Annotated in this window: 201 protein-coding genes, 6 tRNA genes, 1 other RNA gene and 1 pseudogene (3 of these 209 running past the window's edge); 110 read left to right on the top strand and 99 right to left on the bottom strand. The window is 53.2% G+C overall.

The features are described from left to right. Both EUZ85_RS08270 and EUZ85_RS08265 read left to right on the top strand, forming a co-directional pair. On the top strand, positions 1-1,577 hold the end of the coding sequence (locus EUZ85_RS08270; protein WP_127968844.1) for an AAA family ATPase. 1,720 nt of this gene lie to the left of the window's left edge; 1,577 of the gene's 3,297 nt are visible here — the last part of the coding sequence; the start codon falls outside the window, past its left edge; its stop codon occupies positions 1,575-1,577. Continuing rightward, positions 1,567-3,831, top strand: a complete 2,265-nt coding sequence (locus tag EUZ85_RS08265; protein WP_127968843.1) for an AAA family ATPase — start codon at positions 1,567-1,569, stop codon at positions 3,829-3,831. Before EUZ85_RS08270 ends, EUZ85_RS08265 begins: the two co-directional genes overlap by 11 nt. A gap of 12 nt (positions 3,832-3,843) precedes the next feature. On the opposite strand, the gene EUZ85_RS08260 is transcribed toward EUZ85_RS08265, so the two are convergent. Both EUZ85_RS08260 and rtcR read right to left on the bottom strand, forming a co-directional pair. Beyond that, a complete protein-coding gene (locus tag EUZ85_RS08260; RefSeq protein WP_127968842.1) occupies positions 3,844-6,324 on the bottom strand; it encodes an acylase in 2,481 nt (826 codons plus the stop codon). 144 nt (positions 6,325-6,468) lie between these two features. Continuing rightward, complete coding sequence (gene rtcR / locus EUZ85_RS08255) at positions 6,469-8,103, bottom strand: RNA repair transcriptional activator RtcR (RefSeq protein ID WP_127968841.1); 1,635 nt, start codon at positions 8,101-8,103, stop codon at positions 6,469-6,471. Positions 8,104-8,365: 262 nt separating this feature from the next. Here rtcR and EUZ85_RS31115 point away from each other — a divergent pair, with 262 nt between their 5' ends. The 6 genes from EUZ85_RS31115 (at position 8,366) to EUZ85_RS08230 (ending at position 12,038) form a co-directional block, all read left to right on the top strand. Next, a complete protein-coding gene (locus EUZ85_RS31115; RefSeq protein ID WP_164887205.1) occupies positions 8,366-8,539 on the top strand; it encodes a hypothetical protein in 174 nt (57 codons plus the stop codon). Between the two features lie 592 nt (positions 8,540-9,131). Then, entirely contained in the window at positions 9,132-9,356 is a 225-nt protein-coding gene (locus EUZ85_RS08250) for a DUF433 domain-containing protein (RefSeq protein WP_127968840.1), read from the top strand. Beyond that, positions 9,356-9,697 (top strand): DUF5615 family PIN-like protein, encoded by a 342-nt coding sequence (locus tag EUZ85_RS08245; RefSeq protein WP_127968839.1) that lies wholly within the window; start codon positions 9,356-9,358, stop codon positions 9,695-9,697. Before EUZ85_RS08250 ends, EUZ85_RS08245 begins: the two co-directional genes overlap by 1 nt. A 1,002-nt stretch (positions 9,698-10,699) precedes the next feature. Further along, positions 10,700-11,143 (top strand): hypothetical protein, encoded by a 444-nt coding sequence (locus EUZ85_RS08240; RefSeq protein WP_127968838.1) that lies wholly within the window; start codon positions 10,700-10,702, stop codon positions 11,141-11,143. A 72-nt stretch (positions 11,144-11,215) separates the two neighbouring features. Further along, positions 11,216-11,731, top strand: coding sequence for a hypothetical protein (locus EUZ85_RS08235; RefSeq protein ID WP_127968837.1), 516 nt, complete (start codon positions 11,216-11,218; stop codon positions 11,729-11,731). 106 nt (positions 11,732-11,837) lie between these two features. After that, positions 11,838-12,038: a hypothetical protein gene (locus tag EUZ85_RS08230; protein ID WP_127968836.1), complete on the top strand. Its 201-nt coding sequence runs from the start codon at positions 11,838-11,840 to the stop codon at positions 12,036-12,038. Here EUZ85_RS08230 and EUZ85_RS31575 read toward each other — a convergent pair. Then, positions 12,024-12,784, bottom strand: a pseudogene (locus EUZ85_RS31575) (IS3 family transposase); the annotation flags it as partial. The gene EUZ85_RS08230 and the pseudogene EUZ85_RS31575 sit on opposite strands and share 15 nt — an antisense overlap. A 146-nt stretch (positions 12,785-12,930) precedes the next feature. On the opposite strand from EUZ85_RS31575, the gene EUZ85_RS08215 reads away from it, so the two are divergent. From EUZ85_RS08215 to EUZ85_RS08145, 16 genes are all read left to right on the top strand, one after another. Continuing rightward, entirely contained in the window at positions 12,931-13,335 is a 405-nt protein-coding gene (locus EUZ85_RS08215; protein ID WP_129498726.1) for a hypothetical protein, read from the top strand. A gap of 26 nt (positions 13,336-13,361) precedes the next feature. Continuing rightward, entirely contained in the window at positions 13,362-13,751 is a 390-nt protein-coding gene (locus EUZ85_RS08210) for a hypothetical protein (protein WP_127968832.1), read from the top strand. A gap of 93 nt (positions 13,752-13,844) precedes the next feature. Next, positions 13,845-14,117, top strand: a complete 273-nt coding sequence (locus EUZ85_RS08205) for a hypothetical protein (protein ID WP_127968831.1) — start codon at positions 13,845-13,847, stop codon at positions 14,115-14,117. 73 nt (positions 14,118-14,190) lie between these two features. Continuing rightward, positions 14,191-14,478, top strand: coding sequence for a hypothetical protein (locus EUZ85_RS08200; RefSeq protein WP_127968830.1), 288 nt, complete (start codon positions 14,191-14,193; stop codon positions 14,476-14,478). A 530-nt stretch (positions 14,479-15,008) separates the two neighbouring features. Next, on the top strand, positions 15,009-15,164 hold the full coding sequence (locus EUZ85_RS31110) for a hypothetical protein (protein ID WP_164887204.1): 156 nt from the start codon (positions 15,009-15,011) through the stop codon (positions 15,162-15,164). 196 nt (positions 15,165-15,360) lie between these two features. Beyond that, positions 15,361-15,448 (top strand) — tRNA-Ser (locus EUZ85_RS08195). A gap of 26 nt (positions 15,449-15,474) precedes the next feature. After that, positions 15,475-15,561: transfer RNA gene (locus tag EUZ85_RS08190), tRNA-Ser, on the top strand. Between the two features lie 28 nt (positions 15,562-15,589). After that, positions 15,590-15,664: transfer RNA gene (locus EUZ85_RS08185), tRNA-Asp, on the top strand. Positions 15,665-15,685: 21 nt separating this feature from the next. Then, a complete protein-coding gene (locus tag EUZ85_RS08180; RefSeq protein WP_011399229.1) occupies positions 15,686-15,904 on the top strand; it encodes a hypothetical protein in 219 nt (72 codons plus the stop codon). A gap of 7 nt (positions 15,905-15,911) precedes the next feature. After that, positions 15,912-15,998 (top strand) — tRNA-Leu (locus EUZ85_RS08175). 46 nt (positions 15,999-16,044) lie between these two features. Further along, positions 16,045-16,120, top strand: a tRNA-Trp gene (locus tag EUZ85_RS08170). Between the two features lie 145 nt (positions 16,121-16,265). After that, positions 16,266-16,340 (top strand) — tRNA-Gln (locus EUZ85_RS08165). Between the two features lie 60 nt (positions 16,341-16,400). Beyond that, complete coding sequence (locus tag EUZ85_RS08160; protein ID WP_127968829.1) at positions 16,401-16,961, top strand: HNH endonuclease; 561 nt, start codon at positions 16,401-16,403, stop codon at positions 16,959-16,961. 281 nt (positions 16,962-17,242) lie between these two features. Further along, the gene (locus EUZ85_RS08155; RefSeq protein ID WP_127968828.1) at positions 17,243-17,764 is read left to right on the top strand and encodes a hypothetical protein; all 522 of its coding nucleotides are present in this window, start codon (positions 17,243-17,245) and stop codon (positions 17,762-17,764) included. A 160-nt stretch (positions 17,765-17,924) separates the two neighbouring features. After that, a complete protein-coding gene (locus EUZ85_RS08150; protein WP_127968827.1) occupies positions 17,925-18,323 on the top strand; it encodes an ankyrin repeat domain-containing protein in 399 nt (132 codons plus the stop codon). 154 nt (positions 18,324-18,477) lie between these two features. After that, complete coding sequence (locus EUZ85_RS08145; RefSeq protein WP_127968826.1) at positions 18,478-18,696, top strand: hypothetical protein; 219 nt, start codon at positions 18,478-18,480, stop codon at positions 18,694-18,696. 6 nt (positions 18,697-18,702) lie between these two features. Here the strand turns inward: EUZ85_RS08145 and EUZ85_RS08140 are convergent, their stop codons facing one another. Together EUZ85_RS08140 and EUZ85_RS08135 are read right to left on the bottom strand one after the other, a co-directional pair. Continuing rightward, positions 18,703-19,107, bottom strand: a complete 405-nt coding sequence (locus EUZ85_RS08140; protein ID WP_206618026.1) for a barstar family protein — start codon at positions 19,105-19,107, stop codon at positions 18,703-18,705. A 55-nt stretch (positions 19,108-19,162) separates the two neighbouring features. Further along, positions 19,163-19,717 (bottom strand): hypothetical protein, encoded by a 555-nt coding sequence (locus tag EUZ85_RS08135; protein WP_127968824.1) that lies wholly within the window; start codon positions 19,715-19,717, stop codon positions 19,163-19,165. A 177-nt stretch (positions 19,718-19,894) separates the two neighbouring features. Between EUZ85_RS08135 and EUZ85_RS08130 the strand changes: the two genes are divergently transcribed. Beyond that, a complete protein-coding gene (locus EUZ85_RS08130; RefSeq protein WP_127968823.1) occupies positions 19,895-20,389 on the top strand; it encodes a globin in 495 nt (164 codons plus the stop codon). 7 nt (positions 20,390-20,396) lie between these two features. Here EUZ85_RS08130 and EUZ85_RS08125 read toward each other — a convergent pair whose 3' ends face one another. Next, entirely contained in the window at positions 20,397-21,047 is a 651-nt protein-coding gene (locus EUZ85_RS08125) for a TetR/AcrR family transcriptional regulator (protein ID WP_127968822.1), read from the bottom strand. A gap of 165 nt (positions 21,048-21,212) precedes the next feature. Between EUZ85_RS08125 and EUZ85_RS08120 the strand changes: the two genes are divergently transcribed. The 5 genes from EUZ85_RS08120 to EUZ85_RS08100 all read left to right on the top strand — a co-directional run bounded on the left by EUZ85_RS08120 (position 21,213) and on the right by EUZ85_RS08100 (position 29,169). Continuing rightward, positions 21,213-22,730 (top strand): 2OG-Fe(II) oxygenase, encoded by a 1,518-nt coding sequence (locus EUZ85_RS08120; RefSeq protein WP_127968821.1) that lies wholly within the window; start codon positions 21,213-21,215, stop codon positions 22,728-22,730. Positions 22,731-23,206: 476 nt separating this feature from the next. Then, complete coding sequence (pgaA, locus tag EUZ85_RS08115; RefSeq protein WP_164887203.1) at positions 23,207-25,651, top strand: poly-beta-1,6 N-acetyl-D-glucosamine export porin PgaA; 2,445 nt, start codon at positions 23,207-23,209, stop codon at positions 25,649-25,651. Next, a complete protein-coding gene (pgaB, locus tag EUZ85_RS08110; protein WP_127968819.1) occupies positions 25,648-27,600 on the top strand; it encodes a poly-beta-1,6-N-acetyl-D-glucosamine N-deacetylase PgaB in 1,953 nt (650 codons plus the stop codon). The genes pgaA and pgaB overlap by 4 nt, the downstream gene beginning before the upstream one ends. Beyond that, a complete protein-coding gene (gene pgaC, locus EUZ85_RS08105; RefSeq protein ID WP_127968818.1) occupies positions 27,597-28,841 on the top strand; it encodes a poly-beta-1,6-N-acetyl-D-glucosamine synthase in 1,245 nt (414 codons plus the stop codon). Before pgaB ends, pgaC begins: the two co-directional genes overlap by 4 nt. 82 nt (positions 28,842-28,923) lie before the next feature. Next, the gene (locus EUZ85_RS08100) at positions 28,924-29,169 is read left to right on the top strand and encodes a hypothetical protein (RefSeq protein WP_241566993.1); all 246 of its coding nucleotides are present in this window, start codon (positions 28,924-28,926) and stop codon (positions 29,167-29,169) included. Between the two features lie 122 nt (positions 29,170-29,291). Here EUZ85_RS08100 and EUZ85_RS08095 read toward each other — a convergent pair whose 3' ends face one another. After that, a complete protein-coding gene (locus EUZ85_RS08095) occupies positions 29,292-30,839 on the bottom strand; it encodes a sodium:alanine symporter family protein (RefSeq protein WP_127968816.1) in 1,548 nt (515 codons plus the stop codon). A 284-nt stretch (positions 30,840-31,123) separates the two neighbouring features. Here EUZ85_RS08095 and EUZ85_RS08090 point away from each other — a divergent pair, with 284 nt between their 5' ends. From EUZ85_RS08090 to EUZ85_RS08070, 5 genes are all read left to right on the top strand, one after another. Next, the gene (locus EUZ85_RS08090; RefSeq protein ID WP_241566992.1) at positions 31,124-32,446 is read left to right on the top strand and encodes an RNA polymerase sigma factor; all 1,323 of its coding nucleotides are present in this window, start codon (positions 31,124-31,126) and stop codon (positions 32,444-32,446) included. Between the two features lie 124 nt (positions 32,447-32,570). Further along, positions 32,571-33,398 carry a YciI family protein gene (locus tag EUZ85_RS08085; protein WP_127968815.1) on the top strand — a complete coding sequence of 276 codons (828 nt, stop codon included), beginning with the start codon at positions 32,571-32,573 and terminating at the stop codon, positions 33,396-33,398. Positions 33,399-33,435: 37 nt separating this feature from the next. Continuing rightward, entirely contained in the window at positions 33,436-33,873 is a 438-nt protein-coding gene (locus tag EUZ85_RS08080; RefSeq protein ID WP_127968814.1) for a nuclear transport factor 2 family protein, read from the top strand. Between the two features lie 71 nt (positions 33,874-33,944). Beyond that, entirely contained in the window at positions 33,945-34,316 is a 372-nt protein-coding gene (locus EUZ85_RS08075; protein WP_127968813.1) for a YciI family protein, read from the top strand. Positions 34,317-34,378: 62 nt separating this feature from the next. Beyond that, complete coding sequence (locus EUZ85_RS08070; RefSeq protein ID WP_127968812.1) at positions 34,379-34,747, top strand: YciI family protein; 369 nt, start codon at positions 34,379-34,381, stop codon at positions 34,745-34,747. 45 nt (positions 34,748-34,792) lie between these two features. Here the strand turns inward: EUZ85_RS08070 and EUZ85_RS08065 are convergent, their stop codons facing one another. The 7 genes from EUZ85_RS08065 to EUZ85_RS08035 form a co-directional block, all read right to left on the bottom strand. After that, positions 34,793-35,146, bottom strand: a complete 354-nt coding sequence (locus EUZ85_RS08065) for a hypothetical protein (protein ID WP_127968811.1) — start codon at positions 35,144-35,146, stop codon at positions 34,793-34,795. 6 nt (positions 35,147-35,152) lie between these two features. After that, positions 35,153-35,560: a DUF3052 family protein gene (locus tag EUZ85_RS08060; RefSeq protein WP_127968810.1), complete on the bottom strand. Its 408-nt coding sequence runs from the start codon at positions 35,558-35,560 to the stop codon at positions 35,153-35,155. A gap of 61 nt (positions 35,561-35,621) precedes the next feature. Next, on the bottom strand, positions 35,622-36,284 hold the full coding sequence (locus tag EUZ85_RS08055; RefSeq protein ID WP_127968809.1) for a hypothetical protein: 663 nt from the start codon (positions 36,282-36,284) through the stop codon (positions 35,622-35,624). 192 nt (positions 36,285-36,476) lie between these two features. Next, positions 36,477-39,530, bottom strand: coding sequence for an efflux RND transporter permease subunit (locus tag EUZ85_RS08050; protein ID WP_127968808.1), 3,054 nt, complete (start codon positions 39,528-39,530; stop codon positions 36,477-36,479). Next, positions 39,527-40,609: an efflux RND transporter periplasmic adaptor subunit gene (locus EUZ85_RS08045; RefSeq protein WP_127968807.1), complete on the bottom strand. Its 1,083-nt coding sequence runs from the start codon at positions 40,607-40,609 to the stop codon at positions 39,527-39,529. Before EUZ85_RS08045 ends, EUZ85_RS08050 begins: the two co-directional genes overlap by 4 nt. Before the next feature lie 301 nt (positions 40,610-40,910). Then, on the bottom strand, positions 40,911-42,317 hold the full coding sequence (locus tag EUZ85_RS08040; RefSeq protein ID WP_127968806.1) for a S28 family serine protease: 1,407 nt from the start codon (positions 42,315-42,317) through the stop codon (positions 40,911-40,913). A 305-nt stretch (positions 42,318-42,622) separates the two neighbouring features. After that, positions 42,623-44,134, bottom strand: a complete 1,512-nt coding sequence (locus EUZ85_RS08035; protein WP_241566991.1) for a YdiU family protein — start codon at positions 44,132-44,134, stop codon at positions 42,623-42,625. A gap of 255 nt (positions 44,135-44,389) precedes the next feature. On the opposite strand from EUZ85_RS08035, the gene EUZ85_RS08030 reads away from it, so the two are divergent. Beyond that, positions 44,390-45,043: a DUF4360 domain-containing protein gene (locus tag EUZ85_RS08030; protein ID WP_241566990.1), complete on the top strand. Its 654-nt coding sequence runs from the start codon at positions 44,390-44,392 to the stop codon at positions 45,041-45,043. Positions 45,044-45,235: 192 nt separating this feature from the next. Here the strand turns inward: EUZ85_RS08030 and EUZ85_RS08025 are convergent, their stop codons facing one another. Together EUZ85_RS08025 and EUZ85_RS08020 are read right to left on the bottom strand one after the other, a co-directional pair. Continuing rightward, positions 45,236-45,454, bottom strand: a complete 219-nt coding sequence (locus EUZ85_RS08025) for a WGR domain-containing protein (protein ID WP_127968804.1) — start codon at positions 45,452-45,454, stop codon at positions 45,236-45,238. A gap of 324 nt (positions 45,455-45,778) precedes the next feature. After that, positions 45,779-46,744: a zinc metalloprotease HtpX gene (locus EUZ85_RS08020; protein WP_127968803.1), complete on the bottom strand. Its 966-nt coding sequence runs from the start codon at positions 46,742-46,744 to the stop codon at positions 45,779-45,781. A gap of 191 nt (positions 46,745-46,935) precedes the next feature. On the opposite strand from EUZ85_RS08020, the gene ssrA reads away from it, so the two are divergent. From ssrA to EUZ85_RS07985, 7 genes are all read left to right on the top strand, one after another. Then, positions 46,936-47,289: a transfer-messenger RNA gene (gene ssrA, locus EUZ85_RS08015) on the top strand. Positions 47,290-48,136: 847 nt separating this feature from the next. Further along, the gene (locus tag EUZ85_RS08010) at positions 48,137-48,574 is read left to right on the top strand and encodes a hypothetical protein (protein ID WP_127968802.1); all 438 of its coding nucleotides are present in this window, start codon (positions 48,137-48,139) and stop codon (positions 48,572-48,574) included. 75 nt (positions 48,575-48,649) lie between these two features. Further along, on the top strand, positions 48,650-48,985 hold the full coding sequence (locus EUZ85_RS08005) for a hypothetical protein (protein ID WP_127968801.1): 336 nt from the start codon (positions 48,650-48,652) through the stop codon (positions 48,983-48,985). A 76-nt stretch (positions 48,986-49,061) separates the two neighbouring features. After that, complete coding sequence (locus tag EUZ85_RS08000; protein ID WP_127968800.1) at positions 49,062-49,376, top strand: DUF6572 domain-containing protein; 315 nt, start codon at positions 49,062-49,064, stop codon at positions 49,374-49,376. An 88-nt stretch (positions 49,377-49,464) separates the two neighbouring features. After that, positions 49,465-49,857, top strand: coding sequence for a hypothetical protein (locus EUZ85_RS07995; RefSeq protein ID WP_127968799.1), 393 nt, complete (start codon positions 49,465-49,467; stop codon positions 49,855-49,857). 1,034 nt (positions 49,858-50,891) lie between these two features. Beyond that, positions 50,892-51,266, top strand: a complete 375-nt coding sequence (locus EUZ85_RS07990; protein ID WP_127968798.1) for a hypothetical protein — start codon at positions 50,892-50,894, stop codon at positions 51,264-51,266. A 3-nt stretch (positions 51,267-51,269) separates the two neighbouring features. Then, on the top strand, positions 51,270-51,677 hold the full coding sequence (locus tag EUZ85_RS07985; RefSeq protein ID WP_127968797.1) for a hypothetical protein: 408 nt from the start codon (positions 51,270-51,272) through the stop codon (positions 51,675-51,677). Between the two features lie 481 nt (positions 51,678-52,158). Here the strand turns inward: EUZ85_RS07985 and EUZ85_RS07980 are convergent, their stop codons facing one another. The 5 genes from EUZ85_RS07980 to EUZ85_RS07960 form a co-directional block, all read right to left on the bottom strand. Next, entirely contained in the window at positions 52,159-52,623 is a 465-nt protein-coding gene (locus EUZ85_RS07980) for a hypothetical protein (protein ID WP_127968796.1), read from the bottom strand. Between the two features lie 325 nt (positions 52,624-52,948). Next, positions 52,949-53,257, bottom strand: a complete 309-nt coding sequence (locus EUZ85_RS07975) for a hypothetical protein (protein WP_127968795.1) — start codon at positions 53,255-53,257, stop codon at positions 52,949-52,951. 126 nt (positions 53,258-53,383) lie between these two features. After that, positions 53,384-53,872: an imm11 family protein gene (locus EUZ85_RS07970; protein WP_241566989.1), complete on the bottom strand. Its 489-nt coding sequence runs from the start codon at positions 53,870-53,872 to the stop codon at positions 53,384-53,386. A 121-nt stretch (positions 53,873-53,993) separates the two neighbouring features. Beyond that, positions 53,994-54,578 (bottom strand): imm11 family protein, encoded by a 585-nt coding sequence (locus EUZ85_RS07965; RefSeq protein WP_127968794.1) that lies wholly within the window; start codon positions 54,576-54,578, stop codon positions 53,994-53,996. A 25-nt stretch (positions 54,579-54,603) separates the two neighbouring features. Next, positions 54,604-55,029, bottom strand: coding sequence for a hypothetical protein (locus EUZ85_RS07960; protein ID WP_246842225.1), 426 nt, complete (start codon positions 55,027-55,029; stop codon positions 54,604-54,606). A 212-nt stretch (positions 55,030-55,241) separates the two neighbouring features. Between EUZ85_RS07960 and EUZ85_RS07955 the strand changes: the two genes are divergently transcribed. After that, complete coding sequence (locus EUZ85_RS07955; RefSeq protein ID WP_127968791.1) at positions 55,242-56,603, top strand: IS1380 family transposase; 1,362 nt, start codon at positions 55,242-55,244, stop codon at positions 56,601-56,603. A gap of 425 nt (positions 56,604-57,028) precedes the next feature. Here EUZ85_RS07955 and EUZ85_RS07950 read toward each other — a convergent pair whose 3' ends face one another. The 8 genes from EUZ85_RS07950 to EUZ85_RS07915 form a co-directional block, all read right to left on the bottom strand. After that, positions 57,029-57,877: an immunity 49 family protein gene (locus EUZ85_RS07950; RefSeq protein ID WP_127968790.1), complete on the bottom strand. Its 849-nt coding sequence runs from the start codon at positions 57,875-57,877 to the stop codon at positions 57,029-57,031. Positions 57,878-57,886: 9 nt separating this feature from the next. Next, entirely contained in the window at positions 57,887-59,026 is a 1,140-nt protein-coding gene (locus EUZ85_RS07945) for a hypothetical protein (protein WP_127968789.1), read from the bottom strand. Then, positions 59,023-59,331: a hypothetical protein gene (locus tag EUZ85_RS07940; protein ID WP_127968788.1), complete on the bottom strand. Its 309-nt coding sequence runs from the start codon at positions 59,329-59,331 to the stop codon at positions 59,023-59,025. Before EUZ85_RS07940 ends, EUZ85_RS07945 begins: the two co-directional genes overlap by 4 nt. Before the next feature lie 216 nt (positions 59,332-59,547). Further along, entirely contained in the window at positions 59,548-59,988 is a 441-nt protein-coding gene (locus EUZ85_RS07935; RefSeq protein WP_127968787.1) for a DUF4123 domain-containing protein, read from the bottom strand. A 71-nt stretch (positions 59,989-60,059) separates the two neighbouring features. Next, a complete protein-coding gene (locus EUZ85_RS07930; RefSeq protein ID WP_127968786.1) occupies positions 60,060-60,602 on the bottom strand; it encodes a hypothetical protein in 543 nt (180 codons plus the stop codon). Between the two features lie 52 nt (positions 60,603-60,654). Then, positions 60,655-61,179: a hypothetical protein gene (locus EUZ85_RS07925; protein ID WP_127968785.1), complete on the bottom strand. Its 525-nt coding sequence runs from the start codon at positions 61,177-61,179 to the stop codon at positions 60,655-60,657. After that, the gene (locus EUZ85_RS07920) at positions 61,176-65,435 is read right to left on the bottom strand and encodes an RHS repeat-associated core domain-containing protein (protein WP_127968784.1); all 4,260 of its coding nucleotides are present in this window, start codon (positions 65,433-65,435) and stop codon (positions 61,176-61,178) included. The genes EUZ85_RS07925 and EUZ85_RS07920 overlap by 4 nt, the downstream gene beginning before the upstream one ends. 499 nt (positions 65,436-65,934) lie before the next feature. After that, positions 65,935-66,807, bottom strand: a complete 873-nt coding sequence (locus tag EUZ85_RS07915) for a LysR family transcriptional regulator (RefSeq protein ID WP_127968783.1) — start codon at positions 66,805-66,807, stop codon at positions 65,935-65,937. A 214-nt stretch (positions 66,808-67,021) separates the two neighbouring features. Here EUZ85_RS07915 and EUZ85_RS07910 point away from each other — a divergent pair, with 214 nt between their 5' ends. The 10 genes from EUZ85_RS07910 (at position 67,022) to EUZ85_RS07860 (ending at position 78,283) form a co-directional block, all read left to right on the top strand. Next, positions 67,022-67,630 carry a glutathione S-transferase family protein gene (locus EUZ85_RS07910; RefSeq protein ID WP_127968782.1) on the top strand — a complete coding sequence of 203 codons (609 nt, stop codon included), beginning with the start codon at positions 67,022-67,024 and terminating at the stop codon, positions 67,628-67,630. A gap of 45 nt (positions 67,631-67,675) precedes the next feature. Then, complete coding sequence (locus EUZ85_RS07905; protein WP_127968781.1) at positions 67,676-68,077, top strand: nuclear transport factor 2 family protein; 402 nt, start codon at positions 67,676-67,678, stop codon at positions 68,075-68,077. 22 nt (positions 68,078-68,099) lie between these two features. Further along, positions 68,100-68,303: a 4-oxalocrotonate tautomerase family protein gene (locus EUZ85_RS07900; RefSeq protein WP_127968780.1), complete on the top strand. Its 204-nt coding sequence runs from the start codon at positions 68,100-68,102 to the stop codon at positions 68,301-68,303. A gap of 512 nt (positions 68,304-68,815) precedes the next feature. Beyond that, on the top strand, positions 68,816-70,396 hold the full coding sequence (locus EUZ85_RS07890; protein ID WP_127968779.1) for a class I SAM-dependent DNA methyltransferase: 1,581 nt from the start codon (positions 68,816-68,818) through the stop codon (positions 70,394-70,396). Next, a complete protein-coding gene (locus tag EUZ85_RS07885) occupies positions 70,386-71,720 on the top strand; it encodes a restriction endonuclease subunit S (protein ID WP_127968778.1) in 1,335 nt (444 codons plus the stop codon). Before EUZ85_RS07890 ends, EUZ85_RS07885 begins: the two co-directional genes overlap by 11 nt. After that, entirely contained in the window at positions 71,717-72,253 is a 537-nt protein-coding gene (locus EUZ85_RS07880; protein ID WP_206618025.1) for a hypothetical protein, read from the top strand. Before EUZ85_RS07885 ends, EUZ85_RS07880 begins: the two co-directional genes overlap by 4 nt. Before the next feature lie 427 nt (positions 72,254-72,680). Then, a complete protein-coding gene (locus tag EUZ85_RS07875; protein WP_206618024.1) occupies positions 72,681-76,391 on the top strand; it encodes a type I restriction endonuclease subunit R in 3,711 nt (1,236 codons plus the stop codon). A 24-nt stretch (positions 76,392-76,415) separates the two neighbouring features. Further along, positions 76,416-76,871 (top strand): restriction endonuclease, encoded by a 456-nt coding sequence (locus EUZ85_RS07870; protein ID WP_371683247.1) that lies wholly within the window; start codon positions 76,416-76,418, stop codon positions 76,869-76,871. A 66-nt stretch (positions 76,872-76,937) separates the two neighbouring features. Next, positions 76,938-77,408: an RDD family protein gene (locus EUZ85_RS07865; RefSeq protein ID WP_127968775.1), complete on the top strand. Its 471-nt coding sequence runs from the start codon at positions 76,938-76,940 to the stop codon at positions 77,406-77,408. Positions 77,409-77,458: 50 nt separating this feature from the next. Continuing rightward, the gene (locus EUZ85_RS07860; protein WP_127968774.1) at positions 77,459-78,283 is read left to right on the top strand and encodes a RimK family alpha-L-glutamate ligase; all 825 of its coding nucleotides are present in this window, start codon (positions 77,459-77,461) and stop codon (positions 78,281-78,283) included. Here EUZ85_RS07860 and EUZ85_RS07855 read toward each other — a convergent pair. From EUZ85_RS07855 to EUZ85_RS07840, 4 genes are read right to left on the bottom strand one after another with little or no spacing between them, the layout of a single operon-like run. Then, entirely contained in the window at positions 78,280-78,633 is a 354-nt protein-coding gene (locus tag EUZ85_RS07855) for a hypothetical protein (RefSeq protein ID WP_127968773.1), read from the bottom strand. The two genes, EUZ85_RS07860 and EUZ85_RS07855, sit on opposite strands and share 4 nt — an antisense overlap. 18 nt (positions 78,634-78,651) lie before the next feature. Beyond that, a complete protein-coding gene (locus EUZ85_RS07850) occupies positions 78,652-79,605 on the bottom strand; it encodes a sulfotransferase domain-containing protein (protein WP_127968772.1) in 954 nt (317 codons plus the stop codon). Continuing rightward, positions 79,599-81,041 carry a pyridoxal-dependent decarboxylase gene (locus EUZ85_RS07845; RefSeq protein ID WP_206618022.1) on the bottom strand — a complete coding sequence of 481 codons (1,443 nt, stop codon included), beginning with the start codon at positions 81,039-81,041 and terminating at the stop codon, positions 79,599-79,601. Before EUZ85_RS07845 ends, EUZ85_RS07850 begins: the two co-directional genes overlap by 7 nt. An 11-nt stretch (positions 81,042-81,052) precedes the next feature. Then, positions 81,053-82,129, bottom strand: a complete 1,077-nt coding sequence (locus EUZ85_RS07840) for a monodechloroaminopyrrolnitrin synthase PrnB family protein (protein ID WP_127968771.1) — start codon at positions 82,127-82,129, stop codon at positions 81,053-81,055. A gap of 653 nt (positions 82,130-82,782) precedes the next feature. On the opposite strand from EUZ85_RS07840, the gene EUZ85_RS07835 reads away from it, so the two are divergent. Genes EUZ85_RS07835 through EUZ85_RS31565 form a run of 3 tightly spaced genes read left to right on the top strand, consistent with a single transcriptional unit; the run spans position 82,783 to position 85,181 of the window. Then, positions 82,783-84,180 (top strand): TniQ family protein, encoded by a 1,398-nt coding sequence (locus EUZ85_RS07835; RefSeq protein WP_127968770.1) that lies wholly within the window; start codon positions 82,783-82,785, stop codon positions 84,178-84,180. A 13-nt stretch (positions 84,181-84,193) separates the two neighbouring features. Continuing rightward, complete coding sequence (locus tag EUZ85_RS31570) at positions 84,194-84,658, top strand: winged helix-turn-helix domain-containing protein (protein ID WP_246842224.1); 465 nt, start codon at positions 84,194-84,196, stop codon at positions 84,656-84,658. Beyond that, entirely contained in the window at positions 84,621-85,181 is a 561-nt protein-coding gene (locus EUZ85_RS31565; protein ID WP_246842223.1) for an IS630 family transposase, read from the top strand. Before EUZ85_RS31570 ends, EUZ85_RS31565 begins: the two co-directional genes overlap by 38 nt. A gap of 113 nt (positions 85,182-85,294) precedes the next feature. Here EUZ85_RS31565 and EUZ85_RS07825 read toward each other — a convergent pair whose 3' ends face one another. From EUZ85_RS07825 to EUZ85_RS31805, 12 genes are all read right to left on the bottom strand, one after another. Continuing rightward, complete coding sequence (locus tag EUZ85_RS07825) at positions 85,295-88,003, bottom strand: ATP-dependent RecD-like DNA helicase (RefSeq protein WP_127968769.1); 2,709 nt, start codon at positions 88,001-88,003, stop codon at positions 85,295-85,297. Positions 88,004-88,051: 48 nt separating this feature from the next. Continuing rightward, positions 88,052-91,105, bottom strand: a complete 3,054-nt coding sequence (locus EUZ85_RS07820; protein WP_127968768.1) for a type I restriction endonuclease subunit R — start codon at positions 91,103-91,105, stop codon at positions 88,052-88,054. 339 nt (positions 91,106-91,444) lie between these two features. Beyond that, the gene (locus EUZ85_RS31340; RefSeq protein WP_206618020.1) at positions 91,445-92,092 is read right to left on the bottom strand and encodes an ATP-binding protein; all 648 of its coding nucleotides are present in this window, start codon (positions 92,090-92,092) and stop codon (positions 91,445-91,447) included. 86 nt (positions 92,093-92,178) lie between these two features. Further along, entirely contained in the window at positions 92,179-92,922 is a 744-nt protein-coding gene (locus EUZ85_RS31335) for a helix-turn-helix domain-containing protein (protein WP_206618018.1), read from the bottom strand. Positions 92,923-92,931: 9 nt separating this feature from the next. Continuing rightward, a complete protein-coding gene (locus EUZ85_RS07810; protein ID WP_127968767.1) occupies positions 92,932-94,104 on the bottom strand; it encodes a DUF4268 domain-containing protein in 1,173 nt (390 codons plus the stop codon). 4 nt (positions 94,105-94,108) lie between these two features. Next, a complete protein-coding gene (locus EUZ85_RS07805; protein ID WP_127968766.1) occupies positions 94,109-95,452 on the bottom strand; it encodes a restriction endonuclease subunit S in 1,344 nt (447 codons plus the stop codon). A gap of 7 nt (positions 95,453-95,459) precedes the next feature. Further along, positions 95,460-97,901, bottom strand: a complete 2,442-nt coding sequence (locus tag EUZ85_RS07800; protein WP_127968765.1) for a class I SAM-dependent DNA methyltransferase — start codon at positions 97,899-97,901, stop codon at positions 95,460-95,462. 50 nt (positions 97,902-97,951) lie between these two features. Continuing rightward, the gene (locus tag EUZ85_RS07795; RefSeq protein WP_241566987.1) at positions 97,952-98,842 is read right to left on the bottom strand and encodes a WYL domain-containing protein; all 891 of its coding nucleotides are present in this window, start codon (positions 98,840-98,842) and stop codon (positions 97,952-97,954) included. Between the two features lie 157 nt (positions 98,843-98,999). Beyond that, positions 99,000-100,577, bottom strand: a complete 1,578-nt coding sequence (locus tag EUZ85_RS07790) for a hypothetical protein (protein ID WP_127968763.1) — start codon at positions 100,575-100,577, stop codon at positions 99,000-99,002. Positions 100,578-100,985: 408 nt separating this feature from the next. Further along, positions 100,986-102,878 carry a DNA topoisomerase IV subunit B gene (parE, locus tag EUZ85_RS07780; protein WP_206618016.1) on the bottom strand — a complete coding sequence of 631 codons (1,893 nt, stop codon included), beginning with the start codon at positions 102,876-102,878 and terminating at the stop codon, positions 100,986-100,988. Positions 102,879-103,115: 237 nt separating this feature from the next. Continuing rightward, positions 103,116-104,045, bottom strand: coding sequence for a S8 family serine peptidase (locus EUZ85_RS31810; RefSeq protein WP_168199896.1), 930 nt, complete (start codon positions 104,043-104,045; stop codon positions 103,116-103,118). After that, on the bottom strand, positions 104,039-105,664 hold the full coding sequence (locus EUZ85_RS31805; protein ID WP_168199895.1) for a S8 family serine peptidase: 1,626 nt from the start codon (positions 105,662-105,664) through the stop codon (positions 104,039-104,041). Before EUZ85_RS31805 ends, EUZ85_RS31810 begins: the two co-directional genes overlap by 7 nt. Before the next feature lie 176 nt (positions 105,665-105,840). Here EUZ85_RS31805 and EUZ85_RS07765 point away from each other — a divergent pair, with 176 nt between their 5' ends. Next, complete coding sequence (locus EUZ85_RS07765) at positions 105,841-107,532, top strand: amidase (RefSeq protein WP_241566986.1); 1,692 nt, start codon at positions 105,841-105,843, stop codon at positions 107,530-107,532. A gap of 37 nt (positions 107,533-107,569) precedes the next feature. Here the strand turns inward: EUZ85_RS07765 and EUZ85_RS07760 are convergent, their stop codons facing one another. The 6 genes from EUZ85_RS07760 to EUZ85_RS07735 all read right to left on the bottom strand — a co-directional run bounded on the left by EUZ85_RS07760 (position 107,570) and on the right by EUZ85_RS07735 (position 114,490). Continuing rightward, on the bottom strand, positions 107,570-108,202 hold the full coding sequence (locus EUZ85_RS07760; RefSeq protein WP_127968758.1) for an MBL fold metallo-hydrolase: 633 nt from the start codon (positions 108,200-108,202) through the stop codon (positions 107,570-107,572). 78 nt (positions 108,203-108,280) lie between these two features. Next, positions 108,281-110,755 (bottom strand): bifunctional diguanylate cyclase/phosphodiesterase, encoded by a 2,475-nt coding sequence (locus EUZ85_RS07755; protein ID WP_241566985.1) that lies wholly within the window; start codon positions 110,753-110,755, stop codon positions 108,281-108,283. A gap of 23 nt (positions 110,756-110,778) precedes the next feature. Continuing rightward, positions 110,779-112,440, bottom strand: coding sequence for a diguanylate cyclase (locus EUZ85_RS07750; RefSeq protein ID WP_164887201.1), 1,662 nt, complete (start codon positions 112,438-112,440; stop codon positions 110,779-110,781). After that, entirely contained in the window at positions 112,430-112,822 is a 393-nt protein-coding gene (locus tag EUZ85_RS07745) for a response regulator (RefSeq protein ID WP_127968755.1), read from the bottom strand. The genes EUZ85_RS07750 and EUZ85_RS07745 overlap by 11 nt, the downstream gene beginning before the upstream one ends. Before the next feature lie 140 nt (positions 112,823-112,962). Further along, on the bottom strand, positions 112,963-113,748 hold the full coding sequence (locus EUZ85_RS07740; RefSeq protein ID WP_127968754.1) for an ABC transporter substrate-binding protein: 786 nt from the start codon (positions 113,746-113,748) through the stop codon (positions 112,963-112,965). A gap of 139 nt (positions 113,749-113,887) precedes the next feature. After that, positions 113,888-114,490 carry a TetR/AcrR family transcriptional regulator gene (locus EUZ85_RS07735; protein WP_127968753.1) on the bottom strand — a complete coding sequence of 201 codons (603 nt, stop codon included), beginning with the start codon at positions 114,488-114,490 and terminating at the stop codon, positions 113,888-113,890. Positions 114,491-114,777: 287 nt separating this feature from the next. On the opposite strand from EUZ85_RS07735, the gene EUZ85_RS07730 reads away from it, so the two are divergent. The 9 genes from EUZ85_RS07730 to EUZ85_RS07690 all read left to right on the top strand — a co-directional run bounded on the left by EUZ85_RS07730 (position 114,778) and on the right by EUZ85_RS07690 (position 128,855). Next, entirely contained in the window at positions 114,778-116,577 is a 1,800-nt protein-coding gene (locus tag EUZ85_RS07730) for an acyclic terpene utilization AtuA family protein (protein ID WP_127968752.1), read from the top strand. A 1-nt stretch (position 116,578) separates the two neighbouring features. Further along, the gene (locus tag EUZ85_RS07725; protein ID WP_127968751.1) at positions 116,579-117,442 is read left to right on the top strand and encodes an SDR family oxidoreductase; all 864 of its coding nucleotides are present in this window, start codon (positions 116,579-116,581) and stop codon (positions 117,440-117,442) included. Positions 117,443-117,458: 16 nt separating this feature from the next. Beyond that, on the top strand, positions 117,459-119,075 hold the full coding sequence (locus tag EUZ85_RS07720; protein ID WP_127968750.1) for an acyl-CoA carboxylase subunit beta: 1,617 nt from the start codon (positions 117,459-117,461) through the stop codon (positions 119,073-119,075). 42 nt (positions 119,076-119,117) lie between these two features. Beyond that, entirely contained in the window at positions 119,118-120,293 is a 1,176-nt protein-coding gene (locus EUZ85_RS07715; RefSeq protein ID WP_127968749.1) for an acyl-CoA dehydrogenase family protein, read from the top strand. A gap of 3 nt (positions 120,294-120,296) precedes the next feature. Beyond that, positions 120,297-121,103: an enoyl-CoA hydratase/isomerase family protein gene (locus tag EUZ85_RS07710; protein WP_127968748.1), complete on the top strand. Its 807-nt coding sequence runs from the start codon at positions 120,297-120,299 to the stop codon at positions 121,101-121,103. Further along, positions 121,100-123,055: an acetyl/propionyl/methylcrotonyl-CoA carboxylase subunit alpha gene (locus EUZ85_RS07705; RefSeq protein WP_127968747.1), complete on the top strand. Its 1,956-nt coding sequence runs from the start codon at positions 121,100-121,102 to the stop codon at positions 123,053-123,055. Before EUZ85_RS07710 ends, EUZ85_RS07705 begins: the two co-directional genes overlap by 4 nt. Positions 123,056-123,089: 34 nt before the next feature. Next, positions 123,090-123,920: an NAD(P)-dependent oxidoreductase gene (locus tag EUZ85_RS07700; protein ID WP_127968746.1), complete on the top strand. Its 831-nt coding sequence runs from the start codon at positions 123,090-123,092 to the stop codon at positions 123,918-123,920. Between the two features lie 104 nt (positions 123,921-124,024). Next, entirely contained in the window at positions 124,025-125,860 is a 1,836-nt protein-coding gene (locus EUZ85_RS07695) for a long-chain-acyl-CoA synthetase (RefSeq protein WP_127968745.1), read from the top strand. Between the two features lie 184 nt (positions 125,861-126,044). Continuing rightward, complete coding sequence (locus EUZ85_RS07690; RefSeq protein WP_241566984.1) at positions 126,045-128,855, top strand: EAL domain-containing protein; 2,811 nt, start codon at positions 126,045-126,047, stop codon at positions 128,853-128,855. Positions 128,856-129,381: 526 nt separating this feature from the next. On the opposite strand, the gene EUZ85_RS07680 is transcribed toward EUZ85_RS07690, so the two are convergent. Both EUZ85_RS07680 and EUZ85_RS31105 read right to left on the bottom strand, forming a co-directional pair. Then, on the bottom strand, positions 129,382-131,163 hold the full coding sequence (locus EUZ85_RS07680) for a DEAD/DEAH box helicase (RefSeq protein ID WP_127968742.1): 1,782 nt from the start codon (positions 131,161-131,163) through the stop codon (positions 129,382-129,384). A gap of 262 nt (positions 131,164-131,425) precedes the next feature. After that, on the bottom strand, positions 131,426-131,572 hold the full coding sequence (locus EUZ85_RS31105) for a hypothetical protein (protein ID WP_158304996.1): 147 nt from the start codon (positions 131,570-131,572) through the stop codon (positions 131,426-131,428). A gap of 119 nt (positions 131,573-131,691) precedes the next feature. Between EUZ85_RS31105 and EUZ85_RS07675 the strand changes: the two genes are divergently transcribed. From EUZ85_RS07675 to EUZ85_RS07655, 5 genes are all read left to right on the top strand, one after another. Beyond that, entirely contained in the window at positions 131,692-132,789 is a 1,098-nt protein-coding gene (locus EUZ85_RS07675) for a YafY family protein (RefSeq protein ID WP_127968741.1), read from the top strand. Between the two features lie 20 nt (positions 132,790-132,809). Then, positions 132,810-133,613, top strand: coding sequence for a hypothetical protein (locus EUZ85_RS07670; RefSeq protein WP_127968740.1), 804 nt, complete (start codon positions 132,810-132,812; stop codon positions 133,611-133,613). A gap of 1 nt (position 133,614) precedes the next feature. Beyond that, positions 133,615-134,130, top strand: a complete 516-nt coding sequence (locus EUZ85_RS07665; RefSeq protein ID WP_127968739.1) for a gamma-glutamylcyclotransferase family protein — start codon at positions 133,615-133,617, stop codon at positions 134,128-134,130. A gap of 389 nt (positions 134,131-134,519) precedes the next feature. After that, on the top strand, positions 134,520-135,542 hold the full coding sequence (locus EUZ85_RS07660) for a YHYH protein (RefSeq protein ID WP_127968738.1): 1,023 nt from the start codon (positions 134,520-134,522) through the stop codon (positions 135,540-135,542). Between the two features lie 2 nt (positions 135,543-135,544). After that, the gene (locus tag EUZ85_RS07655) at positions 135,545-136,069 is read left to right on the top strand and encodes a hypothetical protein (RefSeq protein ID WP_127968737.1); all 525 of its coding nucleotides are present in this window, start codon (positions 135,545-135,547) and stop codon (positions 136,067-136,069) included. A 98-nt stretch (positions 136,070-136,167) separates the two neighbouring features. Here the strand turns inward: EUZ85_RS07655 and EUZ85_RS07650 are convergent, their stop codons facing one another. Together EUZ85_RS07650 and EUZ85_RS07645 are read right to left on the bottom strand one after the other, a co-directional pair. Beyond that, a complete protein-coding gene (locus EUZ85_RS07650) occupies positions 136,168-136,662 on the bottom strand; it encodes a GNAT family N-acetyltransferase (protein WP_127968736.1) in 495 nt (164 codons plus the stop codon). A gap of 77 nt (positions 136,663-136,739) precedes the next feature. Then, the gene (locus tag EUZ85_RS07645) at positions 136,740-137,342 is read right to left on the bottom strand and encodes a short chain dehydrogenase (RefSeq protein WP_127968735.1); all 603 of its coding nucleotides are present in this window, start codon (positions 137,340-137,342) and stop codon (positions 136,740-136,742) included. A 102-nt stretch (positions 137,343-137,444) separates the two neighbouring features. On the opposite strand from EUZ85_RS07645, the gene EUZ85_RS07640 reads away from it, so the two are divergent. Beyond that, positions 137,445-138,365 (top strand): LysR family transcriptional regulator, encoded by a 921-nt coding sequence (locus EUZ85_RS07640; RefSeq protein ID WP_127968734.1) that lies wholly within the window; start codon positions 137,445-137,447, stop codon positions 138,363-138,365. Between the two features lie 20 nt (positions 138,366-138,385). Here EUZ85_RS07640 and EUZ85_RS07635 read toward each other — a convergent pair whose 3' ends face one another. The 3 genes from EUZ85_RS07635 to EUZ85_RS07625 all read right to left on the bottom strand — a co-directional run bounded on the left by EUZ85_RS07635 (position 138,386) and on the right by EUZ85_RS07625 (position 140,968). Then, positions 138,386-138,628: a DUF6429 family protein gene (locus tag EUZ85_RS07635; protein ID WP_127968733.1), complete on the bottom strand. Its 243-nt coding sequence runs from the start codon at positions 138,626-138,628 to the stop codon at positions 138,386-138,388. Positions 138,629-138,963: 335 nt separating this feature from the next. Next, positions 138,964-139,767 carry a 5-deoxy-glucuronate isomerase gene (gene iolB, locus EUZ85_RS07630; protein WP_127968732.1) on the bottom strand — a complete coding sequence of 268 codons (804 nt, stop codon included), beginning with the start codon at positions 139,765-139,767 and terminating at the stop codon, positions 138,964-138,966. 61 nt (positions 139,768-139,828) lie between these two features. Next, entirely contained in the window at positions 139,829-140,968 is a 1,140-nt protein-coding gene (locus EUZ85_RS07625) for a Gfo/Idh/MocA family protein (RefSeq protein WP_127968731.1), read from the bottom strand. Between the two features lie 591 nt (positions 140,969-141,559). Here EUZ85_RS07625 and EUZ85_RS07620 point away from each other — a divergent pair. The 5 genes from EUZ85_RS07620 to EUZ85_RS07600 all read left to right on the top strand — a co-directional run bounded on the left by EUZ85_RS07620 (position 141,560) and on the right by EUZ85_RS07600 (position 146,721). Next, positions 141,560-142,411, top strand: coding sequence for a MurR/RpiR family transcriptional regulator (locus EUZ85_RS07620; RefSeq protein WP_127968730.1), 852 nt, complete (start codon positions 141,560-141,562; stop codon positions 142,409-142,411). Between the two features lie 126 nt (positions 142,412-142,537). Continuing rightward, entirely contained in the window at positions 142,538-143,518 is a 981-nt protein-coding gene (iolG, locus tag EUZ85_RS07615; RefSeq protein WP_127968729.1) for an inositol 2-dehydrogenase, read from the top strand. A 211-nt stretch (positions 143,519-143,729) separates the two neighbouring features. Beyond that, positions 143,730-144,878, top strand: a complete 1,149-nt coding sequence (locus tag EUZ85_RS07610) for a TRAP transporter substrate-binding protein (protein ID WP_241566983.1) — start codon at positions 143,730-143,732, stop codon at positions 144,876-144,878. Further along, entirely contained in the window at positions 144,875-145,396 is a 522-nt protein-coding gene (locus EUZ85_RS07605) for a TRAP transporter small permease (protein WP_127968728.1), read from the top strand. The genes EUZ85_RS07610 and EUZ85_RS07605 overlap by 4 nt, the downstream gene beginning before the upstream one ends. Before the next feature lie 17 nt (positions 145,397-145,413). Continuing rightward, positions 145,414-146,721, top strand: coding sequence for a TRAP transporter large permease (locus EUZ85_RS07600; protein WP_127968727.1), 1,308 nt, complete (start codon positions 145,414-145,416; stop codon positions 146,719-146,721). A 5-nt stretch (positions 146,722-146,726) separates the two neighbouring features. On the opposite strand, the gene EUZ85_RS07595 is transcribed toward EUZ85_RS07600, so the two are convergent. The 7 genes from EUZ85_RS07595 to EUZ85_RS07565 all read right to left on the bottom strand — a co-directional run bounded on the left by EUZ85_RS07595 (position 146,727) and on the right by EUZ85_RS07565 (position 153,517). Then, positions 146,727-147,506 carry a crotonase/enoyl-CoA hydratase family protein gene (locus EUZ85_RS07595; RefSeq protein WP_127968726.1) on the bottom strand — a complete coding sequence of 260 codons (780 nt, stop codon included), beginning with the start codon at positions 147,504-147,506 and terminating at the stop codon, positions 146,727-146,729. Between the two features lie 147 nt (positions 147,507-147,653). Further along, positions 147,654-148,706 carry a DUF2156 domain-containing protein gene (locus EUZ85_RS07590; protein ID WP_127968725.1) on the bottom strand — a complete coding sequence of 351 codons (1,053 nt, stop codon included), beginning with the start codon at positions 148,704-148,706 and terminating at the stop codon, positions 147,654-147,656. 257 nt (positions 148,707-148,963) lie between these two features. Continuing rightward, positions 148,964-150,214 (bottom strand): sodium:proton antiporter NhaD, encoded by a 1,251-nt coding sequence (nhaD, locus tag EUZ85_RS07585; RefSeq protein ID WP_127968724.1) that lies wholly within the window; start codon positions 150,212-150,214, stop codon positions 148,964-148,966. A 194-nt stretch (positions 150,215-150,408) separates the two neighbouring features. Beyond that, the gene (locus EUZ85_RS07580; protein ID WP_127968723.1) at positions 150,409-151,155 is read right to left on the bottom strand and encodes a tRNA pseudouridine(65) synthase TruC; all 747 of its coding nucleotides are present in this window, start codon (positions 151,153-151,155) and stop codon (positions 150,409-150,411) included. A gap of 140 nt (positions 151,156-151,295) precedes the next feature. Then, entirely contained in the window at positions 151,296-152,273 is a 978-nt protein-coding gene (locus tag EUZ85_RS07575; RefSeq protein WP_127968722.1) for a transcriptional regulator, read from the bottom strand. Between the two features lie 301 nt (positions 152,274-152,574). Continuing rightward, positions 152,575-152,976 (bottom strand): PaaI family thioesterase, encoded by a 402-nt coding sequence (locus EUZ85_RS07570; protein WP_127968721.1) that lies wholly within the window; start codon positions 152,974-152,976, stop codon positions 152,575-152,577. A 40-nt stretch (positions 152,977-153,016) separates the two neighbouring features. Then, a complete protein-coding gene (locus EUZ85_RS07565; protein WP_127968720.1) occupies positions 153,017-153,517 on the bottom strand; it encodes a hotdog fold domain-containing protein in 501 nt (166 codons plus the stop codon). Between the two features lie 48 nt (positions 153,518-153,565). Between EUZ85_RS07565 and EUZ85_RS07560 the strand changes: the two genes are divergently transcribed. Both EUZ85_RS07560 and EUZ85_RS07555 read left to right on the top strand, forming a co-directional pair. Continuing rightward, positions 153,566-154,159, top strand: coding sequence for a TetR/AcrR family transcriptional regulator (locus tag EUZ85_RS07560; RefSeq protein WP_127968719.1), 594 nt, complete (start codon positions 153,566-153,568; stop codon positions 154,157-154,159). 67 nt (positions 154,160-154,226) lie between these two features. After that, positions 154,227-155,450, top strand: a complete 1,224-nt coding sequence (locus EUZ85_RS07555) for a hypothetical protein (protein WP_127968718.1) — start codon at positions 154,227-154,229, stop codon at positions 155,448-155,450. A gap of 11 nt (positions 155,451-155,461) precedes the next feature. Here the strand turns inward: EUZ85_RS07555 and EUZ85_RS07550 are convergent, their stop codons facing one another. The 3 genes from EUZ85_RS07550 to EUZ85_RS07540 form a co-directional block, all read right to left on the bottom strand. Further along, positions 155,462-155,872 carry a hypothetical protein gene (locus EUZ85_RS07550; RefSeq protein ID WP_127968717.1) on the bottom strand — a complete coding sequence of 137 codons (411 nt, stop codon included), beginning with the start codon at positions 155,870-155,872 and terminating at the stop codon, positions 155,462-155,464. Between the two features lie 262 nt (positions 155,873-156,134). Further along, positions 156,135-158,750 carry a M9 family metallopeptidase gene (locus tag EUZ85_RS07545; protein WP_127968716.1) on the bottom strand — a complete coding sequence of 872 codons (2,616 nt, stop codon included), beginning with the start codon at positions 158,748-158,750 and terminating at the stop codon, positions 156,135-156,137. A gap of 559 nt (positions 158,751-159,309) precedes the next feature. Beyond that, positions 159,310-160,446: an acyl-CoA dehydrogenase family protein gene (locus EUZ85_RS07540; RefSeq protein WP_127968715.1), complete on the bottom strand. Its 1,137-nt coding sequence runs from the start codon at positions 160,444-160,446 to the stop codon at positions 159,310-159,312. 179 nt (positions 160,447-160,625) lie between these two features. Between EUZ85_RS07540 and EUZ85_RS07535 the strand changes: the two genes are divergently transcribed. Then, entirely contained in the window at positions 160,626-161,117 is a 492-nt protein-coding gene (locus EUZ85_RS07535) for a HugZ family protein (protein WP_164887200.1), read from the top strand. Between the two features lie 37 nt (positions 161,118-161,154). Here EUZ85_RS07535 and EUZ85_RS07530 read toward each other — a convergent pair whose 3' ends face one another. The 6 genes from EUZ85_RS07530 to mpl form a co-directional block, all read right to left on the bottom strand. Next, positions 161,155-161,481 carry a YdbL family protein gene (locus EUZ85_RS07530; RefSeq protein ID WP_127968713.1) on the bottom strand — a complete coding sequence of 109 codons (327 nt, stop codon included), beginning with the start codon at positions 161,479-161,481 and terminating at the stop codon, positions 161,155-161,157. 77 nt (positions 161,482-161,558) lie between these two features. Beyond that, positions 161,559-161,750 carry a YnbE family lipoprotein gene (locus tag EUZ85_RS07525; RefSeq protein ID WP_041598940.1) on the bottom strand — a complete coding sequence of 64 codons (192 nt, stop codon included), beginning with the start codon at positions 161,748-161,750 and terminating at the stop codon, positions 161,559-161,561. Positions 161,751-161,824: 74 nt separating this feature from the next. Beyond that, positions 161,825-164,326: a YdbH domain-containing protein gene (locus EUZ85_RS07520; protein ID WP_127968712.1), complete on the bottom strand. Its 2,502-nt coding sequence runs from the start codon at positions 164,324-164,326 to the stop codon at positions 161,825-161,827. Between the two features lie 3 nt (positions 164,327-164,329). Beyond that, positions 164,330-165,091: an ATP-binding protein gene (locus EUZ85_RS07515; protein ID WP_127968711.1), complete on the bottom strand. Its 762-nt coding sequence runs from the start codon at positions 165,089-165,091 to the stop codon at positions 164,330-164,332. Positions 165,092-165,137: 46 nt separating this feature from the next. Continuing rightward, on the bottom strand, positions 165,138-165,776 hold the full coding sequence (locus tag EUZ85_RS07510) for a flavin prenyltransferase UbiX (RefSeq protein ID WP_127968710.1): 639 nt from the start codon (positions 165,774-165,776) through the stop codon (positions 165,138-165,140). Next, positions 165,773-167,146: a UDP-N-acetylmuramate:L-alanyl-gamma-D-glutamyl-meso-diaminopimelate ligase gene (gene mpl, locus EUZ85_RS07505; RefSeq protein WP_127968709.1), complete on the bottom strand. Its 1,374-nt coding sequence runs from the start codon at positions 167,144-167,146 to the stop codon at positions 165,773-165,775. Before mpl ends, EUZ85_RS07510 begins: the two co-directional genes overlap by 4 nt. A gap of 358 nt (positions 167,147-167,504) precedes the next feature. Between mpl and EUZ85_RS07500 the strand changes: the two genes are divergently transcribed. Beyond that, on the top strand, positions 167,505-168,767 hold the full coding sequence (locus EUZ85_RS07500) for a 6-phosphofructokinase (RefSeq protein ID WP_127968708.1): 1,263 nt from the start codon (positions 167,505-167,507) through the stop codon (positions 168,765-168,767). 70 nt (positions 168,768-168,837) lie between these two features. Here EUZ85_RS07500 and EUZ85_RS07495 read toward each other — a convergent pair whose 3' ends face one another. Next, on the bottom strand, positions 168,838-169,482 hold the full coding sequence (locus EUZ85_RS07495) for a TetR/AcrR family transcriptional regulator (protein WP_241566982.1): 645 nt from the start codon (positions 169,480-169,482) through the stop codon (positions 168,838-168,840). Between the two features lie 246 nt (positions 169,483-169,728). Between EUZ85_RS07495 and EUZ85_RS07490 the strand changes: the two genes are divergently transcribed. Beyond that, the gene (locus tag EUZ85_RS07490) at positions 169,729-170,175 is read left to right on the top strand and encodes a DUF2214 family protein (RefSeq protein WP_127968707.1); all 447 of its coding nucleotides are present in this window, start codon (positions 169,729-169,731) and stop codon (positions 170,173-170,175) included. Positions 170,176-170,181: 6 nt separating this feature from the next. Here EUZ85_RS07490 and EUZ85_RS07485 read toward each other — a convergent pair whose 3' ends face one another. Continuing rightward, positions 170,182-170,616 carry an Lrp/AsnC family transcriptional regulator gene (locus EUZ85_RS07485; RefSeq protein WP_127968706.1) on the bottom strand — a complete coding sequence of 145 codons (435 nt, stop codon included), beginning with the start codon at positions 170,614-170,616 and terminating at the stop codon, positions 170,182-170,184. Between the two features lie 222 nt (positions 170,617-170,838). On the opposite strand from EUZ85_RS07485, the gene yjeH reads away from it, so the two are divergent. Next, the gene (yjeH, locus tag EUZ85_RS07480) at positions 170,839-172,098 is read left to right on the top strand and encodes an L-methionine/branched-chain amino acid transporter (RefSeq protein WP_127968705.1); all 1,260 of its coding nucleotides are present in this window, start codon (positions 170,839-170,841) and stop codon (positions 172,096-172,098) included. Between the two features lie 27 nt (positions 172,099-172,125). On the opposite strand, the gene glcF is transcribed toward yjeH, so the two are convergent. The 3 genes from glcF to EUZ85_RS07465 are packed head-to-tail and all read right to left on the bottom strand — an operon-like array spanning position 172,126 to position 175,942. Next, on the bottom strand, positions 172,126-173,343 hold the full coding sequence (glcF, locus tag EUZ85_RS07475) for a glycolate oxidase subunit GlcF (protein WP_127968704.1): 1,218 nt from the start codon (positions 173,341-173,343) through the stop codon (positions 172,126-172,128). A gap of 48 nt (positions 173,344-173,391) precedes the next feature. Next, positions 173,392-174,450 carry a glycolate oxidase subunit GlcE gene (gene glcE, locus EUZ85_RS07470; RefSeq protein ID WP_127968703.1) on the bottom strand — a complete coding sequence of 353 codons (1,059 nt, stop codon included), beginning with the start codon at positions 174,448-174,450 and terminating at the stop codon, positions 173,392-173,394. Positions 174,451-174,490: 40 nt separating this feature from the next. Then, on the bottom strand, positions 174,491-175,942 hold the full coding sequence (locus EUZ85_RS07465; protein WP_206618013.1) for an FAD-linked oxidase C-terminal domain-containing protein: 1,452 nt from the start codon (positions 175,940-175,942) through the stop codon (positions 174,491-174,493). A 400-nt stretch (positions 175,943-176,342) separates the two neighbouring features. Between EUZ85_RS07465 and EUZ85_RS31985 the strand changes: the two genes are divergently transcribed. The 8 genes from EUZ85_RS31985 (at position 176,343) to EUZ85_RS07430 (ending at position 183,144) form a co-directional block, all read left to right on the top strand. Next, positions 176,343-176,402, top strand: coding sequence for a hypothetical protein (locus EUZ85_RS31985; RefSeq protein ID WP_370454959.1), 60 nt, complete (start codon positions 176,343-176,345; stop codon positions 176,400-176,402). Further along, positions 176,395-177,351, top strand: a complete 957-nt coding sequence (locus tag EUZ85_RS07460; protein WP_370454958.1) for an amino acid ABC transporter substrate-binding protein — start codon at positions 176,395-176,397, stop codon at positions 177,349-177,351. The genes EUZ85_RS31985 and EUZ85_RS07460 overlap by 8 nt, the downstream gene beginning before the upstream one ends. Before the next feature lie 95 nt (positions 177,352-177,446). Continuing rightward, positions 177,447-178,634, top strand: a complete 1,188-nt coding sequence (locus EUZ85_RS07455) for an amino acid ABC transporter permease (protein ID WP_127968700.1) — start codon at positions 177,447-177,449, stop codon at positions 178,632-178,634. A 5-nt stretch (positions 178,635-178,639) separates the two neighbouring features. After that, the gene (locus tag EUZ85_RS07450; RefSeq protein WP_127968699.1) at positions 178,640-179,737 is read left to right on the top strand and encodes an amino acid ABC transporter permease; all 1,098 of its coding nucleotides are present in this window, start codon (positions 178,640-178,642) and stop codon (positions 179,735-179,737) included. Positions 179,738-179,797: 60 nt separating this feature from the next. Further along, positions 179,798-180,526, top strand: coding sequence for an amino acid ABC transporter ATP-binding protein (locus EUZ85_RS07445; protein ID WP_145965875.1), 729 nt, complete (start codon positions 179,798-179,800; stop codon positions 180,524-180,526). A 9-nt stretch (positions 180,527-180,535) separates the two neighbouring features. Further along, a complete protein-coding gene (locus tag EUZ85_RS07440) occupies positions 180,536-180,970 on the top strand; it encodes a GNAT family N-acetyltransferase (RefSeq protein ID WP_127968697.1) in 435 nt (144 codons plus the stop codon). After that, complete coding sequence (locus tag EUZ85_RS07435; RefSeq protein WP_127968696.1) at positions 180,967-181,767, top strand: PhzF family phenazine biosynthesis protein; 801 nt, start codon at positions 180,967-180,969, stop codon at positions 181,765-181,767. Before EUZ85_RS07440 ends, EUZ85_RS07435 begins: the two co-directional genes overlap by 4 nt. Before the next feature lie 393 nt (positions 181,768-182,160). Then, positions 182,161-183,144, top strand: coding sequence for an SGNH/GDSL hydrolase family protein (locus EUZ85_RS07430; protein WP_127968695.1), 984 nt, complete (start codon positions 182,161-182,163; stop codon positions 183,142-183,144). A gap of 3 nt (positions 183,145-183,147) precedes the next feature. Here EUZ85_RS07430 and EUZ85_RS07425 read toward each other — a convergent pair whose 3' ends face one another. Then, positions 183,148-184,887: a bifunctional protein-serine/threonine kinase/phosphatase gene (locus tag EUZ85_RS07425; RefSeq protein ID WP_127968694.1), complete on the bottom strand. Its 1,740-nt coding sequence runs from the start codon at positions 184,885-184,887 to the stop codon at positions 183,148-183,150. 61 nt (positions 184,888-184,948) lie between these two features. After that, the gene (locus EUZ85_RS07420) at positions 184,949-186,421 is read right to left on the bottom strand and encodes a NarK family nitrate/nitrite MFS transporter (protein WP_127968693.1); all 1,473 of its coding nucleotides are present in this window, start codon (positions 186,419-186,421) and stop codon (positions 184,949-184,951) included. Positions 186,422-186,902: 481 nt separating this feature from the next. Here EUZ85_RS07420 and nirB point away from each other — a divergent pair, with 481 nt between their 5' ends. The 3 genes from nirB to EUZ85_RS07405 all read left to right on the top strand — a co-directional run bounded on the left by nirB (position 186,903) and on the right by EUZ85_RS07405 (position 192,535). Then, positions 186,903-189,353 (top strand): nitrite reductase large subunit NirB, encoded by a 2,451-nt coding sequence (gene nirB / locus EUZ85_RS07415; protein ID WP_127968692.1) that lies wholly within the window; start codon positions 186,903-186,905, stop codon positions 189,351-189,353. Positions 189,354-189,436: 83 nt separating this feature from the next. Further along, complete coding sequence (nirD, locus tag EUZ85_RS07410) at positions 189,437-189,766, top strand: nitrite reductase small subunit NirD (RefSeq protein WP_127968691.1); 330 nt, start codon at positions 189,437-189,439, stop codon at positions 189,764-189,766. Positions 189,767-189,865: 99 nt separating this feature from the next. Then, complete coding sequence (locus EUZ85_RS07405) at positions 189,866-192,535, top strand: nitrate reductase (protein WP_127968690.1); 2,670 nt, start codon at positions 189,866-189,868, stop codon at positions 192,533-192,535. Positions 192,536-192,624: 89 nt separating this feature from the next. Here EUZ85_RS07405 and EUZ85_RS07400 read toward each other — a convergent pair whose 3' ends face one another. After that, complete coding sequence (locus EUZ85_RS07400) at positions 192,625-193,011, bottom strand: VOC family protein (protein WP_127968689.1); 387 nt, start codon at positions 193,009-193,011, stop codon at positions 192,625-192,627. Between the two features lie 337 nt (positions 193,012-193,348). On the opposite strand from EUZ85_RS07400, the gene EUZ85_RS07395 reads away from it, so the two are divergent. The 10 genes from EUZ85_RS07395 to EUZ85_RS07350 all read left to right on the top strand — a co-directional run bounded on the left by EUZ85_RS07395 (position 193,349) and on the right by EUZ85_RS07350 (position 206,116). Then, on the top strand, positions 193,349-194,137 hold the full coding sequence (locus EUZ85_RS07395) for an ABC transporter substrate-binding protein (RefSeq protein ID WP_127968688.1): 789 nt from the start codon (positions 193,349-193,351) through the stop codon (positions 194,135-194,137). Between the two features lie 243 nt (positions 194,138-194,380). After that, positions 194,381-195,913 carry an alkaline phosphatase gene (locus tag EUZ85_RS07390; RefSeq protein ID WP_241566981.1) on the top strand — a complete coding sequence of 511 codons (1,533 nt, stop codon included), beginning with the start codon at positions 194,381-194,383 and terminating at the stop codon, positions 195,911-195,913. A 510-nt stretch (positions 195,914-196,423) separates the two neighbouring features. Beyond that, on the top strand, positions 196,424-197,185 hold the full coding sequence (locus EUZ85_RS07385) for a response regulator (protein WP_127968686.1): 762 nt from the start codon (positions 196,424-196,426) through the stop codon (positions 197,183-197,185). A 3-nt stretch (positions 197,186-197,188) separates the two neighbouring features. After that, entirely contained in the window at positions 197,189-197,551 is a 363-nt protein-coding gene (locus EUZ85_RS07380) for a PleD family two-component system response regulator (protein WP_127968685.1), read from the top strand. Between the two features lie 28 nt (positions 197,552-197,579). Then, positions 197,580-198,200, top strand: a complete 621-nt coding sequence (locus EUZ85_RS07375; RefSeq protein WP_127968684.1) for a chemotaxis protein CheW — start codon at positions 197,580-197,582, stop codon at positions 198,198-198,200. Between the two features lie 179 nt (positions 198,201-198,379). After that, positions 198,380-199,591 carry an ABC transporter substrate-binding protein gene (locus EUZ85_RS07370; protein WP_127968683.1) on the top strand — a complete coding sequence of 404 codons (1,212 nt, stop codon included), beginning with the start codon at positions 198,380-198,382 and terminating at the stop codon, positions 199,589-199,591. A 49-nt stretch (positions 199,592-199,640) separates the two neighbouring features. Then, on the top strand, positions 199,641-201,602 hold the full coding sequence (locus tag EUZ85_RS07365; protein ID WP_127968682.1) for a methyl-accepting chemotaxis protein: 1,962 nt from the start codon (positions 199,641-199,643) through the stop codon (positions 201,600-201,602). A 131-nt stretch (positions 201,603-201,733) separates the two neighbouring features. Beyond that, complete coding sequence (locus EUZ85_RS07360; RefSeq protein WP_127968681.1) at positions 201,734-205,189, top strand: response regulator; 3,456 nt, start codon at positions 201,734-201,736, stop codon at positions 205,187-205,189. After that, on the top strand, positions 205,186-205,671 hold the full coding sequence (locus tag EUZ85_RS07355) for a hypothetical protein (RefSeq protein WP_127968680.1): 486 nt from the start codon (positions 205,186-205,188) through the stop codon (positions 205,669-205,671). Before EUZ85_RS07360 ends, EUZ85_RS07355 begins: the two co-directional genes overlap by 4 nt. After that, complete coding sequence (locus EUZ85_RS07350) at positions 205,625-206,116, top strand: chemotaxis protein CheW (RefSeq protein WP_127968679.1); 492 nt, start codon at positions 205,625-205,627, stop codon at positions 206,114-206,116. Before EUZ85_RS07355 ends, EUZ85_RS07350 begins: the two co-directional genes overlap by 47 nt. 89 nt (positions 206,117-206,205) lie before the next feature. On the opposite strand, the gene EUZ85_RS07345 is transcribed toward EUZ85_RS07350, so the two are convergent. The 13 genes from EUZ85_RS07345 to EUZ85_RS07285 form a co-directional block, all read right to left on the bottom strand. Beyond that, positions 206,206-207,624: an AarF/ABC1/UbiB kinase family protein gene (locus EUZ85_RS07345; protein WP_127968678.1), complete on the bottom strand. Its 1,419-nt coding sequence runs from the start codon at positions 207,622-207,624 to the stop codon at positions 206,206-206,208. A gap of 33 nt (positions 207,625-207,657) precedes the next feature. After that, positions 207,658-208,656, bottom strand: a complete 999-nt coding sequence (gene lipA / locus EUZ85_RS07340; RefSeq protein WP_127968677.1) for a lipoyl synthase — start codon at positions 208,654-208,656, stop codon at positions 207,658-207,660. Beyond that, positions 208,649-209,317 (bottom strand): lipoyl(octanoyl) transferase LipB, encoded by a 669-nt coding sequence (gene lipB, locus EUZ85_RS07335; RefSeq protein ID WP_127974430.1) that lies wholly within the window; start codon positions 209,315-209,317, stop codon positions 208,649-208,651. Before lipB ends, lipA begins: the two co-directional genes overlap by 8 nt. Before the next feature lie 27 nt (positions 209,318-209,344). Further along, positions 209,345-209,620, bottom strand: coding sequence for a YbeD family protein (locus EUZ85_RS07330; RefSeq protein WP_127968676.1), 276 nt, complete (start codon positions 209,618-209,620; stop codon positions 209,345-209,347). A 139-nt stretch (positions 209,621-209,759) separates the two neighbouring features. Beyond that, the gene (locus EUZ85_RS07325) at positions 209,760-210,920 is read right to left on the bottom strand and encodes a D-alanyl-D-alanine carboxypeptidase family protein (protein WP_127968675.1); all 1,161 of its coding nucleotides are present in this window, start codon (positions 210,918-210,920) and stop codon (positions 209,760-209,762) included. Positions 210,921-211,060: 140 nt separating this feature from the next. Next, positions 211,061-211,957 (bottom strand): septal ring lytic transglycosylase RlpA family protein, encoded by an 897-nt coding sequence (locus tag EUZ85_RS07320; protein ID WP_127968674.1) that lies wholly within the window; start codon positions 211,955-211,957, stop codon positions 211,061-211,063. After that, positions 211,911-212,969 carry a lytic murein transglycosylase B gene (gene mltB, locus EUZ85_RS07315; RefSeq protein ID WP_127968673.1) on the bottom strand — a complete coding sequence of 353 codons (1,059 nt, stop codon included), beginning with the start codon at positions 212,967-212,969 and terminating at the stop codon, positions 211,911-211,913. The genes EUZ85_RS07320 and mltB overlap by 47 nt, the downstream gene beginning before the upstream one ends. 52 nt (positions 212,970-213,021) lie before the next feature. Further along, positions 213,022-214,173 (bottom strand): rod shape-determining protein RodA, encoded by a 1,152-nt coding sequence (rodA, locus tag EUZ85_RS07310; RefSeq protein WP_127968672.1) that lies wholly within the window; start codon positions 214,171-214,173, stop codon positions 213,022-213,024. 98 nt (positions 214,174-214,271) lie between these two features. Then, positions 214,272-216,137 (bottom strand): penicillin-binding protein 2, encoded by a 1,866-nt coding sequence (mrdA, locus tag EUZ85_RS07305; RefSeq protein ID WP_127968671.1) that lies wholly within the window; start codon positions 216,135-216,137, stop codon positions 214,272-214,274. Between the two features lie 289 nt (positions 216,138-216,426). Beyond that, on the bottom strand, positions 216,427-216,897 hold the full coding sequence (gene rlmH / locus EUZ85_RS07300) for a 23S rRNA (pseudouridine(1915)-N(3))-methyltransferase RlmH (protein ID WP_127968670.1): 471 nt from the start codon (positions 216,895-216,897) through the stop codon (positions 216,427-216,429). A 40-nt stretch (positions 216,898-216,937) separates the two neighbouring features. Next, a complete protein-coding gene (gene rsfS, locus EUZ85_RS07295) occupies positions 216,938-217,291 on the bottom strand; it encodes a ribosome silencing factor (protein ID WP_011399554.1) in 354 nt (117 codons plus the stop codon). Between the two features lie 106 nt (positions 217,292-217,397). Next, positions 217,398-218,057, bottom strand: a complete 660-nt coding sequence (nadD, locus tag EUZ85_RS07290; protein WP_127968669.1) for a nicotinate-nucleotide adenylyltransferase — start codon at positions 218,055-218,057, stop codon at positions 217,398-217,400. Positions 218,058-218,087: 30 nt separating this feature from the next. Next, positions 218,088-219,344 carry a glutamate-5-semialdehyde dehydrogenase gene (locus EUZ85_RS07285; protein WP_127968668.1) on the bottom strand — a complete coding sequence of 419 codons (1,257 nt, stop codon included), beginning with the start codon at positions 219,342-219,344 and terminating at the stop codon, positions 218,088-218,090. A 122-nt stretch (positions 219,345-219,466) separates the two neighbouring features. Between EUZ85_RS07285 and EUZ85_RS07280 the strand changes: the two genes are divergently transcribed. The 3 genes from EUZ85_RS07280 to EUZ85_RS07270 all read left to right on the top strand — a co-directional run bounded on the left by EUZ85_RS07280 (position 219,467) and on the right by EUZ85_RS07270 (position 223,103). Continuing rightward, positions 219,467-220,471 (top strand): GGDEF domain-containing protein, encoded by a 1,005-nt coding sequence (locus tag EUZ85_RS07280; protein ID WP_127968667.1) that lies wholly within the window; start codon positions 219,467-219,469, stop codon positions 220,469-220,471. Further along, complete coding sequence (locus EUZ85_RS07275; RefSeq protein ID WP_127968666.1) at positions 220,461-221,447, top strand: GGDEF domain-containing protein; 987 nt, start codon at positions 220,461-220,463, stop codon at positions 221,445-221,447. Before EUZ85_RS07280 ends, EUZ85_RS07275 begins: the two co-directional genes overlap by 11 nt. A gap of 222 nt (positions 221,448-221,669) precedes the next feature. Then, positions 221,670-223,103, top strand: coding sequence for a bifunctional DedA family/phosphatase PAP2 family protein (locus EUZ85_RS07270; RefSeq protein ID WP_127968665.1), 1,434 nt, complete (start codon positions 221,670-221,672; stop codon positions 223,101-223,103). A gap of 35 nt (positions 223,104-223,138) precedes the next feature. Here EUZ85_RS07270 and EUZ85_RS07265 read toward each other — a convergent pair whose 3' ends face one another. After that, positions 223,139-223,720 carry an LON peptidase substrate-binding domain-containing protein gene (locus EUZ85_RS07265; protein WP_127968664.1) on the bottom strand — a complete coding sequence of 194 codons (582 nt, stop codon included), beginning with the start codon at positions 223,718-223,720 and terminating at the stop codon, positions 223,139-223,141. 218 nt (positions 223,721-223,938) lie between these two features. On the opposite strand from EUZ85_RS07265, the gene EUZ85_RS07260 reads away from it, so the two are divergent. After that, on the top strand, positions 223,939-224,796 hold the full coding sequence (locus EUZ85_RS07260; protein WP_127968663.1) for a potassium channel family protein: 858 nt from the start codon (positions 223,939-223,941) through the stop codon (positions 224,794-224,796). Here EUZ85_RS07260 and EUZ85_RS07255 read toward each other — a convergent pair. Continuing rightward, entirely contained in the window at positions 224,793-226,058 is a 1,266-nt protein-coding gene (locus EUZ85_RS07255) for an HDOD domain-containing protein (protein ID WP_127968662.1), read from the bottom strand. The genes EUZ85_RS07260 and EUZ85_RS07255 overlap by 4 nt on opposite strands. Before the next feature lie 167 nt (positions 226,059-226,225). On the opposite strand from EUZ85_RS07255, the gene ilvD reads away from it, so the two are divergent. Beyond that, a complete protein-coding gene (ilvD, locus tag EUZ85_RS07250) occupies positions 226,226-228,070 on the top strand; it encodes a dihydroxy-acid dehydratase (RefSeq protein ID WP_127968661.1) in 1,845 nt (614 codons plus the stop codon). A gap of 125 nt (positions 228,071-228,195) precedes the next feature. Here the strand turns inward: ilvD and hrpB are convergent, their stop codons facing one another. Further along, positions 228,196-230,686: the 3' portion of an ATP-dependent helicase HrpB gene (gene hrpB / locus EUZ85_RS07245; RefSeq protein ID WP_241566980.1), read on the bottom strand. It continues 38 nt past the right edge of the window; only the last 2,491 of its 2,529 coding nucleotides appear in the window; its start codon lies off the right edge, out of view; it ends in the stop codon at positions 228,196-228,198. Next, on the bottom strand, positions 230,675-230,686 hold the 3' portion of the coding sequence (locus tag EUZ85_RS07240) for a dihydrofolate reductase (RefSeq protein ID WP_127968660.1). The gene runs 486 nt beyond the window's last position; the window shows 12 of its 498 coding nt (coding positions 487-498); its start codon lies beyond the right edge, outside the window; the stop codon is at positions 230,675-230,677. Before EUZ85_RS07240 ends, hrpB begins: the two co-directional genes overlap by 50 nt.

Raw genomic sequence — 230,686 nt, 5'->3', positions numbered from 1 at the left:
GTATGGGGCAAGGCGGTTTACTGACGGAGCGGGTGCGCTACCAAAAAGCCTGCGTCCTGCTGCTCGATGAAATCGAAAAAGCGCATCCCAAGGTCCATGATTTGCTGTTGCAATTATTGGACGACGGCCGTCTTACCGACGCCATGGGCAAGACCACCGACTTCACCCAGACTGTCGTGATCATGACCTCCAATATCGGCGCCAAAGAGGCGGCGTCGCGGTTTGGCTTCAGTCATCATAGCGACGACAACGCAGCGACTTATCGCAAAAGCGTGGAGCAGTTTTTCCGCCCGGAAATGATCAACCGCATCAACGATATCGTCGTCTTTAACCCGCTACAACACAGCGATATGCAGCGACTGGCGCAACTGCACATGCAACGCCTGCTGGAGCGGGATGGCTTTATCCGTCGCAGCACCATATTGAACATAGACCCGGCCTGTCTTAACCGGCTGGCGGACGCAAGCTTTGATCCCCTGTTGGGCGCGCGTGCGCTGAAACGCAATCTGGAGCGGGTTATCACGCATCTGACGGCGCAACGACTGGCTGAACTGGACAGCCTGGACCCGATCATGCTGACCCTGTTTGACGGCCCCCATGGCGTTGACAGCCGTATTACCCGCTTCCGTCACCAGTCCATCATAGCGGGCGCACTGCCGCGTCCAGAGCAGGATTACGCCTTGCCGGACTACCAAAGAATGGTCGCCGCGCTGCAGGCGCTGGACGAACGTTTGCACCAACCGCAAAGCCTGCTCCATCCCGGCGAGAATTACGAAGATTACTGGCGCTGGCATCTTAGCGACGCTCTTCGCGAGTTGCTGGAGCCGCTGCAAACCTATACCTGGGAAAGCGAGGAACGCAGCAGGACCCAGCGTCTTCAGGCCAACATGCCTTTCCGCACCTCGGCGCGAACGCGGGAAGGCTGGCGCTCCATACGTCTGGATTTTTCAGCGCTGGCGGCTCAGAACGACCTGCGCGACTACCTCAACGGCCTCTATCAGAAAGCGGAGGACTTCGTCGATTACAACATGAGCGACTGCCTCCAGCTCGGCGTCGATTTCAGCTACGTGCTGTTTATCGCGCACGCTTATCTGAACCGGGGGCTGGACCAGGGCTGCCTGGTGATTCGCTCTCTGGTGGCGGAAAAAGGTCAAATGGGCGTGCGCTTCCTGACCAACGCCTATGAGCAGACGCTGGGGCGCCTGGGCGAAGTGCAGGACAGCCGCATCAGCGACGACTGCGTCGCGCTGGCGCTGCGTGGCCCCGGGCTGCAGCGTTATTTCAGCTATGAACAGGGAGTGCATCTCTTTATCGAAGAATCCAACCTGCAAGTGCCCGTGACCGTCGCGTTTTACCCGGGATTATCTGCGGAGGAAGGCCGTCAGCGCCGTCTGGAGCAGGACCATCAGGGCGACCTGGATATCCAGCGTCTTTACACGACGCCCACCGCCACGCAGCGGGAGTTCGGGGTCACCGATCTGCGCACCGGACTGATGCTAAACGGCTCTCCCATGCTCGCCGACTGGCGCCTGTTGATAAGCCCCGCCTGCAAAGGAGAATTACGTCATGGCGATTGAAGAATTTCCCGTAGCCTGCTGGACCTTGGAAAGCGGTGATGTAATCGGCGTCATTCTGGGGACGGAACTGGTGGTGATGGAGTCGCATCCATCCAAAATCCGTAGCGCCGCATCGGAGTGTCTGGCCAAGGCGATCAAACAGGGAGAATGCCTGTACAGCCCGGAGATCAGCAGCCCGCAAATCAGCTTCCATACAATTAATGCACTGTTGTCCTATCGTTCGGATCAGGGCGTGTATCCGCTGTCGGCGCCCAGCGCTTTCCGCATTGCGGCGGTGCATAGCCGCGACCCCAACAGGGGTTTCGGCGAATGCTTTCTACCGTTTCTACAGCGCTCGTTTTACTACTATGACGAAGTGCAGCTGAAAACGCTGATCGAGCATTTCTCCTTGCAAGTGTTGAATAACGTCACGCCGGAAGAAGCCTACCGCTACGTCATGCCTTCCGAGCCCTGGCTGGAAGTGGTCAGTTTCGACCGCGGCAAAGTGCGTCCTTCTCAACAACAGCATAACAGTGCTGCGATGGAGTACATGCAGACAGTGTCGGATCAGGCGCCATTGCCCAAGCGCGTCAAACGCCAGGTCAGCCGTCTCCCGGAAGTAGCCTGGGAGCGAGGCGAAATGATCCAGCGGCTGGCGATGGAATTGCTGGAAGGACGCAGCAGTTGCCTGCTGATCGGCGAGCAAGGCGTCGGCAAGAGCGTGCTCTGGCAGGAAGCGGTGCGGGTGGCCGCGCGCCTCAGCAAATCCAGCGATGCGCCCCTCACCTTCTGGCGCTCCACGCCGCAACGCATCATCGCCAAGGCCAAGTACCTTGGGGAGTGGCAGGAAGTCTGCGATGAAGTGGTGGAGTCTCTGGCGCAAATCAACGGCGTGCTCTGGCTCAATGATTTCATCAGCCTGCTGTCGATCGGCGGCGAAGGCCAGGAAGACTCCATGGCGGCCTACCTGCGCTCCTATCTCGCCAAAGGCCAGATCCGCATTATCGGCGAACTGCGCCCGCAAGAACTGGACGCGGCGCGTAATAAGCTGCCAGGGTTTCTGCATTTATTCGAACAGATCAACGTCACGGAATTGTCTGGCCGCTCCGCGCAGCGAGTGGTGCAGGCTTACGCCAATTACGCCGCCTCCAACTTCGCTATCGATACTCGCGACGATGCGCTGGAGACAGTATCGCAATTGGTCAGGCGCTACATCAAATACGAACGCGCCCCGGGTAATCTGGTGCGCTTTTATCATCTCTGCGTCAAAAACGCCTTTGAGAAAAAGCAGGCGACCATCACCCGCGATCAGGTCATCGCGGACTTTGTCGCCTACACCGGGTTGCCGGAGCTGTTTCTGCGGGATGAACAGGCGCTGTCTCAGCAAGCGCTACTGGACTACTTCAAAACCCGCATCATCGGTCAGGACAGCATCCTCGAACAGTTATGCCGGGTCATCCAGATCTTTAAAGCAGGCCTCAACGATCCGCAAAAGCCAATAGCGACGTTACTGTTCGCCGGCCCTACCGGCGTTGGCAAGACCGCCGCCACCAAAGCGCTGGCGGATTATTTCTTCAGCGCAGGTCAGAGTAAAAATCCGCTGTTCCGACTCGATATGAGCGAGTTCCAACATCCCGGACACATTGAGCGTCTGATAGGCGGCGAAGGCAAACCCAGTCCACTGGTGCAGCACGTGCGCGCCAATCCGTTTTCTGTGGTGTTGCTGGATGAGATTGAGAAAGCCGACGACAGCGTCTTTGACGCCCTGCTCTCAACGCTGGATGAAGGTCTGCTGACTGATCGCTTCGGCCGCACCACCGACTTCCGTAACACTATCATCATCATGACCACGAACCTGGGCGTAAACGCTGGCGGCGGCATGGGCTTCTCAGCGGCGGAAAAACGCGGGCAGGTCTCAATGAGCGGCATTCGCGATTTCTTCCGTCCCGAGTTCATCAATCGCATCGACGCCATTCTCTGCTTCAATCCACTTGATCGCGACAGCATCCTGAGCATCGCCCGGCGCGAGCTGGAGTTGCTGAACCAGCGTGAGCGCGTCCGGGAACAAAAGCTCAAGCTGAGCTTCAGTGACGCATTGGTGGAACATATCGCAGAGGCGGGATTCAGCGAGCTTTACGGCGCGCGACCAATTCAGCGCGCCATCGAGCAACGGGTCGTGGCGGAACTGGCGTCCTTTCTGGTGGCGCGGGAACATACGCCGTCGCGCATCCACCTGGACGCTATCGACGGCGCATTGGTCATTCGCGCCGAGTAGGCGCTCTATGCGCTAATTGATATCCAGCCTGATACGCAGCTCCGATTGCGTATGGGCTGCGATATCCTGCTCACGGAAGCGCAGTGGGCGCAGTCGAGGCTGCTGCGAATACAGTTCCGTCTGATCCAGGTAGTACGGCGACTCCGGATTGGCGGACTGGGAGTATGTCAAAAACCCTTCAGCGACCGGCCCATTAACAGTGAAGCTCACCGCCATCATCCAGCTCGATCCATGAGTCAGGTGATAACCTATAGCCTCCGCGCTGATTTTTGATCCTGGCAGATAAGGATAAATATGCCGAGGCAGCAGGGTTCCATCCGGCTTAATCCAGGGATTGAACACATTGAAGCCGCCCTCAATATGGGCGGCTCCGCTCCACGGGAAACGTACGCCGCTCGGTGAACCATCAAGCGTACTCATTTCGACAAACTGGGCTTCGCCAAGGGTTGTTTCCAGAGACAGCCCCGCTGCTTGCACATAACCTATCGCCGTGGCCAATTGCTCCAGCACCTTATAGTTAGGGTCAAGCTTGTTAGGCGTATTGAAAGGGTCTTGGGGAGAAAATGTCTTACGCCATTGCGGGTCTTGATCAAACTGCCAGGCGAACTCCCGAAACAATACCCCGCCCCGGCTATCCGTGTTCATCTCGCCATCCCACAAACTTAATGCGTAACACCCCTCGGTGAGGTCCACGGGTTCGCCGTTGACGATGACCGGCTCATCGCCGCCCGCCCTACAGGCGGCCAACAGATCTTCCAGGATCTCCTCCCCTAAATAGGAGCGGCTATTCAGCAGCGCCTCTTTCAGTTCAGGCAGGGTGAAGCGTCCATCCCAACCGGCAGCGTCCGTCAGTAACCGTTGCCCCATTCGCGAGCGCCATGACTGCTCATTATCCACCGGGCCATACAAAGTAGAGACGCCCCGTATCGGACTGGCGGGATTCGTCAGCCAATAACTGTCGTTGGAGTTTTGCACAAAATCGAAGCGCATGAGCTTAGGCGCTTTGAAGAAAGGAGAAGGCCCTTTGAAGTCATATACGGAAGCGTCGCCCGGCAGGATGGTGAACTCAAGCTGCTCCCGTAACTTTCTCCACTTGGTATCGGTGGTCAGCGCCGTCTCGGCTTCGGGGCTCAATTCTGGAACGGTGGAGTCATCGATATAAAATGCGTCGCCAGCTTCGTCCACCACCATCGTGTTATTGAAGATGACGCCGTCGAACTGCTTAAAGACCTTGCGGACGTCCGCCATGTCGCGGGACAGACTCAAGCCCAGCCAAGTATCGATCAGATCGAAATTCGCCCGGTTGGCGTCTTTAATGCCATATGCTACGAAGCCCCCCTCCGACGACTGGCCCCAAGGCAGTATTTCAGGGTGGGCGACCATGGGACCATAATCGCTGACATACAGGTCCTTACTGAGCGCAAACACCGTATCCGGCGCGACTTTCACATCAATGACATAACTCCGTTTCTGAATGCGACGGCGCTCGCCATCCACAAGATAGGTCATCCCCGTCGGATCTTCCGGGTCCAGCCTCAATTCGTACACAACAAAGTGTTCTGCAGTCGAGTATGTGTGGGTCCAGGCGACGTGCTCATTGAAGCCGATATTCACCACACCCGGCATGCCCGCCACCGACGCGCCCATCACGTTCATGGAGCCGGGTATGGTCAGATGCTGTTGCCAGAATCGTAAATTTCCAGTGAATGGAAAATGCGGGTTGGCCAGTAACATGCCCTTGCCATTGGCGGTTTTGCGCTTGCCCAAAGCCCAGCCGTTAGAACCCAATCCCAATCTAGACTTATCAGGCAGTGCAGCCAGCTCAACAGGAGCGCTGTTGTTGGAAGCCCAAGGCGGCGACAGCCCGCTGTCCGCCATCTGCGGCAAATAGCTCTCGCCCGGCGGCGCGGCGACATAGATCTGCGTCAAGAAGCCTGAAGAACTCGACATCAACGCCAACCCGAGGGAATAAGTCAGCAGGTCCACATCTGAGATAGGACGCACCCACGGCTGGCCGGCGCAGGTGGGGTCGATATGGTCGACGCCCACGTCCACCAGGTATTTGTTGTAGCCGCTGGCGTAGCCGGATAACAACGCCCGACTGGCGTCGCTCATGGCGTCCAGCCCCTCTTCCGCCTGCTTGCGCAGCTCCAGAGTCAGATAGCCGAAATCGTTGATAAGGTTTTGTGAATCGCCAGACCCCGGAGTCTGATCCGGCCCAAAGTAGCGGGAGCGCTGACTGTTATATTTGATGATCTGATCCGCCAGGATGCAGATATTATCCTGTGCGTAGGCGTATCCTGAACCGAATGCGAGGCTTTGCAGATTATCCGCTTCGATATGCGGCGCGCCAAACTCTGTGCGCCGGATGCGCGCCTCCAGCACGCCATCGTCGTCAAAGGCGACCGGTTGCTCGAAGCACCCCGTCAATCCCAGGGCCAGCATCAGTACGACGCCGCGATAACCCCGTGGCCATTTTCCCAAATGCAACATAGAAAACTCCTTTTCTTGTTTTAGCGCCCCCTGGATAGCTCGCCGGCTCTCCCCTTGGCGATGTTCCACTCTCCTTCGCAACACCTTCTATGCTCAGGCTGGACAAGCCATTTATACTCCCGCCGCCGTTAAATGTACACGACGCTACCAGGCGTTTTTTATCTGGTCGAAATGCAGGCCATATTTGTCCAGTATCGCCGCCACACGTTGACTGTCATTCAAACGCCGCTTCTTCAAACGTGAGGCCGCAAACAAGCGTCGGCCCGCCTCCGCAGCCGAACTGCTGTCCCGACAGACGCGCACCACGGCTTCCAATTGCACCTGATCCAGATGATCCATTTCCTCCATCTGCTCCGGCGACATCAGATTCTCCAACAGGCCGGCCTCCGCCTGCTGACTTGCGGAGCGCAGCTCCATCCCCCAGAGATACCCCAGACGCTCCATCTCCGCGTCCACCAGGGCCACGTCAATCTCTCCGGCCTCCGCCAACGTCGCCATGCGGGTGACGCTGGCGTTGAGGTCGCGGAAGTTGCCTTTCCACAATGCTCTGGGTGAACAGGCGAACTTAAGATAGCGCTTGCGGCCCTGCTGGCTGAAGCGCACGCGAATCCCGTTTTCACGCTCAAAACGTTGCAGCTCGTAGTCCAGATTAGGCTCGATATCTTCATGCCGATCCGCCAGACCCGGCAAACGATATGTCCACAGGTTGATACGCGAGAACAAATCCTCCCGGAAACGCCCGTCGATGACATCCTGGCGCAGATCTCTGTTAGTACCGGCGATGAGTTGAAAGTCGCTGTTTTCTTCTTTGTCCGCTCCCAGAGGGAAAAAGCGTTTATCCTCGATGGCGCGCAACAGCATGGCCTGCTCATCCAAAGGCAGCTCGCCGATCTCGTCCAAAAACAATACGCCGCCGTCAGCCTCCTTCAATAAACCATCCCGTTTCTCAACCGCGCCGGTAAAAGCGCCCTTGCGATGTCCAAACAATGCAGACATGGCGTTATCTCCACGCAAGGTGGCGCAGTTGACCTCCACAAAAGCGCCTTTCACATCCTGACGCTTACGCTTCAGTTCGTAGATACGAGAGCCCAGTCGTGATTTACCGGCGCCGGTCGGCCCCGTAATCAATATGGGGGCGCGAGTGCGAATCGCCACGGTCTCAATCTGCTTGATCAACTGGTTGAAGTCCGCATTACGGGTATCGATGCCGGACTTCAAATAATCGGTGTCGCGCTTACGCGATTGGCTGAATATTTCCGCCACGGAGCGCGGCGCATTATCCAGATCGATCACTTCCACCTTGCTGCCGCCTTCATGATCCCGACTCGGCGCAGTTTGCAGCAGCTTGCCGGGGAAATAGCGGGCGCCCACAGACAAAAAGATAGATATCTGCTGAATGTGGGAGCCGGTGGTGATATGAAAGAAGTACTCCTCCTTCTCCGTATCAAAGGGATAGCCGTCAATAAACTGATACAGTTTGGGGAATACCTTATGCAGATCCCAGGGCGCATCGAAATCCAGTTGCTGCAGATCCACCTGAAGTTTGGGCGCCACGTCGCCAATATCGGCGATCACTTCATCCGCCAGTTCGCGATCCTGCGGGTTATATAGCAACACTAAGCGATCGACAGGAAACGCTTCCGGATGTTGCGCAATGGACACGGTAGGCCGCCAGCGTTGCCAGCGCTTTTCATATTTCCCCCTGCGACGGGACACGGCGTCCATGGTGGAGCCTAAAAAGCCAAATACCACTTTATGTTTACGTTTCTTGATCGCCACGCCGCTCTACCCATTCAGCAATAGACTTAATTGTGGAGATTTTAGATGAAAACTTCTTTTTTTCGAATATTTGATTCCAAAATAAGAAAATCTTTTTTTCTTAAAACGGTTCATAGCCATTGCTACAGATTTCCCGCACACACGTCTCAACCCCCGGGAAATATGGCGACTTCAGAGTTTCTTTGCAGAAAAGAAAAAGTTGGCACGAGTAGTGCTAATATTCGGGCAACTTAAACTTAACGACTCCATTGCGGATACCGGCATGTTTTTCATGATCAAGCACTTCAATCAACAACCAGGACAGATACAGAGCCAGCCCATAAGCAGCGGCTTGGTGGCCTGCCTGCGCCATAACGATTGGTATTGCGGTTATTCCAGCGACTGGAGCAAATCAAACGATCTCGGCGAATCAAAGGCGAACCACACCCTTCGATGACGTAATCACGTCCGGAGGGAAGCAAACGCCCTCCGGACACTCTCCCCTCACAAGGAACGAGAACCCGGCGGGCGAAAGCTCACCGGGTTTTTTTATGTGTTTTTTTCGAGCAGCGCGGTAAAAACGTCGCGTGACGAAAGAGAGCACATAACAAAGAACGGTTACCTGGAGCGATTGCACAGGCACATCAAGCTCCAACATTTTTTGCACTGCGTTCTTTGTTTTAAACGCCTGCGATCCGGGCTAACGAGCAAACAACGACACCCTGCGATTGGTTCCGTCCCCGCCACACCATGGGCGTGCGGGGAAGATCCGGGGTTACTAGCGCACTAAGGTTTCCCGGAACCAAGGCTATTGTAGAGGCCCTTTCGCTTATAACTTGCCAGACCAACCCTTGAACAGGGAAAGAACTGGCGAGGCTACCAAAGATAATATGCAGTCATGTGTTAAAGCCCTCGGACTCTTGAGGGCGTAAAGTCATCTCGGTTCGTTCAGCCCCAGAAGGTTAAACCGCCTCGCAACCGCTAGACTTGATAATAGACACCAACCTTCCACAAATTTATTATGAGTCGGCAACGAGAAGGAGGGATATATGTCCAAAGAGTACCTGCACTACATTGAAACAAAACCTGACGTGATGGTTGGCAAGCCTTGCATTAAAGGGACGCGGATAACGGTTGAAGCTATTCTGGAAATGCTTGCTTGCGGCATGAGTCATTCTGAAATTATTTCTGATTTCCCTTCCCTTAACGAAGCCAAAATCAGAGCGGCGCTTATGTATGCAGCACACCATATTGCAAAAGGGAGCGCTGCATAGTGTTGTTAATCGATGAGAACTTGTCTTACAAGCTTGCCGCTCGGCTGGCTGGTGATTTTCCGGGAACAATTGCAGTCGCTAAGGCTCCGAGTTTAGGGGAAGGCACGCAAGACCCTGTCGTCTGGGAGTATGCAAAAACGAACAACCTCGTTCTCGTCACAAAGGATAAAGACTTTGTGGACTACTGGCAGCGCTTTGGTCCTCCCCCAAAGGTCATCCGCTTAGAGATAGGGAATAGTAGATTAAGTAATGTCGAGCAGATGATCATAAATAACAAGAACAAGATACTGCACTTTATTAGTAGCTCCAATGATGGGCTGTTAATGCTAAAGGGCTTTTAGAAACAGCCCCCAACTTTGACCGGCTTCCCACATGCGCGGAGATTGTCATAGTCACCGATATAGCTTTTCACTACGTGCAGATAGAGTCCATGGATGGATTTGTACCTACTCTATCCACATATCCCACTTTTATTGAGACCAAGCCTACCCCTTAGTGTAAATGTGCCGACGTTTGTTAGTGTGACCCGCTTGTTTGTATCTGGACATACGAACACGGAGCAGACCAGGGGAATCGCACTTCGTTTCTTGCTTGAAGTTTTACTAAAGTGGCAGGAAATTGCTAAGAGTACGATTTTAAGGAAATACTCTGCAGTAGAGAATCCCCGGAAACCATGGAATAGCGAGTAAAGTGGCGAATTTGAGATATTGAGTGCCATTTTCACCTCTCACGGGGAAAACATGGTTAATTATTCACCACATAGTGCGATTTGCCTGCGGAGCAGGTCCTCTTTCTTCATAGAAAAATTCACTCCTCCCCACGCCTGCGCGGTTTGAGTAAATGCCGAATTTGTGAAATTAGGGTAGGCCCTAAGCCCCAAAGGGGAACAGGCTTTGGAAATATCAGGGTTTCAATTACTGAATAATTTGGAACTAAGCTGTAACAGTTAATCTGGTGTAAGACGTTGTGATGGGGACAGGTATTTTTTTACGCTTAACTGTATATAAACACAGCCCATTTCTCACGTGACTGGAAAGTCGCACGCTTTTTCGTAGCGAATGGCTCGGTTTGCTGATGATTTAGTCTTAAAAAATGCTTTGATTCAATAACTTGCGAGCTAGCCTGTTGTGATAACGAGACACCCAAGAAAGTGTATATGCGCACGCACGATTTCTTGTAAGTGAGGTAGTTTGACTTTCTGGGGTTTTACACTGGAATCAGTGGGTTGGATGAACTATCTTCAAAAGATTGGAATGGAAAAACGCGCATGCGCGATATACAAATGTTATACGTGCACCTTTACAGGTACGTGGCTAATCCTAAAATATAAAGAAGATTTTTAAATGAGGCCGTTGTGGTTAAGACTCTTCGACTATTTTTACTATTTTATCAATGCAGTTTTGGGTTTTGTCGCTCTGGCTGTGGCGATCGCTTTGATTCGAAGTGTCCTGGAAGGTAAACCAAGTTCGATTGCTTTAAATGCTTCCTTTCTTGGCTTGTCAGCCATTATTTTGGGCCTCACGCTTAAATTTGCTCTCAAATCTAAGGTTAATAATATCAAGCAAGGACTTGGCGTGATTCTGGCCCTAGCCTTGATGCTGTTCGGCGCTGAAGAGGCGTCCATTAGGGCGTCAATAATGGTGGAGGACTTTTATGCATACGAATTTTCAGAGCTAGGTTTGGAGTATTTGGCTATGACTTCTGCAGTGATATGCCTTTGGCTTCTGGTCTCCTTAATCGGCTGCTATCTTCTTCATAGAATTGAAAAACGTATAACCAGTGGGTGAAGCCGACCGGTACTACGCTGCGCTCTGTACCGGCAGCTTACCCAGACATTATGCATAAGCAGAGTAATCGAAGTGGATGAAGAAGCTCTCACCAAAGACTTAATATCACGTATTTCGAATGATTTTGAAATATTGAGAGAGGTCGATGGCTTCCATCAATTCTACGAGCAAAGCGTGAGAATTGATTTGGTGTTAAAGGCGAAGCCTCATCTTATAGAGCAGGGCTTTACTAATGAGTGGTTTGGTATAGAGTGTAAATGGGTTACTGGGGTACTTAAACAGACATCTAAAACTACAAGGCTTGTATGGCAAAGCATTACATACGCTCAGTCGCTTTTTAATATCAATGGAAGCTGGGAAAAACTTCGATTCGTAGCGGTATATACTCCGCCTCATCTAGAATCATCAATTGAAGCAAACCTTACGCGCCTGCTAGAGCTAGGGCACTATGGCTGCGTTGGCCGCTTCCACTTCTACAAACATTATCAGGGTTGGTGCATTCGGTTTGTTAAAGTCTATGCAAGCACTAATGGCGAACTCTATATTAGTCAGCCTCAGCTACCTAAAATCAGAGCGGGGAGTGTGTAATGCATAACAAACCGCAGCAATCGCTCCCGTTGGTCGCAGGGACAGCCAAAACGCTACGCTTATTTGTCTGCCCCTGTGCGGGGCGTTATGCTCTTAAGGAGATGAGATGACCGAAAGTGAAATCGTATTAAAACTTGCTGAGCAAGCTTTAAAGGCAAAAGAGCCTGACTTTGTAGGAGATTTGATAAAAATTGGACTTCCTATTTTAGGAACGATAGTGGGTGGTCTTATAGGCTTATTTGCTTCGAAGCTAACAGCCGAATTTAATAGTAAAACTCAGGTCGAACTAGCATCTTCGGGAATATAAATCCATGACAATGGCCAGATACATCCAGCCTTCTCCTGTTTTCAGATAGGTCACGTCGCCAGCCCAAACCTGATTGGGCGCAGTAGGATTAAAATTCTGATTCAACAGGTTATCCGCAACCGCATGATGGTGCTTGCGCCTTGTAGTGGGTTTGTAAGCAACGCGTTGCGTGACCTGAAGACCAAGCCGACTCATGAGCTTGCGAACCCGGTAGCGTCCCACCTGAAAGCCTTCTTCACGTAGCTTCTTCATCATCTCTCGACTGCCCAGACTGCTTCGAGAAGCGTTAAACAGTCGCTTCATTCGCCGATGCAGATGCAGATGCAGCTCATCAAACCGGATCACCGGCGCGGAGCGCCGTCGCCGGGCATAAAATGCTGATCGACTTGCACGCAGAGCCCGGCAAAGCGCTTTCACAGGGAAGCGATTCGACTCTGCCTGAATGAAGGCGAACTTTATTTCATTTCTTTCGCGAAGAAGGCCGAAGCCTTTTTTAGAATTTCCTTTTCCATGCGCAGCTCTTTGTTTTCTTTGCGAAGCCGTTTTAACTCGGCGCGCTCGTCTTCAGCCAGAACCTGGTTTTCAAGCTGAGCTTCAATTTTTTCCTTCCACTTGTAGAGCATATTGGCGCTAATGCCGAGGGATTTAGCCGCTTCTGGGACGGAATAACCTTGGTCGCGCACCAAGGAAACGGCCTCTTCTTTAAACTCTTTTGTATACTGTTTATACGACCTTTTCTGACTCATGCTGACACCTTAATCGTTGACGGGTATTGTCTCTTATTAATGTGTCCGGGACTATTAGACCACTACAATCCTTACAAAGAATTACAGAGCTTGAAAAAGAGTTGATGATCAAACGAAATCTCCGATTAGAGGAATTGATTTCTTGCTTGGATGACTTTATCCAAAATGTAATGGACTACTGCACTAACGTAAAGAACTGGAAAATACACTACAATAATAACAATGTGGATAAGCAAGAAGAAACGGAAGAAAAGCTTAAGGAGTCTGAGAGTAAATTTTACCAAGGCTTTCTTCATCTGTTATCTGCCGAATCAAAACTATTAGTCCTTGGAGCTGATGAGCTGCAAGCTGAGCTAAGGGCTCTAGGAGAATATGCTCAAGAAATGTACCGCGCAGTACACAAGGGTAATTCGAAAATTACTAGCGAAGAAATCGACGAAAAGCTAAACACCCTTAAAGAGAAGAGAAAGGGCCTATATAAATCTATCGGTAATCACGAAGCTGCGGAGCATAACAAGTTGCTCCAGCGGACTCACGAAGTGAGCCGCTGAGAAAAGCGTTATGCGGAAACCATTGTATGAAGTACTACTTCGACTACAACAAAGACGATGCTGACTGGCCTGTTAAGCACTGCTTGAACAAAATGCTAAACAGCTTCAGTTTTCCACATAAAGTAAAGGATTTGGTTACCGGGGAGTGTGGAGGTGAAATTGACTGGCACATACTGAAATGGAGCAAAGATGTAGGTTCTGACTTTCAAGTTGAAAAGTACGACGGGTTCATGGCTTATCTAGGTCATGAAGAGCATGGACTGAGCGACGGAGAGATTTTCTGTATAATTCCTAAATCTAAACTTGTCTCATACTTGAAAGAGGCCTGTGATTTTTACGGAAAGTATCAAGACACCACCCCGTCAGATATTGAATCACTTAAAGAAAGTATTAGAGAAATTGGTAGCAAAGCATAACAAGCGCAGGCTGCCGGAATGCCTTTCCGCTCCTTCGTCGCTACAAGTCATCCGCAGCTGCGGGCGTTATGTATTTATAGGTTGAGGAAGTCCATGGATAGAAATCTTATTAAGTGCAACTCTATCGAATATCGAAAAGGCTATATCGAAGTTCTAGCGGGTATTCATGATGAATGTGTAAATATAGAAGCATGGAATATACACCCTGAAGTTGATATTACGTCGCTTGATCTAGGTGATGAATCTCTTCCTGAAGGTGCGGTAACCTCTAATACAGAAATCGAGCTTAGCCTTGAAAATGCTGAGTTACTAATTAGCCTGCTAACTCAGGCTGTAAATAAAGTCCGTGCTAAAAACAATACATAACAAGTTGGTGAAGTACACTCCGGTGGCTATCGCCACGTGCGCAGGACAGCAAAAGCGTTAGGTGTTAATCAGTATGCATAGCCAACAGATTCAAAAATTGATTGATGCTGTAAGGAAAGAGTTTGGAGAAGTTCATTACTTTGGATCATCCAAAGAAGAGAGACACGGAGTTGGATTTACGATTTCCGATGTCAAGACTACGTTTTCTATCTCTACATTGGGTGGTGACCTAAAGAACAGTTACGATATTCAGGTAGAAAGTATACCCGCTGGTGAGTATATATTTACTAATGAAGTTTCACTGGATGAATTTATGAATCTCGTGAAGATATTTAGAGGTCCTAAGAGTGAGTGGCCATGAATACACCTAAAAAGTCAAACCAGCAAGGGCCCTTCGGGCCGGGACGCGCTTACGCCCCCCCTATTCAGTCACAAAGCCTGATTAGATCCCCTCCTTGTCCAGCAGCTTTAATACTTTGAAATAATCTATGGAAATAAGGCTTTCCCTAAGGAGGATGAAAGCGTCATAACAAACAATTTTATATAAGAAATGACGATTTATTGGGCTAAGGTCGAATCTGCACGGTATCAAATACTGCGGGTGTTTAATTTTTTTCACGCATAACCCAGCTCGTTTTACTCGCGATGCAAATCTAGCTTTTCTATTTCAACCTGTTGGATCTTTTGAGAAATAGACAACTTCGAAAATACGAATAATTATTCGATTTTTCGAATTGACAACTCCACCAGTCCTAACCACCTTCTTTTGTGGCGGATCAGAAGAAGCGTAATTTCCCTTTAAAAACAACGAAATTAAAAAGTTGGCACGCGTAGTGCTTATGCACACCTAGCGAGATAAAAAACTCTATTGCAGATACAGCGAAGCATTTCATGATCAAGCATTTCAGCGAACAGTCGGGACACGAGCTTAGCCAGCCTACGCAGGGCAGCTTCGTGGCCAACCTGCTGCTTAGTGACTGGCAATGCGATTATTTACGCAGTTGGATCGCAATTAACAGCAAGCCAAAAGGCAAAGCCTCCCCCTAGTGACTTAGTCACGTTCAGAGGGAAGCCAAAACCTCTGGACCCCCTCCCCTTATCAAGGAATAGGAATCCAGCGGGTTAGCGCTCACTGGTTTTTTGATGTGTTTTATCTGTGGACACAATGTGGACACTTTGGCTTTTTAAATCCTTTTTATAGCGGCCAACAGAATATATAACTTATTGTTTTTTATTGAATTTAGGTAGGCTGGCCGAATGGTAAGGCAGCGAGTTGCTAACTCGTCGAACCCGAAGGGGTTCTGCAGGTTCGAGTCCTGCGCCTACCGCCACCTTTAGACAGAGGAAGTCGCAAAACGGAGAGTTGCCAGAACGGTAATGGAGCAGTCTTGAAAACTGTGGCTTGGAGACAGGCATGGGGGTTCGAATCCCTCACTCTCCGCCAGATATTTTGACGATGAAAAAACGAACACGGCCTGTTGGTCCAATGGCGAAGACGCCGGGTTGTCTCCCCGGAAACAAGAGTTCAATTCTCTTACAGGCCGCCATTTATAGTGAGGTAAACAAGCATGTACAGCAATCAATTGGCGGAAGGTTTCGCCGCTAATCAGGCGGCTTACCTCAAACAGAGACTAGACCGCCGCCTGGGTCATGATCGGACTCAAATCCGGGTCGATCAAAATGATCTGATCGTCGTTTTGGAAAGAAGCGACTTGATCCGCATCGCCGCCGGCGACATCCCCACACGTATCGGGGAGTTACGCGTGAAGGCGAAGCTGACAGGTTAAGAGTCACGCGTTCGTGATGGAAATGGCAGACATACTTGGCTTAGAACCAGGCGCCGTAATCGGCATGCGAGTTCGAGTCTCGCCGAACGCACCACATTTACTAGCGATCTAAAAAACACTTATCGCTTAAAACGTATTACAGCCCGGTAGCTTAACTGGCAGAGCAGCGGCTTCCAAACCCGCCAGGTGATGGTTCGAATCCGTCCCGGGTTGCCACTTTGATTAACGAAATAGACCAGAAAAGAGGAAAAGGTCATGGAAAACGAGTTCGACGAACGGGTCGTCATCCCCAGCAACAACTAGAAACTGTCATTCTTCCTGGCGATGCCGCCTCAAGGATGACCTCAATTTACCCTCACACTGCCCCGTAGCTTAATTGGTAAAGCACCGGACTTTGACTCCGGAAACCCTGGTTCGAATCCAGGCGGGGCGGCCAATTTCAACCAGATAAACCTTAAAAAATCAGAGCATGTAGACAGATAGAAGAGATGTAGTCATGAGCACCCCTCGCATACTTAGATTGGACAAAACCGGCCAACCCATGCAGTGGATGAGCCAGGAAGAAGCGGCCACGCTAATCTGCAACGATCGCGTACTCTGGAGCGCCGGCGATAACGTCATTGTTTTGCGAGGCGGAACAGGACGTGACGGACAACGGTCCACCCTTGAAATTCCAACCATCATCGCTTCCGAAGGACGCGACAAACATTTGATGGAAACACCGCCGCTGACCAACAAATACCTGTTCCGGCGGGATGACAGCACCTGCATGTACTGTGGACTGACGTTCCCTTATGAACTGCTCAGTCGGGACCACATCATGCCTGTGTCCCGGGGCGGCAGGGATATCTGGAAAAACGTCGTTTGCGCCTGTATCCGGTGCAACAACTTCAAAAGAGACCGCACACCGGAAGAAGCCGGCATGCCTCTATTAGCAGTGCCATTCGTACCCAGCCGGTACGAATACCTGTATCTGACCAACAGAAACATTCTGGGAGACCAGATGGAGTTTCTACGTAAAGGCTTCAGTCGCCACCTGCTGGCGAGAATAGCCTGAGCCACCTCACCCTTAGCGGCCTTCGGGTCGCTTTTTTTCACTCAGATAGAAGCATCAGCAGCATTAAATAAACGAGCCTGATGGGAAGAAAGGCGCCAGGCGGTGTATAGTCTCTATATGTTTATTTTTGCCAAAAAAAAGCACTCGTACATTTTTTGAATGAGTTAGCTCGAATTTCCACGTCTTTTACACTAGAGCCAGCGGACTGGAAGACGTATTTCTTCTAAGCTCGGAAACAGAAGTTCACGCGTGCGATATCTAAAGGTTTACGTAAATCCAAAATGAAGATAGCACTCATATTTTTAGCTTTCTTAACACTTGCATCATGCTCAACGCCACCAGACCTTGATGCCATACAAACACGATTCGAGACTGATACCACCCCCTATGAAAAGCTCACAGCGATGGTTACCGAAGATTTTCAAGGAGAGTATTGCTTTAGTGTCGGAATAGATATTATCGGAGGCTTTAGGGAGTATTCTGGTGAGTGGAGTCATACGCAGAATCATGAGAGCACGCTGAGTCTTTCTCAGGTTTTAAAAGACGTCAGTATTCCTGAGAATAAATATAAGTCATATTTAGCGCTGTTTAAAACCACACAAACCGAGCGCGTTACTTTTTGTCCGCCATCCAAATACTACATTATGGCCCATCGCTCGGGGCTGGGTATTTCTGGATGTTTATTAGATATAGTGAAAGGTATCACTCCTCCAGCTGCATATGGTAAGCGGAACAACGGAGAGGACTTCATGGAGGTTAGAGTGCTGAAAAATGGATGGTGGATGGAGTATAAATGCAGCTAAATATGAATATCGAATTACTGAACGCTTGCACATACTCCTGTGCTCATTTTGTTCCAGTGAAAAATATTTCATAAGCATTTAGTTATGGCTTACAACAAGGCTAAAAAACATAGTTCGCGGCAACGCTGCGAGTTTATTTTTGTGGTATTAGGCATATAGAATGAACAAATCGGTCAGAGCGCTTCTGGAACAAGTGGAAGGCGTAGCTGATTTTTCTGGCGTCAAAATCAACGATATAAACGACACAAATATTCTGGGCGATAATGCCCTTCATTGCGTCTGTGTATGGGGAGACTTAGACGCAGCCAAATTGCTGGTTGAAAATGGGATAGACATAGAGCAGAAAGGAGAAGGAGGATTTACACCTCTCAGAGTGGCAGAAGAATTTGGTCACAAGGAACTTGTAAATTATCTTATGTCTATGGGCGCTGACGCAGAAGCATTAAATACAGAGTTTGAATTTGATCCAGAAGTAAACTCTAGGCATTTAAAGAGACTAGAGGAACGCATAGAAGAGCTGAGTAAAATGACACTGTCGGGGTGCAGTAAAGATGTCTAAAGAATGTTAAAAACGATGCGTCAGCAAAGCCATCGGATTAATTATCCTTTTACTCGTAGCCTCAGCAAGCGCATTCATCCTTCTTTCAAAGACCGATGAAAATGACTTTGATATTGTGTGCTCACCATTTAGAGATTTGTCTAAAGAAGGTAACGTGGATGCCTTATCACATGATGAAAAAGTGGCTTATATCACCCAGAAATTGGATCACAAGCTAACCAAAGACGACAATGCATACGAAGCATGGATGGCTACTTCTTTTGCTTATGAAGGTCAGAGATATATGCTTTTTAAAATGGCCGCAGATAGCACAGGCTATGAAAGTTGGAGTTGCGATGAGATGCGCAATCTGATTGAGCCTTCTTCAGAGTAATACTTTTTACTCCTGAAGCTGTTCGATCGACTCATCCTGCTCACACATTCCCAGCTTCCGTTCCCGATTCATCTGGACCCAGGCGAGTTTCCCCAGGGCGCACTCAATATCGGGCGCGTTGGTGATATGAATTGTGAAGGGCGGCGCAACGCCAAAGCCGCCGAACAGGCAGTCATGCAAGGAGTCCAGGCAGGCGCCAAAGTATCCGTTATCACCATTCAGGGCCTCCCCTAAAGACAGGTAAAAGCTTGGGATATCCGTGATGTAGCGGCCGTCAAGAAAGACCTCTCGTCCCTTTTTATCCACCGCCCGCAGACGGCCCTGCCGACAGTAATCTTCCCGATTTTTATGTATCTGCCGATATTTCTGATGATGGTCCCAGTCCGCCCATACCGGTTTTTTGCTCGACACGCGTTCTCCCAAGGTAATTCGTTAGTGCACAGATTTAATAGGAAGGCCTATGCGCCTAGCTCTGCGGAGCTAAGGTCGCAGTCAAGGCCGCTATTTGCTGTTGCAGCATTTCCAGGCGATTGTTCAGTCTCGACACTTCGTTTTCGTTTGGCTTGGTTCCAGCAAGTAGTTGCGCCAGACTCTGATCGATGCGGTGCTGTTCCTTGCGCAGTTCATCGATCCGATCGAGGATTAATCTCTGCGAGCTGTATGATTTCAACCTCTCGTCCCGTTCTTGCAGGGCTGCCTTGTGTTGTCGGAGCATGTCTTCCAGAGCTTTGTTCTGCGACCGCAATTCCGCCACTTCAGAGTGCAGGTTGGAGTTCTCCGAATTAGCGCTTAACAGCATGTTGCGCTCCACCAATGTCATCGCATACTTGCGTTCCAGCTCCCGGTAAATCTCGGCGTTGGTCACCTCTGAAATACGGTTTTGTAGCTGAAGCTCCAGCTCCGCATTCTTAAGCTGTAGAGGATGTATCGTCAGATGCAGGTTGGCGGCGTACACCAATGCGCCACATGCAGCGGCCAGAGCGAGAGTCAGAGTGAAGGACTGCTTTCCATGCTCGAGCATAGCGTCTCCTTTGAGAATTAAAATAGAACCCACTACGGCCATACTGCGAGTCGACGTAGATTACTCCATGTGTCCCCCGCAACCAAGCTAATCGCCATCATTACAGGCAAAACGACTAAACACACCTCAAGGGGACGTGACATTGCGCATCTGAGTATGCGAGACCATACTTTTTTTATGAACGATAACAGCACCAGATTAGTATCCGAGTACAACCTGAACACCTTCAGAGACAGCTTTGCACGCTGCTTTTGCGATGTGGATAGTGATGTGCGCTTTGTCGATGACTTCTATGTACGCCTCAAAGCCTCTGACGCCAATGTCAGCGCCATATTCAATCGCCGCCCCATAGAACGACAGGTGCACGCCGTTCGCTCGGCGGTTTATGCCTTGGAGGAGTACGCCACCAACGGGCGGCCTGATGATACATTGAGATTGATAGAAGCATCGCATAACCATCAAACGATGGGATTAACGCCCTGTATGTACGAACTATGGTTGAGCTGTCTGCTGGAAACCGTCCTTCGCCATGACCATGCATACAGCGATGAAGTGAGGCAAGCCTGGGAGCTGACTCTGAGGCCCGGCATTGATTATCTCAAACAAACGCTCATCGCTGAAATCCACGTCGCAGAGGATATAGAAGAAGGGAAAACCAACGCGCCTGAATAGTGGAGCGTCAACCCGTGTCGCCCTTTCTTCTCCGCCCCGGCTGTGCGGGTTTAACGCCGGAAAGCTCTCCGCCGCATGCCTTGACGATAGTCTCCATCACCATCTCCGCCGCAAAATTCTTAGGCATGGAATCCGGATTGGTCACCGCCAGTTGATAGGCGCCTTCCATCGTGGCGAGAACCATCGCCGCCAGTTTACGAATGTCTTCCGCCGCCAAGCGATCTCCCGCGATATTCCACAATAGTTGCGCCAACTCTTTCATTTGCATGGCGATGGCTTCGCAATACAACTCCCTGACGTCATCCACTCGCACCGCCTCAGCGCCAATCAACACCCAGGCTTTCACCGCCTCTGGATCAGCACCTTTCCCTAGCGCCAACCTGGCGTCGACAAACGCCCGCAATTGCTGCTCAGGCGTTTGCGCGTCGATACTCAGTCTTCGATAGCGGGTTTCGCCAATGCTGACGACGTACTCGACCAGCGCCAATAAAATTTCCCGCTTAGCCTTGAAATGATAGTGAATCAATCCCGGCGTCAGGCCCGCCTCCGCAGCGATCGCCTGGATTGTCGCGCCGTCGTAGCCCTTTTTCGTCATCACACGCAACAATGCGTTCACTATCTGCATACGACGCTCTTCGGTATTGGACTTTCTCCCCATCGCCGCTGCTCCCCCTAATTTAGCCCTGGAAGTATTTTGGTCATTTAACCAAATTTCTATTGCCGTCGCGATGATTTGCTTTTAATCTATTTTTGGTTGGTCAACCAACTTATTCAAAATGCAATTCACTGCGACATTTCGGTATCAACGGAGGAAAACGGGCTCATGAAAAGCGTCAGTCGTTTTAACACCTCTCAATACCCGCCAAACGGCGTCCAGCGCATCGATTTAGCGCCGGAATTGAAGAAAGAATGTTTCGTTCTGCGCGGCGTTTTTTCCGCGGCTCTTTGTGAACAACTATTGGCGGACGCCCTTGCTCGTGGATTCAGCGCTGCAGACGCAAAATATCCCCCCAGCTACCGCAATAACGCCAGACAGGTGGTGGATGATCCTATACTGGCGCAGAGTTTGTTCGAGATCTGCCGCAAGTTCCTGCCTCAGAACCTGCCTGACGCAGCGAACATCCCTGCGTGGGAACTACGCTCACTGAATCCTCGCCTGCGACTTTGCCGCTACAGCGCCGGGCAAAGCTTCTTTCCCCATCAGGACGGGGTTTATGCCTGTCCTGACGGCTCGGAATCAAAGCTGACTTTCCTGCTCTATCTCAATGACGCTGCAGAGTTCGGCGGCGGCGACACTCTGTTTTTCAAGGATGCTTTCGCAACGGAAATAAACGCTCGATTTACGCCCCGTCGCGGCGATCTGATCGTGTTTGACCACCGTCTCTGGCACAGCGGAGACACCGTCCTGAGCGGAGAAAAATACATTCTTCGCAGCGACTTGATCTATCAGTCATCACGCTCGAACGGCGCTGCCCCTGCGCTGTTGAATCCACATACTCTGCATGCCCACAATGGCTATATCTGGAAGATAGCGACGCTTTCAGGCGGACGTTTCGCCACGGCGTCACGGGATAAAACCATCCACATATGGAGTCCACAGAAGCAACTACTGCAGACACTGTCCCGGCACGCAAACTCGGTTCTGGATTTATGTTCAAACGCCAAAGATGACCTTTTCTCCGTCTCTCGAGATGGGACCATCAGTAAATGGGAACAGTGTGAAACGGGCTATTTTCACGTCAGGAAAATTAACACTTTTTGCCCGACGCCATTGCATGTTTCAGTCTTGGACGAGAACCGAATCGTCACCACTGGTTCAGACGGCGTTATTCGTCTCTGGGATCATGATCTGGCGCTTCTGGGGACGCTGACTGGACGCCCGGGCTGGGTATGGGACCTCGCCTCATTGGGACAAGAAAAAGCCGTCAGCGGCGGAGAAGACGGTTCGTTGTGCTTCTGGCGAACAGATACGCGTGAATGCTACTTTCGCCTCTCCCCCGATGCAGGCCCAATTCGTTGCCTGGCCTTATACAGCAAGGCTCACAGCGTCTTCGTCGGAACTGGAACCGGTCATATATTACACATCGATTTATTACCGGAACCTTATGTGACGAACGTCTGGAAGGCTCATAACGGCATCGTAAGAAGCCTGTTTGTCGGGGCGGGAAATCAACTTATAAGCGCCGGGGAAGACTTCCGAATCAAACGATGGAGCTTGGCGGGAAGCCCCCTTAGTGAAGACATCAGCCACGAGAACTTTGTCACTTCCCTATGCCCATATAGGGATAAGAAATTTCTCTCCGCCTCTTATGACGGACGTGTGATATTTCATTCACTTTAATCAGCATCGGGAGCGCTCCACTTTACTCGCCTTCCTCAAAATGAAAGCGTTATCTCCGCCCCGCCCCCTTGTGCGACGCGCCTCACAGAAATTTTCACCTAAGCCATCTACACTAATTTCCCCCCTCTCAAAAACCAAGTCTCCAGCAATTTTACTAGTCCTTTTTTATCGCCTCTAACCACTTTTGTTATAGCCATATCAACCTATTTTTCTGCCCAGGTCTTTTCGGGTTAAATGGCGATGCCCGCAAGCTATTGAATTAATTAGGTTTTATCAATTTTTTGGCGTCAGCTTTTTTTACGACGCCAGCAAACTGCAAATGCAATTGAACCTCGTCAATAACTTGACGCGCGAAACGACACTACCACAACTTCAGCAAGCGCCTCCGACCTCTAACAGAAGGATCGTACAGCAGTTCCTGCGGTTCATTTCTCCCATTGTTTAGAGGGACTTAACGCTTAATGGGCTACAAATCGATGACTCTATCTCCTACGGAGCCGTCTAAACGGCTATCCGCGCGCAAACTTGCGCGCCTGATTGTCAGCGCGGTCGCCATTTCTCAGGCTATTCCCGCTCTGGCTGCAAGCCCCGTCGACGAAAAACGGGAACAGTTCGTCATATCCGCCCGCGCAGGACACTTAAAGGAAGCCATCAAAGGCCTCTCCAAGCTGTATAAGCAAACCCATGATAAAGCGGTTCTGAATGACCTGATTGCGCTCTACTCCTGGAATGGCGAACTGGATAGCGCGCTTGCGCTATGTAATCCATGCGCCCCCAAAACGCTAAATAACGACAGTGTGGCGATACTGGCCAAAGCGCAGCGCAACCAGAAAAACTTCGCCGCAGCGGCGGAACACTACCGACTCTTGACCAAACGCAGCCCGAAAAGCCGTGACGCATGGCTGGGACTGGCGCTGACCAGCGCTGAAATGGGTGAGGATATTCATGCTCAGAAAGCCATCGCCAACTACCGTGAGTTGACTCGCCCCAGCATCGAGCGCTTTGAGAACGAGCTTTACGTCATGACGGTATTGCAGGACAAGGTCGGCGAAGTCGGCGTTCTGCAGGATTACTACAACTTCTCCCCCGACAACCGGGACATTGGATTGCGTCTTTATAAAGCCGCTATTGACCTGGGCGCCGCCACCGCAGCGGAGAGAATCGTCAAAGCGCACCCTGACTGGTTCAAAGGCATCGACCATTATTGGCTTGAGTACTACAAGTCGACCCTGAATATCCGCAGCGGCGCCAAATCATCCCGTCCGGATATTCTGGATAAAGGCATTGCCGACTTGCAGGCGTTATACGACAAAGTGCCAACGAACCACGCCCTGCGCGGCAATATCGAACTGGATATTTTCTATGGGCTGGTCGTCGCCAAACGCTTTGATGAAGCCAACAAGTTGTTGCCAGCCATTGAAGCGCGACAGCCGCTTCCCGCTTATATAGAAGAAGCGCGTGCGGATTTATACGCCGCCACGCGTCGCCCCTTTAAAGCCTTGCCAATATTCAAGAAACTTTATGCACAAACGCCAACCTTGGAGCTGGGCAAGAAACTGTATTACACGCACATGGACGCCGAGCAATATGAGGAGGGCGGCGCCTTGCTGCAGAAACTGCTGGAAGATCAGCCTCCAAAGCGCTGGGATTTCACTGGCAGCTTTAAAGTCAACAATGAAAATTACCAGCAGCTGCGCGAGCAAAGCATTATTCATCAGGCTTGGAGCGGCGACCTGGATGCAGCGGAAAAGTCGTTGCAAGACGCGCTGGTGGAAGCGCCCGGCAACCCCTGGTTGTGGATGGACTTGGGCAACGTGCAGCGCTGGCAGGGCCGCTTCAGTGATGCGGAATACAGTTATCGTCGCGCCGAATCCATGCTCTCCGGCAACGCCCAAGGCAGCGCCAAGCGTAGCTTGTGGCTGACGCAATTGGAAAAAGGCGACTGGCGAGGACTTAACGCTAAACGCGAAGAGCTGAACACCGCCTATGCCGATTATGAGCAAAGAGAAATCAACAAACGCTGGAATGAAGCCTCGGCGCCTTTTCTAAGCGTCAACGCGAGCCGCGTCAAAAGCAGCAACAGTGAGCCGGATAAAGCGCAAAACTCCAGAGAATGGCGTTATGACGCACGCTTATACTCACAACGCTGGGAGGGGCAGCGCCTCTTTATTCATGACCAGAAAATGTATGGCGAATGGGAAGAGCGCGACCTCTTCGCTCGCTACTCCGGTGTCGGCGCCGATCTAAGTTTTTATCCGTTCACCTTGGAAGTGGAAGCTGGATCAGGCAGCAAGCTTAACGACAAAGCCTACTTTTGGAGCGCGGCCAGCTGGTCCCTGTTTGACGACTTGTCGATACAGGCAAGCTATCGCTACAACCCATCGGAAACACCCCTAAGAGGCCTTTACGACGGCAGCTATATGCGTCAATGGGGCCTTGGCGCCACATACAAGCTTTTCCCGGGCGCCTCTCTGGGCGCTTCCGCCTCTCTTAACGATTTTACCGACGGCAATGATCGTCAAGCCATCAGCGCCTGGCTGGAAACCCAGCTATGGCAGACGCCGCGGTACAAATTGTCCGGCGTCGTCAGCGCTGGCGGCAGCGATAACGATGACGTAGCCACCAGCTACTTTAACCCAAAATCAGACCGCAACTATGGCGCAGAGCTGCGCCACAGCTACCGCATCAAGGTGTCTGACGATTGGGACCTGGATCAGTTTCTGGAGACCAGCGTGAATCAATATCGCCAGGAAGGTTACGACCCAGCCACCGGCTGGGAGATCAGTTACAGCCAGCAATGGCGTTGGAGGGATCAGATCAGCGTCAAGCTGGGAGTGAGCCGCGACAAGGCCACTTATGACGGAGAGCCTGAAAACGGCACGTTGATTTTCGCCAATTTTGAAATGAGGTTTATGCAGTGAAAACTATCGCCCGGATAATTTTCTTAAGCCTGACGCTGCTCTCGTCACTGGTTTGGGCGCGTCCGGAAAACAGTTATGTGGTGCTGGGCTACCACGACTTTTACGACGTCAAACTCAATCCGACCAAGCGCATTTTCGCCAATACCCTGAGCCGCGACCGCTTTGTCGAGCACCTCAACTGGATCAAGCAGAACAACTATCATCCAGTGAGTTTCCAGCAGATTGTCGACGCAAAGGAAGGCAAGTCCAAATTGCCGGAAAATGCGGTGTTGCTTACCTTTGACGATGGTTATGAGTCGTTCTACACCACCGTTTTTCCCTTATTGAAACTCTACAACTATCCAGCCGTCATCGCCCTGGTGGGCAAGTGGCTGGAAGTTGAGCCAGGCAAAGAAGTGCTTTACGGGAAAACCAACCTGGACCGCAAGCACTTCCTGAACTGGGCGCAGATACGAGAAATGGAAGCCTCCGGTCTGGTGGAGTTCGCGTCCCACACTTACAACCTGCATTACGGTATTTACGCCAACCCTTTCGGCAACGAGCAGCCTGCCGCCGTCAGCCCTCAATATGACAAGGTCCGCGATGTCTATGAGAACACGGAGGACTACGACCGTCGTCTGCGCAAGGACTTCAAGACAAGTAAGAAGCAAATGACCTCACGGGGTCTCAAGTCGCCACGCATCATGGTATGGCCCTACGGAGCCTATAACAGCCATTCCATCGATATCGCTCAGGAGCAGGGTTACTCCTACACCTTTTCTCTGGACGAAGGCGTCAACATGGTGACTGACTCCGGCCTGAATGTTTATCGCTATTTGATGGACCAGGAGATCAGCCTGGAGCACTTCGGCCGCATCCTGAGAGGCGAGCCTAAGCCGCCCATGGTGAAGCGTATTCTGCATGTGGATCTGGATTATGTTTACGACCCTGATCCCCTGGTCACCCAGAAGAATATCGACAGCCTAATTGAACGGGTCAGTCGCTACAGAGTTAATACCGTATATCTGCAGGCGTTCGCCGATCCGGACGGAGATGGCGTGGCTGACGCGGTTTATTTCCCCAACCGCCATCTCCCGGTGCGCGCGGACATATTCAACCGCGTCGCCTGGCAGCTGCGCTCCCGCGCTGGCGCCCGCATTTACGCCTGGATGCCGGTTTTAGCCTTTGATATGGGCAAAAACTACAGCTACGTCACCGATGCACGCACGCAGAAGCCCGCCCCGGAGCATTACCTGAGACTCTCGCCCTTCAACGAGAAAAATATCGAAACTATCGGCGATATTTATGAAGACCTGAGTTTATACGGCAAGTTCCACGGCATTCTTTTCCACGACGACGCCTTCCTCGGTGACTTTGAAGACGCCACTCCCGACGCACTGAAACAGTATGCGGAATGGGGACTGGGGGATTCCATTGAGGCGATTCAGGCGGATAAAGATCTCGCCAAACGCTGGGCGGAATTAAAGACCCAGTACCTGATCGACCTCACTCATCGCTTCGCCAAACGCAGCGCCCGTTACTTCGCCAGCGATGGCCAACACCTGCTGCTGGCGCGCAATATGTACGCCCAGCCAATATTGAATCCCGCCAGTGAGGCTTGGTTCTCGCAAAACCTGGAGGCTTTCGCCAAAGCCTATGACCATGTCGCCGTCATGGCCATGCCCTATATGGAACAGCAGAAAAATCCCGACCAGTGGCTGCGCAAACTGGCGCAAACTGCGCTGCAGCGTATTGATCCAGACAAGCTGGTGTTTGAACTGCAGGCGAAAGACTGGCGCGACGGCTCCGCTATTCCCGCGACGGTACTCAAGCGGCAGATGCAAATCATCTCTGCGGAAGGAATCAAGAGCTTTGGTTATTACCCTGATGATTTCATCAAGGGAATTCCCGACATCAACGTCATTCGTCCAGAACTCTCGCTGAACTCCACGCTGGAGGCGGCGAAATGACCCTGGATATTCTACTGCTGTGCATCTATCTCTACCCCAGCGTCATGGCGCTGGTGTGGATCACAGGAGGGGTGTATTACTTTTTTCACTGGGAGCGCCGCTACCTGAAAAATCACCCCGATCACAAACTCAAGCTGCGTCATTATCCGCTGGTGTCGGTGATGGTGCCCTGCTACAACGAGGGCGCCAACATCAAGGAAACCATTGATAGCCTGTTGGAGCAGGACTATCCAAATTACGAAATCATCGCCATCAATGACGGCAGTAAAGACGATACCGGCGCACGCCTGGATGAAATCGCCAAGGACCATCCCAGGCTGCGCGTCATCCATCAGGAAAACCAGGGCAAAGCCGCTGCGCTGAACAATGCGCTGGAGCAGGCCAAGGGCGACTGTCTTGTCTGCATCGACGGAGACGCTCTGCTCGACCCCAATGCGCTGGTATGGATGGTGCGTCATTTCCTGAGTGAGAACGGCGTTGGCGCTGTCACAGGCAACCCAAGAGTCCGCACTCGCTCCACGATCATCGGCAAAATTCAGACAGGTGAATTCTCTTCCATCATCGGTCTGATCAAGCGGGCGCAACGCATCTACGGCACCTTGTTCACTATCTCCGGCGTTGTTTGCGCGTTCAGAAAAAGCGCTGTCCAGCAAATCGGCGGCTGGAACACCAGCATGGTGACTGAAGACATCGACGTCAGCTGGCGTCTGCAAATGGCCGGTTGGAATATCCGCTATGAACCCATGGCGCGCTGCTGGGTGCTGATGCCCGAAACTATTCGCGGCCTGTACAAGCAGCGACTGCGCTGGGCCCAGGGCGGTGCGGAAGTCTGTCTGAAATACGGCTGGCGCTGCCTGTTCCAGGGCAAGCTGCGGTTCTGGCCGCTGTTGCTGGAGTATCTCGCCAGCGTTTACTGGAGCTACAGCGTTATCGGCCTGCTTGTCTGGCGCCTGTTCACATTTTCAGAAGTTCCCACCGCGGAACAGGTGCTGACTTTTGAAGTCTGCGCCGTACTGATGATTTTTTTATGTCTGTTGCAGTTCCTGGTCAGCATCCTGATCGACCGTCACTACGACCAGGGACTGCTCAAAAACTTTCTGTGGTGTATTTGGTATCCACTGTTCTACTGGATTCTCAATATCGCCACGGTAACCATCGCAGTGCCCAAGGCCCTGTTTAGAAAGCGCAACCAACATGCAGTTTGGGAAAGTCCGGATAGAGGAGAAATTTTTCGTGGCTGAATCGACACAAAGGACACTTATTTACACACAGGCGTCACGGCGCACCAAAGGTCTCTGGTTAAGAGACGGAGCGATATCGCTTATGACCTGGATGCTGTGGGGATACCTGCTGCTACATCCTGTGTACTACTTCTTTTTCAATGACGGAGAGCTTATGTCGCCACTGCTGCAACTGTCTCTCGTCGATATCTTGGCCTGGGCCGGCGGCATTCTTGCGGTGACGCTCTCACTGTACCATCTGTGGTCGCGGGCGCATCATTGCAAATGGTGGTGGCGACGCAGGAACCTGCTCAAGCAGGCCGAAATGGAGATGCTGGGAGAGGGATAACCTTCTTTCCACACGAAGTAAACTGCGACGACTGAGCCGCAGACACAAAAAAGCCGGACACTAAGTCCGGCTTTTTTATGAGTCGCTTCCGTCAGATCAATGGAAGCTCATCAATGCAACGATCAGGCGACGCCCGGTTTACGCGCTTTAGCTGGCTCAGCTTGGCCTGCTTTTGCACGCGCTTCGGTCGCGGCTTTCTTGTTCCAGTATTCAGCGTTCTCGATGCCCAGTTTTTCTGGGTCGAAAGTGTACTCGGTCACGCCTTTCTTCTGTTGCTCTTCGTAGTCACGCAGCGCTCTCAGGGCCGGTTTGGCCATGAAGAAAATCACCACGATACCCACGATGTTTAACCACGCCATCAAGCCTACGCCGATGTCGCCCATGCCCCAGGCCAGGTCCGCAGTTTTTACCGCACCGTAGAAAGTGGACGCCATGATGGCCACTTTCAGGACGAAAACCATGCCAGGAATATTCACCGTGCGCTTGATGTACGCCACATTGGTTTCCGCGATGTAGTAGTACGCCAGAATGGTGGTGAATGAGAAGAAGAACAACGCGAATGCGATGAACGGCTTGCCAACGCCAGGCAAGGTGCTTTCAATCGCCATCTGGGTGAAAACAGGGCCATTAGCCGCAATTTCCGACGCCACATTTTGAACAAGGAAAGTCCCCTCTGCAGCGCCATGAACGTTGTATGCGCCAGTGATCAGGATCATGAACGCAGTCGCGGAACATACGAACAGAGTATCGATATAGATAGAGAAAGACTGCACCAGACCTTGTTGCGCAGGGTGCTGAACTTCCGCCGCAGCCGCCGCGTGAGGACCACTGCCCTGGCCTGCTTCGTTAGAATAAACACCGCGTTTTACACCCCAGCCAATTGCCGCGCCAAAACCAGCCATTGGAGAGAATGCATCGCCAACAATCATGCTAATGACAGAAGGCAGTTGATCGATGTTCAGCGCCACGATAACGCAAGCGATGATGATGTACGCCAACGCCATGAATGGCACTACGATTTCAGTGAACTTGGCGATACGTCTTACGCCGCCGAAGATGATGAAGCCCAGGATAAGAACGACAACAACGCCGGAAACCAGCTTCGCGAAGCTTACTTCACCGAAGAAAGAAGTGTTGATGATCGAACCGGCTCCGAATGCAGTTTCAACCGCGCTGCCGATGTTATTGGACTGAACGCCAGGAAGGAACAGACCGCAAGCGATGATAGTCGAGATCGCGAAAATCCAGGCGTACCATTTTTGGCCCATGGCCTTTTCAAAATAGTAAGCGGGGCCGCCACGATATTGGCCTTCATCTTCTTCTTTGTAAATCTGCGCCAGAGTGGACTCGATATAAGCAGTAGCCGCGCCTAAGAAGGCGACCATCCACATCCAGAAGACTGCGCCAGGACCGCCGAAACCGATAGCGGCGGCGACGCCTGCGATGTTGCCGGTGCCGACCCGGCCAGAGAGAGAGACCGCAAGGGCCTGGAAGGAGGAAATCCCTTTGTCAGAGCTTGTGCCCGAGAGGAGCAATCGCCACATTTCACCGAAATGCCTGACCTGGACAAACCTTGTCAACACAGAATAAAACAGACCCGCTCCCAGACACAGGTAGATCAGAGCTGGGCTCCAGATCAGGCCGTTCAGTTCGTTAACAATATCTTGCATCAAAAATCTCCACGTAGAGTCTCTGTCGAATCGGACGCCGCATGCTGGCTACAGATTTGGATGAGACTGTTATTTTTGTAATGAAACGCTCGTGCGTATGGGATTTTCCCGGCGTCGCTTTGGTTGACCAACCTAACGCCCTAGGCTTCCCGGCATAAAAACCGGAGCGGATTATACAGCATCTTCGCCCCGTGTCTTCAGCATGCGACGAATATCCTAACGGCGCATCGTGCAAAAGTTAGTCAGCACTTCCCGCAATTCCCCTCATCACTTAGGATGGGATATTGGCATTCAATAAGTTACGGGGGAAAGCCGAAGTGCCGCAGCAGGAGGAAAACGCGAAATTGAGCGCTCGTCAGCAAATTGAGGCGGTATATCGGTCGGAATCCCGACGTATTTTGGCGACATTAATTCGCTTATTGGGCGATTTTGATCTGGCGGAAGAAGCCATGCATGAGGCCTTCGCCGCCGCGACCGACCAATGGGAACAGGAAGGCGTTCCCGCCAGTCCGCGCGCCTGGTTAGTGTCTACAGGGCGCTTTAAAGCCATTGATCATCTACGGCGTCGCGCACGCTTTGACGCCTCATTAACCGACATCGCCGAACGGCTTTATGCGGAAGCGACAGGCGCGGAAGACAAACAGAACGAAGACATTGAAGATGATCGCCTGCGCCTGATTTTCACCTGCTGCCACCCCAGTCTGTCCACTGAGGCGCAAGTGGCGCTGACTTTACGGGAAATATGCGATCTCACCACCGAGGAAATCGCACGCGCTTTTCTTGCTTCACCCAGCACAGTGGCCCAGCGAATCGTGCGCGCCAAGTCCAAGATCCGGGACGCCCGCATTCCCTATGAAGTGCCGACCGAATCCGAGTTGCCGGAACGGCTGGAGTCCGTGCTGCACGTCATTTACCTGGTATTCAACGAGGGCTACTCCGCCTCTACTGGCGATAGCCTTACACGTAGCGACCTGTCTGCGGAAGCTATTCGGTTAGGACGCTTGTTGGTGGAGCTGCTGAAGTCTAAAGCAGAAGCCTCAGAAGCGATGGGGTTGCTGGCATTAATGTTACTCAGTGATTCCCGCCGCGCCGCCCGCGCCAATGCGCAAGGCGACCTGATTCTGCTCGACGCGCAAGATCGATCACTGTGGAATAAGGCGCAGATAGAAGAAGGCGTACAGTGGGTCACTAAAGCATTAGGCGCCCAGCGCTTTGGAGCCTACAGCCTGCAAGCGGCCATCTCCGCCGTTCACGCGGAAGCCCCCAGCGCCGAGACCACTGACTGGTCTGAAATCATTGGCCTGTACACATTACTGCTACGCATCAACCCATCGCCGGTGGTGGCGTTAAATCGCGCGGTGGCGGTGGCCATGCGCGACGGCCCGCAGCGAGGACTGGAAATCATTGACGACATACTAGCCAGGGGCGAGCTGCATGCCTACCACCTCGCCCACTCCGCCAAGGCGGACATGCATCGCCGTCTGGGACAGTTTGAGCAGGCGCGGGACGCCTATCAACAGGCGCTGGCATTAGCAAAGCAAGAACCCGAACGCCGATTTCTGGAAAGGCGTCTGGAGGAACTGGCCGTGTCATTGAAGGATGTCTAAAAAATTTTTTTCTGCAGCATGTCGATTCGCCGTATTCCCAATCGACAAGGAAGTACATCAAAGGGGATAGTTTTATTGAAGCGCCCCTGGCAATCAAAGACTGAAATAGAAATGGAGCGTCAACATGCGATTTTTGATCATACGTAAAGCAGACAAAAACACGGAAGCCGGCGTCATGCCTGGAGACGACCTGATCTCCGCCATGGGGAGCTACAATCAGGAGTTAGCCAACGCTGGAGCCATGCTTGATGGGACGGGTTTGAAGCCAAGCGACAAGGGCGCCCGAATCAAGTTTTCCGGCGGCAAGCCTACTGTATTCGACGGCCCTTTTGCGGAAACCAAAGAGCTTATCGCTGGCTACACCATGATTCAGGCGAAGTCGAAAGAAGAAGCCATTGAATGGGCGTGTCGCTGGCCAGCGCTAGACGGCGACGGAGAAGTTGAATTGGAAATTCGCCAGCTCTACGAACTGGAGGATTTCGCGCCCAGCGAAGGACTGGAGCAACATAAAACCCTGCAGGCGCAATTGTCAGCCAAACCGCCGCAGGTAAATACCTATCTATTCTTCAATGGCCAATGCAAAGAGGCTTTTGAATACTACGCGCAAGTCCTGGGGGGCAAAATCGAATATTCGGTGACTTTCGCAGAATGTCCCGACCCAACTCAGAATCCTCCAGGCTGGGAGGATAAAATCATGCACATCTGTATGACAGTCGGAGATAGAAGATTAATGGCCTCCGATACGCCTCCCGGGCGCTTTGAAGAGCCCAAAGGCTTCTTTGTGCAGCTCGATGTCAGTTCTCCTGAAGAAGCTGATCGCCTTTTCAACGCGCTGCTGGAAGGCGGTCAAGTGCGTATGCCATTACAGCAAACCTTTTGGGCCCAGCGCTTCGGCATGCTGGTGGATAGGTTCGGCACTCCCTGGATGATTAACTGCAGCCAAACAGGCTGATCATACCCCCATCCCACACAAGGAAAAGGAGACCGTTATGAGCGCGACAAATACCGTTGAGAACGAAGTTCGTCAGGCTCTGGGTAGCTGGGTGGAAGCCGCCTGCGCCAAAGACCTTGATCGCATCATGAGTCATTACGCGCCGGATGTACGCGCCTTTGACGCCATCCTGCAGTTGCAATTCGATGGCGTGGACGCTTATCGCGAACACTGGGAAACCTGCTTATCTTACACATCAGGTCCGATGATTTTTGAGGTAGAGGATTTGCGCATCGAAGCCGAGGGTAATCTGGCCGTCAGCCACTTTCTCAATCGCTGCGGCTGTGTGAATGAACAAGGGGAAGCGCAGAGTTCCTGGATGCGCGGCACCGTCTGCTATCGCCGACGCGACGGCGACTGGAAGATAGTGCATGAGCATTATTCAGCGCCCTTCAGCGTACCTGATGGCGCAGCGCTGTTTAACCTCAAACCCTGATAATGCAGGATCTGGGTGACCCAATTAGAGCAACTTTCGCCGCCCAGATCCCGACCATATAGGAAAACATCATGAAATTTCTCTGCATGGCTTATTACAACGTACAAAAGTTCGCAGAGTTGAGCGAGGCGGAAATGCAGGCCATCGTCAGCCAATGCGCTGAATACGATAACAGCCTGCGCCAAAGCGGAGCCTTGCTCGCGCAAGGCTCTCTTGCCTCGCCACCGTCTTCTTTGTGCATTCGTCCCAGCAGGAAAGGCCCCATTGTTTCAGATGGTCCATTTTTAGAAACCAAGGAGCAAATTGGCGGTTTCTTTATGGTTGAGGCAAATAGTCTGGAAGAGGCTAAAGCGCTGGCGCTAAAGCACCCCGCCGCCAATATCGGTGAAGAAATGGGCTGGGGAGTAGAGATTCGCCCAATTGATAACTTCATTACCCTTTGAATAGCACGGACGCTATTAGCGAGATTTTCGGGGTCGCAAACTACTAATCTGGAGAACTTATTATGAAATATCTGTGTCTCGTTTATTACGATGAAAACATTATTAACGCCATGACCAAAAGCGAGTGGGACTCGCTTAACGGAGAATGTATCGCTTTCGGCGATGAGGTCAGACAAAGCGGGCATTTTGTCGGCGGCAACGCTCTGCAGCCAGTGGAAACCGCCACCACCGTGCGCGTCCGTAATGGCCGCGTCACTACCACCGACGGCCCTTTCGCGGAAACAAAAGAGCAGCTGGCTGGCTTTTACATGATGGAAGCCCGCGACCTGAATGAAGCGATCCAACTCGCCGGCCGCATTCCTCCCGCCCGACTGGGAAGCATTGAAATTCGTCCCATTCGAGAACTGCAAGCGCCAGAGTCAGCCGGGTAAACCGGCGGCCTCTGGCTGATCTTAGAGGGCTCAACTAAACAGCGCTCAATGCGCAGCAACCCTTTTAACAAATAAGGCCTGATCTAGTTTGTCTAGCAAATCGCTTTCTGCATGTTGCTGAAAAGTCGGATACTGTTTGACCCCATTGTGAGCCAACAGCTTTGTATAAAAATGAGAAAACAGAAGTAACTTCAGCTCAGATGCGGTCAGTAGCCGTTCTACATAACAGGCCCAGCCCTCTTTTCCCGTCATCTCTGCATAGGTTTCCTTGAATAACAGATGCATGATCAATCGCCTTGCCTGATCATCTGGCAAAGGATCGACTCCCATGACTTTGGCCAACTCATTATGCCACGCAACAACTGATGTTATGTCCGGAACGCTTTCCATTTCCCCCATCAGGACTTACTTCCTGTTTTCTTTGCGTATCACCAGCTTGAGGCCAGACCAAACTTCATCTACTGCGCATACTTTCACGTCCACTAGGCCCATAGGCAAAGCGATGCGTCGGATTTCATCTTCCGTCATATCCGTCATCACCTTGGAGGCCTTTTTAGGCCAGGATATCCAGATCATGCTATTCTGCTTGATATGATCAACCAAGTTCCCAAGCTCTAATTCCAACTCATCACGGCTTTTAGTAAAGAAGTGGATCATGTCCAAATCAGGACGGAGCGCATCAACAAGAAGTACATGGTCAGGCAGAGGGCTAACCAGCTCTGGGTAACCAACTGGCGCATTTGACGCATAAAGCACAAAGCCTTCTTTGACGCCCAGCTTTTTAGAGAGTGGCGTCGTGGAATAACCCGCCATATATTTCCCCCGTTCATGAAATAAGGCCAGGAGCTTTGCCCTGGCCTGATCGTCAATGGCCTCAGTCGTACTGCGCCTCCCAAGTCACAGTGTAAACCGCTGTAATGCCTTGGCTTTTGGGAGCGCCAGATATGCCGTTGCCGGAGCTAAACTGAACAAGGTAATCCTTTCCTTCCTGCACAGGAATCTCCAGGTAAGAAACCCCGTCTTTAAAACCGTTTTGGGGTGTGAAATTGATGCTTTCCCGATAGCCGTTTCCTGTCACGGTGACATCCCCATCAACACTCATACACACCGCCCGTACCGGGCAGTCGACAACTAAACTGTCGATATTGAAATTCACTTTCAGCAAACCGCTGCCTGTTGCGCGAAACTTATGATTGATGGCGCCGCCGTGCCCCAAGTTGATAGAAGCGTTACTTTCTTCATCGCGCTGGACTTCGCCATCAATGGAATACCTTAATACAGCGCCGTTGTCATAGGGAGAATAGTCCAGATCGTAGCTCATGGAGGTCGTCGAGTTATTGGCGGAGGCGGTTAAATTATAGGATTGATGCACCGGCGTCGCTTCTCGGTATGTTGTGGACTCCCACTCAGATTTTCCAACCGCGTCTACCTTGGCTCTGGCGGTTGTTTTGTAGTATTCGAAGATAGTGTCCGCCGACATGGCCGGCGTGGAGATAATCGAGGCGGCCAAAGCCAGCATTGCGAATTGCGTTTTCATTAATAAAGTTCCTTTTAAGTATTAGCCTGCTATCGAGAATCAGGTATTCAGTGAGACAGCCATGACTGGCGCTGCCGAACCTGAAACCGTTCCCGACGCAGATTAACCAAGCGCTCCATGCCTGACTTGTAAAAAAGTACTGTCTATCCCGGCATGGCCATCGCCCACGCCGGGATAGATCCGCCAACGCGATTAAAATCGCACACGGTAGAACGTGGCGTACAACACGGGCACCACGCAAAGGGTCAGGATCGTGGAGAACAACAGGCCCGCCATGATAGCGATAGCCAACGGCTCCCACATTTCGCCTCCGCCCAGATACAAAGGCAACAAACCCAGCACCGTCGTCGCGGTGGTCAACAAGATCGGCCTGGTGCGTTGCTGCGCAGCGTTGATAATAGCCTGAGCATGCTCGACACCTTCCGCCAGCTCCAGATTAATACGCTCCAACAACACAATAGCGTTGTTGATGACAATCCCAGCCAGAGAAACAACGCCCAGGAAGGTCATAAAGCCCATGGCGCTGTTCAAGGCCAACAGCCCCGCCGATACGCCAATCAAACCCAGCGGAATCGTACTCAGGATAATGATCGCCTTGCGGATGGAGTTGAACTGGCCAACCATCAAAATCAGGATGACGAAGCCAGCGATAGGCAGTTTATCGACGATAGACTGGTTCGCTTTGCCGGAGCTTTCTGATTCGCCGCCCAGTTCATAGCGTGTGCTGGTCCCCCACTCTTTCTGCTGTTCTTTGAGCCAGGGTGTCAACTCCGCGAATTTCTCCGCCGCGGTGATGTCCCCCTCCAATTGAGCGCCAACGGCGACCGTCTTCAGGCCGTTACGACGAAAGATCTTCGCCGTGTCCCAAACCACTTCAATATCCGCGACCTGTGACAGAGGAACAGACTTACCAGTGGATTGCACATAGACCGACAAGGAACGAACGCCGCTGATGTTGTTACGGTTGGAGCCTTCCGCCCGCACCATTACGGGAATGATATCCTCTCCTTCCCGGTACTCCGTCAATTCCAGCCCGCTAATGCCGGCTTGCAGAGACACTGCGATATCCTGGCTGGTAACGCCTGCTCTAAGCGCCCTGGGCTGATCGATATGGATCACCAGCTTCTTGATGCGCTGCCCCCAATCATCCGTAATATTGGTCAGGCCGCCGATTTCACGCATTTTCGCTTTCAAGGCGTCAACGCGACGGAACAGCACATCCGCATCCGATCCGCTTAATCGCACTTCCACTGGATTCGCGACGGAGGGGCCATTGGCCATGGGCTTGATCGTAGCTTCAAGGTCAGGGTGATTATCCAGTGCGTAGCGACCGATACGCTCGATCAGGTCAGGTACGAGCTTGGCGTCGCTGGCGGTGACGATCATCATCGCATAGCTGCTGTTATTGGGTTTTGGGTTATAGGACAGAATGATTCTGGGGCCGGCGTTGCCAATATAGCTGGCCCACTTGGTGACGCCCTCCTTGCGCGATTCCGTTACTTTCAGATCTGACTCAATAAAGCCTTCCATATCGTTTACGACCCGGCGAGTCTCTTCTATCGCCGTGCCTTCCGGCAGCTTCAACTCCACCTGAAAATAGTTCCGATCAGAAGGCGGGAAGAATATCTTCGGCACATAACCGAATCCTTTCATAGCCACGACAAACACCAGCAGCGTAACGACAAGCGTCACCGCCCTGTTTTTCAGTAAGGTCGTCAATACGCTGCGGTAGGTGCGATAGAACATCGATCCGTAGCTTTCCTCCTGCTGGGTGACTTTGAGGAAGTACACGCACAACATGGGGACCACGGTGAGAGAAATAACCCAGGAGGCCAGCAGGGTAATCGCCACCACCTTAAACAAGGATGAGGTGAATTCACCGACATTGGACTCCGCCAGATAAATCGGCAGAAAAGCGGCGATGGTCGTCAGTGAGGCGGTCAGCAAGGGAATACGCAGCTCCATCGCGGAGTCTATGGCGGCATCTGTGGCGCTCTTGCCCTTCTCCATCAGCACCATGATGTTCTCCGCCATCACAATGCCGTTATCCACCAGCATCCCCAGCGCAATAATCAAGGCCGCCAGAGAAATCTGATCCAGTCCAATATCCAGATAAGACATTACCAGAAACGCTAACAGCATGGACAACGGAATCAGGGTGGAGACCACCAGCCCAGTTCTCAGCCCCAGAGTGAACAGCATGACAATGGAGACGACAGCAATCGCCTGCAGCAGGTTGGAGACGAAATCGCTGACTTTCTGATCCACTTCCGCAGGAGAAAAGCTGACCAAGTCAAACTCAATGCCGTAAGGGTATTGCTGCAACAGCTCGTTCATCATCGCCGAGACCTGCTCGCCCAGCTCGATGTTATTTCCGCCTTCCCGCATGGCCACCGCCACCGCCAGCGCAAATTCCCCGGATGAGTGCAGCAAGGATTCCGGCGGGTCCACGTAGCCGCGCACCACCGTGGCGATGTCTTTCAAATACATCAAACGGTTGCTGCCGGGAATATTAATGATGGTCTGCTCGATGTCTTCTACGGACTCAAAGTTGCCGCTTGGCTCAAGCGATATGCGCTCACGTCCCAGATTAAAAGAGCCGCCGGAAATAATAATGTTGCGCGTTTCCAACGCCTGCGACAGCTGGCTTGGAGACAGCCCCAACTCAGACAGACGAGAGTTATTGTATTCAACAAAAATACGCTCTTCCTGTTCACCCCAGATTTCCACCTTGGCGACATCCGGAAACCGCAGCAGCTCCGTTTTCACATCATCGGAGATCTTTTTAAGCTCTGCGTAGTTGAAACCTTCCGCCGTAATGGTCATAACAATGCCGAACACATCGCCGAACTCATCGTTCACATAGGGGCCAACGACGCCATCGGGTAGGTCCGTGGAGGTGGACTCGACTTTGCGCCGCAGGTTGTCCCAGATCGGGCGCATGTCCTTGTAGCTTTCCTTGATGTTCACCGTAACGATGGACACACCGGTACGGGATTCGCTTTTCACGAAGTCCAGCTCAGGAATTTCCTTCACCGCTTCTTCAATCTGCGAGGAAACCAGCTCCTCCACCCGCTCGGGACTGGCGCCGGGGAAGTAGGTCACCACCTGCGCCGCACGCATGACGAAGCCCGGGTCATAAGCGCGGGGCATCCCCAAGAAGGTCAGGGTTCCGGCTACAGCAATCACCAGCAGGAGAACAATCGTGAGCCGGTTATTCTCTATCGCAAGCCGTGTGATATTCACTTGCTCCCCTCCGTGGTCAGACGCACTTGCAAGCCGGAGTGCATCTTGCTCATGCCGGCGGTCACCACTTCATCGCCCTCTTCCAGGCCAGAAAGAATTTGAATACCGTTGTTCTGAATCGCCCCGGTAGTCACCGCGCGACGATTGACCACGCCGGTCGAGTCGCCTTCGTGGCTGACTGTCCACACATAACGGCCGTCACCGTCTTCCTGCACCACCTGTGGAGGAACAAAAATAGCGCCGTCCTGCGCCTTCGCTTGCGGCGGACGGCCTCTTACCGTGACGGACATGCCTGGCAAAATGTTGTATTTAGGGTTAGCTGGCATGCTGAACGTTACGTTGAACAAACGCGTCGCTTCATCCGCGCGAGAGGACACCTCTTTCAACTTAAGGGGAAAACTCTCGCCAGGAATGCTGGAGAATAATGCCTGCACCTCCGGGTCCGTCCCTTCCTGCGCGGTAATCATCAGGCTTTCAGGAATATCCACTTTCACCAATAAAGAGGAAATATCCTGCAGTGCATAAATCGGCTGCATGGCGGAGACTTCTTCATAATTCTCCACATAACGTTTGGCGATCCTGCCGCCGAATGGAGCCTTTAATTCGGTGTACTCCAGATTTCTCTGCGCGGACTCCAACGCCGCCTGGGCCGCAATATCCTGCGCCTGCAACTTGCTGAAATCCGACTGGGAAATAACGCCTTTGCCGATCAGGGATTTACCCCGCAAGAAATCATCATGAGCCTGCTGATAATCCGCCTGACGACTCTTGAGCTGAATGAGAAAGTCAGTATCGTCCAGCTTCGCCAGCACCTCCCCTTCCTTAACAATCTGCCCTTCATTCACGTTCAGACTATGCAGTTTCCCTGTCACCCGAAACCCCAACTCCGCCTTCTGCGCCGCATCCACCGTACCGGGAAATTCACGCCAGTTCGCATTCTCCACCGCTCCCACCACAAGGGTCCTGACGGGACGCAAAGGTTTCTCCTCCGTCGTCTGTTGGTCCGTTTTAGAACAACCTTGCAATACGCCAAGAGAAAGCAAAATCGCCATAAAACTGAACTTGCTTAGACTGGTCATCGTGACTCCCTAGCTGTTGATTTACTGATAAATTTAACCGGGCGGACGCAAAGAACCGCTGCGTCTTGGAATGGCGGGATTATGGCTGGTTAGGGAGAGTGGGGCCAGTTTTTAGTAAAGGTGGATGCTTATAAGCTGGCAGGTATAAACCGATTACTCTCAAAAAAGCGGGGGCGATCTACGAGCCTCTTGACGCAGTTCCGTAGCAAGTATACAGGTTTATTTTTGATAAGAACGTCTCGACAATAAACGGATAAAAAAGCCCCCGGCGGTGACTATACCGCCGAAGGCTGAGGATAGTTTACAAAGGACGGCGCTGCAGTCCTTCTTCCTCAAGTTCACGCGCGCTGTCTTTGCTGACAGACAGGCTTCTCAACATCAGAGGTGGATCTTGCGGAGCTACGCCAGTCCAGTCCTCCAGCATGGAGTAGGCTCTGCTCTTATCACGCTCGTTCAACGTGAGGATGTCAGAGCCGTGATTGCCGCCTTTCACCATAAAGGTGCGAGTGCCGCGACGGTTGGAGTCCGGGATAAAGAACGCCGCCGCCGTCCAAGGATCGATATCGCCGTAGATCATGATGACGTTTGTGCTTTTCATCGCAGCGAAACCGGCGATGTCCCACATAGCTCTGTGGTCGAAAGGTTGGGTCGGCCATTCGCTAACGTAGGCGCTGTAGTCATTCGGGTCATACATCAGCAAGTTACGCATATGGCTGGTGAGCAGACGGGGATATCCCAACTGGGTGATCGCTTGGTAGAAATAGGCTTCATACTGCTCAAGTCCCGAATCCGTAACGAAGGTCAACGGCCCCCAGGCCAGCATGAAATCGAACAGCTCCTGATCGCTAGCGTCTTTGGCGGGAATATCTTTGCAGTATTCCAGATCCCCGTACTGATAGAACTGGAAGTACAACTCGCCGATAGTCAGGTCCAGCACGCGGTCCAGACCGCCTTCCAGATTAAACTCCAGGCCGTTTTCAGTTGCGTAAGTCTGGATGTACGCCTTCATGGTTTCTCTACGCTTCAATACTTCGCGCTGATAACGCTTGAGCGTTTCACGACAGGCGCGTGGGCCGACTTCTTCCTGGAATGTCACATAGCGGGGGTCGAGACGACCGAAGCTCTGCGGAGCCACATTAGCGACGGTGCCGTCTACGTCATTGGGGAAAAAGCGGCGGTGATACATGGCTGTCATACCGCCTTTACTGGCGCCGCGAGAAATCCACTTACCACTGTAGAACGGACGAATCGCCTGCACGATGCGATGATGATCTGACGCCGCCTGCTTGATTGTCAGATACTGCCAATCCAAAGGATCTGGCCTGGACTCAGCGAAATAACGGTGTTCGATTTTCAGCTGGCTGGCGTTGAGCACTTTGGTGAGGTTGTAACGATAGGTGCTGACGGAGATGTTGTAGCCGTTCGTGGCCAAAACCATCGGCGCTTCAGCAGACTTGTGCAACAACACCATACGTTGCTTGAATGTCCCCATGGCGGGATTATCGTGATCAACTGGCTGCTCGTAGCGAATCAGAATGTAGCGATAGCCTTCCGGCGGATTGTCCAGCTCTTCCGCCTCCATTCCCGGCACCCCATTGAGGTATTCCAGAATGTCTTGGTCGGGCGCTTGATTGGCGTAGCCGGCGCTGGATAGAAAAAGGGAGATGAGAAACGCGAAAAATAACGAATAAGGTGATTTATTAAGCATATCCTTTGTCGCCTTGAAAAATGAGTTCCTTTTCCAGGCATGGAGACGGCTGTTTTTAAACCTGCTCCGAGGCGGCTCTAACGCGCTAAACGCCCGTCGTTCCTGCAAGAGTGGTTAGATTATTATTCTTAAGATTAAGAATCCTCAGCTGATCCGTGCCCGGGATTTATTATTGAGAGTAGGGTCCTTGGTTGTCTGGGTAGCCATGCTCCTTTAGCTGCGCGATAGGAACGCCATTATAGCCATGAAGAACGACGGATTTAAACGAGTAAGTCAGTAAGCGGCCGCATACCGTCGCGGCTGCTTCATGATGAGCAGGTTAGGCAAATGCCTCCCGCCCAGTCCGGCGGCGCTTCGGCGTATCGCTCTGCGCCGGGTTGTGCGTTGAAAGGATTTTTAACGATGCGAAGCAGGTTTTGCACCAACAGGTAATCGCCCTGATGCGCTTCCCGGATGGCTTCTTCGAGCATGTAGTTACGCAAAATATACTCTGGATTAACCTGTTGCATTGCGAGTGTCCTGTCCGGGACAGAGGTGGTGGAAGCGTCAACCTGTTTTCGATATTCACTCTTCCAGTTTGCAAAAGCGCGGCTATCGCAACTCAGATCAGACATGAATGCCAGACTGCTTTCGCTGCCGTCGTAATGACTCAGGGCGCGCATAAAGCGATTCATGTCAGTGTAGTGAGACGTAAAAAGGCTAAGAAGTTGGTCTATGAGTCGACGTTGCTCGCCATCTTGAGTCCCCTGAGTCGTCGCGCTGAAGCCCAGACGCTGCGCCATTTTGCCGTAAAAGGCGGCGCTGTAGCGCTCGGCGAAACCATCAAGCGCTGACTTTAAATCTTCCAACGGAATCAACGGCAGTAACGCTTGAGCCAAGGCGGAGAGGTTCCACAAAGCAATACCGGGTTGTTGCTTGAACGCGTAACGCCCAGCGGTATCGTTTTTGTTGCTGATGAAATTGGGATCGTAACTGTCGAGAAAAGTGAAAGGGCCGTAATCAAAGGTTTCTCCGATGATAGACATGTTGTCCGTATTCATCACCCCATGTACGAAGCCATAGCTTTGCCATTGCGCAACTAAATCAGCCGTGCGGTCGCGGATTTCATTGAACATGGCAAGGTAGGGATTGTCCATTTCTTGCAAGCCGGGGAAATAGCGCTCAAGACAATAGTCCGCTAATAGTTTGAGGTCATCATGCTGGCCCAGATAATAAAAGTGCTCGAAGTGACCAAAACGAATATGGCAAGGGGTGACTCGTAACACCATGGCGCAGGGCTCCATACCGTTACGCATGGTGTATTCCTCACTGCCCACCAGACATAACGCACTGGTGCTTGCTATGCCCAGGCCGCTCATGGCGGCGCTGACCAAATACTCCCGAATACTGGAGCGCAGCACGGCGCGACCGTCGCCGAAGCGGGAGTACGCTGTGCGTCCGGCGCCTTTCAGGTGCAGATCCAGGCGGCGGTTTTCCGTGGTCACCACCTCGCCCAACAGTAGGCCGCGTCCATCTCCCAGTTCCGGGTTGTAATGTCCAAACTGGTGCCCTGCGTATTTCATCGCAATGGATTCGCCAGCCTCAAGAGCGCCGCCGCCACCGCAATAGCGCGGCAGTTCTTCCGGATTAATGTGGCGCCGATCCAGCCCGAGAGTCTCCGCCACGTCTCCGTTGAAGCTGATCAAATGCGCGTCTTGCAGTGGTGTCTGCGCTACTTTTTGATAGAAGTGCGAAGGCAGACGGGTGTAGCTGTTGTCGAAGGTTAGGGCGTTCAGGGACTTGGCGACGGACGACATATGCAGACTCAGAATGGGCATGGGGTGATGGCGCTTACCTTAACATAAGCGCATTTTTCGCGCGCCCCTCCGGGAAAAACAACTAAGTAAATTTAACTTGGTAAAATTAACGGAGGCGCCTTTTTACCCTAACGGATTATGCTGGCGTTGAAAGTAAACGTAGCGTCAAGCCTCGCAGGGTGCGCAGGCGAACACTGCGCCTGTGTAATACCTCCCTGTACGCCTTTCCCTGCGTACTTTCACAACACACCGATATCAAAAAATGGATTACATAATATGAAAAAAGGAATCATGGCGGCGCTGACTGCGGCGGCATTTTTTTCTGGCGGCGCATCGGCGGATAATGCTCTTCTCACCCCTAATCCCAACCTCATTAACGAGGACATTGAAATCTACGATTTCGCTTATGGCGGCTCTGGATGCCCATCCGGCTCCGCGAGTGCGGTAATGTCTCCCGACTACTCCAAAATCAGTATGTTCTTCGACCAATATACTGCAGACTCCACCACCGCTGATTCCGGCCGCGTCCGGAAAAGCTGTAACCTGGGCGTCGCCGTTCGCGTGCCTCATGGCTTAACCGTAGCGTTGGTGGCGCTGGACTATCGTGGATACGTAGACAACGCGCCGGGCGCTTATGCATCGCTACAGGCGAGTTACTTCTTTGCGGGCGAGTCCGTGGGCTCACGCCTGAACAAAGAGTGGATGGACCCGGAAAATCCGGTTGTAGAGGACTTCCTGGTCGAAGATAACTTCCGTATTGGCTCCATTTCCTGGTCACCCTGCGGGGAAGACGCGATTATTCGCGCAAATACCAGCATCAAAGCCTATAAAGCGGCGGATGGCGGCAAAGCGGAGATCCAGCTGGATACAGTCGACGCCTCTTCCAAGATTGAGTATCAATTGCAGTGGGATACCTGCCAGCAGCCTTGAGAGCGCTTGCGGAACATAACGCTGGATAAGCGCGGTTTCTGGTATTAGAAGATCAGGAACGAATTGATCCGCCCGGGGCGAAACTGCAGGAGCAGACTTTCGCCCCGGGCGGTCTTGCCTATGGCTCATCAGAATGAACGTGACGGCCAATGCGACGGCTAGTACGGGATTTTATGGGGACAGTAACGGACTTTAAGGGAAAAGCTTGTAACCGCTTTTTCTTCTGGCGCGAAATATTTTTCTCAACTCTTCCTTGAGATGATCTGGATTATTGCAGTAAATGGGTTTACAGCTTCCGTTGCGCGCATCCAGTTTGCCGGACACGCACAGAATCTCCAGGCGGCCGAACAGGTCCCGTTGAATGCTGGCCCGGTAAAATCGACGTTGTTTCGGGTGTTCCCATCGAATCATCTTAAATACTCTAGAGTCGGTTATATTCGGCGGATTTGTATCGGCGACATTCGCCGGATGTGCATAATCTTTCCCTTTACGCATCATCGGCGCCGCTCCGATATCCGGCTGATCTGAGCCTGACGTCGCTTGCGGACAAGGCTCATCAACGCAACTGAGGAGCGTTCCCAACATGGTCCTGTCTATGGACCATGAAAAGGGTTGCGGAGTTTATCTAAACCGGGGCGAAAAAGACACCCTCTCAACGCTTAAACCGCTTAATTTTTATTTGCTTCGGTTGATTTTTAAACAGCCTGTCAGTCACTTCAGCAAAGGGACAATAGCTCAATACCAATAGCCATGCCAATACCGTTTTGGCCGATTGGCGCGCGCCTTCAACAAGTCCTGTGGATAGACCTCTGAGTTGGAAATTACCAGACTTTCCCCTGGACTTTGCTGCATCAGATCAAGCAGGCGCTGGATTCTCTTTTCAGTCGGTGGATGCGTCCTGAACAGGGAAGGCTGAGACTCCCCACGCCCCGGTGTAAAGATGCGTTCCACCCAGCTTCCCAGCCGTTCCTCAATGGTGCGTAAGGCGGAGGCCAGCCCAGCAGGGTCTCCGGTCAATTGAGCCGCTGTGGCGTCAGCCAGGTATTCGCGGGTGCGCGACAGACCCAATTGCAGCAGTGAGAGAAGGAAAGGATAAAGGAGCAGAATCAAAATGATTACCCAATCGACGGACATCGCACCCAACCAGATCAGCGGAAGGTTGATCAGCAGTAAAAACTGACCAATATGAGTCAGCAGAAACACCAACCGACTGATACTGTCGGCAATCATCATGACTCGCACGTCGCCATTGCGAATATGTGCGATCTCATGCGCCAACACTCCTGCCAGTTCCCGCTGAGAAAGAGAGTGCAGTAGGCCCTGCGAAACCACAATCGCAGCGTTGCCCCTGTCTCCTATGGCAAAGGCGTTCAGAACACCGCTGGGCGCAATGTAAACCTTGGGCGTATTCGATAGCTCCGCGCGTTCGCTCAGAGCCTGAATCAATCGATATAATCCTGGAGCCTCGGCGAAAGGCAGATATTGCGCTTTGTAGGCGCGAATCAACATGTCCGGGGCCAGCTTCGGCGTAACTAATAGCGAGACGATGACAACGCCAGCCAGAGCATAAGCCGCCATCGCCCCAAAAAACCAACTCGCCAATATCCAGGCAAGAAAACTCATCCCGCCAAGAATCAGCACGGAGTGAACGGCATTAGTTATCCGGTGTCGTTTAATCCGCCAACTGTCAACAGAAAGCACTGCAACGCCTCCTATTTATAGCGAACCGTTAATTAACTTGAGAGCCTTACCTATATATCAGGATGACAAAGCAGAATGAAAAGTCCCGTGATAGAAAAACAGACGACGAAGATAGAATAAGGCGCAATGCAAATGGGGACTGGAAAAGCGCTCTTGAAATCGGGTAAAGTACGCCCCATATTACGATCATCGGGGACGACTTGGTTTCGACGCCGGTTACAAACCCTGAGGTGCATGTCGAGTGGACAGTAACACTCGTACTCCAATTACTGTAAAAAATAGTCGCAAACGACGAAACTTACGCTCTAGCAGCCTAAGGGCTCTAGCACTCATGCCAAGGTGCTTGTACCGCGGTTTTTATGAGTGTCACCCATAACAAGCTAGCCTGTGCAGCTGCTCCAGTTGTACACGCGAAACTTCAGGAGATCGCCTTTTACACCCTGCCCTTCGGGTCGTAACGGGTTAACTGAATAGAGGGTCCTAAGCATGTAGAGCCAATGGCAGAGGACTGGCGGACGCGGGTTCAATTCCCGCCGTCTCCACCAAATTTGAAAGGCCAACCTTCCCGGGTTGGCCTTTTTTATTGCCTGCTCCCGCGTACTGCCGCAGGTTCCTGCGGGTTCTCGCGGACTTGGCGAGTCACCTCAAAACCGTGTATTTGCCCCTATTTCGCTCTCTCCCGGCCATTTCTCTCTCCACTCTCACTCTCCGCCAACCTTGAAGTCCGCGACTTTCTAAAATAACTTTTCCTTTATAAACAGCTAGTTACATGGCGGACCAATCGAGTGGTTTGATTGCGGCATTGGGTGGGGAGAAGAATCAGGACTGGTTTGGAGCGAAGAAAGCGATAGACGCAGTGGGATGCATCTGGCTGTGATCCATGCGCTTTTTGTGGCGTTTCCACACCATACTCTTTTAGTCCAACATATTTTTGGCTGAAAACTAAGTTCTCAGATGGAATATGTGAGGAAGGAAAATGGGAATGTATTCCGTGACAAAACAGGAAAATAGACGATAGTAGAGCCCTGCTTTAGACGTACAATATTTACCAAAGGCAAAGCAACTCAGCCAAAGCGTAATGTAATTACCAGAGCTATTTCTGCTGCAAAGTGTGAACTCTGTGTTGTATTTATATACAGAAAATTGGCAATAAGTCAAGAAAGTTGCACGCTTTGCCGTACCGAATGGCTCGGTTTTCCGATGATGCTGTTCTGAAAAGTGCTTTGATTCAAGAAGTTGGGATCTGGCTTGTTGTGATAACGAGCCCCCAAGAAAGTGTATATGCGCACGCACGGTTTTTAGAAAATGAGATGGTTTTACTTTTCGTTTTTTTACACTGGAATCAGTGAGCTGGAGGGGATATCTTCGAAGTCTTGAAATTGAAAAACGCGCATGCGCGATATACAAATGTTATGTTACAAAAATATGACTGACCAACGATGCGATAATTTAATAAACGAATATCCAGAAATAGATTTTGGGAGTCTTAGAGTTTATGGTATAGCGACTGGAGATATAACTCAAAACTACGGGTGGGGTGAAAAATACGAATTTAAAACTAATCCCAACCCAACAAAAGGAGTTATGTGTAGTTCGCTTTTGAGAGGTTATGTGTCGCACTATAAATTATTGAACAATGGCACATTAATCTTAGAATGTTTTGAATATCCTCTAGATAAGAACCAAAAGCCAGATATTGTTAATGAAGAATTAGAAGGTAATTTCTGGGTGGTGATGAAAGAAAGATTTAGAGGCGAGCGTACTTATGTACCATTTCGTTCTGGTAAGGTTGTATCTAATAAAAGCGAGTGGGTGAATGAGAAGAGGTAACATAACAATGCCATCAAACGCGACGCCAAAAAGCGGTGCGCTTTATGGCAGACGTTATACGCAAAAGGAGATCGAGTGATATTCCCAGATGACATTGCTACTTGGCTCAAAATAATTGGGGCGCTGAGCACAGCTATCGGCTCAATCCTTCTGGCGTGGCGTGTTAAGGCAATTCTCAAGTGGGTGGTGTGCGGTCTCGTAGCCCATGAGCAATCCCTTACTCAAGTTCGCCGAATTTTGAACAATGAGCAACAAGCCGAACCAATGGTTGAGGGCGTAACAAAGCATCTATTGGATATCGAAAGCAAGCTGGGCGTCATCTTGCTGATCGCGGGCTTTCTTTTTCTTGCTGCCGGTATGCTGGCAACAGCGGCATCGTTCTTCTTTGGGGGCGGCAGTGCAAGCGTATAACAAGCACATCAAACTCGCTCCCTTCGGTCGCCGGACGCTCGCAAGCTCGCGCCGTTTATGTGAGCGTTAAATGTCTATGAGTATCGAAGATCAAAGTTCAGTTGACGTAATTGGAGTAAATGAAAGCGGCGTCGTAGTGCTTACGATTTCAGATCATCTAAAATGGGATGATGAGCATCTATATCTACTCCAAGAAAAAATTAATACTTACTTAGCATTCATCGAGTCTGGCGAAGTGTATGAAATTTATCCAGATTCAAAGGGTAAAGAACTAAAAATTAATGTGGTGTGCAAATATGAACCAAGCCTTACAGCTTTGAAGTTCCTATCACAGTGCGCCACTGTTATTAATCAAGCAGGTTTCCAGTTTGGTCACGAAGTCTACATTTAACAAGGCCAAGGAGCATCGCCAGCAAAGCTGGCTGGACCTCGCTACGCTCGGCCGCTGTTGGCGGCGTTATGTATTTAAGGAGTAGATTTTGAATAAGGTAGTTTATATTCCGGCTTATTTTGAGCCCGTTGGAAAAAACAAAACTGTTAAGGTTCCTACTGGAGAAAAAAAGAAAGGTTTCTTTGGTGGAGAAAAAGACGTCACTAAAAAAGAAACTCAGTGGGAGCAAACTGGCTGGTCTGACTGTCGAATTGACGGAGAGCGTTTAGCCAATGACTTGGCAGAGGTTGTTTGTGGACTAAATAACGAAGGGTATGAAGTCGTATCTGTAACTCCTGTTACCTCTGGTGCTTATGACTGGAACTACCAGCTTCAATCCGGCGGTGCAGGCAATAACGGCTACGGTGGTTATGGTTATGGTTATGGCTACGGATATAGCTTCACCAACAGCCTGATTGTTACAGCCAAAAAGAGTGCATAACAAAGCCAGCCAGAGGGACTGCCAAACCGCCGCTTGGCTCTGGTTTGTCAGCCCCTCTGGCGGCGCTAGGGTTATATGAAAAAACCAAATTCGATTTTGACAGAATTATTGATATTCCTTTCTATACTGGTGATAGGGGCTTTAATCGTTACGACCGGGCCTGTAGAGAATATATCTGCAGAGTGCAAAAGGACATTAAATGTAATAGGTTTGTGGTTTCAATTGTTTGGCGCAATTACAATTTCTTTTGAGTTCTTACGGGGCCCATTGGCTCGTGAGCAAAGAAAGGACTTTGAAGCGAAGAGATCGCAACGAGCAAGTGATTTCGAGGTAATACGGAAGAATCGAGATACAGCAGAAAGGATGCGTAAGATTGATGCCTTTATGAAACAGGGATTTCAATTAAACAGAGTGTATTTTTCGGTCAATAATTTTAATGTGACTGTGCGCCTAATGTATTGGTTAGGGTTGGTATCTATATGTTTAGGGTACTTGCTTCAGTTGGTTATATCGTGATTATTCACCCTAACAAATTAAAGCAAACCGACGCGCAAAATTCGCGCGCAGTTGTTTAAGGCGTTATGTTTTCTCACAATTCAATATGAGCTGACGTAGGTCGATAAATTGAAGATAGCATTGGCAATATTTCTAATAATGGCGATGACTATATTGCTTGAACTCGGTTACGAGAAAATTTTGGGTAAATCGAGAACCTACGACAACGAGGATACGATGGAAGCAATGTCCAATAGTGGTGAAAAAACTACATTAAGGCTAATTGGCTTTGGGGTGCTCTCAATTTTTGTGGTGATGGGCTTATCAAACATAATAATGATATAGGGTAAAAACTACACTAGTTCATTCTATGTAGGTTCGTACAAATGGCGTTTTCTTATTATTTATCAAAAAACATAACAAGGCGGTAAAGTATACTCCGGCTGCAAAAACCGCAGCCTGCGCGGGACGTGCTACGCGTTGCTTCGCACGCTCCTTACCTTGGCGTTATGCGCTGTGCGTAATATCTGATAAAGAAGATGAAAGAATTAGAAACTATATTGGAAGAGATTAAATCAGGCAAGATTCTTGGGGAAGAAATGTTCTTTGAATCTGATCTGGATTCAGTATTGGATATTAGAGATGAACCTGAGTTCGAAGAACGTTGGATGAAGGTCTATGAAAATATTAAAGGCGAATTCAAAGCGGAAAACTTTACTCCAGAGCAGTTAAGCTTAGTGGAAAGCTTGAGAAAGGAATCATTTCTTGCAGTTAGTAAATCATCTGGTCAGCATGAAATTTCATCATACATTTCGGATGATTTTGAGCTAATCGGAAAGGCCGCATTATTGAATAGGAGGTTTGAATTTCTAGATCAAATGCTAGAGAAATATCGAAATGGAGGTTTAATCTGAGAGATGGAAAAAATCATAGTAAAAGCTGAGTTTATTGAAGCTATCGAAGAAGAATTCACTCCAGACTTTAAAGTTGTTGGCATTTACTTTGGTGAAGGTGATCCAGAAAATAGTGGACAACATTGGAATTTCACACAAAGTATCGGAGATGATGATGATGATGATGAAGGTGTATGCACTGTAAAAGAAGTTCAGCAAGCTACTGTCTATGGTGGGATTACAGAGTTTACGATGGACTGTCGAGGTCTGGTCTGTAAATTTGATGAAAGTGCATGCCAACAAACAGGTGTAAATGAATTAGAAATTCAATATAACTTAAATCATAAAAAATGGGATGAACTTTGTACAATGGCAAAACGTGTGTTTGTTGGGGCTCCATACTTTACTGTTAATGAAGTATTTAAGCCCTAATGCATTCAGCACAGTTAAAGTACCAAGTAATGCCTAACAAGCGCCTGCAATCCGACCTCCGGTATTTGAGGCGGGCGTTAATCTCTCAAGGGTAGATTCTGCAATTCTCCCTATCCAGCCATATCGGTTTCAGTTCCTTAATCTGATTAGATAACCACTTTGGTGACCTGCGTGGACGTTATGTGGATAGTACTACCCGGGTTTTATAGGCAGGGCTTCTTATTGCATGTCCATCTGCATCTTCTTCGACAGGCCCTATTGCTAACCAGAGTTTTTTTCGAATGGGAAGTCGTAAATGATGCTCTGGGTCATTCTCGATAGAAAGCTTTGCGTGTTCCAGTAATTGTTTCATCTACTCGATCTCTGTTGCGCGTCATCTTGAACAGAACCCACAATAGCATAACAATATTCGAAGTTAGGGAGCTGGACTTTGATGGATTAAAGAGTTCTTGTCGTATCCATAAATTAATTGCATCTTAAATCATGAGATTATTAATCTATTAGAAATAGGGTCGCGGCGAATCATGATAGTAACCACTTTTGAATCAGGTGTATCGACTGGGGCGCTCAGTTGTGCGCGAATATATCCTGAATATTGATAGGAGGCTGTCGATACCTTGGGAAAAGCGTAATTATGACGTATGCGACTTGGGCCAACTGGGACCACTTTGAATTCTCCCCAAAGTTTACTCATCTCGGATAGAGTAACATCTAGCTTAGGAGACAAGTGGAGTTCTAAATATTCTACCCTTGAGGGATTTTTCTCTGTGCGGAATGATATGCTACCAGAGTCAAAATTGATGTTGGCGGGTTTAAAGTTAGCGCTGCCTAAAGATATGAAGTCCTCTCTCATTTCTGTGGATATTAGCGCTAAAAACTCATGGGAGCTGTATTTTCCCATAAGATACTGGTCTACAATTTCCTCTATTTCTCTTAATATGCACATATTGAGCTACCCTGATAGTATATTTAGATAATAAGCAGGTGAGTCAATTACCAAAGTTTGCGTACTTTTGCGCCTGTAGCCCATGCGTCAGCTTCTTCTGGAAAGTTTTGATATCGTTTACGATAACTCATCCTGGCTTTAGGTCAATGTCATCAACTTAAGACCAAGAATATAGCTCAAAGCGGTTGAAGGCAGCGGCAAGATGCGCTTCTGCTTACAATCTCGGGCGACCATGGTTCCTGATGATCTGTATCATAAGTGTGTTTCTCAGCCAGTTCCCCTTGGAGCTGGACTAAAGGGCATTTGAAGGCTTGGCTGCATGATTTCAAGCACTGAATATTTCTTCAGCTAGTTCAACTATTTTTTCTTTTATATCGAATATTTCTTCTTGCTCTTTTTCAGAGTACAGCGAGTATGCTCTTTCAAATGGAGTCGATATATCTATAAACACCATGGCGAGCTCTTTGGGTACGAGCCTGCTATTTTTATATATGTCCGTCAAATATTCCATGGCCTCAAACAGCTTTTTGACAAGCTCTCGGTCAATGCCTTCCCTTAGATTTAACTTAACAGGGATGCTGTCCTCAGCATAAAGACAGGCTTTGATGGTTTCTATGGCTTCATTCTCAGTCATATCAAGCCGAGTTAACTAAAATCCTGGTTAAACACTATGCTTAGCCACCGGACTCGCAGAGTGCAGTGGCTAATGGCTACACACCAAATAAAGCACCTTCGATACAATGCTCTTTTTACCAGTAGCCTATGTCGCTATTTTACCAAGCTCATAAAAAGCGATATCAGTAAAACCCTTGACTTGCAGATGTTGTTTCACACTTTCATGCGCTATCAGCATGTTGGTGGACTCCGCCAGGCGAAAAAAGTTGTGCCCGTTGGTTCTTTCTGGGTCTACAACCAAGCGGTCAAAGTCCACATCATACAAAGTCGAATTGGTAGGGCCATGCGCCGTAACAATGGATCTTTTCATATCTGCGGCAGAGACCAAGCTAACAATATTCACCACTTTGTAGTGTGTATAGACTTGGTCGCTGTCGGGGTCAGTTAGCTCAAGATCGTAAGCATCAAGGCTATCAACCCCACACTCTCGTAGTGCGGCAATCAGCTCGTCACTGAAAATCGGAGCTGCTGCGCGAAAAAAAGAAGGCATATGATGTGAATCATCTGCGGAGTGCGGGTTGTATGGGCTAAGCGTGAACCTCAAAGGATTAGGAGGAGGCACGGTAAGCGCCATCCCTATTCTCCAGTAGAACCAGTCTACTTCAGGAATGTCTCCTCGCCTCTTCTGTATCCATCTACCGATGCAATCACGATCGAATGCGTAATACATTTGCTAATTCCAATAAGCTCGCAACCTATAGCGCAACCTTACTAGGCTCATAGAATGCAAGATCGGTAAACCCCTTAGCCAGCAAGTGCTGCCTAACCTTGTCGTGAACGATAAGTGCGTTGGTCGACTCGGCTAACCGGAAAAAGTACTTTCCTCCAGCCTTTGATGGGTCCACAACCAAGCTATCAAAATCCACATCATAAAGAGGTGGACTACCTGAGTCGTGAACTATCGCAGTTGATTTTTGCATGTCGGCTGCAGAAATAAGGCCAATGATATTTACAACCTTATAGTTGGAATATACTGCTCCATTATCCGGGTCTGTAATCTCAGTATTATAAGCTTCTAAATTATCGACACCACACTCCTCCAGCGCTTCAATTAGGTCATCTCTAAAAATAGGGGCAGATGCATCCAGGAATGATGGTAGGTATGGCGAATGATCCCATACATCTGGGCTGCATGGTTTTAAAGTAAACTTAAGTGGATTAGGAGGCGGAGAAGGAAGTACCGCCCCCTTGCGCCAGAAGTACCAGTCGACCCCAGGGATATCGCCGCGCGGGCTCTTAATCCATCTCCCAGGGCAGTCACGATCAAATACGTAATACATTTTCTAATCCCAATGTTCCTATACCTTATAGAGCAACCTTACTAGGCTCATAGAATGCGAGATCAGTAAAACCTTTAGCCAGTAAGTGCTGCTTAACCTTTTCGTGAACGATAAGTGTGTTGGTCGACTCGGCTAACCGGAAAAAGTATCTTCCTCCAGTCTTTGATGTGCCATTAATCAAACTATCAGTATCCACTTCATTGAGTGAAGGTTCATCTGACTGCTGCATGTCAGCTGCAGCAATTAACCCTACAATATTGACTACTTTATAATTGGTATATGTTTGCCCATTATCAGGATCGAATAGATCCAGATTATAAGTTTCAAGATTCTCAACACCGCATTCTTGTAATGCAGCTATTAGCTCGTCGCTAAAAATTGGGGCTGATGCACGAAAGTAGGATGGCATATGGTGCGAATCATCTGCCGAATGTGGATTAAATGCTTCCAAGGTAAACTTTAACGGATCTGGCGGCAGATCTGGAAGGACAGCTCCTTTTCTCCATGAAGACCACTTAATACCGGGGATACCGCCTCTGGGTTGATCAATCCACCTGCCTTTACAGTTTCTCCTGAATCCGTGGCCCCGTCAGTAATATTAACCTTTAACACACTGAAAATGATGGCAAAATATCCCCATCGTCCTTTCACCCAGTAAGCGCTATGTCCCGAATTCATCTACGCTCCAGCCACAAGACCCTAACCAGCCATGCCGGCCTGGCCCTAATTGGCGATTGCCTGTCCCTGTCGCATATTGATGCTCTTGACGGGCGCTTTCCCACCAGCCGAGGTATGAAGACCAGCGATTTGATCAAGTGTTATGTTGGCCTGTTATGCCTGGGCCAGAGCGACTTTGAGGCGATAACCAATCGCCGTGCGGACCCGGCCTTCCGCAAACTGCTCAAAGTGGGAAAGGTTCCCAGTAGTGAGTGGTTACGCCAACGCCTTGAACAGTTGGCCGAGAAAGGTTTGTCAGAGCATCTGCCCGGCTCCAGTGTGGAGCTGTTGAAAGGGGCTGAGGCTCTGGTCAGCCTGGAATCAGGCGCGGCAGCCGGTTATGTGTGCCTGGATATTGACACCTTTGTGATGGACAACAGCGATACCCGCAAAGAAGGCGTGTCACGCACCTATCAACAAGTGGATGGATATACGCCGATAGCGGCCTATCTGGGGAATGAAGGCTGGTGTCTGGATCTGGAGCTGCGTCCGGGCAAGCAACACAGCGTGAAGGACAGCGACGGCTTTATGCGGCGAGTGTTGCCACGGGCCAAGCGGCTGACCACGGAGCCCCTGCTGATTCGGCAGGACAGTGGCTTCTGCAGCCAGGAGTATCTTTGGGCTCTACGCCAGCAGCGAGAGCAGGCGTGGGAAGAGCAACGTCGGTTGGACTATATCGTCAAATGGAATCCCCGTAGTGAGGCCCGTGATATGGCCCTTTGGGTGCAATTGGCGGAGGGACGGTGGCGGGAGGTTCGCGAAGGTAAGCGGGAAGCCTTGTGGCTGGAGCACGTGGAATGTCGGCATGGAGGGAACAGCTGGGAAGAGCGTCGAGTCATTCGATTGGTGGAACGAACCAGTGATCGTCAGGGGCAACTTCTGCTGGAGCCGGAGTATGAACTGGAAGGCTGGTGGAGCACTCTGGAGCAGACGCCGGAGCAGATTATTAAGAGCTATCGAGCCCATGCGACCCATGAGCAATTCCACAGCGAGATTAAAAGTGACCTGGACCTGGAGCGATTACCTTCGGGGAAGTTTGCGGTGAACGACCTGGTGTTACGGCTGGCGATGCTGGCTTATAACTGTCTACGTCTGCTGGGGCAACTGGGGATGACCGGGACGTTGAGTCCGGTCCGACACCCGGCGAAACGGCGGCGCTTGAAGACGGTGTTACAGGAGTTCATGTACCGTGCGGCGCAACTGATCCACAGCGCCCGGCGTTGGATACTGGACTTTGGAGAGGGGTTCCGGGGATTGGAAGCCTTCATGATGGTGCAGGCGCACCTGAGGAGAGCGGCCTCGGGTTAGAGAGGGATTAAACAGAAGGATTCAACGAAAGAGTCGGCGGAGATGGCCGAGGGCTTCCCCTGTCCGGGCAGCCGAAAATGCCCCAATAAGAGCTGGTTTTGAGCGATGCTAAAGAGCTAAAGCAGGGGGAGAGATAGAGAAGTTGGCTCGGTGCTGATCGAAAATCAGGGCGCCAGGGGTCGGGAAAGCGTTGGCGGCAAATCACACCACGGATTCAGGTTTCTGTCAAAGACGTAGTACATCCGCTCTCTCCCAGAGTTAACCCTTTTTCACGCCACCATACTCTAAAAGTATATGAAGGAAGAGCTGCCAACGATGATATGAGTCCCCACCAATATTACGCCAACTTTTCCTCCTAACTGAGGATGATAATAAGTTGGCGTAGTTGCCGAGCCTGGCTGACTTCAAATGCTCAAGTTCGCAGGCTAAACACCAAATAAAGTGCCCTCGATACAGTATTTAGGCAGGTAATCCGACTCGACAGTCAAGTCGTTCCCTGCGTCAAACCACTGTACAGCCATCCCCAGGAGTTCCATTGGGATAAAGCTTTGAACTGGGGCTACGTCTTCTTCACATCGTGCTTCAAAGAATTCGATAAGAGCTTTAAGGTTTTTCTCTAAGACTTCATTAAAATCCAGGCCAAGATTGGTTGCCAGGGCCAGCAATAGCTCAATCTTACCCATTGTTATATCCAGTGCTTTATCACTACCTTCTGCAACGGCCAGCTCTGACGCCTTATTAATCAGCGGAACAAAATCATCGCGTCTGAAATGAAAACTCTGCAAAGCCTCCACTAATACATACTCTGCTTCAATACTTTTTGTTGCGCTTGAGCGCAACAGACTTAAGGGGAAAGAAGCTAAGCTATTCATACTTTCTCTATCGCGCGCGACTACTGCGGTGAAGTAAGCTTCTTGCCAGCGTTCAGGAAAAATTCTGCCATTTTCTACAATGCCGGCGCCATTGAGCTGCGCTTCCCCACAACCTGATAGTGATATATCAATAGTGGTGTCTGGATTTTGCGCTAATGTAAAATAAGCAGCATATGCCTTTGCTGAGAGCTTGATGGCTTCAGCCCCGGCTTGATCATATGAACTATTGTCCAGTAGGGTTATTTCCCGCGCTTTCGCCAAAGACTCTTGAGCAACGCTAAGTACATTGTCGCTCTTCCTATATAAATTCTTACACCCATTTCTCATCAACCGATCAGCGCCGTCAATGTATTCAATAACCCAATCTTGGCGCATAGTAGCTTGTCTTTTGTTTTTAATCATAATTCCCACTTAAATATCATTATCTAGAATAGATTTAAGCTTTAATTTATCTATTTGATACTCAGAGACCTTTACACTATCCACAGCGGAAGGGTCATTCTCAATAGGGGTTTGCACTCTAAAATAGCGAATGGATTTGTCATCCTGAGAAGCAAACTTTATTGCTCGTGCTGCATAGACTTCTTTCCTTATTGCGCTATTCTTTTCATCAGAAAAGTTTGATGACACGCGCTTACTCGCCATACTCTGAGTTACGTTAGCAGCATACTCCGTAGTCCCTTGCTCGTAGTCAATACCGTTGATGTTCCGAGTACCGGTTGTTCCGCCTGCGCCCTTGGCTTCGATGATAATGATTTCACCCGCATCGTTCTGGTAAACCATGTCGAAATTCCCTGAGAGCGAGGGAGCGTTTTCGATATCCTCTGGGTGGATACGCTTGAAATCCGGGAATTCTTTTTGGACATGGACATCGGCGTATAGCTCGCCAATTTTTCCTGATACGGCAGCGACATTTTTGCTGTTGTATTCGGTCATATCCCAGTCGGAAGGCTTTAAGTCTTCCACTTTCTTACCAAGCTTCTTCGCGGCTTCTTCCTTGAGCGCTTTTCTTTCATCTCGTAGCGTGTCGCGTTCGGCTAGAAGTGCATTAAGGCTCGCAGCGTAGGGATGATTATCCGGCAAGCTCATGTCGTAGGCTGTAATCTCTGTGGAGACGGCCTTGATCGCGTTCTTTTCAACAGAACAGATTTCCTTTCCATTGGCTTTCGCCTTGTCTATGGGCTCTCCATCAACAACCACCGCATGTACGAACTCTTCTGAGGACAATTGCTTTTTAGCTGGGTACTTAACTGCATTTTTCCGAGTTAGCGTGATCTTATCTTCATCAAGATCAATATCGTCGTCGGTAAAGGTATACTCCGGTCGACTACTTTCACCGGTTTTCAGCAGTACCGTCGTGGGGCTGTTCTCGGTTGGCTTGCCATCTTCCAGTACTTTCTTGACCGCAGATTTGTGATCATCTGAAAGCGCCGACATATGCGGCTCAATGAATTTGTCCACTTTGCTCGTCTGTGCGCCAGACTGAGGGCAGTTGCCCGCCAGGGAGCTTACATGCAGGTCATCCGCGCCATTTAGGCTGTTATCAGTCATGCTTCCAACTTCCCATCCATCATGGACTGTCGCCCACTGTAGTAGTAAAGAGCCTCTAATCGAAGGCTGATATTCCCCAGCTCGGAGTTCTCCAGATAGTCCGTTCTAATCCATTTCTGGCTATCGTCCTGGAGGAAGCCCCAACCAAACAGGATACAAGCGTTAATAAAGTGATAGGCGTCTTGCCGGCTTTTAGCGCCAAGTTGATGCATCTGGGAAATGGCGGCATCGACGAGCCTGAACAGCTGGTCTGGCGCAATAGATTTAAGTCGGTCGGGATACTTTTCCAGAAATGTTGTCGCCATCTTTCGTACGAACTCTCGACGGACAGCGTGTGTAAACTGCTCACACTGATCCTGGCGTATTTTGAGAAGGCTATCTGTTGTCCCAGAGCTTGGCTGTTCTGACGGGTCGTAGACGCTTGCGTGTGAGTCTGATCCGTCAACATTTCTCGAAATAAACTGCAGCTTTCCCTGTTTACGCTGAAATATGCTGACCTTTTCTGGCGTGTCGCCCTCCATCTAGAAAACGCCGGTGTCGCCCATAATGCGATTGAGTTGCGCCGAATCGCTGAGTGGCAGCAGCACTCTCATATAGCGCGGATCGCAGTAGCGAAAGTACCAGTTCTCGTTATTGGGGCCACGGACTTTTGCAAGACGTCGGAAGTGCTGAACAAGTTCCGTCATGGGTTTATTGCTGGCTAAAAAAATACACCAGCTGTTGCCCCAGCCTTCCTGAAATAACCATTGGGTGAACGGATCACTGCCTAACTCGACGATGTGGGGAGACGCAGCTTTTAACGTTTCTCCAATCCCGTGCCAAAAGAGCGTCGAGCTGTCACAGGAGCTTTTGGTTATTTGCGGATAAATGCGCTCGTCAATGGCGCAGTCGACTAACGCGTAGTAATGACGAAAGCCGGGGCAATGTTCTTTGAAGCATTGCAAACTAGAGGTGTCCAACATAAAACTATCCTATCCCTCGCCCCTCACACGATAAGTGAGTGACCACGGCAAATCTCTTAAGTAAACAGAAATCAGAATTTTTGATTATCGTCGTCGTCCCCAAACATCAAGTGAGCCATTGCTATGGGGTCATAATCAGGATCGAATTTATGCACCTTCTTAGGCACGATGACAGGCGATTTTAAATAGTCGTCTTCTCCCATTTCTTTTAGCCATGCATTCCATTCGTGCGAGCTAATCTTAAGGTCGACATCGTTGGCGTCAAAGAGATCTAATCGAGCCAAGTCTTCATCAATACTTGGAAAGTTGAAGTCTAACGACACCAGATAATCAATAAATATACTGGGTAGCAATAGATCGTGCTTCTCGACATAGTGATAAAGGCCCTCGGGCCAGATCCATTTACCATCCGTCATCTCTGAGCAGCCAAGTACGCTCGTTTCTGAGTCTTCGCATTCAAAGCGACAACGTGCGTATCCAAGCCAAGCATTGCAGCGTGCGCCACTCTTCAAGTAACTAACGATTTTTTCCTTATCTGAGCCTATATCTCCACATAGAAAGCTCGGAGTTACGCCGTTTTCGTAGCTATTCGACCAGAAGCCAAGCACTTTCAAGTTGATAGCCTTTATGTTTCGTCCTATGTGACTAGCCATCTGAATATCAACCTTAGTCCCAGTCAGATAGAAGAGTGTCATTACCAAACCGATCCAGTGAGGCTTTGGGAACGACAACAGGGCTACGGAGATAGTCGTCTTCTCCCATTGCTTTTAACCAGTCTTTCCAAATGGAGTCATCCCCCTCGACTTCGATAGCTTCCGTTTCAAGGCCCAGTCTGGCTTTTATCAATGACTCGTCCACATGAGGAAAGTTAAAGTCAAGCTGCCTAATGTGATCCAAAAATTCTGGCGGCAACAATAGGTTATGTGCGTCAACATAATGAGCCAGCCCTTCAGGCCACACCCATACACCGTCGGTAAAGTCAGTATTACCTAGCTCTGGAGTTTCAGACTTAAGGCACTCGAACCTGCACCTTGCGTATCCCAAAAACTCTATTCCTCGAATGCCACTCTTTAAATAATGAACAATCTTTTCTTTGTCGTTTCCAATATCTCCACGAAGATACTCTGGAGATACGCAATTATCATAATTCTTCGACCAATAACCCACGTGGTTTAAGTGTATTCTTCTCACGATATATCCTCAGGGTAAAAGGTTTCATGACCCTCTCCAGTAGGGTATAGAATTTTCTGTTGATCCTCATATTTGTCTAGCTTACTGCCTGTTTGGGCAATGAACTCTTCACAGAAAGCCTCATCATAAACTCTAACTTGACCCTCTTTATCAACAATCATACGCCCTGTACCCCCTGTAACAGGAACTCCCATGCTATTCGCCAAGTCTTGCCGAGCGGGACCTGGTTCAAATCTACACGCAACAACCTCAATCTTATCAGGGGTAAAGCCTAACTCTTTTAGCCTGTTACCTAACTCAGCTCCGCTTTTTCCAGCAATATGATCACCGTTGCCGTGGGCTATTAGTGTAAGTTTCTTAACGTTCTTATAGTCGTGGAAGTTATCTTTATTAATGACAGGGATATTACGGGCGGCGATCAGTCTCTCCACGCTGGATAAAACTGCTGGATCTTGTTGAAGCGGCAATACTGCATTTTTGTAGCGATCCTCCATAATGTCATAGTTATCAGGAATGGCATCTGGACAATCTCCGGGCTTAGCCGTCAAGCCAAATGGGTCAATCCAGCTTGTCGGATTGGGTGCATATAGATAATTGTTGGTTCCTCCAACCAGTCCAACCGGGTCTTGGTTGATGAACCTTGCGCTGCCAGGGTCGTAATATCGGTGGCGGTTATAGTGCAGTCCCGTCTCGTCATCGAAATACTGGCCTTGGAAGCGCAGCGAGTTTTCAACCTCTTCGGTTTCTTTTAACGCCAGGTTGCCATACGCCTTGTAACGCACAGACCAAACGACTTTGCCTTTGGCGTCCGTCATTTCCTGCGGCGTACCGAGGTGATCGAGGTGATAGTGGTAGACTTTTTGATCTTGAATAAAGGCCAGCGGTCTAAACGAGTTCGGCTCGTAAACGTAGATTTTACTCAGATGCTTACGTTGCTCTGATAGGAGAACGTCGCCATTCCATAGGAACACTGTTTTCCCAAAAGCATCCTGCTTACTGACGCGACGACCGAGAGCGTCATACTTGTACTCAGTTCTTTGCCCATCTTTCTCTACAGCAACCAGTTGATTTTGTTTGTTGTAGAAGTAGCGAGTCTCAAGTTTTCCGCCTTTTCCACGCTTCTCCCTGATGAGGTTTCCAGCTTCGTCATACTCAAAGTGGCGATCGCCATGGAAGTTAAGACGGTTGCCTTTGGCTTGATTAGCTCCCTCCAGGATGTTGCCTGCCGGGTCGAATACAAACTCCTCGTTACAATAACTCTCGACGGCTTTCAAACGATCCAGAGCGTCGTAATGGTAGTGCGTCGACCCTTTTTTGAAATCGTCAATCAGAGCCAGGTTACCGCCAACGTCGTAACTGTAGCGACGCTCAATGATGCGTTCTTTGGTCTGGCGACTACTTACTTGATGACGGACCAGGCGACCCATGACGTCATATTCATAGCGAGACTCGACAGCGCCCTGTTGTCTTCGCATCTCACGGCCTTCCTGGTCGCGCTGAACCTTGGCGAGCAACTCGCCATTGAAGCTTGCGCGATTAAACAAGCCATTGGATTCGTATCCAAATTCCAGTCGACGCCCATCAGGCAAAGTTGTTTGGGTGCGGTGGCCAAGCGCATCATACTGATGACGAAGGACAGCATAGTCCTGCCGTTCTTCTACTAGCTGTCCTAGCGTGTTGTAGCCAAATTGAACGCTGCGATTGGAGTTTGCAGCTTTGGTTAGCTGACCGTTGGCGTCATAGCCAAAGCGGGTGACCTCACCATCAGGGCTGTGTTTTTCCAGCAGACGCCCCATGCGGTCGCGTTTAAAGAGGGTGATCTGCGCCTGTTCGTTAGAGTGCAAGCCCTCGATATGAGCCTTCAAATATCCGGCAGGGTCATACTGATATTGCTGCACACGCCCATCGAACCCAACTTCGCGGATCAGGCGCTCATTACGGTCATAAGCAAGCTCGTAGCGCTCGCCTTTTTCGTTTATCAGGCCAACCAGATTGCGTTCATTATCGTACAGGTACTCGAATACGTTTCCGGCCGGATCAATTTTTTTCCGTACCTGCGATAAACCATCGTAGACATATTCCGTAGTGCGTCCGGCGCCATCAATAAAATGCGTCAACTGATCATTGGCGTTATACCGCAGTCGAACTAGAGAGCCGTCTGGTTGTTTGACCTCTGTGATATTTCCGTTCAGGTCATATTTGTAGGCGGTAACCTCACCCTCTGACGTCGAGGCGACGCTGATATCGCCGTTGTCGTTGTAGGTGAACTTCGTGGATTTATTGTTATTAGTTTCGCTAATCAGCTGTCCTTTTTGGTCCCAGCGATAGCCTTTCTCGTTGCCGAGGGCGTCTATGACCGTTTCGAGATTCCCTTGGTCGTTATATTTATACTGCGTTTTGTGGCCGGCAGGATCGATAAGCGCCGTCATTAGTCCACGTGGGTCATACTCTCGCGTCCACTTATGCCCGAGCGCATTAGTGATGCTGATAGGTTGGGCGTTTGCGTTGTAATCGATCTTGTAAATACCGCCATTCGCATCAACCAGGGTCGTCAACTTTCCTTGGTCGTTATAGGCGTAATGAGTGCTGTGTCCATTGGGGTTGGTTTCCTCGATGAGATTGCCCGCTGCATCGTATGCTCTGCGGGTGACGCCGCCCTCTGGATCAATCTCTTTTACTACTTGCCCTCGCTCGTTGTAATGGTAGGTGGTGACCCCGCCATTACTGTCGGTGGCTTGAGAAATACGGTTCTTTAGGTCCCATTCAAAGCGATAGTCATAAATGCCGTTGTCACACCATTGACGTAAGCAGCGAGCGGATTTGTCATAGCGATTCCACTCAAAATAGACGCTGAAGCCAGTCTTGAGGGTGTGACGGGTAATCACGTGATTACGATAACCAAAGGTTTCGCTATTGCCAGCGGGATCGGTTACTGCAACCAGGTCTTGGGCTTCGTCATATTGATATTTAATGAGGCTATCTACGCAACCATCGTCATGGACATTCTGGACTTCACAGATCAGACCGTATGCGTTATGCAGTAGATGCAACCGTTTGCCGCCGGAGGTGGTTACAATCGTTACCGGACGCTCATGCTCTTCTAACTCCACCCAATAGCTGACATCAATACGGTTACCCAATGAGTCCAGCACAGACTCAAGTCGATAGACGCCGTTATTGCCTGAGAAAGCCAGATTGGGTTTGCCCAGTTGTTTCAGTACGAAGTGGCGCTCGCCCAAGCGATGCAGCTCAAAGTGCTCTGCACTGTTTCGGACCATCTCGCCTTCTGAAGGCAAAGGGAAGTCAATGTAACGTCCTTCATCCGTTGTAAAGACGATACGGCCATCAACTTCTTCTAACTGCTGGCTAAGAAAGTGTGTCCAGCCATGACCTAATCCGCGCTGATTATGGTTGGAGGATTTGTACGTTCTTTTCCAAATCAGAGGGAGGGGGCCTGAGAGTTTAAAATCCAGTTGGTCTAATAACTCTTCGCCAGTGACCATACTGATGGGGTGGCCGTTTTTGCAGGAATTGACGTTATCCTGCGAGGTTTCGCCATTGTCGTTTACGCCCGTCTTATTACTGGTCGCGGGGGAATCCTCAGACTTGGGTGCGCTCGCTGGCGCGGCGGCCTTTTCGCATTCCTCACAAAACGGCAGCCCTTCCTGAGCGGTATTCTTTAAGGTCTGCGCTTGCGCTTCCTCATCGGGCCCTTTCGCCTGCGCTGGGGCAGAGCTTGGTGCGGCGGCGGGCGCTGCAGCAGCGGAAGCTTGATGGCTACTGGACGCTCTTTTCTCACTAGACCAACCGGGATTGCCAGCTAATTGCGTGACCTCCATAACTTCTCCAGTCACCGCTGGAGGCGGAGGTGGTGCCGGATTAGCGCGAGCAATCAAACGCTCGGCAAGTCTTACCTCCGAACTGGTAGGTACTGGTCCATCTTCGCTCTCGTTGATAACTGGACAGAAAGGCTTCTTCTTGTCAGTAAATATCAACAACACCTCACCACGCTCAACGCCTCTGACGAAGTCATCCTTCCACTTGCGAAAGTGGGGTGAACCACGCCCAGGAAAAGCCCCAAACCCCGAGCGGAAGTGATAGCCGCATAAATTGCTGGCGACGTCACTGACCTTGAAGTCGTTGCTCAAGCAACGGTCGGCAAAGCTCGCTGCAAAAAAGGGAGACTCGATAAATGGAAGGTCGGCGACAGTGATATCAGACCAGTGCTTAAACGCGTAAGAGCGGGTGGAATACATGCAGGAAACATCCCTTGTATTACGCCTTTCCTGACCCTTGAGGCGGAGATGACGCAGAGCTAAAAAAGTGTTACGTATTAGTGCAATGCAAGAACATTTTACAATTCGGAGACGTCTGGATGTATAACCCTATCGGCATAGGAGGTAGGAGCCGGCTTACAATAATAGCTTGACGGGATGATTGTAAAACACACGCTACAAAATTGTTTTACCTTGGGTTAAGGGGCGGCGCTGCATATAGACTCGCACAGTCAAGAGTCTCCCCTACAAATTGCGGAAGAAACGATTCTACAATCCGCCCCGGAATATGTGCCTGAGGTAGCACGTTGCGGCCTCCTTTAAACGCCCCTCCTAAGTGGCAAAGCCTCTCACACAAAAGTTTAGACATATTATGGATTGAGCTTAAAGGAAGACCCTCGAGCAATGAATCTATCGTCAATAGAATATCCACTATTCCAACCACCCCAAATATACCCAGCCTCCAATTCATGAATAAACGCTATCTCTCAAACCACTTTTCAAGAAACTGAATGCAATGGGTTAACGCTGGCGGTACGTAGCGTCGCGCTGGGTATAACGCATACAAGGTGAGATTGGGTTTGGTTTCACCTGCGAGAATTTCCACCACTTCGCCTTTGTCTATCGCCTCGCGGCAGACAAATTCGGGAATAAAACCTATGCCCTGTCCGCGTTTAATGGCCTCCATCATGAAGATGGTGCTGTTTGCTCTAAGTTTACCCTCTATCGTGACGCCTTCGCCGATAGGCCACAGATTTTTACCTTGAAAGTAGCTGTACACGAAACAGTTATGCTGGCTCAAATCTGCAGCTTTGGTGATTGCCGTGTGGCGTTCTATATAGCTGGGGGCGGCGCATATACGGTATTCGAAGCGAGTAAGTGGTCGGCCCACGTATTGCGAATCGAAGGGGCGGCTGGAGGCGCGAAAGCCCAAATCAAATCCTTGTTCCACTAGGTCAGTGTTTTCATCTCCCAGATGTATGTCCAGATGAATATCTGGATAAGCTTCCATAAAATCGGCAAATACCACAGATAAATCTGTCAGGCCCAATGCCATTGGCGCATTGATTTTCAACTTACCTTTAGCGTGCTGTTGCAAGTCTTGCACGAATGAATCTGCGTCATCCAGTTGCGCCAATATGGCTCTGGCCCTTTGTAAATAGCCTTGGCCTACATGAGTCAGCTCTATGTTACGGGTAGACCTGTGAAGCAATCGTGCTCCCAGGCTTTCTTCTAGCTTGGAGATTTCCTTGCTGATCATGGATTTGGTGACATTGGTTTGCTCGGCCACTCGCGTAAAGCTGCCGAGATCAGCCAGTCGAACAAAGAATTGAAGCGCTCTGAGTTTATCCATGGGCTTTAAGTGGGTGGTTATTATCAAGTTGAAAGTTTCCAAAATGGAAACTATAGGTTTGCATTGTAGTCATATATCCAGCCAATTAGAAACCCTAGACTTGCAGCTGTTGATCTACAGACTGGCCCATCAGCAGCAACGATGAAGCTGCCGGCTACACGTAGGACGACGGACTATCTATCAAACCAAACAGCTTCAGAAGAAGGAATACATCATGTACACACTCTATTACGTTCCAGGCGCCTGCTCCTTAGCGACTCAGGTTGTACTTCACGAACTCAACCAGCCCGTTCAGATCATTAGCAAGCAGGCTGTGGGGGACTTTCACGCCATTAATCCCGTTGGCACAGTGCCGGTTTTGCAAAAGGACGGTGAGACCTATACAGAAGGAGCCGCGGTCATGCTGCATTTACTGGAAACTCACCCAAATGCTTTGTTCCCGACTGAGAAAGCAGCACGGGCGCAGGCCATTCAAAATATCATGTTCGCCAACGCCACTATGCACCCCGCCTATAGCAAGTTATTTTTTGTGGCCCATACAGATCTCAGTGAGCCAGCTAAACAATCCGCTTATGCCTCAGCAGCAAGTAACATAAACCAACTATGGAATGTGGTTGAAGACCGATTGGCTAACCAGAATTTCCTTGGGGGCGAAACCGTGTCTGCAGCTGACATCATGTTGACGGTGTATTCACGTTGGGGCGCCAGTTTCCCTGTAGATATTCATATTGGACCCAACGCACAAAAGATGATTGACCATGTCTTGGCAATGCCGAGTTTTCAGACTGCTTTGAACAACGAGCAACGCCAAGCTGCGGCATAACGTCTGTTTAATCATCATCACCGACAGCAATCGAAGGGAAAGAGCATGGACAATGGGTTAAGTCATAGATCGGGCGAGCTTGATTTTGGTCAGACAGATTTCACAACCATCATCAACATCATTGGAGCCTATTTTGAAGGACTTTATTATGCGGATACTACATTGCTAGAACGCATCTTTCACACTGACGCGATACTAAAAGCGCCGGGGTTAAGACGCTCTCTTAAAGACTGGCTCGACGCAGTGAAAAACCGCCCAGTCCCTTCTGAACAGGGCTTACCCTATGAATTTCGATTACTTTCGGTGGAGATAACCGGTGAGCAAGCCATGGTAAAAGTGGCTTGCCCCTTGTTCGAATACAACTACCTGGATTATCTGGGTTTGTTAAAAGAAAACGGCCAATGGCTAATCGTCAATAAGATGTACGCAGATCTTTCCAGCAACTAACTCATCTAAAACCGGTAAAAATATGCCTTACATAAATATTAAAGTGACAGATGAAAACGTCACCCGCGAGCAGAAGAAAGCGCTTATTAAAGGCGCTACTCAGCTAATGGTGGATGTACTTAACAAAAATCCAGAAACCACATTTGTAGTTATTGATGAGATCAATACGGATAACTGGGGAATTGGGTACGATCAGGTTACGGATTTGCGAAATGGAAGTAATTAAAACGTAAAATGCTTATGCGGAAACACAGGGATTGTGTTTGTAAGTGTGAATCGTGCTCCTGTACTTCGCCCCCGCCAATCGAACGGCTGGCATCACAATCCAGCTTATGGTGTTGCGCTTCTTTCGGGCTGACCAAAAAAAACGCTAACAGTTTTTGCTGCGCTTTGGTAAATAAAGCATCTCCAACGCTTGTTGATGGCATAGTTGATTTTCGCTCTCTACGAGACCCAAGCCCCAAAGAAAGAGCAGACCCTTTAGGTTTTAGAGGGTCTGCAGGCAACGGGCGCTCGTTATTGGCAAGGCGCCCTACATCTGGAGGTCGCCACGGCCCCTACTCGATGGCTCGTAAAACAACGAAATAAGGGTTAAAGCATTAGCCTGCGTCTCCCAGGATCATTATGCCGGGCGACCTATGGACAGGCTTCTCACCTCAGCTTGGCATGTCCATAACCGGGGGTTTGCATGTAATATGCAGTCCCGAATAAAGGCTTAGCGCAACTAAAGTTACTTTCATGGCAAAAAGAACCGAAAAAAGCACAGCGAACAAGAAGCAAAGAAGTTTCGAGCAAACTCTATGGGACACCGCCGACAAGCTCCGCGGCAGCGTGGAATCGTCTGAATATAAGCATGTGGTTCTGTCTCTGATCTTTCTGAAATTCATCAGCGACAAGTTTGAAGAACGTCGGCAGGAGTTGATCGCGGAAGGCCACGGCAACTACGTGGATATGGTTGATTTTTACACCATGAAGAATGTGTTCTATCTGCCGGAGGAGTCCCGCTGGGAGTTTATCAGCAAGAACGCCAAGCAGGATGACATTGCCGTCAAGATCGACACAGCCCTGCATACCGTGGAAAAGAACAACAAATCCCTGCGCGGTGCGCTGCCGGATAACTATTTCTCCCGTCTGGGACTGGATGTCAGCAAGCTGGCCGCTCTGATCGATTCCATCAATAACATCGACACGGTGGAAGACAATGAAACAGACGTGGTCGGGCGCGTTTACGAATACTTCCTGGGCAAATTCGCGGCGACCGAAGGCAAAGGCGGAGGCGAATTTTATACTCCCAAATGCGTGGTCAAGCTGATCGCCGAAATGATCGAACCCTACTATGGCAAAATCTACGATCCTTGCTGCGGTTCCGGCGGCATGTTTGTGCAGTCGGTGAAGTTTGTGGAAAACCACCGGGGCAATAAAAAGGACATTTCCATCTACGGCCAGGAGCAGACCGGCACCACCTACAAACTGGCCAAAATGAACCTGGCGATTCGCGGCATCTCCGCCAACCTGGGGGAAGTCCCCGCCGATACGTTCTTTAAAGATCAGCACCCGGATCTGAAAGCCGACTTTATCATGGCCAATCCCCCGTTCAACTTGAAAGAGTGGCGCGGCCCCGATGAGCTGACCAACGACCCGCGCTGGTCCGGCTATGATGCGCCGCCCACCGGTAACGCCAACTTTGGCTGGATTCTGCACATGGTCAGCAAACTGTCCGAAAACGGCGTCGCCGGGTTTGTGCTGGCAAACGGTTCCATGAGCACCAACACCAAGGGTGAAGGGGAAATCCGCAAAAAGATGATCGAAAACGACCTGGTGGATTGTATGATCGCCCTGCCCGGCCAACTGTTCTACACCACACAGATTCCGGTGTGCCTCTGGTTCCTGACCAAAAACAAAAAAGAACAGCACTTCCATGATGACCGGAAATCTTTTCGCAATCGCCAGGGCGAAACCCTGTTTATCGACGCCCGCAATATGGGCTCCATGATCAGCCGGGTCCATAAAGACCTCACTGAAGAAGATATCGCCGAAATCGCCCGCACTTACCACGCCTGGCGTGGCGAGGCCAAAGATGGCGTTTATGAAGATGTCCCCGGCTTCTGCAAAGCCACCAGGTTAGAAGAGATCAAAGCCAACGACTATGTATTGACGCCGGGTCGCTATGTGGGCGCTGCCGAAGTGGGAGACGATGGCGAAGTGTTTGAAGTAAAAATGCGTGAACTGAGCCAAACCCTTTATCGGCAAATGGCGGAATCGAAAGAGTTGGATTCTGTGATTAAGCGGAATTTGGAGGGATTGGGTTATGGAAAATGAGTGGGAAGAAATAACCCTCGGCCAGTTAGTCAAGGCTGGTGGAGGGATTATCCAAACAGGACCTTTTGGCAGCCAACTACATGCTTCGGATTATGTTGATCAAGGCATCCCCGTGATTATGCCGGTAAACTTGATAGACGACCGAGTGAATATTTCTGATATAGCTAAAATTTCAAAACATGATGCTGAGCGTCTATCCAAACATTTAGTTCAGAGTGGCGATATTGTTTACAGTCGTAGGGGGGATGTGACTAGGAAAGCTTTGATAAGAGAAGCTGAGGCCGGAATGTTTTGCGGCACGGGCTGCCTCTTGGTGCGCCCAGGAAACCATGTCAATTCGCAGTTTCTAAAATACCACCTTAGCACCCCAGAGAATCAAGAGTGGATTATTCGCCATGCGATTGGCGCGACAATGCCAAACTTGAATACAAGCATCTTGTCAAAAATACCTTTACGTATTCCGAACATAAAACTGCAAGATAGAATAGCGGCGATATTAGGCACCCTAGACGACAAAATCGAACTAAACCGCCAAATCAACACCACTCTGGAATCCATGGCCCAGGCGTTGTTTAAAAGCTGGTTTGTGGATTTTGATCCGGTCATCGATAACGCCCTCGCCGCCGGCCATCCCATCCCCGAGGAACTGCAAGCCAAAGCCCAACGCCGCGCCGCCCTTGGCGACCAGCGTCAGCCGCTGCCGGCGGAGATTCAGAAACTATTTCCCAGCAGTTTTGTGTTTAATGAAGAAATGGGGTGGGTGCCGGAGGGGTGGGCACAGGCTCAATGGAGAGACATTGCGGAACTAAAATATGGCAAAAGTTTGAAGGGGTACCGCGACGGAAATGGTTCAGTACCTGTATTTGGTACAAATGGTCCTGTCGGTTATACGGATCATGCGCTATGTAATCATGAGGGGATTATCATAGGTCGCAAAGGGGCTTATAGAGGTGTGAAATATTCAGCAACACCTTTTTTTGTGATTGATACAGCATTTTATATAGAGCCGATTTTGCCCATAAGTATGAAATGGGCTTATTACGAGATAAGTAGATTTGATATCAACTCAATGGATTCTGGTTCAGCAATCCCATCAACTAGCCGTGATGATTTCTATAATTTATGGAGTGTGGTGCCGTCAGAGACAATTCACAAAGAATTCGATCAACTGATTTCTCTGTTGTATAAACGCAGAGAGATCAATGAGAGTGAAAACGCTACTTTGAGCTTACTCAGGGACTCTCTCCTCCCAAAACTCCTCTCCGGCCAACTCCAAATCCCCGACGCGGAAGCCGCTGTCGAGAACGCATTGGAGACGTCATGATCCACCTTCACTGCACAAAAAAACTGCTCGCCAAGCTACCGGTAAATGAAAGCGGCACACTTCCCAATCAGGAAAGTAACTCCACGGAAAGCCCATTAAGCGGTTGGCACGCCAACCTGATTATTCTGCAACGTCGTCAGTGCGTGTTGTTCGTGCATGACGCCACCCGCTTTCCGCTGTTTGCGCCAAGCTTGAAGAAAGCGGATTTTGCCAGACTGGATTGGCACTTTACCGATGTGTTCATGAATACCCTGCTCAAGGTGGGCGCCAGCGAGCAGGCTTTAGAGAACGCGCAACGCTTTCTGGCGCCGTTAGTGTGCGACAGCGTTTGTAACCGCTCCGTGCAAGGCACGATGAATCAGATGACGCAGGATCTGGAAAACCGGCTTTGGTTTGACAGAAGTTCTGTGAAAGATCTGTTGCCTTACAGCACCAGCGCCTGGCTGACTGAGCGCCCCTGTAACGTCAAGGGAGTGAAGGATTGCATCTGGCCTACTAAGGCGATGTTGTCTTTGTTGGAAAAGGCGATATAGAACAGCCTGGGCCTGCCCCGAACCTTATGTTACGAAAGCTCATTGAACATGCCTCGTCCCTTGCGGACATCTGTTTTCAGCATGGTTGCGCTTTTTGACACGCATAAGCGCCCAAACCGTTTCTATTCGTTTTAAGGCCTCCTCAACTGATTCCACGCCTATAAATCACAACTTCACCCTACGCAGCCAATAGCCGCCAGGCGACAAGGAAGTGTTTGGATTTGCTGGAAATTTTTTTTATTTATGCGACAGTAACAACTATAAGCTGTTTAAGAAAAATTTCCTCAAGCCCCATTAGTTTGGTTGTCACAACGCTCAATCCATTGGGGTCAAATGACATGTGGGCGCCACGTTAAAAATTCATACGCAGGCGCTTAAAACCAATAGGAAATCCCGACCTGGAATGGGTCTGGTGGGTAGGACATCAATGAGTTTTAATGAAGCCAAGCTGGAACAGGCCATCATTCAATTACTGAAAGAACAAGGCTATCGGCATTATTCAGGCCGTAGCCTGGCCAGACCCGCCACTGAAGTTCTGTTGAAAGAGGACCTGCGGAATTTCCTGACGATCCGGTACGAAGGCGACGACATTACCCCCGGAGAAGTGGAGTCCATCATTCAGCAGCTTGAAAAATTACCGGCGGCGGACCTCTACGACAGTAATAAAACTATTCACAAACGCATCGCGGATGGCTTTCTCCTGAAGCGGGAAGACCGCAGTAGAAAAGATCTTTATATCCAACTGATCGACTACGCGGGTCTACCTGAACAACGAATTCCCTCTTCCGACGAAGTAGAAACCCTAGGCGTTGATAATCAGTCCTCTGTTTACGACAGCAATATTTACCGGCTCGTCAGCCAACTGGAAATTGAAGGCAAGGAAAAGCGCATTCCCGACGCCATTCTCTATATCAACGGCCTGCCATTAGTGGTCTTTGAATTTAAAAGCGCCATACGGGAAGAAGCTACTATCTACGACGCTTACAAGCAGCTCACTATCCGCTATGCCCGCGATATTCCCGAACTGATGAAGTATAACGCTTTGTGCGTTATCAGCGATGGCGTCAACACTCGTATGGGGTCGCTGTTCGCCCCTTACGACTTTTACTACACCTGGCGCAAGGTGACGGGTAATGAGCCCATTGAGCAGGACGGTATTAACGCCCTGCATACCATGATTCAGGGGCTATTCGATAAAACCCGCCTGCGCGAGGTCATTCGCCACTTTATCCATTTCCCGGATGTCTCCAAAAGTGAGACTAAGATCGTTTGCCGCTATCCGCAGTATTACGCGGCGACAAAGCTCTACGCCAACATACTCAAACATCGCAAGCCAGAAGGCGATGGTAAGGGCGGCACTTATTTTGGCGCCACTGGCTGCGGCAAAAGCTTCACCATGCTTTTTTTGGCCCGGCTGTTAATGAAAAGCGTGGCCTTTGAAAGCCCCACCATTGTGTTGATTACCGACCGCACAGACCTGGACGACCAACTTTCCGCCCAGTTCACTAACGCCAAGGAATATATTGGCGATAACACTATTATCAGCGTGGAAAGTCGCGAGCATCTGCGAGAGCTGCTTAAGGGACGCAACAGCGGCGGCGTTTTCCTGACCACGATTCAGAAGTTTACTGAGGATACAGAACGGCTTACGGATCGCACAAACGTGATCTGCATTTCCGATGAAGCGCATCGAAGCCAGATTAATCTGGATCAAAAATTAAGAGTCACCGAAAAAGGAGTCAAACGCACCTACGGCTTCGCCAAGTATCTGCATGACTCTCTCCCCAACGCCACCTACGTCGGCTTTACCGGTACGCCTATCGACGCGACCCTGGATGTATTCGGCGAGGTGGTGGACAGCTACACCATGACCGAATCCGTCAAAGATGAGATCACTGTCCGCATTGTGTACGAGGGCCGCGCAGCCAAGGTTGTATTGGACAACGATAAACTGAGAGAGATTGAAGAGTATTACGCTCAGTGCGCCGAAAGTGGTAGCAACGACTATCAGATTGAAGAGAGCAAAAAAGCCAGCGCTAATATGCGTCTGATTCTAGGCGATCCTGATCGCCTGAAAGCGCTGGCTATAGACTTTGTTCACCATTACGAGAAGCGTATTGAGGAAGGCGCCAGCGTAAAAGGCAAAGCGCTGTTTGTATGCAGCAGCCGCGACATCGCTTATCAGTTCTGGCAAGAAGTCACCGACTTACGTCCAGAATGGGACAAGGAATTAGTCTGCGAGGCCGGAGCGAGCCTTTCCGAGCAAGAGCGGAAAGAGATCAAGCCCATCGAGCGGATCAAGATGATCATGACCCGCAGCAAAGACGACGTTAAAGCTCTCTATGCAATGCTGGGCTCACAGGACTACCGTAAAGAGCTGGACCGACAGTTTAAAAACCCAAAGTCCAACTTCAAGATCGCCATTGTCGTGGATATGTGGCTCACCGGTTTTGATGTCCCCTTTCTGGACACTATCTACATCGACAAACCTATCCAGCGCCATAACCTGATCCAGACCATCTCACGGGTTAATCGCAAGTATGAGGGCAAAGAAAAAGGCCTGGTAGTGGATTACATCGGCATTAAAAAGCAGATGAATCTGGCGCTGGCCCTCTATAACAAAGCCGACCAGCAGAATTTTGAGGAGATTCAGCAATCGGTGGTGGTGGTGAAAGATCATCTCGACCTGTTAAGCAAACTCTTCCACAAATTCGATACCCAGCCCTATTTTGCGGGAAGCCCGCTTGAGCAGCTCAACTGTTTGAATATGGCGGCTGAGTTTGTTCAGATTACAGACAAAATCGAAAAACGTTTTATGGCCCTGGTGAAACGTTTAAAAGCCGCCTACGACATCTGTAGCGGCTCCGAAGCGATTAATCAGAAGGAAAGGGACTGGATACACTTCTATTTGGCCGTGCGCTCTATTGTCTTTAAGTTGACCCGCGGAACCGCGCCGGACATCACCCAAATGAACGCCCGCGTACGCGAGATGATTGCAGAGGCCTTGAAAGCGGACGGCGTGGAGGAGGTCTTTAGATTAGGTGATGAAAACGCCGGCGAAATGGACATTTTTAATGATGACTATTTGGCCAAAATAGAAAAGATCAAACTGCCGAACACCAAAATCAAACTCCTGCAAAAGCTATTAGAGCGGGCGATTGAAGACTTCAAAAAAATCAATAAAACCAAGGGCGTCGACTTTGCCGAGAAGTTCCGGAGACTCGTTGATCATTACAACGAGCGCAAAGAGGATGACGTGCTGGTAAGCAATGTGCTGGAAGACTTTTCCGACGAAATCATCGATCTGATTCAAGCGCTCAAAAGAGAGAAAGCCTCCTTCGCCGACCTGGGCATTGATCTCGAAGAAAAAGCCTTCTATGACATTCTGAAAAAACTGGCCGTTAGATATGATTTTTCATACCCGGAAGACAAGATGCTGACGCTGTCATCCGCGGTGAAAGATGTGGTGGACGACAAAACCCAATACACCGACTGGAACCAACGCGAAGATATCAAGGCGGAGTTGAAGGTGGCGTTGATTCTGGTGCTCGCCAAGCATGGCTACCCCCCCATTGCTCACGATGAGGTGTATAAGGAAATTTTTGAGCAGGCGGAGAATTTTAGAAAGTATCACAAGAATACTCTGAAAACTTATACCTATAACGGCCACCTGTTCTTCGATATCGAGGATTTTGATATCGCCCAAAACGCCTTTGAAAAATACAAAGCCTTTGTTTGGTCCTGCGGCATGGCGCTGTCTGATGAAGGCGAGTTTTATCAAGGTTCATGGATACGCAAAGGCATCAAACTTATTCAGAGAGCCTACAACTCTGAGGAAGCCCAGCAAACCTTGATGAAAGCGCAAAAGGCTATCGAACTAGCCAACATAGAAAAAGTGCAATCCGAGGTGAATAAAAATAACTCGGAAGCTGCCGCAGCCTTAATCAACTCACTGAAAGACATCTCGCAAGCAGCGACTCTGATAGGCTCACTCGTTATTATTAAGCTCACAATAAACGGCGAATCACAGGTGATTTCACAGTTACTGACAACAGAACAACTCCTGGTGTTGGAAAAGAACCCTACCCTGTTGAATCAACCCGCAAAACTGCTTGAGCAACTGAAGAAACCGGATTAGAGCGCGCCCTCTCGGGAAAACACAATTAACCAAAGCAAGGAACTTATTAAAGATAAGATTATTGCACTGGATGCCGACGAAATGGAGCAGCTTATAGCCACAGTACTGCGTGGAATGGGCTTTCGCGCTCGCGTATCGCCGAAAGGGCCGGATAGAGGAATAGATGTGTTCGCTTCACCCGATGGACTGGGTTTACAGGAACCCCGTATAAAGGTGGAAGTTAAGCATCGCAGCGGCACAATTGGCGCTCAAATCCTGCGTAGTTTCATTGGCGCTCTTCGTCCCGGCGACAAAGGCATCTTCGTCAGCACAGGCGGCTTTACGCGAGAAGCCCGCTACGAGGCGGACAGAGCAAATATTCCTCTTACTCTAGTTGATATCGACATTCTCGCGGAGCTGGTAGTCGACTATTACGAAGAGTTCAGTCTTGAAGGCAAAGCGCTTATTCCGTTAATTAGGATTTACTGGCCAGCTGAGTAGTTAAAAACCGATAATTAGACCGCTACATAACTTCAATTTAGATACTCGGATGTATAAGGTAATTCAATGAATCCCTACCAGGCCCCTCAGGCGGAATTGACTCCAGAAATTCATCAGGAAGATATGGACTATGTCGGTTTCTGGGCGAGAACCGGCGCCAGCATTATCGATTCACTGATTATGATGGCGATCACCTACCCGATTCTGATCTCTCTATACGGCTTCAATTATTTCGATGGGGAGACATTTATCGCAGGTACGGCGGATGCGTTGCTCAACTATGTTTTACCGGCGATCGCCGTCATTCTGTTTTGGGTCTACCGCTCTGCTACGCCAGGAAAAATGCTGGTTAACGCGGTCATTGTCGACGCCAAAACCGGCGCAAAGCCATCAAAGGGACAACTCATCGGACGTTATTTCGCTTACTACCTGTCATTACTGCCTCTGGGCCTGGGTTTCCTGTGGGTCGCCTGGGACCCGAAAAAGCAAGGCTTCCATGACAAACTCGCCGGAACCGTCGTTGTACGTTCCAGCTAAGTAAACCCAACCGCCCACTTTTACGTTATTGACTAAGTTTCGAGGACTCTATGGCTTCTATCATCGTGGTGAACGGCGAGCAATACTGGCCTAAATACCTGACTGGTCATGAGGTGCATTACCGTCGCCTGCAAACCAGCAAATGGCTGTATCACGAAAACCGACTGTGGGTGTTTGACGCCTCCGGCGTCGTGCGGGCGGACGCGGTATTATGGCGGCTTGGCGCGGTTAAGCCGGACGAGTCCCACCGCAGTGTGCTAGAGCTGATTCGTTTCGCCGGTATCCCCTGTGTGAATCCGGCGCGCACCTTGTTGCGAGGCTATGATCGTCTGTCAATGCTGGCGGAGCTGAGAGAAGCGGGGTTGACTGTCTCCCCTGACACCATCGCCATCGGTGAAAACCTGTTGGATAAAGTCGACCCTCCCCTGCCCTCGGTGGTGAAAGTCGGCAATTTTCACGGCGGTTATGGCAAAGCCCTGGCGGAAACCGAAACGGCCTGGTCGGATATCAAAGATCTGACGTTCATTTCCAACGATTACGTTACGCTGGAAAAATACATCCCCTATGTCCGCGACATCCGCTGTCTCGCTATCGGCGACCAGATGTGGGCCATGTCCCGCCGTGGCGCTCGCTGGAAAGCCAACATCGAAACCCAGGAGTTCCAGGTAATTCCTGTACCCGAAACGCTGCGGGAACAGACCCAAGTCGCAATGAATCACCTGAACGCCGACATACTCGGCCTGGATTTCCTGGAAGACGAAAACGGAGAGTTTATCTTGCTGGAAAGCAATGACATTCCCGGCCTAAGCGGCTTTCCCGAAGACGCTCTGGAAGCGCTGGCGAGGATTGTGAGGGAAAGAGTTGAGGGCGTTTAGGACTTTTGTAACGTCAATTCTGATAACGGCAAAATGGAGTTGCCGTCAGAACTGACACACAGATTTAAAGCTTTGCTATTTTCATCAGAGAAGCCAAATTGCAACCCAACCTGCCTGATAGCTTCCGCCACCAACTTCGGTGTTACAGAAAAGGGTGTGTCAGGAGTAGTCGCGGCAATCTCAGGGGAAAACCGCCACGGAATATTCATGTCTCTATCCAGCGTAAACCAAGGCGCTCTCTTTTCCCCTTCCCGCCAGACTTTCAACCTGAGCAGGTTCCATTCAACTTCATCAACTAACCAGACATATCGGATATCGTTGACAGTTATTAATCTAGTTCTGGAGTTCATATAAGAAACGTGCGATAGCTAAACGAGTACAGAAGATGGCGAATGGGAAGCGACTTTTCCGTGCTCCAGCCACGCAGCACATTCTGGCGATAGAGTGCGGGCGACGGCGTACTTATATTGAGCTATTTCCTGCTCCGTCAGTACATCCTTCCAGCGGCCGTTGCTTCCTTTATGAAAAAAAGCTTCCGGGCCACCCTTAAATTCCCCTTCAAATAAGGGAGCATATTTTTTGGCATCTTTCTTCATATTCTCAAATGTCACTTCTTCAGCAATTTCGGTTCGCCGGGTAGCAGAAAGCGAAACCTCAAGATGATCCGCGATACGCTGGATTTCCCCAGTCAGATCGGCCAGTAAGTCCGTAAAGTGCACAAAAAGGATATTGGGCAGATGCTTAAACTCCCACCAGCTTTGAATAAAGTGAAAATGTGACCAAAAGGGATATCCGTCCTGTTCCCAGTCAAACCACCCCTTACTGATCCAATCCGCCCAAAACTTTTGAAAGGTTTGCGGCCTGGGCGGGAATGACACCCCTTCATGGCTGTTTAAAAGAGCAAGCAACTCATCAGAGTAATTGCCGTAGTGGTTCCACAAAGACATGGCGATGTCCCGTCCATCGCGTCCCAATACGATATACCTGACCTGGGGGAAATAGGGCAATCCATCCAGGGGCAGATGAGTTTTAATAATACGGCGGTGCGGTTGAGCTTCCAATAACGCGATCAAATCCTGCAACGGGTCTTGCTGCGGATCGGTGCGCCAATCTAACCAGGGCGCGATATCCAGCAACGATTTTGGATTTTGATCAGGTAGCAACAATTTCACTGCAATCCACTGTGTCCATGTCGTGCCGGATTTAATGGAACTCGCTACGACAACATCGCCGGTACGGGGAGCAAATGCGTTCCAGCGCGTACTGTCCAGATGATGATGTTGATAAGTGCGAGAAACGGTGGGCAGCGATTGTTTCAGCATTTGGCGACCCTTTCCAATATATCAACCGCTCTGCGCACGTGGTGTTCTTCTGTTCGTATTTGCCCGACACAAAATCGTAATACATATTGTCCGTTTAATTTTGTGTGGGTCAGATAGATCTGTCCCTCTTTGTTGATTTTCTCGAGGATTCGCTGGTTGGTTTGATCGTCCCCTTTGTGGCGGAAGCAGACAAGGTTGAGGAAGGGCGGAGCCGCCAACTCAAAGCTATCTGATTCTTCTATCAAGTCGGTAAATAGCTTCGCTAATCCTACGTGTTTGCGGATATGCAACTGCAATCCTTCGATTCCGTAATAACGGATGGTCAGCCATAGTTTTAGCGAGCGGAACCGCCTCCCAAGCGGGATCTGCCAGTCTCGATAATCGATTACGCCACCGGCTTCAGTCGCCACATTTTTTAAGTATTCCGGCAAAATAGCGAGCGCATTGGTCAATGCTGATTTGTCAGCGACATAAAAGCAGTCGCAGTCATGATTGACTAACAGCCATTTATGCGGGTTAAAACAGTAACTGTCTGCGTATTCCAGTCCCTGATGCAGATATTGAAACTCAGGACAAACAGCCGCCGAGCCCGCCATAGCGGCATCCACATGCAGCCACAACCCTTCTTGCTGGCAAATACGACCGATTTCAGGAACAGGATCGACCGCTAACGATGAGGTGGAGCCTATCGTAGCGCATACAAAACAGGGAACCAGACCTTCACGTCTATCCTTTGCTATCTGCGCGGCGAGCACATCGGGGAGCATAGCAAAGTTATCGTTTACTTCGATTAAGCGCAGATTATCACTACCAAGACCAGTGATACGAACGGCCTTTTCTATCGAGGAATGGGTTTGGGTGGAACAGTACGCAACCAGTTTTCCCTGGTAGCCCGCCCGGTTGCTTCGTCCTTCGGTGGTGCGTTCGCGAGCCGCCAATAAAGCACATAAAGTGGCGCTGCTGGCGTAATCCTGCAGCACACCGCCCCCCGAGCCGGTGGATTTAAATTTGTCCGGCAGATCTAGCATATCCACCAACCAGTCCAGAACATGGGTTTCCAATTCAGTGCAGGCGGGACTGGTCGCCCATAACATACCCTGGACCCCTAATCCGGCGCATAACAACTCTCCTAACACCGAAGGTGCTGAACAAGAAGCAGGGAAATACGCAAAGAAATTTGGTGATTGCCAATGAGTCAGGCCGGGTAAGATGATGTTTTCAAGGTCTTTGAACACCCTCTCCAAAGACTCTCCTGCACTGGGAGGTAAAGGGGGTAATTGTGAGCGCACCTCATTTGGAGCCACCTGGGAAAGAACAGGGAAATCCTCCACCCGCTCCCAGTAATCAGCAATCCAGTCGATAATCTGGTATCCATGTCGGCGAAATTCCTCTGAGGTCATATGGGGACCTGTAGAAAAAGGAACTTTATTTTCCATAAAAGCTTTCCCTAATGATTTATTAGCTGTCGACAACTATTCCTTAATGCCGTTTTGATTCGCGCACGATTATGCTGTGTATACTCGGCCAACAGATTCAATATTTCCATATCATAACCGCCACTGCCCTGCGTATTCCGTACCCTTACACTAAAATTTTCCTCGGCCACTTTGATGTGTGGATATCGAAATTTAGCCAGCACAGTCAAAATCTCTAACAAGGCAGTGGCCACCGCTTCAGCCCTATACGGACTCATTCCTTTTAAAGCTTTCTCGGTTAGGGAAATATACGATTCCGTCAACCCTTGCTGACGCTGGTAATCTCTAATAATAGCGGGTGAATATTCGATATTGTGTTCGAAGTAGCTGCGGTAATCAGTATCAGAGCAATCGGCCCCCCACACAGCCCAATCAATAAGAAGCAAAGGCATTTGTGCTGCACTCTGCCCAACCCATGAACGCCCCCCTACCTGTAGTGGCTCAAAATAGGGCCGAAGCTTATAGGAAAAGACTTCCGGTGAAATTTTTCTCTTTACGGTAACAATCGATGGAGTCAAAACCTCCAGCCGTCCGGCGCAGCTATGCAATGCCTCCGCGCATTCCTGACTTTCAGGGTCAAACATTTCTCTTCCTGGAAGCAGGCAAAGTAGCTTCAAAATTTCCTCGATTGATATGGTAAGAAGTTCTATAAAAAGAAGTTCTTCATCCAAGCCGGTAAAGCTGCGCCTTCTTTTACCTGTTGGGTTACGTACGGTGTAACTGTAGAGATTGTCCCTCGGTATCTCTTGAGAGATTTTGGAAATATTCATCAAAAACGGCTCCAGCCCCGAAACCTCATTCAAACTTGCTCCATGCCTAACCAAAGAAGAAGCCAAAAAACCTAAATCTCTCGTCATGGCTTGCGCAGTTACCTGTGAGATGTGTTGCAGCTGCACGCCAGCCAGCTCCAGGCCATTTCCTTTTCTGATAATGCCTTTGACATGACATAGGCGATTGCAATGATGAAACTCATCCATAAAGAATTCATCTAGTAAGAACGGGTCAAGGAGGGATACTTGTTTCGTTGACTCAATCAATCCGTTGATCATTTTGCATCTTCCTGATTACGTGTAACATTTTGCCAAATTAAGCATGTACATCGTGACTATAAAACCAACGCCTCAGACCAACGATATATGGCCTTAGCGTGCGTACAGCAGGTTCTGTCTCAATTAGGAAAAGGCTTTAGACCTTTGCATCATTCGATGATCATTTAAAAATAGTACGAAATTCAACCAGCATCAAAGGACGCACTCATCAAAAGTGGTTACCACTCCGCCACCTCTAAATAGGTATGAGCTATGCCTGTCAGGCGTGCGAAGAGGCCTTCCCGTTTCTTTTTCGGCGCGACCTATCAAATATCGAGTGTCGTCATATCAGACGGAGGTTGGCTGGCGCCAAGAAACAAGGCTGAAGTAGCAGGAACAGCCGCAGAGGACGTAGAAAAAATTAAGCTGTGAGCCGCCACAGCATTTTATGTAAGTCCTCGCAAAAGCTTGAACAAAACGCCTCTACAGCCCGCATTTTTCGGCTCGATTCGAGATAAGTTTGAACAAAAATTTCGAGAAAAGATTGAACAACCCCCCAAAAAACGCCTAATGCCCACGTGCCACGCGGCTTCGACATAAGTTTGAACAAGTTTCTTACCAACCCCTGCTCACTATCTCTTCACAACCATGCGCTGAAATTCTATGCTCAAAACATGAGCAGACTACTAATTCGACCCCATCGACAACCCGATGAGTGCATGGTCAGTTATCTCATCCGGGTCAGCGAGCAAAATGGCTTTCACCATATCGGCCATTTGCTCCAGCATGCCGGTCTACCGTGGAAAAACCTCAGGATACCGGCCCACCAGATAATCACTGGAGAGTATGACATAGAGCCTTACTTTTCCAAGCTGGGGCTCGATTATACTTATCCAAGAACAGCTGACACCTTCAAATCGTCCCAAGAGCCACACTTTACCACCAAGATCTTCGTCAAAACTCCGAAAATCTGTCCGGAATGCCTCGAAGAGAGGGGGTATTCTTCTGATCTATGGAGTCACATCGCCTATACAGCCTGTATCAAGCACAAGCTGTTACTCGTCGATACTAGTCCCAAGACAGGAAAGAGCCTGAGCTGGTACCGCCACTCTATCAATGAATTCAGTGAAAGCGACCCATTCCCACCGGTCAAATCGATTCCGAAGGCCTCACCTGCAACCTTAGCCTTCACCAGGGCAATGACTCATCTGATCGAGGGACGTGACCCACCAAAATCGATTCCCGCCGTGCTTAGGGGCCTGAACTTCGCTGAAGCCTTGTCTCTAATCCATTTCATTACACACTACCAGTACCGGCTGTTCCACAAAACACTGTTCACACCAGCTAGTTTGGACAACCTGACTGTATCTCACCATTACACCCAGGCCTGGCAAGCCTTGAAACGCTGGCCTCATGGTTTCCATCTGCTGCTTAGCCAGTACATAGATAACCCGATGAGCGAACGTGGTCAGTCGGGTATCAACAAGCACTTCCGCGACATTCACGAAAAGCTGTATCGGCAGCGAGAGAACAAAGGTATTGCTCGCCTAAGAGCCGCGTTTGACCAATTCATCGAGATCAACTGGCCGAATGCAATTCAAACCCATCGGCTGACCAGAATATCTTTGTCATCCGATGAGCGCCCGCTAATAACCCAAAAAGAGGCACAACGCCTCCTTGATTGTCGAGAGCCTAGAATTCGTAGCCTGATAGCCCAAGGTAAGATCACGCTACACAAGTTCAAAGGCAAAGCCTACTTCAACAGAGAGGAAATCGATTCCCTGGCTCGGCTGTACCAAGACAACTGGTCAATGGAGCAAGCTGTCATTGAGACCGAACTTTCTCGCTACCAGCTTAAGCAGCTACTTGATGCAGGGCTTGTTAAAGCCTTGCAAAGGGCTGACTCACAGAACCGTGATTGGTTAATCTGTAAAAGGTCATGGCAGCGCATGATTAGGAACTTCAAAAAGTCCGCCCACCAAAATAAAAATTCACAGGGCAAATCGCTTAGCGGACTGCAAAAACAGGGCTTCATGATAACCGACGTATTTATTAACCTGGCATCGATATAGATATGATGCCCATATGATTATAGAAGACGCTCGCTCATTACCTGCCGCAGCGCAGGAAGAAAAAAGAAAACAAGCCGTGCGACTGCGCAAGCAGGGATACAGCTATCACGAAATAGCCGATAAGGTCGGCGTCCATAACCTGACGGTGGGGAAATGGATCAGAGCTTATGAAGCGCAAGGGTTTAGCGGGATTAAGTCCAGGCCCCGCGGACGAGAGCCCGGTTCGGGACAGCGACTGACGCTAACCCAGGAGAACCGGATCAGGCTTTTGATTACCGATAACAGCCCGGATCAGCTCAAGCTGGAGTATGCGCTTTGGACCCGTAAGGCGGTGCAGCAGCTCATTGCGCAGGAGACGGGAGAACAGCTGGCGATCCGAACGGTCGGCAATTATCTGGCCGCCTGGGGTTTCACGCCACAGAAACCGGCGAAAAAAGCGTATGAGCAAAAAGGGACGAGCCAAGGCGGAAGGGGCTGAGATCTATTGGGGGGACGAGACAGGGCTGCGAAGCGACGCCCAGCATGGGCGGGGCTATGCGCCCCAAGGGAAAACGCCGGTGATTCGCCTGAACGCCAGGCGGGAGTCGGTCAATATGATCTCGGCGATCAGCAACCAGGGCAAAGTGAGGTTTCAAATCTATGATGGAACGATGGACGCGGACCGGTTGACAGGGGTCATGAAGCGGCTGATCAAAGACGCCAGACGCAAGGTTTTCCTGATACTGGACAATTTGAGAGTCCATCACGCCAAGGTTGTGAAGGCTTGGCTTGAGGAGAATGAGGATCGTATGGAAGTGTTCTATTTACCCGCCTATTCCCCGGAATTGAACCCGGACGAATACTTGAATTGTGACTTAAAAGCGGGAGTTCACAGTGGTAAGCCGGCGCGAAAGAAAGGGGATCTCAAAAAGAAAGTTCGATCACATATGTGTATGTTGCAAAAGAAACCTTCGAGGGTGAAAAAATACTTTAACCACCCAAGCATCAAATATGCGGCATAGAATGCCTATATCGATGCCGGATTAATAACATGCTGGCAAGCTCAGAACTAAGCTACACAGTCAAAATATCAGAGAGTAAACCTTTGAGTTTTAAACAGCTGGATAATTTCAATTCAATTTCGGGTAACAGATAATCCACGCCGACTTGAAAGCAATGCCACATCCTTGTTTTTACTAACTCGCTGCAATCTCGCAATAACGTTATGCTGAGTTTCTGGAGTCCAAAATATCTTTAATCGATCACGAGTCCTAGTGATGGCGGTATAAAAAATACTATGCGTTATATCCTCCTCATTAGCGTCGGTAATGACCACCTTCACAGAATCATATTCAAGCCCCTGTGCTTTGTGTATTGATACTGCGTATGCAACCTGAAATGGCACCGTTATATTAAGTGAATCATCATCATCATCACTATTACTCATTTCATACACGCTAAAACGTACGGTAGACCCTACAACCCACTCCAGGTCAGTTCCTATAACATCCAGCTCAGTTAGTGGCCTATCAAGCTCCACATCAAATTGAATCCAACCTCGATCTCGCTCAATCTTAACAATCCGGCCTTTCAGGTTATTATAAATGACTGGTTTAAACCTCTCTGCATCAAAAAATAGAACCGGATCTCCCACCTTATACGTTGAGTCACCCCATATAACCGGCTCACTTGGGTTACCGCTCTGTAAGAATCGGTTTATGTTGTTTATCCCATAAAGCCCGTCGTAATTTAGGCACAATATTATCTCGTCATGTCCTTGTGATTGGAAAATACTGGCATCCAAAACAGAGGAGTAATTGTTTCTCGCCATCACCTCAGTCAGATCATCATCTATTGCCCTAACTTTGTTCCAAAATAGTAATAAATTGCTGTTCTGCGTTCTAAACGGTGTCGTTAGCTCAAAAATGGACGTATTTGGAATAAACGAACGAACCACCTCAAACCAGTTGCCAAACTGAATAGACTCAATTTGATAGACATCCCCAACAAGCACTATCAACTTAGCAGTTGTTTTTTCCAACACCTTTAAAAAATCAGAATTACTAACCGTGCTGCATTCATCAATGACGAGAAGGTCGTAATCTGGAGAAAAAGCGCTACTGCTTCGTATTTCGCTACTCACGGTGCGAAAATCTGAATTTTGTGCTGTAACCTTCCTCTTCAGGTTGTCAATTGCAGGATTAGTATGCGCGAGAAACAATTTCCGCTTATCGCTGAAGTAATGGGCAATGTGATCCACCATGGTGGACTTTCCAGTTCCAGCTGCACCATAAATCAGAGCAACTCTTGATTGGCTGAATAGCTGCTTTAATGCATGGCTTTTTGCCTGGTCATCAATATTTCGAGCAGACTCCCTCAGCCAACGAGTCACAGCATCACTGTAGCCAGCAACTCCCGCTGACGAAAACTCCGTAAGTTTGCTCAGAATCTTATACGTGTCCTCTTCATAACCGTTGATAAACACATGCCGTTTATCAATTACAAGTTTTCTAATTTCCCTATGTTTGTGATAGACCAAGCTATTGTAGTGACCAACCAATTGGTCGATATCCTCACCAAAGCCCTGGAGTTCCCCCACTGGGGTATACAAAATCCCTCGTGTTTCAACATTAGCCCTCACCCTACGAGCAAGCAGCTCATGGTGGCGCTCATTCACATCAATACAATCGGCAAGATCCCAAAACCTCGGGTTATGCCCGGGAAGTGATGTACAAAATGGCATTTCATCAAATGGTATGCAGCCATAGGAAAGCTTTAGATCTGATAGCAGACCGCACCCGTCTCGATGATATTGAGATTTCAATGTCTGATTGTGCATCCTTAAGAGAAGGTACCGAAGAACATTACAACCTGGGCGAGCATTGCTAATCAATTGACGCGCTTGATCTAACACAGGAAATATTTGGGGAGATGCTGTTGTACTCGTTGCCTCTGCTTTGAGCAGCTGATAGAGGTTGGCAGGCATCCCCATCAAATCTACCAAATTTCGATGCCCTTGCGTTAAAAACCCCATCAAATAACGGTATTCATTAGAAGATGTGCTTCCTGTTACAGAAAGACCTAATATTCGAGAAAAATTCTTTAATTCGCATGAACGAATCGATACCTCCCAGTCAAGGATCAGGGTTATCGGCATAATTTGCCCCAACACCTCAATTTGGGCACGCCTTAGTGTTAGGTTTGCGGCATATTTATCCGATAGATCCAGATCAGTAAAGGCGATAATACGGTCGAACTTGCTTACCTTGTTAACCGCTCTGCAAAAGGTAACTTCATAATATATTCGTCCTTGGGTAAAGAACGGGCGAATCCTTTGAATGTAGTAGCGGTCCGTTCTATCACCAGCCTGGCTGAAGCCTCGCATAGCATCGATTCGAGATGCTATTTTCTCATGGTACTCCCGTAACGATGGGTCCAAATCAATTGGGAAAGACTCAAGGTTGGGTATTATTTGAAGTGCGTAGTGTTGTAAAACGCAGGCCCTGATCCGATACAGATATTCGTAATATTTGAGCATCAATCGCTCTGATGCATCCCCATCCAATGTGTAATGCGACGCAATTTTCTGGATCAGGTTATGAAACCGACTGATAAAATTTAACCGTCCATTTCCCTTTACGTATGCAAGACCAGATTCAATTTGGTCATATCTAAATTCCGCACTTAGAGATCTGGAATTAAAAAGTACGGCTACCCCTTCAACCAGATTTCTAATTTGGGATAGCACATTCTGAGACAGAAGTTCGCGATTATCACTTAACACTGCAATGTTTTGAGTGATTGCGTTGCTGGCATTTTGTATTTGACTCTGCACTGAGATCATTCGCCGCACCCCCTTCGACGCTCAAACCAAAAAGTTAGCAGAAGATATTCATTTAGAAATTACCCGTTGCATACTCTGCATCCACGCAGCTTTAAAAGCGGCGTCCCCAGCAAACAATTTGTATAGCTCCAACTCGTCTTTCCGCCTGCGCAACATCACTTCCTTCAGCATTTTTTCAAAGGCCAGCTCCCGATTGTGTGGATCAGGATTATTCTGATATTTGGCCTCAAAATCCGGGTGCTGCTTGATGCTCTCGGCAATATTGATAAACTTCACTTTCTGCTCTTCAGGTGTTGCACTCCAACCCTGGAACCAGCGTTCATTGAACGTTCTAATGATGTCGTCCAAAGGGTCTGTTTGCTGGTCTCCACCGTGGGCGCCACGAGGATTTGGATTCTGGGGGTCGAGCTCAGTATCCGCCTCATCCAGTTTGATAGTGTGATTCAGTTTTACCCTTTGCAGGCCATAGGAACTCAAATCAACGGATTCCAATAGTTCGTCGATAGTGTTCGCATCCGGGTCTGCCACCTTCAGCTTGGGTATTAGGAACTTCAGGAACCAGAATAGTTTTTCCCATGCCACTATTTCATAGGGCATGATGGACGCCATTTGCCCGTAGATTTTTACGTACTGTTTAGCCTTTATTTTGAAATCGACTTTTTCGTCGTCTTCCAGTTCCAGCTCATGCTCGAAACGGGCCGCGGCTACATCAATGATGGGGCTTAATGTTTGGGCATCTTCGTTATTGAAGTAACGTTTTACAAAGTCCTCAACCTCGCACCACTCATACACACCCACGTCGTCCATTGCGTCCTTAAGTTCATGGAGCACGTTGATATCAGTGGCCCGCGACAAAGAAGTTGCTGTATAGAAGGGATCAAACGCGGCCTTCACATCATCAACTGAGTTGAAGAAATCCAGAATAAACAGGTCTTCGGTTTTCTTGCCCAGCTTGGGCGCGGAGCGGTTCAGGCGAGAAAGGGTCTGAACACAAAGTACCGACGCCAGCTTTTTATCCACGTACATGGCACAAAGCTTTGGCTGGTCAAACCCGGTGAGGTACTTATTGGCCACGACTAACAAGCGGTATTCATCGGTATCGAACTTGTCCTTGGTGTCGGATTCCGAAAATCCGTTGATTTCCGCTTCTGTATATTCAATACCATCAACCTCTTTCGTTCCCGAAAAAGCAACTAGCGCTTTGAAGGGATCACCTTTCGCTTCCAACAAGCGAGTAATGGCCTTGTGATACCGGATGGCTGTTTCAATATTCTGCGTCACCACCATGCCTTTGGCTTTGCCCTTGAGCTTCTTGGCATTGACTACCTGAGGAATGAAGTGCTCCAGCATGATTTCCGCTTTGGTATCGATGGTCTGCTGGCTACGCTCTACATAGGCTCGAAGCTTCTTCTGCGCCTTTTTGGTGTCGAATTCCGGGTTTTCCGCGATGGACTTTTCGATCTCGTAATAACTTTTATAGGTGGTGTAATTGGCGAGCACATCCAGAATAAAACCTTCCTCGATGGCCTGCTTCATGGAGTACAAGTGGAAGGGTGTGAATGTACCGTCTTCCTGCTTTTCACCAAACTTTTCCAAGGTGGTGTTCTTGGGCGTAGCGGTGAAAGCCAGGTAGGACGCATTGCCACGCATCTTGCGGGATTTCATGGCTTTGAGGATCTTGTCCTGATCGTCCTCTTCCTCGTCCTGCCCCATTACCCGGTTCATGTTGTCGTGTGCGGTGCCAGACTGGGAGCTATGCGCCTCATCAATGATCACGGCAAAGCGCTTCTCACTGAGGTCTTCAATACCATCCGCAATAAACGGGAATTTCTGAATGGTGGTAATGATGATCTTTTTGCCATTCTCCAGTGCGCTCTTCAGTTCAGATGACTTATGGGCCGGGGCAACGATATTTTTGACCTCAGAGAATTCCTTGATGTTATCCCGCAACTGCTTGTCCAGCAGTCGTCGATCCGTCACGACGATGACCGAGTCAAACAAAGGCTGCTCGATGCTTTTCCCATTCGCAACCTGCTGTGACGCCGGATAGGTCTCAATTAGCTGGTAGGCGGCCCAGGTAATGGAGTTGGACTTACCCGAGCCTGCCGAATGCTGAATTAAATAGGTATGGCCAACACCGTGTTTGGACGCATGCTCAACCAGTTTACGCACCACATCCAACTGATGGTAACGGGGGAAGAACAGAGTGCGCTTGGGCAGGGGGTCTTTGCTGCTGCCATCCAGCCGCACAAAGTGCTGAACGATGTTGGCAATGCTCTCCTTGGTAAACACCTCCTCCCACAGATACGCCGTCTTATGGCCATGCGGGTTTGGCGGGTTCCCTTTCCCATGGTTGTGGCCCTTGTTGAAGGGTAGAAAGTAAGTCGCTTGCCCGGCCAGCTTAGTGGTCATGTACACCTCATCGGTGTCCACAGCCATATGCACCAAACAACGCCCGAAATTCAGCAGCGGCTGACTCACATCACGATCTTCCCGGTACTGCTTCTGGCCATGGTAGCGGGCGGTCTGGCCGGTCCAGGCGTTCTTCAGCTCCATCGTCACCAGTGGAATGCCGTTAAGGAACAGCACCATGTCGATTTCCTGGAGCGGATTGGCGAGGGAGTACCGTACCTGCCGGGTGCAACTGAAGATATTGGCAGTAAAGTTCTGCTTAACCTTTTCGCTACTGCTGGCCAGGGGAGCCGGATACATCAGATGGAAGTAGGCGTCATCTACCGGAAGCCCCTTCTTGAGCAGGTGGAGAATGCCGTGCTTCTTCATCAGCCGGTCATAACGCTCCAGCAACTTGCGCTGCCAGTCTGAAGGACTGTGTTTTTGCAGCTTGGTCAGCTCAAGCTTCTGGGTCTGTTCCAAAAAGCGCCAAAACAGTTTTTCATCAAGCGCGTACTGAGCGTTAAAATCGGTGGGCAAGCCCAGTTTGAAGCGCTGATTGCCTACCAGATAGTCTGCAGGCGTCTCCTTGACCTGAGCTTCGGCACCCTCGGCAACGCCACCCGCTGCCTTGACAGCTTCTACGGTGGTACCGGTTAAAGCCTGCTCAATCGCAGCCTCCAGCGCCTGTTCGTTGGTATTGCTAACCATAAACCATCCTGCTCCTTAGTCGTTACAGCCCTAAGAATAGAGCCTCAATCAAATGAGAGTGACAATCTAACTGCTTGATTTATATGGATTTTGTGCAAATTCTCAGTCTTTTCGTCAAATGACCATCAAATGAGCTTGGCCAGATTTAGCTAAGGAAAAAATGTTTTCTTTAACTAAGCTACACCCTTAGTTAAAGTTCATATCATTAGCAAGAATCTATACCACGGTAGCTGTCTGCTGACTTCTGTCAAATGAAAACCAACCGTAAGCTATTGATTTTAAAGGGACACACCCTACCTGCACTGTCTCCTGTCAAATGGCCGTCAAATGAGAACGGCCTTATGCCCAGAAGGGGACATAGCGATAGGCCTTTCTATTCGCTTTGGGGTCATAGAGGTGAATCAGGCCAGCCTCCAGAGTTTGCTTGATCACTCTGCTTGCAACTGCACTATTACCCTCATCAATATTGAAACGCTCCCGAAGCGAAGTATTATTCATCGGCTCCCGATTCACGTATTTCAAACAACAATGCTGATAACAGGCCCTTATACGATCCTCAGACTCCATATCTTTAAAGCGTTTATATGTAAACAATACAACACGGGTATGCTGCTCTGTCTGTTCGAAGATGGGCGCAGGCAGCTGATAAACTTCAACCTGAGCAATAACCTTATCGACGCCACTACCCCGCTCTTCACAAATGTTGATTCGCCGCATAAACGACGCCAGAGCCTCATTTCGGCTTCGCGGAGGACTATCAAGGAACCGCTGCGTATCAACCAATGGCACTCCCGGGTTAGTAATCTCAAGCCTGTTATCAAAAAGCTCAATCATTGGGCCGGTTCCCGTCAGGCTGAAATCCTGGTGAATCATGGCGTTGGCTACCAGCTCACGTAGTACTAACTCCGGAAACACCGGGACTTCACGACGAAAGGCTTTGACGATTTCCTCATTAGACGGCAACAAGGCCTTCAAATAATCGATCAACCCTTCAAAGCCAACGGCATAGCCCTTATTGCCTTCAATTTCCCGAACAGTTTCGATGCGGCTGTTGCCACGATATAAAATGAGCCTTACCGCCTTACCGCCTTACGGCCTAGGTGCTGAAAGCTTTGCAATTTTTTCGCAAACAGAATGGCACCCAAATTCGCGATACCCCATTGACCACCCGGCATTTCCTGAATCAGTTGCTCTGCTTTTAATGCATTTAGAATTCCGGCGCGATTTTCCGGCAAGGGCAAGCCGGTTAGTTCAAAATAAGCAGGATAATCCAGCAACTTCAGAACCTCATCGGCACTTACGTTAGAGGCTGCCATTTGTCGTTCAAAAGGCGTTTTATCGAACACGCGCCATAGCGCACGCTCTTTTTCTGGATACTCCTTTAACTTCTTTTTATAGGAGCCGACACGGATGAACTCAACACCATCAAATTGCACCGGGTTATGTGCAGCTGCCTGCATTTCCAAAACAACAACAGGTAACTCGTTAGCACTGATGAACTCAAAAAAGCGAAAGTGAATCTTTGGTGATATTTTCTGTAGCAACCAACTTTCCAATTCCTGCTGTTTGTGGCGCACCGACGAAGGCTTGAACCTGGTGCCAATCACCTCATGGGTATTGTTCTCAATACCCCAAACCACATAGCCAGACTCCTTGCCCAGCAAAGCGGCCGAATTCGCCAACGCTGAAATATATTCACCAATCATTGGGGCATCATCGTTGTTATGCTTGAACTCCACCCACTCGGTTTCCTGCGGCAGTGAGCACAGTTCTTTTAACAAAGATTGTAAATATTCCAGGGGGCGATCTAATGTCATCAACGTAACCTACTCAAAACTCTGTTGCTTAAGCGCCTCGGCGGCTTTTTGCAGTGGCTTCTTCAATGCCTGCTCAAACTGGGTCATATGCTTAACGTGCCAGGCAATAGCATCAGGCCAGTTTTCCTGACTGTACCCGTCTATTTCTTTCGAAAACTGAATATTCGAAGCCTGTTTATCATCCATGCGTCTCCATGTAAGGGCGCAGCCAAAATCGCGCTCAATAGACTCTTTGTGCTCATTCAAATAATCAAACAGGAATTTGTTTTCCTGCTGACTACTACGCTGCAAACTCAGGTCAACACGCACTTCGGACTTACCAAAAATCAATTGAAAAGGACACTGCCTAACCCCCGAACCCGCCGACAGCCAGTGATCCTTACTCGGGTTGATGTTTTCGTATAACCGACAGGTACTATTCTGAAACGCCTCCAGCGCTTTTTCCCAGTACTTCAACCTGACTGAATGGCGGTTCTTTACCACCACTTCAGTGTTTTTCTCTTCCGCCTCTTTGGCATTGATACCAATCATTAACTCTTTGGCTTCCGGCGTGGGGATGATCTGATCGATGTTAATCAATAGCTGCTCACCCAAGGCATAGGGTGTGATTTTAAAGCACTGAATGCTGATACCCTGGCCTAACAGCCACAGGGCCGTACTGGTGACTTCTTTACGGAAGTTGGCAGCCACCAATATAATGCGCTGGCTGTTGCCCAAGTTGAGTTTGACTTCATCCAGATCGGGTGCATCGAGAAATTCGCAAATACGGGTCGCAGCATCGATTGGTTGGCCCGCCTGAGCGAGTGACTCACCGGCTTCAATCGTTGGCAGATATCGGTGCAAATATTGCTGATAAATCTCGACAATCTGGCCTTTGGTTAAACTGGCGCAGTAAGAGGCATACTTCAGCGCCTGCCACACCACATCGCGGCCACTGTCATCCAGTTTGTTTTCGATAATCACCAAATTGCCATCCTTATCCAGCGCCAACAGGTCGAGGCGCTCGCGGGTATCGTCAAAGCCATCAAACTCTTTCTGGATAATCAGCAGCTCTTCGCCCAGCGCATCGGGCTGATGGGCCAGCCACTCCTGCAAGTGTTTGCGCTCGGTAAAACCCAGCTCGCTGAAGGTCTTGATTTTTACCGGACTGATGCGATTGGTTTGATGGTTGACGGTAAACATTGCCCTATGCCTCCACTGCACCCTGCGCATTTCTGTCCATACCGACCATCTCTGGCGTGACTTTTATTTTTCCTGTTACGGCGCTGTTGATCAGGGTGGTTTTGTATTCTTTGAGTTTTTCAATTTGTGATTTAAGTTGAGCAATGCCGTCATCTGTTTTGATTTTCTCTACCTCTATAAACTTAACAATCTCCGCCTGCTCACTCGCTGGCGGGACCACCATGAATCTGGAGGCTAAATTGTTATATCGTATTCTAACCGCACGCTGCCGAACGGCATTGCAAATCACCTGAATATACTTCGCCAACGCCATTTCACGGAGCAGATAGGCAAAATAATATTGAGATATTCCAGCTCTATTAGGGTCGCAAATCACGTACTCTGGAGTGCACTTGCCATCGGATTCAGAAACACCAATTGCCCCTTCAAATGCATCCATAGAATTTAGAACAAGCTGCCCTTTCCTAATGCCTTGATAGCCGCCTTCTATAATGGCTTCGGTGTATCCATCCAATCGGCGATTCGAGCGGAGAGTGACCTGGCCATCTCGATACGATGTGACAACTCCATCATCCTTTTGAACTGGGAGCCGACTTTGTGAAAATAAATTTTTGAACCGAACCACGTCCCAATGCGCCGGAATACTCCCAATCCAATCCACACCGGAATCTTTCATGGGCACATTGGGGTCAAGCCCCTGGGTGACGGCTTTTTGGATAATGATTTGCTTACGCTCTTTCAGCAGGGCGATCTGCTGTTCTTTGATGGCAATGGCTTCGTCGATTTGGGTAGTTTTTTTGTCGAGGAAGGTGGCGATCAGCACCTGTTCCTCAAAAGGAGGAAGCGTGACAGGGAAGTCTTTCAGAGCACTTGAGCTAAGCTCTAGAAAAGTGGTTCCTGAACCAATACTATTAAGCTTTTCTGGCACTACTGAAAAAACAAAGTACAAGAACCTCTTCTCAATGAGATCTCTCAAGACGATTGATTTGCAACCTTGATTTGTACAAAGGCTAACACCAGCAATCGTCACTTTCCCAATAGGTGCTCGACAAGTAACAATCAAACTTCCAGCGGGAACCATAGTAGTTCCACAGCTTTCATAGCCTCTCTTAGTTAGCCTTCGCGCGGAATCGAACAAATATTTAACATTATTAATATCTGTCGGTGCCACCCAAACAACTTCGCCATCCCAATAGGTTGCAACCCCTGAACTAGGTGTAGCACCATTTATTACGGTACCTAAGTTTTTAATTCTTTCAACAGACCACTGAAGAGGTATCTCCCCAAGCCAATCAACACCAGAATCCCTATAAACCTCATATTTCGGCAGTTCAGCAATACTCACCATACCCATATCACCCCTGCACCCGCTCAACATCTACACCCAGAATCTGCGCGATCAAGCCCTCGGCCTTTTGTTCCAGGTTGATAATATCTTTCGCAACCTCTTCCAATGAACGCAGCGGCTTATGGCGGTAGAAGTATTTGTTGAAGCTGATTTCGTAGCCGATTTTAACGGAATCAAGATTGACCCAAGCTTCATCCACATGGGGCTTTACTTCATCCAGAAAATATTGATGAATGTTTTGCGGCTCATCGTCTTTCCGCTCTTGTTTATAAGAGAGTGACACCGATTCGCTGTCGCGCAAGTCGCTGCTGGCTTCATAGGTAATGTATTCGTTTTTCTTATTAGTTGGGTAGAGCCCGAAATCTCGCAGTTGCGCTTGGGTGCAGCCGTAGCGCTCCAGCAGTTCATCCAGCTTGTCACCGCTGAGTTTTACCACTTTCTTAATCACTTTAGCGGCAGATTCATCGTACCAACTCACCGCATTCAGGATGGCGTTCTTTTCGGTGGCAGAGAGTTTGACCTTAAGCGCCTTCAGCTCTGCATCCACCTGATCTTTAAACAGATTGAAGTCATCAAACTCATCACTACCTATTGCAGCCATAAGCGCCTGGGCCGTCTCGTAAACCGCTTTCAGGGCTAGCCAGTGCTTCACATCCAGCAGCTTGGCTTTAGCCTTTGCGTTCAGGCTGATGTCGTTGTCTTCACACCAGGCAAGGACGCTTTTCTCGATGGATTTTAAGAAGCCCTTCTCGTAAAGCTTCTCACCATATTCGGCATACAGGTGTTCCATCACTTCGCTTAACTGCTTGTCAAAACGCAGGCTGGCAATGCGCTCTGCGGTGAACTGGGCTTTACGGCGATCGGGCCGCTCGATGGTCACTTTGTAGTAACCGAAATCCTCATTGCGGAATACCTGGCTGGCAATGCCGATTGGGTCGCCCATCCCTTCAGGTGAAGAGCCGTCCAGCTCTCGCTCTATAGCGGCGCAATCCAGGTAGGTGCGAGTGATCTGTTCGATATGCTCCGGCGCAAATTCGCAGTTCTTGTTGCCCAGGTTTTTGCGCAGCTTTCGATACAGCAGGCTGGCATCAATCAACTGCACCTTGCCCTTGCGGGATTCCGGCTTGTTGTTATTGAGTAGCCAGATATAGGTGGTAATGCCGGTGTTGTAGAACAGGTTGTTGGGCAACTGCACAATGGCGTCGAGCATGTCGTTTTCGATAATGTAGCGGCGGATATTGCTCTCACCACCACCGGCATCACCGGTAAACAGGCTGGAACCGTTATGGACCGACGCAATGCGACTACCGTTGGCGCCTGTGGCTGGGTCTTTCATTTTGCTGACCATTTCCATCAGGAACAGCAGCTGGCCATCGCTGGAGCGCGGTGTGGCGTCACACTCTTCGATATTGCCCCAATAGTCTTTGAGTTTGACCTTAAAGCGCGGGTCAATCACGTCACTGCCGTCTTTGATGTATTTTTGCTCCGATGCCCAGCTTTTGCCGTAGGGCGGGTTGGAGAGCATAAAGTCAAAACGCAGGGAGGCGAATTCATCGGTGGACAGGGTGGAGCCGACCTTGATGTTCTCGGGGTTGTTGCCCTTGATCATCATGTCGGATTTACAGATGGCGTAGGTTTCGTCGTTGATTTCCTTTCCGTAGAGGTAGATGTCGCGCTGACTTTTCGCGGATGGGTCGGCGGGATACTTTTCCTCAATAAAATTTTGCGATTCGGTGAGCATTCCCCCACTGCCGCAAGCCGGGTCATACACGGTCAGCGTTAATGGAATGCTGTCTTTGATCGGATCGAACACCAGGTGGGTCATCAGCTCGATCACCTCACGTGGCGTGAAGTGTTCCCCTGCTTCTTCGTTATTTTCTTCATTGAATTTTCGGATCAGCTCTTCAAACACATAGCCCATGCCCAGGTTTGAAAGCGCGGGCAGTTTGTAGCCATCCGGGTCTTCGGCTGCTACAGGTGTCAGGTTGATTTTCGGAGAAATGAACTTTTCCACCACATCCAGCAGCACGTCTTTATTGGCCATATGCTGGATTTTGCTTTTCAGTTCAAAGCGCTCGATGATTTCCTGCACGTTGGCGCTGAAGCCATTGAGGTATTCATCAAAGTTGGCCAGCAAAATCTGGCGGTTGTTGGTGGCGGTGTTGTGCAGGCTGGTGAGCGTCCATTTGGACACGTTGTAGAACACGTAACCAGAGGCTTCTTTAAGCGGCTCTTCATCCAGTTCGGTGGCCTGCATTTCTTCCTTCTGGTAGCGCACTTCTTCCAGTACGGCTTCTTTGGTCGGCTCCAGCAGGGTGTCCAGTCGGCGCAATACCACCATCGGCAGAATAACGTCACGGTATTTGCCGCGCACGTACACATCGCGCAGGCAGTCATCGGCGATGTTCCAGATAAATGAGACAAGTTTGTTGTGTACGCTGTGGTCCATTGTGTTTCCTGGTGTTTGAAATCAGAGTTCAATTTATTTAGCGATTTGATTCAGCCCGGCGGTTGCTCGGTTCTGCCGGGGGCCAGAATCAGGTTTTGCACGCCGTATAGCGCCTGGCTATTACGGAGCCATAACTGGTATTCGGGGCCTGTAAGCGTGTGGGCCGGTGAACAGTCCACATGCCATTGCCGCAACAGGTACCCAGCTGTAGCGGCTCGAATCTCGACCTTCATTACGCCGCCGTCCATACCGTAATCCAGCTCGATGGCTTCCTGGTGCTGAATACGCGGGTGCGGCACCAGTTCCAACTCGACAAAGCGGTTCCACTGGCGATCCTGGCTTTCGGTTTCCTGCTCATCGATGGCGGAGGCTTCTACCAGCGTGGCTTCTTTAATGCGGGTGAGCACAAAGTCGCGGAATTCGCCGCTCTTGCGGTCGAACCCCCGCACATGCCAGCGCAGGCCGTTATCCACCAGGGTGTGGGGCACGATCTCGCGCCGGGACTCACCGCTGGACAGGGATACATAGGTAATGGCCAGGGGCTTGGCCTTGTGAATGGCTTCGGTCACTTTGGCAACGGTGGCCAGGCTGGGCTGGTTCAGATGGTACGGGGCTTCACAGGCCAATGGCGGCTTGAGCTTGCCGGTAAAGCCGTCGCCATAGCCCTGACTGATGGTGGCCAGGGTGCGCACCACGTCGTAGTCGAACAGGGGCTTGAACTGGTCTCCACGCAGGTGGGTTCTCAGCTTCTCGTTATAGCGGATATTGGTCGGTGCGAGTTCACGGTACTGGGTGAAGTCCTTGGTGGCCTGGGCGGGCGTGATACTGAAGCGATCCACCAGGTCGGCACGGTTGGCTTCCCCCTTGAATAGCAGGGTGAAGTCGATGTGGGCGATGCGATCGCGCTGGGCCTGAGTTAAATCCCGAAGCGTGCTATTCATGCTGCATGACCATAGACTGAACATGATACCTAATAGTTTTTATTAGGTATCATCCTATCACAGCATTTCTGGCTTGAGATATAAAAAATTGCCCTTTGGATTGGGTGTGTTTGTCACCCGGAGGTGTGGGGCTTTGCCGCAAAAACTCCACTAAAATCTAAAATTGGACGTATCTTCCCGCCCGAAACATATCGAAGGCAGAGCGTAAATTCTCTTCAGTTGGTTCAAATTCCCGCAACCAGCGTATTTTTAGCCCAACAAATCGCGCCCACTCAACGCCTTTCTTGAACCGCCTCATATCCTTGTTCTTTGCTGCAAGCTCGACATAAAGGTTGATTAAGTCATATTGCTTTCTACCAGCACTATATTTCGCATGATTGAACGCACTCTCTGCAAAGGGCATTGCTCCTTCATAATCCTCGTTTTTATATCGGATCACTGCCCTGAGCCAAGGCCCAACCCACTTCAACTGCTCCTCAAGGTCTTGCTTCTTTAGATCAGTTTCATAGCCATCAACATCAAGATCAGTCAGCGCCGATGACTTTAAGGTGAGGGCACGGCCAAATGCTTCAACAAATCCATCAGGGATTTTCTTCTGATAGCGCTCCTCTAGGCAGGACATACATGCCCGCACAGGATATTCACCAAACTGCTTTATCAATTTTCCTTCAGCAGCGCCTACTGCTTTTACCTCTCCACTGCCATCAAGAATCTCTTGAATCTTTGCACCGCACCCGTACATTCGATCAGCGACCTTTCTCCAGTATCTATCAGAAATCTGATACCAGACTGCATCCTGTTGGGACCGCAGGCCTTGGTACTTTTCTAGAACCCCTTCAACCATACTACGGTTCATCTGGACTTCGCTTTCCAACCACTTTCGGCGCTTCTGATAGCTTTCGATACACTGTTCTAAAAATGCTACCCCAAATGATTTTTCAATTCTCTTGGACAGGTCAGTGGAGAGCCGTGCGATAAAAAGTATGCAGTAGAGGTTGTCTCTGTAAGCTATAGGAAAGTTGCGCCTTTCAAATTCCTCCTCGCACACAGCCAGATTCTCAAAAGCTCGGGAGAAGGTCCAATGCAGTCCACCCCAGGATGGCACATGCGATCCTTTGAGCCACTTTCTGGCATTCTCGATGTTCTGCTCTTGCTCTGAGTGATTTGCATCTTTGGCTCGATTTGAGTAATGGAATCTATCCAGTTTTATATCAAGCAGGTCATAAATCCAACGCATTACTTTGGCAAGGGGCCAGCTGATACTCCCATTTTCTACAGTGGGAAGATACCAGTCATCATCAGAAGGGTAGATGAACCCCAGCCCAGCCATATTTGTTCGAAGCAAATGCTTGGGAACAGAGAACGCCAACCGAGGGATCGCATGATTGATACAAAACCATTCGATCGTTTCCTTTTCAGAGAGGAATGTGCCATCTGACTTAATCGTCGAGTTGTAGACCTCATACACATCCCACAAGGTTTCGCAGATCGCAAACCGGATTTCATCGCGCCTTACAGCACTTCCAATTATTTCGGACAGCTCGGCGATGATTTCAGTGATGTTCTCCTCCAGCCGACCCTCTTCATTCGCAAGTCGCTGAAGTTTCTTCTGAATTCGCTTTTTCGCGGTCTCATCGAGACTTTCGATATCACTCCTTTTACGAGGCAAGACACCTAGGACATCAACGGCAAACCGAATCGTTTGACCAAGTGATGGGAAAGAATAGTTGGTCATATAGATCTCTTTATCTGCCAGTCTCCGTCGACGATCCGACGGAGACTGGTGGTCTTATTTCCTGTTTGGATTAAGTTGACCACCGCGATTTCCATGAACCATGGCATTTGCTCTGTTCGTGCCTTTGGTTCCCGAATTGGAGTTCAGTTGGTTCGCATGGTGATTGCGTTGCTGCTGGTTCATGGTACTGCCTTGCTTTGACTTAGACATAATGTCTTCTCCATCAGTAAGTTGAGAACCGATCATAAGCCTTACCTTTCCCAAGGATCACTGGGGATTTTGGAGACGAACTTTCACGACAACAAAAAAGCCCCGGCAAATCGAGTTTGGCGGGGCTTTTGTTCAAACTTATGTGCTTATTTGTTCAAGCTTATATCGAACTGTTCAACTTTATGTGCTAATTCACAATCAAACAGCAATCTCAGCCAGGTTCCCTTTGCTTTCGAGCCATTCGCGTCTGTCGGAGGCGCGTTTTTTGGCCAGGAGCATGTCCATTTTTTCTTCGGTGTCGTCAGCGACTTCCACGGTGAGCTGCACTAGACGACGGGTGTCGGGGGCCATGGTGGTTTCGCGGAGTTGCAGGGGGTTCATTTCACCCAGGCCTTTGAAGCGTTGGACGTTGGGCTTGCCCTTTTTCTTCTCGGCGGCGATACGGTCGAGGATTCCCTGCTTTTCATAGTCGTCGAGGGCGTAGTAGACGTCTTTCGCCACGTCGATGCGATACAGCGGCGGCATGGCGACGAACACGTGGCCGGCTTCCACCAGTGGGCGGAAGTGTTTGACGAATAACGCGCAAAGTAAGGTGGCGATATGCAGACCATCTGAGTCGGCGTCAGCCAGAATACAAATCTTGCCGTAACGCAGTCCTTCCAGATTACTGGAGCCTGGGTCAACGCCGATGGCGACGGCGATATCGTGTACTTCCTGTGACGCCAGAATCTGCTCGGAGTCCACTTCCCAGGTATTAAGGATTTTTCCGCGCAATGGCATCACCGCCTGAAACTCTCTGTCGCGAGCCTGTTTCGCGGAGCCGCCCGCTGAGTCTCCTTCCACCAGAAACAGCTCGCCGCGCATGGCGTCGCCGCCGCTACAGTCGGCCAGTTTGCCGGGCAGCGCCGGGCCGCTGGTGATCTTCTTACGCGCGACTTTCTTGGCGGCGCGCAAACGGCTTTGGGCGTTGTTGATGGCCAGTTCCGCCAGTTGCTCGGCTTCCGCCGTATGTTTGTTCAGCCACAGACTGAAGGAGTCTTTCACCACACCGGAAACGAAGGTGGCGCATTCACGGGAGGACAGACGCTCTTTGGTCTGGCCAGAGAACTGAGGCTCCTGAATCTTCACTGACAACACATAAGCGCAGCGATCCCATACGTCTTCGGGAGACAGCTTGACGCCGCGGGGCAGCAGGTTGCGGAATTCACAGAACTCCCGCAGCGCTTCCAGCAGGCCAGTACGCAAACCGTTGACATGGGTGCCGCCCTGAGCAGTGGGAATCAGGTTGACGTAGCTTTCCGCGATCAATTCGCCGCCTTCCGGCAGCCATTGCACCGCCCAGTCCACCGCTTCTGTGTTGCCCGCCATCTGGCCAATGAAAGGCTGCTGCGGCAAGGTGACGAATTCGTTGGTGGCGCCACTCAGATAGTCCTTAAGACCGTCTTCGTAATACCACTCGTCTTTCTCACCGGTATTTTCATCTTTAAAAGTGACTTTCAGGCCAGAGCACAATACTGCTTTGGCGCGTAGCACATGACGCAGACGCAGAACGGAAAACTTGGGAGAATCGAAATACTTGGGGTCGGGCAGGAAAGTCACCGTGGTGCCGGTGTTGCGCTTGCCGCAAGTGTCGATCACTTCCAGATCAGAGGCTTTATCGCCGTTGGCGAAGGTAATGCGATGCACTTTACCATCGCGACGAATCAACACTTCCAGATTCAGGGACAATGCGTTGACAACGGATACGCCCACCCCGTGCAGACCACCGGAGAACTGGTAGTTTTTGTGGGAGAACTTACCGCCTGCATGCAGCTTGGTCAGAATCAGCTCAACGCCGGGCATCCCTTCTTCTTTGTGGAGGTCCACCGGCATGCCGCGACCGTCGTCGGTTACAGACAGGGAACCGTCTTTGTACAGTACGACGTCCACTTGACGCGCGTGTCCCGCCAGCGCCTCGTCAACGCTGTTGTCGATAACCTCTTGAGCGAGGTGGTTGGGCCGCGAGGTGTCCGTATACATACCCGGACGGCGGCGAACCGGGTCCAGGCCATTGAGGACCTCAATGGAGTCGGCGTTGTAGTTGTTTGACAAAAGCTTCTCCTGAATACAACTCATTACTTGCCGACGCGCTTTCGGGCGGCGCTCCCTGCCCGCTGTTGACTGATTGGGCCGGACAACGGCCTTTCCCGGAAACGCGCCTGCATGCGCTTGTGACTGTCTCCGGGGGCGCAGGGGCCAATCGCCGGAGATTGGAATTGGGCATTAATTTATAGGAATGCCGCCAAAGATCAACTGGGAAGGGGTGAAATTCCTTTCACCCGCCCTGCTTTACTTGTTAAGAAGCCGGTATTCCTTATGCGCCTGCGAGCCACCCGCTCCGGCGCTACTGATGTCGCTCTGAAAGCCCGTAGCGAAAGACAATCCTGATTTGGACTCATTAACCACGATGGTCTCCAGCGCGTTGCGAACCGGATACTCGGCGCAGGCTTCGCCTGAATCACAGATTTTACCGTCATTATCCAAATCTGTGCCGGCCACCAAGAGGTAGGTTCCTGCTTCCACACCGCTGAAGGCGAAGTTGTAAACGCCGTCCGAAGCAGTGGCGCTGATCTGATATGGAACATCTGATATGTCTTCTGGGTTAACCAACAAAATATAATGCTTGCCGGCATCCGGCTTAGCATTTGGATCAGCCAGGGTCAGCGTGGCGGGGATCGACAGTTTGACCGCCTTAGACGATTCATCAATCACATAATCCACTGTAATTTCGCCTGGATAGCTGACTCCCACGTCCAAACCGGTGGCGTCCGCACTGATGCGATAAGTTGAGTCATCAAGGTCGCCATTGTCATCCACGCTCAGCCATACGACGTCACCAGACGCGGACGTAGATACGGTTACGCCACTGACACCAGACGGAATGCTCAGGCTGATGACCGTCGAACTGGTATTGGTGAATTTCAAGTTGTTGGCGGATGCTTTTACGACAGGCGGCGGTGAGCCTCCTGCCGCCGTCACGGCTTTAGCCGCATCAATTAAACCGTAACCGTAGATGTCGTCTCTCCCGGTCGCGCCGATATCAACCGTCAGCTCGCCATTTGTCAGATAACTGTCGATATCCGATGGCGTCACATCGCGGAGGGACTCCATTAATGCGAAAACTCCCGCCACATGAGGCGACGCCATGGACGTGCCCTGCATCTGCGAATAAGCGAACTGGACAGAGCCCGAGCTGTCATTCCCCCATGTGCTTAGCACGCCGTCTTGTTGGCCGTCTCCATCCAGATCAAGGAAGAAGTTTCCGCCAGGGCCGCGACATCAACCGCGGAGCCATAATTGGAATAAGGCGCTTTCAGTCCATCGGACCCCACCGCACTGACCGAAATCACGCCAGGGTAGGCCGCCGGATAAAACGGAGAAGAGGTGTTTTCATTACCTGCGGCCGCCACCACGATCACGCCTGCATTTAAAGCATCTTGAACAGCGACGCCCAACGCTGTAGAAAACCCAGCGCCGCCAAGGCTCATATTTATGATGTCAGCACGTCGGCTGGGGAAAGTCCCCGAAGCATTGGAAAGTCCCGCGGCAAAACGAATCGCCTGCACCAGATCCGCATCAGAACCACTCCCACCCTGCCCGAGTACTCGGATCGGCATTACTTTAGCCTCAAAGGCGACGCCTACCCCTCCAATGGAATTCGAGGCGGCTGCGACGGTTCCGGCGACATGCGCGCCATGAAAACTGCTGCTTCCAAACACACTATCGCCAGGATCTGTGGGGTCGCTATCAATACCATCGCCATCTAGAGACGAGGAAAGGGAACTGACAAAGTCGAAATCATCGTTGGCGCTCACTAAACGCCCAGACAAATCAGGATGGGTTAGTAATACGCCAGTATCTAAAACCGCCACAACAACTCCAGAACCATGAGTGACATCCCACGCACTGGGCAAACTGATCAAAGGATAATGCCATTGCAGTCCATAAAGTGGGTCTGATGGCGTTTCCAGCGCTTTACGAATGTAATTGGGTTCGGCGAACTCGATATCCGGCCGCTGACGTAAAGCTTCTATCAGCTCAATTGTGCGCTGTCTTTCATCCACTTTCTGCGCCAGGGACTTTAGCGCCGGTCCCTGCACTATCTGGGCGTCATCGAAGCGGAACAAGCCTGTATTAGCGTCGCCGAATCTTTCCAGAAAATATCCCGGCAGCGCCTGTGCGGAATATCCTTTCGCAGCCTTGTAGCGGATAATCGCCTCACCCGGCGCAAACTCCGCCTGGGCCGGTATCGATAGCGCAGAATAATTATTGAGCGCACTGCTTGAAGCTGCCTCGCCAACTACCAGGATGTAGCTGGAAGGGCCTGAGAAACCTTCAACTTTGATATAAAAATCACCGTCAGCGGGTACGGTAAGCGTTTTAACGCCAATATTCGTTGCAACTAAAGGGTCTGTAGCGCCGTCGACCCGAGACAGGGTTAAGCGCTGAGTGGATACACCCCCTTTTGCAGACGCTTCCGCGTTTAATTTAACCGTCTGACTAGCCAACAACTTGACCCGGTAGTAATCAACCAAGTCTCGGCGATAGGAATGCTCGCCGTCGTAAGCGCCAGATGAATCGCTGACGTAGCCTCCGACGATTGCCGGATTCGAAATGATCTGCGCTTCACTCTCACTGTTGTTAGAAGTAGTGCCCACTGAAACGTCGGAAGAATCCGAATCCACCTGCGTAAACGACGGAATGCTGATAGAGCCAGACAACGTATAGGTTACGGCGGCGGGCGTATCACCGCTATCGCCGCCCCCGCCGCCGCAGGCGGTTAACGTCGTCGCCAGAGTGAGCATGAAAGCTTTGCCGGTAAATGAGAGGCTTCGCATATAAATTCCACAACGCAAATGGGTCATATATGTATATCCTAGCAGGAGACAGGAGGACGTGAGCGCCAATTACAGCGCCGTCGTCATCATTTGGCGTTTATACTAAAGCGTTCTATATAAAATATAACCAATTGCGTCAGAGCATAAAAACGCAGCTTCACCCCGGAATGAGTTTTATGTCTTACGATTTGAAGTCTTTGAAGTTTCCCCGCCTTGCCGGTACGCCTCTGAAAACCCTGGTTGGCCTGCTCGAAAGCAACTACTCCCGGCGCATTCTGGGACTGGCGTTGCTGCGGGAAGGCGGCGCCTACAAGCTGCGCGAGGCGGAACTGAACACCACGCCGACGCTATTCCCCAAGCATCCTCCCGGGCGTGCGCCGGAAGCGGCCTACGCCCGAGCCAGCATCGCCATGGCGGAGGAAGCGATTAAAAAGGCGCCAGCCCCCTTCCCGCTGACTTCAGCCAGAGACCTTATCCAGGCTTATCGCAAAGGCCAGACCACGCCGCTGGATGTTGCGCGCCGGGTCATCGCAGCGCTGCAGCAAAGCGACGCCGGTCAGCCGCCGCTACGCGCGGTCATTTTCAGCTCGGAACAAGACATATTGATGCAGGCGAAGGCCAGCGCGCAACGCTATCAGGAAGGGCGCCCCCTGAGTTTGTTGGACGGCGCGCCGGTCGCTATTAAAGACGAGCTCGACGCAGCGCCTTACGCCACGTCCGTAGGAACGCAGATATACGGACAGGACTGCTCCGTCGACCAGGACGCCACTGCCGTAGCGCGGCTGCGAGCTGCAGGCGCCATCATCATCGGCAAGGCCAACATGCATGAGATTGGCCTTGGCGTCACCGGGGCCAATGTACACCACGGCCACTGCCGCAACCCTTACAATCTCGACCATTACGCCGGCGGCTCCTCCAGCGGCAGCGCCGCAGCGGTCGCGGCGGGTCTGTGCCCGATCTCCCTCGGCGCCGATGGCGGCGGCTCCATCCGTATTCCCGCGGCATTATGCGGTGTAGTAGGACTCAAGCCGACCTGGGGACGCGTCAGCGAGCATGGCGCTTTTCCGCTGTGCTGGAGCGTGGCGCATGTCGGCCCCATGGGACGCTGCGTCGACGACGTGGCTCTGGCTTACAGCGCCATCGCCGGCGCAGACCTGATGGACCCCTTTTCCATCGATCAGCCGCCGCCCCACCTTTCCGGCTATATGAAGCAGGACTTATCCGACCTGCGCATCGGTATCTATTCTCCCTGGTTCGGACACGCCGACCGGGAAGTGGCGCAGTCCTGTCAGCTGGCCGTAGAAAAGCTGAAAAGTCTGGGCGCTCAGGTCCAGGAAATCACCCTCGAAGGTCTGGATTTGCAGCGAGTCAGTCACGCCATCACCATTGGTTCGGAAATGCTGGCGGCGGTGGACGCCGAGTATCGCCGCAACCCTCAAAGCTTCGGCCTGGACACGCGCCTTAACCTGGCCGTGGCGCAGCAGTTTTCCAGCACGGATTACATCAAGGCGCAACGCTTTCGCACTCAGGCCATGCGCGACTTCGACAACCTCCTGCAAAAAGTGGACATCATCGTCACGCCCACCACCGCCATGACGGCGCCGCGTATTCGGCCGCAGAAAGAACCCAGTGGCGAATCCAACTTGCAGGTATTGACGGAGCTGATGCGTTTCGCCTTCTCCGCCAATCTCACCGGTCTGCCGGCGCTGACGCTACCGGTGGATTACGACGCCAAAGGCCTGCCGATCGGGCTGCAACTTATGGGCGGGGCCTGGCGCGAACACACATTACTGCGGGTGGGACGGGCGCTGGAAAGCAAGGTGGAACTGCGACGCCCGGCGCTGTACTTCGATCTGTTACAGTCCTGAGCGTCGCAAGAAAAAGAGCAGCGCAGAAAAGGCGCGGCTAGTCTTTCACGAAAGGATTGGTTCTGCGTTCTGCGCCAAAGGTGGACATGGGGCCATGACCCGGAATGAAGGAAACGTCATCGCCCAATGGCCATAATTTGGTTTTGATGGATTGAATCAGCGTGGCGTGATCGCCTTTGGGAAAATCAGTGCGGCCGATGGAGCCATTGAACAGAACGTCCCCCACCAGCGCCAGACGCGCGCCCTGATGGTAGAAAATCACATGTCCGGGCGTATGTCCCGGGCAGTGCAACACTCGCAGCGTTTCCTCACCAACGCTGACTTCATCGCCATCGTTCAGCCAGCGATTCGGAGTAAACTGCCTGGCGCTGGGGAAACCGAACATCATGCTTTGCTGCGGTAAGGCGTCGATCCAGAACTTGTCCTCATACTCCGGCCCTTCGATCGGAATTTCATGAGAGTCCGCCAACTCTGCTGTGCCGCCGGCATGATCGATATGCGCATGGGTCAACAATACTTTTTCCAGCGTCAGTCCATTGCGCTTCAACACAGCTTCAATCTTGGCGAGGTCTCCGCCCGGGTCCACCACGGCGGCCTGACGCGTTTTTTCACACCAGAGTACGGTGCAGTTCTGAACAAAAGGGGTAACGGGCACTATTTCGTATTTCATGACTACTCACTAAATCCAAGTCCTACAACAGGCGCCGCCCCATTCTATTACACCGGGTCACCGACGCAACCGCTGGATTTATAAGGCCCCGCTCTCTTGGCCTGAGCCGCTCAGGTAGTCTTCCTCAAACTGCTCCACCGGCATGGGACGGGCGACATAAAAGCCCTGGATCAGATCGCAACCCTGTTGCCGCATGACGCGGATCTGATCAATAGTCTCAACCCCTTCCGCCAGTATCTTCAAGCCTAAGGTTTTCGCCATTTGCACAATCGCGATGACGATCGCCAGATTGTCCTGATCATGTGGGATATCGCGAATAAAGGACCGGTCGATTTTCAATAAATCCACCGGATAACGCTTTAATGAAGCCAGATTGGAAAAGCCCGTGCCGAAATCGTCCACCGCCACGCCAACGCCCAGACAACGCAGCTCCATCAGTTTGGACACTGCCGTTTCTATATCCTTGGCCAGTGCGCTTTCCGTGATTTCCAGCTCCAGCAGACGCCCGTCCACATGGAACTCCTCCAACAGCAAACCAACCTGGGACACAAAATCAAAACGTCCAAACTGGCGCGGCGACACGTTCACCGCCAGACGCACGGCGCGGCCATACTGACGCTTCCAGTCAGCAATCTGCTTAATGGCGCAGCGCAACACATATTCGCCCAGTTGATCGATCAGGCCATGCGCCTCCGCCACAGGAATAAACTCCGCCGGCGACACAGGACCGCGCACCGGATGGTTCCAGCGCAACAGCACTTCCGCGCCGAATATGCGATGGTTGTACAAATTGACCTGGGGTTGATACACCAGATGAAACTCGCGGTTGACCAGCGCCTTGCGCAGATCGCTGGTCATGCTCACCTGGGCTTTCAGCTCTGACGCCATGTGCTCTTCAAAGATCACGAAGTCGTTCTTGCCCATTTTCTTGGCGGTGAACAACGCCATGTCAGCTTCTTTGTAGAGCTCGATGCCGAAGTTGGATTTGTGTTCGCGACTGTAGGTGGCGACGCCAATACTGAGACCGATACTGATTTCATCCATGCCGATATTGAACGGCGTCTCACAGGCCTCCAGCAGTCGCTCGGCATATTGAATCACCTGCTTCTTATCCCGCACGCCTTTGAACAGAATGGCGAACTCGTCCCCTCCCGGACGACACAAGACCGCGCTGTGAGGAATCAGGGATTCGAGTCGTTTGGACAAATCGACGATCAGTTGATCCCCCAACTCGTGCCCGTAGGCGTCGTTGATATGCTGGAAGTTGTCCACATCGATCAGAAACAATGAGAACTGATCCCGTACGCCATACCGGACGTTGCGAATCGCCAGCTCCAGGCGGCGCTCCAGATGCAATCGGTTAGGCAGCCCGGTGAGCGCATCGTGCTGCTCTTTGAACGACATTTCCTTGATCAGGCTGCGCACATACATGCTCACCATGCGGGCCCGGCGCGCGCGCGCAATGAGATTGATGCGCAGCACTTCAGGATCGATGGGCTTCATCAGAAAATCGTCGCCGGCCAGTTCGATGGCGGACAGTTGCGCGCTGGAGTCAGACTCCGCGGAGAGAAACACCAGCGGCACATTGGCGAACTGCACGTGCTGACGGATGATCTGACCAACCTCTAATCCCGAGCATTCCGGCATATGCAGATCGAGGACAATAAGCTCCGGTTTGAACTCTATGATCACCTGCAGCGCTTTTTTTGGATCGCTCAGGGTGCGCGCCTCCACGCCCGCTGCTTCCAGATGCGCACGGTAAAGGGCTGTAACGTCCTCATCATCGTCCACCAGCAGAATGCGATACGGTTCCGCCGGCTTCTCCTCCACCATGTCTTCAATGCTGGCCAGCAGACTCTCGGAGTCCAGAGGCTTGGTGAGATAGTGGCGCACTCCGGCCCGCACCGCCTGCAGACGCGCATCAAAGTCCGTGCGCTTGGAAATAACCACCAGAGGCACGCCGCTGAATTCGGATGATTCCTGATTAATGGCGAAGTCCAGTCCGGCGTTCTCCCCTTCCGGCAATATAACGTCCATCAGAATCGCCAACGGCGTTTCTTCTTTTGGCCGCTGTCCTAACGCCGTCAGACTATTGAAGATACGTGCGCTGTAGCCATGCTGCTCAATGTGGGTTTTCATCCACTGCGACAGCATCTGATCGTCTTCGACAATGTAGACCAAGCGTCCCGGACGAGGGTGGCTCTCCATCTCGCTAGCTCCAGACGCGGCGTCGCCGGTGTGCGGGCGACGCATCAGTTGTAAAAGCAGGTCCATGCGTCCGTTGTACTTATCAAACGCAATAGAGCCTTCTCTGATTAAATCCTGTAAATAGGCGTTTAACTCCGCCGCCGCCGCACTGAGCTCGGGAAGCCCAAACGTTTTTCCCGATCCCGCCAGGCTGTGCAACGTCATACAAATATCGTTCAGGCGTTGACGATCACTCTTTTTCAGTAATTCGTCCCACCATTTTTCCAGCGCATCCGCCCTGGCGCCCAACGACTGCCGATAATGTCGCTGAATCTGCGCCAGCTTGTTTATCAGTGCACCGTCCATGTCCTTGTCGCCGCTCCTGTCCATCAATCCGAAGTCTTGGGTTTATATATGCAGACTTTGTTACGCCCCTGCTGTTTGGCGTCATACAAAGCGTCATCCGCCGCCTTGGTAAGCGTCGTCATGTCGTCAATATCGGGAAAGGCGGCGATGCCTGCGCTGAAGGTCACCCGAAGAGGGTCTTCCGCAGTGTTGTGATTGATGGAGGCGAAGCTCATCCGCATGGACTCGATGACAAATCGGGCGTGCTCTTTGGTGGTGTCCGGCAATATCACGACGAACTCTTCGCCGCCGTAACGCCCGATCACATCGCTACGTCGCAAACGTCCCTGCAGATAACGCGCGAAATTCACCAATACGCGGTCGCCCATCAGGTGACCGTAATTATCATTGACCTTTTTAAAGTGATCCAGATCCACCATGACATACGCCAGACTGCTATCCATCCGACGAGCCCGGGATAATTGTTGCGATAAATACTCTTCCGCGCTGACGTGGTTGAGCAGTCCGGTCAGGCCGTCCCGGCTCAGCATGCCCCGCAATTCCCTGCCTCGCCGCGCCCGACTCTCCACTGACGCCAGCAGAAAGGGCGCCGGCACCGGTTTGATAAGGAAATCGTCGCCGCCAGCGCGAATCGCGCCCAAATGGCGGGCGATATCCTGCTCCACCGAAACAAAGATGATTGGCACGCCATAGAGCGTGGCGTCCTGGCGTATGGCCACGGCCAGCTCGATGCCGTTGTACCCGGGCAAATACAAATCCATCAGAATCACATCAGGAAAAAATTCCAGCAATACTTCGGGAATATCTTCGGGCTGAGACACCACCCGCGCATTCATCTGCGCCTGTTCCAACAACTGTGCGTGATACATGGCCAGCTCACTGTCGTCGTCGATCAACAACACTCTGTAGGGCACGTCTCCTTCAGAAATAAAGCATTGATCAAATTTACTCAGTAACTGGGAAATATCCGGTGGCGACTGCAGCACTTCTCGTATTCCCGCCCGATACGCCTGCACACGTAAAAACAGATTCGGCGTCTGATGTAATACGAACACAAAAGGGACTTTGGTTTTGCCCATTTCAATGGGCGCCGGGCAGACCTGGGATTCGCTCGGCTCTTCATACACGACAATATCCGGCTCGAACCGCAGCGCGTTCTCGATCACTTCCTCCGCCGGACAGGCGCGCACTTCATACCCGTAATGCTTCAACTGTTCCGGTAGTGAATTGCAGACGCTCTTACTCGACAAAGCCAGTAACGCCTTGGGCGCCGCCGGACGTTGAATGCGTTGGGAGGAAATCAGGGAAAGTTCTTCATTGCTTTGTTCGTCCGGTTGCGCGGAGGAATCAACCTGAGTCAGCAGGTTATCGATTTCCAGCACCAAACGCTTGGCGTTCTCGGGAAAGTCAGAGAGCTGATCGATTTTTTGTTCGATCTTCTGCATCAGCGCGGAAAGTCGGGCGAACCCGTAGGAGGCGCCAGAGCCGGCCAAACGGTGCACCAGATGCCGGAAGGGCATCAGAATTTCCCGATTGAAATTTTGCAGCGTTCTAACGGAACTCCAACTATCGCGCACATTGGTCAGCTTTTGCGGCAACGCACTGGCGTACGCCGTGCGCAGAGCCTGCATTTTTTCCATCGGCGAGCGTGAATCGTCTTTCGCGTTCTCCCGCTCATCCCCCATGCACCTTCTCCCAGAGCCGCTTAACCTCATCGGAAAGCTTCATTGGATCAAAGGGTTTGGGTATCACGCCGACTGCCCCCAGACTGATAAACTCATCAATTTCCGACTTCTGCACTTTGGCGGTCATAAACGCGACGGGCAAGTGCTTGCATTCCGGCACATCTCGTAAAGCCAGCAATGTGGAGGGGCCGTCCAGTTCAGGCATCATCACATCCATCAACACCAAGTCCGGCATTTCCTTGGGAATCACCTCCAACGCCTCTCGGCCAGAGCTGCACAGTATGACCTCGAACCCGCCAATCGCCTCCAGGGCCATCTGCGCTATAGCCTGAATATCAGGTTCATCTTCCACATAGACAATTTTCCGGATAGGCGGAGCCACATGTATCTCCTTGTTCGTTCGCGCTCACCTGAAGCGCTTTCATCGGCGACTGGACGCACATCGACATTTTCTTGAACCTTAGCTAAAAGCATAGACCCCGTTTACGATGCGGGACAATTTTTTGTTTGATTTTAAAGGTGTTACTCCGCTGCTTCGAATGTCTGCGGCCAAGACTCCCGCAAATGTAGCCATTGCGGCTGCAGGCCCCATTTTTTGTAGATGCGCTCCAACTCTCCAGACTCATACAATTGCGGCAATTTGCGGGCGAAAATAGCCTCGAACAAACGCCCACGCTCGTTATCCGCAAAGCCCACATAAAGCTTCTCGCCGCTTTTGACCGTCACGGATTTGTAATCCTGCCCATCCAGTTTCAATTCACGCATCGCTCGCTGAATATTGAACGAATAATCAATGACATATTTGACTCTGCGCCGCGCCAGCAAGCCAATGCCCTGTTCGATGCTTTCCAGCTCCACAGGTTCTATATCCGGGTTGAACCACTGTTTGAAATCGTAACCGCGTATCCAGGCCGCTTCTCCGCTGCGCACACGCCCGACGCCACGCCACTCCTGCTGCAGTCCTCGCAGAAACAACGCGACGACGGGATCATCCACACAGAAATGTAATTCAGGTATCAGCATGACTTCCTTGCGGCTGCCGTAAACGCCGACCAGCGCGTCCCTCTCCTTGTTGGAGACCCAGTACAAGGCGCGCTTCCAGGGTACGATCTCACAAATAACTGTAACGCCGCCCTGCTCGTAAATCGCGGCGAGAACATCCCAGTAGAGGCCAGTGCAGTCGGCGTTGGAGTATGGCGCCCACTCTTCAGAAACCGCATGAAGCCTGAGTTCAGATTCAGCGGCGGATGGCAGGGTCTGTAGCCAGAGAAGCGCGCAGCATAGAGCGCTGCTGCGGATAGAAGTCATGGCGGTTTTCCCAGCTGGGGTGACAAGCGCCGGATATCAACGCGCCATCCCCCTCAGCAGATTTCCAGACAACGAATTTCAAGGAAAACTATAGACCAAGTTGACGGAGAACGCGTCGTTGGGCGCGACAGAAAACAACCTAATCTTTGACCACCAGATACAGCGCCTGCTGCGCCAGATCTTCCACCGTCATGCTACCTTCTGATTTGAACCAAGTGATGGTCCAGCTCAAGGCGCCGGTGAGAAAGCGTCGCAACACCGCCACGTCGCCTTTGACCAGTCCTGCGTCGCGGGCTTCGCTCAGCGTGTCCAGCCACAGGCCTTCATATTGATCGCGCAATTTGAGGATTTCTTCCTGACGTGCGTCCGACAGGCTGCGCCATTCATACACCAGTACGGTCATCGCCTCGCCGGTGCCGCCGAGTACGGACTCCAGTTCGCAGCGCAACAGCGCCAGCAATCGATCACGAGGCGTCGGCGCCTGCTCCAGGGCCTCGCGCATTTTGGCGGTAATGTAGAGGATGGTTTCTTCCATCACCGCAAACAGGATGTCTTCCTTACTGCGGAAATGATGAAAAATACTGCCGCTTTGAATGCCCACGGAAGCAGCCAGATCTCTGACCGTGGTGCGTTCGTAACCTTTTTCTTTGAACAGGTGCGCAGCCTTGGCCAGTAACCTGCCCCTGGCGCTCTGAGGGTCGGTGATGCGTCCCTCTTCGATAAGTTGCGCAAGTTGTTTCATAAGCAATCACATTCCTGAGCTGACGGATAGAAGACCCGCGGCGGAATCCGGGGCGCCAGGCGGGGCCGCACATTCTAACGGCAAACGTCGGAAAAAACTCCCTTAAGGCGCTTAGCCGAAGATCTAGGTCGCTCCTAAGTCTATCTCAATTCGGCCCCTTTACAAACCAAGCGCTTGCTTGGTATCGTTGACCGGGCTCGCATCATCGACAATAACCACTCAAAACGACATACCAGGACGATACGCGCATATTCGCGTTATCGACCAGAAAGGAACGGGCGACGATCATGACCACCAAGTCTACTCTGCGCATTGGCTGCGCAGCCGCATTTTGGGGCGACACCAACACCGCCGCGGCGCAATTGCTGGAAAAAGGCGATCTCGATTACATGGTGTTCGACTATCTGGCGGAAATCACCATGTCCATTCTCACCGGCCAGAAGCTGCAAGACCCGAACAAAGGCTACGCCACTGACTTCGTTGACCATGTAATGAAGCCGCTGCTGCCGCAGCTGAAGGAAAGAGGCGTAAAAGTCATCAGCAACGCCGGCGGCGTAAATCCCCAGGCCTGCCGCGACGCCCTGCAGGAAGTCATCGATAAGCTGGGCCTGGATCTAAAAATCGCCGCCGTCATGGGAGATAACATTCTGCATCGACGCGCGGAGTTTGAGCGCCAGAATCTGACCGATATGTTCTCCGGCGCGCCTCTGCCTCCCGTGAGCGTCAGCATGAACGCTTATCTGGGCGCGCCGGGCATCGCCGCCGCCCTGGCTTACGGCGCGGACATAGTAATTACCGGACGGGTGGTGGACAGCGCGCTGGTCCTGGCGCCGCTGATTCATGAATTCGGCTGGTCCATGAAGGACTATGACAAGCTGGCTCAGGGCAGCCTCGCAGGCCACATTATCGAATGCGGCGCTCAATGCACGGGCGGCAACTTCACTGACTGGCGCAATGTGGAAGGCTTCGACAACATGGGGTTTCCCATCGTGGAAGTTGACGCCAACGGAGATTTTACTGTCACCAAACCTGAAGCCACCGGTGGTCTGGTGAGCATTGGAACAGTCTCGGAGCAGTTGGTCTATGAAATCGGCGATCCCGGCGCCTATCTGCTGCCGGACGTCACTTGCGATTTCACCCAGGTAAAACTGCAGCAAAGCGGCCCGGATCGGGTGCGCGTCACCGGCGCCCGGGGACGCGCGCCCACCAGTCGTTATAAGGTATGCGCCACGTATCCAGACGGCCATAAATGCGTCGCCACCTTTCTCATGGCCGGCATCGACGCCGCCGCCAAAGCCAAAGTCACCGCTGACGCCATTATTGGTAAAACCCAGAGACAGTTCGAGGAGCGCGGCTGGCCAGCCTTCACCGAAGTCGATATCGAACTGCTGGGAACAGAAGCCACTTATGGCCCCCATTCCCGCAGCGCCGGCAGTCGGGAAATCGTGGTGAAAATCGCCTGCGCGCATCCACAAAAAGAAGCCCTGGCGCTGTTTTCCCGGGAGATAGCCCAGGCGGCCACGGGCATGGCTCCAGGCATTACCGGCATTGTGGGCGGCAGGCCGACCGTATGGCCCAAGATTCGTCTGTTTTCCTTCCTCACACCGAAGAACGGCATCACCATCACCGCCAATATGGACGGGGTGGGCAAACCAGTGAAGGTCGAGTGGGATTACGAGGCAACGCCCTCCCCGGCGAACAGAACTGAAGTTGAAGCAACGCAACTGGAAGCGACCACCTCTCAGGCGCCGCTGGTCAAACTGGCCTGGGCGCGCTCGGGAGACAAAGGCGATCACGCCAATATCGGCGTCATTGCGCGCCGGCCGGAATATCTTCCCTATATTCGCGCCGCCCTCACCGAAGCTGCGGTGAGCGACTATATGAGTCATGTATTACACCCTGAAAATGGCCGCGTCACCCGCTGGGACTTGCCAGGCGTCTGCGCCCTGAACTTTCTGCTGGAAAACAGCCTGGGCGGCGGAGGCGTGGCCAGTCTGCGCATCGATCCGCAAGGGAAAGCCTTCGCACAGCAGTTGCTGGAATTCCCGATCCCCATTCCCAACGCCATTGCAGAGGAGCTGGCCTGATATGCCCTATCAATCGGTATTCCGGGAGAACACATTCGCCGACCGCACCGTCATCGTCACCGGCGGCGGCAGCGGCATCGGGCGCTGCGTCGCTCACGAACTGGCGGCGCTGGGCGCCCGAGTCGCCATCATTGGACGCAAGCAGGAAAAGCTGGACCGTGTACTGGGGGAGATCCAGGAGGATGGCGGCCGCGCCAGCGCATACGTCTGCGATATTCGTGAAGAGGACAAAGTCAAAGCGGTCATCGCTGAAATTCTTGCGGAGCTGGGTCCGGTCCATGGCTTGGTGAACAACGCCGGCGGCCAGTACCCCGCGCCTCTTTCAGCCATCAATCAAAAAGGGTTTGAAACCGTCGTGCGCACCAATCTGGTGGGTGGATTTTTGATGGCTCGCGAGCTGTATAACCAATGCCTCAATAAACAGGGCGGGGCCATCGTCAACATTATCGCCGACATGTGGGGCGGCATGCCCGGCATGGGGCATTCCGGCGCCGCCCGCGCCGGCATGGACAACTTCACCAAAACCGCCGCCGTGGAATGGGCGGCGGCGGGAGTCCGCGTTAACGCCGTGGCGCCGGGCTGGATCGCCTCCAGCGGACTGGACCATTACGACGCCAGCATGAAACCCATGCTGCTGTCACTGGCCAATGGCGTGCCGTTGAAACGCCTGGGAACGGAGGCCGAAGTTTCCGCCGCCATCTGCTTCCTACTCAGCGAGGCGGCGGCGTTTATCAGCGGAGCCACCTTGAGAGTGGACGGAGCCGCCTCCCAGGGCGGTCGCGTATGGCCGCTGCCGAAAGCGAAAAACGTACCGGTCTACAACGGCTTCCATCGCGCCGTCCGACCCAAAGTCCTCGACGATTAACAGCCGGAACCGCGCCATGCCGAAGCTCACCTCTCAAATTGACATTCATTCCGAAGAATTCGCCGCCAACCGCAGCGCTATGATGACGGCGATCGAATCCTTCCGCAGCATAGAAAGCAAAGTGCGCGAGAAAGCCCTGGAGGCCCGCGAGAAGTTTCATAAAAAAGGCAAGCTATTGCCCGGAGAGCGCCTGAATCTATTGCTTGATCGCGGCGCGCCTTTTCTGGAACTGTGCTCCCTCGCCGGCTACAGGATGCATGACGACAAAGACGGCTCCTACGCCGGCGGCGGCTCCATCGTCGGCATCGGTTATGTGCAAGGCGTGCGCTGCCTGATCATCGTCAGCAACAGCGCCGTCAAAGGCGGGGCGATTTCTCCCGCCGGACTGGAAAAAACCTTGCGCGTACAGCAGATCGCCATGGAGAACAAGCTGCCGGTGATCACGCTGGCGGAATCCGCCGGCGCCAACCTCAATTACGCAACGGATATTTTCGTGCAGGGCGCGCGAGGCTTCGCCAATCAGTGCCGCCTTTCCGCCGCCGGTCTGCCCCAGGTCACGGTGGTGCATGGCAACGCCACGGCGGGCGGCGCCTACCAGCCCGGTCTTTCCGATTATGTGATCGCAGTAAAGAACAAAGCCAAAATGTTTCTCGCCGGTCCGCCGCTGCTGAAAGCCGCCACCGGTGAGATCGCCGACGACGAAACATTGGGCGGCGCGGAAATGCACGCCGCCATCGCCGGAACCGCGGAGTTTCTGGCGGAAGACGATGCTGACGGCGTACGCCTGGCGCGGGACATCCTGAAACACATCCCCTGGAACGAACAGCTAACTCCAACGCCCACGCGCACTTGGAAGGAACCGCTATACCCGGCGGAAGAACTACTAGGCGTGGTTCCCGCCGACGCCCGCAAACCCTATGACGTGCGTGAAATTGTCGCCCGTATTGCGGACGGCTCAGAGTATCTGGACTTCAAGCCGCTCTACGATAATCAAACCGTATGCGGCTTCCTCCACATCCAGGGTATGGCCTGCGGCGTCATCGGCAACAACGGCCCGATCACGCCCAAAGGCGCCGCCAAGGCCGCGCAGTTCATCCAGCTCTGCGAACAAAGCAATACGGCGATCCTGTTCTTCCATAACACCACCGGGTTTATGGTCGGCACGGATGCGGAGCAGAACGGCGTCATCAAACACGGCTCCAAGATGCTGCAAGCGGTGGCCAACGCCAAGGTCCCCCGCCTCACCATGGTGGTCGGCGGCTCTTATGGCGCCGGTAACTACGCCATGTGCGGCCGAGGCCTGGACCCCAGATTCATCTTTTCCTGGCCCAACAGTCGCACCGCCGTCATGGGCGGCGCCCAGGCGGGCAAAGTGTTGCGCATCGTCACGGAAGAAAAGCAGGCCAAACTGGGCCTGACGCCGGACCCGAAGATCCTCGACGCCATTGAGAAAACCGCGGCGGAAAAAATTGAACAAGGCTCCAGCGCCCTCTACGGAACCGCGCGTTTATGGGATGACGGGCTGATCGATCCCCGCGACACCCGACGCGTACTGGCGCTGTTGCTGGACGTATGTTACGAGGCGGAGCGCAGGCCTTTGCGTTCCAACACTTTCGGCGTGGCGCGCTTCTGACGCAGGCGCGGCGAGGCAGGTTTACACAGAGGAAAAATAACAATGATATTCACTCAGGAACACAGCGAATTACGACGCACCGTACGCAATTTCGTGCAGAACGAAATCAATCCGCACATCAATGAATGGGAGAAAGCCGGCGCCTATCCCATGCGGGAAATCTTCAAAAAGCTTGGCGAGCTTGGCCTGCTTGGCATCCACAAGCCGGAGGAGTATGGCGGCCTGGGACTCGACTACAGCTATAACTTGGTCGCAGCGGAAGAACTGGGCGCTTGCGGCGCCGGCGGCGTACCTCTTTCCATCGGCGTACAGACCGACATGTGCACCCCCGCCATCGCCCGCTTCGGTTCCCATGAGCTGAAAACGGAGTTTCTTACTCCCGCCATTCGCGGCGAGATGATCGGCTGCATCGGCGTGAGCGAAACCTCCGCCGGCTCCGATGTCGCCGGGCTGAAGACCAACGCCCGCAAAGACGGCGACGACTATGTGATCAACGGCTCCAAAATGTGGATCACCAACTCGCCGCAGGCGGATTTCATATGCTTACTGGCCAACACCAGCGACGACAAGCCGCACAAGAACAAAACCCTGATGATCGTCCCTATGAACCTGCCGGGCATAGACGTGGCGCCGCATCTGGACAAGCTCGGCATGCGCTCCTCGGAAACCGCCCAGGTGTTTTTCGATGATGTGCGCATTCCTCAGCGTTACCGCATCGGCGCCGAGGGCATGGGATTCATGATGCAGATGGTGCAGTTCCAGGAAGAGCGCATGTGGGGCGCCGCCAACACTATCAAGGCGCTGGAAGCCTGCGTCAATCAAACCATTGCTTACTGCCGGGAGCGCAAAACCTTCGGCCAGCCATTGATCGACAATCAATACATTCACTTCCGCATGGCGGAGCTGCAAACAGAAATCGAAGCCCTGCGCGCCCTGACCTACCAAGCCTGCGAGCTGTATATCCAGGGCAAAGACGTCACCCAACTGGCCTCCATGGCGAAGCTCAAAGCGGGCAGGCTCGGTCGCGAAGTCACCGACAGCTGCCTGCAATACTGGGGCGGCATGGGCTACATGTGGGACAACCCGGTATCGCGGGCGTTCCGCGACGTGCGTCTGGTGTCCATTGGGGGAGGCGCTGATGAAATCATGCTTGGCATCATCTGCAAGCTGATGGGAACGCTGCCGGGCAAACGCAGCGCCAGTTCCACAGGAGAATAAATCATGAATCCGCCCGTCACCGAAACCCTGCTGGCCGAGCGCCGCGATCACGCGCTGCATATCACCCTGAATCGCCCGCAAGTGCGTAACGCCATGAGCTTGCAAATGGTGCGCGAGATCGTGGCGCTGTTCGACTATGCCGACACAGATCCACACATTCGCGCAATCGTCCTGCGCGGCGCCGATGGCCATTTCTGCGCCGGAGGCGATATCGCCGACATGGCCAACGCCCGCGCAGCGGCGGAATCTGGAGACGATGACCCGTTTCAGGCGTTGAACCGGGAGTTCGGACGGATGATCACTCGCGTCAATCAGGCCCCGCAAACCGTCGTCGCTATCTTGGAAGGCGCCGTGCTGGGCGGCGGCTTTGGACTGGCCTGCGTCAGCGACGTCGCCATCACCCTGAACAACGCCCGCTTTGGCCTGCCGGAAACGGGACTGGGCATTCCCCCCGCGCAAATAGCGCCTTTTGTGGCGCGCCGTATTGGCCTCACCCAAGCCCGCCGTCTGGCGCTGCTGGGCGTGCGCTGCGACGGCGAAGAAGCGACGCGCCTCGGCATCGCTCATGAGTGCGTCACAAACGCCAATGATCTGGCGGAAAAGCTGGCGACGATCCTGGCGCAAATCAAACGCTGCGCCCCCCAGGCCAGCGCCGTCACCAAACGGTTGTTGCTGGATGTGGAGGGCGACGACCTGGAAACGCTGCTGGATCGCGCCGCCGCCGACTTCTCCCGCGCCATTCAAGGCCCGGAAGGCAGAGAGGGCGCGCAGGCGTTCATGCAGAAACGTAACCCGGAGTGGGCGCAATGATCACCAAAATACTGGTCGCCAACCGGGGCGAAATCGCCTGCCGGGTGATCCGCACCGCCCGCGATCTCGGCTTTCGCACTGTCGCCGTGTACAGCGACGCTGACCGCGACGCTCCCCATGCATTACTGGCGGATGAAGCCGTGCGACTGGGCGCTGCGCCGGTGGCGGAGTCCTATCTGGACGCCGGTAAAATCCTCGCCGCCTGTCGACTGAGCGGCGCTGACGCGGTGCATCCTGGCTACGGTTTTCTCTCAGAGAACGCCCGCTTTGCGGAAAAGTGCGCTGACGCAGGCGTAACCTTTATCGGCCCTCCCGCCGACGCCATCGCCCTGATGGGCAGCAAGCGCCTGTCAAAACTCGCCATGCAGGAAGCAGACGTGCCCTGTATTCCCGGCTACGAAGGCGAAGATCAAAGCGACGCAACCTTCATCGAAGAGGCGCGACGCATCGGCTTCCCGGTCATGATCAAGGCTTCCGCTGGCGGCGGCGGACGCGGCATGCGTCTGGCGCAGAGCGAAGCGGAGTTACCCGCCCAGATAAAAACCGCACGCTCGGAAGCCCTCAACGCTTTCGGCAGCGACGAACTGATTCTGGAAAAAGCTCTGCTGCAACCCCGTCACATTGAAATCCAGGTGTTTGCGGATACGCAGGGCGCCGCGCTGTATCTGGGGGAGCGGGACTGCTCCGTGCAGCGCCGACATCAGAAAGTGGTGGAGGAAGCGCCCTCGCCCTTCGTCGATGCGGACCTGCGCGAACGCATGGGCGCAGCGGCGGTGAAAGCGGCCCTGTCCTGCGGCTATGTCGGGGCTGGCACCGTAGAGTTTCTGGTGGACCAGGACAAGCGCTTTTATTTTCTGGAAATGAACACGCGCCTGCAGGTGGAACATCCGGTCACGGAAATGGTCACCGGCTTCGATCTGGTGGCGTGGCAGATTCAGGTGGCCGCCGGCGCGCCCTTACCGGTCACCCAGGATCAAGTGCGCATCCAGGGCCACGCCATGGAAGTGCGTCTGTATGCGGAAGACCCACAGCAGAATTTCCTGCCGCAAACCGGCCGTATTCACCGTTGGCGACCCGCATTGAGCGAAGGCGTGCGCATCGACGATGGCGTGCAGGAAGGTCAAACCATCACGCCCCACTATGACCCCATGCTGGCGAAAATCATCGCCTGGGGCGCCGACCGCGAACAGGCGCGCCGTCGTCTGCAACGCGCGGTGGAAGACAGCCTGCTGTTCGGCGTCACCGGCAACCAGCGTTTCCTGGCCAATATACTCAAGCACCCCACTTTTCAACGAGGCGAAGCCAATACCGGCTTTCTCGCCAATGAGTTCAAGGACGATCCCTCGCTGTCGCCCCAAAAACCACCCGACATGATCGTCGCCCTCGCGGTGCTGCTTTTTCACCATCAGACCGAGCTGGGCCAGCCTTACCGCCATTGGCGCAGCGCTGGCTATTCATCCTGGCCTTACGAACTGCGCAACGGCGACGACATTTGGGAGCTGGCGCTGGAGATGCAGGAAAACGGAGCTTTTCAGGTCAATCTGAACGACTACGCCCTCACCCTGGGACTGCAGCTTATTGAGTCCGAACAGGCCCTGTTCGAATGTGACGGACTACGCCGCCGGGTTCGCTATCTACATCAGGAAAACCGGCTATCTTTGCATCTCGATGGCGTTGTTTATAACTTTGAAGATCTAACCCATGCGCCAGCGGAAGCCGGCGACGCGACAGGCGACGGCAGCATCCGCGCCTCCATGGACGGCCGTATCGTGGATGTATTGATCGAGCCGGGACAACGGGTGGAAAAAGGCGCCACGCTGGTGGTGCTGGAAGCCATGAAAATGGAGCATCCGTTAAAAGCGGATATCACAGGCGTAGTCGCGGACGTCAGGGTGAAAATCGGCGATCAGGTCAGAATCCGGGAGCTGCTGGTCGCCCTCAGCGCAGAATAAACCGTCAATAAAAACAACAAACAAGGACAGGCTCATGTCGCCTCTACATAATAAAACCATCATTATCACCGGCGCTTCCCGCGGTATCGGCCGCGCTATCGCGTTACGCTTCGCCCGGGACGGCGCCAATATTGTCCTCGCGGCGAAATCCGCCGAACCTCACCCTAAACTGCCCGGCACCATTTACAGTGTGGCGGAGGAAGTAGAGCAGGCTGGCGGCAAAGCGCTCCCCATACAACTGGACGTGCGTGACGACAACGCAGTAATAGCGATGGTGGAGCGCGCCGCCGCTGAGTTCGGAAGCGTGGACGCCGTCATCAACAATGCAGGCGCTATTAAGTTGTCCGGGGTGGAACATACGCCCATGAAGCGTTTCGACTTGATGCATCAGGTCAATACCCGCGCCGTCATGGCGACCGCCCAGGCCGCCCTGCCCTGGCTGAAAAAATCCGGGCTGGGGCATATCCTCAATCTGTCGCCTCCGGTCAATCTTAATCCCAAGTGGTTCGCTCAGTACTCGCCCTATACGCTGACCAAATACGCCATGTCCATGTTGACCCTGGGCATGGCGCAGGAATTCCGTCGCTATAACATCGCAGTGAATTCCCTGTGGCCGCAAACCCTGATCGCCACCGCCGCGGTGGAATTCGAAGCCGGCGGCAAACAGGCGCTGGACCGGGCGCGCAGCCCTGAGATCATGGCGGACGCCGCCTACGCCATACTGACTGACAGAGAACAGCGCCGCAGCGGCGAGTGGCTCATTGACGAGCAGGTGCTGCGCGACACAGGAGTGACGGACTTTTCCGGTTACACCTACAATCCCGGAGCCGGTCAGGCGTTGATGACCGATCTGTTTATCGACTAGCAGAGACTGTCGACTAACCGGGCTTATTGACTAACATTGAAAGGCGGCGCCAAACCCGCTAACTATTGATATACAGGCAAACAGGAAAATAAGAGGACCGAACTATGCCGCAGGAAGGCCGCATATCCACGCGAGATCTGGCCCGTCAGCTGCCCTTTGTCGCCCAAAAACTGCCTTCCCTGCTCAAAGGTTATTACTACTACGCCCTGCTCAAGCCGGATAAAGCCCTGGCCATCGGCGACATCATCGAACGCAATGCGGACACCCACGGCGAATGCGACGCAGTGCTCTACCGCGACCGGCGCATCAGTTATGAAGCTTTCAACGCCTGGGCCAACCGCTTCGCCCATTACTATCGCGCTCGCGGCGTGGCGCGTGGAGACGTGGTTGCCCTGAACCTGGAGAATCGACCGGAATTGCTGGCGGCGCTGGCAGGGGCGCTAAAGCTGGGCGCGGCGGGAGCGATGATCAATACTTCCCTGCGCGGAGAGGGGCTGGCCCACTGCCTGAACCTCACTCATCCCAAACTTGTGGTCGTGGGCGAGGAGCAATTGGAAGCCATCGCTTCCGCTGCGCCGCTACTGAACGTCCCCGCCGACTCGCAACGCATGCTCTTTCTCGCGGATGCGGATACGCTCAAAGAGGATTCGACAGCCCCGGAGGAATACGTCAATCTGGGCGCCGTCATTAAAAACCATCCCGACGGCAATCCGATTGTCACGGACCGTCCCCTCGCCGGCGATACTGCCGTCTATCTGTTCACCTCCGGCACCACCGGCCTGCCCAAGGCCGCGCCCAGCAGCCATCGCAAATGGTTCAAGGCGTATGGCGGCTTTGGCCATATGTCGCTGGCGTTGACGGAGAAAGACGTCGTCTATGCCCCCCTGCCCTTGTATCACGGCACCGGATTATTGGTGTGCTGGGGCGCGGCGCTGGCGGGCGCATCCGCCCTCGCTATCCGACGCAAATTTTCCGCCAGTGAATTCTGGAGCGATGTGCGCTTATATGGCGCCACTTGTTTCGGCTACGTCGGCGAATTATGCCGCTATCTGCTCGCCCAGCCGCCGGGACCCCAGGATCGCCATCACAAACTGAAAAAAATGATCGGCAATGGTCTGCGCCCTTCCATCTGGCTCCAGTTCAAAGAGCGCTTCGGCATTGAACAGATTGCGGAGCTGTACGCCGCCAGCGAGGGCAATGTCGGCTTCACCAACTTTTTGAATCTGGACAATACCGTCGGCTTTTCCACTGCGCCTTTCGCCTTGGTGAAATTCCATGAAGGCTCCCGCGAGCCGGTCCGTAACGGCAAAGGCAAACTGCAAAAGGTCGCCAAGGGCGAACCGGGATTACTGCTGGGTAAAATCACCCCCAAATGGAACTTTGAAGGTTACTCCCAGCCGGAAGCAACAGAGAAAGCCATCATCCGCAACGCTTTCCGCAAAGGCGACGCCTGGTTCAATACCGGCGACGTTTTACGGGAAATAGGCTGGCGTCATCTGCAGTTCGTGGACCGCATGGGAGACACCTTTCGCTGGAAAGGCGAAAACGTCTCCACGACTGAAGTGGAGAATGTGCTGGACAAGCTGGACGATGTGGAAGAAGCCGTCGTCTATGGCGTGGAGATTCCCAACATGAGCGGCAAAGCCGGTATGGCGGCTATCGTGGCGAAGGATAAACAACGCGGTCCGGATATGCGGCGGCTGGCTCAGGCCATGCTGGAAGCCTTGCCGACTTACGCCATGCCGGTCTTCATTCGCGTCACGCCGACCATAGCCAAAACCGGCACCTTTAAATACCGCAAGGTGGACCTGCAAAAAACCGGCTATCAATTGAATGAGCCGGAGGATCAGGTTTATCTATGGGCGCCGGAAGCCGGAGAATACCGTTTATTGACACAGGAAATGATCGCCACACTGGAGTCCGGCGGCTATCGGCTGTAGCGCCTGCTTAATATTACAGTTGTTCACGTTTCCCGCTTTTAACGGGGCGCTGCATCGCCTATTTTAGTGGCCTTCCATTGCAGTATCCCCAGGTATGATCCAGCGCTCGATAATTTTTCAGATATTTCCTAAACCACGCTTTGCGAACACGCTGTCAGCCGTTGTCGCTATGGCGTTGTTTTGCTTGATTTCGTTACACGCGAGCGCCGACGACGTAATTGTATATGCTGGCGAGTTTCCGCCGACCACTCCACAGGTTCATCACCTCGCCACAGAAGTCGGTTCATCGCCACTGGAGCAGGCGCGACAGGCTCTGCGCACGGCGCCGACCGTCTCCGCGTCGCAGATCAACTTCGGCTTCACCGGTAAAGAACACTGGTTCGCGTTCAAACTTCTGAATCGCAGCAGCGACAGCCGCGAACTGTTTCTTAGCCTGGGCAATCCACTGCTGGATAACATTGAGCTATTCCTGTTCCGAATCGGCGAAACCCAACCGGAATACGCCATCAGCAGCGGCGATCAGAGGCCATTCCATGAGCGCCCGATCAATCACCCGCATTTCGTCTTCCCCCTGCAGCTGGCGGGAGACACTGACTATGAGGTGGTTTTAAAGATCGACGCTACGTCCTCCATCCAGGTTCCCATGAGCCTGTGGGAGCCGTCTCAGTTCACCGCCTACAACCACAAAGAAGCCAGCCTGTCCGGCGCATTGCTGGGCATCATCGGCATCATGGCGGCGTACAATCTGATGCTATTCCTGTTCCTGCGCGACAAAGGCTATCTGTATTTCACCGCCGCACTGGCCAGCTACGCCCTGGCGGAGGCGACGCTATGCGGGATGGCGTACGCGTATTTCTGGCCGGACAACCCCGTATGGAACGACAAGAGTCTGGCGTTTTTCATCAACCTCTGTCTTGCGGCGTTGGCGTTGTTCACCCGTAGTTTCCTGTCGTTGCCGGAGCGTCTGCCGGCCATGGCGCAGGGATTCGTGCATATCGCCGCCTGGTGTCTGCTGTGCGCGGCGCTGGCGTTATTCGCCTCCAGCGCCGCCATGCTCAAGTTGTCCCTGCTTAACATCGCTGTGACGCCGATGTTCGGCTACTTCACCGGATTGTATCTGCTGCGCTCCAATTTCCGTCCAGCCCGATACTTCACCCTGGCCTACACCTTTTTGGTGTTCGCTTCCCTGGTGTTCTGCGCGGGCAAAATCGGGCTGTTGCCGTTAAACGGTCTGACCGGGCACGCCACGCAGTTCGGCGTCGTCGGCATGGTGCTGGCGCTCAGTCTGGCCCTGGCGGACCGTCTGAAAGGCGAAAAATCAGCCCGCGAGTTCGCGCAGTTGCAGGCGACGGAAAACCTAGAAAAGTATCGCACCATCTATGAAAACTCTTTGGAAGGGATGTTCCGTCTGGACGCCAAAGGCGCCCTGATGGCATGTAATCCGGCGTTCGCACAGTTACTGGGCGCGCGCAATGAGAAGGAGCTGGTCAGCAACACACGCGACCTGACTGGCATGATCCCTCTTCAGGAAGACGCCCGTCGTTTGTTCTTCCTGTCGCTGAAGCAGTACGGCCATGTTTTCGGATTCGAGGCCCGGTGCCAACGTCTCGATGGCAAGCAGTTCTGGGCCATCATCTTCGCCCGTCAAATCATCACGCCCGGCGGCCCCGGCTTTGTGGAAGGCTCTATTGTCGATATCACCGAGAAAAAAGAAAACGAGCAGCAGCTGCACTATCTGGCCCGTCACGACCCGTTGACCGGCCTGCTTAACCGTACTGAGTTTGAGTACCGTCTCAACAACGCATTGGTGCGCTCCCGTGAACAGGGGCTGCATCATGCGCTGCTGTTCATGGATCTGGACCAGTTCAAGATCGTCAACGACACCAGCGGCCACGCCGCCGGCGATGAGCTGTTGCGCCAGATCGCCGTTATGTTTCGTCAGCATCTGCGGGAGCGCGACTCTCTCGCCCGCCTGGGTGGAGATGAATTCGGCATCCTGTTAGAGCGCTGCGGCATAGAAAAAGCGTCAGAGATCGCCCATCGCTTACGTAATGAAGTCAGTGAATTCCGCTTCGCCCTGAAAGAAAAAGTATTCAGCGTCGGCGTCAGCATCGGCATTGTGCCGATTACAGCGGCGACGCCTTCCATCGAGGAAATTTTCAGCCTCGCCGACACCGCCTGTTACGCCGCCAAGGACGCCGGCCGCAACCGCATCATCGTACATAACGAGAAGACGGGGGAAATCATTCGCCGTCAAAGCGAGATGCAGGTGGTCACTGCACTGCAGGAAGCGATCAAGCAGAATCAGTTGGTGCTCTACAAACAGAATATCGGCGCGCTGAAACCGGAATTGTGCGGAGAACGTTATGAAATTCTGGTGCGTCTGAAGCAAGGTGCGGACATTCTTCCTCCCGGCGCCTTCCTGCCGGCGGCCGAGCGCTACAATATCATCCGCTCTTTGGATCGCTGGGTGATTGACGCCTACTTTAAGTGGCTGCATGCGCGCCCAGGACAGTTGGAACGGCTCAGTCAGGTCAACATCAACCTGAGCAGCCAGACCATCAACGATTCGGAATTCGCCGACTTTCTGCTGTCCGCATTCAGCAAATACAGCATTCCTCTGGATAAAGTCTGCTTTGAAATTACGGAAAGCTCCGCCATCTCCAGCCTGGTGGAAACCACCGCCCTGGTGCAGAACATGCGCGCGAAAGGCATCAAATTCGCCCTGGATGACTTTGGCAGCGGCTTTTCCTCTTATTCGTATTTGAAGAGCCTGCCGGTTAACTCTCTGAAGATCGACGGCAGCTTCGTCCGCGACATCCTCAGCGACCCCGTGGATCTGGCCATGGTGCGCTCCATCACAGAAGTCGCCCATATCATGGGGCTGAATGTAGTGGCGGAATTCGTGGAAAATGAAGAAACGGTGGAACGTCTGAAAAGCCTCGACGTGGACTTCGTACAGGGCTACCACATCCACAAACCCATGCCATTGTAAGAGCGCCCTTCCGTTATATTAACATGGCAATGATATTGGCATGTTAATCACCAGGCGCATGGACGCGCCTGCGCGGCGACAAGCCGCGGGAGACAGGGCCTGACATGTGCAGGCCCTGTCGTTGCAGACAAATAGAAGGAAGCTATTTGTCTGCCTGATTAATAGATACAGGCGGGCGCGCTCCTGGCCCATCACTCCGCAGTACGACTTACTTACCCCATACCCACTCATATCTCTCTTGCCTCTTTTTATATCTCATACGTCAGCGGCTACACACAGGACGATCTCTGCGTCGAGTTAGAGGCAAATAACGTCGTAAGCATGTGCGTTATGACGATCTGAAAGCTCTAAAGAGTCATTGATGCAGGCGCTGCGGGAATGCGGAATGCGGAATGCGGAATGCGGAATGCGGAATGCGGAATGCGGAAAAAAGTGTGGGAGTATTGCTGAAGAAAACAAAAACCAGTGGGTGGCGAGAAGCCATCCCACTGGTTTGAATGCCGCTGTTAGATCAGCGGGCTAAGTCTTACGAGCGCGGACGCTTAGAGGAAGGACGAGGACCGCCACGACCACTACCGCTGCGGGGCTTGCGCTCTGGCTTACCGGCATCCGGCTTCATGTTGATCAGCTGCTGACGAATGCGTACTTTCTGCAGGTGCTGAAGCACTTCTTTCGGCATGCCTTCTGGCAGCTCAACGGTACTGAAGTTGTCGTAAATGGCGATGTGGCCAATGTACTTGCTTTCAATATTCGCTTCGTTGGCGATAGCGCCGACGATATCGCCAGGGCTAACGTCATGGGAGCGACCCACTTCGATACGATAGCGTTCTCTCGGTATGCCGTCGTCGCGACGCGAATCACGACCTTCGCGGCCTTCACGACCACGACGATCGCGGTCCCGCGGGTTACGGCCGCGACCATCACGGTCCCGATCACGTCCACGGAAGTCTTTATCCAGCTTCGGCAGGTCTTTCAGAATCGGGAACAAAGGCTGTTCCACCTGCAGACGGAACGCCAGCGCTGCGGCGACGTCTTCCAGCGACAACTCATTTTCCTGACAGAAATCCAGCACCACCTTTTTCATAGACTCCAGATCCTGACCGTCCAGAGTGCGGTGCAGGTTTTCCTGGAACTGCTGGATGCGCTGCTCGCTGATTTTTTCAGCGGAAGGCGCTTCGTAAGGTGTCAGCGGTTGCTTGGTGGCCATTTCAATTGCGCGCAGCAGGCGACGCTCTTTCGGCGCAGCAAACAGGATAGCTTTACCTTCGCGCCCGGCGCGGCCGGTACGACCAATACGGTGAACGTATGCTTCAGTGTCGTAAGGAATGTCGTAGTTCAGAACCAGACCGATACGCTCTACGTCAAGACCACGGGCCGCAACGTCAGTCGCGACAACGATGTCCAGACGGCCTTTCTTCAGGCGGTCGATCGTCTGCTCACGAATCTTCTGAGTCTGGTCGCCATTCAAGGCTTCAGCCGCGTAACCGCGCGCCTGCAGCTTCTCAGCCAGTTCCGTGGTGGCGGACTTGGTGCGCACGAAAATAATCATGCCTTCGAAGTTTTCAACTTCCAGTACGCGGGTCAGCGCGTCCAGTTTGTGAGAGTTATCAACCATCAATACGTGCTGGCTGATGCGCTCAACGGTGGAAGTCTTAGCGGCGATACGAACTTCTTTCGCCCCTTTCAGATATTTTTCCGCCACGCGCTTGATAGCGGGAGGCATGGTCGCAGAGAACAGCGCGTATTGGCAGGCGCCGGGCGCGTTGGAGAGGATTTCCTCTACATCGTCGATGAAGCCCATACGCAGCATTTCGTCAGCTTCGTCCAGCACGACTGCGCGAATTTGCGACAAATCCAGGCTCTTGCGCTGTAAATGGTCCAACACACGGCCAGGCGTACCGACAATAACTTGCACGCCGCGCTTCAGAGAGCGCAATTGTCCGCGCATATCCTGACCGCCGTAGATCGGCAGTACGGTGAAGTCAGGCAGATAACGGGAATAGCTTTTGAACGCTTCCGCCACCTGGATGGCCAGTTCCCGGGTGGGAGCCAGCACGATAATTTGTGGAGACTGGATCTTTGGATCAAGTCTTTCCAACAACGGCAGAGCGAAAGCCGCTGTCTTGCCGGTACCAGTCTGCGCCACCCCTAAAATGCTCTCGCCCTGCAGCAACAGGGGAATACTTTGCTCCTGGATCGGTGAGGGTTGCTCGTAACCCACGTCTTTTAGAGCGGACAAAAGAGAATCAGATAAACCAAGAGAAGCGAAATCTTTCGACAGCGCGGTTGCAGAATCAGTTGAAGACATTAATTCGGGACCTATCAGGGGGGCTGCTTTGCAGTGAATAAAAAATGGTCGCTAATTGTACAGATCTAGCTTGCGGAATAACAGTAAAATTTTCAATGCCGAAGAAAAGTTACACGCGCTTACAAATGCGTAATCAATAACTTGAGTGGCGGGAGGGGAGTTTTTACTATGGAGTCGCCGCTTACCTGGGGCGAAACGGGAAATGTCCGGGGAGGCGGCTACTGCAGACGACGCGCCAGCCCCGGAGAGGGAGAGCCATTCGTCATACTACCGGTTCAACGACAACCAGGCGCATTTTGCGACCTTCGAAGATGCGATCCAGGATGTCATGCAAGTCGGCGACGCTTTCGCTCTGGATACGGAAGCGGAATTTGGCTCCTTTTTGGGTAAACGCATTGACTCTATACATTTTTCTTTCTCCCGAGATGGTTTATTTCGTCTACAGGAGTTAGATTAGGAAGTAAAACGACCATTGATGTCGCAAAAGAATGTATTCTTTAGTCTTCGCAAAGTTTTTATGGGGAACTGATGAGAACTTTTCTACGCCGCTTATCCATCCTGGCTTATCTGAAATCGGCCAGAACGCCCAAATCCACCGAAGAAATCATCAACCACCTGATTTCTGCGGACTATATGGAAGAGGGCGGCGATCCAAATTCACAGAAGCGCCTGATCCAGCGCGACATGAATTTCCTGTACGGCAAAAACGAAATGGAGGACGAAGACGACGAGCCCGGCAACGAGTTCGGCCTGGAAGTGGTGAGGGGCGTAGGCAAGAGCCTGCTATGGAAACTCGACCCCTACTCCACCCTGCAATATGACTACGAGAAGATGCCTCAGTACATGGCCATCGCCTTCGCCATGGCCAAGAAGCACCTGTCGAACCTGCTGCCGCGCAACACCATATCCGAACTGGAGCGCTTTTTCGCCCAGGCGGAAGAGCGCCTGGAACAGTCGGAGAAATCCTTATCTCCGCAGTTGTATAACCGTCTGCGCGATTCCGTTGAGTTCTATCAGCGCGGCCAGCGTCTGCAACCGGCGGATTTCGATATCGAGCATCTGGACACCATCTATCGCGCCATCCTGAAAAACAAACAGGTGTTGTTCACTTATCGCGGCAAAGAGTATCGCGCTCATCCCTTTGGCGTTGCGATCCTGCTGCCGAAAATCTATCTGGTGGCGAAAAAGGACGAGGACATCGACACCCCTGGCGCCTATCGCCACTTCCTGCTGCATAAGATCGATCGCATCACCATGGATCAGCGCAGCTCCCGCGTGCCAAAGAAGTTCCGGCTGCGGGACTATCTGGAGGCGGGCAAAATGGACGTGTTCATCGATCCCGAGGACAACTCGGTTTATTCCATGAAGTTGCGCATCACGCCGGCTAATCCTTACAGCAACCTGATATCCGACCTGAGCGAAAACCCCATCGCCGTGGACCAGAAAATCAAGCCGTCTACTGACGAGAGCGGCTCTTATATTCTCACAGCCAAGGTGCGGCGCACTATTCAGTTGCGGAACTGGCTGATGAATCTGGGCGCGGAATGTAAAGTGATGGAGCCGCAGGAAATTCGCGACGATCTGATTGCCGCGCTACGGGATGCGCTGAGTAACTACGGCGCCTAAGCCAGCCACAGGAGTCCGCCATGCAGACAACCACCCCGACGCAGCCCTCGCCCGGTACGCGCGAGCTCAACCTGGCGCGATGGACGGCCGCGTCGTTCCTGCGTCTCATGGCGGCTTTATTGACCCTGCTCGGGCTAGCCGCCTGCGCCCATCAACCCACGCCAAGCAAACCGGGTTTAATGACTCCCGGCGTTCATCCTATTGCGCCGACGCAGGAGCAATTCTGGTGGCGCGCCTGTTTCAAAATGCCTTTTGATGATAACGGCGATCCCGATTGGAACATGGACTTACTGTTGGCGGATCAAGTCGTCGCACCTGTGTTGGCGCAGCATGCGGGCGCTTTACCGTTATGGCGCTTTCATCGACGCGCCGCGCCGGACGCCGCCGGTCACCAGTTCAGCCTGCTGTTTTACACAGACCCGAACACCGCCGGTCGCGTCTTCAAGGGCCTGGAAAATTCGCCAGTCGTCGCGCAGCTCCTGCAAAGCGGTGACCTCAAGCAGTTGGTCATTAAATGCGGTTACCGCGACCTGACGTCCGACCTGCAGGCCACCAGCGATCCCAACTGGGAGCCTCATCTGCAAAAAACCTGGCCATATTTCATCATGGGCGTCAGCGCCCACTGGCTGGCGTTGATTCAATCTTTTGGCGAGGATATCCCCATGCAGTCCGACGGTACCGCAGCCATGCTGGAGCGTTACGGGCAAATACGTCAGCAAATCAGCGGCGTCTGGCAGGGACAAGGCCAGCATGCCTACCTGCACCACCTTAGCGCCCTGTTTGGTTACGAGCCAATGCTGATTCAGAAGTTTATCCAGTTCTGATATGACGTCCCTCCCCCACTTTGACTACTTCGCTTATGGCTCCAACATGTCCCTGCTCCGGTTGCGTGGCCGCACGCCCAGCGCCCGATTTTTATGCACGGGCCGGTTAACGGGTTATCAGCTGCGTTTTCATAAAGTTGGAAAAGACGGCACCGCCAAGTGCGATATTTTTCATACCGGAAGCTATGAAGACGTCGTCTACGGCGGCCTCTTTAAGATTAACGCGCAAGATCGACACGCCCTTGATCTCGCCGAAGGCGCAGGCAAGGGTTATGACCCCACCGACCTGTGGATAACGACGGAAAGCGGCGCTCTTGTGCAAGCGCTCACTTACGTCGCCACGCTCACTGATGTAAACCTTCGCCCTTTCGACTGGTATCTGGAACATGTGCTGCGGGGCGCAGAAGCACTGCAGCTGCCGCGCCACTATATTGAGAGCCTGCGCGCGATCCAGCCGATGGCGGATTCGGATACTGATCGCGTCCAAAGAGAGTTGGCGATCTACCGCCGCGATTAACCCGCTTATCCTGGGGCAAGGCTTTCTTCGTTAGATAGTCTTCTTTAATTTCCTAACATTCCCTGCATCAATTTTCCGCCTGTAAATTAACCAGTCGTTAACCTCCTCCTTCGAAATAATACGCTTATCCCGATCATCAATCTGATTGTCGCCACGGGCCGCTGCGCCTCAAATCAGCATCGGGAGCAAAGGAACCGCCAAGCCAAACATAAGAAGGAAACCACTATGCCGACACCGTTCACTCTTCCCCGCTAGCCGTAAGCGGCTGGCGCGATCCGATCAATTCGTTAAAGCAAGATCGTAAAACAAGAATGGCGATTTTTCTCGCCACTGAGATATAGCAAGCGCTCACATACAGGAACTATTCACCAGCCAAAAAGGGAACTGATATGAAAATACGCTCGATCTCCATTCGCTCTATCGCACTCCCTGCCGGACTCGCCGCTGCAATAACGGGAGTCTGGATAACTGCGGCGCAGGCCCAGGAAATTCAATACGGGAGGGGATATTTCTTTCCTGCGCTCATTCCTTCCTATTTCGATAAAGAGCATTTCCTGGAGGATATCTCCATGGAGCGCTGTGAACTGAATAACGGCTATCAGTCCTGGTGCTACAAGCTGAAAGTCAAAAGTAACCCAGTGGAAAACGGTCCTTATTGCCCGGAAACCATCAATGATATTGGCGGCGTTTATCCTTATGACGGCGCAACCAATCCCGGTTTGCGGGTTCTGAAAAGAGACTTGTTCGAGGACATGGAGGCGGACGGCTACGATATCGTGGACGACGACGGCAACATCCGTTTCATCATGATCAAAACCGGAGAAATACCTAACCTGGACCCGGATTTGTCTTACTGCATCGAAGTCGAACCCGACAACGAACTACAACTCTCCTACATGATTCCGGTTTTCTCCTGGCATGCCCAGGAATCCACGCCCATGGACGACGCCTCCAAGATTGTCGGCTTATCCCTGATCGGAATGCCTATCAATGGCTTGCCGCCCTCAGTGGCCAACGGCATTCCCGGCGCGCCCACCGGCGTTGGCAGTATGCCTGCGCTGGACGCCTGTGGCGGACACATTAACGAGGGCTTCTACCACTCCCATATTTTCCCGGAAACCATCAACGAGATTTACGCCAAGCACCATATTGGCGAAGTTCGCTGCGAAGCGGTCTATCCGAAAGGTTCCGGCGACCTGGTGGCGTACGCCATGGACGGTTACCCCATCTATACCAATCTGGATATGAACGGCGCCACGCCAACCAATCTGGATGAATGCAATGGCCATTTCGGCCCGACCATCCATTACCCGACCGGCATGTATCACTATCATTCCTCCTCAGCGGAAGACGTGAACATTCCCCGCTGTCTGAAAGGCGTGTTGGCGAAACAACAGTTGATCGTGGAGTGACAATGGTTAGATACAAAACTTTCGCTCTAACGTTGTTCTGGCTGGCGCTATCAACGCCGTCCGCTTTCGCGCATTACCCGTTCATGTCGTTCTTCAATCTGTCTCGCGGAGAGGACAATGTCTGGCGACTGAACGCTGTCCTCGCGCAAGCCAGCGTTTCCGCCACGCTGAGTCAGCTACAGGCAGAGCAAAGCGGCGCGCGCTTCACTCGTGAGGAACAGGAGAAGGAACTAACGAATTACCTGCTGGACACGGTCAAGCTCAAGGTGGATGGGGTCGAAATTACGCTGACGCCAACCGTCGTCAATCTGGGCGACCATGAAACCCGGGTGGTGTTTGAACTGAACAACGCGCCTAAATATTTCCACCGTATAGATGCGAGTATTCGCAGTTTTTCCGATGACGCCAATCACCACAATATCCTGACCCTGTTCCAGAAAGCCGGACGCAGCAAGGTCGTGTTGTCATCCAGGAATAATTACAGCTCGCAACTCAATGCGCCGGAGAAACTGGCGGAAGGCTCATGAGTAAATCGTGACGCATCACCCTATCAACAGCATGCAGGCGTATGTTGATCCGAGGGGGAGTACTCGCCTGCTCTTTCGGGTCTGAAAGCCATGGCCGTTTACGACGCCGGAACGTCGGCGGCGCCAAGCGCTTTGTAGTACAGACCCACTTTTTCGCCGTGATAATCCAGTTCTTCCAACAAGCGCCAGCCACCTCGGCGCATCAACGAGGCGGAAGTCGCCGTGCCGCAATAAAGTTTGTCATACCCCATCGCTAACGCTGCGTCTTCCAACGCTGTCAGCAGCGCTGCGCCCAGTCCGCGTCGGCGCAGTTCGGGCTTCACCCAACCCGCCGCCGCCCAGGGACCAAGATGCGGATGCGTGACAATGGATTGCGCTTTCAATGCCGCCACGCCGACCAGTTCACCGTCCAGGAAGGCCACCATCCCTACCGGCAAAGCGTCCCGGGAACAGAACTGACGCAAATCCGCTGCCGCGTCACCAGGCCCTTTCGGGCCATACCAACCTGGCCACTCCGTCTCAAAAGACGCCGCCAGGGCGGGAACCGCTTCCGGCGCGTCCGCCAGGTATTTCACCACTAACCGCCGATCCATACGCCCTCTGTCTGGCTGTTGAGAACCGCTACTTGCGCCCGAGGCTCCGAGCGCATCAGAGGCCAGAGTATATCGCTCTAACCTCGCAGATAAATCACTTTGCCAGTCTGCGCGCCTTCTATGGATTTTTGAAACGCTTTCGCCACCTTCACAGCGTCCACTGGCGTTTCACCGGGAAAAAACGCACCGTACTGATCCCAGGATTCCGTTAATACTGTCGGGCTGATGACGTTAATACGCACCCCGCGAGGCGCTTCGATCGCCGCCGCCACGGCGAAGTGCTCCAGGGCGCCGTTCACTGTGGCGGCCGCTGCGCCCCAGGCGATAGGATCAATGCTGAGAATACCGCTGGTCAGTGTGAAAGAACCCTGATCGCGAACATATTTCAAACCATGACGCACCAGATTAATCTGCCCCATCAGCTTACTGCGCAACCCAACGTCCCATTGCTCAGAGGTCATTTCCCCCAGCGCCGCAAACGCCAGATCGCCCGTGGCGCTGACTAACGCGTCAAACTCGCCAACCTTTTCAAACAGCGCCTTGATAGAGGATTCATCCGCGATATCCACCTGATAATCGCCGCTGTTCTTGCCGACCTTGATCACTTCATGCCGATCCTGAAGGTTCTCTACAACCGCTTTGCCAATTGTGCCTGAGGCGCCGATCACTACGATTTTCATTGTGCTTTCTCCACGCTGATTGTTGATGAATCCACTTTAATGAAAAACACCTTCGAGATAATCTAGCTAAAAACCAACTCACTGTTTCCATACAGAAACAATATGCAGAACTTATTGACTCACCTAGACCTAATCGCCGCCTTTCATCAGGTGGCGCAGGACGGTAGCTTCACCCAGGCCGCCACCAGCCTGAACAGCTCCAAGTCTCAGGTCAGCAAACAGATCAAGGCGTTGGAGGCGTTGCTGCAGACTCAACTGCTGCACCGCACCACCCGGAGCTTGCGGCTTACGGAAGCCGGCGAAGCGTTGTTTCGTTATAGCACGGAAATTCAGGCCCTGTTTCGTCAGGCGACAGAGGTGGTGAATGATTTAAATGCGGATGCGGTTGGCGTGCTGCGCTTTACCTGTCCGGTTTCTCTGGGCATTTCCATGATGCCGGAGATCCTCAAACTGTTTCGGTTGCGTTATCCCCGGGTAAAAGTGCAAATCGACCTCGCCAATGAGAGCCGCAACCTGTTCGCGGAGGAGTTCGATCTCGCCATTCGCGCCACGCCGCAACCAGATCCTTATCTGATCGCGCGCCCCTTGGGAGCGATGGTGGACGCCATCTGCGCCAGCCCGGAATTCATCGTGCGCCATGGCAAACCGGAAACCCCGGAGGAGCTGACGCGCTTTCCCTGCATCGCCCACAACCAGCATCAGCAACTGAGCCAGTGGAGATTTACCGGTCCCGAGCGCGAGATCAGCATACCGATACAGGCGGAGATCGCCGCCAATCAATATCCCATGATGCGGCAATGCGCAGTGGAAGGGCTTGGCGTCACCAAGCTGCCGCTTTATGAAGCCTATCGAGATATTCAAAGCGGGCGGCTGGTGCGACTGCTGGAGGACTACCCTTCCCACACCCACACGCTATACGTGGTGTTTCCCGCCCAACGCTATCAACCGAAGAAGCTGATTTATTTCAAGGAGCTATTGATAGAGTGGTTCAGCGGGCGCCCGGAATTCTTTCACCGTTTATAAGGCCACACGAGGCTCGGGGATTATTCCTGCTCTTCCTTGACGAAAAAGCGCTGGAACAAACGCTCGGATTCCTGCATGCCGCGTTCGGTCAAAGCGACGGATTTGGTTTTTTCTACCGGGTCGTGGATCAGCCCCTTTTCGTAGAGCCGGTTCATGACCTCCCAATCGAAACCTTTCCAGGCCCGGTTGCCCTGGTGCAGCGTCAGATGCAATAGAGCCAATACGGTTGCGTCAATTTTCTCCTCATCAATCACCATCGTCATCGCCCGATCTCCTCTGTTTCGATAATAAAGCAATCACAGGATGCGTCTGCGCGGCGACCCGCCACAGAATCCAGAACCCATAAAGATCCTGTCGTTTTCAGACAAATGAAAGAACGGCTATTTGTCCGCCATAGCAGCTTATTCGCCAGGCAGTAGGTAGAAGGAAAACGTTCAAATATACGCTACCGGGGCGCAGGCGTTTTCACAAGAGGCGCCCCGCCAAAATAAAAAAAGCCACCGGGACAGGTGGCCGCCTGATTTTTAACATGCCAATACCATTGCCATGTTAATAGGCTAAGCGCCTATGACGCTCTACAGGTCGCAGCGAGAGGGCTTCATGATGAGGACAGAATCCATTCGTGGTCTGGATCGTTGTGAAACTTCCAGTCACGAACCGGTCCCGCCATCACGTTGAGGTAATAAGATTCATAACCATGAGGCACGCCGACCGGGTGGTAGCCTTCAGGCACAATCACACAATCGCCGTCGTACACGGACATAGTTTCATCGAGAGAGCGGTCGTCGTTGTAGACCCGCTGAAATACAAATCCCTGAGCCGGATTGATGCGATGATAATAGGTTTCTTCCAGATAAGACTCTTCCGGCAGACGGTCAGAGTCATGTTTGTGCGGCGGATAACTGGACCAGTTGCCGCTGGGCGTGAACACTTCCGTCAACAGCAGTCGCTCCGCCGGCTGATCCAGCATCAGGATATTGTGAATGCGGCGCAGATTACTGCCCTCGCCACGGTTCATCACCGCCACCTGATCCGGTTTGATCAAACGCACCGGATACTGGCCGGATACCTGGGAAGACAAGCCAAGACCGACTTCCAGATCCGTTTGCGCGCTAATGCGAATACGCATGGCGGGCGGGACATACACCGCATAGGGCGGCAGCTTTTCAAAGGGCGACAGGCGCTCGCCAATGTTCTCGAACGTCTCCGCCCCGGCCTCTAATGTCGCTTTCCCCGCCACCAGCACCAGGCAACATTCAGCATCGGCGAACGCCCCCTCCCAGGTCTCCCCCGCCTGCAACGCCAGCGCCTGAAATCCCACGTATTTCCAGGACGCATTTTCCGGCGTGACATGGATACGTTGCTGTTGCTCCCGTCTGGCTTTGCGTAACAGATGCGACATCGGGCTCTCCTCTACGAACTTATTGAATGATTAATCCTGTTGAACTGCGTCTCGCGGCGCATCAAGCGATCTCGTCGATACTGACCCAGCGGCGCTCCTGATGAGACAACTCCACCGCATCCAGCACCCGGTTCACTTCATAGGCATGGCGAAACTGCGGCCACATGGGGCGTTCTGCGCAAAGGCCTTCCACCAGATCCCGCACTTCCACAACTTTTTGATCGTTGTAGCCCAGACCATGACCCGCTGACACGCAGAAATTGGCGTAATCCGGATGTTCGGGGCCAACTAATATGCGTCGAAATCCTTCCCGCGGCCCGGCGTCTTTGCGGGAGTAAAACTGCAACTCGCTCAACCGCTCCTGATCATAAATCAACGTACCCAGGGTTCCAGTCACTTCGAACCAAAGCGAATTCTTGCGTCCGCAGGCAATGCGGCTGGACTCCAGCGTACCCTGAGCGCCGTTAGCAAAGCGCGCCAACAGGTGAACCTGATCGTCGTTTTCCACTTCGCCAAACTCACCGGGCGCGTTGGCGATGGGGCGTTTCTTGTGCACGGTTTTCAGGTCCGCCACCACTTCCGTGATATCGCCGACCAGATATTGCGCCATATTGATAATGTGAGAGCCCATGTCTCCCAATGTTCCAGAGCCGGAAAACTCACGCTTCAGACGCCAACTGAACGGAGCTTCGGGATCGCAGAGATAGTCTTCATTGTGCGTGCCGCGGAAGTGCACGACTTCACCCAGTTCACCGCTGCGGATAATTTCCCGAGCCAGACTCACCGTCGGATTTTTCGCATAGTTGAAGCCAACCAGCGTCTTTACCCCGGCTCGTTCCGCCGCCTCGGTCATCATGCGCGCATCCGCCGCATTCAGCGCCAGAGGTTTCTCCGAGTAAACATGCTTGCCGGCGGCGATGGCCGCCAGCGCCATCTCTTTATGCAGCCAGTTGGGAGAACAGATATCCACTACATCAATATCAGGATCGTTGACCAGTTCACGCCAGTCTCCGGTTGAGCGCTTAAACCCCATCACCGCCGCTTTCGCCGCCGCCTGCTCAGCGCTGATATCCGCCAGCATATCAAGCTCGATGTCCGCTGAGAGTTCAAATACAGCGGGGGCTGAGCGAAACGCAATCGCGTGCGCCTTGCCCATGTAACCGCTACCGATCAGGCCGACTCGTAGTGTCTTCTTACTCATACCCACCTGCGAATTAGATACCGTCTGCTTAACACGGAAATTGTTGTTTTGATGGCCGCGCAGCGCAACTCCGTCTGTTACTACAGGCGCCGTGATGGCCAATGCGAATCAAGATTAAAACAATCATTTCACAAACGAAACAAAAATTTCAATAATTTTAATTTCAGACAAACTTTTTCAAGCACCCGAAGTCAGCTTTCGATCCCATATAGATAGGCCATATTGCGCCATATAGATAGATTAGAGGCGGAATAGAACAAGCTATCCCAGAAAAGAAGGGAAAATTCCATTTCAATTAATTTTGGAACAAAAAGTTTGAAAAGCGTGTTTTTTTTAAATAGGATGGATCATACGTTCCATTATTGGAGCGCCGTAGAACAACAAGAAGCCAACAAACCGGGGGCCGCATGAACGCCTTGAACCAGCCATTCCAAAACCACATTCACGTTTTTGCGGCGCTGGTTTGTTCTTGCATCGCCTCGCTGGCGCGGCCTCAGCGCAATCTGGAAGTGAATTTACACTCGCTCCGCACTGAAATTTTCTTGTAGGATTGGCGACACTGTATTTCATTTTCATTGCCGGAGAATCGAATTGTCCACCGCGATTAAGCCCACCAACTTACTAGAACTGCAGCAGGCCATCACTGAGCGCTACAACGATCTCAGCAAACGGCTCAAGCAAATCGCGCAGTTCGTCATGGACCATCCCAGCACAGTGGCGATGGAGACGGTGTCCGTCATTGCGGAACAGGCGGAAGTAACGCCTTCCGCGCTGATACGCTTCGCGGCGGCGTTTGGCTACGATGGCTTCAGCGAAATGCAGCAATTGTTTCGTCAGAAACTGGTGGAAAACAGCACCAGTTACCGCGAACGTATTCGTCTCTCCAGTGCGCAACCGGTCCATTCCGGCAAAGTGACCTCCCACGCCATCCTCAACGAATTCGTCAACGGCAACCTGCTCAGTCTGGAGCACCTGCCGGAGATGGTGTCCGACGAGAGCATGGACGCCGCCATCAAGCTGCTGCATAACGCCAAAGCCATTCACGTACTGGGCATGCGCCGGTCCTTCTCCGTCGCGTCTTACCTCACCTACGCGCTGCGTCAGATCAAACGCAGGGTGTATCTGATCGACGGCAGTGGCGGCATGTTGCAGGAGCAGGCGTCACTTCTGGACAAAAGCGATGTGTTGGTGGCCATCAGTTACAGCCCTTACGCTCAGGAAACTCGCGCAGCGGTGATCAAGGCTTATGAAAACGGCGTTCCCATTATCAGTATTACTGACAGCCGGCTGAGTCCGCTGGCGCCTATTTCCTCCGTCTATTTCGACGTGAAGGAAAGCGAGGTGCGCGGATTCCGCTCGCTGACATCCAGTCTGTGTCTGGCTCAGGCTCTGGTTATCGGCATGGCCTACCAGATTGAGCAGCAACAGCTGGGCGACGGCTGACGCCGGGCCGACTCAGGGATAACGCGAGCTTCCCCGCCGGTCGCGCCGTTTGCATCGTCAGTATGGATGAAAGGCAAACCTTATTACTGTTGTGATAACCAGCGTATAAAGTAGAGGCGCAATTTTATGATTCGAATCAGTCTTCTCGGCGCAGGCCGCATCGGCGTCATTCACGCGTTGAACGCCAAGGCGAACCTGAACGTGGATCTTCGTTACATTGCCGATCCCCGGGAAGAGGCGGCGCGGGATCTGGCGGAAAAAGTCGGCGCGAAAGTGGTGGATGTAAACGCCGCCATTAATGCTGATGACGTGGACGCCGTGATCATCGCCACGTCCACCAACACCCACGCGGAACTCAGTCACGCGGCGCTCAATGCGGGCAAAGCGGTATTTTGCGAAAAGCCGATTGATCTGGATATCAACAGCGCCAGCGGCGTAGCGGAACACGTGCAACAAAGCGGCCTGCCCTACTTCGTGGCGTTCAACCGCCGCTTCGATCCCTCTTTCGCCGCCCTGCAACGCGGTCTTGGCGATCTCGGCAAACTGGAGCAACTGGTGATCACCAGTCGCGACCCTTCGCCGCCGCCCGTGGAGTACATCAAAGTGTCCGGCGGCCTGTTCCGGGACATGACCATTCACGATTTTGACATGGCGTTATGGCTGTTGAACGAGCCCCTGCGGGACGTTCACGCGATCGGCAGTTGTCAGGTTGATCCCGCCATTGGCCAGGCTGGCGACATCGACACCGCCACCATTACCCTGACCACCGTGAGTGGCGCCCAGTGCGTCATTCTTAACAGTCGCCGCGCCGCCTACGGCTATGACCAGCGCGTGGAAGCTTTCGGCGCAAAAGGCATGTTGCAAGCGCACAATATCAAACCTACTCAATTGCATCGCTTCGGCGCGGAAGGGGAAAGCAGCGACAGGCTGGAAGACTTCTTCCTGCAACGTTACGCCGCCGCCTATCAGGCTGAAATGGCCGCTTTCGTGCAGGCGCTGGTGACGCAATCTCCGATGCCCGTCGGCGTACAGGATGGCGTTAACGCCTTGAAGCTCGCCAACGCCGCCTACGCGTCCCTGGAACAGGGCAAGCCAGTCGGCTTCTAGCCTCTTAAGACCCCGGGCGTCGTCGACGGACCGGGGTTTTCGCCTCTTGTTGCAAGCGCTTTTGCCGCGATAACGCGACCCGTTCACCCTTCCAAATTCAAAACAAGTCATCAGATTGACGGGGCTCCCGACATTACTTTAATGTAGGACCTGCAGCGCTAAAGGGGTCGATAGCGCGCTCATTCTAAGAACTGAGTTGGAGAAGGAAGCCATGCGATCACACGCCGTCATGCGACTTGGCGACGCCCTGCTTGCGGCCAGGGCGCACAAACAACCCAAACTTACCTCTAAATTTCTAACCCTGCTGGCGATGTCACTCGCCGCCACTACGCTTTTTTTAGCGACATTACTTTTCACTACACTGCTTTTCCCTGCTTTCTCCCACGCGGCGGAAGTCACGCTGCGGATGCATCATTTCCTGCCGGCGACCTCTCTGGATCAAGAGGGCTGGATGGAGCCATGGGCGGAAAAGATTGAAAAGGAATCCGAAGGACGCATCAAAATAAGCATCTACCCCTCCATGCAGTTGGGGGGCAAGCCACAGCAATTGTTCGATCAGGTCAGAAACGGCATCGTCGATATCATCTGGACTCTGCCCGGCTATACGCCCAGCCGCTTTCAAATGACCTCGGTGTTTGAACTTCCTTTCGTGGCCTCGTCTGCGGAAGCGACCAGCCAGGCGTTTCATACCTTCATAGAAAAGTATGCGCCGGAGGAGTATCAGGATGTGCACGTGTTGTCCCTGCATACCCACGCCGCCGGTTCTTTCCATATCCTCGGCAAGCCCATTGAGCAGATCGCTGATTTAGAGTCCCTCAAAATACGCGCCCCCACCAGAGCGTCGGGGGAAGCCCTGCGTCTACTGGGAGCCAATCCCTTGTTCATGCCCGCCCCGGAAGTGCCGCAGGCCATTTCCAAAGGCGTCATCAACGCAGCGTTGTTGCCGTTCGAAGTGGTGCCCTCACTGAAGCTGGACGAACTGGCGGAAAGCCATACCCTGCTCAGCGGCGCTCGCGGCCTGTACACCGCCACCTTCATCCTGGCGATGAACAAGAAGAAATACGATTCCCTGCCCGAGGACCTGAGAGCCATTATCGACCGTAATTCCGGCATCGCATTGAGCAAACAGATCGGCAAGGCCATGGACGATTTCGAGAAAGTGGGAATAGAGTTGGCCAAGAAAAACGGCAACCGTTTTTATTCCATCAAGGCGGATCAGTTGAAGGAGTGGGAGAAACGGGTGAAGCCTGTGCGGGAAGACTGGGTCGCCAAAGTGAATTCCCAGAACAAAAACGGCGAGTATCTACTGCGGCAAGCTGAAGATCTGGTTACTCAATATGAGAAGTCGCGACAGTTATGATTGCGCTGTCGACATATCCCGCCTTGCGCCAAAGCGTCCGCACCGCTGACGCCTGGCTTGCCATCGCGGCGCAGTGCAGCGCTTATCTCAGCGGCGCTGCGCTGGTCGCCATCGTCATGATGGTGACCATTTCCGTGTTCGGACGCTGGTTGTTCGGAACGGCGGTGACGGGCGATTTCGAAATTGTCGAAATCGGCGTCGCTACCGCGATCTTTTACACCTTCCCCGCCTGCCAATACGGCTATAAACACCTGGCGGTGGACCTCCTCATCAAGCGCCTCCCCCTTGGGTTGGAGAAAGCCGCCTGCATGATCGCCGAATGCGCGCTTTGCGCGATCTTCGCGTTCATCGGCTGGCGCCTTGTGCACGGCGCCGAGGAGTTCTTTTCCTACGACGAACAAACCATGATCCTCGCCATCCCGTTAGGCTGGGTGCTGCTAGCCTGCGCGCCGCCCTGCTTTCTGTCGGCGCTGATCGCCGTGAGTAACTTATTGCAGAAATTAGTCACCGATAAATAGCCAAGGACAAGGCCCTTATGGATGATCTGTATATCGGCGTAATCGCCTTCGCCTCGCTGCTCGTGTTGATTTTTCTGCGCATCCCGGTGGCTGCGGCCATGTTGTTGACCGGGGCGGCGGGTTATACCGCCATCCTGGGCTGGGATGCGTTGATGAATCATTTTAATTCCGGTCCTTTCTACCGGTTTTCCTCATATGATCTCGCCGTCATTCCCATGTTCCTGCTGATGGCGCAATTCGCCACCGTCGCCAACCTTAATAAAACTCTGTTCAGCGCCTGCAACTCCTGGTTCGGCTCCGTGCGCGGCGGACTCGCCATGGCCTCCATCACCAGTTGCGCGTTTTTCGGCGCCATCAGCGGCTCTTCCCTGGCCACCACCCTGACCATGTCGAAAGTGGCGCTGCCGGAAATGCAGCGCCATGGCTATTCCAATCAATTAAGCGCGGGCGTCCTCGCCGCCGGCGGCACTCTGGGGATACTGATTCCGCCATCCATCGCGCTGGTGATTTACGCCTTATTGACGGAGCAGAACATTTCCAAGCTCTTTATCGCCGCCGCCGTGCCCGGCATTATCGCCACCATCGGCTATTTGCTGGCGGTGCAGGTTTACGTGCGACTGTTTCCTTCCGTAGGACCGCAAACTCACAAGGCGTCCGCCGTAGAAAGACTGTCGGCGTTGCTGCGAGTCACGCCGGTGCTGGCGATCTTCCTCGGCTTGTTAGGAGGGATTTACGGCGGTGTGTTTACCGTCACGGAAGGCGCCGCCATCGGCGCTTTCGCCACCTGGCTGCTGGCTCAGCTCAAACGCCAGCTCGACAGGCAGGCGCTGATGAAAATCTTCAGGGAGACCGCCGTCACTACCGGTCTGGTGTTTTTCATCATACTGGGGGCGGACCTGTTCAACTCCGTAATCGTTCTCTCCAACATCCCCAATGCCTTCGCAGACGCCATTACCTCCATGCACCTGAGCGCCACGGCGGTGATCATCATTCTGCTGTTGATCTACCTTGCTTTGGGATGTTTCCTCGACAGTATGTCGATGCTGCTGCTCACCGTGCCGATCTTCTTCCCGGTAGTGATGTCGCTGAATTTCAACATGCCGCCGGAGCACACCGCCATCTGGTTCGGCGTGCTGGCGGTGGTGGCGATTGAGATTGGCCTGATCACGCCGCCGGTGGGTATGAACATCTTCGTGCTCAAGTCTCAGGCGGAGCACATCAATCTGCTTGAGTGCTACAAGGGCGTGACGCCCTTTATCATCGCCGATATATTGCGCCTGGCGATTCTGGTGGCCTGGCCCGGGATTGTGCTGATATTTCTCTAAGCGGGTTATCTGCCTTTAAAAACAGCGTCGCGTCGCTCCAGAAAAGACGCGATGCCTTCCTGCATATCCTCGCTGTTCATCAGGCTTTTGATCTCGCTGAACAACTGCGCTTTGGCGACCTCTTCTCCCTGCAGACGCGCCAGCTTAGAAGAGGCCAGGCTACCCTGCACGCCGAGAGGCGCCGCGTTGGCGATGCGCTCTGCGATTTCCAGGGCCTTTTCCAACTGCGCTCCTGGCTCGACCAGCTCCTGCACCAGCCCCCAACGATAGGCGTCCTGGGCGGTCCAGACGTCCCCGGTTAACAAATAGCGCTGCGCATTCGCCCAGCCGATTTCCTGTTGCAAACGTAGTGTGGCGCCGCCGCAGGCGAATAAGCCGCGTTTCACTTCCAATTGCCCGAAACGGGTATTATCCGCCGCGATACGCACATCCGTGTTCAGCATCATCTCCACACCGCAGGTGTAGCAGTACCCTTGCGCCGCCATCACCACCGGTTTACGCAGCGGTTCGCCACTGATGAAAAAGGGATCGATTTCGCCTGCGCTCAATTCCGGCGGCTGTCCTGTCGCGAAGGTCTCCGCCCAGTCGTTCAGCTCCAAACCCGCAGTGAAGTGGTCGCCCTGCGCCCACAATAAACCGACTCGCAAATCAGCTTCACGCTGGAGTCGTCCATACGCCGCCGCGATGTCGTGAAACATCGCCACTGTCAGGGCGTTCATTTTTTCCGGGCGATTCAGCCCGATTAACAGAATATGCCCGCGCTTCTCCACGTTGACCAATGACATGAAATGTCTCTCCTGAGTGATGGTTGAATTCCTTCTGCGCCGTCATGCCAGAAAGACTATAACTCACTTCAGTATCATCCTCGTCGCCGCTTTGCGAGCCTATTGTCTACATCGACGAATTTTAGGCTGATCGCGCCATCAACGGATTTAGCGTCCCAGCACGCCCGTGCCCGCCATCAGGCTCCATAGCAATCGCGGAGGGGAAAGGTCTTTGTAGGCCAGATACCATTTACGCTCCTCTCCACGATAGCGGGTTTTGTGGTATGCCAGGGGCGCAAAGGCGTATAGTCCTGAGCCGTTGCGATACAGCCATTGGCCGAGACGCCGCAACAACAGACTTTCTCCCGCTATTTCCTGCAGGTTATGTAAAGGCGCAATCCCCAGTGAGAGTCGCAGCACGCCTTCCCTGCGAAACTGCTCAATCGCCTGCAACATGGTGTAGTCCAGTAATCCAGCAGGTCCAACGCCAGGCAGACAACGCAAGATATTGGCGCAGTATCCGGTCACCGCGCCTTGCGAAAAGTAAGGATCGAAGTAGATGTATCCCAATAATCGCTCTCCCTGAAAACAATAGAATCGGCGCGTCAGCCATTCATCCTGGCGCTGCGGAGGACGCGTCAACAGACGCAGCTCACTACGCTTCACCGCCTTCTGCCTGAGCCAACGCTGCGAGATCGCCTCCACCTCCTCAGCATCCACCTGCGAAGCGCGCCGCTCCTCCACCCTCAACTCGTGGCGCGCCCCCAGATTGGCGGCGTGGCGTAACTGCTTCTTGTGCTTGCCTCGCACGCAAAAGTCCTGCAGAGAAAAACTGAATTCCACGCCCATTTCATTGACCACATAGCCCTGCTGCGCCAGCGCCTCCGCCACCTTGCTCTCAATGCCGACAAACACCGCAGGACGCTCGCGGGACGCCAGAAAACGATTGAGCAGCCAGGTCAGATTCTGGTCCGCACATACCGGATTATTGAAGACGACATCCACCCCACCCTTCCACCTGTCTAGCGGACAGTAGCTGACAAAACCATGCTGAGCGGAGCCAAAAAACTGCACTCCTGATTGAAAGCTGAAGTAAGCGCTGGACTGGGCGCCATATTGCAGAAGCAGATGTCGGCGCTCAGCTACGGAGAGCGGCGCTTCCCATGGAGCAGAGTCGAAAGCGGATTCCGCATAGAGCATATCGGAAAGGACAGGCTGCATAGACGCCCCCGTTTAACTGTTGTTCTTATAGGCTCCGAGGAGCTTAACAACTGCCTTGATAGGACAAATCCGCCTTTAGAAGGAGCGGACGGAACAAGGACATGAACCAATCGACAGATTTTGATGAACAGGCAAGTTAGATCCGGCGAGCAAGAGCAAGAGCAAGAGCAAGAGCAAGAAGAATAGAAGACGAGAGAAAGGAAAAGGACAGAAGAAAGTAACACCGGAGAACGCCACTGCGCTCTCCGGCGTGAGTTTTACATCGCGTAATGGGCCAGCATATAAACGCCGGCGTAACCGACGGAATAAGCGCCCAGCAGTGCAGGCACGTACTTGGCGTAGCTGCCGAAAGTCAGGCCGCGAACTTTGGACATCGCAACAATCCCCGCCGCAGACCCGATAACCAGCAGAGAACCGCCAACGCCTACCGCATAGGTCAGCCCCATCCACTCCGCTTTGCTCATGGTGATGCCGGACTTGAGCAGCGCCGCCGTCAGAGGCACGTTGTCGATACACGCGGACAGCAGACCCATCAGGTAGTTCGCCACCAGCGGCGACACTTGCGAGTACATGGCCAGTAAGGATTCCAGAACATGCACTTCTTTGAGTACGCCAACCAGCAGCAGAATACCCAGGAAGAACAGCAGGGTTTCAAACTCGATAACGCGGATGTATTCCAGTATTGGGTCGTTTTCGATGTCGTCGTTAAAGAAGCGCGCCACCAGGAACATCGTTGCAAGACCAAACAGGAACGTCAGAACAGGAGGAATCTGGTACACAACGTTCAGAACGATGGTGCCCAGAATCGTCGCCAAAAACACGCCGGCGATGGCCATATCAACACCGCGCACGTCAGTACGGTGCTGCTGCACGATGACATCGCCGGACAGGCCGAAACTTAACATAGTCGCCATAAACATAACGGCGACGAAAGAGGGAATACTAAGCAGCAGCAGATCCAGAATGTCGACTTTATGCTGCAGGAAGATCATCAGTGTGGTGACGTCGCCGGTGATCAGAGCGACGCCGCCGGAGTTAACGGAGAATACTACGAGAGCGGCGAAGCGCAGTGTCTTGGCGGTGTCCATGCGCAGGGACAGAATCAGGGTGACGGAAACCAGGGTCGCGGTGATGTTGTCGGCGAGAGAGGAGAAAACAAAACAGAACAGGCCCGTTAGAAATAAAAGCTTGCGCTCCGATACCCGTTTGGGAAGAAACAGATAAATAAGGTTCTCAATCATTCCCTTTTTGTTGAGATAGGCGACGAAGGTCATAGCCGCCAGAAGGAAAAGCCAGAGCCCGGCTATTTCGGCGATATTGCTTTCCAGTCCATGAATGACCGCTTCTTGATGTTCGGGATCGCCGCTATTGAATGCAAAGAGTAGAATCCAGGCCAATGCGCCAAGGAAAAGGGTGATTTTGGCTTTGTTTACGTGAATCACCTCTTCCAGGACCACGCCTAGGAGAGCGAGAACCGCCAAGCCTATCACCGCGTAATTCAACCACATAACAACAATTTCCTCTTTATTGGGAAGTCTTGATCGCTCCGGCCGCCGACGCCTGGCGATGAAAAAATGGACAATTATTGGAATCAGGCCCCCAATAGACCATACGCACTGTTACTCACAGGCAGGCGGGAATATCAGAAAATGACGCAGGCGGGCGCTATACCCAGGGAGCGCGCCAATGATACAGGTTTTGATTAAAATTTTCGCCACTCCAATGGTATCGAATTTAACCAGTCCAGAGATTCCAGCAATTGCAATACCTCTCCCGTCAGTGGCGCACAGATTGTCAGAGGTTCGCCGCTGTGGGGATGGGGCAAACGCATTTCCACCGCATGCAATAATAGACGCTGTACGCCGAATTGCTCAGCGAAGAAGCGATTATGCACGCTCTTCCCGTAACTGGTATCGCCGATCAGAGGGTGCGACAGCGATTTGAAGTGGCGACGAATCTGGTGGCGTCTGCCAGTTTGCGGATGCACTCTGACCAGGGAATAACGCGCAGTGGGATAGCGATCCACCGCATAAGGCAACTCACACGTCGCCAAACGCCGATAATCCGTTACCGCCGGCTGTTCCGGTTTGTCCTTGCTGACGTTACGGTCGCCCAAACGATCCCAAGGCTCTTTTAACGGTTTGTCGATGGTCCCTTCTTCTGCGGGAGCGCCGCGCACAATCGCCAGATACGTTTTATCGACGCCTGACTCCCAGGACTCGCCACACGTCTTTGCAGTATCGGAATCCAGCGCAAACAGGAGAACGCCGGAAGTCGGCTTATCCAGGCGGTGCAACGGGTACACCCGACGCCCGATCTGATCGCGAAGCAGCTGTATTGCAAACTGAGTTTCATGGCGATCGATTTCACTGCGATGCACCAAAAGGCCGGAAGGTTTATCAATGGCGACGAGCCATTCATCTTGATAAAGAATGCTGAGCGGGGTCAAAGTCCGCCATCCAGATTGTTGTCAGAGGGTTGTCGGCGCGCTCAAGTTGAGGGACTGAGCGAATTTAGTCTGGTCAAACAAACCGGGACCGCTAACTGCGGCCCCGTTTGCTATGGGAAGCGTCTTCCTCTCGACGAAGCTTATGCTTCGGAGTTGGGAGTGGAAGGCGCTGCCGGCGTTGAAGTCGACTCAGTCGTCGCTTTGGGCGCTTCTGGAGCCGCTTCCTTCACTGCTGGCGCAGCCGGTTTCTTGGCGGCGGCTTTACGCGGCGCCGCAGGCTTTTTAGCGGCTGGCTTCTTAGCGGTAGTGGAAGTTTTAGCTGCGCTTGAAGCCTTCGCAGCAGGCTTCTTGGCGGCGGGCTTTTTAGCTGCAGGTTTTTTCGCTGCTGGCTTAGTTGCCGTTGTCGATGCAGTTTTGCTGTCCGCTGCCGCCGGCTTCGCATCAGCGGCTTTGTCCGCTGCGCTCTTTGCAGCTACGGCTGGTTTAGCAGGCTTAGCTGCAGGTTTTTTAGCGGCCGGCTTCTTGGCGGTAGTGGAAGTTTTAGCTGTGCTTGCAGCCTTCGCAGCAGGCTTCTTAGCGGCTGGCTTTTTGGCCGCAGGTTTTGCCGCAGCGGTTTTAGCCGCAGATGCGGTAGAAGCGGCTTTGCTGGCGGCGGCTGGCGCTTTCTTAGCGGTCGTCGCAGCGGGTTTCTTAGCGGCTGGCTTCTTGGCTGCGGCAGGTTTCTTCGCAACTGGCGCTTTAGCGGCTTTGCTCGCGGCCGGCTTGGCGGCGGCCTTGGGCTTAGCGGCTGCAGGCTTGGCGGTTTTACTGGCGGCGGCAGGCGCTTTACCAACAGGCATAATGGCTTCCAGCATTTGCTTTTGGAAATCCAGCACAGCGGCGAATCTCGCTTCGAAATCTTTCTGCCATTTATGCATGTTATCGATCTGTTTCTTTTGCAGATCTTCGATGCGGGCGAATACTTTTTTCAAAGACTGATCCACTTTCAGGTCAGCTTCAGCCTTAGTCACCCATTGGCCCACATGAGTGTTGAGTTTGTCTTGCGCGCTGCGCAATTCCTCAATAGCCTTGTCAAAGAGTCGATCAAGGCCGATTTTGCCTTTTTTGCTGGTCGCCATCTTGTCACCCCAAATTAATTAAGCAAAGGAGAGAGGAAACACTTCCTCTTTAAATGTAATCGGAAAGTACAATTTGTCTAGAAAACGCCCAATAAGAATGCGTTTTTTCTATCTTTTTTTCGCGAAAAAAGATAATTCCGCACCTTATATCAAGCGATAGTTCAATTGACTGGCAAGTATGTACAAAAAAAGATTTGAGGCAAGCGATTATTCGCCTGAGAGGTCGATTTTACGTGATTTATTCACAAGTTAGACCGACTAACGCGCCGCCTACATCGCATTGTAACGACGCGTCAATGACTCAGACTTTTCCAAGCACGGTTCCCTGCGCGGAGGCGCACAGAAATTCTTCCGCATCATTCAGGCAGTAAATTTCACAAGTGCAGCACACCACTTTTTTACCTGAAGCTTCCGCCTTCGCTTTGGCGATAAGCCGCTGTCCTTGCGCCGGTCGTTGGTAATTAATTTTAAACTCCACCGTTAACGCGTCACCGAACAGACTGCCTCCGGCGAACGTCAGCGCATTGTCCGCCAGATAACTGATGACGCCGCCGTGCACATAGCCATGCTGTTGCAAGAACTCCGGTTTGATATCCAGCTCCAACTGCGCAAAGCCCGGTTGCAGTCTCTCCAATCGGGCGCCCAATAAGCGGCTGAAAGGCTGTTCATTTAGAATCTTGTTTCCGACCTGCATGATGTCCATGCTGAGCCTCCTGTTTGCTGTAGCAGCTAATGTCTAGCAGCTAACGATGTTGATTTTTCTCACTCAACCACATGGTGATCACTGCGCGCGACACGGCTTCGCCGTGCGTATTTTTCACCATGACTTCCACCTCATAATCTCCCGGAGATAACGTCTTTGGATCAGCAATCACGGCGGTCGCCACCAGATCCGTCGTCGCTTTTTTCAGGTACTCAATCTGCATGCCTTTGGGAATCCAGCGCAGGCGCGACGGCAATGACGCCTCCATCAGCGTTCCCGCGCACAACTCCGCCAAGTTGCCCATCGCCAGCGCGTGCACCGTTCCAAGATGGTTGCGCACACTACGACGGTTCTTGATCTCCCACTCGGACAGTCCTGGTTTTAGCTGCCGTATGCGTGGCCGAATGCTGCTAAAATAAGGAGCTTTAATGCACAGTGCGCGGCTGAACAGCCATGCGCCCAAAGGAAGACGCGCAAAAGAGTGATATAAACGAAGCGTGGAACTCGCCTGTTCCGATGGAGCAGCCGCTGCGGCAGTCATAACAGCCTCCTGATAAATTAGAATGTTATTCTAGAATATTGTTCCAATATGAAGATTTCAAGCACCCGCTCCAAAAGTCGCCGTGACGACATTCTCAATGCGGCGTTAAAGTGTTTCACCCAACACGGTATCGCTGCGACCACCATTGATATGATCCGCGCGGAATCCGGCGCCAGCGTGGGCAGCGTTTATCACCATTTCGGCAGTAAGGAAGCTATCGCCGCCACCTTGTATATGCTGGGTATGGAAGATCATTTCGCGCAGCTAAAAGATGCGCTCGCCGAATGCGAAACCGCCGAAGAAGGCGTGAAGTCCGTCGTGCGCGTTTATATCGAATGGATAACGCAAAACCCTGACTGGGCGCGCTATATCTTCGGCTCCCGAGGAGAAGCGCTCAGTGAAGAGCAACAGCAGAAACTCAAGCAGGATAACAAGCGGCATTTCACCTATCTGAAAGACTGGTTTACCCCTTATCTCGAAAACGGCCAGATCCGCGCCCTTCCCTTCGATCTTTACCACTCTCTGTTGATCGGCCCTGCGCAGGATTACGCTCGCCACTGGCTGGCCGGTCGCGTGAAAAAGCCGCCAACGCACTATATCGATATCTTTTGCGACAGCGCCTGGTCTTCATTGACCCCTTAAGGGCAAGTTCCCGGGCATTGGCTACACTGTTTATAACAGTTTGATAAATAAGCCGGAGCCTGGAGCAATGCAAAGTAATGATGAGCGGGCCCTGGAGCGTAAGCAGCGCTCTCTCGATATGCGCGAGCAGAACCTGACTCGCAAAGAGCAGGCTCTGACCCGCCAGGAAGAGCAGTCTAAGCAGCGCGCCAAAAGCAATGATGAAAAAGCCAACGATTTACGCGACAAAGAACAAACGCTGAAAGAACGTGAGCGCAGCATGGAAGAACGCCAGCGTGATATCGATCAGCGCATGAGAGGGGTAGAGACGCAACTGGCGGCGCAGCAGGCTGCGGCGCAAGCCGCCAGGAAAGGCGGGCGTTTGCAGGCCTTGCTGACTGTTCCGGCTATCGTCATCTTCGTCGCCGTCGGCTATCTCGTCTTCCAACTGCAAGAGCGCCAGCAAAGCGTGCGCGGCGAGCTGGATAATTTGTTATCCCAGGCCCAGCGCCTGACGACGGCGTTAACGGAGTCAGCACGACGTAACGAGCAGCTTAATCAAAGCCTCACCAGCAGTCGGGCGGAAGCAAGTAGCACAGGCGCGGAACTGCAAGGACTACGCAAAGAAAAAGCGCAATTACAGCAAGAGAAGTCCACCCTGCAAAGCAGCCTGAACGCCAGCGAGACCAAGACGCGCGAACTGACGCAAGGCCTGACCAGCGCGCAAAATGAATCCGCATCATTACAACAACAACTGCAAGACAAAGCGTCGGAAAACGCCGAATTGGCGAGCAAGCAAAAAGAGCTGGAAGGCGCCCTCGCCCAGCAGCAAGAACTCATTCAGCAGCAAACCGCCCGTATCGAAACATTAGCCAGTGAACTCGCTGATACGGCCGCCTCTTTACAGCAAGCGACAGATGCGCTGGAACGCAGCAACGCGGATATCGCCGCCGCGAATGAACGCGAGCAAAGCCTCACCGCTCAGTTAGAGGAAATAAAAACCGCGCTGGCGACGCAAGGCGCCCAAAGACAAGAAAGCGACACCGCACAGGCGGCGCTGACAACGCAGGTCGAGTCCCTAACGGCGCAAGTAAAAACACTGGAAACGTCCAACGCAACGTTGAGTCAGGAAAACGCAGCGTTGACTCAAGAGAACACGACGTTGAGCAAAAATCTGGCGGGAAAAAACAAAGAGGTGGAATCCCTGACGAATCAAGTCAAAACCCTACAGCAGGAAGTCACCGAATCGCGTAAGGAACCCAAGCCGGAGGCTCAGGCCCCATTATTAAATTCTGATGCCGGCGTGTCTTGATTCAGACCAGTTCAATGAGTACGGCTGGACCAGTAATCCATTACGCCGACCAGCATTAGCGCAGGGTTTTCTATATCTTCACGGCTGGCGGAGAGGTATTCCGCCAGCGCATTGGCGGCGTCAAATATCAACGTTTCTTCTTTGTTGCTGAGCCGTTTCGCACTGCCGCTCTGTATATCCCCCGCCTCAAGATATACCGATGCTTCACGGGCCGCGCCGTTCACATTGACGCTGACCTTAACCAAGGCGTCCCGCCCCAGAATGCTGGCGAATTCCACACGGTCTTCTCCCACCTGATAAGCGCCTGAGAACGACTTATCAGAGTCAACGTTCACCGTGAGATTTTCCTGCGCCTGAACACTGCCTGCGAAAAAACCAGCTAGTATTAATCCCAGAGCCGCACCTTGCAGGATGTTCTTCATAACGCCTCCCGAATGGATTCCCACTTACCGTTTAACCAATAGCACAGAGTTTAAAACACCTGTTTGAAACAGTCGTTTTATAAGCTGTAAAGAACTGTAAAACTTTGCCGTGGGTCTGATATCGAACTGAGAGGGGCGGAGTAATGAGCCTCAGCTCATACATACGGGGATAAAAAAAACCGGGCGCACGATACGCCCGGACAATAAGGAAGGGTGTTCAAGCTTGCCAGCGCAGCCAGGGTGACTGCGCTGGAGGCTTCAACTACCGTAGAGTCAGCTGCAGGTTAACGCCGCTGTATCCGCCGTCAGCTTTCAACCACACATGGTAGTAGGTTCCGACATTAGGATTTCTCACTACGATTCTTTCGTTGTTGCTGCGTCTGGCGGACAAGTCATCGTAAGTGCTGGCGTCTGGCCAGCCTGCGTTACGCACATACAGATCGACATTGCCGCGACCGCCCCAAGTGTTCAACTCAAAGGCGCGGGTTCCCGCAGGAACATAGAACCAATAATACTCGCCATGAGCGGACTCCAGGTTGCTGCGCGGCTTACCGCTCAACAGCTCAGGCCCATCAGAGGAGTCGCCGCCGCCATCATCGCCGCCGCCGGTGTCGCCACAGTCAGTTGGCGCGTCATTCAAGCCCACGGTCACGCACAGATCACTGTAGCCGGATGTGGACGTTAGCAGCACATGGTAATAAGTACCGCCTTCAGGTGAGGAAACCTGAATGTTGTTGTCAGCGGCGCCGGAAGTAGACTTCTGGTCGTAGTCTGTCGTTGTCGGCCAGCCGTCGTGCTTCACGTAAACGGATACATCGCCATTATCGCCGCGAGTCAGCAAATGCAGCAGATCCGTGCCGCGAGGCGCGAACATGAAGTAGTACGCCTGGCTGCCTGCGCCCGCAGTCAGTGACTTGGGCTTGCCGGGCTCCAGTGCGCGCGGATCGTCGGAACCGTCATCGCCACCATCATCACCGCCATCGTCGCCGCCGTCATCACCACCGTCGTCTCCGCCATCATCGCCACCGTCATCTCCGCCATCGTCGTTGCCTTCCAGCACCGCCGCCAACCAGTTGGCGAAGTGCTCGTCGTAACGCTGACCAGTGGAGTTCAACCAGGCTTCGAAGCTCTCGTAATCACCCGCTCTGAACCAGGAAAGAATCTGGGCGGTGTCCGAGGGACGTTGCTCCAGCATGTAACGAGCGGACCAGTAGCCCCAACGGTAGATACGGTCAACGCCATCGTCATAGGTGTTGCGCAGGATCTTGGACAGCGCCACTTTCTCGCGACGAGCAACATCCTCCGCTCCCTGGTTGTCTTTCAGCTTGGACACGTATTCCGCCAGACCTTCGGTCCACCATACGGTGGGCACTTTCATGCCAGTGTTGAAATCGCCGTACAGGTCAAAGCGTCCATCCAGATAATGCGTGTACTCGTGCTCCAGGTTCCATACCCGATGCTCGCCCGGGGCGTAATCCGCCTGATAAGCGATGAAACGCGCCTGGTTATTAGGATCGGAAGGCGTGCCTTCCAGATACATACCGCCATTGTTGGTGTCTATGCCAAACAGCAGCCAGCCGAAATCGCCGTAGGCGCCACTGTTTTTAAACACGACCAGTTCCAGCTTGTCGTTGAAGTCATCAGCAACCGGCTGTTTATTGGTCTTCAACATGTCGTGGAAGATTTCTTCACGCATGCCCAGCGTTTCACAGGCGGAGGCCAGTTCTTTGGTGGACATCGCCTGTGCGTTCACGGTAATCGTCGGACTACAGTCGTGACGAATCGTAAGAACTACTTCCTTGACCCGTTGCTTCACGTTACAGGCGTCATATTCGCTGCAGTTTTCCGGATCGTTCAGTTCCACTGCGCCAGCCAGTAACGCCCACATATTCACGGTATCGGACGCCAACGGATATTTATCCATTAACGCGCCAACCCAACCGCCGACAGCCTTACGCGTGCCGTCGTACTGCAGGAAGCGACCCAGCTCTCTGGTGGCGTTGAGCACCAGATAACTTCTGTCGTCGTTCAACCATGCGCCATTCTTCATGATGAAATCATACAGCGCCTTGGCGACACGTGAATCGTTGGCGACTTTCTGTTTGAAATCATCGTAGCCATGGCCACGGAAATAGATGGTGAAGATGCTGTTCAATGCGCGAGCATAGGCATCTTCAGTCGCGGCTTTGTCTTGCAGCAGTTGCAGCCAATAGATGCTGTCGTAGACGAAGACGCCCTGGTTCAACGAGCTGTCCACCATCGTCAAGGCTTCACCCATGACCGATGCGTTTTCCCGCTTGTGCAGGTAATTTAACGCGCGGTTCATGAACGCGGTGATCGCCGTGGCGGATTGCTGCTTCAGATTATTGCTGTAATCACCCACTTCATCGGAGTGATACCACTGCACGAAGTAACCGGCGCGGAGATAAAGAATCAACTGCTCCATACCCGTGGTGTTGTCACCCTGGTAACGGCTTGATTCAGACGCCATCGCCTGCGCCACCGTAATCATTTTGCTTTCCTGGAACAGATTGCGCGCCAAATCCCCGCGCGCCTGAAACAGATCGTTGATACATCCCATATCGGATTTCTGGATGGCCTGGGTCAATGCGGACCCGGAGAGAGAAGCCAAATTCTGAGGATCGCAATCCGCCGCAATCTCTTTGGCGGCCATCATCATAAAGCTCTGATGGATTTTGGTGGGCGTCATCACTGGCGGTGGAAGCTCCGTCTGCTGCTGAGACGGAATGGCGTGTTCGTGAACTTCTATAGGACGGCTGTTAGACGCGCCCTGCACTGGCGGTAGGGAAGCCTGCGCGGCGCTGGCTAGCAAAGCAGTCCCAATAAATACCCCAACTTTTCTGTTCTTATGAAACATAAGTCAGCCCTTTTTGTAGTTTGTATCTTCGAGCGGTGGCCCAAAGTCCTTTAGCATTTTCGATAGAGCGGAAAATGCTATGCATATAACCTTAGACCCACATGGCCGGGCATTCTATTAACGTTGTTAATTTCTTTGTATCGGTCAGGCCGTCTAGCCCTAGGACTAGTCCGTTATCTCTAGTGGATAGTACACAACCAACCTAACCGGCATGAGTTTGCAGACGCATCGATCTTAAACGTTAAAGCCGCAACCAGCTGAGCCTCGCGCGTGGTAAGGGAAGACGGAGAAGAAAGGAAAATCAGGAGCCTGACTGCAGACGAAATTATCAGGCTCCAGAGGAGGACTAGACTGTCCGAGGCTTACTTATTAATACGCACCATTTGGGTGATGTCATACCCATTACAGGACGAACCATCTAACCGAATTGTGACGGACTGCCCAGTTGTCGACGCAGATAACAGCAATCCATGTTCTTAAGAGCCCCCCTCAAACCAAACTCGACCCAACTCATCCAGGAGCTGGACATATTCCGTGATAATCAAAATAACCCTACCGCTCACAAAGACCGAGCCACTATCTCCTTCATAATCTCATTCGTGCCGGCGTAGATTTTCTGTACTCGTGAGTCGGCCCAGGCGCGGGCGATGGGGTATTCCCACATGTAGCCGTAGCCGCCGTGGAGTTGGACGCATTCGTCCATGACTTTGCATTGCAGGTCGGTGGACCATTGTTTGAGCATGGCGGCGGTGGGTACGTCGAGTTTTTTGTCGAGATGGAGTTCCAGGCAGCGGTCGAGGAAGACCCGACCTGCAGTGACTTCCGCTTTTAGCTCGGCGAGTTTGAAGCGGGTGTTTTGAAACGCCATTAGCGGTTTGCCGAAGGCGTTGCGTTCTTTGCAGTATTTGATGGTCAGGTCGAGCGCCGCTTCACAGGCGGAGATTGCGGTGATGCCTACCAATAGTCTTTCTTGCGGAAGCTCCTGCATCAGGGCGATAAACCCGCTGTTTTCAGCGCCCAATAAGTTTTCCGCCGGCACCATGACATCCTGAAAGAACAGCTCGGAGGTATCCTGGGCTTTCATGCCCACTTTTTCCAGGTTCTTACCCTTGCTGAAGCCTTTCCAGCTGCTCTCCACCAAAAACAGACTGGTGCCTTTGGCGCCCTCTTTGGGATCGGTCTTGGCGACGACAATCACCACATCCGCATGTTGTCCGTTAGTGATAAAGGTTTTGGAGCCGTTCAGGACGTAATGATCCCCGTTTTTAACCGCAGTGGTTTTCACACCCTGTAGATCAGAGCCTGCGCCGGGCTCCGTCATTGCGATGGCGGACACCATTTCCCCGGTCGCCATTTTGGAGAGGTAGTTTTTCTTCTGCGATTCAGTTCCGTAGTGAAGAATATAGGGGGCCACAATATCCGAGTGCAGTCCGAAACCAATGCCGGATAATCCCAAATGGGAAATTTCTTCGGAAATCACGGCGCTGAAGCGAAAGTCCACGCCAGAGCCGCCGTATTCCTCCGGCATCGTCGGGCATAAATATCCCATCTCTCCCGCCTTGTTCCACAGGCCGCGATCCACCTGCCCGTCTTTTTCCCATTGCTGATGAAAAGGGGTCGCTTCTTTTTCCAAAAACTTGCGGAAGGAATCTCTGAACTGTTCCAAGTCGCTATCGAAAAGTGCTCTCGGTATCATGACCGTCTCCTGTTGTTATTCTGTGTGGAGGTTTTCCATGGTGTGAATATGGATTCAGTGTCGCAATAACGCCAGGGGCCACCAATAACGAAAAGTGTCATTTTGACTGACGAAAACAGACAGTTCGCGACCAGGCGAAACACCTGATTCGTTGGATTAACGGTAAGAGGAAGACGGACTTGTCAACAGAGACGGAAGCGCTGCGGGCGGAAATAGAAGCCTTGATAGGACGTTTTAAAACGGTTCAATTCGCCTGTGTGAGCGAAGACAACGAGCCACTGGCGAGCTATGCGCCATTCGTCAGACAGGATGGAGACTTTTACATCTACGTCAGCGCGTTGGCGCCCCATACGACCTGTCTGAAAACGACACCTGTCGCAAGCTTGTTGTTTATAGAAGAGGAGCAGACAAGCCGCAATCTATTCGCCAGATTACGATTGATACTGCAGTGCTCAGTGGAGGAAGTCGGTCGCGGGAGTGCGGACTACGAAGAAGTGCTCGACAGGTTCGCCGACAAATTCGGTCCGACGATCGCCATGCTGCGTCAACTGCCGGACTTTAGCTTACTGAAGCTGGAGATCACCAGCGGTCGTTTTGTGAAAGGGTTTGGAGCCGCTTATACCGTGACGGATAAAGCGTTTAACCAGCTCCAGCAAATAATCGGGAAATAGAGGGATGCATATCGCCGCTATTTCCCTTGCTGGCGGATTAGAGCTTTTCTTTCATCACCCAGCCGCCAGAACCTTTCACGTAATCTTTAGGGCCGGCTTTCTCTATCAGCAACTTACCGGCTAACTTGCCGACTTCGTCCACAGAAATACCACGTTCCGCAGCAATTTTTGCGTACTTCTTACTGCGCTTATCGTTGGTTTCCGACACCAGCGCGTTAACCTCCGCGCCAGATTTGACTGCGCCCAGGTAGCCGTCAGCCTGCTCGCCGACCAGGCCTTTCGCTTTGGCCTCGTCTAAATCCAACGCCCACGCGGGCATGCTGACAAACAGACTACAAAATAAAGCCAGAATGATCTTTTTCATACAGAAATCCTCTCTCGCGCCTCTACACACAGGTATGCGGTCGTTTGGTTACTTTTATCGCAACGTAGGGGCGCTGCTTAGAACAAATCATCTTCTTCGGAGAAGAGCTTCTCGAGATCCTTCTCAACCTTCACCCTGATCTCATGCTCAATTTTTACATTGAGGTTAATCGTGATGGGCTTGTCAGGCACCGCCACTTCAACCCTTGGAGCGCATGCGACGATAAGCGGTAAGCATAACGCACACAATATTGAGTTTTTAGTATTCATCAAATAACTAAGCCTTATTTACTTCAGTTAACTATAGCAACCGTAGCTGAACATAAACTGAACTGCCGCCACGGTTAATAAGTCCCTTTTTCCAACTTTTTCTGAATAGAGCCAGGGACCAATATGCTCCGCAGATTATCAATGATATTGGTTTGCAGATTCACGTTCAGCGCGATAGGAGCGCCGGAGTAGCGTTTATTCGCGCTCCTTCCCGCCAGCTCAATATCAAACAGCAGAACGCCATTCTGTTGGTAATCCACCCGGCTGACCAGAGAATTGTAGTTAAAGTTCTCCAGCGCATCGACAGCAAACTGCAAACTGGGATTGGCGGCGCTGAGCGCCCGCCAGTAGTCCACATCCACCAGATTTATCGAACCGGACGACTGGGCCGCGATGCGGCCATTATTGGCGATGACGCCGCCGTCCTTAATGGTGATCGGCAACAGACCGGCAATGCGGCCGCTGGCTTTGATTTTATCGCTCTCCAGCGCAACCAGCTTACCCAGGTCCAGATTGGAGACTTCCACCCAAAAGTCGGAGTGGGTCAACGGGCACTGTACTTTCGCTGGTTGCACCAGCCTCGCTTTGCCGTCAAAAAGCCCAATGGAAGCGCGATCCAATTGCAGGTCGCATGTGAGTCCCTTGCCGTATTCCACACGACCGGAAATATCCACCGCCGCATCGCTGGTCTGCAACATATCCGCCGCGTCAACCGAGGCGACAGTAAGTCGCAGCGGCTGAGTAAAGGAAGCGGCCTGCCCGGTGAATTGCACATCCGAGGTCAGACTAACGCCTTTCGCTTTAATTTCTTCATAGGTCGCTCCCCAATTGGACAGCGTGACATTCGAGCGCCCATCAATAGCCAAAGCGTCTTGCATTGACCAGTTCAGGGCGCCGCTGGCGGAGACTTTGCCAAGACTGATCGTCAATGCTTCGGGAAAAGCGGCGATATAGGATTTAATAAAGTTGAAGTTCGCTAATTTGCCTTCGACATCGTAAGACAGCCAACCTTTATTTTCCGCAGTCCTGTATATCACTTCGATCGGGCTGTTCAGTCCCAATGCGCTCAACTGTCCTTTATCCAGCGCGATACGTTTGTCATCCGCTTTCACCCTGCCCGCCAAGTTCACTTCCGCATTTTGTCCCTTGTGAGATAGGCTGACTTTGGCTTTAGCATCCGTAGTTAAACTCCAGGAAAATGCGGGCTTACCCTGCCCCGGCTGAGTTTTGGACGCTCCCGTATTAACCGTCAGAGCCGTTTTTCCAAGCTCGATGTTTCCGTCCTTAAGCTCCATTGACGCTTCTTGAAGCGACCAGCCGCTCCAAGCGATACGGGCGCCTTTTTTAAGGTTCACCTGGATATCCGTCCCCAACTTAACTTGCCCATCCAGCGCCAGCTCTACTTTTTGCGGGTATTTGCGATCAGTCAGGGTTGCATCGGTTTGCAGCACCGCAGCCACGGTCTTTGTCGCCGCAGCGTATTGCAGCGACGCCTGCGCATTGAGCTGCGGCTCCTTGTCTGACGCTGGCTTGGAATGCAGCTCCAGTTTCAGGGCGCCGGGGCAGCTCGGCTCTGTAGACAGCTGATCGCAGCGCACCGCCTCCAACACACTCACTTGCCAGGAAGAGGGTAATGGGGGAACGGAATCAGGCCATTGCGGGACAGTAACCAGAATAGTCGAAGGCTGAATCACGACGGTCTCCGGCGCAGCCGCTCCATTGAGCTCAATATCCGTTTCGCCGGAAATCTTAATATTCTGCAGGGCCAGTTGCGTTTGGAACTTGGGCTTGATGTTGAACGACCAGGGAGCGCTGCCAACGACATCTGGAAACATCAGCTGCAACGCGCCGGAAGTCTGCAGTGAGGTAATGGACTCTTGCGGCATTCGAATGGAGGCGAGAAACGCCGCCCAATCCGCAGAATGTTCCCCGCTAAAACGCCAGGCGCCGTCATCGCCCAACTCTCCCTTGGCGTTTAACGTCATGCGTTGATCGCTCGCCAGACTGAGAGAGAGAGTCGTGGGCGCCGCCCAATTTAACGACACGGACAACGGCGCATCCTGGTATTGGGTCTCAGCCTGCAGATCCAGTCCTTCCGGCGTCCGCTCCAGAGACAGGCTGGCGCTCAATGTCTGATCGCCCACTGGCGCTTCCAGCTGCTCCACGTCAACCGTAATAAATGGAATACGTTGCGCCACGCTGTACAACAGCGCGCTGACAGCAACCGGCGTGCTTTGCTCCTCCGAGATCTGCGCTGCTGGCGTATAGACAATCCGCTGCGCTTTCGCAGTCAGTGACTCTTCAATTTTCTGGCAACAGCGCCAGCCGATTTTGACGTTTTCCCCATAGACGATCGCGCCGCCGTCCAGACCGAGTTCGACCTCCCGTAAACGCCAGCCTCCCCAGCCGGGACGACCAATTTCCAGCTTGCGGATATCAACGCCAGCGCGGCCCGCCAGTTCCTGCGCCAGAGGCGGCAGCCATTGCGGCGCAAACCACCAGGCCGCTCCCGTCAGAATACAAAGCGTCAGCAAGGTAATCAGGCCACCCCACGCCAGCCGCTTGCGCCACCTCATCGACTAATTTTCGCTATGTTGTTTGTAGAACTGAAACGCCACCCGACCGCTACGACCGCCTCTAGACGTAGCGAACTGGATAGCCAGCCTGTGCAGCGTTTCGCGGTCGCCGGTATAGTCATGAAAGTAGTGATCGATAATATTCAGATAACTATCTTGATTGAAAGGATAGAAAGAGAGCCACAAGCCAAAGCGATCCGACAGCGAGACTTTTTCCTCCACCGAATCCCCCTGGTGAATCTCATTGTTAACCAGCTTGGCCTCCAGGTTTTCCGACATGTACTCAGGCATCAAATGACGACGATTGGAGGTCGCGTAGATCAGCACGTTTTTTGGCGGCAGTTCGATAGACCCTTCCAGTACGCTTTTCAGGACCTTATAGGTTTTCTCCCCCGCTTCGAACGACAAATCATCGCAAAAAATAATGAAGCGCTGAGGCAGGTCGCGGACTTCATCGACGATTTCCGGCAGGTAAATCAGATCGTCTTTATCCACCTCAATGACGCGCAATCCCTGGGGAAAATATTCGTTCAGCATCGCCTTGATCAGCGAAGATTTACCGGTACCGCGAGAGCCCCAGAGCAACGCGTTATTGGCCGGCTTACCTGCCAGAAAGCGCTCTGTATTGCGCTGTAGCGCGGCTTTCTGACGATCAACATTCAATAGCTCATCGAATCGAACAGGATCTGTTTCGCGGACCGCGCGGAGGCTTCCTTTAAACTGGCGCCAGATTGCGGCGGGAGTGACGTTCCAATCAATACTCATAATGCTCTCGCGATTTTGATTTCAAAGACTTACGGGCGACGACAGATCAAGCGTCTTCGTCGCCGGGAGTCGAAGACGCCCTGCCCCACGCGGGGGTAAGGTCCTGGTCAATGCCGAGGTGGTTTAATATGCGGGCAACGATGAAATCGATCATCTGCTCGACCGATTCCGGCTTGTGATAAAAGCCTGGAGAAGCAGGCAGTATAGTGACGCCCATTTGCGAAAGCTTCAGCATATTCTCCAGCTGCACGGTGGAGTAAGGGCTCTCTCTCGGCACCAGAATCAGCTGTTTACGCTCTTTCAGCACGACGTCCGCCGCACGTTCGACCAGATTATTACTGGCGCCGGTGGCTATAGCGGATAAAGTTCCCGTGCTGCAGGGACACACCACCATCCTGGCCGGGGAACCCGACCCGGAGGCGACCGGAGACATCCAGTCCTCTTTGCCAAATACGCGCAACTGCCCGGGCGCTGCGGCGAACTCCTCAGTCAACGCCTGCTCCAGCTTCGCCGCCTGACCCGGTAATTTAATATCCGCTTCCACACTGGCGACCACATATGCCGCCTTCGACACCATCAAATAAACCTGATGCTGCTTTTGCAGCAGCACCTGCAACAAGCGCCAACCGTACTGAAAGCCGGAGGCGCCGGTGATCGCAATAGTGATCGGCTCCTTAAACGTCACGACGACACCGCCTCTTCTTCAGCGAGCAGGCTTTTCAGCTTTGCAGGCAAGCCAGCGAAACCACCATTGCTCATCAATACGATATGAGCGGGGCCTTTCACATCGGCAAGCAAACGCGTGATGTCATCAACATTATTTACGCACTGATGCCTGGGGGCCGCATTGCGCACCGCATCATCAAGCCATTCATAGCTATCCAGGTTGGCCCAGATCACGTGATCCGCCAGCTCCGCAGACGCTAATAACGTGTCCCGATGCACGCCCATTTTCATGGTGTTGGAGCGCGGCTCGATGACCGCCCAGATCGGCGCATCGCCAACCCGTTTGCGCAGCCCTTCCAGCGTCAGTTGAATCGCAGTGGGATGATGAGCGAAGTCATCGTAGGCAACTACGCCGTTACGCTCACCCAGCTTTTCCAGGCGGCGCTTTACTCCGGGAAAGTCAGACAGCGCCGGAATCGCATTTTGCGGCCGAATGCCGATATGACGCGCCGCCAGCAAAGTCGCCAGGGCGTTCTGTACGTTGTGAGCGCCGCTCATGCCCCACTCCACAACGCCGCATGATTCGCCGTTCAAAAACACTTCGAAACGACTGCCGTCTTCCGCCAGACACTCGGCCCGTATGTCCGCTTGATCATCGCTCAACGAGAAAGTCTGTCGCGGCGACCATAGCCCCATCGCCAAGGTTTCCTCAACAGCCGGGGTCTGCGTAGGCGTAATCACCAGCCCCTGGCGCGGCACGGTACGGACGACATGGTGAAACTGGCGCTGTATATCGCTAAGATCGCGGAAGATATCCGCATGATCAAATTCCATGTTGTTGATGATCAAGGTGCGCGGACGGTAATGAATAAACTTGGAGCGCTTGTCGAAGAAAGCGCTGTCGTATTCATCCGCCTCGATGACGAAAAACGAGGTATCGCCCAGTCTGGCGGAAACATCAAATCCCTGGGAAACGCCGCCGATCAAAAAGCCTGGCGCCAAGCCAGCCTGCTCCAGCACCCAGGCCAGCATGCTGGTGGTAGTGGTTTTACCGTGAGTGCCGGCTACCGCCAATACCCAGCGCTCCTGCAACACGTGCTCCGCCAGCCATTGTGGGCCGCTGGTGTAAGGCAAGCCTTTATCCAGAACATACTCCACCAGCGGATTGCCCCGGCTCATGGCGTTGCCGACAATAATAAGGTCGGGCTTGGGATCAAGATGAGAGGGGTCATACCCTTCGCGCAACTCTATTCCCTGCGCCATCAGCTGCGTGCTCATGGGAGGATATACATTTTTGTCGGACCCGCTGACCTTGTATCCCATTTCCTTGGCGAGCAACGCCAGGCTACCCATGAAAGTCCCGCAAATGCCTAGTATGTGTACATGCATGTTTCTTGCTAATCGCTATCTTTTAATCTGTGAAAAGAATCAGTGTCTCATCCGTCCGACCGCCAACACGGGCGGCTTATTTGGCGCAGATTGCGAATTGAACGTCAGAAAACTGAGCTTCGGGCGCATATCGGTCAATTATTACTGACGGGTTCCCTAAGCGCCAGCGCCGGACCGGAAATGGCCCTATCTATTGAGTAAATTTAAGGAAATCCGTTCATGGCGCGCTTAGAAAAGACCCGCGCAGGTTAGTTGACTACCCGGTCAAACGCCCGTCAACGCCTGTAAAGGGACATGAAAATGGCATTAAACTCGCGTATGATTCGCGCCCATAAGACGACGAGAGGCGACAACGAATATGACGGTTAAAAACGCGTTTTATGCGCAGTCCGGCGGTGTGACCTCGGTCATCAACGCTTCTGCCTGTGGCGTACTGGAAACAGCGCGCGCCCATTCCGATAAAATCGGCAAAGTTTACGCTGGCCACAACGGCATTATCGGCGCATTGCGTGAAGAATTGATCGACACCAGCCTGGAGAGCGACGCCGACATCGCCGCGCTGAAACACACTCCCGGCGGCGCTTTCGGCTCTTGCCGCTATAAGCTGAAAGACATCAAGACCCACAAAGCTGAATATGAGCGCCTGATCGAAGTCTTCAAGGCCCACAACATCGGCTACTTCTTTTATAACGGCGGCAACGATTCCTCCGATACCGCCTACAAAGTCTCTCAGATCAGCGAGCAGCTGGGTTATCCGATCATCAGCATCGGCATCCCCAAAACCGTCGACAACGACCTGCCTATCACCGACTGCTGTCCTGGGTTCGGCTCCGTCGCCAAATATATCTCCACCTCGATTATGGAAGCCTCACTGGATATCCAGTCCATGTGCGAATCCTCCACCAAGATATTCGTCATGGAAGTCATGGGGCGTCACGCCGGCTGGATTGCGGCGGCGGCGGGCCTGGCGCAGCGCGAAGAAGGCGGGGCGCCACAGATTATCCTGTTCCCGGAAACGCCATTCGATAAAGCCTGCTTCCTCAGACGCGTGGATGAAGTCGTCAAACGCGATGGTTTTTGCGCCATCGTGGTGTCGGAAGGCGCGCAATATGCGGACGGACGCTTTCTTTCAGACGCTGGCGTCACCGACGCTTTCGGCCACACGCAATTAGGCGGCGTGGCGCCGTTCATCGCCAATATGATCAAAAGCGAGCTGGGCTATAAATACCATTGGGCGGTGGCGGACTATCTGCAGCGCTCCGCCCGCCACATCTCTTCCGCTACCGATCTGGATCAGGCCTACGCTGTGGGCAAAGCCGCCGTGGATCTGGCCCTGGCGGGTAAAAATGCGGTCATGCCGGTCATTGTGAGGGAGCAGGATAGCCCCTATAAGTGGTCGATTGGCGAAGCGCCTCTGGCGAAGATCGCCAACGTGGAAAAGAAAATGCCGAAAGAGTTTATTACTGAGGACGGCTTTGGCATTACTGAGGCGGCGCGCCGTTATTTGCAGCCATTGATTCAGGGCGAGTCCTACCCGCCCTACAAAAATGGCGTGCCGGATTACGTGAAACTGAAAAATCAGTTAGTGGCGAAGAAGCTCGCGCATTCTTTTAACGTCTGACGACGAAACCCATATCGCATTAACGGCGGGACATTCTCCCGCCGTTTTCCAAATTGCATCTCCCGCTTGTTTAATCCCCGTCCCTTTTCAAGATTCCGTACAGCGAGATTTTCAGAGAATCCAGAATCATCGACTTTTCGCCGCTGCTCTCCGTGCATTTATACATACCGTCTATCCAGAGGCTGGCGATGCCATGCACCATTGACCAGGCCGCGTGGGCGATCAAAGAAACATCCCGATCAGTAAATACGCCTTCGCTCACCCCTTTCGCCGCGATGTTCAGGATAACCTGAAACGCGCTACTGCCCGCCTCCGCCAGCTCCGGATAGTCCATCGGACAAGCGATTACTGGACCGAACATCAATTTGTATTGTTCAGGGTTATCTCGCGCAAATTGAATATAGGCATTGCCGGAATGGCAAAGTTGTTGCGATGGGTCGTTGTGTGCGTCAGCGGCTTCCTGGGTTACCCGCTGCAGCTCTCTATACCCCTGCGCCGCCAGCGCAGCCAGCAATGCATTCTTATCCGCGAAGTGGCGATAGGGGGCGGTTTGCGACACGCCGATCTCACGCGCCAGCGCACGCAGACTGATTTTGTCCGGCCCGACCTGCTTAAGCTGCGCCAGGGCTTTGTCCAGCAACTCATTCCTTAGGTTGCCGTGATGGTAGGGCTGGTGCGCGTCAACACCTGCGACAGCTTCTCTCAAATTACTCACCTTACTCTCTTCTACTTATTTGTGTTTATTGGTTCAGGATAAATCCATCTCAAAGTCTCTCCCATGATCCACAGCAGCTTAACGCCGTTTCGTGTGATGCTTCCGAAGTTAAGCGTTAATTTCCGCTTTAAACCGGATATCTCAGATAAGTGTGGGGCGCAAAACCCCAAGCGTCAACATTGTTGACACAGAAAACATTTTAGACGCACAATGTTTTCGCCGACAACATAAACAGGAAATCACCTAATGTTCCTTCCCATCGCTCTAACCTGGCTCCACTTTATATGCATCTTTGCGCTGGTCAGTCTGTTGCTGCAAGAGCGTAAAATCCTGAGTATGAATTGGTCACTGGACACCGCCAAGGCGTTGTTGGCGACGGATCGCTGGTTTGGGCTAAGCGCAATGACAGTCTTGGCAAGCGGGTTTGCGAGGGTATTTTTTGAGAAAGGCGAGGCGTACTATTTTTCCAACGTCTTCTTTTGGAGCAAGCTTGCGATGTTCATTATCGCCGGGCTGATTTCCATTTATCCAACAGTGCAGTTTCTGCGCTGGCGCAAGCCGGTTCAGGCCGGACAAACACCAGAGTTTGGCGCCGACGCCCGCCGCAGAGTCACCCGCGCAATCCATGCGCAAATGCTGCTGGTTCTGCTTATTCCGTTATGCGGCGTGCTCATGGCGCGAGGGTATGGTTAAGCGCCCTCAGGCATTAAGAAATTCATTGATGTACTCAGACATCACCACATGGGTTTTGATTTTCCCCACGCCCTGAATCGCAGTAAGACGGTCGCGGATTTCATGAATCCGCGCCATATTCGGCGCCTTCAGAAACAGCATCATATCCGTGTCGCCCGCTACTCCGTGGCAGACTTTGATTTCGGGAATAGTTCTGAGTATCTGCGCCATTTCCGTACATTGAATTTCGTTATAGCTGATTTCCAGATACACCGAGACCTGATCCTCCCGCGCCTGGGTGACGAGCACCTGGTAGCCGCGGATAATTCCCGTCTCTTCCATTTTGCGGATACGATCCGTCACCGCCGAGCGGGACAGACTTACTTTCTCCGCGATGGCGGATACCGGCTGTCTCGCATTTTCACGCAATAACTGAAGAATTTTTTCGTCGAATTTGTCCACAGGCTCTCCCACTAAAATACTCGACAAATCAACTATCAAGCGTCGTTTCACCTGCATTTTGGCGACGCGCCGACGTTATGTCGATCAAACCGGCATTTTGGCGGCGTAAAGCCGCAATTTGCAACGAGGGATTTGATTATTATTGCAAGGGTCCGTCGCCGTTTCGTCATTGACAGCACGACGCTGTCCATAGACCCCGCATACACCTCAAGGAAAATTATCATGCAGTCGCTCCACCGTTCGCTCAGTTTCAGTCAGGGTCTCGGTATCCTGGTGTCCGCCCTATTGGGGACTGGCGTCTTCATCGTTCCCGAGCTCACGGTCAAACAGTCTGGAGCCAACGCGCTGTGGGGGTGGGGCTTGCTGGTGTTCGCCATTATCCCTGTCGCCTTCGCTTTCGCCAGATTAGGTAAACGTTATCCTCACGCCGGCGGGGCCTCTCACTATGTGCATTCCGCCTTTGGCGCGACACAAGGTCGCATCGTAGGCTGGGTATTACTGGCCTTGGTGCCGGTAGGGTTGCCCGCCGCGATGGAAATGGCGGGCTGGTTTCTCACCTCTCTGGTGACGCTGACGCCGGCTGAACTCCTCGCTGTCAAACTGGCGCTGGTGGCGGGCATGCTGTGGGTCAACCTAAGAGGCGTCAAGCTGTCAGGCTCCTTACAAACTGCCATCGCCTTCAGCGTGGGCGGCATTGTGGTGCTGCTGTCCGTACTGGCCTGGTTTGACGTCATACCGCCGATCCCTGCTGAGCCTACTTCTTTCAACTGGGGCCAGGTTGGCGCAGCGGCGGGACTGGCCTTCTGGAGTTTTATCGGCATTGAAACCCTGGCTCATTTATCGACGGAGTTCAAAAACCCCGAGCGGGACTTTCCTCTGTGTCTGATTATCGGCGTGGCGCTGGTTGGACTTGTGTATTGGATGGGTAGCTGGGTGACGCTGCACTATGCGCTGGGCGCGGACTACTCCGGTCCCGCCATGGTTTATCTGTTTGATGCGTTGATCGGCGGACACGGAAAACTGCTGATTGGCCTGTTTGGTTTCCTGTCCTGCGTGGCCACCATGAATATCTATCTGGCCGGTTCTTCCCGTATGTTATGGAGCCTGGGTAAGGATGGCGCGACCTATCCCGCTTTGGGCAAGGTCAACCGCCATGGCGCTCCGGCGAATGCAGTGTTCGCCATGTCCATCGCCAGCGCGGCGAGCCTGCTTGTTTTCTCCGTGTTACAGGTTCCTCTGGAGGAGCTGATTCGCATGGCTAACGGCATGATCGTATTGGTTTACCTGCTGACGATGCTGTCCGCTGTACGCCTGTTCCAAGGCAAAGACCGTGTTTTGCCGGGCCTGGGAGTGTTGGTGTGCCTCTATCTGGCGTATACGTTGATGAGTTCGCTGTGGTGCATCGCCGTGGTTTACACCGGTATTTTCATTATTTTGAGAATACGCAAACCCAAGCAAACGTTGATGGGAGCGCAGGCGTAACGCCTGCCTCTCCACTTTAATTCCGGCTTACCCCAGCGCTTCGTCCATGATCTCAATCCAGTGTCGGACCGGCACCCTCGCCTCGGACGCCAGGTGCAACTGACATCCCACATTCGCGGTGACAATGGTGTCCGGGTCATCCTGCACCAGCGCCGCGACTTTCTTCTTTAACAGCTGGCGGCTCATCTTCGGCTGCAACAGCGAATAGGCGCCGGCGGACCCGCAACAGAGGTGCTTGTCCCGCGCCGAGGCGAGATCAAACCCTACATCGGTCAGAATCTTTTCTACTATACCCGGCAATTTTTGCCCATGCTGCAACGTACAGGGGCAATGCACGGCGATTTTGGAGTAATTCCTTTTTATAGACAGGATGGACAGATCCTCCGCGGCCACCACCTCACTAAGATCACGGGCCATTTGCGACACTCTATGGGCCTTCTGCGCGTACTCGGGATCATCCTTTAAGATATGCCCGTACTCCTTCACCAGTTCGCCGCACCCTGAAGCAGTAATAACAATGGCTTCCAACCCTGACTCAATGGCCGGCCACCAGGCGTCAATGTTCTTTTTCATCAGTCGCTTGCCTTCATCCTGCGCGCCCAGATGGTAACTGACCGCGCCGCAACAGCCCGCCTCGTTTGAGGCGATCAGACTGACGCCAAGCCGGTCCAGCACCCGCGCAGCCGCAGCGTTTGTGTTGGGCGTAGTGACGCTTTGAGCGCAACCATGCAATCCCATCATGACTCTGGGCTGACGTTGGGGGGGCCAAGTGATCGGAACCTGCTTCTCAGGAATTTTCTTACGCAGATATTCCGGTAGCGCCGGCCTCACCCACTGTCCTACGACTATCAGGAAACCGAAGCGCTGGGGGTAAGGTAAAAGCAGAAGCAATATTTTGCGCAACAGACGCTCACGCCAGGTGCGAGGCGCTTTCTTTTCCACCACGCCACGGCCGATATCCAGCAGCTTGCCGTATTCAACGCCGGAGGGACAGGTGGTTTCACAGCTTCGACAGGTCAGGCAACGATCCAGATGCAGACGGGTGCTTTCCGAAGCCTCATCCGTCTCCAGCATTTGCTTGATTAAATAGATGCGTCCCCGGGGGCCGTCCCGTTCATCACTCAGTTCCTGATAGGTGGGGCATGTAGCGTTACAAAAGCCGCAGTGCACGCAGGAACGTATAATCTTTTCCGCTTCATCGCCTTCTGGCGTGTTCTTATATTTAGCGTGGATTTCGGTTTTCATCAGTGACCTTTGAGTCCCGGACTTGCTCGCTTCAAATCCGGCTGAATACTAAAGCCAGGAATACAGCCTGCCTGGATTGAATATGCCATCGGGGTCCAGCGCCGCTTTTAATCTTTGATGCAGCGCCCGCAGCGGCGGAGAGAGTCGATGGTAGACTTCGCCGTTACGGTCGCCATGACGGTACAGGCTGGCCTGACCCTGAGCGGAAACCGCATAACGCTCCATGGCCGTTAACGACGATTCAGCCCGCACCCATCTCAAAGCGCCGCCCCAATCCAGCAGCACCGGCGCGTCATTTCCTAACGGCGGCGCCGAAGGTTTGACGGATAAGCGCCATAAAGGCATCTCACCTTCAAAGAATTCATGTGTCTGCTCCTGAATCTGGCGCCAGAAGTCCGCCGCCCGCTCCAGAAGTTCGCCCCCCCAATAACCAATAGTGCTGGCTACCGCCTGCTCTGCGCCGGACAAGCGCAAGTACAAGCGTCCGCCCGTCCAGCACACGGCTGATAACGGACGCGGCTGTCGGCACAATTCCACCATTTTAGTGATCGCCGTGGCCTCATTGCATTCCTGCACCAGGGTAGTCTCCAGCTCCGGCTTGGGAATCACCCGAATACTGAGTTCGGTAATGACGCCCAGCGATCCCATCGCGCCGCATTGCGCCCGCGATAAATCATAGCCGGCGACATTTTTCATCACGACGCCGCCAAAGCGCAGGTGCTCGCCTTTGCCGTTGATAATGCGGGTTCCCAGCAGGGCGTCCCGTACCGATCCTCGCCATGGGCGGGCTGGACCGGAAGTATTGGCGGCCAAGGCGCCGCCCAACGTCGCCCGCCCTTCGTATTCCGGAGGCTCAAATGGCAGCATCTGACTTTGTTCGTCCAGGATGCGCCGGACATCCGCGATGCGTGTGCCGGCTCTGACGGTGATCACCAGTTCAGAAGGCGAATAATCCACAACGCCGCTATGTTCGCTAAGGTCCATCGCCTCGCCAGTAGCGGTGCGCCCCATGAATGTTTTACTGCCGCCGCCACGTATCATCAGAGGCCGACTCGCCGCTCTGGCTGTCATCACTTGGTCGACCAGTCTGTCAGCTATGTCCGTCATTTATATATGTTCATCCGGGACGGAGCTTCCGCCCACACTATTAATTGCCTATCGAGCGATATTCCTGACATCGGCGCAATATGGGAACGCCTTTGCCTGGGTTCAAAACCCCGCCAGGATCAAAGGCTTCTTTCACGGCGTGAAACTGCTCCAGCTCCGCCTCTGAAAACTGCGCACTCATTTGCCGTATTTTTTCCAGGCCCACGCCATGTTCGCCCGTGATGCAACCGCCGACGGCGACGCACAGCTCCAAAATTCTGCCGCCAAACTCTTCCGTCTTTTCAAACTCGCCCGGCACATTGGCGTCAAACATAATCAACGGGTGCAAATTACCATCGCCGGCATGAAATACATTGGCCACACGCAGCCCATATTCTTCCGACATTTCCCGCATTCGCGTCAGCACATAGGACAGCTGACTGCGGGGAATAGTACCGTCCATGCAATAGTAGTCAGGGGAAATACGCCCTACCGCTGGAAACGCGGACTTGCGCCCCTTCCATAACAATGCGCGTTCCGCATCGCTTTGGGACGTCCGCACGGCGACAGCGCCGAGCTCACGAAACAGGCCTTCCACCTGCTCCACATATTCCAGCACTTCTTCCCGTACGCCATCAATTTCACAAAGCAGAAGCGCTTCCGCGTTGGTTGGATAGCCCGCGCGCACGAAATCCTCCGCCGCCTGAATAGCATAACGATCCATCATTTCCAGCGCGGCGGGAATTATCCCTTTGGCGATAACCCCCGCCACTGCGTCGCCCGCCTTCTCCACACTGTCGAACGCCGCCATGATCACCTGCGCGGCGTCTGGAGAGGGCAGCAGCTTAACGGTGATCTCGGTGATGACGCCCAAAAGTCCTTCCGAGCCAATGATTAACGGCAACAGATCGAAGCCGCAGTTATCCAGCCCCTGCCCGCCGACGCGCACTCTCTCGCCTTCCGCAGTGAGCATTTCAAACGCCAGCACGTTATGAACAGTCAGTCCGTATTTAAGACAGTGGGCGCCGCCGGAGTTTTCCGCCAGATTACCGCCAATGGTGCAGGCGATTTGCGAGGATGGATCAGGCGCGTAAAACAGCCCCATAGGCTCCACCGCCTGACTTATCGCAAGATTCCGCACGCCGGGCTGCACCGTCGCGGTGCGTGCTTCCGGGTCAATGCGCAGTATCCGGTTAAAGCGGGCCAGAGATAGCAAAATCCCATCCGGGCTCGGCGTGGCGCCCGCCGACAAGCCTGTTCCGGCGCCGCGGGCGACCACCGGAACGCCCCAGCGGTGACAAAGTTTGAGAATCTTTTGCACGTCCTCTACAGAGTCCGGCAATACAGTCAGCAACGGGCGTTCGCAGTAGGCGGACAAGCCGTCGCACTCATAGACCCGCAACGTTTCCTCATCTGCGATGATGGAATCCGAAGGCAAGAATTTCGCCATTTCTTCAATGAGCAATTTTTTGCGGGTTTCAAATGAGCTTGCAGAAGTAACGGATGAATACATGGAAAGCCGATTATGATGGAAGGTCTCTCGCCAACAGTTTCCCCTTCGGAAAACACGTATTTTTTAGCATAAAAACGGACTGGCTTGCACCGAAATTTAATCTTTTTCCGTATCGCGCACCAACATTAAGCACAACCGTATTTCATCATCTACACTTTACTTTGGAATTAGTCCGTGGTCTGCAGCCATATTTATGATGCGCCACGATATCAATAAAATCATGGAGTTACGGCATTACAATTGCATTAACCAAGGCGAAGTTCATTGGATACGTAATTACCGAAACGCCGGAATTTTTGTGTTTACGCATTCTCGTTTTTGCGAAAACACTATGCTAAGTTAAATCCGGTAATAACAATGAACAACAAACAACCAACCGAGGGTAAAAAATGAAGAAGACATTCGTTTCTGCAGTTGCAGCGCTTGGGTTTATGACGGCTACCGGTGCAGCGATGGCTGACGGCACACTGGACGCTGTAAAGAAAAAAGGGTTTGTTCAGTGTGGCGTGAGCACTGGTCTTCCCGGCTTCTCCAACCCGGATGACAAAGGCAACTGGATGGGCCTCGACGTTGATCTGTGCCGCGCAGTTGCAGCTGCGACGCTAGGCGACGCTTCAAAAGTTAAATACATCCCACTTACCGCCAAAGAGCGCTTCACAGCTCTGCAATCCGGCGAAATCGACCTCCTCTCCCGTAACACTACCTGGACACTGACTCGCGACGGCTCACTGGGCCTTAACTTCGCTGGCGTCAACTACTACGACGGTCAGGGCTTCCTGGTAAGTAAAGATCTGGGCGTGAAGAGCGCGAAAGAACTGGACGGCGCAGCCGTGTGTATCCAGGCGGGAACCACTACCGAATTGAACCTGGCCGACTACTTCCGTGAGTTCGGCATGAAATACCAGCCAGTGGTATTCGATACTTCCGACCAGACTGTAAAAGGTTTCGAAGCCGGACGTTGCGACGTTCTGACTTCTGACCAGTCTCAGCTGTACGCCCTGCGCATTCAGCTTTCCAACCCTGACAAAGCCATGGTTCTGCCGGAAGTTATCTCTAAAGAACCTTTGGGCCCTGTGGTTCGCCAAGGCGACGACCAGTGGTTCAACATCGTGAAGTGGTCTCTGTTCGCAGCGATTACCGCTGAAGAACTGGGCGTGTCTTCCGATAATGCAGACAAAATGAAATCCAGCACCAACCCGAACGTACAGCGTCTGTTGGGCACTGAAGCCGGCCAGGGCAAAAACCTGGGTCTGGACGATGCATGGGCTTTCAACATCGTTAAGCAAGTCGGTAACTACGGCGAAATGTTCGAACGCAACGTTGGTAAATCCTCTCCGCTGGGCATTGAGCGCGGTCTGAACGCACTGTGGACCAAAGGCGGTCTGCAATACGCTCCACCTATCCGCTAATAAAAGCCTTAGTGTCTGGGCGCACATCCGTGCGCCCTATCCTGTTCTAAACACCCAATTTAATAACTCCTTGCCGATCCTCTGGAGAACATTGAGTGGATATTCAAAACAAAGGACAGGATAAAGCGAAAACAAAAATCTGGAACGATCCTGCAGTACGCTCTGTATTTTTCCAAGTACTTGCTGTGGGCGCCGTAGTCGCTTTTTTCCTGTACATAATTAATAACGCGCTAACCAATATGGAGCAGCGCGGAATAACTACCGGTTTCGCCTTCCTTGGCGACCAAGCCGGATTCGGAATACTTCAATCTCTTATCGATTACAACGAAACAAACTCGTTCGGCCGCACCTTTTTCGTAGGTCTGTTGAATACTGTGTTGGTCGCCGTACTCGGTATTATCATGGCGACTCTTCTCGGCTTCTTTATCGGTATCGGGCGTCTGTCGCATAACTGGTTAATCTCAAAACTGGCCACCGCCTATATTGAGACTTTCCGTAACATCCCTCTGCTGTTGCAGATTTTCTTCTGGTATTTCGCTGTACTGCAAGGTCTTCCGAGCCCTCGCAACAGTATGCAACTGGGCGAATCCGTATTCTTTAATATCCGCGGGCTTTACCTGCCCAAACCGGTTTATGAAGACGGCTTCGGCGTTGTCGCTGCCGCGATCGTCATCGCCATCGCCATAGTTATCGGTCTGGTGAGGTTCGAGCATAAAAGACAGCGGGACACAGGAAAGACATTCCCGTTATTCCTGCCTTCGCTGGGCGTGTTGATCGGTCTTCCCCTGATCGTTTTCTTCATCGCCGGCTCTCCCATGCACTGGGATTTCCCAGCGCTGGCGGGCTTCAACTTCAAAGGCGGTTTGACCATCATTCCTGAGTTGATCGCTCTGCTGATCGCCCTGACCGTTTATACCGCGGCGTTTATCGCTGAAGTTGTGCGTTCGGGTATCGAAGCGATTCCCAGAGGACAAAGCGAAGCGGCCAACGCACTGGGCTTGTCGAATGGACAGCGTCTGCGTCTGGTTATCGTGCCTCAGGCGATGCGGGTCATTATTCCTCCGATGACCAACCAATACCTCAACCTGACCAAAAACTCCTCGCTGGCTACCGCTATCGGTTATCCCGATCTGGTATCCGTGTTCATGGGCACGACCCTGAACCAGACAGGTCAGGCAATTGAGATTATATTTATGACAATGGCCGTCTATCTGTTCCTCAGCTTGAGCACCTCCGCTCTGATGAACTGGTACAACAGCCGTATTGCATTGGTTGAGAGGTAATCGACATGAGCAATAAATTTGTTCCATTGCCCGACTTGCCCCCTCCATCCAATACGGTGGGAGTCGTCGGCTGGCTCAGAACCAATCTGTTCAGCAGTCCAACGAACAGCATTCTGACCATTATCGCCTGTTATCTGATTTATTCGGGGCTCTCCTGGTTTGTCTCCTGGGGAATCATTAATTCAGACGTCATTGGAACCTCACGGGAAGACTGCACCTCCGGCGGCGCCTGCTGGGTATTCATATCCGTCCGTTTGCCTCAGTTCATCTACGGCTTCTATCCGTCGGATGAGATCTGGCGCATCAACGTGATGTTCGCGATCGCCATCATCGGCATCGCAGCGTTAATCATCGACAAGACGCCCAAGAAAGGGTGGATTGCGCTGTTTATGCTGGTCATCTTCCCGATCATTGCGTACTTCCTGCTGTATGGCGGCGCGTTCGGTCTGGAAGTAGTGGAAACCCATAAATGGGGCGGTCTGACTCTGACGCTGGTTATCGCCACCGTCGGCATTGTGGTCTCCTTACCGATAGGCATCGCACTGGCGCTGGGGCGCCGTTCGGACATGCCCATCGTGAAGAGCATCAGTGTGGTCTATATCGAGTTCTGGCGCGGCGTTCCCTTGATCACTGTGTTGTTCATGGCGTCGGTCATGCTGCCGCTGTTCATGAGCGAAGGCACAGAAACCGACAAATTGTTGCGCGCTATGATCGGCGTCATCATGTTCCAGAGCGCGTATATGGCGGAAGTCGTACGCGGCGGTTTGCAGGCGATTCCGAAAGGTCAGTATGAAGCGGCTCACTCTCTGGGCCTGAGCTACTGGAAAATGATGTTCTTCATCATTCTTCCGCAAGCGCTCAAGCTGATGATTCCCGGTATCGTCAACACCTTTATCGCTCTGTTCAAAGACACCAGTCTGGTATTGATCATCGGCCTGTTCGACTTGCTCGCCATCGTGCAGTCAGCATTGCACGATCCCAAATGGCTGGGCTTCTCCGTTGAAGGTTATATTTTCGTGGCTTTCTTATTCTGGGTGTTCTGCTTCGGAATGTCCCGCTACAGCCAGGCGCTGGAGCGTAAACTGAATACCAGTCACCGATAGGCAAGTTTTCTGGAGTACGACATGAATACGAATACTAACAGCGCAGATTCCCGCAAGAGCATGATCCACCTGCGCGGCGTCAACAAGTGGTACGGTAAGTTCCATGTACTGAAAGACATCAATCTGGAAGTGTACAAGGGCGAGCGTATCGTTGTGTGCGGCCCCTCCGGTTCGGGCAAGTCCACCATGATCCGCTGCATCAACCGTCTGGAAGAGCACCAGCAAGGGGATATCATCGTTAAGGATATCCCTCTGACCAACGACCTTAAGAACATCGACAGCGTGCGTCGGGAAGTAGGGATGGTGTTCCAGCACTTTAACCTGTTCCCTCACCTGACGGTGCTTCAGAACTGTACGCTGGCTCCAATCTGGGTGCGCAAGGTGCCTCAGAAAGAAGCGGAAGCGAATGCGATGATGTATCTGGAGAAAGTTAAGATTCCGCACCAGGCGCATAAGTATCCTGGACAGTTGTCAGGCGGTCAGCAGCAGCGTGTGGCGATCGCCCGCAGTCTGTGTATGAACCCTGAAATCATGCTGTTCGATGAGCCTACTTCGGCGCTCGATCCAGAGATGATCAAAGAGGTGTTGGACACCATGATCGAACTGGCGGAATCCGGCATGACCATGATCTGCGTCACCCACGAAATGGGCTTCGCGAAAACCGTGGCCAACCGGGTTATCTTCATGGACGCCGGTCAGATCATTGAGGAAAATGAGCCGCACGAGTTCTTCAACAATCCACAGAACGAGCGGACCAAACTGTTCCTCAGCCAGATCCTGCAACACTAGGGACAAAGCTTGCAAACATTGACGTTGCGCAGAGCGGAGGCGGCTGACGCCGCCGCTCTTCTACCCCTGATCGAGCAGTTGGGGTACTCCCTTACCCTGACTCAGCTTGATCGTACTCTCTCTACTTTAATCCACGATTCCCACGCGCATTTTATGGTCGCCGTCAGCGGCGATGAGCTCCTCGGCTTCATTCAGAGCAACCTCAAACGCACCCTGGTGGCGGGCGGCTATGTTGAGATCGTCAGTCTGGTGGTCGACGAGCGCGCGCGTGGACAAGGCGTCGGCGGAAAGCTGATCGAATCCGTAAAGGAGTGGGCAAAACAACAGGGAGTATTTAAAATTCGATTAGGGTCGCGAATTCATCGGGAGCAGGCTCACCAGTTTTACGAGGGTCTGGGTTTTACCCGCATCAAGACACAACACTGGTTTGAGATCACTTTATGAGTAAGCATCAGTACTTTCAGGTTGACGCATTCACTTCTAACGTATTTTCCGGAAACCCCGCCGGGGTTTGCAGCCTGGACGACTGGCTGCCGGATGACACGCTTTGCAAAATCGCCGCAGAGAACAACTTATCGGAAACGGCGTTCTACGTACCGCGCACCAATGGCTTCGATCTACGCTGGTTCACGCCAGAGGCGGAAGTGGATTTATGCGGCCACGCTACGCTGGCCACCGCATTTGTCCTTTACGAATTGAAAGGGTTCAAGGGACCTCGCATTCAGTTCCATACCCGCAGCGGCACGCTGGAGGTGTCCCCTCACAAGCAAGGCGGCTACGCCATGTTGTTCCCCAGCCGCAAAGGCGAACCGGTTGAACCGGAGCAAGCCCTGCTGGAAGCGCTTGGCGGCGTGAAACCGCTGGAGGTGCTTAAGTCCAGGGACTATATGGTCGTACTGGAAAACGAGGCCGCCGTACGCGCCGTCTATCCAGACATGCGCATGCTGAAACTCGTCGACTCTCTGGGAGTGATTGTCACCGCCAAAGGCGACAAGGTCGACTTCGTATCCCGCTTCTTCGCCCCCAAAGTCGGGGTGCCGGAAGACCCGGTCACTGGCTCCGCCCATTGCACACTGACGCCTTACTGGTCAGAAAAACTGGGCAAAGTGGAGCTGTCTGCCCGCCAGATCTCCCAACGCGGCGGCGAAGTCATGTGCCACTACCGCGGCCCTAACGTACTGCTGGTAGGCCAGGCGCGACTCTATCTCGAAGGCGTGATTAACGTTCCTGGGGAGAGTTGATAGCCCACCCCACACCCGCCGTTTTTTATTCAACAAAGCCAGCATTCGTCTGGCTTTGTTTTTATCAACCATAGCTGTCGAAGCTCCGGCTGCTCATTCACTTTCCGCCCTCAACTTTCTTCCGACTTTACAAATTCCTGTAGTCGTTTTTACAAAAAACTGAATAGCGTTCAGTAAAACAAGTTCTTGTTCTTCATGATGAATTCCCTCTCAGCCCAGTGATTCCGCGGGATTACCGCCAATCAGCACTGCATTTTTCATTTCAGGCATGGTTCCTGCGATAGGGGGATAACGACTCAAGTTCACGCGGAGCGTTGGAGTTGAGACGGTCGGTCGCTGAGAGCCCGGTTTCGGCGGTTGTACGAACAAAGAGAGCTAACTGTAGAAAATAGGATGAGCATGATGAACATGGTGAAAGGAACCTGGAAACAAACTTTTTTGGCGCCGTTGGCGTGCGCAATCGCCCTGTCGGGCTGTCAACTGAGCGATGATGAAGAGAAGGAGACCTCTGAGTCCCGCCCCTACAGCGCGCTCTATGTATTTGGAGATAGTCTGTCTGACACCGGGAATATTGGCGGCTACCTCTCTCTGGAAACGGACCTGCCCTCCCCCTTTTACAACAACCGCATTTCTAACGGTAAGTTGATTGTGGATTACGTGGCGGAGTCCCTGAATGTAGAAGTGGAGCCATCCCTGTATCTGGGAGAAATCACCGACGGCACCAATTACGCCGTAGCCGGTGGACAGGCGGACGCAGATCAGAATATCGACCTGGATTTCCAGGTGGACACCTATATGGAATATCACTCCGAAGAAGCGTCACCCAAAGCGCTGTACCTGTTCTTCATCGGCGGCAACGATATTCTTGAGCAACGGGGAGAGACCTCTCCCAACAACACCAACGCCCTGAATCTTGCCGCAGACAAAGTCGCCGCCAACGTTCAGGAAGTGATCGACAAAGGCGGAAAAAACATCGTCGTACTGACGGTCCCGGATGTGGGCAAAACGCCCAAAGTGTTGAAAGAGTCAGCGGAGCCCGGACAGGAAGGCCGCTCGCAACTAGTCAGCGATCTGACCAATTACTTCAACAGCCAAGTGGAGCTGAAACTATCTGCGCTGAATATGGGTGATGCGAAAGTCACGATGATCAACTCCTATCAGATCGCCCTGGATATCCTCAACAACGCCGCCGACTATGGCTTCACCAACACGACCGACGGCTGTTACGTGACGGAAGACCTGCAGTTCAGCGACATCTGTAGTGAAGAGCAGTTCGACAGTTTCTATTACTTCGACAGCATTCACCCCTCCGGTAAAACCCATCGCCTGATCGGGGAGAAAGTAGCGGCGGAAATCCCGGCTCCGGCAGGTTCCTAACCGTCATCGCAAGAGATGCAGCAGCCACAGCAGCGTAGCAAGCTGAGTAAGCAGCAGTATCCCGCTTAGCGTGCGCCAGAAGGCCAAAGGATTGCGCTCAATGATGGGTAGCGCGTTATCCGGCATAAGCCGGGAGTTGGGATAAGTCATGTCCTGCAACCATTCGGAAAAGCTGTCGTAGCGACGACGCGGGTCCAGTTGCAGGGCTTTCTTCAACGCGCCGTCCATCCATACCGGAACCATCGGATTATGATGATAAGCAGGCGTATATTTTAATTTGGCCAACGCTGTCGGCGAGGCGGCCTTTTCATAGGCTTCGCCGTATGGCAAATGGCCGGTCAACATTTCATACCCGATCACCGCCACGGAGAACAGCTCGGAGCGTGTCGTGGCTTTCGTTCCCAACACGTATTCCGGCGCACTATAACTGGCTGTGCCCAATGCTCTTTCCCGCGTAATGGGCAGATACATTTCCTCCACCCCGGGAATACGACAGGAGCCAAAGTCCACCAGAGTGACGTGATCCTCATTGGTAATCAGGAGATTGTCCGGTTTGATATCCTGGTGCAAAGTCTCTTTGCGATGTAACGCCCGCACGCCTTTGACTATCTGCTCCAAAATACGCGTCACCCGGTGAATGTCCGGGCGAGAGTTGTCGCGAATCCACCGGGACAAGGGCGCGCCCGGTACGAACTCCGTCAAATAGTACAAGCAGCTGCGCGCCCGTTTGCAGGGAACCAGCCCCGCCACATGGGGATTCTGCACGCGTCGGGCAATCCATTCCTCCATGGAGAAACGTTCGATATAGGCGGGATCGTCGACAAAATTAAGTGACGGGGTCTTCATTACCGCACGCATACCGGTTTCCATATCAGTGACCTGATAAACCTGACTGCGCGCGGTTTCGTGCAGAATACGCTCGACGCGATAGCCGTCCAGACTCTGCCCCACTTCCAACGGCGGCGGAAACGGCAGGCGACTAAGCTCGCGACAGCAGGCCTCCGCATCGCGCAATCCCAAGCTATCCACGCGCAGAATCTGACAACTCAGGTTATCGTCACTGCCCGCCTGCAGAGCTGTCTGTAAAAGGTCCGCCGCAAGCCCCTGAAAAGACGCCTGCGCCGCACCGCGCAAACGCTCTCGCAATTGACTCTGCGAAATAAAGTCATGCAGACCATCCGTGCTCAACAAGAACACATCTCCGGCCTGCACGTCCAACACGCGGTAGTCAATGTCCAGATTGGGGGAAAATCCCATGGCCCGGGCCAGATAAGTACGCTCCGCATCGACGCGGGCGGTATGATCCGTCGTGACCTGTTCCAATTCGCCATTTCTGTACAAATAAATGCGGCTGTCGCCCACATGAAAGATATGCGCCTGCGTCGACTTCAGCACCAAAATGGACAAAGTGCATACGTAACCTTTGTCGTCATTGAGCGTGCGCAGGCTTTGTCCATAAAGCCAGCGATTCAACGCCTGCAACACTCTTTGCGCGGCGTTTTTCACCGACCAGGAATCCGGGGTGCAGAAGTAATCGCTCAGGAAATTGGTGACGCAGGCTTCGCTGGCTTCCTTGCCCGCTTCCGCTGCGCTGACGCCATCCGCGATGACCGCCACAGCGCCTTTCAGTTGCAATGTCTCCCGATCAGGAATGCGTACGCCGATGCAGTCTTCATTGCGAGGTTTCACGCCCGCAATGCTATGTTGATCAACGGATAGCGATAAATCGCTGGCGAATATCATGCGCCACTATTCCTGCTGGGAAAGTTAAAGGTAGTACGCCGCAGCGATACGCCCATGTCAATCAGTTCACTTCAATCAGTTGCACGCTGCCGTCTTCGCCCACTTCCACCATATGACCTTCGGGCTCATCCAGAAACTGCACTGCGAGAAAACAAACCGCCGCCGCCCCGGCGATGGCCATAAAGAATGTGGAAGCGTCGACGAATGAGTACACCGTCAGGAAAGTCACGCCGCCCACATTGCCGTAGGCGCCCGTCATGCCTGCGATCTGACCTGTCATACGACGCTGCACCAACGGCACCATGGCGAACACGGCGCCCTCTCCCGCCTGCACGAAGAAGGAACAGAGCATCACCGAAGCCACCGCCGCAGCGATCATCCAGGTCGAGGAAATCTGACTCAACAACAGATAGCCCACCGCCAAGCCCGCAATTAAAATGGACAATGTCTTTTTGCGGCCAAAGCGATCCGACAACAAACCTCCGCCGGGGCGCGCCACCAGATTCATCAGCGCGAAAGCGCCGCCCAGTAAACCCGCCTGCACCGGGGACAGCCCAAAGGTTTCCATAAAAAAGGCGGGCAGCATCGACACCACCGCCAGCTCTGATCCAAAGGTCACGAAATAGGCCCAATCCAGCACCGCCACCTGCTTGAACTTGTAGCGCTGCATTTCCGGCACGCCCTGCTTCAAACGCTCATGATTGACGTTGTAGATCTGCCAGAACTGAACGATGAACAACGCCCCCAGCCCCGCCCACAAGATCAGCGCCGTGGAGTCGGACAGCAGTCCCAGACCGGCGGGAGACAACTTCCAGGTCAACACCGCCAAAGCGATATACATCGGCAGGTTCATAGCGATGTAAAACCAGAAGTCTTTCCAAGAACTGACTTCCAGTCCGCCGCTCTTTTTCGGTTTGAAATAGGTGGAGCCCTTCGGGGTGTTGCGGACTTTGCGATAAAACAGCAGTCCATAGAAGAAGGCGACGACGCCCGTGGTGGCGATCGCATAACGCCACCCTTCATCGCCGCCATAGATATAGGCGGCGATTGAAGGCAGCGTCCAGGCCGCCGCGGTGGAGCCGAAGTTACCCCAGCCGCCATAGACGCCTTCCGCCACGCCGACGGTTTTGGCGGGAAACCACTCTCCAACCAGACGAATGCCAATGACAAAACCAGCGCCAATGAATCCACACAGAAAACGGAACAAAGCGAGCTGTTCAAAGGTGGTGGAAAACGCAAATCCCCAACACAGGAAAGCGGATATCATCAGCAACAGACTGTACACCGCACGCGGGCCGAACTTATCCACCAACATGCCGATAACGATGCGCGCGGGAATGGTCAGCGCCACGTTCAAAATAAGCAGCGCCTTCCACTGCTCATTGGACATATTAAACGCCTCTACAATGAAGGGCTTCATCGGCGCATGAGAAAACCACATGACAAACGTGAGAAAAAACGCGAACCAGGTGTAATGCAAGGTCCGGACGCCCCCTTGGGACAGATCCAGAATATTGAGTTTATCGGATGACATAAATCTTCCTGTCTTATTGGCAGTTGGGTTCTTATAGAAAAGCACTCACTGGAACTACAAAAGCTGTGCCAACCGACCAAACAGGCCTGACCAATCTCCTTTCAGGCTTTCTGGATATTTCGCTCGCAGCCGGAGAAAAACTTAAATACCTATGTATATCAGATAATTAAATTTATCAGGCAGGACGTTAGGTGTTTTCTTCGCAACAACAACGCACCAAATAGGCGCAACACAAAAATCTCAAGTCGCACCAAATTAATCACTCTTGTTGGGCGCCAGCTAAAATTTGCGCACTTTTTTAGAACAAAACTTGGACGAGAAACCGCACCATTTGTAGGCAAACTTCCTCGAAAAGCATCAAAAGTCGCTTTTTATCTCTTTAATTACAGTCACTTAAAAATAACGAGATTTTGGTTGGCGCCATTCATGCTCTATCACGGTCAATTAGCCTGTAGCGGATTCAGCGAGCTGGAGAAGGTCCATGAAAGAAAAATTAGTCGTCGTCGGAAATGGAATGGCTGGAATGCGGACGGTCGAGGAGCTGTTAAAAATAGCGCCGGATAAATACGACATCACCGTGTTCGGATCAGAGCCTCACGGCAATTACAACCGCATCATGTTGTCGCCGTTGTTGTCCGGAGAAAAGACGCTCGAAGACATCATGATCAACGACATGGAATGGTACAAAACCCACCAGATCACCTTACACGCCGGATGGGAAAAGCGGGCGTTGAAAGTGGATCGCCGCAACAAGATCGTGTATGCGGCGGATGGAACTGAAGCGGCCTACGACAGGCTGTTGCTGTCCACCGGCTCCAATCCCTTCATTATTCCCGTGCCAGGTAAAGACCTGAAAGACGTCATCACCTTCCGGGATATTTCCGACGTGGACACCATGCTTTCCGCCGCCAAATCCAAACAGCACGCCATCGTGATCGGCGGCGGCCTGCTCGGTCTGGAAGCCGCCAACGGATTGTTAAAGCACGGCATGGACGTCACCGTCGTGCATAACCTGGAAATTCTGATGAACCGTCAGCTGGACGGTCCTTCCGCCCGTTTTCTACAAGCGGCCCTGGAAGAGCGCGGCATGAAATTCCGCATGTCCGCCAACACCTCTTGCCTGGAAGGCGACGAGCATGGCGGCGTCAAAGCCATCAAGTTCGACACCGGCGAGACGCTGCCCGCGGATATCGTGGTGATGGCCGTCGGTATTCGCCCTAACACCGACCTGGCGCAATCCTGTGGTCTGTATTGTGAGCGCGGAGTGGTGGTCAATGACACTATGCAGACCTTTGACCCCAGCATCTACGCCATTGGCGAGTGCGTCCAGCATCGGGGGGAGCTATTCGGCCTGGTGGCGCCTATTTGGGATCAGGCCAAAGTCTGCGCCAACCATCTGGCGGGTTATGGCATCGGCATCTATAAACAGAAGGAAGTCTCCACCAAGCTCAAAGTCACCGGCATCGATGTGTTTTCCGCCGGCAATTTCCTGGGGGACAACGACAGCGAAAACATCGTGTTTCAGGACCCCAAGCGCGGCGTCTATAAAAAGGTGGTGATCAGAGAGGACAAAATCATCGGCTCCGTCATGTTCGGCGACACCGGCGACGGCTCCTGGTACTTCCAACTGATGCGCGACAAAACCAACATCAGCGACTTCCGCGACACCTTACTGTTCGGCCAGCACTTGGTGGGCGACTCCGGGCGCCAGGGCATCAACGCCGTCGCGGAGTTGCCTGACGATACCGAGATCTGCGGTTGCAACGGCGTCTGCAAAGGCGACATCGTCAAAGCCATTACCGACAACAAACTCTTTACCCTGGACGACGTGCGCGCCGCCACCAAGGCCTCCGCGTCCTGCGGCTCCTGCACCGGACTGGTGGAACAAGTGCTGGCGGCCACCGTCGGCGGCGACTACAGCACCGCGCCCAGCGAAAAGCCGCTCTGCAAATGCACCGGCTACGGCCACGACACCGTCCGCAAAACCATTCTCGATAACGGCCTGAAAACCTTTCATGAAGTCGCCGCCTTCATGGAATGGGACAAGCCGGATGGCTGCCATGTCTGCCGCCCGGCCATCAACTACTACCTGGTTTGCGCCTGGCCGGACCAGAAAGTGGACGATCCGCGCTCCCGCTTCATCAACGAGCGGGTGCACGCCAACATCCAGAAAGACAATACTTACAGCGTCGTGCCGCGCATGTGGGGCGGCCTCACTACGCCCAACGAGCTGCGCGCCATCGCCGATGCGGCGGACAAATACAAAGTGCCCTGCGTCAAAGTCACCGGCGGCCAGCGGATTGACCTGCTCGGCGTCAAGAAAGAAGACCTGCCCCATATCTGGAAAGACCTGAACGACGCCGGCATGGTGTCCGGCCACGCCTACGGCAAAGCCTTACGCACCGTGAAAACCTGCGTCGGCTCGGAGTACTGCCGCTTCGGCACCCAGGACTCAACCGGCATGGGCGTCAAACTGGAGAAGATGACCTGGGGCTCCTGGACGCCGGCAAAAGTAAAAATGGCGGTATCCGGCTGCCCGCGCAACTGCGCTGAAGCCACTATCAAGGACTTCGGCGTGGTGGCGGTGGACTCCGGCTGGGAGCTTTACGTCGGCGGCAACGGCGGTATGAAAGTACGCGTTTCCGACTTCCTGGTGAAAGTCTCCACCATGGACGAAGTCATGGAGTACGCCGGCGCCCTGATGCAGATGTATCGCGAACAGGGCCATCACAACGAACGCACCGCGCCCTGGGTGGAGCGCGTCGGACTTAGCTACGTCAAATCCGAGCTGGTGGACAATCCGGAGCAACGCAAGGCGTTCCACGCCCGCTTTCTGGAGTCGCAAAAACTTGCGCAGATCGATCCCTGGGCGGAACGAGCCGCTCAAGGCGTGGAGAAGCAGGAGTTCATCCCTCTCACGCAATTGAACTGAGCTGGCGCAACGGCTAGCTGCGGGATGATTAATAAATCAAAACGTGAATACTCCAGAGACGTAAGACAGAAGAGATATCAGCTATGACACAGTGGATCGAGGTAGGCAGTCTTGAAGAAATACCGCGCCTGGGCGCCCGCGTAGTGCAGTCCCGTTTCGGCGACCTGGCTGTGTTTCGCACCAAGGACGACAAAGTGTTCGCCCTGCGCGACAAATGCCCCCATAAAGGCGGCGCCTTGTCCCAGGGCATCGTCCATGGCGACAACGTCACCTGCCCCCTGCACAACTGGGTGATCAGCCTGCAGAACGGCGAAGCCCAAGGTTATGACACCGGCTGTACGCGCACATTCCAGGTGCGCATGGAAGGCCGGCAAATATTCGTGGCCCTCACCGCCACGGAAGAGAGCGATTGAAAATGGTGAGCTTGGGGACTTTTTCCCCATTGAAACGGCGGGACCGCACTCCCCGCCGCGGTTTCGCCGTTTCACCCTTTTTGCATCAGGCCCGAGTTTATGACTTCTAATCGCACTCTACACACTACCTGCGCTTACTGCGGCGTAGGTTGCGGCATCCAGGCGCAAGTGATTGATGCGGCGACGCGAGAGACCCGCATTGCCGGCGATCGCAGCCATCCCGCCAACTTCGGGCGTTTGTGTTCGAAAGGCGCCGCGCTGGCGGATACGTTGACCTTGCAAGGCCGTTTGCTGCAACCGGAGATCAATGGCGAAACTGTTTCCTGGGACGCCGCGCTGGACCTTGTCGCAACCACCCTCAGCGACACCGTGCGCGAACATGGCCCCGAGTCCGTCGCATTCTACCTCTCCGGCCAGTTGTTGACGGAGGACTATTACGTCGCCAACAAACTGATGAAAGGCTTCCTTGGCTCCGCCAATGTGGACACCAATTCACGTCTGTGCATGTCCTCCTCCGTGGCCGGACACAAACGCGCTTTCGGCGCAGATGTCGTACCGGGATGCTACGAGGATCTGGAGCTGGCCGACCTGATTATCCTGACCGGCTCTAATACCGCCTGGTGTCATCCCATTGTGTATCAACGCATCAAAGCCGCCAAACAGCAGCGACCGCAAATGAAAGTGGTGGTGATCGATCCCCGTCGCACCGCCACCTGCGACATCGCCGACCTGCATCTGCCGCTACAGCCGGGAACCGACGCCTGGCTGTTCAACGGCTTACTGGCCTACCTGGCGCGACTGGGTGCGCTTGACTACGAATACCTTGAGCAACATACCGAGGGATTCGGCCGTGCAATCAAGGCCGCCCGCGCCGAGGATACTGCAGATATCGTCGCCGTGGCGCGACATTGCGGCCTGAAAGAAGGCGAAGTGGCGACGTTTTACGACTGGTTCCGCAGAACGCCAAAGACCGTGACGGCCTATTCCCAGGGCGTCAATCAGTCCAGCAGCGGCAGCGATAAGGTCAACGCCATCATCAACTGTCACCTGGCCACTGGCCGTATCGGCAAACCCGGAATGGGGCCGTTTTCTCTTACCGGACAGCCCAACGCCATGGGCGGTCGCGAGGTGGGCGGACTGGCCAATCAGCTCGCCGCGCATATGGATTTTACCCCGGATAATGTCGAGCGGGTCGGCCGCTTCTGGAACGCCACTCGCATGGCCAGCCAACCCGGTCTGAAAGCGGTGGACCTTTTCAACGCCGTAGCAGAGGGTCGCATTAAGGCGATCTGGATCATGGGCACCAATCCAGTAGTCAGCATGCCGGATGCGGACAAGGTCGCCCAGGCGCTGTCCCGCTGTGACAAAGTAATCGTGTCCGACTGCATACGACGCACTGACACCACGGAATACGCCAACATCCTGTTGCCGGCTCTCGGCTGGGGAGAGAAAGACGGAACCGTCACCAATTCCGAGCGGCGCATCTCCCGTCAACGCGCCTTTCTGCCCGCTCCCGGCCAGGCCAAAGCGGACTGGTGGATTGTCAGCGCGGTGGCGCAACGCATGGGTTTCGGCGCAGCGTTCAATTATCGCAACAGCCGGGATATTTTCATTGAGCACGCCGCCTTGTCCGGGTTCGAGAATACGCCAGAGCAAACAGAGCGCGCTTTCGATATCTCCGCTCTGGAAACCCTGACTGACGCCGCTTACGACGCGCTGGAACCGATACAGTGGCCGGTTAACGCCGCCACGCCGCAAGGCGCCGCCAGATTGTTTCAGGACGGCGGTTATTTTAATCCGCATAACAAGGCGCTCCTGCTGCCGATTACGCCACAGTCGCCGCAGGGAAAACGGGATGAGCGCATGCCCTTCGCACTCAACACCGGCCGTATTCGCGATCAATGGCACACTATGACCCGCACCGCCCTGGCGCCGCAGCTGAACACGCACCTTTGCGAGCCATATTGCGCCATGCATCCGCAGGACGCGCAGCGGCTTGGGGTCGAGCAAAACGATCTGGTCAGACTGCGCTCCCATTATGGCGCGCTGATCGCCAGAGCTGATCTGACGGATGAGCAACAACCCGGACAGCTATTCGTCCCCATGCACTGGACGGCGCAATTCAGTGCGGCGGGACGGGTCGGGGCCTTGGTCAACCCTGTGACCGACCCTCACTCCGGCCAGCCCGAGAGTAAGCACACCCCGGTAATGCTGGAGCGCTTTGAGGCGGCCTGGCACGGTTTTATTTTCTCCCGGGAAGAATTGAACCTGGAAGGAGCGCCCTATTGGACAAAAATCAGCGGCGCCCGCTTCTATCGCTATGAGATCGCCGGGACTGCGTCCATCGCAGACTGGAGCCAGTGGGCGCGCGCCTTACTGAGCCCATCCGATCAGAGTGAAAGCGAATGGCTGGAGTATCAGGACAGGGCGACGGGAAAATATCGCAGCGCCTGCTTTGCCGGCGACCGTCTGACGGCGTGCCTGTTTATCGGTCCTACGCCGGAGTTGCCGGAACGCTCCTGGCTGGCGAGTCTGTTCGACCTGGAAGCTCTGACCCACAGCGACCGCCTTGGTCTGCTCGCCGGCGTTCCGCGCTCCGACGCCGCTCATGCCGGCCGCACCATCTGCGCCTGCTTCGGCGTGGGAGAAAACACCCTGCGCCAGACGATTCGGGACAAAGGGCTGCAGACGGTGGAGGCCATTGGCCAATGCCTGAATGCCGGCACTAACTGCGGCTCCTGCATCCCGGAACTGCAAAAGCTGCTGTAGCGCAGCCCATCAGAATGGGCATAGCTATTTTTGGAAGAGACATTCAGTTTGGGGAGAAACCCTCACCTCGGTTGAGGAGAAGCAAAAGCTCAGGCTTCATATAATTCCAGCGGCAGATCATCCGGATCAGCGAAGAAAGTGAAACGCTTTCCGGTGTACTCGTCCACTCGGATCTCCTCCACCGCCACGCCTTGAGATTCCAGATACGCCTTGGCGTCCTCCACCGAGGGCGTGACAAAAGCCAGATGTCGCAGTCCGCGCGCTTCAGGATAACTGGGACGAGGCGGGGCCTCAGGAAAGGAGAACAATTCGACCTGAGAACCGTCCGGCAGTTGCAGGTCCAATTTGTATGAATTTCGTTGCGCGCGGAAATTCTCAGCCAGGATTTTCAGCCCCAGCACTTCCGTATAAAAACGTTTCGACGCCGCATAGTCCGAACAAATAATAGCGGCATGATGAATGGCGGTGAGTTTCATATAACGCGAAGTCCCGAAATAGAATGTCAGACAAGCCTCTTATTCTCGCGACTTTAGCAACGCTTTTCAAAATTCCCGCCAGCAAGCGTCTTACCCGCGACGCCCTAAACCGGAAGCGCCCTGTCGACCCTGCGGTGAAAATCTAACGTCCACCCCACGCATTTCATTCAAGGTAACACTGTGTAACTTATCCCCAACAAGCCCTTGCCATTAGACCTACATCAGCTAACATGTCGAAATAAATAATAAAATCAGCGTATGTGCAGAATAATAACCAGATCTCAAAACAGAGCCTGCTAAGACACAATCTGTATTCACTTTCCCATAAGGAAAACATATGTCGACATACAATGCCTTCAGAGCGCTGGCGCTTTTTCTTACTACTCTCTTCCTTTCCAATCTCGCCGCCGCGCAAACAGACATCGTCTTCTGTAGCGACAACAACTACTGGTACCCGTTCACCTACGTAGACGAACAAGGCGAAGCCGCAGGCATGCATGTGGACATCGTGAAAAAGGCCGCCGAGAGCCTGGGCTACAAAGTCGAATTCAAACCCATGCTGTGGCAGGAATGTCTGGATTCCGCCCGCGGCAATCTGGTGCACGGCGTCGTCACCGCCTCCTATAAAAAAGAGCGCGCGGAATATATGAACTACCCCGCCGACGCAGCCACCGCGCAGCGTTCCGCCTCACGGGTGGCGCAAGTGGAATATATTGTGGTGGTGTCAAGCGACACCAAATACGAGTACAAAGGCGATCTCAATACACTGCCGGAGCCAGTGCGCGTGGCCCGCGGTTACTCCATCGTCAGCACGCTGCGGGAGTCCAACCGGCGCATCTATGAAAGCCAGACCGGGGAACTGCGCAACATCGAAAAGCTGGCCAAACTGGGAAGCGGATCGGTGATCACCACCCCAGAGGTCTACCAGCATCTGATGCGGCAGGCGGAATACAAAACCAAACTGAAATCCGACCTCAACCCCCTCAGCAGTAAATCCTACCATCTTACTTTCGCCAAAGGCTCGCCCCTCACTACAGCAGAACAAACCGCGATCTGGAAAGAGATTTCACGTCTGCGGGATGACCCTGAGTATATGAGCGCGCTGACGGCCAAGTATCTGAAATAATTAAACCCGATCGACGCGCATCAGGATCGACAGGGAAAGTGTCATCCCGATGCGTGTATGCTGTGACCGGATCAAAAGAATTGGGCGATAACAACAAAAACGCCTGACTAAAGGGGCGCAAGCTCCATTATCACATCAATCGACTATGCAATAAGGAAGTCTATGCTAAGAAGAATACATTCTTGGAAATTATTGGCCAGCGCAGCAGCAATTTCGGCCTTGATGGCGGGATGTCAGTCCACTATGGACAAAAAAGCCACCGCCAAAGAAACCGAAGTTAAAAACGTGATCATGATGATCGGCGACGGCATGGGGCCGCAGCAGATCGGCTTGTTGCACGAATACGCCATCAATGCGCCGGATTCCATTTACCACGGTCAACTCACCGGCATGCAGAAGTTTATGGACGCCGGCGTGATTGGTTTATCCCGCCATACCCCCGCTTATAACCTGGTTGTCGACTCCGCCTGTTCCGCCACACAGCTGGCGACTGGCGAACCTGCGCCATCCGAAGTCATCGGCGTGGACAAAGTGGGCAACCACGTTGAAACCGTACTGGAAAAAGCCAAGCGTATGGGCAAATCCACCGGTCTGGTTTCCGACACCCGTCTGACTCACGCCACGCCTGCGTCTTTCGCCGCTCACCGCGCGCATCGCTCCATGGAGAACCAAATCGCGGAAGACATGCTGGCCGACGAGGTGGACGTCATGCTGTCCGGCGGTCTGCGTCACTGGCTGCCCAAGTCCGTGAACGACAAAGGCGAGCTGTATCAGCAGTTGGAGAAGCAAACTGAAGGCGCCGTGCAGTTGAAGTCCAAGCGTAAGGACGACAAAAACCTGCTGGCGGAAGCGGAGACCAAGGGTTACCAGTTGGCGTTCAACCGCCACCAGCTGGACGCCGCCAAAGGCGACAAGCTGCTGGGCCTGTTCAACTACTCCGGCATGATGAACGGCATCCGTTACACTCAGACTAAAGACGATCCCAAGCGCACTGAGCCGTCATTGAAAGAAATGACCATGAAGGCCCTGGACATTCTGTCCCGCAACGAAAAGGGATTCTTCCTGATGATTGAAGGCGGCCAGATCGACTGGGCGGGCCACGACAATGACGCAGGCACCATGCTGCATGAGATGCTCAAGTTCGACGAAACCATCAACTACGTTTACGAGTGGGTGAAGAACCGTCAGGACACGCTGGTCATCATCACCGCCGACCATGAAACCGGCGGCTTTGGTTTCAGCTACTCGCGCTCCAACATCCCGGAAGGCGAGAAGCTGACTGGCGAAGCGTTCAAAGAAGCGGCTTACGCGCCTAACTTCAACTTCGGCTCTTTCGAGACCCTGAGCAAACTGTATCAGCAAAAAATGAGCTTCCCTGACCTGTTCGCCCAGTTCGATGGCGGCAAGCCGTCTCCAGAAGCCCTGATGAAGCTGGTTAACGCCAACAGCGCCTTCCCTATTACATTGGAGCAGGCCAAGGCGGTTCTGGAGCAAGAGCCTAACTACTATCAGGTTGAGGGCCACGACTACCTGAGCGCCAAGATGTTCCCGAAAGTGAATGACTTCAAGTCGTTCTACGTGTACGGCCAGGAAGTGCGTCACGACCTGCTGGGTCGCGCCATGTCCGAAAGCCAGAACGTCGTCTGGGCTACCGGCACTCACACCAGCACGCCAGTGCCGGTGATGGCGTTCGGTCCCGCCAGCGCGACTGAGGGCTTCTCCAAGCTGCTGCACCACACTGACATCGGCCAACTGGCCAAGAGCGCGATTCACTAATTCGCGCTGAGGTTGATAAACCGATAAGGGGACCTCTGGTCCCCTTTTTCTTGTCTTGATGTTTGCTTATCGACCTTCCACAAGGGGACTCATCGCCCCCTAAAAAACCCTCTTCCCAACCTCATTTTCGGGCGAAATCCTGTATTTAATTTTGCAAAGTTTTTCACCGCAATGTACGGCGAATCTGGGCGATCTCTCACCCGCCGTTTTCCTTTGCCTTCTCGATTTAAGCAAAATCAGAAGCTTAGCTGCATACGTGAATACGGGCACGCTTTCACCATTCGTAACAATTTTCCCTCTCCAATTACATCCCGAAAAGGGAACCGCGAATTCAAACGTCAATTTGTCGACGTTTATTACCATTGTTTACGAGCATGTTTTTGACAAATTTAACATTCATTCCAATAATCCAGGCAACAGTGATTAGTTTTTAATCACATCGGAGCAGTTCACTTAGTCGTTTCGTAATCAGACCCAAAGGAAAGACCGCAAGGTCGAGGAGAGGGTTTCATGGACAAGATTATTATTTCGCATGTGGGGCTAATGGAGAAAGACTTGGTCCTGCTTCGGAACCTGTCTCATCTGGACGAAACCTGGTTCGGCAACTTCCAGCTGGCCAGCGAGCCCGGCGCCATGGAAGGTCAGATTCTACTGGTGGATGTGGATAAGCCAGAAAGCCGCAGCCTTTGGCAACGAATGAAGGCCGCCACCCATTTCGAAAAGACCATCGTCATCAGCCGCAGCAAACAGCCTGTGGACGACGACGCGATTCATCTGACCCGTCCCCTGATTTTTCGTCGCCTGCGCGAAGCACTGCAGCAGGCTACCCAATCGGACCAACAAGAAGCGAAGACCCACGTAAAGAACATTCTCGTTGTCGACGACAACTTGCCGGTGCGCACCTTCATGAAACAGAAGTTGCACGAAATCCTGGATTTCGAAGCCGGTGTGGATGTGGCGGAAAGCGGTGAGGAAGCGCTGCTGAAAGTGCGCGACTGCCGCTACGACCTGGTGTTCATGGATGTGATGATGCCTGGCATGGATGGTTATCAGGCTTGCCGCTCAATCAAGCAACAAGTGAAAACCAAAGTGGTGATGCTGACCAGCAAATCATCCACGTTAAACCGCGTCAAAGCAAAAATGTCCGGGTGCGACGGTTATATCACCAAGCCCCCGGAAGACCGGGAACTGGCGGAAGTCGTTCGCCGTTATCTCGGCGCAACCAAAACGGAAACGCTCATATTTCCACAATTAGCAGCTCTAGGGAGATAACCTATGAACAAGAAAGTACTTATCGTCGATGACAGCGAAACCGATCTGAAACATTTGGAGCAGATCGTCTCCGGCGCCGCCTATCAAACGGTGACCGCCCGTTCCGGCGAAGAAGCCATCAGCAAGGCGCGCAAAGAAAAGCCCAGCCTGATTCTGATGGACATCATCATGGGAGACATGGATGGATTCAGCACCTGCCGGGAAATTTCCCAGGACCCTGAGCTGTCCAAAATCCCCGTGGTCTTCGTCTCCAGCAAAAACCAGAAGGTAGACCACATCTGGGCGGCCAAGCAAGGCGCCAAGGCGTTGGTGTCCAAGCCTTACAAAAATGAAGAAATCATCAGTCAACTCCACAGCTACGCCTGAAGCCGATTCAGGGACGAGGTGAGACGCAATGAACAGCGTGTCAATCCCGGTAGAGAGCAAGCGAATACTGCGGCCTTCCGAAGCATTCGCCCTGCTCCGGCAAATTAACGCGGAGACCCGGGAGGAAGTCCGCGAAAACCAGGCCACCGCATGGTTCGCCCTGCGGCTGGCCGTCAAGGAAGCCGACGCGGAAACAGCTGATCAGGGCAACCTGGGCCTGCTGATTCGCGAGGACTGCTACAAGGAGCTGCTGGAGTCCCCGGAAATCTGCCCGGTCCCCTACGCTCCCAAGTGGTTGAGCGGTTTCGTGAACGTCCGCAGCCAGGTAACGCCGGTTGTCGACCTGGAGATATTTTTCGGCCTGCGCGAGGACGCGGAAGCCGTCGCGCCGCAACGCAAAGTCGTGCAGCGGGCCAGCCCCTCTTACCTGTTGTATTTCGATCAGGGGCAGGAATCCTTCGCCATTAAAGTGCGTCGTTTTCCCAACAAATTGATGATGACGGCGGATGAGCGCATGACTCAGCCCCCGCCCCTTTCCAACGCTCTGATGGCCTGCGTCAATGCGGTCTACAGACAGAACGGCATTTGGTGTGAATGGAATCTGGAAACATTCAAAAGGAGGCTGACCGATATGCTGAGCACGAGTTAAGCCTTACCCCCGATAGACAAGCCTGTCAGCGATAGCAGTAAACATCCGCCCCTCAAGGCGCAGGCTGAACCCTGGTTGCTTAAACGGAATTTCCGGGAAAGTCAGGACCGGAGAGGGTTGGCTACGCCCAAAAACCCACTTCGGAAGCGTTATTAAAAGGAGTCCCATGGGAGGATAACATGAGAAAGACCATCTCACTCTTATTCGGTCTGGCCCTGAGCCAACTTGTCGCCGCACAATCACCCGGCGTCTATGGAGATCGCATTGTCGTCGGCGGCGTACTGGACCTGGAAGGTCAGTCCCGCGGTCTGGGCCTTAACATGCGCGACGGCGTGCTCGCGGCGTTCGAAGGCGTCAATATCAAGGGTAGACGCCTTGAGTACGTCACCCTCAACGATTCATACACCCCGGACCTCACCGTTGAGCAGACCAACCGTCTGATCAGGGACGGCGTGTTCGCCATGATCGGCAATGTCGGCACCCCAACCGCACAGGTGGCGCTGCCTATCCTCGCCGATAACAAAGTGCCCGCCGTCGGCTTCTTCACCGGCGCAGGTCTGCTGCGTCCCGGCATCGGCGACGTTATCAACTTCCGCGCCAGCTATGTGCAGGAAACCGCCAAGGTAATCGAACAAGGTTTCCGCGCCGGCCTGCAAGCGTCCGAGATCTGCGCCTACGTACAAAACGACGCCTACGGCATGGCGGGAGTGGAAGGCATCAAGCTGGCCCTGCAAAACAATGTTCGCTCCCGCGACATCGTGGAAAAACTGGACACTATCCTGGCCAAATCCGGCGACTCCCCTGAACGCAACGGCATCGGCCCTGTCGGCGTCTATCAACGCAACACCCTGACTTCCCGCGCCGGCTTCGAGTCTCTGAAAGACTGGGAAAAAGCCAGTAACAGTCGCTGTCGCCTGGTGGTTACTGTCGGCACTTACAACGCCATCGGCCGTTTCGCCGCCTACTCCAAACAACGTGGCGAAGACTGGTTGATCAGCGCGGTATCCTTCACCGGCGCGGAAAACCTGCGCGACACCCTGGACCGTTTCGGGGTGACGGACAAAGTCATCCTGACCCAAGTAGTGCCTGATCTGGAATCCGATCTGCCGATCATCAAAGAAGCCAGATCCGCCCTGGGCGAACGCCTGAACGTAGTGAGCCTGGAAGGCTATATCGTCGGCAAGATGTTCGTGGCCATCATGCAAAGCATTAAAGGCGACCTGACCCGGGAAAGCTTTGTGCGCGCCACTCGCAACGCGGAGTTCAACATCGGCGGCGTCGCCCTCGACTTCCGCGGCGACAATCAGGGGTCGGACTTGGTGACGATGACCTACTTCAACAACAAGTCCTACCTCCCCATAGAAGGCTCGCAATTGGCCAGATTGTTCTGAATGGCATGAAGCAACGGGTTTTACAGGCTCGATAAGCAGGAGCATTATCATGAAATTGAACCGTACTTTTTCTCTCAGCAAACTCAGCGTCGGACAACGACTGCTGTCGCAAACGCTGGTTATGGCGTTAACGCTGGTGGTCATCGGATCTCTGGCCTTCTTCGCCCTGACGTATGCAAGAAACTCATCCGAGAAATTGCACAACCAGGTCAACGAAACATCACGACTGACGCACTTGATCAACACCCTGCAGGAAGGCATGGTGGAAACCATCAACAGCCTGAACACCGGTGTGGTCACCTGGGCGGACGCCGACGCCAAACTGGCGCTGGCCCGCAAGCAGTTTGAATCGGACTGGCAGGCTTTGAGCGCCTCCACGACCTCCCAGGGCGGCGAACAACAGTCCGGCTTCACCGACATGCAGAGAACCGTCGCCGGCGTATTCTCAGCCTTCGATCAGTTCAAAGCCATGGGCGGCAACCAGTCCCGCGCCGATTTGGAACTGTTCCTGTTGAACGACTTGTCTGAGTTCATCGGCCCCTTCAACGATGCTTCCACTGCTTATGCAGACCAATTGACCCAACAAGCGCAGGTCGCATTTGAAACCTCTGAAGGCGTATTGAACATCGCCCTGATCGCCGGCTCCGCCATCATCCTGTTGAGCCTGGGCGGCGCTATCGGTCTGTCGCAGTACATTCGTCGCTCCATCCTGCGTCCGGTCAACGTCATCGCGGAAACCGTGGACAAGGTCAAGCAAGGCGATTCCGAAGCCCGCACCGCGCTCACCGGCACCGACGAGCTGGTGACTCTGGGTCAGGCCCTCGACCAGCTGTTGAACGAGAAAGTGGCCACTTTGATTCGCATCGAAAGAGAGAACGAAGTCCTCAACAACTCGGTTATCGAGCTGCTGGAAGGCACCTCCAAACTCAGCGATCGCGATCTCACCACCAAACTGACTGTACGCGAAGACATCACTGGGCCGGTCGCGGACGCCTTGAACCTGGTTACCAAGGAAACGTCTGAAGCCTTGGGCAAAATCCGTTACGTCAGTAATCTGGTCAGCGCTTCCAGCGTCATGGTGGATGAGCAGACCCGCAAGGTTGTCGGCGTCGCCGATCAAGAGCGGAAACTGATCGAGCAAACTATCCAGAAACTGGATGGCGTGGCCAAACACATGGCGCAAATCGCCAAATGGTGTCAGTCCTGTAACCAGATCGCGCAAAGCGCTTCTTCTTCCACTGACAAAGCGTATGAAGCGGTAGGAAATACCGTCGAGAGTATGGACGAGATTCGCGACTCCATCAGCGAAACAGAAAAACGCATCAAGCGCCTGTCAGAACGTTCATTGGAGATCAGCGGCATCATCGACATCATCAACAGCATCGCGGAACGTACGCACGTACTGGCCTTGAACGCCAGTATGCAGGCGGCGGCGGCAGGTGAAGCCGGTCGCGGATTTGCGGTGGTTGCGGACGAAGTACAGCGTCTGGCGGAAAGCTCACGTAACGCCACATCCCAGATCAGCAGCTTGATTCGCAACATCCAGACCGAAACGGCGGATGCGGTGGACACCATGAACAACAGTATCACCCAGGTGGTCAATGGTTCCAAACGCGCCACACAGGCCGGTTCTCAGATGCAGGAAACGCAGAAGACGACTCGCGAACTGGTAACAGCGGTAGAGAAGATCGCGCAGAACTCTCTGGCCCAGGCCAAAGAAACCCAGAGTGTGTGTCAACAGACCGGCGAAATCGAAGCCAGCACCCGCGTCACCGACATGGAGTTGAAACGCCAGTCCCTGCACACAGAAAGACTGCGCACCGCCTCTGGCGTACTGCAACAAACGGTGGAATTGTTCACCTTGCCGGCTTCCGTATCCACCAATATCCGGATACCGGAGCTGTCCACGGAGTCGCTGGAAACCAGCGCCTCTGCGCCAAGCAAGCTGATGATTCCCAGCGCCGGCGCCCCAGCGAAAGAAGAGCCGGGCCGCCTCAAGCAGGCCAGCTAGGAAGTAGGAGGATTGCGGCTGGCGTTATCGCAAGATGCGCCGGCCGCCGGGAAAAGGTTGCTGTTTAAACCTGATGTTTGGCGCGCTCCACCCGGAGCGCCCGCAACCACTAACCAGGATGGATTCCGTCTATGCACAAGCAAGACCCTGTTTCACCCACCGTCGAACTCATCCGCACCTTTACTGCGGAACTGGAGGATGTGGCGGCGACGCAACGGACCGTCGATGCGGAATTAGTCTTCGCCGCTCTGGAAAACGTCAATGACGCTCTGGAGATGGCGGCCATGCCGGAATTGCAGGCGCGCCTGCAACGCCTGTATGCGAACATCGCCAGCGACGGCCCCAAAGATCCGCGAAGCAATGAGACCATGCCGAATTTCCCCGTCGAGGCGAAAAAGGTCTGGTCCATCATCGACTGGCTGCACAGACTGGAACCCCTGGCGGAAGAACAATTATCACTGCAAGCGCAGCAAAACACCGCCGGTCCCGAAAGTTGGAATGACTACAGCGCGTCACAACCAGAGGGCGCCGTAGCGGACACAAACGCTTCCGCCGAGACTATCCCCGCGATGGAAGTAACGGAAACTGAAACGGACAACGCCGACGAGCTGGTCGCGGAAGTCTATGAAGAAGATTTCGTCGACATTGCGGCAGAACTCGGCGTCACCTTGCCGGCGATGGATGTGGCGGAAGTTACGGAAGAGGAACCCGAAATAACGTTCGACCTTTCGGATTTCACGCCCCCCGCGGATCTTCCCGAATCTCACCAGGAAATCCTGGCTTCGCTGTGGGAGGAAACCGCCGCCCTGCTGCCGGAGTTCGCCAAGCAGGCGGAAAAAATGCGGGACTCCATCAAAGCCCGTCATTGTTATTGCGAGCTGCTGCAAACCCTGGGCGAAACCTGCGCCTATCTGGGACTGTCCGGCCTGCAACTGCTTTTCGATATGGTGGCGATTCGCCTGCAATCCCTCGACCAGGTGGACCCGGAGCTGGCGGATTTACTGGAACAGTGGCCCGCCTTGCTGCACGAATATCTGCAAAGCGGCGCGTCTGAAGAAAGCTGCCTGTGTCTGATGCAGTTTATCGACGACGCAACCTGGGGCGAACGTCTGGACGAAGAGACGCAGCAAGCGATTCTGGAAAACCTGGTGGACTTCCAGCTCAGCGACGACGAGTTTATGGAGGAAACAGCGGAAGACGCCGTGTTAACGCCTGATGATATCTCTCTGATTCCGTCTGACGGCGCTAACCAGGAGGTATTCCAGGCGTTTTTGCTGGATTCGCCCAACCATACTCATGCGCTTTTCCACGCACTGTCCTCCCTGCATGGAGACTTATCTGACAAGAAAGCCTTCCTGCAACAGGCCCAGCGCGCCAGCCATACATTGAAAGGCGCCGCCAACCTGATCGGCATCAAGGGCGTCGCCAACATCAGCCACGCCATGGAGGAGATCTTTGAAGCCCTGGCCGACGGCAAGGCGGAGTGGAGTGTAGAGATGAAAGACATGCTGCTCAGCGCCGCGGATTGCGTCAGCAGCATGATTGACCACCTGCTGGGACGGGATCAACCGCCGGAAGACGCCCTCCCCCTGCTCAACGCTTTGGTGCACTGGCGCTCTCCAGAAAAAGCCGAGGCCGCCTGGGCGGCGCTGCAGGAGCATCATGCAGCCACTAACGTCGACGCCACATCGGCGGATGACAAAGTGGTGACGCTGCCCTCCCGCGACAACGCCGCGGAACGCGCGCCGACTGCGCCCGCACAGGAAGAGGCCTCAGCCGCTCCCGCACAGCAACAGTTTGCGGCGCCGCAGGACAACGCCGGCCTGGAGCAGTTGCTGCAGTTGGCGGAAGAGATGAGCATCAACACCGTACAGGCGCAGGAACTGTACAAGCGCGTGCAGCTCACTGGCTTTGATATGAAAGGCCACGACACCCGTCTGAACGAAACCCGCCTGGAACTGGAAGGCCTGATCGACAGCCGCAGCATGGCGCGCAAACTGCGCCCGGACAGCGAGCATGCGCAGGATCTCGATCCGCTGGAAATGGACCGCTACGATGACATGCATCGCTGCTCCCACCAGTTGTTCGAGGCGATCGCCGACGTACGCGAGCTGAATCAGAAGCTGCAGGACCAACTGGCGATGATGGATGCGCTGATGCGCCAGCAGCATCGTCATATCGACACCTTGCAGCACCAATTGCTGTCACGCCAACGGGTCGCCGCGCAAGTACTGAGCGGCCGTCTGCAGCGCTGCGTGCGTCAAGCCTGTCGCGCTGCCGGCAAACTGGCGGACCTGACCATTGTCGGCGAAGACATTCAGGTGGACCGGGAGTTAGTGGAAAAACTGGCCGACCCACTGATGCACCTGCTGCGCAACGCTGTCGACCACGGCATCGAAGACGAACAAAGCCGTCTCGACGCCGGAAAATCCGGACAGGGCTCAATCAGGCTGAACTACCGCCAGGACGGGCGTTTCCTGGAGATCAGCCTGAGCGATGACGGTCGCGGCCTCGACTTCGACACTATTTACGAGAAAGCCAAGCAACGCGGCCTGCTGCCAGCCGACGGCGGACGTCCTGACAATCAGTCTCTGGCGCAGTTGGTCTGGCTCCCAGGCTTCAGCACCCGAGACAAAGCCACGCAACTATCCGGCCGCGGCATTGGCATGGACGCGGTACGTAGCCAGGTTGAACTGCTCGGCGGCACGGTCCGCTTCAGTTTCGATGGCGAAGGCGGCTGCCGTCTGCTGGTCCGGGTGCCAGTGAAAGAAATCACCCAATATATGCTGCTGGTGCTGGTGGGCGCACAACGCTTCGCTCTACCCACCGCCGTGCTGAAGCAAATACTGCCGACTCATACTGGCGAGTTGGAAGAGGTGGCTGGCAAGCCCTATCTGGAGTACGACGGTCAGCTTTACCCTTATATCGATCTGGCGCAGCGTCTGTATGGGCAACCTGCGCCGCAAGGCGCCGGCAAGCCGGTGGTAATCGCCGAGCTCAACGAGCGCACCGTGGCTATCGCCGTGGACATGCTGCTCACCGGCGAGCAGCTGGTAGTGCGGGCGCCGGGCAAACTGATTCCCGGTCTGCGCGGCGTCTTCGGCCTGACCATCCTGGGCGACGGCTCGCTGGTGCCGGTGCTGAACCTTTCAGATCTGTTGCAACAGAACCAATCCAAACAGGCTTATCAAACCGCTCACATCATCACCGAAAGCCAGGTTGATTCCCCCAAAATACTGGTGGTGGACGACTCACTCAGCGTCCGCAGCACCCTGAAGCAGCTGCTGCAGGACTGTGGCTTTGAAGTCGTCACCGCCAGCGATGGCCTGGACGCAGTCGAGAAACTGCGGCACATCACCCCCAACCTGCTGTTGGTGGATATGGAAATGCCGCGCATGGACGGACTGGAGTTGACCCGACACCTGCGTCAGCAGCAGGACTGGGCCAACATGCCTGTGGTTATGCTGACCTCACGCAGCCACGAAAAACATCGTAGTCTGGCCCACAAGGCCGGGGTGACGGCTTACGCCACGAAGCCCTACAACGACAACGAGCTCATGGATACCATCAGGGAGTTGCTGACATGATTGGAGAAAAGTCGAGCTTAACCGCGTATTACTCACTGGTCGTCACGGGCAGGACCTTGTATCTGCCCGCCAGCGACATTCTCTATCTGGCGGGAAAGGAAGAAGTGCTGGATATAGAACATATTCCATGCATCCGTTTTAACGGAGAGCTCTATCCCGTCTACGGATTTCGCGAAGGGTTCATTCCCCAGCCAGGACTGCAGGGCGGCGATTCCCGCGCCGCATTGATATGCAGCCCCGAAAGCGGAACCGAACCGGCATTGGCGCTGTCCTGCCGCGCTATTTATAAGCTGCGCGCCAATCACCGACCGCGTCGCCTGCCGGACTTCATGGTCGGCTCCAGTCCGATCGAAGGCGTCCTGCGCCACAACACCGGCTGGGAGTGTTACACCAGCGCCCATCAACTGATCGACTACTTTGAGAAGGCATTACGCTATGAACTCCCCCAATTCCAATTTCAAAATGTTCGTTTGGTTAGCTGACGCTGGCGAGCGCCAGAGCATCGCCTTTGTCGCTGATACGCTTTGCGAATATCTGCAAGATGTGGAAGTGCAGGATTTGCCGACTTCCGCGCCAAGCTGCTCGCATGTCGTGGAGTGGATGGGGCATGTGGTGCCGGTGTTTCGTCTGCGTCCCGGCAATAGCAACGAACACGTGAATGTAGTGGTGCTGCGCGCCGCCGCCAACCAGGAAAACGGCTATATCGCGCTGGAAACCCGTAATGCGCCAGTGAAAGTGGAGATCAGTGACGACCAGTTCGAAGCATTTAACGCTAACGAACGCCCGTTGTGGCGGGAGGCGCTGATCTCCGGCTTTGTCCACGATGGCCAATCCATTCCCATCGTGCATCCGGATCTGCTGTGCTCCAAAGGCTTCGTCAGCACCGCTAACTCATACTTCATTAAACATTTGCGCCTGACGGCGTGATGCGCTTCCCGGCTCCCGCGTTCTATTTTCAGGGTGGACGACGCGGGGGCCTTTTTTACGCCCTGGACCCGTCCTGAATAGAGTTGGGGTTATACCCCTTGCGCAGCGGTCTGCGGGTAGAGATAACGTTCGAGAATGGCGCTGCCGTTGAACTCCGCATCCAGCACGGAAACAAAGGTGTATACCCCAACCAGCTTACGATTGAGGAAAACAAATTCCTTCGGGGGAATCTGGAAATAACGATTAATCGCCGATTTGGCGGCGCGTTTGGCGATACGGGTCGGCAGGTCGCTGCGTCGCCAGCAGTATTCATTATCCGCATTCAAAGCGAAGTCCGGTACATCCTCCGCCTCCGCCGCCAGCGGCTCCAATACCGCCATGCAGACCTTACCGAACTCATCCAGCACGCTGGCTGGCCAATCAAGGCGCATAAACCGCAGTTTCACCGCGCCTTCGATCACCCGTTCAAGATCCCGCTCATAGGAGGCTCGGATCATGTCGCACACGGGACGGATAAAAGAGTCAGGGTATTTCTGCACAGCGCCGAAATCCAACAGCACTATGCGGTCCGGCTCGCCCGGGTTGGCGCCAAGGCGAATGCGGTAGTTGCCAAAGTTGGGATCAGTCTGCAACTCGCCCCAGACAAACAGCTCGCGGAAGAATAATTCCAAAGCCGCCTGCGCCAGATGGTTGCGCCGCGCCAGGGACAATTCCTGAACCTGCGCATGGGTGACGCCCAGACCCGGCTCATAGGAAGTCGCCATGACATGGGAAGTGGAGTATTCGGGGAAAACCTCGGGAACCACAAAGCGGTCGTCATCTTTAAGCATCTCGCCGAAGCGGCGGGTGGTTTCCAGCTCAAGACTGTAATTCACTTCCCGATGCATCATGACGCGGACTTCTTCCAGCCACTCATCGAAGTCAGGACCGAAAGACACCATGCGGGCGACTTTCAACAGGCGGGCGACGGAATCCAAATCCGAATCCACCGCTTCCGCAACTCCGGGGTATTGAATCTTCAGACATAGCTCTCGGCCGTCGGACTTGCGTCGCGCCCGATGCACCTGCCCCAGCGAGGCCGCGCCGATAGGCTCATGCTGGATATCCAGCTCCTTGAGCTTATCCGCACCCAGCTCCTGTAACAGGACCTGGTGAATCTTGCTCCATCCCAGAGCGGTAGTGCGGTCTTCCAGAGTATGCAGGGCTTCGGTCACTTCTACAGGCAGGAAGTGCTCCCCATACAACGCCATGACTTGGCCGATTTTAACGACGCTGCCTTTGAGCTGCCCCAGTTCCTCTACCAGATACTGAGCTTGACGGGACAACGCTTCGCGACGGCTTTCCTCACGTTTTTCACGGGACTTGAACAGATTGGCGGCCATATTGCCCGCCAAACGCGATCCCGCGACCAGACCCGCCCGCGTCAGGCTAAGGCGTCGTTCAAAGCTTCCTGTCTTGATACGGTCAACCTCCCGGGCATTGTTCTTGGCGTTTGGTTTATCACTCATGCCGCATTCAATATTCCCTTTAAAAGTTTCGCGTCAGGAGATTTTCTCGCCAGCGGCCTGCTTGTCCGCGTGATAGGAAGATCTCACCAACGGGCCGCTCGCCACTTGCTTAAAGCCGATTTCGTAACCGTAATCCGCCAGTTCCTTGAACTCATCAGGATGCACGAAACGCACGACCGGCAAGTGGTCTTTGGAAGGCGCCAGGTACTGGCCCAAGGTCAGCATATCAGTATTGTGCGCGCGCAGATCTCTCATGACCTGCTTAACTTCTTCGATTTCTTCGCCAATACCCAGCATCAGGCCGGATTTGGTCGGCACATCCGGCGCCGCTTCTTTGAAACGTTTCAACAACAGCAACGACCACGCGTAATCAGCGCCAGGACGCGCCTGCTTGTACAAACGGGGCACCGTCTCCAGGTTATGGTTGAAAACGTCAGGCGGAGACTCACGCAGAATATCCAGCGCCACGTCCATGCGACCACGGAAGTCAGGCACCAGCACTTCGATTTTCAGATTTGGGCTGTATTTGCGGGATTCGCTGATGCACTTGGCGAAGTGCCCTGCGCCGCCGTCACGCAAATCGTCACGGTCTACAGAGGTGATGACCACGTACTTGAGATTCATTTCAGCAATGGCTTGCGCCAGATGCGTCGGCTCGTTTTCGTCCAGCGCGTTGGGACGGCCATGGGCCACGTCACAGAAAGGACAACGGCGCGTACAGATGTCGCCCATGATCATGAAAGTAGCGGTGCCATGGCTGAAGCACTCGCTCAGGTTAGGGCAGGAGGCTTCTTCGCAGACAGAGTGCAGATTCAGCTTGCGCAGCTTTTGCTTGATGGCTTCCACACTGGGGGAAGAGGACAGCCGCACCCGAATCCAGTCCGGTTTTCTGGGCACAGCGTCAGTAGCGATAATCTTGACGGGATTGCGGGATACTTTATCGTAACCGCGCAGTTTGACGCCCTGCTCCACCCGCTTGACCGCCGCTTTCGGCGTCTCAGCCAGAGAACCTTGTACGTTGGTTTCACTCATCTCCGGGTAACCCTCTCTGCTCTACAACTGATTGGAAGCCCGCTACGCGGACAAATTGGCTCAGCCACGCATCGGCGACTGATGCCCAGCTCACATCCGGTACGAATTCTTTTATCTGCGTCATTCGCAATCCCTGATAGCCGCAGGGATTAATGCGCAAAAAAGGCTCCAGATCCATATCCACATTCAAGGCCAGACCATGGAAAGAGGAGCCGCGTCGAATTCTCAACCCCAGGGACGCTATTTTGGCGTCTCCCACATACACGCCGGGCGCATCTTTGCGAGCATGGGCTTCTATCCCATAACCCGCCAACGTATCCACCAGCGTGTTCTCGATCATTGTCACCAGATCTCGGGCGCCCATTTTGAGACGCCGCAGATCCAAAAGTAAATACACCATTAGTTGGCCGGGACCGTGGTAAGTCACCTGGCCGCCGCGATCCACCTGCACAACCGGGATATCGCCGGGAAACAATACATGCTCGGCGTCGCCAGCCTGTCCCTGGGTGAATACAGGTTCATGCTGCAACAGCCAGACTTCGTCGGTGGTCTCAGCGTCGCGCTGCTGAGTAAAGTCCTGCATCGCCCGCCAAACCGGCTCATAAGGCATCAGACTAAAACGCCGCACAATCAGCGTCTGCGTCGACGTCACGGTTTCCATCTCGACAGAGCCCTGCTGCATCACTGTTTACAGCACCATTTGCACAGCGCTATGTGCTTTCAGATCCAGAAACAGACGACGAATATGCTCTTCGCTCTGGGCCTGAATACTGAAACGCAAGGAAAGATATTTACCGTTGCGACTGTCGAGTACGTCAATCGAAGACGCATCAAACTCAGGCGCATGAGCGCGTACAATTGTCGCCACGGTTTCCTGAAAATCAGGCCCCGCCACACCGATGACTTTCAACGGATAGTCGCAGGGAAATTCAATTTTGGGAGCCTCTTTTTGGCTATCGGTCATGAGAGCACCTTTAACAACAACCAAGACAAACCGCCTGGGTTAAAAATGAACAAAACCTCTGGTCGCCGCGCGGCCAGAGGTCTGCTTATTATACGCTTTTACAGGGCGTTTTGGCTCGCCCTTGTCCCGGCGTTTGCGCTTATTCAAATAATCCCATAAAGAACAGCACGATAGCATGCCAGATACGCTTGAAGAAGCCAGCCTCTTCAACCGCTTCCAGGGCCACCACCGGTTTTTCCAGCAGCAACTCGCCGTTCAGCTTAACAGTTAGCTTGCCCAGCTCCGCGCCCACTTCTATCGGAGCCTTAATCGTCTTGTCGATATCAACAGTGGCTTCCAGCGCGTCTTTCTTGCCGCGTGGAATAGTCACCACAATTTCTTTGCTCAGGCCAAGTGGAACCGTATCGGCGGAACCGGCCCAAATGTCGCTGTCCACCAGTTTTTGCCCGGCGGAGTACAGCTTATGAGTTTCAAAATAACGGAAACCATAGTTCAGCAGCTTCAGCGTCTCGCGAGCACGGGCTTCTTCACTCTTGGTGCCCATCACCACACTGATCAGACGCATGCCGTCACGCACGGCGGAAGACACCAGACAGAATCCCGCTTCTTCCGTATGACCGGTTTTCAGACCGTCCACGGACTTGTCGCGCCACAGCAACAGGTTGCGGTTCGGCTGACGGATATTGTTGTAAGTAAAGTATTTTTCAGAATATATCGGATACTGCTTAGGAAAGTCGTTGATAATCGCTTTCGCTAATTTCGCCAAGTCATGCGCGGAGGAGTAATGATTCTCCGAAGGCAACCCCGTGGCGTTTTCAAAATTGGTGTTGCTCATGCCCAGACGCTGCGCGTGCTGATTCATCATGGAAGCAAACGCGTCTTCACTGCCGGCGAGAAACTCCGCAACGGCGACGCTGGCGTCGTTGCCGGACTGAATGATAATGCCCTTGATCAAATCACCCAGACGAACGCTGGTGCCCTCGCGCACGAACATTTTAGAACCGCCGGTCTTCCAGGCTTTTACGCTGATCGGCGCTTCATCGTTGAAATTGACGTTGCCCTGATTAACTTCGTAATCCAGCACGTAAGACGTCATCATCTTGGTCAAGCTGGCGGGGGGAAGACGTTCTTCAGAATTGTTCTCAACGATAATGGCGCCGCTTTCAGCGTCCATCAGGATATACGAAGAGGCTGCGATTTGCGGAGCCGAAGGAATCAGGGAAGCTTGGTCCGCCCAGGCTGCGCTGACGGCCCAGCACAGGAAAAATGCAATATAAACTCGCATCCTTGGTAATGACATGATTGGTTCTCTGGCTTTTACTTGGATTTGTGTGTGATTAGGTCGCGGTTTTGCTGCTGAATAGTAACGGAAAGCCGGGGTTAATTCACCCCGAACTGAAACTCTGTCGCATTAACTTGCGGTAACCCGTAACCCTGCGTTCAAATGCTGGGATTATTCAGCGACCGCTTGATCAGCATGGTTTCCGGATAGGCCGCGCGCTGCAGAATATCCAGAAAACGAGCGGCTTCTTCCTCTTTTACGAACGGCCCTACTCTCACCCGATAGATCGAATCTGTTTCCGGTTTGCTGACAAAAACTGGCGCATCCAGCAGTGAGCTGATGTGGTTGCGCACCTTGATCGCCCCCAGTTCCGTGCTAAACGCTCCCACCTGCAGAAAATATCCTTGAGCTGCACCCGAATTAGTTGGCGTTGGCGTCGGAGCAGACGTCACAACGGGCTTGGAAGTCGCAGCATGCGCCACCTGGGCGGGCGTCGTGGCTTCCGTCACCACTTCCACTCTTACGCGGGCGGTGCCTTTCTTGTCATAACCCAGCTTTTTCGCCGCCGCGTAGGATAAATCAATCAATCTACCGCCATGGAACGGACCCCGATCATTCACTCGCACGATCACGCTGCGGCCATTTTCCAGATTGGTCACCCGTACATAGGTAGGCAAAGGCAGGCTTTTATGGGCGGCGGTGTAGTCATACATGTTGTATGTTTCGCCGTTGGACGTCTTATAGCCGTGAAACTTTGTCCCATACCAGGAAGCCACGCCTTCTTCCGCATAGCCGTCGCTGGTGTTCATTACGTAATAGGTTTTACCCCAAACAGAATAAGGGCTTTTGTTACCGCCTCGACTACGCGGCTCTTTACGGGGAGTCGGCTCTTTCAAGTGGCTCAGGTCCACATCGCCGTCCGGTCCCCGGTCGTTCTGAATATGATAGCGGGAGGAAGGCGTCGTGGAGCACCCCGCCGCCAACAGGACCATCAGCAACGCCAGGGCGTTAAGCCCCAGTCGCGTCCGCTGGCCCGTCCGTATTGCTCGAATCATCGTTTCGTATCGCCTCACTGAGTTGGAACACCGCCATGGCGTATAAATCGCTGTGGTTATAGCGGGTTATCACATAAAAATTCTGTAGTCCCAGCCAATATTCCTTGCCGGATTCCGCCTCCAGCGCCATCAGTCTGGCGCGAGTTTTATCATCCAATGACTCAGGGACGGGCACTCCCGCCTTTTTCAATTTACCGACGCTTTGCGCCGGCTTCTGCTTCTTCGGCAATAACGATGCAGGCGGCGCTTTCTCCATCTCGACCTGCATCGCCACGCCTTCCCCCTGACGCCAGCCATGCCGCGCCAGATAGTTGGCCACGCTGCCAATCGCATCCGTTTTGTCAGTCAGAATATCAGCAATCTTATCGTCATTAAAATCAACGGCATAGCTGCGGTAACTGCTAGGTATAAACTGCCCATACCCCATTGCGCCCGCGTAGGAGCCGGTCAGGCTCATGACATCGAAGCCTTGCTCCCGACCGAGCAACAGATATTGCTCCAGCTCACTGCGGAAGAATTTGCTGCGCGGCGGATAATCAAACGCCAGCGTAGATAAAGCGTCAATAACCCGGTAGCGTCCCTTATGGCGACCATACAGAGTTTCCACGCCAATAATCGCCGTGATGACCTGCGCGGGGACGCCATATTCCGCTTCCGCCCGGATCAACGCATCCTTGTTCTCCTTCATGAACTCCTTACCGCCGGCAATGCGCTGGTCGGTGAGAAATATCCGGCGATAATCCTTCCATTCCAGCACTTTCTCCGCCGGCCGCTTCATAGCGTCGATAATGTCCTGCTTTTTCTCCGCGCCTGAGAAAATCTGCTGCAGCTGCGCCTTATCAAAGCCATGCTTCGTCGCCATGCTGGCGATAAACTTTTTGGCTTCGGAGTGAGTCTTATACGCGACGCTTTCTTCCGCCGCATTCGCCGCGCCTGCTCCCAACGCGCCGAATACAAGCATCGCCAGCGCAGACTTTTTTATTCTTTGCGGTATGTCATTCCAGGATTGCATAGATCCCCTTCGTCTCGGAGAAAGTCCGGCCACGCAGAACCTCCTCGTGAGTTTATCTGGACAGCATTTTCTTATGAGTATGGATCGACATCAGTATGCCGAACGACGCCATCAAGGTAAGCACGGACGTACCGCCATAACTGACCAATGGCAAGGGCACGCCAACGACCGGCAGAATGCCGCTCACCATGCCCATATTGACGAAAACATAAACGAAGAACGTCATGATCAGCGATCCCGCCAGTAGACGGGAAAACGTATCCTGGCCGTTAGCCGCGATATACAGCCCACGACCGATAATCATCATATACAGCGTAAGAATACAGGCCACGCCGATATAACCGAACTCCTCCGCCAGCACGGCGATAATAAAGTCCGTGTGGCTCTCAGGCAGGAAGTCCAGGTGGGATTGAGTGCCTTCCAGCCAGCCTTTACCGCCAAAGCCGCCTGAGCCTATCGCCGTTTTGGACTGAATGATATTCCAGCCTGTGCGCAGAGGGTCCGACTCGGGATCAAGGAACGTCAACACCCGCTGCTTTTGGTAGTCGTGCATGACGAAAAACCACATCGCCGGCGCCAGCGCCGCGACGCCCGCCAGGCAGCCAAGAATCCAACGCAGACCAAGTCCTGCGAATAACAGCACAAAAACGCCGGACGCGGCGATCAAAATCGCCGTTCCCAGGTCAGGCTGCTTGGCGATCAAAGCGGCGGGGACAAAGATAATGATCAGCGCCCCGATAATATGTTTGAAGGACGGGGGCAGAATACGATCTGACAGATACCAGGCCACCATCATCGGCACCGCCAGTTTCATGAATTCCGATGGCTGCACCCGTACACCGACGCCAGGAATTTTCAGCCAGCGCTGCGCGCCCTTAGCGTCGCTGCCGAACACCAATACCGCCACCAGGCCAGCCAGTCCAAGAAAAAATACCCAAGGGGCCCAGCGGCGAAATACTTGTGGATCAAATCGAGCCAGAATCAGCATCAAAGAAGAGGCGACAGCGAAGTGAATGCCTTGCCTGGCTACATCAGACATGCTTTTTTCACTGCCGCTATACAGCACGAACAAACCGCCAAGCACCAGAGTCAGCAGCAAAGTGAATAGCGGAACGTCGATGTGAAGAATGCTGGCGAGCGTGCGAGGTCGACTGAAATGCGCCTCACCGCCGGGTAACTGCCTTACGAAATCGCTGCTTTTCATATCCCAAGTATCGATCTGCGTCGCCCGACTCTGGCCGGGGCGAATGTTTATAGTAATAGTCGCAACGGGACCCGCCCGCGCATCAATACAAATCTAGTTCAGGGCGAAGCCGCCTGCATCTGCCCCGGCTCCAGTTTGGGCCCAACCAAGTGAGCGTCAAACATCTTGCGCGCCACTGGCGCCGCAGCACCGCTGCCGCCCCCGCCGTTTTCAACTAATACGGCTACGGCGATTTTGGGATTATCCACGGGCGCAAACCCAACAAAAAGGGCATGGTCGCGATGACGTTCAGCGATGGCTTCCGCATCGTACACAGCATTCTGTTTGATGCCGATTACCTGCGCCGTTCCGGTTTTCCCCGCCATTTTGTAAGTGGAGTCCTTACCACTGGAGCGAGCGGTGCCGTGACGTCCGTGCATGACGCCTTCCATCGCTTTGATCACATAGTTCCAGTACCACTCCTGCTTAAGCGTGACGTCAGGAGGCGACTCAATATCCGCCACTTCACTCTCATTGATGGTCTTGATCAAACGGGGACGCACCCACTTGCCACGATTGGCCAAAACCGCCGTCGCCGTGGCTAACTGCATGGGGGTGGAAAGCATAAAGCCCTGGCCAATCCCCATATTCAACGAGTCGCCAGGGAACCAGGGAAGCCGGCGCGCCGCGCGCTTCCACTCCCGTGAGGGCAAGATGCCGTCCTGAGCCTCGTCGATGTCGTAAACCATCTGCTCGCCGAAGCCGAACTGCGCCATGTAGGCGTACATATTATCGACCCCCATTTTGAAGGCCATGTCATAGAAGAAAACATCGCATGACTGCTCGATGGACGCGTTGAGGTCCACCCAACCATGGCCGGAGCGCTTCCAGTCGCGATACTTGCGGTCATCGTTTTTGAGTTGATACCAGCCTGGGTCCCATACCCGGGAATTGACGTTGATGGTTTCCGTGTCCAATCCCGCCAGGCCAAGAAACGGCTTAATGGTGGAGCCAGGCGGATACTGTCCCCGCAGCGCGCGGTTAAAAAGGGGAATATCCGGCGAGTCCTGCAATGCTTTATAGGTCGCGGAGTCGATGCCGGTGACAAACAGGTTGGGATCAAAACTGGGCGTGCTGACCAGCGCAAGAATCCCGCCAGTGGAAGGCTCTATCGCTACAACCGCGCCCCGCCGACCATCCAGCGCTTCGATGGCTGCGCGTTGCAAATTGACGTCCAGATACAGGGAAATATCCGCGCCAGGGGTTGGCGCAACACGATCAAGGACTCTCAGCACACGACCGCGTGCGTCAGTCTCCACCGTCTGATAGCCAACAGAGCCATGCAGCAGGCTCTCATAATGGCGTTCCACCCCAAGCTTGCCGTAGTACTGTGTGCCGCTGTAATTGGCGGGGTCGACTTGTTTCAGTTCGCGCTCACTGATGCGGCCGACATATCCCAGCACATGAGCCAGGGTGTCGCTCAACGGATAATAGCGGATCAACTCCGCCTCGACTTCAACGCCCGCGAGCCGGTGTCGGTTAACGGCGATACGAGCGATCTCCTCCTCCGTCAGACGCGATTTCAACGTCACAGACTCATAAGGCCGTCTACGCTGCCCCATACGTTTTCGGAACGACTCCACATCATCGTCCGTAATCTCAAGAATGTCCTGCAGTTCCGCGATGGTGGCGTCTACGTCTTTAGTCCGCTCTTTCACCAACGTGAGGGAAAATGTGGGCTGATTATCCGCCAGCAATACGCCGTTGCGATCATAGATCAGGCCACGGGTGGGCGTGATGGATTGCAATTGCATGCGGTTGCGGTCGGAAAGGGTCTTGTAGACTTCGTGTTGATTGATTTGCAGGTAGTAATAGCGGGCGAACAGCGCAAGACTCAGGGCGATTACCCCCAGTGCAGCCCAAATGGCCCGTTGGAAAAAAATGCGTTGCTCGCGGAAGTGGTCTTTCAGCTCTCGAGAAGCCATGGTTTTTTGTGGTCAATACCGTCAGTTGCTGGTTATGTCAGGCTCCGCAGGTAGATATTATTCTGATCGCGGACGCAGGCGCTATTATCTTAGTCCTATCTATCCGAGGACGGTACTTACTATCTTTCCATTTTTCCCATACTTACCTTTTATTTTCCCTTTTCCTTAGCTTCCTTTGATTGAAAGGCGACCATGCCCAGTCTTCAGTCTGGAATCAGGCTCAGGGTCGGGGCCGTCAATACGACCCGCCCGCTGTCACCCTCGGTCAGGCCAGACGCCCGTATAGCGATTACTCCCGGTGGTAAGGATGTCCTTGCAATATGGTCCAGGCTCGATAAAGCTGCTCTGCAAGCAGCACCCGCACCAACGGATGCGGCAGCGTCAGCGGCGACAGCGACCATTGCTGATTCGCTCTCGCTCGACACGCGTCGCTCAACCCGTCCGGCCCCCCCACCAGCAAAGCGACATCCTGTCCGGACATACGCCAGCGCTCCATTTGTTGAGACAATTGAGGGGTGGACCATGGCTTGCCTTCGACTTCCAATGCGACGACATGATCGCTGGAGCCCAGCGATTGCAAAATGCTCTCTCCTTCCTGGATCTTGAGCTTTTGCGGGTCCGCGTTCTTTTGACGCCTGGGCATGGGGATTTCGATGAGCTGCAAGGGCATGTCACGAGGCATACGTTTAACGTACTCGTTATAACCCTGCTCAACCCAGCCAGGCATTTTACCGCCCACTGCGATTAGCTTTATCCGCACTGTAATTCTTTAATCGTCAATAAATACTTTATCGCCGGAATTACACGTGATGCGACATGGATTCCGCCACAGGCGAGTCGCGCCAGAAGCGCTCCAGATCATAAAACTCCCGGGACGACGGCAGCATGACATGGACCACGATATCGCCCAGATCCACGAGGATCCAATCGGACGCCGCGCCGCCTTCAGAGCCCAGCGGACGACCGCCGTTGGCTTTGACTTCAGCAATGACGTTATCCGCGATGGATTTAACGTGACGATTCGAGGTTCCGCTGGCGATGACCATGTAGTCCGTTACGCTAGTGCGGTCTTTTACATCCAGCACGGAGATATCTTTTGCTTTGATATCTTCCAGTGCCTTAATGACTATCTCTTTCAGATTTTCAGTCTCCATAACGCCTCATAGAGGGGGGGTTAAAGAATATTTAAATAATGCGGCGCCCGCCGCCCGCAAGCGGTTTCCAATAACTGTCGCGTTGCAATAATTAAGGAAAAGCGCCCTAGGCATTCACAGCGCCATATAGACGATGCTGGCGAATATATCGCCACACCGAATCCGGTAGTAAGAAACGGGGGGATAGGCGCAAGCCGATTAGCTCACGCACCTTGGAACTGGAAATTCCCATTTGGGTAAGCGTAATGAATCCAACCTTTCCGGCAGGCTGGCGTATCAGGTCGTTATTGCTCTCTGCGGAGTGCTGACGCAAAAAATCTCCCAACTCACCTTGCTCACAAAATGACCAACCCGGTCTGTTAACCACCATTATATGGGCTAATTGAATAATTTCCAGCCATCTTCGCCATTTTGGCAGCGACTCAAAGGCGTCTGTCCCCATAACGAATATCAACGGCCGCTGATTACCGACCTCCTGACGCAGCTCCAAGAGCGTATCCACCGTATAGCTGGCGCCGGTTCTGCGCACCTCAACTTCGTCAATGCGCAAGCCTGGCTCTCCTTCCAACGCCAGTCGCAGCATCGCAAGACGATGCTCTCCGGAGGCCTTGGGCGCAGCGCGATGACGGGGATCGCCACAGGGAATCAGGCGCACTTCCGCCGTCTCGCCGAAGTGCTGCTGTAATTCCAGCGCCGTACGCAAGTGACCGAAGTGTATAGGGTCAAAAGTGCCACCAAGCAGCACTATGGGAGAATGTTCCTGCATGATCAGGTAGGAAATCTTTCCTCGCGCCCGTTACTGCCGAATATGGCCATCCCCGAGCACCACGTATTTTTGTGAGGTCAGTCCTTCCAACCCGACGGGACCGCGCGCGTGAATTTTATCGGTGGAAATGCCGATTTCCGCGCCCAAACCATACTCGAAACCATCAGCGAATCGAGTGGACGCGTTGATCATCACTGAGCTGGAGTCCACCTCCGCCAGAAAACGACGCCCCTTGCTGTAGCTCTCCGTCACGATCGCGTCAGTATGTTGCGAGCCGTAGTGATTGATATGAGCAATCGCGTCGTCCAGGTCTTCAACTACCTTAATCGCCAGAATCGGCGCCAAGTATTCTTCAGACCAGTCCGCTTCCACTGCGCTCAGCGCCTGCGGCAGGATTTCCCGGGTCCGCTCGCACCCACGCAGCTCAACGCCTTTCTCGGCATAGGCCTGCGCCAACTGCGGCAAAATGGTTGCGGCGACAGGCGCGTCCACCAATAGCGTCTCCATGGTATTACAGGTGCCATAACGCTGGGTTTTCGAGTTAACAGCAATAGTCAGCGCCTTGTTCAGATCCGCATCACGATCGATAAAAACATGGCAGACGCCATCCAGATGCTTGATGACGGGCACCCGGGCCTCGCGACTGATGCGTTCGATCAATCCCTTACCGCCACGAGGCACGATAACGTCGACATAGTCAGGCATGGTAATCAGCTCGCCCACAGCGGCCCGGTCCGTCGTCTTGATCACCTGCACCACCGACGCCGGCAAGCCTGCGGCTTTCAGGCCTTTTTCGATACAAGCGGCGATCGCCTGATTGGAATGAATGGCTTCGGAACCCCCACGCAGAATAGTGGCGTTGCCTGATTTTAAACACAGGCTGGCCGCTTCAACGGTCACATTGGGACGAGACTCATAGATAATGCCCACTACGCCCAACGGCACGCGCATTTTGCCAACCTGAATTCCGCTGGGACGATAGTTAAGGCCAGTGATTTCGCCTACCGGGTCCGGCAGCGCGGCAACTTGATGCAGCCCTTCGATCATGGCGTCGATACGAGCCGACGTCAGTTCCAGACGATCCAGCAACGCTGCGTCCAGGCCATTCGCCCGACCGGATTCCAGATCCTTGCCGTTAGCGGCCATCAGTTCTTCTCGCGCGGCGTCGATAGCTTCCGCAGTAGCGATCAGCGCTTTGTTCTTGACGCCGGTGTCTGCTTTAGCAATCAAACGGGACGCCGAGCGGGCTTCGCTCCCCACTTCGTGCATGTAGGCATTTATATCCATGCAGTCTAAGACCTCTGCTTGGTATTTCCGAAACATGATGTAAACTGGCTATTATACATCAGCAAATGCTGAATAATACTGACAACTTATACTCAAATCCCCGATGCATAACATAAAACAACATGACGCCCGTTGAGCTAAACAACCAACTGCGCAGTAAAGCTTATTCTCTCGCGGCGGTGGTCGCCGCACTTCTGGCGCTGGGCGCCGCCCTTTTCGCAGAGTGGTTGATGGCTGGCGTCTCCGGCGTATTCGCTGGCCTGCTGCTAGCTAACGGTAAGCTCAATCAACGCCATGGAGAGCAGCCAGCTCCATTATGGTTGTCTCATGTGATAGTGGTATTTCTGGTGCTCGTCACTCTGGCGGCCATGGTGCGCTACCCGGGCACCGCCGAACAATGGTGCTACATTGTGCCGTTGATCGCCTTTCTGATTTACCGGATTCAAGTGGCGACTATCGTCACTTCCGCTTACTCCATCGCGCTGGCGCTGGCGCTTATCGGCTACTATCAAGGGCCGGAAAAAGTGCAGATCTTCTTCATCTATCTATTAAGCCTGGCGATGTCTCTGGCTTTTGTGTATCTGCGTGAGATCAAAGAGCAGCAGCTCAAACCATTACGTCGCACCGATAACCTTACCCTGGCTTCCACCCGCGAATATCTGACGCAAGACCTCGACAAGGAAATTCAGCGCAGCGAGCGGGAAGGCACCGACTTGTCCATTCTGGCGTTGAGTATCGACAGCAACTCACTGGAGCACGCTTCCGCAGATGATAAAGACCACATCCTGCACAGGCTGGGGCGTATGTTGCACGAGAATCTACGGCTGTTCGACAGCTATTACCGCTATGAAAACGTAGACTTCATTATTCTGCTGCCTCACTGCAACTCCAGAGAGGCGGCGAAGAAGGCGTCACAGCTGAGGGTGAAAGCCAAGCAGGCGCTGAGCACGCGCGAAATCACGGTCACCGTTAGCCTGGGGCTGGCGACGCTGAATGTGGGCGATACTCCGGAAACCCTAATCGCCAACGCTCGCCGCGCGCTCACATTCGCACGTAACAAAGGCGCGAATCAACAGACTGAATTCCTGGAAATGGAATCCGAAGGAGGGGCGACTCTTGCTGGCTGAGTCCTATCTACGCACCCGTACGCGCATCGCTTTATATCTGGCGACGCTGTTCCTGCTGCTGTTCATGTCCGTGCAAAATGTGCGCTACGGCCTGTATGACCTGTTTTACATGAGCATTCTGCTGGCGCCGGCAATGCTGTTCGGCGCTATCTACGCCTGGGCTCGACGCAGCGACCTGAACGCCTACGGCGGCCATCTCGCAGTGCTGACCGTCATGCTCGTGGTTGTCGCTTTGCAGCTAAGCGGAGGCCAAAAAGCGATTGTGCATTGGCTTTACGGCATCGGGCTGTTCAGCTTTCTGCTTCTACCCCTGCGTCCCGCGTTTACTTTCAACATCGTCACCCTGCTTATCAGCAGCGTCGCCCTGTCATACAGCGACTCTTTCTATAGCACGCTACGTTTCGCCACCAGTTATGCGCTGTTAGTCGGGCTGGCCGGCGTCTACGCCTACCTGTATCACCATAAATCGCGCTTTCTGGTGCATGCATCCATCAAAGACCCACTCACCGGGGCCTATAACCAAAAGCATTTGGAGTTCTCACTCAAGCAGGAAATTTCTCGCTCAGAGGCCACATCTCATCCCTTGTCTCTGGTTGTACTGGAGGTCGACTTTTTCGATCAGCAACGGGAAGTGCAAGGGCCGAATTTCATCAATGAACTGCTTTCTCAATTCGGCGCCCAGCTCCTGCAAATGACCCGGGCCGGCGACAGCATCTATTACGTCGATAACGGCCGCTTTTTCATCATGCTGCCGATGACGCCGGAAGAAGGGTTGCTGGTGATTGCGGAGCGTTTGCGCCGCAGTGTGGAGGAACGCACTTGGCCAATCATCGACAGCCTCACCGTCAGCGTAGGCTGCCTGACGCGCAAATCCGGCGAAACGGATGATCAGGCGCTTACAGACCGTGCGTTGACCGCCTTGAAACAGGCCCAACAGTCTGGCCATAACCGCGTGGTGCTGAGCAAATCCAAATAACAGGAGCGATTCAGGCTCCTGTCGCCGTCTGGCGATTAACTCACCGCCCCTTATTCTCACCTGTTGAGTACGTTTGCATTGAAGCCAAACATTACCAGTCTTTCAGGGCGGAAAGTTAGAAAAACGGCCGCCTGCAGCTTAAAATAGCCCGCCGAAAAGCGCTTTCCTGAAAAGTCTTACCACAGGATGAGGCGTCAATAGATCCGTTGCAAAGGAAACACTGTGTCTCCGAACTCTCTTCTTATTTGGGTGCAACAACATCCTGACTGGTTAGCCATCGCCGTATTCCTGGTGGCGTTTCTGGAATCCCTGGCCATCGCCGGCATTATCATTCCCGGAGTCGTATTGCTGTTTGGCCTCGCAGCAATTTGCGGCGGCGGCGCGCTGGCGTTGCAATGGACGATCATCGCGGCCTTCCTCGGCGCAGTCCTTGGCGATGGCCTGAGTTTCTATCTGGGTAAATATCTGGATGTACGCGTTCGCGGGTTGTGGCCTTTGTCGAAATACCCTGACCTGCTGACGCAAGGGGAAAGCTTCTTCCAACGCCATGGCGGTAAAAGCGTTATCATCGGGCGCTTCATTGGCCCTGTTCGTCCAGTCATTCCTCTGGTGGCGGGGATGCTCAATATGAGCGCGCGCCGCTTTTTCACCTTTAATCTGCTGTCCGCTCTGGCCTGGGCGCCCTTTTACGTCGTCCCCGGTTTTCTGGTCGGCGCCGCTATTGATACGCGCGCGCCACTGCCTCCGCATTTCTACCCGGCATTAACCGTCGTCATCCTCGTACTGGTGAGTCTGGCCAGTTTGTTCACCCAGTTTCATTATCAACTGCGCCCCAGCGGCAAACTTTACCGCTCCTTGCTCCGTTTCGGCGCCAGGCGTCCAGGAGTCAGCCGTTTGTGGTCCAATAGTTACAGCCTTCGCGACGGCGTCAAAGAATATCCCATCAGCTCCTTTTTACTGGGTTCCTGCGCATTGTTGCTTTTCATTCTGTGGACGTTGCTGGTGATGAATTCTGACGCGGTGTCCCATCTGAACGCCTGGGTCGCAGAGAACATGCAGCGCCTGCACACGCCTATTCTGGATTATCTCTTCATAGGCATGACGCTACTGGGCGACCCTACATTTCTATATATCGCCTTCGGATTCTTCGGCCTCTTATTACTGTTGCAGAAAAATCTGCGCCTGATGCTGGGTTGCGTCGGCGCTGGTTTGGTCACTCACGCCGCCACCACCGGACTGAAACACTGGCTGCAAGTTGCGCGACCGGAGGCATTGCTGGCGCCGGAGTCTTTCGCCTACCCAAGCGGCCATACCAGCGGCGCAGTCCTTGTCTACGGATTAGCGACATCAATGCTGGCGCGGGAGTTCAGTCCACCACGACGCTGGCCGATCTATATTTCCGGCGCGATGGCCGCCTTGCTGGTGGCGTTCAGCCGTCTATACCTGGGCGTGCATTGGTTTTCGGATGTCGTCGGCGGAGCCTTACTGGGACTGACAGTCTGTGGCTTCGCACGGGTGGCGCAGAGCCATTTCGACAGGACCCCAATGTGGCGGGGCAGCTGGCGTTATGTGCTGTTATTTGGATTTGTTCTCGCGGCGTGCGCCTATCTTGGCTGGACCATGCCAGAAGCCGTCAGTATTCAAATGCAAAAATAAAACAGAGATAAGACAGAGACAAAAGACGCCCAGGGCTACTCCGCCAACGCGTGAATAAGGTAGCGAATTTGCTCAAGCCGATAGATGGGATCGTCAAGGGTCAACAGATACTGTTTATCCTCCATCGCCAGCGGCAACAGCTCCACCAAGCGCCACCCCACGTCGCGGGCGTCTTGAAAGTCCACGCTCATGCCCAGCGCCTGTATCACTGGATGACGCAAAAGATCCCCTAGAAGATCCGCCAGCTCAGAGTATTGTTCAGGGGTTTCCGTCGGCGTCTCCAAACCTAACGCTTCGACTTTCGCCACATACAGTCCATCGCTTTGTCGGTGGGCATGGGAAATGCTCACCTTGCACTCGCCTTCCACGGTGATGCCCAAAAAGCCGTTAGGCAGCTGTTGGAAATCGACGACCCTTGCGTAGGAGCCAACGTCAAAGAAAGTACATTCTCCACTCGCCTCCTTGCCGTCTTTGATCAGCACAATGACGAACCCTTCGTGGGATTTCAGACAACGGCTGATCATGGACAGATAACGCTGTTCGAAAATCTGCAGCGGCAACCGCCCTTTTGGGCACAACACGGAATTCAGCGGAAATATAGGGAACTCTTTCGTCATTATCGCAGTATCCACCCCGTTAAGCCGGGGAACAGCGCCTGTCTGTTCGCCTTGCGTCGCTCCTTACGCGTCAAAGCGGCCTAATCTCAGATATTAGACCGCCTATGTGAAATGGCAAGTTACTGAAACAAAAGGCCCTGACTTGCGTCGCCACGCTGGCTATATTTGTTTCATAATCATGAAAACAACGCACCAGGCAGAGTTAACCCAAGTCCAATATGTCTTTATCCGATCGCCTCCCTATCGTCACCGGCCTGGCCGGCGTATCCGCCACCGAGAATTCACGCGCCCGATTCTGGGGACAGATTTTGGAGTGGCCAATGATGCTGCTGGCGATCTGGATCATTATCGAGTGGTATTTACAGGCCAACGATGAGTTATCCGGCGACGCCCTGCTTATCACGGACTGGCTGATCTGGCTGTTCTTTATTGTGGAGACCCTCCTGCTCACTGCGCTGGTGAACAATAAAACCTATTACCTGCGCAATAATTGGGTCAACCTGATCATCATTCTGTTCGGCTGCCCGCTGATCTGGTGGTTCTCGCCGCTGGCTGGCGCGTTACGCACCCTGCGCTTGCTGGTTATGTTCAGCCTGTTGCTGCAGATTTCCGGCACCGCGCGACGCCTTCTATCCCGTCACAATCTGGGCAACACGCTGTTTATCGGTTTTATTGTCATTGTCATGGCCGGGTTTATCATCGCAGGACTGGACCCGGCCATTGAAACGCCCTGGGATGGAGTCTGGTGGGCCTGGGTGACGGTGACGACGGTCGGCTATGGCGACATCGTGCCGACCAGCACCATCGGCAGGCTGTTCGCCTCCTTTTTGATTCTTCTTGGCATGGCGTTATTTTCATTACTGACAGCGGGTTTTTCCGCCTTTTTTGTTTCCCAGGACGAAAAGGATCAAGTACGCCGTGACCTGGAAATTCTTAACAAGCTGAATGATCTGGAAATGAAGATGGAGCGGCTGGAGCGCCACATGACTGTATTAGCGGAGGAAGTTAGCGTCAAAAACAACGGTCGTTCCGATGGGGCGGAAGGCCCTGACCCGCAAGAAACGCCGGACGTTTAGTCCGTCAGCAAACGCCGCACGCTGTTGATTTCTTCTTCCGCCATTTGCAGCACCTGCAGGCTACGCTGCGGCGATAATTCACCCAGGGCTAATTTGTGGAAGGCGGGGACCTGATCCAAGGGCGGTATGACGCCGTGTTCCGGCTTGCCAATGTATGAGTGTATCTGCGCTACGATCACCAGGTCCGCATAGGTGGGCGTTTCCTGGCCGGAATCGTACATGTAGTCTTCGGCATGACGCGCCGCCGCTACGAAGGCGTCAGGAAACTCCCAGTTCTCAAGCAAGGCGCAGCCGATTTCCTGCCGCAGCTCCATAATCAGGCTCTCCAGCATGTCCTCGTGAGTCCGCAACGCCGGATGTTCTTCCGCATACATGATCACCGGCACCACGCCGATGTCATGGAGAATACCCGCCAGTAACGCCTGCTCCGGCTTGATGCCCGGCGTCATGCGCGCCAGCACAAACGAAATCGCCCCCACATCGGAGGAGTGTCGCCAGAGCTTAGTCATGCGTTTTTGCAGCATGGCGTTCTTGCTGCGGAAGATTTCCCGCAGCGTGAAAATCGTAATCAGTTGCCGCGTGGTGTCCAGCCCTAAGCGCACCACTGCGTCCTCACAGCACTCAATTTCTTTGAAGCCCCGGTACAAAGGGCTGTTGGCGGAGCGAATCAATTTCGCCGTCAGCACAGGATCGCGCACGATCACTTTGGAGATATCGTTGAGGTGAAAGTTGGGTTGTTCTGTGACATGACGAATACGCATCGCCATATCAGGCAGACTGGGCAAGGTCAGCCGATGCGCATTCAAGTCCTGGTAAAATGAGGTGATCAACGAATAAGCCGGATGCTCCGTGCGGTCCACCTGCGACACGCCTTCGCCAATCTGGTAATCCAGCGGCGCGTCCTTCAGCATGCGGGTCAGGGTCGGCTGATCCACCACCAGCATCACACAGGGCGACTTCGCTTTGACCTCATAGCGGCGCGGTTGCAAATGCGCGACGGGTTGGCGCGCCGCCTGCGACGCAGCGGCGATCAGCGCCGTACGTCCATCTTCCGCCGTCAACGCCACTTCGCCTTCCAGCAAAAAGTAGTCGTAGCTGTCCTGACTTCCCAAATCGAGAATCTTGGCGCCTTTGGAGTAGCGCCGATAATCCGCTCGCGAGGACAAAACCACCAACTGCGGGTCGGACAGCTTGGCCAGTAGAGAAAAGTGCTTCAGTCGCGACAAGTCCGAGCTTGCCTGATCAAGGGATTCTGATGACATGGGAGGCGCATTCCGGTTGGCTCACACTCTACAGTAGCAAGTCTAGACCTATATCCAAGATGCGGCGACCCGGATCGGCAAAAGAATTTATGGGGTCAGGCAAGTTTGCTATCCTGTAGCCGATGAGTGCTTTTCGTTAGCTGTTTTAATAACCACGGAGTATAACCATGCCCGAATACCGCTCCAGTACCACTACCAAAGGCCGTAATATGGCTGGGGCTCGCGCTCTTTGGCGCGCCACCGGTATGAAGACCGAAGACTTTTCCAAACCCATTATCGCCGTAGTGAACTCTTTTACTCAGTTCGTTCCTGGGCATGTTCATTTGAAAGACCTGGGCCAACTGGTGTGCCGGGAGATTGAAGCCGCCGGCGGCGTTGCGAAAGAGTTCAACACCATCGCGGTGGATGACGGCATCGCCATGGGACATGACGGCATGCTATACAGCCTGCCCTCCCGGGAAATCATCGCCGACTCTGTGGAATATATGGCTAATGCGCATTGCGCCGACGCCTTAGTGTGCATCTCCAACTGCGACAAGATCACTCCCGGAATGCTGATGGCGGCGCTACGCCTGAATATTCCAGCTATTTTCGTCTCCGGCGGCCCGATGGAAGCCGGTAAAACCAAATTGTCCGAGCACAAACTGGACTTAGTGGACGCCATGGTCATCGCCGCGGACTCCAGCGCGTCCGATGAATTGACCGAAGAATACGAACGTTCCGCTTGCCCGACTTGCGGCTCCTGTTCCGGCATGTTCACGGCGAACTCCATGAACTGTCTGACTGAAGCTATCGGCCTGTCACTGCCCGGCAACGGCACCACGTTGGCGACTCACTCCGATCGTGAACAGCTGTTCCTGAACGCAGCGCGCCGCATCGTCGACTTGACCAAACGCTACTATCAAGACGAAGACACTTCCGTATTGCCGCGCTCCATCGCCAGCTTCAAGGCTTTTGAAAACGCCATGACCCTGGATATCGCCATGGGCGGCTCCACGAACACCATTCTGCATCTGCTGGCGGCGGCTCAGGAAGCCGAAGTGGATTTCAGCATGACCCACATCGACCAACTGTCGCGGAAAGTCGGCCAGTTCTGTAAGGTCGCCCCCAACACGCCCAAATATCATATCGAAGACGTGCATCGCGCCGGCGGCATCATGGCGATTCTGGGTGAGCTGGATCGCGCTGGACTGCTGCATACCGACGTTCCCACGGTCCACAGCGACACCATGAAAGACGCGCTGGATGCATGGGATGTCATGCGCAACAACGATCCGGAACTGCACAAGTTCTTTAAAGCCGGTCCGGCGGGCATCCCTACCCAGCAGGCCTTTAGCCAGTCTACACGCTGGTCATCGCTGGATCTGGATCGTGAGAATGGCTGTATCCGCAGCGCAGAGCATGCGTTCAGTCAACAAGGCGGCCTGGCGGTGCTGTACGGCAACATCGCTGAAGACGGCTGTATCGTAAAAACCGCGGGCGTCGATGAAAGCATTCTGCTGTTCAAAGGCAAAGCCAGAATCTTCGAAAGCCAGGACGACGCCGTAAAAGGCATCCTGAACGATCAAGTGAAAGAAGGCGACGTGGTGATCATTCGCTACGAAGGTCCCAAAGGCGGTCCGGGCATGCAGGAAATGCTGTATCCCACCAGTTACCTGAAATCCAAGGGGCTTGGCAAAGCCTGCGCCCTGCTCACTGACGGACGCTTCTCCGGCGGCACCTCCGGTCTGTCCATCGGCCATTGCTCTCCGGAAGCGGCGGCGGGCGGCGCTATCGGACTGATCGAGGAAGGCGATGAAATTATCATTGATATTCCCAACCGCGGCATCAACGTCAGTCTGACGCCAGAGCAGCTCAACGAGCGCCGTCAGGCGATGGAAGCCAAAGGCGCCGACGCCTGGAAGCCTGCGCAACCACGTCCGCGTAAAGTGACTACGGCACTGAAAGCCTACGCACTGCTGGCGACGTCCGCCGATAAAGGCGCCGTGCGTGATAAAGAGCTACTTAAGTAATCTGTAGAAGTTCAGGTCTGATATCGCCCTACCAGTGCGGAGCCAGCCTCCGCGCTGGCTTCACATTGACGGCGCGTCTAAAACAACGCCCCCCCCAACTAACGCGTCCTTGGTTGCTCAACCTTTCAGAACTGCTGCTTCTTGGTTCCCTGCTTGGCTTCCGCCGTCAACGGGTCTTCCGGCCAGGGGTGTTTGGGGTAACGGCCGCGCATGTCTTTACGTACATCCGGATAACTATTGCGCCAGAAGCTGGCTAGATCACTGGTCACCGCCAGCGGCCTTTGCGAAGGCGACAATAAGTGAATCACCACAGGAACTCGCCCTCCGGCCACCCGCGGCGTTTCTGTCCAACCGAACAGCGCCTGTAGTTTGGCCGCAAGCACAGGACCGCTCTCCGCCAGATAATCCAGCGTCACTTTTTGCCCCGTTGGGATTGTCAACGCAACCGGCGCCTGCGTGTCGAGAGTTTGTTGCGCCGCGTAGTCAATCAATGTTTTCAGGGCTGACAGCAAATCCAGTTTTTGCAGACCCGCCCAGTTGGATACGCCATTGAGGAAAGGACCGAGCCAGTTTTCCAGATCCGCCAGCAAGGCGGCATCACTCAACTCCGGCCATGCGTCCGGTTGTTGCCTACGCATTAAAGCCACTCGGGCGCGCCACTGCCGCGCGACATCGCTCCACGGCAGGCTGTCCAGGCCTTTGCTGCGTACAGCGTTCAACAGCGCTTCCCGGACCAGCTCCGGACTCACCGCAACCGGCCGTTCTTGCAGAATCAGCGCGCCCAGCCGTTTGACTCGACGCGCCACCACCGTGCCGCGCTGATCATCCCAATCCGCCTGATCTTCCGTGACGATATGAGCGCTCAAATCCAACTCAAAATCACCAGGGCTCAGCGCCGCCGCCAAGTAAATTCGAGACTCCCGCGCTTGTCCATCAAGATCGGCCGCCACCAGCCAGGTCTCTCGCCCCAGGGGGTCTTCTTCCGCCAGCGCCGCACCGCGTCCATTACTGAGCTGGTAACGGGGATTTGAGCCAGCGCGCCGCCGGGCGATGCGGTCTGGGTAAGCCAATGCGAGTAGGCGGCCGACCGCATCCATTCCCAGCTCGTCAGAGGCTGTGCCGTCGATAAGCTTGCGCGCGTCCTGACGCACGCTTTCCAGGCGTCGCCGATCCAGTCCGGCGCCTTTGTATTCCCCGCGCAGGGCCCGCACACGCTGTTGTAGATCTGCGCCGGCATCACGCCCCAGCAGATCGCGCGCTCCCAAAAGCGCGGCGATTTCAGCCGCCAGGACTGGCGCGCCTATCGCTTTCCCCTTCACTACCATATGCGCCAAACGGGGGTGTACGCCGAACTCACGCAGGCTTTCTCCGTGAGAAGTAATTGCGCCACTCTCATCCAGCGCGTCCAACCAGCGCAGCATGTCGACCGCCTGCCGCCAGTGCGCCTTCGGTGGTAAATCAAGCCAGACTAAGTCCTGTGGCTGACGCACGCCCCATTGCGCCAGCTCCAGCACCAAGGGAGCCAAATCCGCTTCCAGTATTTCCGCCGGGGTAAAAGGGGCCAGCCCCTGCTGCTCCGTCTCCGACCAGAGACGATAGCATACGCCGGGCTCCAGCCTGCCGGCGCGCCCTTTGCGCTGCTCTGCTGACGCTTTCGACACTCTGCCCGTTGTGAGGCGGGTCATGCCGCTATTGGCGTCAAAGACCGCGCGACGCTGCAGGCCTGCGTCAATTACCACCCGCACGCCTTCAATAGTCAAACTGGTTTCGGCTATGGCCGTAGCGAGAACCACTTTTCGTTCCCCATCCACGCAAGGCAGAATCGCCTGATCCTGCTCTTCCGCTTTGAGGTTGCCGTACAAAGGCGCTAATCGCACCCCGTTTGGCAAGTACTCCGCCAAGGCGTCATGGACTCGTCGAATCTCGCCCACGCCGGGCAAAAACACCAGCAGCGAGCCGCTTTCTTCCGCCAGCGCCTCTCGCACCACCGCAACCGTTTTCTCAACTGGTCGCTGCTCCCGCTGCGAGGGGCGATAGCGCACTTCCACGGGATAGGCGCGCCCTTCGCTGGTCAGCACTGGCGCATTTTCCAGCAGCTTGGCCAGAGGCGCGGTATCCAGGGTTGCGGACATGACCAGCACTCGCAAATCTTCCCGCAGCGCCTGTTGGCTCTCACGCACCAAAGCCAACCCCAGGTCCGCCTGCAGAGAACGCTCGTGAAATTCGTCGAACAGCACTGCTGCATAGTCTTCCAGGGCGGGATCAGATTGAATCAGGCGGGTCAAAATGCCTTCCGTCACCACTTCAATACGAGTATCGGCGGAGACTTTGGTGTCTTGGCGAGTGCGATAACCAACCCGACGCCCAACCGGCTCTCCCAGTTGCTTCGCCATAAAGCGAGCGGCGGAGCGCGCCGCCAACCGGCGCGGCTCCAGCATCAGAATTTTACGGTCGTCGCGCCAAGGCGAACCCAGTAGCGCCAAGGGAACCCGAGTAGTCTTACCTGCCCCTGGCGGGGCCTGCAAAAGTACCGTGGAGTGAGCTTCCAGAGTGGTTAGAAGCCCAGGGATAATGTGATCGATGGGGAGCATGGAGAGTGAGGCGTTATGAACGCTC

The organism is Hahella sp. KA22, assembly GCF_004135205.1.
In the GTDB taxonomy this organism is placed as follows: Bacteria; Pseudomonadota; Gammaproteobacteria; order Pseudomonadales; family Oleiphilaceae; genus Hahella.
The sequence above is the reverse complement of the archived record's forward strand: the minus strand, read 5'-3'. Positions and strand labels throughout refer to the sequence as shown.

Excerpts from the sequence above, each read along its gene's own strand:
- EUZ85_RS08265 (WP_127968843.1), top strand. The coding sequence starts at position 1,567 with ATGGCGATTGAAGAATTTCCCGTAGCCTGCTGGACCTTGGAAAGCGGT.
- EUZ85_RS08260 (WP_127968842.1), bottom strand. The coding sequence starts at position 6,324 with ATGTTGCATTTGGGAAAATGGCCACGGGGTTATCGCGGCGTCGTACTG.
- EUZ85_RS31115 (WP_164887205.1), top strand. The coding sequence starts at position 8,366 with ATGTTTTTCATGATCAAGCACTTCAATCAACAACCAGGACAGATACAG.
- EUZ85_RS08250 (WP_127968840.1), top strand. The coding sequence starts at position 9,132 with ATGTCCAAAGAGTACCTGCACTACATTGAAACAAAACCTGACGTGATG.
- EUZ85_RS08240 (WP_127968838.1), top strand. The coding sequence starts at position 10,700 with ATGAGGCCGTTGTGGTTAAGACTCTTCGACTATTTTTACTATTTTATC.
- EUZ85_RS08230 (WP_127968836.1), top strand. The coding sequence starts at position 11,838 with ATGACCGAAAGTGAAATCGTATTAAAACTTGCTGAGCAAGCTTTAAAG.
- EUZ85_RS08210 (WP_127968832.1), top strand. The coding sequence starts at position 13,362 with ATGAAGTACTACTTCGACTACAACAAAGACGATGCTGACTGGCCTGTT.
- EUZ85_RS08205 (WP_127968831.1), top strand. The coding sequence starts at position 13,845 with ATGGATAGAAATCTTATTAAGTGCAACTCTATCGAATATCGAAAAGGC.
- EUZ85_RS08200 (WP_127968830.1), top strand. The coding sequence starts at position 14,191 with ATGCATAGCCAACAGATTCAAAAATTGATTGATGCTGTAAGGAAAGAG.
- EUZ85_RS31110 (WP_164887204.1), top strand. The coding sequence starts at position 15,009 with ATGATCAAGCATTTCAGCGAACAGTCGGGACACGAGCTTAGCCAGCCT.
- EUZ85_RS08180 (WP_011399229.1), top strand. The coding sequence starts at position 15,686 with ATGTACAGCAATCAATTGGCGGAAGGTTTCGCCGCTAATCAGGCGGCT.
- EUZ85_RS08160 (WP_127968829.1), top strand. The coding sequence starts at position 16,401 with ATGAGCACCCCTCGCATACTTAGATTGGACAAAACCGGCCAACCCATG.
- EUZ85_RS08155 (WP_127968828.1), top strand. The coding sequence starts at position 17,243 with ATGAAGATAGCACTCATATTTTTAGCTTTCTTAACACTTGCATCATGC.
- EUZ85_RS08150 (WP_127968827.1), top strand. The coding sequence starts at position 17,925 with ATGAACAAATCGGTCAGAGCGCTTCTGGAACAAGTGGAAGGCGTAGCT.
- EUZ85_RS08135 (WP_127968824.1), bottom strand. The coding sequence starts at position 19,717 with ATGCTCGAGCATGGAAAGCAGTCCTTCACTCTGACTCTCGCTCTGGCC.
- EUZ85_RS08130 (WP_127968823.1), top strand. The coding sequence starts at position 19,895 with ATGAACGATAACAGCACCAGATTAGTATCCGAGTACAACCTGAACACC.
- EUZ85_RS08125 (WP_127968822.1), bottom strand. The coding sequence starts at position 21,047 with ATGGGGAGAAAGTCCAATACCGAAGAGCGTCGTATGCAGATAGTGAAC.
- EUZ85_RS08120 (WP_127968821.1), top strand. The coding sequence starts at position 21,213 with ATGAAAAGCGTCAGTCGTTTTAACACCTCTCAATACCCGCCAAACGGC.
- pgaA (WP_164887203.1), top strand. The coding sequence starts at position 23,207 with ATGACTCTATCTCCTACGGAGCCGTCTAAACGGCTATCCGCGCGCAAA.
- pgaC (WP_127968818.1), top strand. The coding sequence starts at position 27,597 with ATGACCCTGGATATTCTACTGCTGTGCATCTATCTCTACCCCAGCGTC.
- EUZ85_RS08100 (WP_241566993.1), top strand. The coding sequence starts at position 28,924 with ATGACCTGGATGCTGTGGGGATACCTGCTGCTACATCCTGTGTACTAC.
- EUZ85_RS08095 (WP_127968816.1), bottom strand. The coding sequence starts at position 30,839 with ATGCAAGATATTGTTAACGAACTGAACGGCCTGATCTGGAGCCCAGCT.
- EUZ85_RS08085 (WP_127968815.1), top strand. The coding sequence starts at position 32,571 with ATGCGATTTTTGATCATACGTAAAGCAGACAAAAACACGGAAGCCGGC.
- EUZ85_RS08080 (WP_127968814.1), top strand. The coding sequence starts at position 33,436 with ATGAGCGCGACAAATACCGTTGAGAACGAAGTTCGTCAGGCTCTGGGT.
- EUZ85_RS08075 (WP_127968813.1), top strand. The coding sequence starts at position 33,945 with ATGAAATTTCTCTGCATGGCTTATTACAACGTACAAAAGTTCGCAGAG.
- EUZ85_RS08070 (WP_127968812.1), top strand. The coding sequence starts at position 34,379 with ATGAAATATCTGTGTCTCGTTTATTACGATGAAAACATTATTAACGCC.
- EUZ85_RS08065 (WP_127968811.1), bottom strand. The coding sequence starts at position 35,146 with ATGGGGGAAATGGAAAGCGTTCCGGACATAACATCAGTTGTTGCGTGG.
- EUZ85_RS08060 (WP_127968810.1), bottom strand. The coding sequence starts at position 35,560 with ATGGCGGGTTATTCCACGACGCCACTCTCTAAAAAGCTGGGCGTCAAA.
- EUZ85_RS08055 (WP_127968809.1), bottom strand. The coding sequence starts at position 36,284 with ATGAAAACGCAATTCGCAATGCTGGCTTTGGCCGCCTCGATTATCTCC.
- EUZ85_RS08045 (WP_127968807.1), bottom strand. The coding sequence starts at position 40,609 with ATGACCAGTCTAAGCAAGTTCAGTTTTATGGCGATTTTGCTTTCTCTT.
- EUZ85_RS08040 (WP_127968806.1), bottom strand. The coding sequence starts at position 42,317 with ATGCTTAATAAATCACCTTATTCGTTATTTTTCGCGTTTCTCATCTCC.
- EUZ85_RS08035 (WP_241566991.1), bottom strand. The coding sequence starts at position 44,134 with ATGCCCATTCTGAGTCTGCATATGTCGTCCGTCGCCAAGTCCCTGAAC.
- EUZ85_RS08030 (WP_241566990.1), top strand. The coding sequence starts at position 44,390 with ATGAAAAAAGGAATCATGGCGGCGCTGACTGCGGCGGCATTTTTTTCT.
- EUZ85_RS08025 (WP_127968804.1), bottom strand. The coding sequence starts at position 45,454 with ATGATTCGATGGGAACACCCGAAACAACGTCGATTTTACCGGGCCAGC.
- EUZ85_RS08010 (WP_127968802.1), top strand. The coding sequence starts at position 48,137 with ATGCGCGATATACAAATGTTATGTTACAAAAATATGACTGACCAACGA.
- EUZ85_RS08000 (WP_127968800.1), top strand. The coding sequence starts at position 49,062 with ATGAGTATCGAAGATCAAAGTTCAGTTGACGTAATTGGAGTAAATGAA.
- EUZ85_RS07990 (WP_127968798.1), top strand. The coding sequence starts at position 50,892 with ATGAAAGAATTAGAAACTATATTGGAAGAGATTAAATCAGGCAAGATT.
- EUZ85_RS07985 (WP_127968797.1), top strand. The coding sequence starts at position 51,270 with ATGGAAAAAATCATAGTAAAAGCTGAGTTTATTGAAGCTATCGAAGAA.
- EUZ85_RS07980 (WP_127968796.1), bottom strand. The coding sequence starts at position 52,623 with ATGTGCATATTAAGAGAAATAGAGGAAATTGTAGACCAGTATCTTATG.
- EUZ85_RS07975 (WP_127968795.1), bottom strand. The coding sequence starts at position 53,257 with ATGACTGAGAATGAAGCCATAGAAACCATCAAAGCCTGTCTTTATGCT.
- EUZ85_RS07970 (WP_241566989.1), bottom strand. The coding sequence starts at position 53,872 with ATGGCGCTTACCGTGCCTCCTCCTAATCCTTTGAGGTTCACGCTTAGC.
- EUZ85_RS07965 (WP_127968794.1), bottom strand. The coding sequence starts at position 54,578 with ATGTATTACGTATTTGATCGTGACTGCCCTGGGAGATGGATTAAGAGC.
- EUZ85_RS07955 (WP_127968791.1), top strand. The coding sequence starts at position 55,242 with ATGTCCCGAATTCATCTACGCTCCAGCCACAAGACCCTAACCAGCCAT.
- EUZ85_RS07950 (WP_127968790.1), bottom strand. The coding sequence starts at position 57,877 with ATGATTAAAAACAAAAGACAAGCTACTATGCGCCAAGATTGGGTTATT.
- EUZ85_RS07945 (WP_127968789.1), bottom strand. The coding sequence starts at position 59,026 with ATGACTGATAACAGCCTAAATGGCGCGGATGACCTGCATGTAAGCTCC.
- EUZ85_RS07940 (WP_127968788.1), bottom strand. The coding sequence starts at position 59,331 with ATGGCGACAACATTTCTGGAAAAGTATCCCGACCGACTTAAATCTATT.
- EUZ85_RS07935 (WP_127968787.1), bottom strand. The coding sequence starts at position 59,988 with ATGTTGGACACCTCTAGTTTGCAATGCTTCAAAGAACATTGCCCCGGC.
- EUZ85_RS07920 (WP_127968784.1), bottom strand. The coding sequence starts at position 65,435 with ATGTATTCCACCCGCTCTTACGCGTTTAAGCACTGGTCTGATATCACT.
- EUZ85_RS07915 (WP_127968783.1), bottom strand. The coding sequence starts at position 66,807 with ATGGATAAACTCAGAGCGCTTCAATTCTTTGTTCGACTGGCTGATCTC.
- EUZ85_RS07910 (WP_127968782.1), top strand. The coding sequence starts at position 67,022 with ATGTACACACTCTATTACGTTCCAGGCGCCTGCTCCTTAGCGACTCAG.
- EUZ85_RS07905 (WP_127968781.1), top strand. The coding sequence starts at position 67,676 with ATGGACAATGGGTTAAGTCATAGATCGGGCGAGCTTGATTTTGGTCAG.
- EUZ85_RS07900 (WP_127968780.1), top strand. The coding sequence starts at position 68,100 with ATGCCTTACATAAATATTAAAGTGACAGATGAAAACGTCACCCGCGAG.
- EUZ85_RS07890 (WP_127968779.1), top strand. The coding sequence starts at position 68,816 with ATGGCAAAAAGAACCGAAAAAAGCACAGCGAACAAGAAGCAAAGAAGT.
- EUZ85_RS07885 (WP_127968778.1), top strand. The coding sequence starts at position 70,386 with ATGGAAAATGAGTGGGAAGAAATAACCCTCGGCCAGTTAGTCAAGGCT.
- EUZ85_RS07880 (WP_206618025.1), top strand. The coding sequence starts at position 71,717 with ATGATCCACCTTCACTGCACAAAAAAACTGCTCGCCAAGCTACCGGTA.
- EUZ85_RS07875 (WP_206618024.1), top strand. The coding sequence starts at position 72,681 with ATGAGTTTTAATGAAGCCAAGCTGGAACAGGCCATCATTCAATTACTG.
- EUZ85_RS07865 (WP_127968775.1), top strand. The coding sequence starts at position 76,938 with ATGAATCCCTACCAGGCCCCTCAGGCGGAATTGACTCCAGAAATTCAT.
- EUZ85_RS07860 (WP_127968774.1), top strand. The coding sequence starts at position 77,459 with ATGGCTTCTATCATCGTGGTGAACGGCGAGCAATACTGGCCTAAATAC.
- EUZ85_RS07855 (WP_127968773.1), bottom strand. The coding sequence starts at position 78,633 with ATGAACTCCAGAACTAGATTAATAACTGTCAACGATATCCGATATGTC.
- EUZ85_RS07850 (WP_127968772.1), bottom strand. The coding sequence starts at position 79,605 with ATGCTGAAACAATCGCTGCCCACCGTTTCTCGCACTTATCAACATCAT.
- EUZ85_RS07845 (WP_206618022.1), bottom strand. The coding sequence starts at position 81,041 with ATGGAAAATAAAGTTCCTTTTTCTACAGGTCCCCATATGACCTCAGAG.
- EUZ85_RS07840 (WP_127968771.1), bottom strand. The coding sequence starts at position 82,129 with ATGATCAACGGATTGATTGAGTCAACGAAACAAGTATCCCTCCTTGAC.
- EUZ85_RS07835 (WP_127968770.1), top strand. The coding sequence starts at position 82,783 with ATGAGCAGACTACTAATTCGACCCCATCGACAACCCGATGAGTGCATG.
- EUZ85_RS31570 (WP_246842224.1), top strand. The coding sequence starts at position 84,194 with ATGATTATAGAAGACGCTCGCTCATTACCTGCCGCAGCGCAGGAAGAA.
- EUZ85_RS31565 (WP_246842223.1), top strand. The coding sequence starts at position 84,621 with ATGAGCAAAAAGGGACGAGCCAAGGCGGAAGGGGCTGAGATCTATTGG.
- EUZ85_RS07825 (WP_127968769.1), bottom strand. The coding sequence starts at position 88,003 with ATGATCTCAGTGCAGAGTCAAATACAAAATGCCAGCAACGCAATCACT.
- EUZ85_RS07820 (WP_127968768.1), bottom strand. The coding sequence starts at position 91,105 with ATGGTTAGCAATACCAACGAACAGGCGCTGGAGGCTGCGATTGAGCAG.
- EUZ85_RS31335 (WP_206618018.1), bottom strand. The coding sequence starts at position 92,922 with ATGACATTAGATCGCCCCCTGGAATATTTACAATCTTTGTTAAAAGAA.
- EUZ85_RS07810 (WP_127968767.1), bottom strand. The coding sequence starts at position 94,104 with ATGTTTACCGTCAACCATCAAACCAATCGCATCAGTCCGGTAAAAATC.
- EUZ85_RS07805 (WP_127968766.1), bottom strand. The coding sequence starts at position 95,452 with ATGGTGAGTATTGCTGAACTGCCGAAATATGAGGTTTATAGGGATTCT.
- EUZ85_RS07800 (WP_127968765.1), bottom strand. The coding sequence starts at position 97,901 with ATGGACCACAGCGTACACAACAAACTTGTCTCATTTATCTGGAACATC.
- EUZ85_RS07795 (WP_241566987.1), bottom strand. The coding sequence starts at position 98,842 with ATGAATAGCACGCTTCGGGATTTAACTCAGGCCCAGCGCGATCGCATC.
- EUZ85_RS07790 (WP_127968763.1), bottom strand. The coding sequence starts at position 100,577 with ATGACCAACTATTCTTTCCCATCACTTGGTCAAACGATTCGGTTTGCC.
- EUZ85_RS31805 (WP_168199895.1), bottom strand. The coding sequence starts at position 105,664 with ATGCGAAGCCTCTCATTTACCGGCAAAGCTTTCATGCTCACTCTGGCG.
- EUZ85_RS07765 (WP_241566986.1), top strand. The coding sequence starts at position 105,841 with ATGTCTTACGATTTGAAGTCTTTGAAGTTTCCCCGCCTTGCCGGTACG.
- EUZ85_RS07760 (WP_127968758.1), bottom strand. The coding sequence starts at position 108,202 with ATGAAATACGAAATAGTGCCCGTTACCCCTTTTGTTCAGAACTGCACC.
- EUZ85_RS07755 (WP_241566985.1), bottom strand. The coding sequence starts at position 110,755 with ATGGACGGTGCACTGATAAACAAGCTGGCGCAGATTCAGCGACATTAT.
- EUZ85_RS07750 (WP_164887201.1), bottom strand. The coding sequence starts at position 112,440 with ATGGGGGATGAGCGGGAGAACGCGAAAGACGATTCACGCTCGCCGATG.
- EUZ85_RS07740 (WP_127968754.1), bottom strand. The coding sequence starts at position 113,748 with ATGACTTCTATCCGCAGCAGCGCTCTATGCTGCGCGCTTCTCTGGCTA.
- EUZ85_RS07735 (WP_127968753.1), bottom strand. The coding sequence starts at position 114,490 with ATGAAACAACTTGCGCAACTTATCGAAGAGGGACGCATCACCGACCCT.
- EUZ85_RS07730 (WP_127968752.1), top strand. The coding sequence starts at position 114,778 with ATGACCACCAAGTCTACTCTGCGCATTGGCTGCGCAGCCGCATTTTGG.
- EUZ85_RS07725 (WP_127968751.1), top strand. The coding sequence starts at position 116,579 with ATGCCCTATCAATCGGTATTCCGGGAGAACACATTCGCCGACCGCACC.
- EUZ85_RS07720 (WP_127968750.1), top strand. The coding sequence starts at position 117,459 with ATGCCGAAGCTCACCTCTCAAATTGACATTCATTCCGAAGAATTCGCC.
- EUZ85_RS07715 (WP_127968749.1), top strand. The coding sequence starts at position 119,118 with ATGATATTCACTCAGGAACACAGCGAATTACGACGCACCGTACGCAAT.
- EUZ85_RS07710 (WP_127968748.1), top strand. The coding sequence starts at position 120,297 with ATGAATCCGCCCGTCACCGAAACCCTGCTGGCCGAGCGCCGCGATCAC.
- EUZ85_RS07705 (WP_127968747.1), top strand. The coding sequence starts at position 121,100 with ATGATCACCAAAATACTGGTCGCCAACCGGGGCGAAATCGCCTGCCGG.
- EUZ85_RS07700 (WP_127968746.1), top strand. The coding sequence starts at position 123,090 with ATGTCGCCTCTACATAATAAAACCATCATTATCACCGGCGCTTCCCGC.
- EUZ85_RS07695 (WP_127968745.1), top strand. The coding sequence starts at position 124,025 with ATGCCGCAGGAAGGCCGCATATCCACGCGAGATCTGGCCCGTCAGCTG.
- EUZ85_RS07680 (WP_127968742.1), bottom strand. The coding sequence starts at position 131,163 with ATGTCTTCAACTGATTCTGCAACCGCGCTGTCGAAAGATTTCGCTTCT.
- EUZ85_RS31105 (WP_158304996.1), bottom strand. The coding sequence starts at position 131,572 with ATGTATAGAGTCAATGCGTTTACCCAAAAAGGAGCCAAATTCCGCTTC.
- EUZ85_RS07675 (WP_127968741.1), top strand. The coding sequence starts at position 131,692 with ATGAGAACTTTTCTACGCCGCTTATCCATCCTGGCTTATCTGAAATCG.
- EUZ85_RS07670 (WP_127968740.1), top strand. The coding sequence starts at position 132,810 with ATGCAGACAACCACCCCGACGCAGCCCTCGCCCGGTACGCGCGAGCTC.
- EUZ85_RS07665 (WP_127968739.1), top strand. The coding sequence starts at position 133,615 with ATGACGTCCCTCCCCCACTTTGACTACTTCGCTTATGGCTCCAACATG.
- EUZ85_RS07660 (WP_127968738.1), top strand. The coding sequence starts at position 134,520 with ATGAAAATACGCTCGATCTCCATTCGCTCTATCGCACTCCCTGCCGGA.
- EUZ85_RS07655 (WP_127968737.1), top strand. The coding sequence starts at position 135,545 with ATGGTTAGATACAAAACTTTCGCTCTAACGTTGTTCTGGCTGGCGCTA.
- EUZ85_RS07650 (WP_127968736.1), bottom strand. The coding sequence starts at position 136,662 with ATGGATCGGCGGTTAGTGGTGAAATACCTGGCGGACGCGCCGGAAGCG.
- EUZ85_RS07645 (WP_127968735.1), bottom strand. The coding sequence starts at position 137,342 with ATGAAAATCGTAGTGATCGGCGCCTCAGGCACAATTGGCAAAGCGGTT.
- EUZ85_RS07640 (WP_127968734.1), top strand. The coding sequence starts at position 137,445 with ATGCAGAACTTATTGACTCACCTAGACCTAATCGCCGCCTTTCATCAG.
- EUZ85_RS07635 (WP_127968733.1), bottom strand. The coding sequence starts at position 138,628 with ATGACGATGGTGATTGATGAGGAGAAAATTGACGCAACCGTATTGGCT.
- iolB (WP_127968732.1), bottom strand. The coding sequence starts at position 139,767 with ATGTCGCATCTGTTACGCAAAGCCAGACGGGAGCAACAGCAACGTATC.
- EUZ85_RS07625 (WP_127968731.1), bottom strand. The coding sequence starts at position 140,968 with ATGAGTAAGAAGACACTACGAGTCGGCCTGATCGGTAGCGGTTACATG.
- iolG (WP_127968729.1), top strand. The coding sequence starts at position 142,538 with ATGATTCGAATCAGTCTTCTCGGCGCAGGCCGCATCGGCGTCATTCAC.
- EUZ85_RS07610 (WP_241566983.1), top strand. The coding sequence starts at position 143,730 with ATGCGATCACACGCCGTCATGCGACTTGGCGACGCCCTGCTTGCGGCC.
- EUZ85_RS07605 (WP_127968728.1), top strand. The coding sequence starts at position 144,875 with ATGATTGCGCTGTCGACATATCCCGCCTTGCGCCAAAGCGTCCGCACC.
- EUZ85_RS07600 (WP_127968727.1), top strand. The coding sequence starts at position 145,414 with ATGGATGATCTGTATATCGGCGTAATCGCCTTCGCCTCGCTGCTCGTG.
- EUZ85_RS07595 (WP_127968726.1), bottom strand. The coding sequence starts at position 147,506 with ATGTCATTGGTCAACGTGGAGAAGCGCGGGCATATTCTGTTAATCGGG.
- EUZ85_RS07590 (WP_127968725.1), bottom strand. The coding sequence starts at position 148,706 with ATGCAGCCTGTCCTTTCCGATATGCTCTATGCGGAATCCGCTTTCGAC.
- nhaD (WP_127968724.1), bottom strand. The coding sequence starts at position 150,214 with ATGTGGTTGAATTACGCGGTGATAGGCTTGGCGGTTCTCGCTCTCCTA.
- EUZ85_RS07575 (WP_127968722.1), bottom strand. The coding sequence starts at position 152,273 with ATGGCGACCAGCAAAAAAGGCAAAATCGGCCTTGATCGACTCTTTGAC.
- EUZ85_RS07570 (WP_127968721.1), bottom strand. The coding sequence starts at position 152,976 with ATGGACATCATGCAGGTCGGAAACAAGATTCTAAATGAACAGCCTTTC.
- EUZ85_RS07565 (WP_127968720.1), bottom strand. The coding sequence starts at position 153,517 with ATGACTGCCGCAGCGGCTGCTCCATCGGAACAGGCGAGTTCCACGCTT.
- EUZ85_RS07560 (WP_127968719.1), top strand. The coding sequence starts at position 153,566 with ATGAAGATTTCAAGCACCCGCTCCAAAAGTCGCCGTGACGACATTCTC.
- EUZ85_RS07555 (WP_127968718.1), top strand. The coding sequence starts at position 154,227 with ATGCAAAGTAATGATGAGCGGGCCCTGGAGCGTAAGCAGCGCTCTCTC.
- EUZ85_RS07550 (WP_127968717.1), bottom strand. The coding sequence starts at position 155,872 with ATGAAGAACATCCTGCAAGGTGCGGCTCTGGGATTAATACTAGCTGGT.
- EUZ85_RS07545 (WP_127968716.1), bottom strand. The coding sequence starts at position 158,750 with ATGTTTCATAAGAACAGAAAAGTTGGGGTATTTATTGGGACTGCTTTG.
- EUZ85_RS07540 (WP_127968715.1), bottom strand. The coding sequence starts at position 160,446 with ATGATACCGAGAGCACTTTTCGATAGCGACTTGGAACAGTTCAGAGAT.
- EUZ85_RS07530 (WP_127968713.1), bottom strand. The coding sequence starts at position 161,481 with ATGAAAAAGATCATTCTGGCTTTATTTTGTAGTCTGTTTGTCAGCATG.
- EUZ85_RS07525 (WP_041598940.1), bottom strand. The coding sequence starts at position 161,750 with ATGAATACTAAAAACTCAATATTGTGTGCGTTATGCTTACCGCTTATC.
- EUZ85_RS07520 (WP_127968712.1), bottom strand. The coding sequence starts at position 164,326 with ATGAGGTGGCGCAAGCGGCTGGCGTGGGGTGGCCTGATTACCTTGCTG.
- EUZ85_RS07515 (WP_127968711.1), bottom strand. The coding sequence starts at position 165,091 with ATGAGTATTGATTGGAACGTCACTCCCGCCGCAATCTGGCGCCAGTTT.
- mpl (WP_127968709.1), bottom strand. The coding sequence starts at position 167,146 with ATGCATGTACACATACTAGGCATTTGCGGGACTTTCATGGGTAGCCTG.
- EUZ85_RS07500 (WP_127968708.1), top strand. The coding sequence starts at position 167,505 with ATGACGGTTAAAAACGCGTTTTATGCGCAGTCCGGCGGTGTGACCTCG.
- EUZ85_RS07490 (WP_127968707.1), top strand. The coding sequence starts at position 169,729 with ATGTTCCTTCCCATCGCTCTAACCTGGCTCCACTTTATATGCATCTTT.
- yjeH (WP_127968705.1), top strand. The coding sequence starts at position 170,839 with ATGCAGTCGCTCCACCGTTCGCTCAGTTTCAGTCAGGGTCTCGGTATC.
- glcF (WP_127968704.1), bottom strand. The coding sequence starts at position 173,343 with ATGAAAACCGAAATCCACGCTAAATATAAGAACACGCCAGAAGGCGAT.
- glcE (WP_127968703.1), bottom strand. The coding sequence starts at position 174,450 with ATGACGGACATAGCTGACAGACTGGTCGACCAAGTGATGACAGCCAGA.
- EUZ85_RS07465 (WP_206618013.1), bottom strand. The coding sequence starts at position 175,942 with ATGTATTCATCCGTTACTTCTGCAAGCTCATTTGAAACCCGCAAAAAA.
- EUZ85_RS07460 (WP_370454958.1), top strand. The coding sequence starts at position 176,395 with ATGGCTGACGGCACACTGGACGCTGTAAAGAAAAAAGGGTTTGTTCAG.
- EUZ85_RS07450 (WP_127968699.1), top strand. The coding sequence starts at position 178,640 with ATGAGCAATAAATTTGTTCCATTGCCCGACTTGCCCCCTCCATCCAAT.
- EUZ85_RS07445 (WP_145965875.1), top strand. The coding sequence starts at position 179,798 with ATGATCCACCTGCGCGGCGTCAACAAGTGGTACGGTAAGTTCCATGTA.
- EUZ85_RS07435 (WP_127968696.1), top strand. The coding sequence starts at position 180,967 with ATGAGTAAGCATCAGTACTTTCAGGTTGACGCATTCACTTCTAACGTA.
- EUZ85_RS07430 (WP_127968695.1), top strand. The coding sequence starts at position 182,161 with ATGAGCATGATGAACATGGTGAAAGGAACCTGGAAACAAACTTTTTTG.
- EUZ85_RS07425 (WP_127968694.1), bottom strand. The coding sequence starts at position 184,887 with ATGATATTCGCCAGCGATTTATCGCTATCCGTTGATCAACATAGCATT.
- EUZ85_RS07420 (WP_127968693.1), bottom strand. The coding sequence starts at position 186,421 with ATGTCATCCGATAAACTCAATATTCTGGATCTGTCCCAAGGGGGCGTC.
- nirB (WP_127968692.1), top strand. The coding sequence starts at position 186,903 with ATGAAAGAAAAATTAGTCGTCGTCGGAAATGGAATGGCTGGAATGCGG.
- nirD (WP_127968691.1), top strand. The coding sequence starts at position 189,437 with ATGACACAGTGGATCGAGGTAGGCAGTCTTGAAGAAATACCGCGCCTG.
- EUZ85_RS07405 (WP_127968690.1), top strand. The coding sequence starts at position 189,866 with ATGACTTCTAATCGCACTCTACACACTACCTGCGCTTACTGCGGCGTA.
- EUZ85_RS07400 (WP_127968689.1), bottom strand. The coding sequence starts at position 193,011 with ATGAAACTCACCGCCATTCATCATGCCGCTATTATTTGTTCGGACTAT.
- EUZ85_RS07395 (WP_127968688.1), top strand. The coding sequence starts at position 193,349 with ATGTCGACATACAATGCCTTCAGAGCGCTGGCGCTTTTTCTTACTACT.
- EUZ85_RS07390 (WP_241566981.1), top strand. The coding sequence starts at position 194,381 with ATGGACAAAAAAGCCACCGCCAAAGAAACCGAAGTTAAAAACGTGATC.
- EUZ85_RS07385 (WP_127968686.1), top strand. The coding sequence starts at position 196,424 with ATGGACAAGATTATTATTTCGCATGTGGGGCTAATGGAGAAAGACTTG.
- EUZ85_RS07380 (WP_127968685.1), top strand. The coding sequence starts at position 197,189 with ATGAACAAGAAAGTACTTATCGTCGATGACAGCGAAACCGATCTGAAA.
- EUZ85_RS07375 (WP_127968684.1), top strand. The coding sequence starts at position 197,580 with ATGAACAGCGTGTCAATCCCGGTAGAGAGCAAGCGAATACTGCGGCCT.
- EUZ85_RS07370 (WP_127968683.1), top strand. The coding sequence starts at position 198,380 with ATGAGAAAGACCATCTCACTCTTATTCGGTCTGGCCCTGAGCCAACTT.
- EUZ85_RS07365 (WP_127968682.1), top strand. The coding sequence starts at position 199,641 with ATGAAATTGAACCGTACTTTTTCTCTCAGCAAACTCAGCGTCGGACAA.
- EUZ85_RS07360 (WP_127968681.1), top strand. The coding sequence starts at position 201,734 with ATGCACAAGCAAGACCCTGTTTCACCCACCGTCGAACTCATCCGCACC.
- EUZ85_RS07355 (WP_127968680.1), top strand. The coding sequence starts at position 205,186 with ATGATTGGAGAAAAGTCGAGCTTAACCGCGTATTACTCACTGGTCGTC.
- EUZ85_RS07350 (WP_127968679.1), top strand. The coding sequence starts at position 205,625 with ATGAACTCCCCCAATTCCAATTTCAAAATGTTCGTTTGGTTAGCTGAC.
- EUZ85_RS07345 (WP_127968678.1), bottom strand. The coding sequence starts at position 207,624 with ATGAGTGATAAACCAAACGCCAAGAACAATGCCCGGGAGGTTGACCGT.
- lipA (WP_127968677.1), bottom strand. The coding sequence starts at position 208,656 with ATGAGTGAAACCAACGTACAAGGTTCTCTGGCTGAGACGCCGAAAGCG.
- lipB (WP_127974430.1), bottom strand. The coding sequence starts at position 209,317 with ATGGAAACCGTGACGTCGACGCAGACGCTGATTGTGCGGCGTTTTAGT.
- EUZ85_RS07330 (WP_127968676.1), bottom strand. The coding sequence starts at position 209,620 with ATGACCGATAGCCAAAAAGAGGCTCCCAAAATTGAATTTCCCTGCGAC.
- EUZ85_RS07325 (WP_127968675.1), bottom strand. The coding sequence starts at position 210,920 with ATGTCATTACCAAGGATGCGAGTTTATATTGCATTTTTCCTGTGCTGG.
- EUZ85_RS07320 (WP_127968674.1), bottom strand. The coding sequence starts at position 211,957 with ATGATTCGAGCAATACGGACGGGCCAGCGGACGCGACTGGGGCTTAAC.
- mltB (WP_127968673.1), bottom strand. The coding sequence starts at position 212,969 with ATGCAATCCTGGAATGACATACCGCAAAGAATAAAAAAGTCTGCGCTG.
- rodA (WP_127968672.1), bottom strand. The coding sequence starts at position 214,173 with ATGAAAAGCAGCGATTTCGTAAGGCAGTTACCCGGCGGTGAGGCGCAT.
- mrdA (WP_127968671.1), bottom strand. The coding sequence starts at position 216,137 with ATGGCTTCTCGAGAGCTGAAAGACCACTTCCGCGAGCAACGCATTTTT.
- rsfS (WP_011399554.1), bottom strand. The coding sequence starts at position 217,291 with ATGGAGACTGAAAATCTGAAAGAGATAGTCATTAAGGCACTGGAAGAT.
- nadD (WP_127968669.1), bottom strand. The coding sequence starts at position 218,057 with ATGCAGGAACATTCTCCCATAGTGCTGCTTGGTGGCACTTTTGACCCT.
- EUZ85_RS07285 (WP_127968668.1), bottom strand. The coding sequence starts at position 219,344 with ATGGATATAAATGCCTACATGCACGAAGTGGGGAGCGAAGCCCGCTCG.
- EUZ85_RS07280 (WP_127968667.1), top strand. The coding sequence starts at position 219,467 with ATGACGCCCGTTGAGCTAAACAACCAACTGCGCAGTAAAGCTTATTCT.
- EUZ85_RS07265 (WP_127968664.1), bottom strand. The coding sequence starts at position 223,720 with ATGACGAAAGAGTTCCCTATATTTCCGCTGAATTCCGTGTTGTGCCCA.
- EUZ85_RS07260 (WP_127968663.1), top strand. The coding sequence starts at position 223,939 with ATGTCTTTATCCGATCGCCTCCCTATCGTCACCGGCCTGGCCGGCGTA.
- EUZ85_RS07255 (WP_127968662.1), bottom strand. The coding sequence starts at position 226,058 with ATGTCATCAGAATCCCTTGATCAGGCAAGCTCGGACTTGTCGCGACTG.
- ilvD (WP_127968661.1), top strand. The coding sequence starts at position 226,226 with ATGCCCGAATACCGCTCCAGTACCACTACCAAAGGCCGTAATATGGCT.